The 230,686-nt window shown below is 39.0% G+C and carries 198 protein-coding genes and 1 tRNA gene (1 of these 199 cut by a window edge); 93 read left to right on the top strand and 106 right to left on the bottom strand.

Features of this window, described 5'->3' with window-relative positions; all coding sequences use genetic code 11:
- Positions 1 to 797, top strand: partial view of a dipeptidyl-peptidase 3 family protein gene (locus LY11_RS06070; RefSeq protein WP_111632833.1) — the final stretch only. The gene continues 895 nt to the left of window position 1, outside the view; 797 of the gene's 1,692 nt are visible here — the last part of the coding sequence; its start codon lies beyond the left edge, outside the window; it ends in the stop codon at positions 795 to 797.
- Between the two features lie 66 nt (positions 798 to 863).
- Here LY11_RS06070 and LY11_RS06065 read toward each other — a convergent pair whose 3' ends face one another.
- The 8 genes from LY11_RS06065 to gltX all read right to left on the bottom strand — a co-directional run bounded on the left by LY11_RS06065 (position 864) and on the right by gltX (position 10,208).
- Positions 864 to 1,232: a response regulator gene (locus tag LY11_RS06065; protein WP_111632832.1), complete on the bottom strand. Its 369-nt coding sequence runs from the start codon at positions 1,230 to 1,232 to the stop codon at positions 864 to 866.
- A 13-nt stretch (positions 1,233 to 1,245) separates the two neighbouring features.
- Positions 1,246 to 1,809, bottom strand: coding sequence for a chemotaxis protein CheB (locus LY11_RS06060; protein ID WP_111632831.1), 564 nt, complete (start codon positions 1,807 to 1,809; stop codon positions 1,246 to 1,248).
- Positions 1,809 to 2,636 carry a CheR family methyltransferase gene (locus tag LY11_RS06055; protein WP_111632830.1) on the bottom strand — a complete coding sequence of 276 codons (828 nt, stop codon included), beginning with the start codon at positions 2,634 to 2,636 and terminating at the stop codon, positions 1,809 to 1,811. Before LY11_RS06055 ends, LY11_RS06060 begins: the two co-directional genes overlap by 1 nt.
- Positions 2,637 to 3,008 (bottom strand): response regulator, encoded by a 372-nt coding sequence (locus LY11_RS06050; protein ID WP_111632829.1) that lies wholly within the window; start codon positions 3,006 to 3,008, stop codon positions 2,637 to 2,639. It lies immediately after the preceding gene.
- Positions 3,009 to 3,030: 22 nt separating this feature from the next.
- Positions 3,031 to 6,624 carry a response regulator gene (locus LY11_RS06045; RefSeq protein ID WP_111632828.1) on the bottom strand — a complete coding sequence of 1,198 codons (3,594 nt, stop codon included), beginning with the start codon at positions 6,622 to 6,624 and terminating at the stop codon, positions 3,031 to 3,033.
- A 16-nt stretch (positions 6,625 to 6,640) separates the two neighbouring features.
- Entirely contained in the window at positions 6,641 to 7,765 is a 1,125-nt protein-coding gene (locus LY11_RS06040) for a hybrid sensor histidine kinase/response regulator (protein ID WP_111632827.1), read from the bottom strand.
- Between the two features lie 20 nt (positions 7,766 to 7,785).
- Positions 7,786 to 8,628 carry a KPN_02809 family neutral zinc metallopeptidase gene (gene ypfJ / locus LY11_RS06035; RefSeq protein WP_111632826.1) on the bottom strand — a complete coding sequence of 281 codons (843 nt, stop codon included), beginning with the start codon at positions 8,626 to 8,628 and terminating at the stop codon, positions 7,786 to 7,788.
- 71 nt (positions 8,629 to 8,699) lie between these two features.
- A complete protein-coding gene (gene gltX / locus LY11_RS06030) occupies positions 8,700 to 10,208 on the bottom strand; it encodes a glutamate--tRNA ligase (RefSeq protein WP_111632825.1) in 1,509 nt (502 codons plus the stop codon).
- Between the two features lie 89 nt (positions 10,209 to 10,297).
- Here gltX and LY11_RS06025 point away from each other — a divergent pair, with 89 nt between their 5' ends.
- From LY11_RS06025 to LY11_RS06005, 5 genes are all read left to right on the top strand, one after another.
- Positions 10,298 to 11,545, top strand: coding sequence for a sensor histidine kinase (locus LY11_RS06025; RefSeq protein ID WP_111632824.1), 1,248 nt, complete (start codon positions 10,298 to 10,300; stop codon positions 11,543 to 11,545).
- Positions 11,493 to 11,996, top strand: coding sequence for a DinB family protein (locus LY11_RS06020; protein WP_111632823.1), 504 nt, complete (start codon positions 11,493 to 11,495; stop codon positions 11,994 to 11,996). The genes LY11_RS06025 and LY11_RS06020 overlap by 53 nt, the downstream gene beginning before the upstream one ends.
- On the top strand, positions 11,993 to 12,418 hold the full coding sequence (locus tag LY11_RS06015; RefSeq protein WP_111632822.1) for a hotdog fold thioesterase: 426 nt from the start codon (positions 11,993 to 11,995) through the stop codon (positions 12,416 to 12,418). Before LY11_RS06020 ends, LY11_RS06015 begins: the two co-directional genes overlap by 4 nt.
- A gap of 9 nt (positions 12,419 to 12,427) precedes the next feature.
- On the top strand, positions 12,428 to 12,994 hold the full coding sequence (locus tag LY11_RS06010; protein WP_111632821.1) for a Crp/Fnr family transcriptional regulator: 567 nt from the start codon (positions 12,428 to 12,430) through the stop codon (positions 12,992 to 12,994).
- A gap of 70 nt (positions 12,995 to 13,064) precedes the next feature.
- Positions 13,065 to 13,391, top strand: a complete 327-nt coding sequence (locus tag LY11_RS06005) for a DMT family transporter (protein ID WP_068404797.1) — start codon at positions 13,065 to 13,067, stop codon at positions 13,389 to 13,391.
- A 79-nt stretch (positions 13,392 to 13,470) separates the two neighbouring features.
- Here LY11_RS06005 and LY11_RS06000 read toward each other — a convergent pair whose 3' ends face one another.
- Both LY11_RS06000 and LY11_RS05995 read right to left on the bottom strand, forming a co-directional pair.
- Positions 13,471 to 14,031, bottom strand: coding sequence for a DUF2911 domain-containing protein (locus LY11_RS06000; RefSeq protein ID WP_111632820.1), 561 nt, complete (start codon positions 14,029 to 14,031; stop codon positions 13,471 to 13,473).
- 44 nt (positions 14,032 to 14,075) lie between these two features.
- Positions 14,076 to 14,261: a hypothetical protein gene (locus LY11_RS05995; RefSeq protein WP_245952621.1), complete on the bottom strand. Its 186-nt coding sequence runs from the start codon at positions 14,259 to 14,261 to the stop codon at positions 14,076 to 14,078.
- A gap of 174 nt (positions 14,262 to 14,435) precedes the next feature.
- On the opposite strand from LY11_RS05995, the gene LY11_RS05990 reads away from it, so the two are divergent.
- The 5 genes from LY11_RS05990 to LY11_RS05970 all read left to right on the top strand — a co-directional run bounded on the left by LY11_RS05990 (position 14,436) and on the right by LY11_RS05970 (position 21,818).
- Positions 14,436 to 15,056 carry a TetR/AcrR family transcriptional regulator gene (locus LY11_RS05990; protein ID WP_111632819.1) on the top strand — a complete coding sequence of 207 codons (621 nt, stop codon included), beginning with the start codon at positions 14,436 to 14,438 and terminating at the stop codon, positions 15,054 to 15,056.
- Complete coding sequence (locus LY11_RS05985) at positions 15,053 to 16,369, top strand: TolC family protein (protein ID WP_111632818.1); 1,317 nt, start codon at positions 15,053 to 15,055, stop codon at positions 16,367 to 16,369. Before LY11_RS05990 ends, LY11_RS05985 begins: the two co-directional genes overlap by 4 nt.
- A gap of 19 nt (positions 16,370 to 16,388) precedes the next feature.
- Positions 16,389 to 17,453, top strand: coding sequence for an HlyD family secretion protein (locus LY11_RS05980; protein ID WP_111632817.1), 1,065 nt, complete (start codon positions 16,389 to 16,391; stop codon positions 17,451 to 17,453).
- A 4-nt stretch (positions 17,454 to 17,457) separates the two neighbouring features.
- A complete protein-coding gene (locus LY11_RS05975; RefSeq protein WP_111632816.1) occupies positions 17,458 to 19,005 on the top strand; it encodes a DHA2 family efflux MFS transporter permease subunit in 1,548 nt (515 codons plus the stop codon).
- A gap of 224 nt (positions 19,006 to 19,229) precedes the next feature.
- Positions 19,230 to 21,818, top strand: coding sequence for a phosphoenolpyruvate carboxylase (locus tag LY11_RS05970; protein ID WP_111632815.1), 2,589 nt, complete (start codon positions 19,230 to 19,232; stop codon positions 21,816 to 21,818).
- Positions 21,819 to 21,876: 58 nt separating this feature from the next.
- Here the strand turns inward: LY11_RS05970 and LY11_RS05965 are convergent, their stop codons facing one another.
- From LY11_RS05965 to LY11_RS05905, 13 genes are all read right to left on the bottom strand, one after another.
- Positions 21,877 to 24,945, bottom strand: coding sequence for an efflux RND transporter permease subunit (locus LY11_RS05965; protein ID WP_111632814.1), 3,069 nt, complete (start codon positions 24,943 to 24,945; stop codon positions 21,877 to 21,879).
- Positions 24,942 to 26,018 carry an efflux RND transporter periplasmic adaptor subunit gene (locus tag LY11_RS05960; protein ID WP_111632813.1) on the bottom strand — a complete coding sequence of 359 codons (1,077 nt, stop codon included), beginning with the start codon at positions 26,016 to 26,018 and terminating at the stop codon, positions 24,942 to 24,944. The genes LY11_RS05965 and LY11_RS05960 overlap by 4 nt, the downstream gene beginning before the upstream one ends.
- 18 nt (positions 26,019 to 26,036) lie before the next feature.
- Positions 26,037 to 27,410 (bottom strand): TolC family protein, encoded by a 1,374-nt coding sequence (locus tag LY11_RS05955; protein ID WP_111632812.1) that lies wholly within the window; start codon positions 27,408 to 27,410, stop codon positions 26,037 to 26,039.
- A gap of 36 nt (positions 27,411 to 27,446) precedes the next feature.
- A complete protein-coding gene (locus LY11_RS05950) occupies positions 27,447 to 28,058 on the bottom strand; it encodes a TetR/AcrR family transcriptional regulator (protein ID WP_111632811.1) in 612 nt (203 codons plus the stop codon).
- Positions 28,059 to 28,196: 138 nt separating this feature from the next.
- Positions 28,197 to 28,781: a carboxymuconolactone decarboxylase family protein gene (locus LY11_RS05945; protein WP_111632810.1), complete on the bottom strand. Its 585-nt coding sequence runs from the start codon at positions 28,779 to 28,781 to the stop codon at positions 28,197 to 28,199.
- A gap of 134 nt (positions 28,782 to 28,915) precedes the next feature.
- Positions 28,916 to 29,461, bottom strand: coding sequence for a peroxiredoxin (locus tag LY11_RS05940; RefSeq protein WP_068404771.1), 546 nt, complete (start codon positions 29,459 to 29,461; stop codon positions 28,916 to 28,918).
- A gap of 141 nt (positions 29,462 to 29,602) precedes the next feature.
- On the bottom strand, positions 29,603 to 31,951 hold the full coding sequence (locus LY11_RS05935; RefSeq protein WP_111632809.1) for a S9 family peptidase: 2,349 nt from the start codon (positions 31,949 to 31,951) through the stop codon (positions 29,603 to 29,605).
- A gap of 103 nt (positions 31,952 to 32,054) precedes the next feature.
- Complete coding sequence (gene ygiD, locus LY11_RS05930; RefSeq protein ID WP_111632808.1) at positions 32,055 to 32,882, bottom strand: 4,5-DOPA-extradiol-dioxygenase; 828 nt, start codon at positions 32,880 to 32,882, stop codon at positions 32,055 to 32,057.
- Positions 32,883 to 32,960: 78 nt separating this feature from the next.
- Positions 32,961 to 33,533 carry a YceI family protein gene (locus LY11_RS05925; RefSeq protein ID WP_111632807.1) on the bottom strand — a complete coding sequence of 191 codons (573 nt, stop codon included), beginning with the start codon at positions 33,531 to 33,533 and terminating at the stop codon, positions 32,961 to 32,963.
- 76 nt (positions 33,534 to 33,609) lie between these two features.
- A complete protein-coding gene (locus LY11_RS05920; protein ID WP_111632806.1) occupies positions 33,610 to 34,128 on the bottom strand; it encodes a DUF3347 domain-containing protein in 519 nt (172 codons plus the stop codon).
- 4 nt (positions 34,129 to 34,132) lie between these two features.
- Positions 34,133 to 34,942: a hypothetical protein gene (locus tag LY11_RS05915; protein ID WP_111632805.1), complete on the bottom strand. Its 810-nt coding sequence runs from the start codon at positions 34,940 to 34,942 to the stop codon at positions 34,133 to 34,135.
- Positions 34,943 to 34,950: 8 nt separating this feature from the next.
- Entirely contained in the window at positions 34,951 to 35,487 is a 537-nt protein-coding gene (locus tag LY11_RS05910) for a heavy-metal-associated domain-containing protein (protein ID WP_111632804.1), read from the bottom strand.
- A gap of 121 nt (positions 35,488 to 35,608) precedes the next feature.
- Positions 35,609 to 36,010, bottom strand: coding sequence for an HYC_CC_PP family protein (locus LY11_RS05905; protein ID WP_111632803.1), 402 nt, complete (start codon positions 36,008 to 36,010; stop codon positions 35,609 to 35,611).
- A gap of 151 nt (positions 36,011 to 36,161) precedes the next feature.
- Between LY11_RS05905 and LY11_RS05900 the strand changes: the two genes are divergently transcribed.
- Positions 36,162 to 36,884, top strand: coding sequence for a peptidylprolyl isomerase (locus LY11_RS05900; protein WP_111632915.1), 723 nt, complete (start codon positions 36,162 to 36,164; stop codon positions 36,882 to 36,884).
- Positions 36,885 to 36,968: 84 nt separating this feature from the next.
- Positions 36,969 to 37,739 carry an exodeoxyribonuclease III gene (locus LY11_RS05895; protein ID WP_111632802.1) on the top strand — a complete coding sequence of 257 codons (771 nt, stop codon included), beginning with the start codon at positions 36,969 to 36,971 and terminating at the stop codon, positions 37,737 to 37,739.
- Positions 37,740 to 37,772: 33 nt separating this feature from the next.
- Here LY11_RS05895 and LY11_RS05890 read toward each other — a convergent pair whose 3' ends face one another.
- From LY11_RS05890 to LY11_RS05855, 8 genes are all read right to left on the bottom strand, one after another.
- On the bottom strand, positions 37,773 to 38,339 hold the full coding sequence (locus LY11_RS05890; protein WP_111632801.1) for a 5-formyltetrahydrofolate cyclo-ligase: 567 nt from the start codon (positions 38,337 to 38,339) through the stop codon (positions 37,773 to 37,775).
- A gap of 513 nt (positions 38,340 to 38,852) precedes the next feature.
- Entirely contained in the window at positions 38,853 to 40,292 is a 1,440-nt protein-coding gene (locus LY11_RS05885) for a S8 family serine peptidase (protein WP_170132638.1), read from the bottom strand.
- A 1,076-nt stretch (positions 40,293 to 41,368) separates the two neighbouring features.
- Positions 41,369 to 41,929 carry an elongation factor P gene (gene efp, locus LY11_RS05880; protein ID WP_068404751.1) on the bottom strand — a complete coding sequence of 187 codons (561 nt, stop codon included), beginning with the start codon at positions 41,927 to 41,929 and terminating at the stop codon, positions 41,369 to 41,371.
- Positions 41,930 to 42,085: 156 nt separating this feature from the next.
- Complete coding sequence (locus LY11_RS05875; protein WP_111632800.1) at positions 42,086 to 42,703, bottom strand: ABC transporter ATP-binding protein; 618 nt, start codon at positions 42,701 to 42,703, stop codon at positions 42,086 to 42,088.
- A gap of 8 nt (positions 42,704 to 42,711) precedes the next feature.
- Positions 42,712 to 43,497, bottom strand: a complete 786-nt coding sequence (gene lpxA, locus LY11_RS05870; protein ID WP_111632799.1) for an acyl-ACP--UDP-N-acetylglucosamine O-acyltransferase — start codon at positions 43,495 to 43,497, stop codon at positions 42,712 to 42,714.
- The gene (locus tag LY11_RS05865; RefSeq protein ID WP_111632798.1) at positions 43,494 to 44,906 is read right to left on the bottom strand and encodes a bifunctional UDP-3-O-[3-hydroxymyristoyl] N-acetylglucosamine deacetylase/3-hydroxyacyl-ACP dehydratase; all 1,413 of its coding nucleotides are present in this window, start codon (positions 44,904 to 44,906) and stop codon (positions 43,494 to 43,496) included. The genes lpxA and LY11_RS05865 overlap by 4 nt, the downstream gene beginning before the upstream one ends.
- A gap of 26 nt (positions 44,907 to 44,932) precedes the next feature.
- On the bottom strand, positions 44,933 to 45,979 hold the full coding sequence (lpxD, locus tag LY11_RS05860) for a UDP-3-O-(3-hydroxymyristoyl)glucosamine N-acyltransferase (RefSeq protein WP_111632797.1): 1,047 nt from the start codon (positions 45,977 to 45,979) through the stop codon (positions 44,933 to 44,935).
- A 136-nt stretch (positions 45,980 to 46,115) separates the two neighbouring features.
- Positions 46,116 to 47,345 (bottom strand): HD domain-containing protein, encoded by a 1,230-nt coding sequence (locus tag LY11_RS05855; RefSeq protein WP_111632796.1) that lies wholly within the window; start codon positions 47,343 to 47,345, stop codon positions 46,116 to 46,118.
- A 104-nt stretch (positions 47,346 to 47,449) separates the two neighbouring features.
- On the opposite strand from LY11_RS05855, the gene porX reads away from it, so the two are divergent.
- From porX to LY11_RS05840, 3 genes are read left to right on the top strand one after another with little or no spacing between them, the layout of a single operon-like run.
- Positions 47,450 to 49,003, top strand: coding sequence for a T9SS response regulator signal transducer PorX (gene porX / locus LY11_RS05850; RefSeq protein WP_041883582.1), 1,554 nt, complete (start codon positions 47,450 to 47,452; stop codon positions 49,001 to 49,003).
- A 9-nt stretch (positions 49,004 to 49,012) separates the two neighbouring features.
- Entirely contained in the window at positions 49,013 to 49,435 is a 423-nt protein-coding gene (gene tsaE / locus LY11_RS05845) for a tRNA (adenosine(37)-N6)-threonylcarbamoyltransferase complex ATPase subunit type 1 TsaE (RefSeq protein WP_111632795.1), read from the top strand.
- A 47-nt stretch (positions 49,436 to 49,482) separates the two neighbouring features.
- Positions 49,483 to 50,709, top strand: a complete 1,227-nt coding sequence (locus LY11_RS05840; protein WP_111632794.1) for an alanine dehydrogenase — start codon at positions 49,483 to 49,485, stop codon at positions 50,707 to 50,709.
- Here LY11_RS05840 and LY11_RS05835 read toward each other — a convergent pair whose 3' ends face one another.
- Positions 50,710 to 51,888, bottom strand: a complete 1,179-nt coding sequence (locus LY11_RS05835) for an MFS transporter (RefSeq protein ID WP_111632793.1) — start codon at positions 51,886 to 51,888, stop codon at positions 50,710 to 50,712.
- Between the two features lie 121 nt (positions 51,889 to 52,009).
- Positions 52,010 to 53,341, bottom strand: a complete 1,332-nt coding sequence (locus tag LY11_RS05830) for a D-alanyl-D-alanine carboxypeptidase (protein WP_170132637.1) — start codon at positions 53,339 to 53,341, stop codon at positions 52,010 to 52,012.
- Positions 53,342 to 53,525: 184 nt separating this feature from the next.
- Here LY11_RS05830 and LY11_RS05825 point away from each other — a divergent pair, with 184 nt between their 5' ends.
- The 7 genes from LY11_RS05825 (at position 53,526) to LY11_RS05790 (ending at position 64,914) form a co-directional block, all read left to right on the top strand.
- Positions 53,526 to 54,467: a hypothetical protein gene (locus LY11_RS05825; RefSeq protein ID WP_111632913.1), complete on the top strand. Its 942-nt coding sequence runs from the start codon at positions 53,526 to 53,528 to the stop codon at positions 54,465 to 54,467.
- A gap of 95 nt (positions 54,468 to 54,562) precedes the next feature.
- Positions 54,563 to 54,754, top strand: a complete 192-nt coding sequence (locus LY11_RS05820) for a cold-shock protein (protein ID WP_037441187.1) — start codon at positions 54,563 to 54,565, stop codon at positions 54,752 to 54,754.
- Between the two features lie 198 nt (positions 54,755 to 54,952).
- Positions 54,953 to 58,267 carry a hypothetical protein gene (locus LY11_RS05815; protein WP_111632791.1) on the top strand — a complete coding sequence of 1,105 codons (3,315 nt, stop codon included), beginning with the start codon at positions 54,953 to 54,955 and terminating at the stop codon, positions 58,265 to 58,267.
- A gap of 10 nt (positions 58,268 to 58,277) precedes the next feature.
- Positions 58,278 to 58,730 carry an rRNA maturation RNase YbeY gene (gene ybeY / locus LY11_RS05810; protein WP_111632790.1) on the top strand — a complete coding sequence of 151 codons (453 nt, stop codon included), beginning with the start codon at positions 58,278 to 58,280 and terminating at the stop codon, positions 58,728 to 58,730.
- 504 nt (positions 58,731 to 59,234) lie between these two features.
- Entirely contained in the window at positions 59,235 to 61,109 is a 1,875-nt protein-coding gene (locus tag LY11_RS05800; protein WP_111632788.1) for an ABC-F family ATP-binding cassette domain-containing protein, read from the top strand.
- A gap of 163 nt (positions 61,110 to 61,272) precedes the next feature.
- The gene (mnmG, locus tag LY11_RS05795) at positions 61,273 to 63,135 is read left to right on the top strand and encodes a tRNA uridine-5-carboxymethylaminomethyl(34) synthesis enzyme MnmG (RefSeq protein ID WP_111632787.1); all 1,863 of its coding nucleotides are present in this window, start codon (positions 61,273 to 61,275) and stop codon (positions 63,133 to 63,135) included.
- Positions 63,136 to 63,279: 144 nt separating this feature from the next.
- Positions 63,280 to 64,914 carry an Ig-like domain-containing protein gene (locus LY11_RS05790; RefSeq protein WP_111632786.1) on the top strand — a complete coding sequence of 545 codons (1,635 nt, stop codon included), beginning with the start codon at positions 63,280 to 63,282 and terminating at the stop codon, positions 64,912 to 64,914.
- A gap of 1 nt (position 64,915) precedes the next feature.
- Here LY11_RS05790 and LY11_RS05785 read toward each other — a convergent pair whose 3' ends face one another.
- Together LY11_RS05785 and nadB are read right to left on the bottom strand one after the other, a co-directional pair.
- On the bottom strand, positions 64,916 to 65,425 hold the full coding sequence (locus LY11_RS05785; protein WP_111632785.1) for a gamma carbonic anhydrase family protein: 510 nt from the start codon (positions 65,423 to 65,425) through the stop codon (positions 64,916 to 64,918).
- A 12-nt stretch (positions 65,426 to 65,437) separates the two neighbouring features.
- Positions 65,438 to 67,024: an L-aspartate oxidase gene (nadB, locus tag LY11_RS05780; protein ID WP_111632784.1), complete on the bottom strand. Its 1,587-nt coding sequence runs from the start codon at positions 67,022 to 67,024 to the stop codon at positions 65,438 to 65,440.
- Positions 67,025 to 67,422: 398 nt separating this feature from the next.
- On the opposite strand from nadB, the gene nadA reads away from it, so the two are divergent.
- Positions 67,423 to 68,415, top strand: coding sequence for a quinolinate synthase NadA (gene nadA, locus LY11_RS05775; RefSeq protein ID WP_111632783.1), 993 nt, complete (start codon positions 67,423 to 67,425; stop codon positions 68,413 to 68,415).
- Positions 68,416 to 68,524: 109 nt separating this feature from the next.
- Positions 68,525 to 69,565, top strand: coding sequence for a thiamine-phosphate kinase (thiL, locus tag LY11_RS05770; RefSeq protein ID WP_111632782.1), 1,041 nt, complete (start codon positions 68,525 to 68,527; stop codon positions 69,563 to 69,565).
- On the opposite strand, the gene LY11_RS05765 is transcribed toward thiL, so the two are convergent.
- On the bottom strand, positions 69,560 to 70,882 hold the full coding sequence (locus tag LY11_RS05765) for a DNA recombination protein RmuC (protein ID WP_111632781.1): 1,323 nt from the start codon (positions 70,880 to 70,882) through the stop codon (positions 69,560 to 69,562). The genes thiL and LY11_RS05765 overlap by 6 nt on opposite strands.
- Before the next feature lie 307 nt (positions 70,883 to 71,189).
- Here LY11_RS05765 and LY11_RS05760 point away from each other — a divergent pair, with 307 nt between their 5' ends.
- Positions 71,190 to 71,885 carry a zinc metallopeptidase gene (locus LY11_RS05760; protein ID WP_111632780.1) on the top strand — a complete coding sequence of 232 codons (696 nt, stop codon included), beginning with the start codon at positions 71,190 to 71,192 and terminating at the stop codon, positions 71,883 to 71,885.
- On the opposite strand, the gene apaG is transcribed toward LY11_RS05760, so the two are convergent.
- Complete coding sequence (gene apaG, locus LY11_RS05755; RefSeq protein WP_068404707.1) at positions 71,882 to 72,268, bottom strand: Co2+/Mg2+ efflux protein ApaG; 387 nt, start codon at positions 72,266 to 72,268, stop codon at positions 71,882 to 71,884. The genes LY11_RS05760 and apaG overlap by 4 nt on opposite strands.
- A 44-nt stretch (positions 72,269 to 72,312) precedes the next feature.
- Positions 72,313 to 73,320: a tRNA dihydrouridine synthase DusB gene (gene dusB, locus LY11_RS05750; RefSeq protein ID WP_111632779.1), complete on the bottom strand. Its 1,008-nt coding sequence runs from the start codon at positions 73,318 to 73,320 to the stop codon at positions 72,313 to 72,315.
- Between the two features lie 53 nt (positions 73,321 to 73,373).
- On the opposite strand from dusB, the gene LY11_RS05745 reads away from it, so the two are divergent.
- Genes LY11_RS05745 through LY11_RS05730 form a run of 4 tightly spaced genes read left to right on the top strand, consistent with a single transcriptional unit; the run spans position 73,374 to position 75,956 of the window.
- Positions 73,374 to 74,306 (top strand): CPBP family intramembrane glutamic endopeptidase, encoded by a 933-nt coding sequence (locus tag LY11_RS05745; RefSeq protein WP_111632778.1) that lies wholly within the window; start codon positions 73,374 to 73,376, stop codon positions 74,304 to 74,306.
- On the top strand, positions 74,287 to 74,496 hold the full coding sequence (locus LY11_RS05740) for a putative signal transducing protein (RefSeq protein ID WP_068404701.1): 210 nt from the start codon (positions 74,287 to 74,289) through the stop codon (positions 74,494 to 74,496). Before LY11_RS05745 ends, LY11_RS05740 begins: the two co-directional genes overlap by 20 nt.
- A complete protein-coding gene (locus LY11_RS05735) occupies positions 74,493 to 75,302 on the top strand; it encodes a phosphatidate cytidylyltransferase (RefSeq protein WP_111632777.1) in 810 nt (269 codons plus the stop codon). Before LY11_RS05740 ends, LY11_RS05735 begins: the two co-directional genes overlap by 4 nt.
- A 6-nt stretch (positions 75,303 to 75,308) precedes the next feature.
- Entirely contained in the window at positions 75,309 to 75,956 is a 648-nt protein-coding gene (locus LY11_RS05730) for a hypothetical protein (protein WP_111632776.1), read from the top strand.
- Between the two features lie 28 nt (positions 75,957 to 75,984).
- Here LY11_RS05730 and LY11_RS05725 read toward each other — a convergent pair whose 3' ends face one another.
- The gene (locus tag LY11_RS05725; protein WP_111632775.1) at positions 75,985 to 76,197 is read right to left on the bottom strand and encodes a DUF3820 family protein; all 213 of its coding nucleotides are present in this window, start codon (positions 76,195 to 76,197) and stop codon (positions 75,985 to 75,987) included.
- A gap of 10 nt (positions 76,198 to 76,207) precedes the next feature.
- Positions 76,208 to 79,549, bottom strand: coding sequence for a transcription-repair coupling factor (mfd, locus tag LY11_RS05720; RefSeq protein WP_111632774.1), 3,342 nt, complete (start codon positions 79,547 to 79,549; stop codon positions 76,208 to 76,210).
- Between the two features lie 75 nt (positions 79,550 to 79,624).
- On the opposite strand from mfd, the gene LY11_RS05715 reads away from it, so the two are divergent.
- From LY11_RS05715 to LY11_RS05705, 3 genes are read left to right on the top strand one after another with little or no spacing between them, the layout of a single operon-like run.
- A complete protein-coding gene (locus LY11_RS05715; RefSeq protein ID WP_111632912.1) occupies positions 79,625 to 79,930 on the top strand; it encodes a DUF2752 domain-containing protein in 306 nt (101 codons plus the stop codon).
- A gap of 23 nt (positions 79,931 to 79,953) precedes the next feature.
- Entirely contained in the window at positions 79,954 to 80,316 is a 363-nt protein-coding gene (locus tag LY11_RS05710) for a TM2 domain-containing protein (protein WP_068404691.1), read from the top strand.
- Positions 80,317 to 80,343: 27 nt separating this feature from the next.
- On the top strand, positions 80,344 to 81,441 hold the full coding sequence (locus LY11_RS05705; protein ID WP_111632773.1) for a Nif3-like dinuclear metal center hexameric protein: 1,098 nt from the start codon (positions 80,344 to 80,346) through the stop codon (positions 81,439 to 81,441).
- Positions 81,442 to 81,488: 47 nt separating this feature from the next.
- Here the strand turns inward: LY11_RS05705 and LY11_RS05700 are convergent, their stop codons facing one another.
- Together LY11_RS05700 and LY11_RS05695 are read right to left on the bottom strand one after the other, a co-directional pair.
- Positions 81,489 to 83,129 carry a beta-N-acetylhexosaminidase gene (locus LY11_RS05700; protein WP_111632772.1) on the bottom strand — a complete coding sequence of 547 codons (1,641 nt, stop codon included), beginning with the start codon at positions 83,127 to 83,129 and terminating at the stop codon, positions 81,489 to 81,491.
- Between the two features lie 61 nt (positions 83,130 to 83,190).
- Positions 83,191 to 85,626, bottom strand: a complete 2,436-nt coding sequence (locus LY11_RS05695; protein ID WP_111632771.1) for a phosphocholine-specific phospholipase C — start codon at positions 85,624 to 85,626, stop codon at positions 83,191 to 83,193.
- A gap of 142 nt (positions 85,627 to 85,768) precedes the next feature.
- Here LY11_RS05695 and LY11_RS05690 point away from each other — a divergent pair, with 142 nt between their 5' ends.
- The 9 genes from LY11_RS05690 to LY11_RS05650 all read left to right on the top strand — a co-directional run bounded on the left by LY11_RS05690 (position 85,769) and on the right by LY11_RS05650 (position 98,400).
- Positions 85,769 to 86,323, top strand: a complete 555-nt coding sequence (locus tag LY11_RS05690; RefSeq protein WP_170132636.1) for an RNA polymerase sigma-70 factor — start codon at positions 85,769 to 85,771, stop codon at positions 86,321 to 86,323.
- 74 nt (positions 86,324 to 86,397) lie between these two features.
- Positions 86,398 to 87,051 (top strand): hypothetical protein, encoded by a 654-nt coding sequence (locus LY11_RS05685; RefSeq protein ID WP_111632769.1) that lies wholly within the window; start codon positions 86,398 to 86,400, stop codon positions 87,049 to 87,051.
- A gap of 49 nt (positions 87,052 to 87,100) precedes the next feature.
- Complete coding sequence (locus tag LY11_RS05680; RefSeq protein ID WP_146610804.1) at positions 87,101 to 88,249, top strand: hypothetical protein; 1,149 nt, start codon at positions 87,101 to 87,103, stop codon at positions 88,247 to 88,249.
- Between the two features lie 195 nt (positions 88,250 to 88,444).
- The gene (locus tag LY11_RS05675; RefSeq protein WP_111632767.1) at positions 88,445 to 90,889 is read left to right on the top strand and encodes a TonB-dependent receptor; all 2,445 of its coding nucleotides are present in this window, start codon (positions 88,445 to 88,447) and stop codon (positions 90,887 to 90,889) included.
- Between the two features lie 48 nt (positions 90,890 to 90,937).
- On the top strand, positions 90,938 to 92,170 hold the full coding sequence (locus LY11_RS05670) for a DUF4374 domain-containing protein (RefSeq protein ID WP_111632766.1): 1,233 nt from the start codon (positions 90,938 to 90,940) through the stop codon (positions 92,168 to 92,170).
- A gap of 61 nt (positions 92,171 to 92,231) precedes the next feature.
- The gene (locus LY11_RS05665; RefSeq protein WP_111632765.1) at positions 92,232 to 93,341 is read left to right on the top strand and encodes a PepSY-associated TM helix domain-containing protein; all 1,110 of its coding nucleotides are present in this window, start codon (positions 92,232 to 92,234) and stop codon (positions 93,339 to 93,341) included.
- A complete protein-coding gene (locus LY11_RS05660) occupies positions 93,338 to 95,767 on the top strand; it encodes an outer membrane beta-barrel family protein (protein WP_111632764.1) in 2,430 nt (809 codons plus the stop codon). Before LY11_RS05665 ends, LY11_RS05660 begins: the two co-directional genes overlap by 4 nt.
- 243 nt (positions 95,768 to 96,010) lie before the next feature.
- On the top strand, positions 96,011 to 96,754 hold the full coding sequence (locus LY11_RS05655; RefSeq protein ID WP_111632763.1) for a zinc ribbon domain-containing protein: 744 nt from the start codon (positions 96,011 to 96,013) through the stop codon (positions 96,752 to 96,754).
- A gap of 140 nt (positions 96,755 to 96,894) precedes the next feature.
- On the top strand, positions 96,895 to 98,400 hold the full coding sequence (locus tag LY11_RS05650; protein WP_111632762.1) for a tetratricopeptide repeat protein: 1,506 nt from the start codon (positions 96,895 to 96,897) through the stop codon (positions 98,398 to 98,400).
- On the opposite strand, the gene LY11_RS05645 is transcribed toward LY11_RS05650, so the two are convergent.
- From LY11_RS05645 to rsfS, 4 genes are all read right to left on the bottom strand, one after another.
- On the bottom strand, positions 98,397 to 99,479 hold the full coding sequence (locus LY11_RS05645; RefSeq protein ID WP_111632761.1) for a 3-oxoacyl-ACP synthase III family protein: 1,083 nt from the start codon (positions 99,477 to 99,479) through the stop codon (positions 98,397 to 98,399). The two genes, LY11_RS05650 and LY11_RS05645, sit on opposite strands and share 4 nt — an antisense overlap.
- 64 nt (positions 99,480 to 99,543) lie before the next feature.
- Positions 99,544 to 100,188 carry a LutC/YkgG family protein gene (locus tag LY11_RS05640; RefSeq protein ID WP_111632760.1) on the bottom strand — a complete coding sequence of 215 codons (645 nt, stop codon included), beginning with the start codon at positions 100,186 to 100,188 and terminating at the stop codon, positions 99,544 to 99,546.
- Between the two features lie 57 nt (positions 100,189 to 100,245).
- Positions 100,246 to 102,339, bottom strand: coding sequence for an ATP-dependent zinc metalloprotease FtsH (ftsH, locus tag LY11_RS05635; RefSeq protein WP_111632759.1), 2,094 nt, complete (start codon positions 102,337 to 102,339; stop codon positions 100,246 to 100,248).
- 35 nt (positions 102,340 to 102,374) lie between these two features.
- Complete coding sequence (gene rsfS / locus LY11_RS05630) at positions 102,375 to 102,749, bottom strand: ribosome silencing factor (protein ID WP_068404664.1); 375 nt, start codon at positions 102,747 to 102,749, stop codon at positions 102,375 to 102,377.
- A 44-nt stretch (positions 102,750 to 102,793) separates the two neighbouring features.
- Here rsfS and LY11_RS05625 point away from each other — a divergent pair, with 44 nt between their 5' ends.
- The 9 genes from LY11_RS05625 to rplS all read left to right on the top strand — a co-directional run bounded on the left by LY11_RS05625 (position 102,794) and on the right by rplS (position 109,886).
- Positions 102,794 to 103,567 (top strand): biotin--[acetyl-CoA-carboxylase] ligase, encoded by a 774-nt coding sequence (locus LY11_RS05625; RefSeq protein ID WP_111632758.1) that lies wholly within the window; start codon positions 102,794 to 102,796, stop codon positions 103,565 to 103,567.
- A 43-nt stretch (positions 103,568 to 103,610) separates the two neighbouring features.
- Positions 103,611 to 104,060: a protein-disulfide reductase DsbD domain-containing protein gene (locus LY11_RS05620; RefSeq protein WP_111632757.1), complete on the top strand. Its 450-nt coding sequence runs from the start codon at positions 103,611 to 103,613 to the stop codon at positions 104,058 to 104,060.
- A 188-nt stretch (positions 104,061 to 104,248) separates the two neighbouring features.
- On the top strand, positions 104,249 to 105,946 hold the full coding sequence (locus LY11_RS05615) for a protein-disulfide reductase DsbD family protein (RefSeq protein ID WP_111632756.1): 1,698 nt from the start codon (positions 104,249 to 104,251) through the stop codon (positions 105,944 to 105,946).
- Entirely contained in the window at positions 105,946 to 106,929 is a 984-nt protein-coding gene (pfkA, locus tag LY11_RS05610; protein WP_111632755.1) for a 6-phosphofructokinase, read from the top strand. The genes LY11_RS05615 and pfkA overlap by 1 nt, the downstream gene beginning before the upstream one ends.
- A gap of 135 nt (positions 106,930 to 107,064) precedes the next feature.
- A complete protein-coding gene (locus LY11_RS05605) occupies positions 107,065 to 107,628 on the top strand; it encodes a 30S ribosomal protein S16 (RefSeq protein WP_111632754.1) in 564 nt (187 codons plus the stop codon).
- Between the two features lie 91 nt (positions 107,629 to 107,719).
- The gene (gene rimM / locus LY11_RS05600; protein WP_111632753.1) at positions 107,720 to 108,247 is read left to right on the top strand and encodes a ribosome maturation factor RimM; all 528 of its coding nucleotides are present in this window, start codon (positions 107,720 to 107,722) and stop codon (positions 108,245 to 108,247) included.
- 9 nt (positions 108,248 to 108,256) lie between these two features.
- Positions 108,257 to 108,934 carry a tRNA (guanosine(37)-N1)-methyltransferase TrmD gene (gene trmD / locus LY11_RS05595; RefSeq protein WP_111632752.1) on the top strand — a complete coding sequence of 226 codons (678 nt, stop codon included), beginning with the start codon at positions 108,257 to 108,259 and terminating at the stop codon, positions 108,932 to 108,934.
- 166 nt (positions 108,935 to 109,100) lie between these two features.
- Positions 109,101 to 109,373 carry a hypothetical protein gene (locus LY11_RS05590; RefSeq protein ID WP_245952620.1) on the top strand — a complete coding sequence of 91 codons (273 nt, stop codon included), beginning with the start codon at positions 109,101 to 109,103 and terminating at the stop codon, positions 109,371 to 109,373.
- Positions 109,374 to 109,538: 165 nt separating this feature from the next.
- The gene (gene rplS / locus LY11_RS05585; protein WP_041883657.1) at positions 109,539 to 109,886 is read left to right on the top strand and encodes a 50S ribosomal protein L19; all 348 of its coding nucleotides are present in this window, start codon (positions 109,539 to 109,541) and stop codon (positions 109,884 to 109,886) included.
- A 338-nt stretch (positions 109,887 to 110,224) separates the two neighbouring features.
- Here rplS and LY11_RS05580 read toward each other — a convergent pair whose 3' ends face one another.
- From LY11_RS05580 to LY11_RS05570, 3 genes are all read right to left on the bottom strand, one after another.
- The gene (locus LY11_RS05580) at positions 110,225 to 110,884 is read right to left on the bottom strand and encodes a phosphatidylserine decarboxylase family protein (RefSeq protein ID WP_111632751.1); all 660 of its coding nucleotides are present in this window, start codon (positions 110,882 to 110,884) and stop codon (positions 110,225 to 110,227) included.
- 66 nt (positions 110,885 to 110,950) lie between these two features.
- On the bottom strand, positions 110,951 to 111,496 hold the full coding sequence (gene hpt / locus LY11_RS05575) for a hypoxanthine phosphoribosyltransferase (protein WP_317047979.1): 546 nt from the start codon (positions 111,494 to 111,496) through the stop codon (positions 110,951 to 110,953).
- Between the two features lie 15 nt (positions 111,497 to 111,511).
- Positions 111,512 to 113,659: a transglycosylase domain-containing protein gene (locus tag LY11_RS05570; protein ID WP_111632749.1), complete on the bottom strand. Its 2,148-nt coding sequence runs from the start codon at positions 113,657 to 113,659 to the stop codon at positions 111,512 to 111,514.
- A gap of 118 nt (positions 113,660 to 113,777) precedes the next feature.
- Here LY11_RS05570 and LY11_RS05565 point away from each other — a divergent pair, with 118 nt between their 5' ends.
- From LY11_RS05565 to LY11_RS05555, 3 genes are read left to right on the top strand one after another with little or no spacing between them, the layout of a single operon-like run.
- Positions 113,778 to 114,854, top strand: a complete 1,077-nt coding sequence (locus LY11_RS05565; protein ID WP_111632748.1) for an Mrp/NBP35 family ATP-binding protein — start codon at positions 113,778 to 113,780, stop codon at positions 114,852 to 114,854.
- Between the two features lie 32 nt (positions 114,855 to 114,886).
- A complete protein-coding gene (locus tag LY11_RS05560; RefSeq protein WP_111632747.1) occupies positions 114,887 to 115,132 on the top strand; it encodes a NifU family protein in 246 nt (81 codons plus the stop codon).
- A gap of 53 nt (positions 115,133 to 115,185) precedes the next feature.
- A complete protein-coding gene (locus LY11_RS05555; RefSeq protein WP_111632746.1) occupies positions 115,186 to 115,830 on the top strand; it encodes a hypothetical protein in 645 nt (214 codons plus the stop codon).
- On the opposite strand, the gene def is transcribed toward LY11_RS05555, so the two are convergent.
- The 4 genes from def to LY11_RS05535 all read right to left on the bottom strand — a co-directional run bounded on the left by def (position 115,827) and on the right by LY11_RS05535 (position 119,957).
- Positions 115,827 to 116,390, bottom strand: a complete 564-nt coding sequence (gene def, locus LY11_RS05550; protein ID WP_111632745.1) for a peptide deformylase — start codon at positions 116,388 to 116,390, stop codon at positions 115,827 to 115,829. The genes LY11_RS05555 and def overlap by 4 nt on opposite strands.
- A 122-nt stretch (positions 116,391 to 116,512) precedes the next feature.
- The gene (locus LY11_RS05545; protein WP_111632744.1) at positions 116,513 to 117,742 is read right to left on the bottom strand and encodes a M16 family metallopeptidase; all 1,230 of its coding nucleotides are present in this window, start codon (positions 117,740 to 117,742) and stop codon (positions 116,513 to 116,515) included.
- A gap of 50 nt (positions 117,743 to 117,792) precedes the next feature.
- Positions 117,793 to 118,980, bottom strand: a complete 1,188-nt coding sequence (locus tag LY11_RS05540; RefSeq protein ID WP_111632743.1) for a hypothetical protein — start codon at positions 118,978 to 118,980, stop codon at positions 117,793 to 117,795.
- The gene (locus LY11_RS05535) at positions 118,977 to 119,957 is read right to left on the bottom strand and encodes a DUF2157 domain-containing protein (protein WP_111632742.1); all 981 of its coding nucleotides are present in this window, start codon (positions 119,955 to 119,957) and stop codon (positions 118,977 to 118,979) included. Before LY11_RS05535 ends, LY11_RS05540 begins: the two co-directional genes overlap by 4 nt.
- 130 nt (positions 119,958 to 120,087) lie before the next feature.
- On the opposite strand from LY11_RS05535, the gene htpG reads away from it, so the two are divergent.
- The gene (gene htpG, locus LY11_RS05530; protein WP_211321498.1) at positions 120,088 to 121,977 is read left to right on the top strand and encodes a molecular chaperone HtpG; all 1,890 of its coding nucleotides are present in this window, start codon (positions 120,088 to 120,090) and stop codon (positions 121,975 to 121,977) included.
- A gap of 92 nt (positions 121,978 to 122,069) precedes the next feature.
- On the opposite strand, the gene LY11_RS05525 is transcribed toward htpG, so the two are convergent.
- The gene (locus LY11_RS05525) at positions 122,070 to 124,217 is read right to left on the bottom strand and encodes a S9 family peptidase (protein ID WP_111632741.1); all 2,148 of its coding nucleotides are present in this window, start codon (positions 124,215 to 124,217) and stop codon (positions 122,070 to 122,072) included.
- 141 nt (positions 124,218 to 124,358) lie between these two features.
- Between LY11_RS05525 and LY11_RS05520 the strand changes: the two genes are divergently transcribed.
- Entirely contained in the window at positions 124,359 to 124,946 is a 588-nt protein-coding gene (locus LY11_RS05520; protein WP_111632740.1) for a TlpA family protein disulfide reductase, read from the top strand.
- Positions 124,947 to 124,982: 36 nt separating this feature from the next.
- Complete coding sequence (locus tag LY11_RS05515; RefSeq protein WP_211321497.1) at positions 124,983 to 125,252, top strand: hypothetical protein; 270 nt, start codon at positions 124,983 to 124,985, stop codon at positions 125,250 to 125,252.
- Positions 125,253 to 125,302: 50 nt separating this feature from the next.
- Here LY11_RS05515 and LY11_RS05510 read toward each other — a convergent pair whose 3' ends face one another.
- Positions 125,303 to 128,140 (bottom strand): S8 family peptidase, encoded by a 2,838-nt coding sequence (locus LY11_RS05510; RefSeq protein WP_111632738.1) that lies wholly within the window; start codon positions 128,138 to 128,140, stop codon positions 125,303 to 125,305.
- A 97-nt stretch (positions 128,141 to 128,237) separates the two neighbouring features.
- Between LY11_RS05510 and LY11_RS05505 the strand changes: the two genes are divergently transcribed.
- On the top strand, positions 128,238 to 129,077 hold the full coding sequence (locus LY11_RS05505) for a M57 family metalloprotease (protein ID WP_111632737.1): 840 nt from the start codon (positions 128,238 to 128,240) through the stop codon (positions 129,075 to 129,077).
- A 95-nt stretch (positions 129,078 to 129,172) separates the two neighbouring features.
- On the opposite strand, the gene LY11_RS05500 is transcribed toward LY11_RS05505, so the two are convergent.
- The 9 genes from LY11_RS05500 to ruvX all read right to left on the bottom strand — a co-directional run bounded on the left by LY11_RS05500 (position 129,173) and on the right by ruvX (position 137,066).
- On the bottom strand, positions 129,173 to 130,711 hold the full coding sequence (locus LY11_RS05500) for a YifB family Mg chelatase-like AAA ATPase (RefSeq protein ID WP_111632736.1): 1,539 nt from the start codon (positions 130,709 to 130,711) through the stop codon (positions 129,173 to 129,175).
- A 119-nt stretch (positions 130,712 to 130,830) separates the two neighbouring features.
- A complete protein-coding gene (ffh, locus tag LY11_RS05495; RefSeq protein WP_068404601.1) occupies positions 130,831 to 132,171 on the bottom strand; it encodes a signal recognition particle protein in 1,341 nt (446 codons plus the stop codon).
- A 104-nt stretch (positions 132,172 to 132,275) separates the two neighbouring features.
- Positions 132,276 to 133,301, bottom strand: coding sequence for a DUF3078 domain-containing protein (locus LY11_RS05490; protein WP_111632735.1), 1,026 nt, complete (start codon positions 133,299 to 133,301; stop codon positions 132,276 to 132,278).
- A gap of 35 nt (positions 133,302 to 133,336) precedes the next feature.
- The gene (locus LY11_RS05485) at positions 133,337 to 133,660 is read right to left on the bottom strand and encodes a hypothetical protein (RefSeq protein WP_111632734.1); all 324 of its coding nucleotides are present in this window, start codon (positions 133,658 to 133,660) and stop codon (positions 133,337 to 133,339) included.
- Complete coding sequence (locus tag LY11_RS05480) at positions 133,657 to 134,355, bottom strand: hypothetical protein (protein ID WP_245952619.1); 699 nt, start codon at positions 134,353 to 134,355, stop codon at positions 133,657 to 133,659. The genes LY11_RS05485 and LY11_RS05480 overlap by 4 nt, the downstream gene beginning before the upstream one ends.
- Before the next feature lie 100 nt (positions 134,356 to 134,455).
- Positions 134,456 to 135,292: a glucosaminidase domain-containing protein gene (locus LY11_RS05475; protein ID WP_111632732.1), complete on the bottom strand. Its 837-nt coding sequence runs from the start codon at positions 135,290 to 135,292 to the stop codon at positions 134,456 to 134,458.
- Positions 135,292 to 136,002 carry a glucosaminidase domain-containing protein gene (locus LY11_RS05470; RefSeq protein ID WP_245952618.1) on the bottom strand — a complete coding sequence of 237 codons (711 nt, stop codon included), beginning with the start codon at positions 136,000 to 136,002 and terminating at the stop codon, positions 135,292 to 135,294. The genes LY11_RS05475 and LY11_RS05470 overlap by 1 nt, the downstream gene beginning before the upstream one ends.
- 3 nt (positions 136,003 to 136,005) lie before the next feature.
- The gene (locus tag LY11_RS05465; protein ID WP_111632731.1) at positions 136,006 to 136,641 is read right to left on the bottom strand and encodes an O-methyltransferase; all 636 of its coding nucleotides are present in this window, start codon (positions 136,639 to 136,641) and stop codon (positions 136,006 to 136,008) included.
- Between the two features lie 8 nt (positions 136,642 to 136,649).
- Positions 136,650 to 137,066, bottom strand: a complete 417-nt coding sequence (gene ruvX, locus LY11_RS05460; RefSeq protein ID WP_111632730.1) for a Holliday junction resolvase RuvX — start codon at positions 137,064 to 137,066, stop codon at positions 136,650 to 136,652.
- 39 nt (positions 137,067 to 137,105) lie between these two features.
- On the opposite strand from ruvX, the gene LY11_RS05455 reads away from it, so the two are divergent.
- Genes LY11_RS05455 through LY11_RS05445 form a run of 3 tightly spaced genes read left to right on the top strand, consistent with a single transcriptional unit; the run spans position 137,106 to position 140,189 of the window.
- Positions 137,106 to 138,254, top strand: coding sequence for a DNA polymerase III subunit (locus LY11_RS05455; RefSeq protein ID WP_111632729.1), 1,149 nt, complete (start codon positions 137,106 to 137,108; stop codon positions 138,252 to 138,254).
- Positions 138,255 to 138,256: 2 nt separating this feature from the next.
- Complete coding sequence (locus LY11_RS05450) at positions 138,257 to 139,720, top strand: PSP1 domain-containing protein (protein WP_111632728.1); 1,464 nt, start codon at positions 138,257 to 138,259, stop codon at positions 139,718 to 139,720.
- On the top strand, positions 139,707 to 140,189 hold the full coding sequence (locus tag LY11_RS05445; protein ID WP_111632727.1) for a gliding motility lipoprotein GldH: 483 nt from the start codon (positions 139,707 to 139,709) through the stop codon (positions 140,187 to 140,189). Before LY11_RS05450 ends, LY11_RS05445 begins: the two co-directional genes overlap by 14 nt.
- A gap of 112 nt (positions 140,190 to 140,301) precedes the next feature.
- Here the strand turns inward: LY11_RS05445 and LY11_RS05440 are convergent, their stop codons facing one another.
- Positions 140,302 to 141,603, bottom strand: coding sequence for a UDP-N-acetylmuramoyl-tripeptide--D-alanyl-D-alanine ligase (locus LY11_RS05440; RefSeq protein ID WP_111632726.1), 1,302 nt, complete (start codon positions 141,601 to 141,603; stop codon positions 140,302 to 140,304).
- A gap of 148 nt (positions 141,604 to 141,751) precedes the next feature.
- On the opposite strand from LY11_RS05440, the gene LY11_RS05435 reads away from it, so the two are divergent.
- The 4 genes from LY11_RS05435 (at position 141,752) to LY11_RS05420 (ending at position 151,351) form a co-directional block, all read left to right on the top strand.
- Positions 141,752 to 144,238, top strand: a complete 2,487-nt coding sequence (locus tag LY11_RS05435; RefSeq protein WP_111632725.1) for a M14 metallopeptidase family protein — start codon at positions 141,752 to 141,754, stop codon at positions 144,236 to 144,238.
- A 630-nt stretch (positions 144,239 to 144,868) separates the two neighbouring features.
- The gene (locus LY11_RS05430) at positions 144,869 to 148,141 is read left to right on the top strand and encodes a SusC/RagA family TonB-linked outer membrane protein (protein WP_111632724.1); all 3,273 of its coding nucleotides are present in this window, start codon (positions 144,869 to 144,871) and stop codon (positions 148,139 to 148,141) included.
- 12 nt (positions 148,142 to 148,153) lie between these two features.
- Positions 148,154 to 149,635, top strand: a complete 1,482-nt coding sequence (locus LY11_RS05425; RefSeq protein WP_111632723.1) for a SusD/RagB family nutrient-binding outer membrane lipoprotein — start codon at positions 148,154 to 148,156, stop codon at positions 149,633 to 149,635.
- Positions 149,636 to 149,815: 180 nt separating this feature from the next.
- Positions 149,816 to 151,351, top strand: coding sequence for an IS1182 family transposase (locus tag LY11_RS05420; RefSeq protein ID WP_111632722.1), 1,536 nt, complete (start codon positions 149,816 to 149,818; stop codon positions 151,349 to 151,351).
- A gap of 158 nt (positions 151,352 to 151,509) precedes the next feature.
- Here LY11_RS05420 and LY11_RS05415 read toward each other — a convergent pair whose 3' ends face one another.
- Complete coding sequence (locus LY11_RS05415) at positions 151,510 to 152,409, bottom strand: S66 peptidase family protein (protein WP_111632721.1); 900 nt, start codon at positions 152,407 to 152,409, stop codon at positions 151,510 to 151,512.
- Positions 152,410 to 153,001: 592 nt separating this feature from the next.
- Between LY11_RS05415 and LY11_RS05410 the strand changes: the two genes are divergently transcribed.
- From LY11_RS05410 to LY11_RS05380, 7 genes are all read left to right on the top strand, one after another.
- On the top strand, positions 153,002 to 156,169 hold the full coding sequence (locus LY11_RS05410) for a SusC/RagA family TonB-linked outer membrane protein (RefSeq protein ID WP_111632720.1): 3,168 nt from the start codon (positions 153,002 to 153,004) through the stop codon (positions 156,167 to 156,169).
- Positions 156,170 to 156,192: 23 nt separating this feature from the next.
- Positions 156,193 to 157,644, top strand: a complete 1,452-nt coding sequence (locus LY11_RS05405) for a SusD/RagB family nutrient-binding outer membrane lipoprotein (RefSeq protein ID WP_111632908.1) — start codon at positions 156,193 to 156,195, stop codon at positions 157,642 to 157,644.
- Between the two features lie 30 nt (positions 157,645 to 157,674).
- Positions 157,675 to 158,190 (top strand): hypothetical protein, encoded by a 516-nt coding sequence (locus LY11_RS05400; RefSeq protein WP_111632719.1) that lies wholly within the window; start codon positions 157,675 to 157,677, stop codon positions 158,188 to 158,190.
- A 132-nt stretch (positions 158,191 to 158,322) separates the two neighbouring features.
- Positions 158,323 to 160,431: a methionine--tRNA ligase gene (gene metG / locus LY11_RS05395; protein ID WP_111632718.1), complete on the top strand. Its 2,109-nt coding sequence runs from the start codon at positions 158,323 to 158,325 to the stop codon at positions 160,429 to 160,431.
- A 4-nt stretch (positions 160,432 to 160,435) separates the two neighbouring features.
- Positions 160,436 to 160,507 (top strand) — tRNA-Arg (locus LY11_RS05390).
- Between the two features lie 342 nt (positions 160,508 to 160,849).
- On the top strand, positions 160,850 to 162,187 hold the full coding sequence (locus LY11_RS05385) for a hypothetical protein (RefSeq protein WP_146610803.1): 1,338 nt from the start codon (positions 160,850 to 160,852) through the stop codon (positions 162,185 to 162,187).
- Positions 162,188 to 162,553: 366 nt separating this feature from the next.
- On the top strand, positions 162,554 to 163,009 hold the full coding sequence (locus LY11_RS05380; RefSeq protein ID WP_111632716.1) for a hypothetical protein: 456 nt from the start codon (positions 162,554 to 162,556) through the stop codon (positions 163,007 to 163,009).
- A 154-nt stretch (positions 163,010 to 163,163) separates the two neighbouring features.
- On the opposite strand, the gene LY11_RS05375 is transcribed toward LY11_RS05380, so the two are convergent.
- The 7 genes from LY11_RS05375 to LY11_RS05345 all read right to left on the bottom strand — a co-directional run bounded on the left by LY11_RS05375 (position 163,164) and on the right by LY11_RS05345 (position 170,538).
- Positions 163,164 to 164,204, bottom strand: a complete 1,041-nt coding sequence (locus tag LY11_RS05375) for an NAD(P)-dependent alcohol dehydrogenase (RefSeq protein ID WP_111632715.1) — start codon at positions 164,202 to 164,204, stop codon at positions 163,164 to 163,166.
- Positions 164,205 to 164,291: 87 nt separating this feature from the next.
- Positions 164,292 to 165,179: a helix-turn-helix domain-containing protein gene (locus tag LY11_RS05370; RefSeq protein ID WP_111632714.1), complete on the bottom strand. Its 888-nt coding sequence runs from the start codon at positions 165,177 to 165,179 to the stop codon at positions 164,292 to 164,294.
- A gap of 138 nt (positions 165,180 to 165,317) precedes the next feature.
- Complete coding sequence (locus tag LY11_RS05365) at positions 165,318 to 166,886, bottom strand: hypothetical protein (RefSeq protein WP_111632713.1); 1,569 nt, start codon at positions 166,884 to 166,886, stop codon at positions 165,318 to 165,320.
- Between the two features lie 1,179 nt (positions 166,887 to 168,065).
- Positions 168,066 to 169,199, bottom strand: coding sequence for a glutathionylspermidine synthase family protein (locus LY11_RS05360; protein ID WP_111632712.1), 1,134 nt, complete (start codon positions 169,197 to 169,199; stop codon positions 168,066 to 168,068).
- Positions 169,199 to 169,528, bottom strand: a complete 330-nt coding sequence (locus LY11_RS05355; protein WP_211321496.1) for a hypothetical protein — start codon at positions 169,526 to 169,528, stop codon at positions 169,199 to 169,201. The genes LY11_RS05360 and LY11_RS05355 overlap by 1 nt, the downstream gene beginning before the upstream one ends.
- Position 169,529: 1 nt before the next feature.
- Positions 169,530 to 169,844, bottom strand: coding sequence for a hypothetical protein (locus tag LY11_RS05350; protein WP_111632710.1), 315 nt, complete (start codon positions 169,842 to 169,844; stop codon positions 169,530 to 169,532).
- A gap of 154 nt (positions 169,845 to 169,998) precedes the next feature.
- Positions 169,999 to 170,538 (bottom strand): hypothetical protein, encoded by a 540-nt coding sequence (locus LY11_RS05345; RefSeq protein WP_111632709.1) that lies wholly within the window; start codon positions 170,536 to 170,538, stop codon positions 169,999 to 170,001.
- A 387-nt stretch (positions 170,539 to 170,925) separates the two neighbouring features.
- On the opposite strand from LY11_RS05345, the gene LY11_RS05340 reads away from it, so the two are divergent.
- Positions 170,926 to 172,323, top strand: coding sequence for a S41 family peptidase (locus tag LY11_RS05340; RefSeq protein WP_111632708.1), 1,398 nt, complete (start codon positions 170,926 to 170,928; stop codon positions 172,321 to 172,323).
- 38 nt (positions 172,324 to 172,361) lie between these two features.
- Here LY11_RS05340 and LY11_RS05335 read toward each other — a convergent pair whose 3' ends face one another.
- From LY11_RS05335 to LY11_RS05310, 6 genes are all read right to left on the bottom strand, one after another.
- A complete protein-coding gene (locus LY11_RS05335) occupies positions 172,362 to 173,207 on the bottom strand; it encodes a YitT family protein (protein ID WP_111632707.1) in 846 nt (281 codons plus the stop codon).
- 106 nt (positions 173,208 to 173,313) lie between these two features.
- Entirely contained in the window at positions 173,314 to 174,723 is a 1,410-nt protein-coding gene (locus tag LY11_RS05330; protein ID WP_111632706.1) for an efflux transporter outer membrane subunit, read from the bottom strand.
- A gap of 21 nt (positions 174,724 to 174,744) precedes the next feature.
- Positions 174,745 to 177,876, bottom strand: a complete 3,132-nt coding sequence (locus LY11_RS05325; RefSeq protein WP_111632705.1) for an efflux RND transporter permease subunit — start codon at positions 177,874 to 177,876, stop codon at positions 174,745 to 174,747.
- A 57-nt stretch (positions 177,877 to 177,933) separates the two neighbouring features.
- Positions 177,934 to 179,106, bottom strand: coding sequence for an efflux RND transporter periplasmic adaptor subunit (locus LY11_RS05320; RefSeq protein ID WP_111632704.1), 1,173 nt, complete (start codon positions 179,104 to 179,106; stop codon positions 177,934 to 177,936).
- Positions 179,107 to 179,262: 156 nt separating this feature from the next.
- On the bottom strand, positions 179,263 to 180,021 hold the full coding sequence (locus LY11_RS05315; RefSeq protein ID WP_111632703.1) for a LytR/AlgR family response regulator transcription factor: 759 nt from the start codon (positions 180,019 to 180,021) through the stop codon (positions 179,263 to 179,265).
- A gap of 6 nt (positions 180,022 to 180,027) precedes the next feature.
- The gene (locus LY11_RS05310) at positions 180,028 to 181,137 is read right to left on the bottom strand and encodes a sensor histidine kinase (protein ID WP_111632702.1); all 1,110 of its coding nucleotides are present in this window, start codon (positions 181,135 to 181,137) and stop codon (positions 180,028 to 180,030) included.
- Positions 181,138 to 181,559: 422 nt separating this feature from the next.
- On the opposite strand from LY11_RS05310, the gene LY11_RS05305 reads away from it, so the two are divergent.
- Together LY11_RS05305 and LY11_RS05300 are read left to right on the top strand one after the other, a co-directional pair.
- Entirely contained in the window at positions 181,560 to 184,742 is a 3,183-nt protein-coding gene (locus tag LY11_RS05305) for a SusC/RagA family TonB-linked outer membrane protein (protein ID WP_111632701.1), read from the top strand.
- A gap of 13 nt (positions 184,743 to 184,755) precedes the next feature.
- A complete protein-coding gene (locus LY11_RS05300; RefSeq protein WP_111632700.1) occupies positions 184,756 to 186,243 on the top strand; it encodes a RagB/SusD family nutrient uptake outer membrane protein in 1,488 nt (495 codons plus the stop codon).
- Between the two features lie 59 nt (positions 186,244 to 186,302).
- Here LY11_RS05300 and LY11_RS05295 read toward each other — a convergent pair whose 3' ends face one another.
- Positions 186,303 to 187,490 carry a hypothetical protein gene (locus tag LY11_RS05295; protein WP_111632699.1) on the bottom strand — a complete coding sequence of 396 codons (1,188 nt, stop codon included), beginning with the start codon at positions 187,488 to 187,490 and terminating at the stop codon, positions 186,303 to 186,305.
- Between the two features lie 98 nt (positions 187,491 to 187,588).
- On the opposite strand from LY11_RS05295, the gene LY11_RS05290 reads away from it, so the two are divergent.
- Together LY11_RS05290 and LY11_RS05285 are read left to right on the top strand one after the other, a co-directional pair.
- Positions 187,589 to 188,152: a thiamine pyrophosphokinase gene (locus LY11_RS05290; protein ID WP_111632698.1), complete on the top strand. Its 564-nt coding sequence runs from the start codon at positions 187,589 to 187,591 to the stop codon at positions 188,150 to 188,152.
- Positions 188,149 to 188,664 (top strand): GNAT family N-acetyltransferase, encoded by a 516-nt coding sequence (locus LY11_RS05285; RefSeq protein ID WP_111632697.1) that lies wholly within the window; start codon positions 188,149 to 188,151, stop codon positions 188,662 to 188,664. The genes LY11_RS05290 and LY11_RS05285 overlap by 4 nt, the downstream gene beginning before the upstream one ends.
- Here LY11_RS05285 and LY11_RS05280 read toward each other — a convergent pair.
- Together LY11_RS05280 and LY11_RS05275 are read right to left on the bottom strand one after the other, a co-directional pair.
- Positions 188,661 to 189,977 carry a M20/M25/M40 family metallo-hydrolase gene (locus LY11_RS05280; RefSeq protein ID WP_245952616.1) on the bottom strand — a complete coding sequence of 439 codons (1,317 nt, stop codon included), beginning with the start codon at positions 189,975 to 189,977 and terminating at the stop codon, positions 188,661 to 188,663. The two genes, LY11_RS05285 and LY11_RS05280, sit on opposite strands and share 4 nt — an antisense overlap.
- Positions 189,974 to 191,059, bottom strand: coding sequence for a DUF4407 domain-containing protein (locus LY11_RS05275; RefSeq protein ID WP_111632696.1), 1,086 nt, complete (start codon positions 191,057 to 191,059; stop codon positions 189,974 to 189,976). Before LY11_RS05275 ends, LY11_RS05280 begins: the two co-directional genes overlap by 4 nt.
- 169 nt (positions 191,060 to 191,228) lie before the next feature.
- On the opposite strand from LY11_RS05275, the gene LY11_RS05270 reads away from it, so the two are divergent.
- On the top strand, positions 191,229 to 191,546 hold the full coding sequence (locus LY11_RS05270) for a rhodanese-like domain-containing protein (protein ID WP_111632695.1): 318 nt from the start codon (positions 191,229 to 191,231) through the stop codon (positions 191,544 to 191,546).
- A 4-nt stretch (positions 191,547 to 191,550) separates the two neighbouring features.
- Positions 191,551 to 191,784: a DUF6358 family protein gene (locus tag LY11_RS05265; protein ID WP_111632694.1), complete on the top strand. Its 234-nt coding sequence runs from the start codon at positions 191,551 to 191,553 to the stop codon at positions 191,782 to 191,784.
- On the opposite strand, the gene LY11_RS05260 is transcribed toward LY11_RS05265, so the two are convergent.
- Complete coding sequence (locus LY11_RS05260) at positions 191,765 to 192,799, bottom strand: dipeptide epimerase (protein WP_111632693.1); 1,035 nt, start codon at positions 192,797 to 192,799, stop codon at positions 191,765 to 191,767. The two genes, LY11_RS05265 and LY11_RS05260, sit on opposite strands and share 20 nt — an antisense overlap.
- Positions 192,800 to 192,886: 87 nt before the next feature.
- Here LY11_RS05260 and LY11_RS05255 point away from each other — a divergent pair, with 87 nt between their 5' ends.
- Positions 192,887 to 193,855, top strand: a complete 969-nt coding sequence (locus tag LY11_RS05255) for a hypothetical protein (protein ID WP_111632906.1) — start codon at positions 192,887 to 192,889, stop codon at positions 193,853 to 193,855.
- On the opposite strand, the gene LY11_RS05250 is transcribed toward LY11_RS05255, so the two are convergent.
- From LY11_RS05250 to LY11_RS05240, 3 genes are read right to left on the bottom strand one after another with little or no spacing between them, the layout of a single operon-like run.
- Positions 193,852 to 194,478 (bottom strand): rhomboid family intramembrane serine protease, encoded by a 627-nt coding sequence (locus LY11_RS05250; protein ID WP_111632692.1) that lies wholly within the window; start codon positions 194,476 to 194,478, stop codon positions 193,852 to 193,854. The two genes, LY11_RS05255 and LY11_RS05250, sit on opposite strands and share 4 nt — an antisense overlap.
- A 24-nt stretch (positions 194,479 to 194,502) precedes the next feature.
- Positions 194,503 to 196,215 carry a M14 family metallopeptidase gene (locus LY11_RS05245; protein WP_111632691.1) on the bottom strand — a complete coding sequence of 571 codons (1,713 nt, stop codon included), beginning with the start codon at positions 196,213 to 196,215 and terminating at the stop codon, positions 194,503 to 194,505.
- 38 nt (positions 196,216 to 196,253) lie between these two features.
- A complete protein-coding gene (locus LY11_RS05240) occupies positions 196,254 to 196,964 on the bottom strand; it encodes a porin family protein (protein ID WP_111632690.1) in 711 nt (236 codons plus the stop codon).
- Between the two features lie 130 nt (positions 196,965 to 197,094).
- On the opposite strand from LY11_RS05240, the gene pepT reads away from it, so the two are divergent.
- Positions 197,095 to 198,351: a peptidase T gene (pepT, locus tag LY11_RS05235; RefSeq protein ID WP_111632689.1), complete on the top strand. Its 1,257-nt coding sequence runs from the start codon at positions 197,095 to 197,097 to the stop codon at positions 198,349 to 198,351.
- A 1-nt stretch (position 198,352) separates the two neighbouring features.
- Here pepT and LY11_RS05230 read toward each other — a convergent pair whose 3' ends face one another.
- The 5 genes from LY11_RS05230 to LY11_RS05210 all read right to left on the bottom strand — a co-directional run bounded on the left by LY11_RS05230 (position 198,353) and on the right by LY11_RS05210 (position 202,939).
- The gene (locus LY11_RS05230) at positions 198,353 to 199,363 is read right to left on the bottom strand and encodes an LLM class flavin-dependent oxidoreductase (RefSeq protein WP_111632688.1); all 1,011 of its coding nucleotides are present in this window, start codon (positions 199,361 to 199,363) and stop codon (positions 198,353 to 198,355) included.
- A 74-nt stretch (positions 199,364 to 199,437) separates the two neighbouring features.
- Positions 199,438 to 200,127, bottom strand: coding sequence for a class I SAM-dependent methyltransferase (locus tag LY11_RS05225; protein WP_111632687.1), 690 nt, complete (start codon positions 200,125 to 200,127; stop codon positions 199,438 to 199,440).
- An 18-nt stretch (positions 200,128 to 200,145) separates the two neighbouring features.
- Complete coding sequence (locus LY11_RS05220; protein ID WP_245952613.1) at positions 200,146 to 201,009, bottom strand: mechanosensitive ion channel family protein; 864 nt, start codon at positions 201,007 to 201,009, stop codon at positions 200,146 to 200,148.
- Between the two features lie 227 nt (positions 201,010 to 201,236).
- The gene (locus LY11_RS05215; RefSeq protein WP_111632685.1) at positions 201,237 to 202,658 is read right to left on the bottom strand and encodes an MBL fold metallo-hydrolase RNA specificity domain-containing protein; all 1,422 of its coding nucleotides are present in this window, start codon (positions 202,656 to 202,658) and stop codon (positions 201,237 to 201,239) included.
- A gap of 74 nt (positions 202,659 to 202,732) precedes the next feature.
- Positions 202,733 to 202,939 carry a YtxH domain-containing protein gene (locus tag LY11_RS05210; protein ID WP_111632684.1) on the bottom strand — a complete coding sequence of 69 codons (207 nt, stop codon included), beginning with the start codon at positions 202,937 to 202,939 and terminating at the stop codon, positions 202,733 to 202,735.
- A 92-nt stretch (positions 202,940 to 203,031) separates the two neighbouring features.
- On the opposite strand from LY11_RS05210, the gene LY11_RS05205 reads away from it, so the two are divergent.
- The 9 genes from LY11_RS05205 (at position 203,032) to LY11_RS05165 (ending at position 210,524) form a co-directional block, all read left to right on the top strand.
- Entirely contained in the window at positions 203,032 to 203,394 is a 363-nt protein-coding gene (locus tag LY11_RS05205) for a hypothetical protein (RefSeq protein WP_111632683.1), read from the top strand.
- A gap of 99 nt (positions 203,395 to 203,493) precedes the next feature.
- Positions 203,494 to 203,937, top strand: coding sequence for a 50S ribosomal protein L13 (gene rplM / locus LY11_RS05200; protein WP_068404336.1), 444 nt, complete (start codon positions 203,494 to 203,496; stop codon positions 203,935 to 203,937).
- 16 nt (positions 203,938 to 203,953) lie between these two features.
- The gene (rpsI, locus tag LY11_RS05195) at positions 203,954 to 204,340 is read left to right on the top strand and encodes a 30S ribosomal protein S9 (protein ID WP_068404334.1); all 387 of its coding nucleotides are present in this window, start codon (positions 203,954 to 203,956) and stop codon (positions 204,338 to 204,340) included.
- 20 nt (positions 204,341 to 204,360) lie between these two features.
- A complete protein-coding gene (gene rpsB / locus LY11_RS05190; protein WP_068404332.1) occupies positions 204,361 to 205,185 on the top strand; it encodes a 30S ribosomal protein S2 in 825 nt (274 codons plus the stop codon).
- Positions 205,186 to 205,289: 104 nt separating this feature from the next.
- Positions 205,290 to 206,126 carry a translation elongation factor Ts gene (gene tsf, locus LY11_RS05185; protein WP_111632682.1) on the top strand — a complete coding sequence of 279 codons (837 nt, stop codon included), beginning with the start codon at positions 205,290 to 205,292 and terminating at the stop codon, positions 206,124 to 206,126.
- Between the two features lie 97 nt (positions 206,127 to 206,223).
- The gene (gene nagA, locus LY11_RS05180) at positions 206,224 to 207,333 is read left to right on the top strand and encodes an N-acetylglucosamine-6-phosphate deacetylase (RefSeq protein ID WP_111632681.1); all 1,110 of its coding nucleotides are present in this window, start codon (positions 206,224 to 206,226) and stop codon (positions 207,331 to 207,333) included.
- Between the two features lie 44 nt (positions 207,334 to 207,377).
- A complete protein-coding gene (gene pyrH, locus LY11_RS05175) occupies positions 207,378 to 208,085 on the top strand; it encodes a UMP kinase (protein WP_068404326.1) in 708 nt (235 codons plus the stop codon).
- A gap of 40 nt (positions 208,086 to 208,125) precedes the next feature.
- A complete protein-coding gene (frr, locus tag LY11_RS05170) occupies positions 208,126 to 208,689 on the top strand; it encodes a ribosome recycling factor (RefSeq protein ID WP_111632680.1) in 564 nt (187 codons plus the stop codon).
- Between the two features lie 95 nt (positions 208,690 to 208,784).
- Positions 208,785 to 210,524, top strand: a complete 1,740-nt coding sequence (locus tag LY11_RS05165; RefSeq protein ID WP_111632905.1) for an ABC transporter ATP-binding protein — start codon at positions 208,785 to 208,787, stop codon at positions 210,522 to 210,524.
- A gap of 3 nt (positions 210,525 to 210,527) precedes the next feature.
- Here LY11_RS05165 and LY11_RS05160 read toward each other — a convergent pair whose 3' ends face one another.
- From LY11_RS05160 to LY11_RS05135, 7 genes are all read right to left on the bottom strand, one after another.
- On the bottom strand, positions 210,528 to 211,802 hold the full coding sequence (locus LY11_RS05160) for an MFS transporter (protein ID WP_111632679.1): 1,275 nt from the start codon (positions 211,800 to 211,802) through the stop codon (positions 210,528 to 210,530).
- 91 nt (positions 211,803 to 211,893) lie between these two features.
- Positions 211,894 to 212,526, bottom strand: a complete 633-nt coding sequence (locus LY11_RS05155; protein ID WP_111632678.1) for a thiamine phosphate synthase — start codon at positions 212,524 to 212,526, stop codon at positions 211,894 to 211,896.
- A 52-nt stretch (positions 212,527 to 212,578) separates the two neighbouring features.
- Complete coding sequence (locus tag LY11_RS05150; RefSeq protein ID WP_111632677.1) at positions 212,579 to 215,029, bottom strand: TonB-dependent receptor; 2,451 nt, start codon at positions 215,027 to 215,029, stop codon at positions 212,579 to 212,581.
- A gap of 253 nt (positions 215,030 to 215,282) precedes the next feature.
- Entirely contained in the window at positions 215,283 to 215,435 is a 153-nt protein-coding gene (locus LY11_RS26660; protein ID WP_170132634.1) for a hypothetical protein, read from the bottom strand.
- Between the two features lie 9 nt (positions 215,436 to 215,444).
- Positions 215,445 to 215,966, bottom strand: a complete 522-nt coding sequence (locus tag LY11_RS05145) for an AAA family ATPase (protein ID WP_111632676.1) — start codon at positions 215,964 to 215,966, stop codon at positions 215,445 to 215,447.
- Positions 215,959 to 216,600 carry a nicotinamide riboside transporter PnuC gene (gene pnuC, locus LY11_RS05140; RefSeq protein ID WP_111632675.1) on the bottom strand — a complete coding sequence of 214 codons (642 nt, stop codon included), beginning with the start codon at positions 216,598 to 216,600 and terminating at the stop codon, positions 215,959 to 215,961. The genes LY11_RS05145 and pnuC overlap by 8 nt, the downstream gene beginning before the upstream one ends.
- A gap of 27 nt (positions 216,601 to 216,627) precedes the next feature.
- Positions 216,628 to 217,152, bottom strand: a complete 525-nt coding sequence (locus LY11_RS05135) for a hypothetical protein (protein ID WP_111632674.1) — start codon at positions 217,150 to 217,152, stop codon at positions 216,628 to 216,630.
- A gap of 292 nt (positions 217,153 to 217,444) precedes the next feature.
- Between LY11_RS05135 and carB the strand changes: the two genes are divergently transcribed.
- The gene (carB, locus tag LY11_RS05130; RefSeq protein ID WP_111632673.1) at positions 217,445 to 220,261 is read left to right on the top strand and encodes a carbamoyl-phosphate synthase large subunit; all 2,817 of its coding nucleotides are present in this window, start codon (positions 217,445 to 217,447) and stop codon (positions 220,259 to 220,261) included.
- Positions 220,262 to 220,317: 56 nt separating this feature from the next.
- Here carB and LY11_RS05125 read toward each other — a convergent pair whose 3' ends face one another.
- From LY11_RS05125 to LY11_RS05095, 7 genes are all read right to left on the bottom strand, one after another.
- On the bottom strand, positions 220,318 to 222,291 hold the full coding sequence (locus LY11_RS05125) for a KUP/HAK/KT family potassium transporter (protein ID WP_111632672.1): 1,974 nt from the start codon (positions 222,289 to 222,291) through the stop codon (positions 220,318 to 220,320).
- A gap of 79 nt (positions 222,292 to 222,370) precedes the next feature.
- Positions 222,371 to 223,339, bottom strand: a complete 969-nt coding sequence (locus LY11_RS05120) for a DUF3137 domain-containing protein (protein ID WP_111632671.1) — start codon at positions 223,337 to 223,339, stop codon at positions 222,371 to 222,373.
- The gene (locus LY11_RS05115; protein WP_111632670.1) at positions 223,339 to 223,899 is read right to left on the bottom strand and encodes a LemA family protein; all 561 of its coding nucleotides are present in this window, start codon (positions 223,897 to 223,899) and stop codon (positions 223,339 to 223,341) included. Before LY11_RS05115 ends, LY11_RS05120 begins: the two co-directional genes overlap by 1 nt.
- Positions 223,900 to 223,936: 37 nt before the next feature.
- Positions 223,937 to 225,313, bottom strand: coding sequence for a DNA repair protein RadA (radA, locus tag LY11_RS05110; protein ID WP_111632669.1), 1,377 nt, complete (start codon positions 225,311 to 225,313; stop codon positions 223,937 to 223,939).
- A 108-nt stretch (positions 225,314 to 225,421) separates the two neighbouring features.
- Positions 225,422 to 226,972, bottom strand: coding sequence for an Rne/Rng family ribonuclease (locus tag LY11_RS05105; RefSeq protein ID WP_068404299.1), 1,551 nt, complete (start codon positions 226,970 to 226,972; stop codon positions 225,422 to 225,424).
- Positions 226,973 to 227,226: 254 nt separating this feature from the next.
- Complete coding sequence (locus LY11_RS05100; protein ID WP_111632668.1) at positions 227,227 to 228,090, bottom strand: tetratricopeptide repeat protein; 864 nt, start codon at positions 228,088 to 228,090, stop codon at positions 227,227 to 227,229.
- 7 nt (positions 228,091 to 228,097) lie between these two features.
- On the bottom strand, positions 228,098 to 228,400 hold the full coding sequence (locus LY11_RS05095) for an HU family DNA-binding protein (RefSeq protein WP_041883022.1): 303 nt from the start codon (positions 228,398 to 228,400) through the stop codon (positions 228,098 to 228,100).
- 259 nt (positions 228,401 to 228,659) lie between these two features.
- Between LY11_RS05095 and mutY the strand changes: the two genes are divergently transcribed.
- Complete coding sequence (gene mutY, locus LY11_RS05090; protein ID WP_111632667.1) at positions 228,660 to 229,709, top strand: A/G-specific adenine glycosylase; 1,050 nt, start codon at positions 228,660 to 228,662, stop codon at positions 229,707 to 229,709.
- 14 nt (positions 229,710 to 229,723) lie between these two features.
- The gene (locus tag LY11_RS05085) at positions 229,724 to 230,149 is read left to right on the top strand and encodes a single-stranded DNA-binding protein (RefSeq protein WP_041883024.1); all 426 of its coding nucleotides are present in this window, start codon (positions 229,724 to 229,726) and stop codon (positions 230,147 to 230,149) included.
- Positions 230,150 to 230,415: 266 nt separating this feature from the next.
- On the opposite strand, the gene LY11_RS05080 is transcribed toward LY11_RS05085, so the two are convergent.
- Positions 230,416 to 230,686 (bottom strand): integrase core domain-containing protein (locus tag LY11_RS05080; protein WP_146610802.1); only part of this gene is annotated, 271 nt, incomplete at its 5' end.

Genomic DNA, 230,686 nt, shown 5'->3' with positions numbered 1-230,686 from the left:
AAGAAAAGCCAGGTACAGATTCAGAGTTAAACGCTTATGATGTAGTTTATTATGCTGGTGACTGTAATTCAGGTTCTAAAACAATCGCGGTTAATTTACCGAATGATGAAGTAATTCAACAGAAAAAAGGTACACGCAGATCGCAGCTGAAAAATGCAATGAAAGCTAAGTTCGATAAGATCCTGGTTCCGATTGCAGCTGAACTGATTGATAAAGATCAGCAGCAGTACATCAATTTTGATGCATTTTTTGCTAATGTGATGTTCCATGAAGTCGCTCATGGCCTGGGTATCAAGAACACAGTTACTGGTAAAGGTTTTGTAAAAGAAGCGCTTAAAGAGCAATCTGGCTGGTTAGAAGAAGGAAAAGCAGACATTTTAGGTCTTTATATGGTTACTGGCCTGTTGAAAAAAGGAGAATTGACTGGTGATATTAAAGCCTATTATACCACTTTTATGGCCGGCCTGCTTCGTTCGGTAAGATTTGGCGCTTCAAGTGCACATGGTAAGGCAAACATGCAGTGTTTCAACTTTTTTAAAGAGAAAGGCGCATTTGTAAGAACAGCAAACGGAACTTATAAAGTAGATTTCACGAAATTCCAGACTGCGATGAATGATTTGAGTAATGTTATCCTTACTCTGCAGGGTAACGGTGATAAGGCAGCGGTAGAGAAAGTACAGAAAACCTATGCGGTAATTAGTCCTGAGCTGCAAGCGGACTTAGACAGGTTAAGCAAAAAAGGAATTCCGGTGGATGTGATCTTCGAACAGGGAGTTGATGTACTGGGTGTAAAATAACCAATCCCACATAAAAAAGGCCGTCATACTAAAAAATAGTACGACGGCCTTTTCTTTTAAAGATGTTTAGGCAGGAAGATGTTTCAGAATGATATTTTCCAGTTCCTGAATATCGAAAGGTTTAGACAAATAACCATCTGCGCCAGCCTCATCTGCCAGAGACATTACATCATTATTGGCAGAAAAATAGATGACAGGGATATTCTTTAGTTTTTCATCACTTTTTAGCGCTCTGGTGGCATCAATACCACCTACGTCAGGTAACCAGTTATCCATAAAGATAATATCCGGGATATAGGCCATAACCTGTTCTATGATATTATTCGAAGTAGAAGAGGTTTTGATTTCATAACCTGCATCCTCCAGAATAAAGGTACATAATTCAAGTATGTCGGTATTATCATCAAAAATGAATACTTTTTTTTGCTCGGCCATTTAAGAGTATAGATTAGGACAACAAATTTATGAATTCTGTCATATCTTCAATGCGTAAAGTGTAATCTATTTTAGCATGAAGGGCCGCTTGCTGCGGCATGTAAGAAACCTGGGCCGTCGCGGGGTCTTGAATCGCGGTAATTCCACCCCAGGCTTTGACACTAATTAATCCGTTTACCCCGTCAGAATTGGACCCAGAGAGCAATAAGCATACTAATTTAGTTCTGTAAACTTCGGCAGCTGTTTGGAAAGTTGCATCAATTGCCGGACGGGAATAATTTATTTTTTCTGAATAATCGAGTGAAAAACTCTTGTCTTTTTCGATCAATGTATGATAATCTGATGGTGCAACGTAAATTGTGCCCGCCAGAATCGGCTCTTTTTCATCAATTTCTTTCACAATCAGGCTGGTTCTTCCTGAAAGTAATTCTGGTAACAGGGAGTCTGCTCCGTGTTTTCTGTGTACTACAATAATAATGGGAAAACCAAGCGCAGGGTTGAGTCCTGGCAGTACTTTTAACAGTACGTCCAGACTTCCGGCAGAGCCTCCTATTATTAATGCCTCACAGTCTTTCATTAACTTACTTTCCTCCAGATTTTTTCTGCGGGAACCCGCTTATAGTTTTTCGAGAGCGGGGAAAAATCCAGCGTCTCCTTACTTCCTAAAGCAAGATAACCAAGACCCTCCAGGCTTTCATCAAAAAGATTCAAAACTTTATGCTGTAAGTCCCGGTCAAAGTAAATCAGGACATTACGACACAAAATTAGCTGAAATTCATTAAAAGAATGGTCAGAAACCAGATTATGTGTAGAAAAAATCAGCCTGCTTTTTAAATCATCACTAAACTTTGCCAGAGAATAGTTAGCTGTATAGTAACTCGAAAAATCTTTTGCACCACCCGATAAAATATAATTCTCCGAATATTGTTTCATCTGACTCATGGCAAACATTCCCTGTGCAGCTTTTTCTAAAACAACAGGATTCAGGTCTGTTGCATAAATTAAAGACTTATGCAATAGATTCAGTTCCTTCAGAATAATGGAAATAGAATAGGCTTCTTCACCAGTTGAACAGCCGGCCAGCCAAATCCTTATAAAAGGATAAGTGCCAAGCTTAGGCAGTACCACATCCCTCAGGGTCTTGAAAAACCCCGGATCTCTGAACATTTCGGTTACATTAACTGTAATCTGCTCTACAAACCTTTTAAAATAAGTGGTATCATTATTTATAGTATACCGGAACTCAGCAAAACTTACCTGCTTATCCAGAGAGTACAATCTGAGTATTCTCCTTTTAATAGATGCTTTGGAATAACCTGTAAAATCATATCCGTAATGTTCCAGCAAATCTGCGAGCAGGATTTCTACCTGCTCGTCAGTAATTACAGATAATTCCTGGCTCATCTAAATATATTTAACTAATAAATCGGTTAGGCTGTCTACATTAATTGGCTTGGATACATAACCGACCGCGCCTGCATTCAGGCAGCGTTCTTTATCTCCAAGCATCGCCTGCGCTGTCACAGCAATAACGGGGATTTCTTTTAATTCAGGGTCTTTACTCATGAGTGCCATGGCTTCATATCCGTCCATTCCAGGCATCATCATATCCATTAACACCACTGCAATATCTTTTTGCTCTTCCAGCAATTGTAAGCCTTCTTCCCCACCAATTGCCGAAACGCATTGATAACCTTTAGCTTTTAATACTGCCTTTAAAGCAAAGATATTCCTGTTATCGTCATCTATTATTAATACTTTTCTCTTCTTTTCCATACCTTAAAACATGGTGGTTTTTTTAGTTTTTATCATAAAGCCATACGCGTAATAACGAAATCAGCTGATCCACATCGACCGGCTTGGAGATATAGTCGGATGCACCGGCAGCGATACATTTTTCCCGATCTCCCATCATTGCTTTCGCGGTAACAGCCAAAATAGGTAATTGTTTAAACGCGCTTATTTTTCTGATTTCTTTCGTGCTTTCATAGCCGTCCATTTCCGGCATCATCATGTCCATCAGCACAAGATCTACCGATGGATTCTCTTTAAGCAATTGCAGCGCTTCTTTTCCGTCAGTAGCGGCCAGGACTTTCATCTTATGTTGTTCCAATGCTTTGGTCAGGGAAAAAATGTTCCTTACATCATCATCGGCAATCAACACGGTTTTATTGTGCAGTACTTCATAAAGGCCGCCCAGCGTTTCAGTCGCTTTTTTTGCTTTGCTCTCTACAGATTTTTCTTCTACCAAATGCAGAAAAAGACCCGCTTCATCCAGAATACGCTGATAAGAATGCGCTGTTTTTACGACAATAGAATCTGCGTATTGCTTAATTCTGCGTTCTTCTCCCTGAGAGAGGTTTTTACCTGTGAAAATAATGATTGGAAGATTCTCTAATCCTTCGCTCTTTTTAATCGTTTCCAAAGTCAGGTAAGCATTTTTATCCGGAATACCCATATCCAGAATTACACAATCCACTTCTTTGCGCTGCAGGGCATCAACACTCTGTGCAACATTATTTACGACCTCGGTTTGTATGGCATGGTTACTTAAGAAATAACTCAAGGCTTTGGCATGCTGCTGATTTTCTTCTACAATCAACACCTTTTTAGGGTGACGGCTTAAAGCATACTCCAGCTTTTGAAAGATTTGCTGCATATGTTCCAGGGCAACTGGTTTATTGATAAAGTCAACAGCCCCTTTTAACAAGCTTTCCTTTTTAACTTCTAAAGAAGACATGATATGTACAGGGATAGGTCTTGTTGCCGGATTCGCTTTCAGCTCTTCCATTACCTGCCAGCCATCTTTTACGGGCAGCTGTATATCCAGCAGGATTGCCAGTGGTTTAAAGTGATTTGCCAGTTCAATTCCAATATCACCTCTTACCGCAACTACCCCTTTATAATTTCTTTTGCGGGTAAAGGTTAACAGTGCCTTGGCAAAAGAAGTATCATCCTCAATAATCAGGATCACTTTATCTCCTTTGACAATGGTTGCACGGTCATCTTCAATTTCCTGCGGAATATGGTCTACGGTAAAGCGTTCAGGCAACGGTATTCCCTGTTTTTCAACAACCTCAACGTCGCTATAGTCATAGGTTGCATGAATTTCTTCTTCGAGTTCGGCCGCAATACCATCGATAGGCAAAGTAAGGATAAATGTACTGCCTGTGTTTTCTGCACTTGTCAATTCAATTTCACCACCCAATAACTTAGCCAGTTCCCTGCTGATAGAAAGTCCAAGCCCTGTTCCGCCAAACTTCCTCCTGGTAGACCCGTCTGCCTGCTGAAAAGCTTCAAAAACCAGTCCCTGTTTCGCTGCAGGAATACCAATTCCGGTATCCGTTACTTTAAAGATCATGGCATTGTTTGCCTGATCACTATGGATATTTAAGGTTACACTTCCCTTAGCTGTAAACTTAATTGCATTGGACAATAAATTCTTTAAAATCTGTTCCAGGCGCATTTTATCGGTATAAAGCGTGGGTAACTCGCTACCTTGCTCGATCTTAAATTCAAGATGCTTGTTTTTCGCTATCGGGTTGAATAAAGAACGCATATCTGAAGACACTTCATTCAGACTAATATCTGCCAGTTCCAGCTTCATTTTCCCTGCTTCAATTTTAGAAAGATCAAGGATCTCATCAATCAATCCTAATAACCCTTGTCCTGAACTTTGAATAACCTCGGCATATTCGATATATTCCGGGTCCAGTTCTTCGTTATCAGACATTAATTTAGAGAGCAGCAGAATCGAATTTAATGGCGTTCTTAATTCATGAGACATGTTCGCCAGGAATTCCGACTTATATTTTGTGCTTTGTTCCAGCTGCTCAGATTTCTGCTGAATCTCCACATTATGCTCATGGATCATCTGGTTTTTCTCTTCCAGTAAGGTTGTTCTTTCTTCGAGTTCCTGGTTGCTTTGTAAAAGCTCTTCCTGTTGTACCCGAAGTTCTTCTTCTGAGGTTTGGATCTTTTGAGTCTGCGCTTCTAATTCCGCATTCAGGCCTTCCAGTTCACTATGTTGCGCTTGTAATTCTTCTGCTTGCGCTTGTGTCTCTTCCAGGAATTCCTGCAATTTCTTACGATTCTGAGCCACATGAACGGCTACACCGATATTGGTCGCAATGTTATTGAAAAAGTCGAGCTGCAATTGACTAAAAGTGTTCAAAGAGCCAAATTCCATTACACCAACAATCACATTATCCCTGATAACAGGCACTGCAACAATATTTTTAGGTTTCGTATTTCCTGCTGCATAACTGATAGTCAGTTCTCCATCAGGAATATCATTCAGCAAAATCTGTTTGCCTGATTTCAATACCTGGCCAACCAATCCTTCTCCTTCTTTCAGCGTTTCCTTCCGCTGATCTGCTAACAAGGCATAACTTCCTGCTATATGCAGTTCACGGTCATTTTCTAAAAGATAAAAAGCTGCTACATGAGAATTGGTGTGCTGAATGATATTTTCTAAAATATCATTGGCCAGCATTTCTACGTTTTTCTCGCCAACCATTTTATCATTCAGGTTTGCAATACCAGACTGCAGCCATTCTTTGTCAGCCAGTAAAGAGAAAGAATACTGTAGAGATTCGGCCATTGAATTCAGAGATACCGTTAATCGGCCCAAGCTATCTTCTGCCGCAGCATCAAGCCTGATCTGATAATTTCCACTGGAAATCTGAGCAGCTATATCCTGAATGACCTGAATACGTCGATCGACTTCTTTATTGGTTTCTTCCAGTTCTTGTTGTAATTGGATTCTTGCATCGAAATCTTTTGACACCCTGCGGTAAAAGAAGATGGTGATTAAAATGGCAAGAACTGCTGCCAGAATGATTAAAATCGGAGTGAAATCAGCCAGTCTGCCCTGACTTGCAGTCCGCGAAGCCAGCAGGTTCTGTTCTTCGCCCTGCATTGTTTTGATGACGGTCCTGGCTTTATCCATATACGCCTTACCGGTAAGCAAATCTCCAATGCTTACAGATCCCCCTTTCTTTTTAATCGCTATAGTTTTTTCAAGGATACCTAAACGACCCTCAATAATTTCCCTCAGCTTATTGATATTAACCTGCTGTGCAGAATTATCTGTAGTTTGACGTTGTAAGGTATCCAGCAAAAGAACTGCTTCAGCTTTTGCTCCGTTATAGGGTTCAAGAAATACTTCATCCCCTGTTAACAAAAATCCCCGCTGACCGGTTTCAGCATCTTTTAAAACAGATAAAACACCATCTGTATGCCGGATTACAGCGTTACTGTGAGAAACCAGGTCTGAGTTTTTAATCAGGTTTCGGATACTTACATAAGAAGCAAATGAACTGATAAAAAGCAATAACAAAGATAACCCTAATCCAAAGCGCAGGTTATTTTTTAATGTTTTCTTGATCATAAAAAGGAAATATTTTTTAAGCTGTCTCTGTTGTTGAAATTAAAGGGATATTGAAGTAAAATTCAGATCCCTCTCCTAAAATACTATTTACACCTACTGTGCCGCCATGTCTTTCAATAATTTCGGCAGAAATATACAGTCCAATTCCTAAGCCCTGGAAATGGATAGATGTTTCCTCTACCCGGTAAAATTTATCAAAGACATTCTTCTGCTGTTCTGGTTCGATTCCTATTCCGAAATCCCTGACTGCGACTGTTACCCGGTCATCTGCGACCGACACGTTAATATGAACTTCAGTAGTTCCCGGTGCATATTTAATGGCATTGGTCAGAAAATTCACTATAACCTGTTCAATCCGCATTTCATCGGCAAAAATCTCTGTAGGAATGTGTCCGTTTTTTATAATGGTAAATTCAGGATTAGATTGATGGATTACTTCCAAAATGCCATCCAGAAGCGTATCAAGATTGAAGTATTGTTTATTAAACTTCATTTTACCACTTTCAATTTTAGAAATATCCAGTAAATCAGCAATCAGATCGCTCAGCTTATCCAATTGCAGCTGCGCTTTCCTTAAATGCTTTTTTACCGTTGGAATATCACCTTTATCAATGCTTCTTTCCAATAATTGCACATATCCCTTCACACTGGTTAAAGGCGTTTTTAACTCATGGCTGGCAATACTGATAAATTCATCCTTTTTTCTTTCCGCTCTTTTTCTGAATTCTATTTCTTCGAGCAGGGTTTTCTGAATTTCTATGAGTTTGCGGCTTTGCTCATAAATCCTGTAAAAGGTTTTCACCTTTAAGAGCAGAATATTAATATCTACCGGTTTGGTGATATAATCTAATCCGCCTGAAGAGTAACCTTTAGTAATAAAGCTAAGTTCGGTATTGGCGGCAGATAAAAAGATGATGGCTGTTTCTTTGGCCTTACTGTATCCTGCAATGGCTTCTGCCACTTCAAAACCATCCATGCCAGGCATCTGGACATCTAATATGATTAATACGTAAGCCGTTTTAAGCACTTTTTTCAAAGCTTCTTCTCCTGAGGAAGCTGTATCGACTTCAAAATTATGTCTTTCGAGAACTTTTTTTAGTGAGATCAGATTCTCAGGTGTATCGTCTACAATTAGGATCATTATGATGAATAAATAATAATTTAAAGCTGATTACTGGTAAAGGTATCCCCCTGATTTATATCCCCGGTATCAAACCCTTTTTTGAACCAATACATTCTTTGCGCTGAAGTTCCGTGCGTAAAAGCATCCGGAACAACCTGTCCGCTGGATTGTTGTTGTAGTTTATCATCACCAATTGCATTTGCAGCAGTCAGTGCTTCCTCTAAATCTCCGGGATCTAATTGAAAATCCTTGAATTTCTGTGCATGGTTAGCCCATAAACCGGCAAAAAAGTCGGCCTGTAATTCCAGCTTGACAGAAAGTTTATTGTATTCTGTTTTGGATAAGGAACCACGTGCGCGATCCAGTTTCTGTGATATTCCCAATAAGTTTTGTACATGATGGCCTACTTCGTGTGCGACAACATAAGCCTGTGCGAAATCTCCTGCTGCACCAAAGCGGTCTTTCAGTTCTGTATAAAAACCAAGGTCAATATACACTTTATGATCTCCTGGACAATAAAAGGGGCCTACCGCAGCATCTGCACGACCACAGGCAGACTCTACACTTCCTGAAAATACCGTGAGCTTGGGATGCTCATAAGTTTTACCCATTTTACTAAACTCGTCATCCCAGACCTGTTCTGTGGATGCCAGTACACCACTTACAAATTTCAGTTCCGGATCAGTATTTGCTCCTTGTTTAACTTCAACCTGCTGGGTTTCACCCAAAGGCAGTTGGGAAACCAGGCCGGTAAGGTCAGTACCAAAAAACATTCCGACAAGCACGACAATCAGGCCAATACCACCGCCTAACAATGTTTTTCCTCCCGAGGAGCCTCTTACGTCTTCTACATTATCACTATCCTTACCGAACCATTTCATATTTTTAGCGTTAATCAGTTATAACAAATATCAAGGTTAATTGTTGTGCTGAATTTAAATAAACACTCTACTTATGCAAAAGCTGCTAATGCGGCTAAAATGCGGCTCTTTGTGCTTTCAGCGCCTAAAGTAACGGCAATATCAAAAACACCAGGACCAAATTTTCCGCCAACCAGCATAATCCGGAATGGCAGCATTAATTCTCCCGGTTTCAGATTATGCGCTACCGCCAAAGCTTTGAACTTATCTTCGAGCGTTAAAGCAGGTACTCCATCTTCAAGCATTGGAATATACGCGTTAAAAAAGTCCGCTTTTTCTGCTGTCCATTTACTTTGTACCGCTGGCAGATCATATACAGCAGGGGCATTAAAGAAATACTCACTTTGTGCTACAAAATCAGTTAATAAATTACATCTGTCTTTGATCAGTCCGATCACTTTCAAAGCAAATTCATCATCAGATAAGGTGATGTCCTTAGCTGCAAATTCCTGCTTAACAAGCGGCAGCAAACCGGCAGCATCAGTCTGTTTGATCCATTCGTGGTTATACCATTTAGCCTTTTCAAAGTCAAATTTAGCTCCTGCTTTACTGATCCTTTCTACAGAGAACTTCTCAATCAGCTCTTCCATAGTGAAAAGTTCCTGATCAGTTCCGTCATTCCAGCCTAACATGGCCAGTAAGTTAACAAAAGCCTCAGGCATAAAGCCCAGTTCTTTGAAACCTTTCGTGATGTCCCCGGTTTTAGGGTCTGTCCAGTTCTGTGCATAAACAGGGAAACCTAAACGGTCACCGTCACGTTTACTTAATTTACCGTTTCCATCTGGTTTTAAGATCAGCGGTAAATGTGCCCAGTTTGGCATTTCATCTTCCCAGCCCAGGTATTTCCACAATAAAATGTGAACTGGCGCTGAAGGTAACCATTCCTCACCTCTAAAGATGTGGCTGATTTCCATCGCCCTGTCATCTGCCACAACAGCTAAATGATAAGTAGGCATTCCATCGGCTTTTAAAAGCACTTTATCATCGACAAGATTGGTTTCAAAAGTAACCAGTCCGCGAATCATATCTACAAAAGACACCTGTTCGTCTGCCGGCATTTTGATGCGGACAACGTGTGGTGTATTATTTTTCAGCAGCGCATCAACCTCCTGCTCAGAAAGGGTTAATGAATTTCTCATACTCATTCTGGAAGACAGACCATATAGAAAATTAGGAATTTCTTTACGTTTAGTATCTAATTCTTCGGGAGTATCAAAAGCATAGTAAGCAAACCCATCAGCAATTAACTGATCAGCATACTGTTTATAAGTTGATTTACGTTCACTCTGACGGTAAGGTGCAAATTCACCTCCAACCTGCGGACTTTCATCAGGATGAATGCCACACCAGGCCAGACACGAGGCAATATATTCCTCTGCTCCGGCTACAAAGCGGGTTTGATCCGTATCTTCTACACGCAATACAAATGTACCTTTGTGTTTTTTGGCGAATAAATAATTAAATAAAGCCGTGCGTACACCGCCTAAATGAAGGCCCCCTGTCGGACTGGGCGCAAATCTTACTCTAACTTTCTTTTCCATATTATGAATCACAAAGATATATTTTTTAAGCGCTTACCGTTCTATTGATGTCTTTTTGAATGCTATTTTGTAATTTGCCTGCATATTCTATGAATCCTTACGAAAAAAAACGCCGCTGGAAGTTCTTCCTCCTTATTTTTGCGATTGTAATCGGAACCGCATCGGTGTTCTACAGTGACTTTTTCGTTAAAAAGATGGAGCGCGAAGAACAAGTTCAGTTTCAGCTCTATGTCAAAGTAACGGAGCAGTCTTTAGTCATGTATGACGATGATCGCTTTACGGACCTGATTGAAACGATTACCAAAAACACGAAACTCCCGGTAATTATGACCGATGGGGATGGATTGATCAATTCCTATCAGGGCCTGGACTCTGCAAAAACAAATTATGGCGTGGAAAAGCAGTACAAGAAAACGTACGATCCCGCCTACTTTGAGAGAGAGCTGAAACAAATGAAATTACAGCATCCCGGTACCCCAATTATTGGTCTGGATGGCAAAATATGGCATATTTACCATAAAGACTCCTTTATTTTAACGCAGTTACGCTATTTCCCATTTATACAACTTGGCGTAATCGGCCTGTTTTTACTGACTGCCTATGTGGCTTTCAGTTCGGCAAGACGCTCTGAGCAAGATCAGGTATGGGTTGGGATGGCGAAAGAAACAGCCCACCAGCTGGGAACTCCTATTTCTTCACTCATGGCCTGGATAGAGCTTATGAAATCCCGTTTTAATGCTGAAGATGACCCATTGATTGCTGAAATGGAGAATGATCTCAAAAGGCTGGAAGTGATTACGGACCGTTTTTCCAAGATCGGCTCGAAACCTGTATTGGAAGACCACGTGGTTTATTCTGTGATCAGTAACTTCATCCAGTACTTCCAGTTAAGGACTTCTGATAAAGTGATATTCACCATTACCGGCGATGATCAGGTACGCGCTATGCTTAACATCCCATTGTTTGACTGGGTGACCGAAAACCTGCTTAAAAACGCAGCCAATGCCATTGAGAATGAAGGGCACATTACTGTTAACATTATTGAACATCTGGCAAAAGAGGAAGTATTTATAGACATTTCAGATACTGGAAAGGGTATTCCAAGATCCAAATTCGATACCGTTTTTCAACCCGGTTATACCACAAGAAAAAGAGGCTGGGGTTTGGGATTATCCTTAACTAAAAGAATTGTAGAAAATTATCATAGTGGCCAGATCTTCGTCAAAGACTCTGAATTAGGCAAAGGAACCACATTTCGCATCATCCTAAAAAGCAGTATTAAATATGAACCGACCTCAACCAAACGAATACCCGGCATGGGCATTGACTTACATTGAAAAAGTTAATAGTGATATTATTGAACTTTTAGAGCGTCAGGCAGATGAGTTTCCTGATTTCTTAAGCACACTGAATGCAAGGGCTGATTATGCTTATGCAGCAGGTAAATGGACGCTTAAAGAAATGGCAGGGCATATTATTGATACAGAAAGGATTTTAGTTTACCGCTTAACCTGTTTTTCCCGCCTGGAGCAAACTGCTTTACCTGGTTTCGAAGAAGATGATTACGTAGCAAATGCACATTTCTCAGACCGTGATCTAAGCAGTTTTGCAGAAGAATTCAGGTTGCTGAGAAAAGCGAACCTGTACTTGTTTAAATCCTTGAATGATCATGATCTGAAGCGCAGCGGAACAGCTTCTGAAAGACAAATTTCCGTTCGCGCCTTACTTTATGTGATTGCCGGACATTTAATGCACCATACACAAATCATTAACGAAAGATACTTATGATCTGGTTTACCGACTTTACCCCTGAGCAGCTTAATGACAGGCCTAAGAATCATTTAGGAGGACTTTTAGACATTCAATTTACAGCAATTGGTGAGAATTCGGTAACTGCAACCATGCCCGTAGATGAACGTACGCATCAGCCTGCCGGCATATTGCATGGCGGGGCTTCTGTAGTACTTGCAGAGACATTGGGCAGCATTGCCTCTTTTATGTGTATAGACCCTGAATTATACCAGGCTGTAGGCCTTGAAATTAACGCAAATCACTTACGCCCGGTTAAAAGCGGAAAAGTTACCGGAATTTGTACTGTTATCCATAAAGGAGCAAAAACACATATCTGGGACATTAAGATTTATGATGACAGAGGGAAAATGAATTGTATAAGCCGTTTGACCGTTGCTATCATTCCTAAAACAAGATAATTAACTGTTTTGCAAAATACGCTGAAGTCCATAAAAGGCATTTATCCGTTAAAGGAAGTGCACCTTAATCTGCTGCTGAAAAAATTAAAAGAAGCGGAATTCCCTAAAGGCCATCAGATTATCAGGTCTGGAAAGGTAGAACGCTCTTTATATTTCATAGAAAGAGGTGTTGCACGTGCATATGTGGATGGTAAAGACAACCGGATTACCTTCTGGTTCGGTATGGAGGGTGATATTATTCTTTCCTACCACAGCTATATTAACAATACCCCTGGTTATGAAAGTATAGAGCTGCTGGAAAACTCTACGCTCTATGAATTGAGGACTGAAGCACTGGAAGCGCTATATAATACGCATATAGAACTGGCCAACTGGGGCAGAAAACTTGCAGAACTCATCTTGATTAAAACTGAAGAATCTTATATTGGCCGCCTGTTTAAACCTGCTAAAGAGCGGTATATTGATCTGCTGCAAACAGAACCACTATTGATTCAGCGGATTCCTTTAGGCCATATTGCCTCTTATCTTGGTGTTACACAGGTTACTTTGAGCAGGATCAGGGCAGAGATCAAATAATTTCATTTTTTAACATTTGTAAAAAGCCACGTTAGTTGCGGACCGTACTTTTGTATCAAATTATTAAATTATGAACTGGATCATTTTGATTATTGCGGGCTTATTTGAGGTTGGATTTACGACCAGTCTAAAGCTTTCCAATAACTTCTCTAACCTTAAATGGAGTATCGCATTCTTTGCCTGTATTACCTTAAGTTTCTTCTTTTTAAATAAAGCAACCCAAACTTTACCAATGGGAACCGCTTATGCCGTATGGACCGGTATTGGTGCTGTTGGAACAGTTATCGTGGGTATTCTATATTTTGACGAACCAGCGAACTTCTGGAGAATATTTTTTATTGCCACTTTAATTGGCTCAATCCTGGGTTTAAAGTTCTTTGCAGGAAGTGCACATTAAAATATTATTGCATAACAAAAGAGGGGACCTATAACAGGTTCCCTCTTTTTTTATATCCTCCATAGCGGAGAAATGAAAATTATTTAATCGTCACCGGTACTTCAACTGAAGTCTTGTCCCACCCGATGATCAGATTTGCGCCTGAAGCATTCGGTGTAAAAGTAATCGCTAAAGCTTCCACAACTGTAGTTAAAGGTTTAACAGGTACAGTTACTCTGACTACATCCTTGGTTTCATCATAAGTATATGCTCCCCAGCGATCAGTTTGTTTATTGATAATCACTACCCATTTATCTTGTTCAGGAATAGCGAATAAGCTATAAGCACCTGCAGGAATTTGTTTTCCGCCAATAACTACTGGTTTGAAAAATCTGATTTCAGTGCTTTCATTAGCCCCTAATCTCCATACTTGTCCAAAAGGTTCCTGTTTACCAAAGATTTCACGTCCTTTCACAGAAGGTCTTGAATAAATAACCTTGATCAGCGGAGCAGCATCTTCTCCTTTTTTAACCTTAGTTGTATTTAAAGGGAAGTAAGCAATATCTGCCGGGCTGGTATCCAACCCCGGGAACTTAACTTCTTGCGCATTTACTGTAAAAGCAAATAATGCCATTACAATCAACAGATTGAACTTCTTCATTTTATAAATTTAGTTTATAAACTTGTCTGAGAGACGGGTGTGAACTAGTATTTACGTCCTTTTACAACTGATCCAAGGAAAACTGCTCCCATAATCAATCCTAATACGCCACCAAATAGTGACCAAAGGAAACTACCTGAAATTACTGCTGCAGTAGCAATACCACATACCAGGCCTAAAACTGAATAAACCCAATCAAAACTTTTGTTATTTTCTTCTTTAATCATCATTAAAATATTGATGATCCAAAGGTATTGATTTATTTCAAATAAGAAAGAATTCAGCGCTTTATCCAAAAAGAAGCATGGATTATATTGTCAGAAATATGTAAATTGTGATTAGAATCACTATTCTTATAATAATTCAATCAATCGATTGATTAATTTTGTTCCATCAAATCAGAAATGGAAAAGCCAGACAAAAGAACGAGCATATTAATAGCTGCTCAAAAATTGTTTTCTGAGTTGGGGTATGAAGGGACTTCAACCCGCCAGATTGCAAAAGAATCAGGGGCAAATATGTCCATGATCAATTATTACTTCGGATCGAAAGAAGGTGTCTTTCTCGAAGTAATCAATGACAGAATTAAAGGGTTCAAAGCCCAGTTAGTGAGCATTGATGAAGACAGCATCATCCCGCTGGAGAAATTAATGAAAGTAATTGAAGGATATGCCCATAGGATCCTTTCCGATATTCCATTTCACAAAATGATGTACAGAGAAATCTCCTTAGCCCAACGTCCCGAAATGTGTCTTAAATTAAGAGACGCAATGTCAGGAAATATGCAGGTGATTGAAAACATCATTAACAATGGAGTTGCTGACGGATCATTCAAGCAAGTAGATACCCGGATGCTCATGGCATCAATTATGGGTACCATCACCAGTGTAGCCACCATGCCGAGTAAAATCACACATGGCTCTACCCTGGACATTACCATCCCAAAAGACAAAGAAATTTTAACCGACCGCCTAATCGCACATCTGCAAGATTTGGTCACCACCTATTTAACACCCCAGAAATGATACACCAAACAATTAAAATGAGTTGCTTCGCTCTCCTGCTGCCAGGCATGCTCTATGCACAGAACTTGAAAAAACTGACGCTGCAGGAGGCGATTCAGTTAGGGATAGAAAACAGCAAGAACCTGAAGCTTTCTCAGAATAAAATTGAAGAAGCAATGGCCAAACTGGAAGTCACGAAAGATAACTCCCTTCCTACAGCTAAAGCAAGTGTGCTGTATAATCACGCAGAAATCCCTGCTAATCAATTGGTTTTAGACGGCGGCAGCCCGATATTCCTTCCTAAACGCGCTGATGCCTTTGTAGGAACAGCCTCAGTACAACAACTGGTTTATGGCGGTGGTAAGATGAGATATGCCAGAGAGAGTACTAAATTATTAGCTGATGTTGCCCGCCTGGATGCAGATAAAAACCAGGAAGAAGTAACTTATGCAGTGATCGATACTTATTACTCCTTATATAAGGTAGCGCAAAGTAAAAAGGTTGTCGCACAAAACTTAGCTTCTATTGCAAGTCAGCTGAAACAATCACAACGCTTTTTTGAACAAGGGATCGTGACTAAAAACGATGTACTTAGATTCCAGTTGCAACAGGCAAATATTACCTTGACAGACCTGGATATTGAAAGCAATCGCAAAATTATCAATTATAACCTTGACATCCTTTTAGGCTTGCCAGAGGATACTGAAATTGACATTACAGATCCCTCAACTGGTCAAAAAGATGCAGCTCCTTTGAACGCTTACATTGATCAGGCATTAGCTTACCGTCAGGAATTAAGAGAGCTGGACTTACAAAATAAAGTTGCTGAGATTGATATTAAATCAGTTAAAGCAAATGCGAGTCCTACATTTGGTATTGGTGCAGACGTTTACTACATCAATCCTAACGGAACTTTTTTACCAAAGTCACATGATTATATTATGCCAATGACTGCCAGTGCTACTCTTTCGTGGAACATCGGCACACTTTGGACAAATAAGCATAAGATAACAGAAGCAAGAGTTCAGCAAAGAAGTATTGTTATTCAGAAAGATATTCAATCTGATAATGTAAAAACTGAGATCAACAGAAACTACCAGACTTACCAGGTTGCTAAAAACAAAATCAAAGTACTGGAAACTTCGATCGATCAGGCGACTGAGAACGACAGGTTACTGGAATCGAAATACAAAAACAACGTCGCCTCTGCGATAGACAGAATTGATGCTGAAACCCTGCTATACCAGGCGAAGATCAATTTAGAGCTTGCAAAAGCTGATGCAGGCCTTGCCTACTATACTTTATTAAAATCAACAGGAAAAATTTCTCAATAATATTATAATCCATCTAGTAATGACTACAGAATCAACAACAGAAGCGACAATTGAACCTAAAAAGAAAAGTAAAGTTGTCCCTATAATATTAGCTGTGCTAATCGTTATAGGCGCCGTATTTGGCGTGAAAGAATATATGTACTACAGTAAACACGTAGATACCGATGATGCGCAGATTGATGGCGATATCAGCCCGGTAGTGGCACGTGTTGGAGGGTATGTAAACGAAATCAAATTTGAAGAAAACACTAAAGTTACTGAAGGCCAGGTATTGGTTTCCTTAGACGACAGGGACTACAAAGTGAAATTGGAACAAGCAATGGCAGGACAGAAAGGTGCTGATGCTGGTGTTGGTGTTTCACAATCTGAAATTATTGCTACTTCAGCAAATACAGGAACAGCTAAAGCCAATATCGAATCTGCTAAAGTAAAATTATGGCAGGCACAAAAAGATTTTGACCGTTATGCTAACCTGATTAAAGACGGATCGATCACGCAGCAGCAATTCGACCAGGCTAAAGCAACAAGAGACGTTGCACAGGCTACTTATAACGCTGCAAAGGATCAATATACAGTTGCCCTTAAACAAATCGGTACTACAAAATCTCAGCTTGCAGTAAGCAGTAACGGTGTATCTCAACGTCAGTCGGATGTTGACTTTGCAAAGTTACAGTTGTCATATACGGAGATCAAAGCACCTGCAACAGGGATTGTTTCTAAGAAAAGTATTCAAAAAGGTCAGTTAATTCAGGCAGGACAGTCTTTATTCTCTATTGTGAATGAAAACAGCCTGTATGTAACTGCCAACTTTAAAGAAACACAATTGGAAGAAATCCGTGCTGGTTTGAAAGTGGAAGTGGAAGTTGACGCTTTCCCTGATCAGAAAATACCAGGTGAAGTTTATAACTTTTCTCCTGTAACCGGAGCTAAGGGCTCTCTTCTTCCTCCAGACAATGCAACAGGTAACTTCGTGAAGGTTGTTCAACGTGTACCTGTTAAAATTAAACTTAAGGCCTCAAAAGAAATGCTGGAAAAATTACGTCCAGGTATGAGTGTTAAAGTTTCTGTAACTACAAAAGACTAGAAAAATGGCCGAGTATGGTTTTAAAAAATGGATAATCACGTTTACTGTGATCACAGCTTCGCTACTGGAGCTGATTGATACCACTATTGTAAACGTGGCTTTACCACAGATTCAGGGTAACCTGGGCGCGACTCTCGAGGATGTCGCCTGGTTATCAACCGGATATGCCGTTGCGAATGTAATTGTCCTGCCCATGTCGGGCTGGCTGGGCAGTCGTTTCGGGCGTAAAAATTATTTTCTAACTTCCATCATTGTCTTTACGATAGCCTCATTTTTGTGCGGTAATGCAACTTCACTGGAAGAACTTATTTTATTCCGTATCCTTCAGGGGATTGCCGGAGGGGGATTAATCTCTACTTCACAGTCCATCCTGATAGAAACCTGGCCGCGTGAAGATATAGGTATAGCCACCGCACTCTTTGGATTAGGGGCAGTAGTAGGCCCGACTGTGGGCCCGACTATCGGGGGTTATATTCTGGACATCAGTTCATGGCCATGGATCTTTTACGTGAATATTCCCGTCGGGATTCTCGCCGCGTATTGTACGATAACCTTTATAAAGGCCACTCCGAAGGATGGGCAGGGGCTACCTGTCGACTGGTGGGGTATCGCATTACTGGCTATCGCAGTTGGTAGTTTACAAACAGTACTGGAAAAAGGAGAAAGTGAAGACTGGTTTGCAACACCTTATATTATCGCACTATCCATAGCTTCAGTAATCGGATTACTACTTTTTATATGGCGCGAAATGTCTACAGACCACCCGATTGTAAACTTCAAGATTATGCGGCACCGAAGTTTCTCTATTGGTATGGTGACCTCCTTTATTTTGGGTTTCGGATTATACGGATCTGTATTCGTCTTCCCGGTTTTCTGCCAGAATCTATTAGGTTTCTCTCCGTTACAAACAGGAGAATTGCTTTTCCCAGGTGGGATCTGTACGATTCTGATGATGCCATTTATTGGTATATTCCTTAAAAAAGGAATCCCTGCGCAATTTATGGCTACAATCGGGATGTTCTTATTCTTCGTTTTTTGTAATATGCTGAGTAAATCAACGCTTTCCTCGGGAACGAGTGATTTCTTCCTGCCACTGGTGATCAGAGGTATCGGAATGGCTTTATTATTTGTTCCGTTAACTACGCTGGCTATTCAGGACCTTAAAGGTGCAGAAATTGGTCAGGGTTCAGGGTTAAACAACATGATGAGACAACTGGGCGGATCATTTGGTATCGCAGCTTTAACAACTTTGATCCATACCCGCCAGGGATTTCACAGAAGTTCACTGCTTGCCAATGTCAACGATTATAATCCGGCATTTACAGACAGAATGAATGCTTTTATTCATAATTTCATGTCTAAAGGCTACAGTATGTTTGATGCTAAAATAATGGCGCTCAAAGCAATAGATGGCACGGTAACCAAACAAGCGCTATTACTGACTTACAGTGATGCTTACTGGTTGGTAGGATTAGTTCTATTATGTTCTATACCACTGCTTTATTTGCAGAAATTCAAGAAAAATGTCAACATCCCTGTTGACGTTCACTAAAATAAAAACAGGCTGTCTTTTTGGGACAGCCTGTTTCATTTTACAAAAAAATACAATGTCGCTACACACAACGAATGCTTATACTTTTAAAAGAGTTAAAAAACCTTAATGAAAGCAATTTATAGTATTTGTAATTAAAAAGCAAACAAAATTTATTAACATTATTCTATAGATCTTCCCGTCATTATTTTGTAGCTTAAGCTCCCAAAAAGAACCCTTTTGTTATGACGCAGAAACTAAGAGTTACAGGGCCAAGAGAATCCATTTTTAACAACGAAGTTGTCTCCAGATTCGAACTTTACAACAGCCTGTTTCTAACCCTCCCATTTTATAAAATCAAGGATACCGGCACATTGCTGCCCCTTTTTATTAAACACTGTGAAGATGGTGTCAAGAATCTCAAGACTCCTGCTGAAATTATTAAGAGCTTTTTTGAGCGGTACACCCAAACCACAGATGCTAAGGATATTATAGATTTACTGTTCCGTTTTATTCAATATATTGAACGTCAGGTTGTATTATTTGACGCTGTTGAGGATGCTTCCTTTACCAAATTAAATACAACTGAAGACCATAGCTCACTCCGGTCTATGTTGAAAAAAAGTGAATTCAATGCAGAGCTACATGATAAAATAGCCAAACTAATTGAAGATTTCTCCCTGCGTCTTGTGCTTACCGCGCATCCAACGCAGTTCTATCCGGGTAGTGTACTCTCTATCATCAACGACCTCACTACGGCAATTAAGATCAATGATATTGTAACCATTAACCAGTTATTACAGCAATTAGGTAAAACTCCGTTTTTCAATAAAAAATCTCCAACACCGGTTGATGAAGCCTTAAGCTTAACCTGGTATCTGGAGAATGTTTTTTACTTCGCCGCAGCCAATATCCAATCAGAAATAGACAGCAGTCTGGAGGAATTTAATATCCCTTCAAAAAAAGCAATAGAACTTGGCTTCTGGCCAGGCGGAGATCGTGACGGTAACCCGAATGTGCACGCACAGGATACCATACAGGTTTCAAAGATGCTGCGTCAGATCCTTTTCCGCTGTTACTACAGAGATTTCAGAAAACTGAAACGCAGAATTACTTTCAGAGGTGTGGAAGAAACTGTTTACAAAGTGCAGGATGTACTCTATAAAAATGCCTTTGACACGAATATCGAGCCTACAAACATTTCAGACTTCCTGGTGGAGAACCTGAATCAGATTAAAGATACCCTGATCGAATTTCACGATGGTTTATTTGCGGATCTTGTGGACGATCTGCTACGTAAAGTTGAGCTCTTCGGCAGTCACTTTGCCTCTCTGGATATTAGACAGGATAGCAGAGTATTGCGTGATGTTCATGCTTATTGCAGACAATTCAAGCCCATTATTTCTCTTTTCCCGGAAAACTTTGATGAATTAGGGGAAGAAGAAAAAATACAGTTGCTTTCTTTCAAAACCGCAAAAGTAAATTATTCTGGTGATGCAGATTCTCTGACTACTGATACCCTGCAAACCATTGCTGAGATCAGACAAATTCAGCAGCAGAATGGAGAACTCGCCTGCCACCGTTATATTATCAGCAATTGTCAGCAGGCCAGCGATGTCCTTCAGCTGATGGAACTATTTTTATGGAACGGGTGGGATGAAAAAGAACTGACTATAGATTTTGTGCCGCTGTTTGAAACGGTAAGTGACCTGGAAGGTGCTTCACAGATTATGGAACGCTTATACACGCACCCATTTTACAAAAAACACCTGGAAAGCCGAGGGAACAAACAAGACATTATGCTTGGTTTCTCCGATAGTACTAAAGATGGTGGTTATTTAATGGCCAACTGGTCTATTTTTAACGCTAAGGTAGCCTTAACTGCTACTTCGGTAGCCCATAACATACAGCTGGCCTTTTTTGACGGCCGCGGAGGCCCGCCATCAAGAGGCGGAGGTAAAACTCACCGCTTTTATGCTTCTATGGGAAAAGAGATTGCCAATAAAAATATACAACTGACTATCCAGGGACAGACGATCAGTTCACAATATGGTTCTATTGATAGTGCAGAGTTTAATATCGAGCAATTAATCAACGCAGGTATTTCTTCAGGCCTGAAAGAGAAACACAATATATTACTGGATTCCCCACATAAAGACATCTTAAACGTGATGGCTAAGGATAGTTTTGATGCTTTCGTAGCTTTGCGTAAACACCCTTTGTTTTTAAATTACCTGGAACGTTTTTCTCCTTTAAGCTTACTGTCTAAAATTACGATCAGCAGCAGGCCTGTTAAAAGAAGTTCAGGAGAAAAATTACGTTTAGAAGATCTCAGAGCAATTAGTTTCGTAACTGCCTGGGGACAGCTAAAACAGAATATCCCTGGTTTTTATGGTATAGGTACTGCTTTAAAAAATCAGGAAGCTTCAGGAAACTGGGATAAGATCTGTAAAACTTACCAGGAATCTGGTTATTTCAAAACCATCATAGACAACGGAATGATGTCTATGAGCAAAACAGACTTCTCTATCACTGCGCATTTTGCCAAGGATCCTGAATTCGGTGATTTCTGGAAAATGCTTCGTGATGAATATGAACGTTCTAAAGAAATGCTTTTAAAATTAGCTGGCCATAAGACCCTGATGGAGAACTACCCGGTAGAGAAAAGATCTATTGCAGTCAGAGAGAAGATCGTGCTTCCTTTGGTATTGATCCAGCATTTTGCTTTAGAGAACTTACAGCATGAGCTGACTGATGAACAACAGCAATCTTATGAGAAACTAGCGATCAGAACCGTTTACGGAATTGTAAATGCGGGCAGAAACTCTGCATAAACAGGTTTTATAATTAAAAGGCGGCTTTCCAATAGGAAAGCCGCCTTTTTTATAGCTATTAATCTTCAACTGTTTTTTGTTCTTCCACCTCAATTACCGGGGGAATCAGCTCGTAAATAATCGGCGTAACGATCCTTGATAATAAAGTCGAACTGATTAGTCCGCCTATTAAAACAATAGCTAAAGGTGCAATCAACGGGTTAGTTGAAATTGCAATCGGTATTAATCCACCAATAGCGGTCAGCGAAGTCAATACGATAGGTAAAAACCGGACCTCTCCGGCTTCCCGGATTGCCTCTTGTAAACCTTTACCCTGTTTTCTGAGCTGATTGGTAAAATCTACAAGCAAAATAGTGTTTTTCACCTCTATCCCTGCCAATGCAATCAGACCAATAATCGCTACGAAAGAAAGTGAGTTCCCGGTTACCCATAAAGCTACCGCAGCACCCACGACTCCTAAAGGAATAACAGACAACACAATCAACGTGCTTTTAAATGTCTTGAACAACAGGATCAGCACCGCGATAAATAAGAATACAGTAACCAGAATGATGTTCAGAAATCCACCAAAGGAATTGTTTCTGGATTCTACTTCTCCCCCCATTTCATAACTATAACCTGCTGGCAGATGGACCTTATCCATTTTAAGGATCACGTCATCAATCACCCTGTTCACCAAAAACCCATCGCGGACATTGGCTTGTACAGAGACTACACGTTTCTTTTCCTGGTGATTAATCACGGCCTGTGAAGCTTCCAGCTTCAAATCTGCCACCTGGTTCATCGGTAAAGCATTCCCTTTTGCGTTGTCAACATACAAGTTCCGGAAAGCATCCATTCCAGGTCTGCCTTCTTTGGTGCGGGTCAGCAATACGCCGTAGCCGTTTTTATTATCATTATTATAAAACGTCCCCATATTTAATCCGGTGACTGCCAATCTTGCCGTCTGGTCAATATTTATAGTAGAAACACCTAATAATTGTGCCTTTTCCTTATTTACGACCACGCGGATGTCACTTTTCAATAAGCTCACAGGATTTCGGACATACATCGTACCCGGTGATTCCTTTAATAGCTTTTCTACGCGGATAGAAAGTAAACGTAACGTATCCAGGTTATCTCCGAAAAGACGAATCTCAACCGGCGCAATTACAGGCGGCCCCTGCTCAAAATTCTTAACTTCTACCTTTGCACCCGGATAATGAGCCCAACGCTTCTGTAGCTTCTGAATCAGCTTTAATTTGGCATCAGGAGAAGTATCCTCATCCAGTTGTACAAATAATTGTGCAAAATCACTTCGGTCATTCTCTGGTATAATATTATAATAGATCCGCGGATTACCCTTTCCTACATTCGAAGAGTAATATTTCACCTCAGTCTCTTTCTTTAATTCTTTTTCAATAGCCTTTGCTACCCCATCAGTATAAGACAGGTTAGATTGATTTGGAGTGGTAATATTCACCAGGAACTGCGGCTTTTCTGACGCAGGAAACAAACTAAACCCAATCACCTTGAAAAGAAATACAGAGGTTACAAAAAGCACTACTGCAATCGAAATGGTTAACAATGGTCTTTGCAGCGCTTTATCCAATAAACGAGCATAACTCCCGTGAATTATCCTTTTCAGCCCACGCATCAGCATATTTCCTTCTGGATTCCCCACATGGGTTTTTAGTAATCTGCTGGATAAGAAAGGGATAATCGTTAAGGAAACCAGCATAGATGCCAGTACCGAAAAAATAACTGCCAGTGGTAATGATCTGATAAAATCGCCCGAACCTTCCGGCAAAAATACCAGCGGCATAAAAGCAATAATCAAAGTAATGGTACAGCCTACTACAGCCATTCCAATTTGTTTAGTCGCTTTTAAGGTGGCATCCAAACGGCTGTGCCCTTCGAGCATCCACCTTTCAATATTCTCCACCACCACAATACTATCGTCCACGAGCAGTCCTAATGCAACCACCAAACCGACAATACTCAGCTGGTTCAGGTTGAAACCAAACAGTTGTAGTAAAACAATACCGATAGCCAGCGAAAGTGGTATGGAAATCATTACAATAATAGCCGGACGCATTCCTAATGGCAGTAAAGTTACCGCAACCAATAAGATGGCAATTATAAAGTCATGCCCCAAACCAGATAACCTTCTGTTTACATTATCAGCCTGGTCAAAGTTCTGCACCAGATCAATATTAGCAGGTAATGTCTTTTTAAAATTAGCCAGCACCGGCTGATAGGTCTTCTGCGTTTTACTGATATTCTCGCCTTCTTTCTGAGCCGCAGTGATAAATATACTCCGGTGTCCGTTTAAACGGGTAATATGCTTATCTTCTTCATATCCGTAATAAACCCGGGCAATATTCTTTAGGACAATGTTTTTCCCTCCTGCTGCATAAACAATCGTATTCTGAACAGCATCCAAGGTTCTGTACTCATTGGTTACAATGTTAAAAGTCTGATGAGCGGCATCAATACTTCCACCCGGGATACTCGCCATTTCACTCTGAAGGCTATTTTTAACGGCGCTGACCGGAAGGTTCATCTGCGCCATTTTCTCCAGATCAAGCTCTATCCGGACCTGCTGTCTTGGCAAACCAAAAATGGAGACTTTTTTCAATGCAGCTACCTTTTCCAGTTCATCCTGAAGTTTCTCTGCATAATACTGCATCTTGCTGCGGGGTGCATTTTCTGAAACCAGTGCAATTTGCAAGACATTAACATCTGAAGGTTGCTGCTTCTGCACCTCTATGCTATAAATATCGGCAGGCAATTCACTCCTTTTGCTGTTGACCTCTCTTACAATTTCCTGATATTTCCCCTCAACACTGCTGCTGTACTTATATTCTACCCGCAAAACAGCCACTCCATTAGAGATACTGGTTCGGATTCTTTTAATGTCATCTAACCCGGAAATAGTCTTTTCCAGCGGAGTAACCACCCGGTCTTCTATATCCCTTGGGCTGGTGCCCGGATAAACAATAATGACAGAGAAAGCTGGTGCGTGCATTTCCGGATCTTCCGATCTGGGCATACTGAACATGGTGGTAATCCCCAATACAATGATCATCAGGAAAATCACCAGCGTAAACTGGCTGTTTTTTACAGCGTAATCTGATATTTTCATTGCGCTGTTTTTAAGGGTGAATGAACACTGATCTTACTGTTATCTGTCAGATAAGCTGAACCCGAAATAATTAATGCTGTCGCATTCTCCAGTCCCTCACTGATCGTTACCGTATTTTTTTCAATTCCCGCAACCGTCACCTTCACTTTATGCGCGGTCTTGTTGTCATTGGTGATAAATACATAACCGATGCTTCCGTCGCCATCTAATAAAGCTTCGTATGGTATTTGCCAGTTTCCCTTATGCTCCACCTGCTTTGAAGGACTTAGCGTTGCTTTTCCAAACATGCCGGCGGCAATGGCCTTTGGTGCCTGTCCGGTTAACCTGATATAAGCTGTAAACGTTCCTGTAGCTGCATCAACTCCCTCAGATTTACGGCTCACTACCCCGTCCAAAACCTTTCCAGGCATAGCAGTGGTTTCTATTTTCGCCGGATCATTTATCTTCAGAATTGCCCATTCCCTGTCACTGATCCCTACTTTGAGTTCCCACTTCCCGGCTTGTGCCCCGTTAGTTTGCAATACAGCAGTTCCGGAAGAAATCTGCTGACCTGCATCAGCCAGTTTTTTTAGGATAAACCCATTTTCAGGTGCATGTATTTCAGAATATTTCCGGTTAAACGCCACCTGATTAAGTTGTTGCTGAGAAACCTGAAGTGAAGTTTTGCTGTTTTGCAATTGTTCTAAAGTGGCCACGCTGTCAGCATACAGGTTTTTTGTCCGCTGATAATCACGCTTCGCCTTTTCATAACCCAGTTGAGCCTGCTGTACTTGTGCATTGATCTCTGTCAGGTTCAACGTGGCAAGCAACTGTCCCTTTTTAACTGCATCTCCTTCTTTTACCAGCAGGCTGTTTATAATTCCACCTGTCTTAAAAGAGAGCATGACTTCATCATTCGTTGTAAATTGTCCGGATACCGGGATCGCAGCATTACTGCTTTCCAGGTTAAGTTTCATAATCTGAACCGGGATCGTATCGTTTCCCATTGCCGTGCTGGCAACTGGAGTTGAAGTATTGCAAGCGTAAAAGAATGGTACTCCCAGCAATAGCGCAGCATAATGAATAGCTTTCATTTTGTTTATATTTTAATATTAATTATTCAATGGATAAGTAGCCTGGTCACGTTCGAGTTCGGCAAGCGTGATTTGTAAATCGGCCTGTGTATCGGCCATTCTCAGTTTTGCACTGGTTAACTGGTCTTGTGCGTCAATCAGCTCCAGGTATAATAACTGCCCTGCACGGTATGCTTTGAGCTGATCTCTATAGTATTTGCCAGCAAATGATAATCCTGAAATTGCACTTGTACAGGCAGCCTTTGCAGCGCGGTAATTGTTATAAGATTGGGCGAGTTGTAATTTAAATGCTTGTTCTGTTTCATCAATTTTTGCTGTATTTGACTTGATGTTTGATTGGGCCTGCGCTGCACGGAACTTATTTTTACCTCCTGTAAAAATGTCCCATTGCAGATTGACTCCCCACAGATAATACCTGGTTTTATCATTGACTTTAAAATCCATCCCCTGAGAGCCCAGATCGACAAATGTGCTCAACTTAGGGATCAGGTTAGACCGTTGTAATTTATAATCCAGGTTATTCGCCTCTTTTAAGCTACTTAATTGTTTTAATTCTTCCCGCCCGCTAATACCAGTTGTGGTATCCGGCACAGACAATACATTAGCAATAGCGATGCTGTCTATCAGAATAGACTCCTTTAAAGGACGGTTCAATAAGAAATTAAAATAGGCACTGGCATTGTCTACAGTGCGCTGTGCATTAATGAGTGCGGCATTGGTTTTTTCCTGCTCCGTCTGTGCCCGCAATAAAGCAGTTCCATTTCTAACGCCATTCTTCAATAAGCTCGTGTTGACGCGAATATTTTCATCGATAAGCAGTAATGCACTCCGGTAAGTTTCTACACCTTGTAAGGCCTGAAAATAGTGGTAATAAGCAGTTTTAATGTCTTTGACCAACGCTCTTTTATAAACGTTCACTGCGGCCTGCTGACTGCTGATCAATTGTTGTTTAATCAGTTTATTATAACGGATCTCTGCATTGATCAGCGGGAGTGATGTCCTGATTTTAACGTCATAAAAATTATCCGGGTTCAATAAAAACGATTGATTCGCTACCTGCGGATATTTAGAAGAAGAGGTCAATTGATTAAGTGCGCTGTAAATAGGATTGACCAGGTCGCCAACCGGCACATCTATCGTCCTGCCCCCCGCAGATTTCGTGTAACTGCCCAGCATGCTCACTGTAGGCAAACACATTGCTTTTGCTTCCTTCAGCGCAAACAAAGATTTTTCCAAATCAAAGTTTTGTTGCTTTAAGCCCTGGTTCTGTCCAAAAGCCAATGAAATATAATCATCCAGTTGCCGGCTCTGTTGTTGCGCCATGGCTGGTTTCCCGAAAATAAGCAACCATCCAGTGAGGAGAACAGACGCTTTAATAAATGATGTATACATAATAAACAGTGTTTAGTAATAGGTCAAAAAAAAGGCCTAAGCCCTTATGGAAATTAAATATTCTTCTATCGCTTTATGCAAAATTTCAGGAATTGAGGCCTCTTCAGGAATCATCACTTTTAAACGACAACGGAGATTTAAAGAAACCAGGCCATGTGCCATGGACCAGATTTGCAATGCCGCCTGGTTTGCATTTTTAAAAATTAACAGGTCTGCCAGGATACATTCCTCAATTAAACTGATTAAGTAATTAAAAGTAGCATCACCGTTATGGCCGTGAGTTGTTTCATCCACATTTGTTGGTGCCCTGATGATAAACATGAGATCGTATAATTCCGGATTCGCCAGACCAAAAGAAACATAGGTTTTACCCAGTTGTTCCAGTTTTTCCAGCGGATCAGTACTGGTCACATTTTGCTTGAATGCTTCTAATAACTTTAGGTAAGCTTGTCCCTGAACCTCAAAAAGCAACTCATCTTTATCTTTATAATACAAGTAAATAGTGCCGGGGCTGTATTCAATAGCGTCGGCGATATTACGGATAGAGGTTTTCGCATAGCCATCCTCCAGGAACATTTTCATGGCCGCAGTGGTGATCATCGTTTTCATCTCTTCCCTTTCCCGCTCTTTTCTCTCTGATATACCCATATCCTTAAATTATACTGTACAAATGTACTGAACAGTGTTCAGTAAATCCAAATATATTCTTGTTTTTTTTCAAAAACAGCCGTATATAATAAAAGGAGGCTCTTTTCAGACACCTCCTTCTCAATAAATTAGTTAAATCTAGTAAAGGATTTTACCAGCAGAAGTAACAATTGAAGCTATACGGATCGCATCAAATACACGTTCTTCAGTAGCTCCTAAAGCCAAAATAGATTCTTCATGTGCATTTACACACATTTCACAACCATTTACAGCTGAAACTGCTAAACTCATTAACTCAAAAAATTCTTTACCAGTTACCGGGTTGCCCATTAACTGCATTCTTACACGTGCAGGCATGCGGGTATACTTTTCTTTTGCCGTAAAGTGACGGAAACGATATAGTACATTGTTTAAAGCCAGTAAAGAGGCACAACCAGCTGCTTCAGCAATTTCTTCTGCTGTTGCTTCTTTTTGCTGGGCATGTTTCTCGAAGAAATCTGTTAAGACTTTGTTGTTGTTATTGATCGCAATACTTAAACCCAGTAAAGCACATTCTTTTTCAGTGATATGCGCTGAAGTCAGGGTGCTGCTGAAGTTTAATTTTAAATCACGTACATATCTTGAATTACCTTTTTCAAGTAAATGGATACTTTCATTTCTATAACCTTCGTTTAAACCTACAATGGCTAATAATTCTTCTATGGTTTCAGTACTTTCACTCATTTTTTTATGATTTTATGAATCTGCCTTTCTTACAAAAAAGCAGATTCTATGGGTATAAAAAACCCCTGCAAAACGCATTTACAGGGGTTTTTATGAATTAAACCCTGTTTAAAAATAAACAGGAATTTCGAAGTCTAAACTGTTAAAGTTGCTTCACCTTTTTCCCAGTTACAAGGACAAAGTTCGTCAGTTTGTAAAGCATCAAGTACTCTTAATACTTCTTTTACGTTACGTCCAACACTTAAGTCATTTGCACTAGCCCAACGGATAATTCCTTGTGGATCAATGATGAAAGTTGCACGGTAAGCGATTTTTTCTGTTGGCTCTAAGATATCAAGCGCTTCAGCTAATGATTTAGAAGTATCAGCAAGCATTGGGAATTTTAAACCACGTAAATCATCGTGGTTATGTCTCCATGCTAAATGTACGTTTTCTGAATCTGTAGAAGCACCGATTAAAGTAGTGTCACGGTCACGGAATTCACCGAAATTAGCGTTGAATTCAGCGATTTCAGTTGGACAAACAAAAGTAAAATCTTTTGGCCACCAGAACATACAAGTCCATTGGTTGTTCTCATTTACTAAAGTTTCAGAAGTTAATGTTTCAAACTCTTTTCCTTTTTCTATACTAACTACAGCTGGTTTTGAATAAGCTGGAAATTGTTCACCTATATTAATCATAATGTTCTTTTTTTCGTTGTGCAAAAATACATCAATATTGCCTCTTTATCAACCCTATTGAAAAGATAACAGATACTTAATATTGATGCCCCTATAGACAAAAGCTATACGCACAGCCTGAAGAATTAACATTCCTCTATTTTAATTCTTTAATGTCCTTTCAAATAGTTTAAAGATCCTTTTATACTCATCCGTCCAACTCGAAGGTTGCACAAACCCATGGTCTTCGACAGGATAAACAGCCAGTTCCCAGTTGTTTTTACCCAATTCTATGAAGCGCTGACTCAAACGCACTATATCCTGGAACTGAACATTCTCATCCACCATCCCATGACACATCAGTAAATCTCCTTTTAAGCCTGAGGCAAAATAGATTGGAGAGCTGCGTCTGTAAGCCAGCGAATCATTAGCCGGTTCGTTCAGAATATTGGAAGTATAGCCATGGTTATAATGCGCCCAGTCCGTTACCGACCGCAGCGCTGCACCAGAGGCGAAAACACCAGGTTCATTAAACAAGGCCATCAAAGTAATGAACCCACCATAAGAGCCTCCATAAATCCCTACATGCTGCGGATCCACCTGGTACTTCTCTACCAGCATTTTTACGCCGTCTACCTGATCAGTTAAATCTTTGCCACCCATATGGCGGTAAATGCCTGTACGGTGGCTTCTGCCATATCCGGAACTCGCTGTATAATCAATATCAATTACCGTATAGCCGTTATCTGCCAGTAGGTTATGGAACATATATTCTCTGGAATACTGGCTCCACCAGTAATGTACATTCTGCAAATAGCCTGCACCATGTACAAATACAACCGCAGGATGGTTCGCAGCAGGTTTTAAAGCAGGGTAAATCCTGGCATATACATCATCACCATACCTGTTTTTAAAAGATACCAGATCCGGCTCCCTCCATGGATAGGCCTTAAACTCCGTAGAAGAAGATGCTGTGACCCTGATTGCTTTTGCACCCGGCTTATTTGCCTGAATATAAAGCTCCCAGGGCTTGTTCATATAAGAATAATTGATGGCCAGCCACTGCTCATCGGGAGATAAAGTAACTTCATTCCCCCCTTTCATACTGGTAATTTTAATGGGCGTTCCACCATCCACACTCACTTTATAAAAATGCGTAATGCCCGGATGCTCTATATTTCCAGTGAAATAAAATGTTTGTTTGTCTTTGGATAAAGAAAGGTTTTTTACTTCCCATTTTCCACTGGTCAGCTGGCGCTTAACTCCTGTAGAAACATCAGCTATGTATACATGCGCGTAGCCGCTTGCTTCACTCTGAAAATAAATATGCTGATTATCTGTCCATCCCAGGTTATCTGAATTGATACCAGGGCCGCCAATCCAGGCTTCATCGCGTTGCCTGTCTAAAAGTGTCAGACTACCTGTAGCCGCGTCTAATTTTAAGATCCAGCGATCCTTATTATCTTGTGATTCTGCTGTTAACACAGCAATTGTACCCGCAGTGTTCCATACTGGTGCAGATAGATTTACTTTCCTGTCCTCATTTTTCTTAACCGCAGCTTCCATTTGCTTCGGATAGTCTTTCAGATAGTCTGGAAGCTCTTTAATTCCCGGGATATGAGTTAGCTGAATTTTATAAACAGTATCCCGCTGCTGGTCATAGATAAAATTCTCATAAGCCGGTAAGGGTTCTCCTACTTTAGTTCTGCCCTGAATATCTTCAGTATAGCCGGAAGCAGTTACAAAATTCGGGACAATTGTTTCTTTACCTTCCGGAGCCGGAATTTTCAACCTGTAATTGATATAACGGCCATCCGGACTGATCACTAAATTACTCAGCTGCTGATTGCCCAGTTCAATCGCTCTTAAAGGCTTATCGTCACCACTCAGGCTTTTCTTTTTAGCTAATCTGAAAGCTTCCTGCTTTTTCTTGCTTTTAAGCACCTCAAAGAGCCCATCCTGTTCGGTTTTTAACCAGCTGTCCTGCGTATTCTGAACTACAGGAATCTTTTTTCCGGAAACAAAATTGGTCAGTTGTTTTAATTCTGAAGTACCCAGGTTAAGTGCATATAAGTTATTTCCTTTTTGAAAAGCAATCGTTCCATCGTTTAAAAAAACAGCGTTGCGCTCCGCTTCCAAAGTATTTGTTAATCTGCGTAGCTGCTTCGTTTTAAAAGCGTACAAGAATAAATCACCAGATTTTTCAACAAGTCCTAAACTACGGTCTTTGTTATAAATATAATCTCCTATGCTTTGCTGACCGGCTAGTTTGTCTGTTGTTTTTACAGGTTTTCCAGTAGAAATATCCACTTTATAAGACTCGCTATTGTCTTTATTTTCAGGATTCCACTTGAAATAAATTGTTTTGCTATCACCCGACCAATGGTAATCAGACGGGGAAACACCCAGCCATTTCTGGTCGCGCATGATACTTTCTACAGTCAAAACAGGTCTTTCCTGAGCCTGTGCGATGCTGGAACCCAATAAAAATAAGAGGCAGAATTTCTTCATTAATTTAAACTTAGACCGCAATTTATGAAAAAATTAAGCCTCGGCTCCTGCTGAAAAAGAAGGTTTTACAAATGTTACAGGGGCTTAATTAATTTCGAAGGATCTAGCCAATCCGGACAGAAGTCATGGTTAAAGAACCACCAACAGCCTTATCATTGAAAACAGTAACCTCTTCTTTGTCATTTTGCAAGCCCAATGTATATAACAATGGTAAATAATGTTCTGGTGTTGGAATGGCCAGCATAGCCGCTTTGCCAAGACTTTGATAAGCCATTAACGGCTGATGTTCTTTGTTCATAATCAATGATTTAAACTGCTCATTGATTTCCAGTGCCCAGTCATATCCACCGCCGCCAATCATTTCCCAGCTCATCATCCTCAGGTTATGGACCATATTACCACTGCCCAAAATCAGTATTCCCTTTCTGCGGAGCTGATAAAGTTCAGCTGCCATTTCATAATGTGCCCTTGGGTCTTTTGTATAATCTATACTCAATTGCAATACAGGAATATCAGCCTTTGGAAACATATGCTGCAGCACCGTCCATGCGCCATGATCCAGCCCCCAGTCGTGATCTAAAACAACATTAGTACTGGTAATCAGCTTTGCGGTTTCTGCGGCCAGTAAAGGATTGCCCTGTGCAGGATATTCTACATCAAATAAAGCCTGCGGAAATCCGCCAAAGTCATGGATTGTTTTTGGAAAGTTCATTGCAGTAACGGCAGTACCCCTGGTAAACCAGTGTGCAGAAACGACAATAACAGCTTTAGGAATGGGCATAGTACGCCCTATATCGGCCCATTTTTGACTAAATTCATTGTCTTCGATCCCATTCATCGGGGAACCATGACCAATAAACAATACAGGCATCAGTTCTTCCTGAATAGGAAGATTTCCCGTTAAATTTTTAAGCTCTGATAAGTTTGCCATAATTTCTTTAGCTAAAAAAGGGGTTATTCAAGCATTTATATTGCTTAAACAACCCCTCTTCAGTTTAAACAAAACCTATTATTTAGCCTGAACGAATTCCAGGTTTAACTCAATTTTGATGTCTTTAGCTACTGCCATTCCACTCGGATCATATTTAACATTATAATCTAAACGGTTAACCGTGGTAGTAGCGTGAAAGCCCGCTCTTGTATTTGCCTGCTGATCTTTAGCTATTCCGCCATAAACGACATTGAATTTCACGTCTTTCGTTACATCACGAATAGTTAGTTTACCAGCAAGTTCATAATTATTATCTTTCAATTTCTTGAAGGACGAACCCACAAAAGTCATGGTCGGATATTTCTCTGCATTGAAGAAATCATCTGTTTTTAAATGATTATCTCTCATTTCAACACCAGTAGTAACACTGTTTACATCAACAGTAAAGTTGATTTTAGCATCTGTTAAATCTGGTTTCGCTGCATCAATTGTGCCTTCAAATTTCTTGAATGACCCATTTACAAAGGAGATACCCAAATGTTTAACTTCAAAATTAATGAAAGTGTGCATTGGGTCTGCTGACCACTTTGTTTGTGCAAATGATGCTGTGCTGATCGAAGCAACAAGCAGAAATAGAAATATCTTTTTCATAAATGATGTGTTTTAATTAACAATACAAACGTAAAGGGAATTATGGCAAAAACCCTTGATGTATGTTAAGAAATGCTTAGTTCTTTTCAAGCGTATCTTTCACAGTACCACAGTCGTACATTTCACTCCCATAATAAGGGTTCTGTATTTCTTTCACTTCATTCAACCAGCTAAATTTACCCATTGGGCAATATTGAAGATAAGCTTCCTGATTATTCAACTTCAACTCCTTTGCTAATTTGATAAATGCTGTGCTGATTCCTTCAAAGCTTTTACGCTGACTTTTTAAGTCATTACTTTTACTCAGTTCCACTGCTTTCTGTTGAATTATAGCCGATTCAGACATCCATAGCAGATGTTGTTTGGTATCCTTAAATCCCTTGTGTGGAACTTCTTTGACTGCGGTTTGCAGCACCAGTGCCAATTTTGGGGCTTCCTCAGGTTTATCTGTTGCCAGTGCATTTTTTAAAGCATAATAGCTTTGCAGGCTCTGATTAAATTTACCGGACACGTCAGCTTTCTGCGCAAGGGCAGGCTGTATAAATGCGCCTAAAAAAAGGGCTAAACCTAAAATTACTGTTTTCATAAGTTTCATAATATTATTTTAAAACGTTAAAGAAATTAAACTCTGCACGTACCAGGTACATGTTTTTATTGTATCTGCCAGCCATATCGCCTGCTACCTGGAATCTGTACCCAAGATCAATACGCGTTCTGCTATTCAGAATAACCTGTAAAGCGGGCGCAAGATCGAGGTAAGACTTTCCGTTTGCCGGATTTGTTTTACCCAGCATTTCAAAATAAACGTTGAAATTTGGCTGATTGTAGTTTTTATAAACGAATGGAAGCACGAGGTATCCAGAAGATAAACTATACCCAATCATCTGATCTGGCTGTAGGGTTCCTGCTACGCGCTGACTTTCCACATCAAAAGCTTTGCTATAGCTTACCGTACCCGATAAAGCCAGTTTATGAAGTAGTTGAGTCACCACTATCCCACCCTGAACTCCACTATTATCACCTTCCAGATTAATATCTTCTGTATAAGTTGGCCTTTTACTGGTACTTACCCTGCCGAATACCGCCGCGCGTAAATGCCGCTGCGTATCATCGATAGAAAGGAAACGGTATTTTGCATAAACGCTTCCCCCTTCCAGTCTGTATTTGCCATCCATATCAGAGAAAAACCCCTGAAAATGTGTCATCAGGTTTTTATTAAAGCTAAACATCACTTCTGGCATGGTCCTGTTTCCACCACCGTTAAAGATCCCTTCATTGGTAATTCTGACTCCGATAGATTTGGCCGCCATATTACTTGCCGGTTCTGTAAAGACATATAATTCCTGTGCACCCGCACGCAAGCTCCCGCCCAGCAGAAAAACTACTGCTGCTAATTGAATAAACTTCATTCTTGTGCTTAAATGCTTAAGTGAAAAATACGTGTTTCTTTACCCTGAACAATACCTTTTCCTTTAAGATAACTTTCAGATTTTAGTTCCGCAGCTTGTTTCTTAAAAGCTGACGAAGTGATAAAATCCTTATCCATGATACGGGCGATAACCGGGCCGTCCAATGTTTTGCTTTTCGCATTGATGAACTGAAAAACAGCACCATCAAGTTCAGCAAGTCCGGCAGCATCAACTTGTGTATTTTTAAAGTTAATGGTGGCGGAAAGGTCCCCTATAGAAAAGCCCGCGTCCTGAACTTTATCCCTGATTTCGTCCAGATCTACTTTTTTGTCTGCTTTAAAAGTAAGGACAAAAACGTTTCTATTCAGGTCGGGAGAGACAGTTTCAATAAAGCCAAGGCTTTTTAAAGAGGTTTCAGTAGCTCTTGAACACATAGAGCAGGTTAGACCGTTAACTTGTAATTCAGCTTTAGAAATTTGTTGTGCGAAGGTATTTCCGCCGATAAATAAGCAGAATAAGATAATGAAATATTTGATCGTTTTCATAATGAAATTGTTGTAAGCGGCTGTCTGAATATTAAAAACAGGGGCTAATGATTTGAAATAAATTAATACAAAGGGGCAATAGCGAATGAGTATCCGCAATTACACTTAATTTATTCCTGATCTAATTTCTGAAAACGCAGTTGTAGGCATGCAGGGCGACCCGCGCGGATAAAGGAGGGGCTTCCTCTTTAATTTTACTAAATAACTGCGGTAAAACAAAAGACAACAGTTCTGAAATATAAGAAGAGATTAATACCGGAAGACTATGATTTTTAGGAACATCAATTTTCAGACCTGTCTGGTGACTGTCTTTGATTTTAGCATCAACCTTAGTGTTTTTACAGCAGGAATCTTCTTTTTTAACCGATTTTTCCGCTTCATTACAGCCGCCACAATGGGCAACTTCCGTCAAATGAATTCCAGATAACTGTCCCCCGCAAAAATGCAGGCTCAGGGCAACACCAATTACGCTAATCAGGTAAAAGGCACATAATCCTAAAGCTATCTTTTGTTTCAGTTTCATTTACGAATTAATAGTATCAATTATCAAACTTAAGGATAAATTCTTAAAAACGAAAAACGGGGCCGGTAAGAAACAGAAAGATTACAAGATTATGCCATACCAGTTTTTTAAAGTAGAATTCTGTCTTAACTTAGCCAAAAATACCTATAAGATGAAGCCATTTCTTACGCTACTACTCTTGCTTTGCCTGAATTCCGTCTTTGCTTCCGGACCAAAGCATCAATATCTAAAGATAACAACAGCGCAGGGCGAATGTATCATCATGTTATACAATAAAACACCACAGCACCGGGATAACATTGTTAAACTGGTCAAAAATGGCTTTTATGATGGTACGCTTTTTCACCGGGTAATCAATTCATTTATGATTCAGGGAGGTGATCCTGATTCTAAAAATGCACCCGCAGGTAAAGAATTGGGAAATGGGGATGTCGGTTATACTGTGCCTGCGGAATTCCGCGATAGCTTGTTTCACAAAAAAGGCGTATTGGCTGCAGCCAGAGACGATAATCCGCTGATGGCATCCAGTGGCTGCCAGTTTTATCTGGTACAGGGGAAGAAATTCACCGATACACAGCTGGATAGTATGGAAGTTAAAAGGTTGAAATTTAAAATTCCACAATGGGAACGCGAAATTTATAAGACTAAAGGTGGCGTACCTCATTTGGATAAACGATATACGGTATACGGTGAGGTTGTAAGTGGATTACCGCTGATTGACACGATAGCGGCAGTGAAAACAGATTCCAATAACCGCCCTTTAGCAGATGTAAAAATGACGGTGACACTTTTGAAAAAAAGAAAGGCGCGTAAGCTGGAAAAAGAAATGAAAAAATCAGGAGGTGATGAAGTCATTTTCCTGCTTAACCAATAAAAAAACAATATATACTACGATGAAACCTGTCTGGGCTTTTCAGCCAGGCAAGCTTCATCACCATTAAAAACAATAGACACTAAAATGAAAATACTTTCTTACAACGTGAACGGAATCCGTGCTGCCTCTACAAAAAACTTTGTAGGCTGGCTGCAATCAACGGATGCAGATATGATTTGTCTTCAGGAAGTGAAAGCCCTTCCTTCTCAAATTCCGGAGATAATTGGTCTAATTGAGAACCTGGGTTATCATCATTACTGGTTTGCTGCAGAAAAAAAGGGATACAGTGGAGTCGCTATATTTTCAAAAATCAAACCTAATCACGTTGAATACGGATGTGGAGAAGAATGGATAGACAAAGAAGGACGCATTTTAAGGGCTGATTTTGACACTTTCTCTTTGATGAGCGTATATTTGCCATCCGGATCATCCGGAGACGAAAGACAGGTTAAAAAGTATGAATTCATGGCTTATTTCGAGAAGTATATCACCAAACTCCGTGAAACTTATCCAAACCTGATCATTTCCGGCGATTATAATATCTGTCACACTGCAATTGATATTCATAACCCTAAATCCAATGCAAATTCTTCTGGTTTCCTTCCTGAGGAAAGAGAGTGGATGGGCTTGTTCCTGGAAGCTGGTTTTATTGACACCTTCAGGCACTTGAACAAAGATCCTCATCATTACACCTGGTGGAGCTACAGAGCAGGTTCAAGAGGCAAAAACCTGGGCTGGCGTATCGATTATCACTTAGCTACGCAACCTATGCTCAACCGGATTAAAGATGTAAAGATTTTATCTGATGCCGTACACTCTGACCATTGCCCTATCTTATTGGAGCTGACTTCATAAATACCTTCTGCTGAATCAGATATTGAACAGGATTTAATCCTTAAAATAGATTACCTGATCTGGTGTTATACAAAGATTAAGGCGAATATCATTTTCGTGGGTATCAGCAATGATGCCCACGCTTTTGAAAAAAGATAAACCCACTTTTATCGTATTTCTTCCCTCTAAAAACCGGTCATAGAATCCTTTACCATATCCGACCCGGTAACCCCGATCATCAAATGCCAGTAAAGGCACAATAACAAGGTCTATTTCTCCCCGATACTCTTCTTCAGTCACTGGCTCCAGAATATTAAAAGAACTCTTTAGAAGCTCTTGTTCTCCCTTATAATGATGATGCGTCATTAAAGAAGTTTTAAAATCTGCACGGGGTACAATTATTTTTAATTGCGGATGATGTGTTTTAAGCCATGCAATGAACAAAAAGGTATCCGGTTCGTTCTTTTCGGCAATAGGAAGGAAGATATGAAGTGTTTTGACAGCACTCAGGTCAAGTGTAGCAAATTGTTCGAGTAACTTTTCACTCAGCTCATAAACTTGCTCCAGGCTAAGTTCTTTCCTTTTTTTAGTCTCCTGTTTCCTGATTTCTGCTTTATTCATCTTGTAATAGCTCTATGTGCTGCAAGTTAGAAATTTGTGTAAAGAAACTATTAGGAGTTATAAATCACCTCTTAACTAAAGTTGTTCATTGACCTGCTTCTGATCCAACTTATTACCATTACAAATGGCAATATTCAGGGACTTCTGGCTAGAGCAAAACAGAATAAGTTTTTGTAAATTAATCCTATAATTAAATCATTAATAAGAGAGTCCGATTTATCATCAATTTTCTACGATAGTCAATTTCATATATAGTAATTAATGAAGGGGAAGCCGAAAACCATAGAAAGAGTAGGCGTAAATTAAAGTTTTTGATTCTTTTTGATAAACTAGTAACCTGAGAAATTATATTGCAAATCTTTATATAACGTTAGTAGCCCAAACTGATTCAACTCCAGGAATTAAAAAGTATGTTTATGGCAAATTTTAGTGAACTATGGACAGGATGAATCCAAAAATTACATGCAAGAATTCCACACAAACCTTTAACATTGTATATACCTTGTTAATTAATTAGTAATTGGTAATAGAGGATAACGCATTATAAGCGTTTACTACTCCACCAGAAACACACTTATCTTTCAAAACATCTTCATGAACAACCGACTTCATGATAACTTCTTTAACTTGTACTGCTCTTAATTTCGGATAGTACTCTCTGATGACCGCAGCGAGCCCCGTAACTACAGGAGCAGCCATACTAGTACCACTATTTTCATCATAGGTAGAACGAAGTACCGTAGAAGTAATATCAACCCCCGGCGCATAAACATCTACGCTATTTTTACCATAATTGGAAAATTCAGTAGCTAATTTTTGATCATTTTTAGAATCTGAGGCTCCAACTTCTATCCAATAAGGAGCTATAACCTGACCTTCCAAAGTTTTCCTATCAGGGATAAGATTATCCATCTTATCCAGATTTTCCCCGGTATTACCAGCGGCATGAACAATCAAAATATCTTTGCTAACGGCATATCTTATTGCTTCATAGATTGTAGCAGGTCTTGTGGCTAACGGTATTCCAAAACTCATATTGATTACCTTTGCTCCATTATCAGCTGCATAATGAATAGCGTCAGCTATTGCCTTAATATTCTTATTCTCTTCAGTTCCGCCTAATGTGTAGATAGTTGCTGAATCCGCCGTCTCTTTGAACGGATCGATACCAGGAGTTGCACGAATAACCATCAATTTCACCTGATCTGCGACTCCGTTAGTACCAACATTATTATTACGAACTGCAGCAATAATACCTGCCACATGAGTACCATGTATACTAGAAGGTCCACCCGGTATTGGGTCATAATCCTTTTTTTCATAATATGCCAACTGCATCTTATAGAAATCAGCCGCTTTTTTCAGTTTGACCCTTTCTTTGGAAACAAAATCCGGATAAATTTTCAAGCCAGTAATCATTGCCGTCTGCATTTTAAGTTCCTCTGGGCTGCCGGGTACATAATTCTTAAAATCATCAATAGTTGGAATAGGCTTGCACATCTTCTGCAACATATGATTTAATATTTCCTGATCCCTTTTCGTTTTTTCTATCTTGTTGTGTACAGATAAAATTTCAGCCTGAGTATCTTCTCCTACGGCTGCACTATAGAAATTCCAGCCATGAATATCATCTATAAAACCATTTTTATCATCATCTATACCATTGCCTGGGATCTCCTTAAGATTCGTCCAAATGACAGATTTGAGGTCTTCGTGATTAATATCAACCCCACCATCAATTACTGCAACAATGACAGGTGTCTCTTTCTTTCCACTTAGCAACTGTGTATAAGCCTTTTCCATGCTGATCCCAAAAACACTGTCTGTTTTCAAATCCAGATTTTGCCAATTAGCCTTAATCTTTCCATCAGTTTGCGCAAATACAGAATTTACAGCGAATAGCATAAAAGCTATCATCACCAGTTGAATGAAATACTTATCCGTTTTTATCATTATCCACAATCAGAAGGTATAAAGTTAATTATAAGGCGTTTAACTATATAATTAATTATATAAGTAAACATATTTCCTAATTACTAAAAGCATTTAAAACACTCCATTGCCAATAAATTTTCTGCTATTTACGGATCAAGTCATAAACTTGTGGATTAGGGATTAAATTTCAAGTTTTGTTTTTGATATTTCTTAGTTCAAAGCAGATGGTTACGATTCTTTAATAAGCTAATTACTTCCTGATTTTTCCAGGCTTGCTCCTTTTACAAAGTTCTCTGATGCCTTTGGGTTTCTATTGATTGCTTCATTGTGCCCCTTACAGAACTTTCGAAACAACCTGTACTCCAAACTGCTGCTTTAAAAATGAAATCGCCCAGGATTCCCTTTGAAAATTTACCCGTTAAACCTCCCATAATAAATAAATGCCTTTCCACCAATGTAGGCTATTGGCGTTAAAGATTATCCTGATGCGTAAAAAATGTCCGTAATTGTCCGCAGCTGTCTGCAATTGTCCGCAGTTGTCCGTTCGTTAGTCAAAGGGAAAATTATAATTTCATTAATCTTCAACTAGTTATGGTTTGGTTGTGCCTGAGTGGTGGTCGGGGTGACACCAGGTTGTAAACGGGCTGTAAGCATGGCAAGTCCAATTGATTTCAACTAGTTGTTTTGACTTGGACTTGCCATGCTCTCACGTTACTTTAGCATTGCTCTTACCCTAACGACTACTCAGGCAGTACCCGACCAGTACCCGGCCGATATAGATCTATTATTAAGCTATTTTGAATTTATTTACTAACAGCCCGGCCTTGTTTCGGCTGAGTCATTCCCATGCAAATTGAAAGCTTTCAGCGCAACTGCCAGAGGCATAACAGCATCCGTGATAGCAAAGACTTTCTGTTTAGCGTGTCAAAATTTATCCTGAAAAAAGAGCTTGCTACACAAGTTTATGACTTGATCCCTATTTACACGAAATGAACCTGATCAGGTTGAATAAAAAAGTCTTTAAAAAAATATGGCTTCGGGAACCACTCCGAAGCCAAAATCAACCTAAACCTAAAACTAAACTATGAAAATTCTTATTTTACTCTTTCTATATATTCACCTGTACGTGTATCAACCTTAACTTTGTCGCCCTGGTTAATAAACATCGGCACTTTTATTTCAACATCTGCTCCAACTGTTGCATATTTCAATGCACTTGTTGAAGTGTCCCCTTTAACAGCGGGCTCTGTATATGTAACCTCCAGTTCAACATGCTGGGGAGTTTGTGCCGAAATCGGCTCTTCACTCTCGAATGCTATTACAACATTCATGCCTTCTTTTAAGAATTTAATCTGATCCCCAAATAATGATTTTGGGATGTTAAATTGTTCAAAAGAACTGTTATCCATAACAACGAGGAATTCTCCATCTTCGTATAAATATTGATAATCATTTGTCTCTACCCGGCATATCGTTACCTCTTCATCTGTGCGGAACCTATACTCGACTAATTTGCCGCTTTTGATGTTCCTCATTCTTGCCTGGTAAAAAGCTCTTAAATTTCCAGGAGTCCGGTGCAGAAATTCTTCTACTACAATTAATTCTCCATTGAAACGAAGAATATTACCGCTTTTCACTTCTGATGCTTTTGCCATTTTTTTCTGAAATTCATTGCTCTACCAGCAGCGCTATTTCGTGCCGCAAAGGTAAAAACAATTTCTGGTTCTACAATAGTTATTTTAAATAATATAAATATGGCCAATTTTTAGCCCATTTCTTGACAATAGTCTTGCAATTCAACATGTTTCGCTTTATTTATAGTCAGTTATCTTTATAAAATTATCGCAAAAAGAATACTCATTTTCCTGATTGGAGCCGATCACGACAAGCTTATCCGCACTAAAATCCCGGATCAGCTCGTGATACCACTTGATTCCCTGCTGGTCGAGGTTAGAAGTTGGCTCATCCAACAACAGCAGCGGCGTATCTGTACAGCAAGCTAAAGCCAGTTTAGTCCGCTGTTTCATACCAGAAGAAAAATACTTTAAAGCCTTATCCTGAGCCTTCCTCAATCCTAAAAGATCCATCACCTGCGCCGCATTCACGCCGGGATAAAAACTCTTGAATTTGAAATGGAAATCAATAGTCTCCTGCAAAGTAAACTCCTCCACCAAATCCAGATAAGGCGCAGCAAAACTCACCTGCTTATACACTTTTTCTACCGGGATGACGTTAGCCTCATCTGCATAAGTAATCGTGCCTTCAGAAGGCTCCAGACTACCCAGAATTACACTTAGTAAAGTCGACTTACCAGAACCATTTGGCCCCAGAATAGCATATTTGCCGGCAGCAGTAAACCCATAAGTGAAATTTCTGAATATCCACTCCTGGTTAAACCTTCTGCCGGCATCTTTTAAATCGATCTTCATTCAAATGACTAGCTACCTGATCCAAAACCTTTCATCACACCTCTGTTTGAATTTCTGATAAAATCTACGATTTCATCACGAATCTCAGTCGGTGCAAATTCAGCCTCTATCTTATCAAGAGCCTTGGTCACATTATTATGCTTTACAAACAATACCCTGTAGATTTCCTGTATCTCATTGATCTTCTCTGAAGAAAATCCGCGTCTTCTTAATCCAACAGAATTAATCCCTGCGTATGATAAAGGCTCTCTGGCAGCTTTAACATAAGGTGGAACATCTTTCCTTACCAGTGAACCACCGGTAATGAACGCATGCGACCCTACATTTACAAACTGATGTATCGCAACTAAACCAGCCAGAACCACATAATCACCAATAGTGATATGCCCTGCAAGCGTAGTGCTGTTAGAGAAAATACAATTATTACCCACTTCACAATCATGTGCAATGTGTGAATAAGCCTGAATCAGGCAATTGCTTCCAATTACAGTCTTCCATTTATCTTTTGTGCCGCGGTTAATCGTTACACACTCCCTGATCGTGGTATTATCCCCGATTTCGGCTGTAGTCACTTCACCTGCGAACTTTAAATCCTGAGGAACTCCGGAAATTACAGAACCAGGAAAAATCCTGCAGTTCTTGCCTATTCTTGCGCCGTCCATGATCACCACATTAGAGGCAATCCATGTTCCTTCTCCAATGACAACGTCTTTATGTATAACAGAAAAAGGTTCTATAACCACATTGTCTGCTATGATTGCATCAGGATGTATATATGCTAATGGTTGTATCATGATGCGCGTTCGCTATCTTTAACTTTTGAAATTTGGGCCATCATCTCTGCCTCTACTACTATTTTCTCTCCTACCATGCCCACGCCTTTCATCTGTGCAATGCCCCTGCGGATTGGCTCCATCAAATCACATCTGAAAACGATCGTATCTCCAGGCAACACCTGCGCCCTGAATCTCACCTTATCAATTTTAAGGAAATAAGTCAGATAGTTTCTTGGATCAGGAACAGTACTTAATACTAAAATACCACCAGTCTGTGCCATTGCTTCAATCTGGATTACACCCGGTAAAACTGGTGCCCCCGGAAAATGTCCTTTGAAAAATTCTTCATTCATGGTCACATTTTTCACACCAACTACATGCGTTTTTGATAATTCAAGGATTTTATCGATGAACAAAAACGGTTGTCTGTGTGGTAAAATATCCATGATCTGCATCACGTCATAAAGTGGCTTTACAGAAGGGTCATAAACATGCTGAACTTTCTTGTTTTTCTCTTTTTTGATTGCTGCTTTAATCTTTTTCGCAAATGCAATGTTAGCCGCATGCCCTGGTCTTGCAGCCATGATATGCCCTTTAATGTGCATTCCAACAAGCGCAAGGTCACCAATCATATCTAATAATTTGTGTCTTGCAGGCTCATTCTGATAACGCAGCTCCATATTGTTTAAAATACCCTGCGGAGCTACTTCTATTTTCTCTCTGTTGAATATTTTAGCCAGGTGATCTAACTCATCACGCGTAACCTCTTTGTCAACAATAACAATTGCATTATTTAAATCACCACCTTTAATCAGGTTGTTCTGTAATTGATATTCCAACTCATGCAGAAAACAGAAAGTACGGCAGGATGCAATTGCACTCTTAAATTCTGCAATTGTAGAAATTACCGCATGCTGACTGCCCAGAACAGGGGAATTATAGTCAATCATACAAGTAAACCTGTAATCTTCAAGCGGCATAGCCACAATCTCTACTTTACGTTCAGCATCAGTATAGGTAATGTTATGAGGGATCTGGAAATATTCGCGGTCAATACTTTGCTGTACTAAACCAACACTTTCCAGTGCCTCTACAAAAAGGATCGCACTTCCGTCCATAATCGGAGTTTCAGGGCCATCCAGCTTCATTAATATATTATCAAGGTCCATTCCAACCAAAGAAGCCATTACATGCTCCACCGTGCTGATACTAGCCCCGTTTTGCGTAATTGTTGTGCCTCTTGCCGTATCTGTAACATTGTCACAGTCAGCATCGATGATTGGTTGACCTGGTAAATCAGTCCTTTGAAATTTAAACCCGTGGTTTTCCGGAGCCGGACAAAAAGTTAAAGTGACACTGGCACCTGTGTGCAAGCCTACTCCATGTACAGAAACTTCGCTTTTTATGGTTTTTTGTTTAACGTTCATTATTGTTTTGTGTGGTACTAATTATACTATGACTGGAGTTTCGCTGTAATTTCAGCCTCTAATTTTGTAATCCGTTTTTCTATTCCTGGTAAATGCTTGAACAAGACAGATGCACGCATCCAGTCTCTGAGCGGCTGCGCAGGTGTGCCATGCCATTGTTTGTTCTCTTCTGTAATATTGGAATTAATCCCTGCCTGTGCGCCAATTTGTGTGCCTCTGGCTAATGACAAGTGCCCTGCAATTCCAACCTGACCGCCAACAACTGATCTTTCACCAACTTTACTGCTTCCTGAAACTCCTGCCTGGGCAGCAACAACCGTATGCTCTCCAATCTCCACATTGTGTGCAATCTGAATCAGGTTATCCAGTTTTGAGCCTTTTCTAATAAAAGTAGAGCCCATTGTTGCCCTGTCAATTGCAGTATTCGCACCGATCTCAACATCGTTTTCAATCACAACATTTCCTATCTGTGCAATTTTAGTGTAGGTACCATCCGGCTGAGGGGCAAATCCAAATCCATCACTCCCAATTACTGTATTAGAATGGATAACGACCCCATCCCCAATCACAGAACGGTTATAGATTTTAACTCCGGGATGAAAAGTACATCCCGAGCCTATTTTTGAATCTGTTCCGATATATATCTGCTGTAAAATCTTTGTATTGTCTCCAATCTCTACATTAGCATCGATATAAGAGAAAGCCCCTATAAATACATTCTTGCCAATTTTTGCTGAAAGATGAACAAAAGAAGGCTGTTCAATGCCTGTTTTTTGAGAAGTCTCATTTAAGACTTCATTATACTTTTCCAATAAGACAGAAAAAGCACTATATGGGTCCTTCACCTTTACCAGCGTACAACTGATAGGCTGCGAAGGAACAAAATCTAACCCAACGATAACGACAGATGCGTTCGTTGAATAGATGAAGTTCTCGTATTTCCGGTTAGATAGAAAACATAAGGCCCCTTTTTTCCCCTCTTCTATTTTCGAAAGTTCTGAAACTGTGATAGTTTCATCGCCTTCAACTGTTCCACTTAAAAAGTCGCTTATCTGCTTGGCAGTAAATTGCATTCTACAAAGTTAAATGTTAAATTGATATGAACAAATTATCCCAACTCCCTATTTTATCAGCCACTTGACCATTTCAATGCTCCTGTATAATCGGATAAAAAACGGGATAATAATTGGATTATTTTGTTAAATAATGCTAAATAATTCTTGGATAGCAAAGTATATGCTTTCTAACTGTCCTGTCGAGCGATTCAAGGTTAGATAAATCAGATGCTTTTGCAATATCTGTTGTGGTATTATTTTTCATTAATATGTTAATTGTGCTGTTTCCGCCCCCTGTATTGTAGGCTCTGTTGCTGATTACATCCGTAAATACAAAGTAAGATACCTCATTCTGATCAATTCCAAGACTAAAAGCCGTATTTTCACCAATCAAAGAGACTCTCGCCGGATCAGGCGCTTCATTGGTAATCTCGATCTTATATAAATTGCGGTTAACCAGCATATTACATAATAGTGAAAGAATTCTGTCCTGATGATCGCACCAGACCTTCACCGAAGCAAAAATATCCTGATCATCCAGTTTCGCAAATTGCAGCAGATGCACATTCGTTTCAAAAAACTCTTTTTGAGAAATCTCATTTTTCAGAAAATGCTGCAATGCCGGGGTCGCAAATAAATCACCTCCCTTTACAGCAAGTTCTTTGGCCCGTTTTAAAATCTTGACCAGCAGCATTTCTCCTGCAATAACTGTTTTATGCAAATAAACCTGCCAGTACATTAACCTTCTGGCAATCAGAAACTTCTCAATAGAATAAATACCTTTTTCTTCAATCACCAGCTGGTCGTCAGCAATATTGAACATCTTAATAATCCGGTCAAAGCTAATTACCCCTTCACTCACGCCTGTAAAAAAGCTATCCCTGTTTAAATAATCCATTCTGTCCAGGTCAAGCTGACTTGAAATCAGCTGATGCAGGAATTTCTTTGGATATGCTCCTTTAAATATAGCGATGGCAGTATCTAGTTTTCCATCGAACTCCATATTCAGGCGCTCCATCATCAGGATAGAAATATCTTCATGCTGAATTCCTTTAACCAGCGAATATTCCAGGGCATGAGAAAATGGCCCATGACCAATATCATGAAGCAATATAGCTATCGTTGCACCCTCTTCTTCATCTTTGGTAATCTCATGTCCCTTACTGCGTAAGATGTCAATAGCCAGGCACATCAGGTGCATTGCACCAAGCGCGTGATGAAAACGCGTATGCAAAGCTCCCGGATAAACCAGGTGTGTCATCCCCAATTGTTTAATGTAGCGTAAACGCTGAAAAAAGGGATGCGAGATCAGGTCAAAGATCAATTCTGAGGGTATATTGATAAATCCATATACCGGGTCATTTATTATTTTCTTTTTATTCAATCTTGGCAAAATAAATTATACGGTACAAAAATTGCTATTTTTATCCGTACTTAAGAAAGAGATATCTCTTTTTAAGGATTTATTTACACCTTATACATACAATAATGCAGGAAACCAAGATTCTATGGGCCGATGATGAGATAAACTTATTAAAACCACATATATTACTATTAAACGAAAAAGGGTACCACGTGACTACATTTACGAATGGAAACGATGCATTGGAGGCTTTTGGCAAGGAGCATTTCGACCTGGTATTTCTGGATGAAAATATGCCCGGCATGAGCGGACTGGAAACCCTTTCTGCCATTAAAAATATAAAAAGTGACATTCCGGTTGTCCTGATTACCAAAAGTGAAGAGGAAAATCTGATGGAAGATGCGATCGGTTCAAAAATTGACGATTATCTGATAAAGCCGGTTAATCCTAAGCAAGTATTGCTGACAATCAAAAAAATCATAGACAATAAAAGACTGATCAGTGCCAAAACTTCGATGGCTTATCAACAAGACTTCAGACGTTTAGGCATGACACTGAATGACAAATTAAGCTACGAAGAATGGACAGAAGTTTATAAAAAACTTATTTTCTGGGAACTTGAACTTGAAAAGCTGGATGATCCGCAGATGCATGAAATTCTGACCATGCAAAAGTCTGAAGCGAATACACAGTTCTCTAAATTCATTGAAGACAATTATATTGACTGGGTTAACAAAAGAGGTAAAACGCCTTTATTGTCTAATGAACTGCTTAAAAAGAAAGCATTTCCACATATCAACTCTACTACCCCAGTATTTTTTATCCTGATTGATAACCTGAGATACGATCAATGGAAGATTATCAATCCTTTAATCACAGAACATTTCAGATTAGATGAGGAAGATATTTACACGAGTATCCTGCCAACAGCAACGCAGTATGCAAGGAACTCAATCTTTTCTGGCCTGATGCCATTGGAAATGGAGAAACGCTTCCCTTCTCTTTGGCAGAATGATGATGAGGAGGGTGGTAAAAACATGCACGAAGAAGCCTTCCTTGCAGATCAGATTAAACGCAGCGTTCGTAAAGACTGCAAATTCAGCTATCATAAAATTCTGACTTATGACGACGGAAAAGCGCTTAACGAGCAAATGAACAACCTGATGCAGAATGAATTCAACGCAATCGTTTACAACTTTGTCGATATGCTTTCTCATGCACGTACCGATATGGCCATGATCAGAGAGCTGGCAAATGACGATGCGGCTTACCGTTCACTAACGCTTTCCTGGTTTGAACACTCTCCTTTACTGGAACTGCTGAAAAAACTTGCACAGAAACAAGTGAAAGTAATTATCACTACAGATCACGGTACCATCAGGGTGAAACATCCGAGTAAAGTAATCGGAGATAGAAATACCAATACAAACCTGCGCTATAAACAGGGCAGAAACCTGAACTTTAATGCCAAAGAGGTCTTTTTAATTAAAAATCCTCATGAGGCACAGTTGCCTAAAATAAATATTAGTTCCAACTATATTTTCGCTAAAGAAGACCGTTATTTTGTCTATCAGAATAACTACAACCAGTTTGTGAACTATTATAACGAAACGTTCCAGCATGGTGGGATCTCCCTGGAGGAAATGATGATTCCTGTAGCGACTTACAGCTCAAGATAGTATATCAAAATGAACATTGAAATTAATCACCTGGAGGAACTGGGCAGTGCCGCTGAAGCACTGCTCAGTTTTGCAGGAAACGAAAAAATATTCGCATTCGAGGGCGAAATGGGAGCAGGAAAAACAACTTTTATTAAAGTCCTGTGCCAGAAATTAGGCGTAACAGATGTAGTCAACAGTCCTACATTTTCTATTGTAAACGAATATGCAGCACCAGGCAATCAGGTCATTTATCATTTTGACTTCTACAGAATTAAAAACCTGCAGGAGGTATTTGATATTGGTTATGAGGAATACTTTTATTCAGGAAATATCTGCCTGATAGAATGGCCTCAGCGGATCGCGGAATTGCTGCCTGAAACTTATATCGAAGTGGAAATTACTGCATTGTCAGAAGACAAGCGATCTTTCACCTTCACAAAAATTTCTTAAATTCAGCTTATTTTTCTTAATTTCAATCAAAAAATCAGATAGACAGAATGGCTACAGGATTACGGGAAGAAATGGCCTCTATTGCTCAAAAAGGACTGCTACAGCCTAAAGAGACATTGTCAGAAATCAAACAGAAAAGCAACAGCCTTTATATTGGCATTCCTAAAGAGATCTCTTTTCAGGAAACCCGGATTGCACTTACACCTTTATCGGTTGCATTACTGGTCAATCATGGCCATAAAGTACTGCTGGAAAGTGGTGCAGGCACAGGTGCGAACTTCTCTGACAATGATTACAGTGAACAGGGCGCACAAATTACATTCAATAAAAAGGATGTATATGATGCTGACATTATCGTAAAGATAGCACCGCCAACGGTCGAAGAAATCAATCTGATGCACAAAGGCCAGACGCTGATCTCTGCTTTGCAGATGGGCGCACTTAAAGAAGGCTACCTGAAAGCATTATTAAATAAAAAGATCAATGCACTATGCTTTGAGAATTTAAGGGATGAAGGAAACGTTTTAACGGTAGTACGTGCCATGAGTGAGATCGTAGGCGCAACTTCTATCTTTATTGCCGCAGAATATCTAAGCAGTGTAACTGGTGGTAAAGGCTTAATGCTGGGTGGTTTTACCGGCGTTCCTCCTACAGAAATTGTCATTCTTGGTGCGGGAACTGTTGGAGAATATGCCGCCAGAACAGCACTTTCATTAGGCGCTGAAGTTAAAGTATTTGACAGCTCTATTTATCGTTTGCGCCGTCTTCAGAATAACCTGGGAAGCCGTGTATTTACCTCTGTCATGCAACCTATTGTACTGGGAAAAGCTGTAACAACCTGTGACGTAGTTATTGGTGCTATCCGCGCAACACACGGCAGAAGTCCTTGTATTGTGACCGAGGAGACTGTGAGCAGAATGAAACCAGACTCTGTTGTTATTGATGTAAGTATAGATCAGGGCGGGTGTTTTGAAACATCTGAAGTCACGAACCACAAAGACCCTGTTTTCAGAAAACATGATGTCATTCATTACTGTGTGCCTAATATCGCATCCAGAGTACCCAGAACAGCTTCTTATGCCTTAACTAATATCTTTACCCCAATACTGGTAGATATAGGTGAAATGGGCGGCCTGATGAGCCTGATCTGGAACAAACCAGGTATCAGAGAAGCACTTTATATTTATAAAGGCCACCTGACCAGTAAAGATCTGGCTGCCAGGTTTAATTTACCTTATAAGGATATTGAATTACTGGTCGCTGCGAATCAATAGTTAAACTGCCGTTGCAAGCTTCGGTTTCCAGACAAATTGCAGGTAAACTAATGCTGCAATGGTAATGCCCGTACAGATGAAAAATGTATAGGGTATGGTTTTGATATTGTCAATAAATAACCATCCTGCCAGCAGTGCACCTAATCCAATTCCTGCTTCCAAAGCGATATACATGGTTGCCATAGCCTTGCCGCGGTGTTTCGGGTCGCTTAAGTCTATAGTCCAGGCATTAACAGTTGGAGAAAGCATCCCTGTTGCTACACCGTATAAAGCTGAAGCTGCCATCAGCGTAAATGATGAATTCGCGAAACCGATAGACAAAAGTGAAACGGCAAGTAAAGCGAGAGATATTTTCAGGATTAAAACCCTTCCATGCCTGTCTGACGCTTTACCGGCCACAAAGCGGATAAGCAAGGAAGACAGGGTAAATACCATAAAAAACAGGCCTTTATTACTGGTGCCAAGATATTTGCTCCAATCTCCGACTACAGTCAGGATTACGCCATAACTAACATAACTCAGCAGCGTAATTAAAGCCGCCGGAATCACCCTCCATTCAATAATATCCTGCCTTTTAATCTTCAATAGAGAGAAGCTGAAAGGTTGTTTTTCTTTCAGGGTTTCCTTCATATTTCCAAGAATAACGATGGAGGATAAAGCAAAAATTGAAGAACAATAAAATAAGACATTAATAGAGAAATGATCAGTTATCGTACTTCCAATGGCAGGGCCGATGGCCAGACCGGTACTGAAACAAATTCCGTGGATTCCCATGGCTTCTCCCCACCTGTTTTCCGGAACCAGATCTGCTACATAAGCTGCGGTTGCAGTTGGTTTAAATCCAGTAGAAAATCCATGAATCAATCTGAGAAAAAGAAATCCAGCAACTGTAGTGAGTACTGGATATAAGAATCCGCAAACGAAACAGACTATGGAACCTACAGCCATGATAGGAACCCGACCGATAGTATCAGTCAGTTTACCACTAAAAGGCCTGGAGATCCCGGCTGTAAGCGTAAACAGCGCTATGATCAATCCTTTATAAGAAGCTCCGCCCATTGCACTGAGATATGCAGGTAATTCAGGAATCAGCATATTAAAACTGGCAGAAAAAAGGAAGGAGCTTAAACATACCAGGCCAAATTGCAGGGTATAAATCGATTGATCGGACTTTTGCATATCCGCACAAAAATAGAGATAAAATTAGAGAAGCAGTTTAAATTCAGGTGATAAAATTGTAAAGAACAGGATAGTTTTATTGTATTTTGAGGGGACTTCCGTAGGGGCACTGGTACAATACTTAATACTGATCGTGGATATGCCCCATGAGTTTGGCCATTTCGGCCTTTAACTCTTTAATTGGGCCCATAAAATTATTATTCATGAAAGAGAAAACGAGTATTTTCCCCTTTTTGGTCACTATATAACCACTCTGGTTATAATTATTTGAAAAAGTCCCGGTTTTTGCAAAGACAAAAGGATGGTCTGTTTTAGGGTAAGCATTTTTAAGTGTACCCCGCAGGCCTCCGGCAGGAAGCATACTGAAGAGCTTTTCCCTGTTGTTCACCTCTTTATTGATCAGTTGAAGCAGCATAATCATATCTCGTGGACTGAACAAGTTCATCCGCGACACTCCAGATCCATCTACCCAGCGCGGACGGTCAGGTAAATCTTTCAGGTATTTGTTCAGAATGTACCGGATTGCATCAGTACTACTTAATTTCTGCTGAAACTGATTCGCATAAACCAGCAAAAGCTGCTCGGCAATAAAATTATCACTCGGCAAAAGCATTTCCCGGAAAATATCTTCAGATCTGCTGTTATAAATTGTTTTTGCTGTAGCCGGCATTTCCAGCTGGATGAGCTGAACATCACGCCCCAAAGTATCCCTTAATAGGTTCAAAGTAGTTAATGTGCTTGTTTTATAAGGAATAAGCTGTGTAAAACCAGTAGGAATAACCCCGGAAGGATAGTTAAATTCATTCGTTGCGAGTTTCCTGACCACGATGAACTCCTTTTGATGATTTAAACTATCTTTCACCAGGCAATCGTTAAAATGATGCAGGTCAACGGTCATTCTCCCGTTTTCATTGCTGAACGCTGCCAGGTTATCCAGCATGGGTAATTCTGTTATTTCTGCCTGGGTATCGTCATTGTAATCGTCCCATGCCCAACCTTGCCCATAAGCATTACCTGTATATCTGCCCGGGGCAAAAAAGAGTTGTTTAGTGCTTGTGCTTAAAAACTTAAAAGTATGCGCTCCCTGCATCCCCCGTTTTAAAAAGGAAGGGTCACCTGTACCCCAGAAAATAAGAGAATCACCACGTGTGATGTAACGTATGGAGGGAATAGAATCCGGAATCATTTTCAGCCCTGCATAAAAAGTATACAACTTTGTATTAGAGGCAGGAATAAAATATTTGTCTGCGTTTTTCTCGTAAATCATCCCTTGCTGGTCCAATCCCGAGAGGGCAAATCCGACAAGATGATCATTTAGAACAGGTGAATCTCTTAAAAAATAAGAGACATCTTTAGCTAATCGCTGCTGTACAGTACAACTCTCCAAAAAAAGCAAAATCAGCAAAGCCGGAATGAAAAATGATTGAATCTGGTATTCTTTTTTTAATCCCATTAAACTGTTTATCATTGATATAAGCCGAATATATTGCTTTTTCCTAAAAAATAATCGGGTTTATTCGCTTTAATCAGCCTTTAAGCTCAATCTCCATAGCTTAAGGGCTTTTCTTTTATCAACACTTGTTATGATTAGCAAAGAAAGCCTGATATATTTGCAGGAAAAAAGCGTTGTCTGTTATATGAAAGCAATCACCTCCCTGTCTATTTTTGTAAGTTTCAGCTTGTTACTGACTGCGTGCAATACAAAAGCGAAGAAAGAAAAATTACCGGAACATGTGCAGCTGGATGTGACTCCGGTAAAAGGAATCAGGTATACAGAAGTGAAACGCCGCTTTAGCAATGGATTATCTTTTGATACAACTGGTTTTCAGCAGGAACCGAGCTGGATTATTCAGTTTAGATCTGCTGATACAGTGCTCGCTTATGATCCGGCACAGAAAATCATGCAGCCTTTTCACCTGCACCATGACCATGCTGACGTTTTCAATTTTGCGAAAGAATGGTTTAGATTTAAGCTGATCAGCAAAGATAGTCTTGTCTTTCAACGGCTTCAGGTAAACAAAAAAGAGATTGCCGACGATATTCGCTCAGATGTAAACATGACTTTTTATGCGGATGATTACATCAAAAATAAATTAAAGACTACTGCAGAAAAACTACAGCGTCCAAGTAAAGCGGATACGCTTTTTATTGCAGAAATGGTGGCTAAGGCCACCAGGTACCCTGATCAGCGGGATAGTGTTTTTGCAGGCAGACAAGTGGTTTCTTTGCGTCCGCGCGATAACCGCATTACCGTAGAGCGTTTAAGCAGCGTCGATAAGTTGAATGGCAGAACAGAAGCTTATGATTACCTCTATCCAAAATATAAACTGGTTATTCCGCATGCTTATAAGGAATTCGCTTATGGGTTTAATGTCCTGGTAGATGAAAAAGGAAAAATGAGATTAAGTTATTTTTTCACCAACCTCCCCGAATTCAGGGAAACGAGAAAAAAAGTTCTGGAGGGAATTATCAGCGTTTACCTGCAAAATTTACTAATAATTAAACCAGGGAGCACTCTTGGCGTGCCGCATACAAGTGAAATTACTGTATCTGTAGTCGGAAGAAAACCCTCAAAATAAATCGTCAAAAATTATATTTATCAAAAAATGAAGCATTTGCAGATTATAAAAAAATAATTACTACATTGCAGACTTAATTATTAATACATAATACAATGCAAGAAGGAACAGTAAAATTTTTCAATGTAACTAAAGGTTTTGGATTTATCGTACCAGCGAATGGCGATAGCGAAATTTTTGTACATTCAACAGGCCTTATCGATGAAATCCGTGAAAACGACAAAGTAGAATACGATGTTGAAAGCGGTAAAAAAGGTTTGAATGCGATCAATGTTAAAGTAATCTAGATTATTATAACCATAATTCGTACAAGCTTCCTGATGAGATATCGGGAAGCTTTTTTTATGCCCTTTAAAATCTATACGGAATAAAAAAGGCTATTTATTCCTCCGTTGAATAAAAAAACAACAATTACATTCGTTCTCTGTACAGGGCTTTTCTATCTTTAAATTCAGAAACGGCTTAAACAGGCTTTTATAGAAGAAATGGATAGCAATTACAGCCTTTTAATTTCAAAGATCAATGAATTTAAGCAGCAGTTTTATCTCAATAAACTGCTTCATGGCCTTATTTATACGCTTTCGCTTTTATTTGCCCTTTACCTTTTCTTATTTTTGCTGGTGTATTATCTGCACCCTGCCCCGCTTGTCAAAACTATTCTCTTCTTTTCTTATCTGCTGATTTTACTGGTTTCTATAACGATTGGCATTATTAAGCCTGCTCTGGCTTATTTCAGGCTGAGTAAGACCATTAGCTTAGAAGAGTCAGCTGAGCTTATAGGAAATCATTTTGAGCATGTTCGTGATAAATTGCTGAATACTTTACAGCTTAAAGCACTGGCAGATTTATCTCCTGAGCATAATCAGTTAATTCTAGCAGGAATAGATCAGAAGATCAATGAATTAACACCTGTTCCATTTAGCAAGGCGATTAACCTGGGTGATAATAAAAAATTAATCAAGTATTTTGTAGTTCCACTGGTGCTGATTATAGCTATAGGAATCGTTGCGCCTGCTATTTTAAGAGAAGGTACGCAAAGCTTCGTCAAGTATGATCAGGAGGTGCTGCCAGTGGCTCCTTTTAATTTTGTATTGCTTAATAAAGTGCTCGTCGTAACGCAGGGGGACGATTTAAAGCTGAATCTTAAAATTGACGGAGATCAGCTTCCTCAGGAAGTTTATCTAAAAGAAGGGCTCAATACATTTAAACTGGAGAGAAATACAAGTAGCAGCTTCCATTATACTTTAAAAAACCTGCAACAAACACAGCAGATCCGCTTTAGTGCAGGTGGTTTCGATTCCAGACCGTATACCTTGACAGTCAAACCCAGACCAGCCGTTTTAACTATGGAAGCGCACCTGAGTTATCCTTCTTATTTGAAGAAAAAGAATGAAATTGTTTTAAATGCAGGAGATCTGATCTTGCCGGAAGGAACAGCTGTAACCTGGAAGGTCTCTACTGAAAACACGAAACAATTGTTGTTTGCCTTGGGTAACCAGCTGCAGGAGCTCCCTGTGGCAAATAACTCAGCATTGTTTAAAGCGGTACTGAATAAAAGCCAGGATTACCGGGTTGTTCCTAAAAATGAATTTTCGTTACAGCAGGACTCCATCAGCCATAAAATTGAGGTAATTGCCGATCTTTCTCCTGCCATAGAAGTTAAAGAAATGGCAGATTCATTGAGTCGTAAGGCTTTATATTTTACTGGAAATATTCATGATGACCATGGTTTCAGCTCCCTGAAATTTATTTACACGCTTAAGGAAAATGGTATCGCAAAAAAAACAGTACAGACTGGAATTCCTGTAAAAGCGAATCAGCTGAAAAATGCTTTTTTCTATTTCTGGAATCTTAAAAACATAGACATCAAGCCCGGCCAGGTATTGGAATATTACCTGGAGGTGGCAGATAATGATGCCGTGAATGGCCCTAAAAGAAGCCGGACAGCGGTTAAAACTTATGAGCAGCCAACTGCCAGTCAATTGGAAAAACAAACGAATACCGCGAGTACACAGCTGAAACAGAAAATGGAATCGGCAATCAAACTGGCGGGCCAGGTAGAGAAAGAGAGTAAGAAACTTGGAGAAACGTTACTGGATAAAAAAGAGCTAACTTTTGAAGATAAAAAGGATATAGGCCAGTTGCTTGAAAAACAGAAGAAACTGGAAGCTGCTGTAAAAGAGATACAAGAAGCTAAACAGAAAAACACCTTCAATTCTACAGAGAATGACGATTTAAAGAAAGAACTGGCGGAGAAACAGAAAAAAATAGACGACTTGTTTAACAATGTCCTTGATCCGAAAACAAAAGATCTGCTGGAAAAACTGCAAAATCTGGTTACACAGAACAACAAGGATCAAACGCAGCAGGAGTTAAGCAAAATGACAATGGATAATAAATCTTTAAAGAATGAGCTTGACCGGATCCTGGAATTGTATAAGCAACTGGAATTTGAGCAAAATCTGCAAAATAAGATCGACCGTTTAACGGATCTTGCCAAACAACAAAAGGATTTAGCTAAAGCTACAAAAGAGCAGAAGAATTCACTGGATGAGTTGCAAAAGAAGCAGGAAAAACAGCAACAGGAATTTAATGACCTGAAAAAAGAAATGAAAGAACTTGAAGCTAAAAACCAGTCGTTAGAAAGACCTAATCCTTTTCAGCCACAGGAAAAAACTGCGCAGCAAATTCAACAGCAACAACAGCAAAGCCTTGAAAAATTAACGAAGAACCAAAGACAAAAGGCTTCTGAACAGCAGCAAAAAGCGGGAGATCAACTGCAGGAAATGGCTGATCAGCTTAAAGAGGAACAACAGTCTGCAACTGAAGCTGAAAATAATTTACAGGTAGAGGAGTTAAGGTTATTACTTCAGCATCTGCTGAAAACTTCTTTTGACCAGGAAAAAGTGATGCTTAGTTTAAAGAAAATGGCATTTAATGATCCTGCTTATGTTGGCAATGTACAGCTACAGCGCGGGATAAAAGATAATTTAAAAACGATTGCTGATAGTTTGTCTGCTTTGAGCAAAAGAATTCCACAGATCCAGAGTGCAGTAGGTGAAGAAATGCAGCAGATTAATTTTAACCTGGACAAAAGCCTGGAGAACCTCGCGGAAAGGAGAACTTATGAAGCGGTTAAAAATCAGCAGTACACCATGACTTCAATTAATAACCTTGCATTAATGCTGAATGAAGCACTGGAACAATTAGAGAAAAATAAGCGCAATTCTAAATCTGGCGGCAAAGGCAAAGGGAAACAATCCATGCAGCAACTCCAGCAAATGCAGCAGCAGTTGAATAAGAATATGGAGCAGGCCAGACAAAAGCTTCAAAAAGAAGGTAAACAAGGAAGTGTACCAAAGGGGGAAATGAGTGAAAGTTTTGCGAAAATGGCACAACAACAACAGCTGATCCGCGAAGCTTTACAGAAACTCAATACAGAACAAAATAAGGATGGCAGTGGTGGCCTGGGTAATTTAAACCAGGTAATTAAAGACATGAAGTCTACGGAATCTGACCTGATCAATAAAAGATTGGAAGAGGCAACGATCAAACGTCAGCAAGGAGTGCTGACAAAATTACTGGATGCTGAAAAAGCGAGCAGGGAACAAAATGAAGACGAGAAACGAGAAAGCAAAGCAGGAAAAGATTTTCCTCCATCCTATCCTAAATTGTTAGAACAGTTCAAAAAGAAACAAGCTGCTGAACAGGAATTATTACAGAAATTACCACCCTCGCTCAATTACTATTACAAAAATAAAATAGCGGACTATTTTAAATTGCTAAATTTGCAGCCGTAAATCGTGAGTCATGAGCAAACCAGCAATACATTTTTTTTTAGAAGACGTTAAATACACCCTTAAAAATAAAACAGTCATCAGAAACTGGATCAATGAAACTATCATTGCAGAAGGTTTCCAATTGGAGGAGCTGACGTTCATTCTTTGTTCTGACGAATATTTACTGGCCATAAACCAACAATATCTGAATCATGACACTTATACCGACGTTATTACTTTTGATAACTCTGAAGTACCTGAAATGATCCAGGGGGATATTTTTATTAGCATTGAACGTATTCAGGAAAATGCGAAACAATTCAAGAGTACGGTACAGCATGAATTGTGCAGAGTAATTATTCATGGTACTTTACACTTGCTGGGTTATAAGGACAAAGGAAAATCAGCAAAAACCTTAATGACTCAGAAAGAAGACCAATACCTGGCTTTAATCAACGCTGCATTGACTAAAACAGCTGTTTAATTCTTATTAAGTTAAACACACAATCTATTAATGACTGTAAATCAGCAAATTAACAAATTTGTTTGAGTCCTAAAATACCGACCTCATTTAAAGCGCTATAAGCTCGTTTTAAAACTTCTTAGACTTATGGGCTCAAAACAACAGCAATTTCGTTAAATCGGCCATAAAGCACCGAAAACAGCACGTTATGGCCGCTAGTCATTTAAATTATCATGTTTTCCCAAATCTCTGCTTTTGAAGGTCTGAATTACTCCTGAAAATGCTCTGCTCACTAAATTCTATTCTTCTATTAGAGACTGCCTGCCAAACTTATTTTACGAATAATTTTACCATTCTGATTTTTCAAATCATCGTTATGACTCTTTTTGTATATATACTTATAACTCCGTAGGTTACTGAATTGTAATATAATATTTAGTTGTTTAAACACATGAATATTATACCCACAAATATTGCTTACTTTTGCGGATAATTTCTTATCTGATAATTCGTTAAAAACATACTTTGAGCACATTAATTGCAGCAGAAAATTTAGGCCATGCCTATAATGATGAATGGTTATTCAAAAATTTAACCTTAGGTATCCAGACTGGTCAGCGCGTAGCGTTGGTTGGAATCAACGGAGCCGGTAAAAGCACCCTATTAAAATTATTGGCCGAGCGGTTTACTCCGCTGGAAGGGAAAATAGTGAAAAATAAATTTGTTAAGATTGGTTTCCTGGATCAGGAGCCTTCCTTCCCGGATGGATATTCTATCAGTGATTTTATTTTTTCTACAGACAATAAGCAGCAACAGTTAATCAAAGAATATGAAGAACTGATTGAAGATCCTAATCCTGATGAGAAAAAACTTAACCGTTTATACGAAGAGTTAAGCGAGCATAATGCCTGGGAATATGAGCATGAAATCAAAACGATTTTAAGTCGTATGGGGATTAATCACTTACAGCAAAAAATTTCAACTTTATCTGGTGGTCAGAAAAAACGTTTGGCTTTAGCTAAACTTTTGATTGAAGATCCTGAGATATATGTTTTGGATGAGCCGACGAATCACCTGGATATTGATACCATTGAATGGTTAGAGAAATTACTGACTTCAGGAAATAAAACAATATTACTAGTTACGCATGACAGGTATTTCCTGGATAATGTATGTAATACAATTGTGGAACTGGATAGAGGTAAGATTTATAATTACAATGGAAACTATGCTTATTTCCTGGAAAAGAAATCGGAACGTGAAGCTTCTGATGACAGTACTTTCCAAAAGAATAAGAATCTTTTGAAGAAAGAACTGGAATGGATGCGTAGAATGCCTGCGGCAAGAACGACTAAATCTCAATCCAGAATAGATGCTTTTTATGATTTGGAAACTAAAACCAAACAACGTTCGGATACAGGAAGTGTAACCTTAAGTATGAAAATGTCCCGTCAGGGAAATAAGATTCTGGAGCTGGATAATATTGGTCAGTCTTTTGATGAAAAGAAAATAATCAATGATTTCAGTTATACTTTTAAACGTGCGGACCGTATTGGTTTAGCAGGGAAAAATGGAACTGGAAAATCCACCTTATTAAATATTATTACTGGCTTCCAAATTCCGGAAAAAGGTAAAGTAAGTACTGGAGAAACTACGGTTTATGGTTACTATAAACAAGGTGGTTTAGCCTTCAATGAAAAAGAAAGAGTTATTGATATTGTAAAGTCAGATGCTGAATATATTAAGATGGCTGATGGCTCAATGATCTCAGCTTCCCAATTGCTGACACTCTTCCTCTTCCCTCCTAAGAAACAACATGGGATGGTAGAAAAATTAAGTGGTGGGGAGAAAAAACGTTTACACCTGATGAAGGTTTTAATGCAAAATCCAAACTTCCTGATTCTGGATGAGCCGACAAATGATTTAGATATTGATACCTTAAATGTATTAGAAGAGTTTCTAGAAAACTTCCCTGGTGTATTAATTCTTGTTTCTCACGATAGGTATTTATTAGATAAAATGAGTGAGCAATTGTTCATCATGGAAGGCGATGGTATCGTTAGTATCTACAATGGTAATTATTCTGAATATAGAATTAGCCTGGATATGCCTAAAGAAAAAGTAGAAACGAAAACTACAAAGAACGAACAAAAAACTACGGCTATTCCTGCTAATAAATTAACTTATAAAGAGCAGAAAGAATTAGAAGACTCAGAAGCGAAAATAGCAGAGACTGAAAATGAAATTGATAAATTAACTAATTCACTGCTTGCAATCGACAGTGCTAACTATATGGAAATACAAGAGGTAACGAAAGCCATTGAAAAGCTGAATAGCTCTTTAGAACAGACCATGGAACGTTGGGTAGAGTTATCAGAGAAGACAAACAAAACGACTTAATTAAAGGAATAGTTTAGGTTATTATAAGGCTTTTTAAGCGTTAATAAGATTAAACAAGCCCCCGTTAAGCCAGCATAAGAATTAACGTTCCACGTGGAACGCCAGTAATCAGGAACAAGAATTACAGACCTTGTTTCACGTGGAACATAAATATAAAAATAAGATGTTTAAAGAATATGATGTGATTGTTGTAGGTGCCGGACACGCAGGTTGTGAAGCAGCAGCGGCAGCAGCAAACATGGGATCTTCCGTTTTATTAGTCACCATGAATATGGAGACAATTGCGCAGATGAGCTGCAATCCTGCAATGGGCGGTGTAGCAAAAGGTCAAATTGTAAGAGAGATTGATGCCATGGGTGGTTACTCAGGAATCATCAGTGATAAGACTACCCTGCAGTTCAGAATGCTCAATTTATCTAAGGGCCCTGCGATGTGGAGCCCCCGTGCACAAAATGACAGAAAGCGATTCGCAGAAGAATGGAGACTTGCTTTAGAGCGTACCCCAAATGTAGATTTCTGGCAGGATATGGTGAGTAGCCTGATCATAGAAAACAATAAAGTAACCGGCGTGAAAACTTCTATTGGTGTGGAGATAAAAGCCAAAAGTGTGGTATTAACAAATGGTACTTTTCTAAATGGATTGATCCATATTGGAGAGAAGAAATTTGGTGGTGGCCGTACTGGTGAAAAAGCAGCAACCGGAATTACAGAACAGTTAACTTCTATTGGATTCGAAGCTGGAAGAATGAAGACTGGTACTCCCCCACGCGTGGATGGAAGATCTCTGAATTATTCATTAATGGAAGAACAATGGGGTGACGAAAACCCAGGAAGATTTTCTTACACCAATGTAGCAAGACCAACAGAAAAAAGATGTTGCTGGATTACTTACACCAATAGTAATGTTCATGAAACCTTAAAAGAAGGTTTTGAAAAATCACCAATGTTTACTGGCCGGATCAAAGGACTTGGTCCAAGATACTGCCCGTCTATTGAAGATAAAATAAACAGGTTCGCAGAGAGAGACAGACATCAGATTTTCGTAGAACCTGAGGGATGGAATACTTGCGAAATTTATGTCAATGGTTTTTCTACTTCTTTACCTGAAGATGTTCAGTACAGAGCGCTAATTCAAATTCCAGGATTTGAAAATGCAAAAATGTTCAGACCAGGTTATGCAATTGAATATGATTACTTCCCACCTACCCAATTATCTTTAACACTGGAAACGAAGTTAATTGAGAATTTGTATTTCGCCGGACAGATCAACGGAACTACCGGATATGAAGAGGCCGCGAGTCAGGGTTTCATTGCCGGAATTAATGCACATTTAAAAATAAATGAAAAAGCTCCGTTAATTATGAAGCGTTCAGAATCTTATATTGGTGTGTTAATTGATGACCTGGTTACAAAAGGAACTGAGGAACCTTACCGTATGTTTACCTCCAGAGCTGAGCACAGATTATTACTGCGTCAGGACAATGCAGATATCAGGCTCTCCCCTATTGGCCATGCTTTAGGATTAATCAGTGACGAACGTTTGGCGGTTGTTCACCAGAAAATTTCGAACTCAGATAATATTGTTGCTTTCACCCGGAAGCAGGGCATCGAAATGATTGAAGCAAATGACATGCTGGAAACTTTAGGTTCAACACCTTTAGCACAAAATGTTAAAATAGTCAGTGTACTCGGCAGACCTCAGGTTGGGATTAATGATTTGAGAAAGGTGAGCAAAAGCCTGGATGAATACCTTACTCCTTTTGATCAGGAAACTATTGAACAAGCTGAAATCAAAGTAAAGTATGAGAGCTATTTCCTGAAGGAACAAGAGATCGTAAACAAAATGCAAAAGATGGAAGACAAGGATATTAATCCTGATTTTGATTATTCTTCTTTAGGATCGTTGTCAAAAGAGGCCAGAGAGAAATTATTGAAGATAAAACCACGTACTTTAGGACAGGCATCAAGAATTTCCGGGGTTTCTCCTTCAGACATTTCAGTTTTGATGGTGCATATTAGCAAATAAAACACAATTAATTGATAATCAATTAATTACAATCATAAATAATCCAGTCTGAAAGCAGCTTATTTTAAAGCGATATAAGAAGCTTTCAGACTTTTTACATATTAGTTATTAAAAAGGTTAAAGATTCTATTACATCGCATATAAATGGCCAAAAACAGCTTAATAAAGATTGCAAAGAGTTTATTTTATACATTTTCAGGAATTTCCCTGATTTATGGTTGCGCGAGCATTGGACCGGGCCCTCAGGGCGGCCCAAAAGATAAAACTCCGCCAAAAGTACTCTCAATGGTCCCGAAAAATTTAACCAGAAATTTTAAGGCTAAGAAAGTCATCATTCAATTCGATGAGTATTTTAAATTGACTGATCAGTACAAGCAGTTTTCCATTTCTCCGGATGTAGAAGTTATGCCTACTTTAAAAATAAAAGACAAGTCTCTGGAAATTACTTTCACAGATTCTCTGGAAAAGAACACAACCTATACACTTAATTTTGGGAAAGCTGTTGGGGATGTAAATGAAGGAAATGTAATTAAAAATCTGACTTATGTTTTTTCAACTGGTGCATCCCTGGACTCTTTAAGTATCTCGGGTAACATCAAAGAATCACAAACTGGCAAACCGCTGATCGAAGGTGTTGCCTTTGTACTCCCCCTATCCAGAGATAGTATTTTTGGAAAAAAGAAAGCCTCAATCTATACCTTAACAGACAGTAGTGGAAATTATAAAATCAGTAATTTAAGAGCCGATACTTATAAAGTTTATGCGTTGAAAGAGCAAAGCAGTGATAAGATTTATCAGCAAAGCTCTGATGAGATTGGTTTTGTTAAAGAACCTCTCGTTCTGAAAAAAGATACGCAAAACGTAAATATGATGGTCTTTAAAGAGGATGCAATCTCCTTCAGAATCAATGACAGAAGGCTTAATGCAGATGGAAGTATTTCGATGAATTTCAATCAGAAACTTAAAAAACCTGAAATTGTAGTGATTGAACCTAAGAATCTTGACGCAACCAAATTGGTTAAATTCAACAAAAATGGTGATTCTGTAAAGGTTTGGTTAGCGGATTTATCTTTTGATTCTGCAAAAGTAAGTGTTACTAATGAAGGAAAATTATTACAGACAGTTACTTTTAACAGGGGTAAAAAGGATACTTATAAAAGAACTGTTGTTGCAACTGACAATATTGAAACCAACTTAATCAATCCGAATAAGCCATTTACTTTGACTTTTGGAATGCCAATCGAGGCCATAGATCCATCAAAAATAACGCTGATGGAAGACTCTGTGGTGAAGACAAATTTCAAAATAGTTAAAGACAGTGTAAACTTCCTGGCTTATCATATGCTGTATCCCTGGCAACCAAATGATATTTATGAAATAAAGTTTGGTGACGGCGCTTTTACAGGATTGTTTGCAACAAAAAGTAAGGAGTTTTTAAAGAAGTTTCAGCTGGCCAAGAAAGATGATTATGGAACTTTGCAGGTAAAAATAGTTGTACCGGAAGCAAACAAACAGTATTTACTGGAAATTACCAATGAGGCCAAAGCTGTAGTCAATACTTTAGTGGTATCCAGAGATACCACCGTAAAATTTGCAAATTACAGAGCCGGAAAATACTTTATCAGGATCATCTACGATACCAATAAAAACGGCATCTGGGACACTGGTAATGTAAAGCTGGGCTTACAGCCGGAAACAATCTATAATGAGCCCAAAGAGCTCTCTATACGAGCTAATTGGGATAGAAATGAGACGATTACATTACCTAAAGAAAAGTAGCTTAGCTGAACCAGTCAGCATACATAATATAATTATCTGGTAGTTTATTTAATAAAGCCCGTTGCTCTTCAGTAATGGGCTTTATTTTTTTCGCAGGTGTTCCTGCATAGAGAAAACCAGTTTCACAAATTGTATTTTCCAATACTACTGACCCTGCTCCTATAATACAGTATTCTTCTACTACAGCATTGTCCATCACTATAGCACCCATCCCCACCAGTACATGGTCTTTAAGGTTACAACCATGCACAATCGCATTGTGCCCTACAGAAACCCTGTTGCCAATGGTAGTGGCTGCTTTAAGATAGGTGGCATGGATAACCGCACCGTCCTGAATATTACTGTCGTTTCCGATAGTAATTGTGTTTACATCACCTCTGATGACGGCATTGAACCAGACGGAACAGTTAGCTCCCAGGGTTACATCCCCCACAATGGTTGCATTTGGTGCAATAAAACAATGATCTCCCCATTTGGGGTGTTTATCTAAAACCGGTAAAATAACGGGCATATTCTATATATATTAAAAAATAGTATCAGTTAATTGTTCAGCATGGCCTGGGTAATCTGTTGTATAGTGCAGGCCCCTGCTTTCTTTTCTTGCCATCGCAGATTTAATAACTGTAAAAGCAACTTGTATAACGTTTCTCAATTCGCACAATTTCACGGAAACTTTATTGGCTTTGTAAAATTCTTCCGTTTCTTCGTGCAGCAAAAATAAACGTCTCATTGCTCTGTCCAGTCTAAAATCTGAGCGTACAATACCAACATAATCACTCATTAATTTTTGAGTTTCACGCAGGTTATGCGTCACCAGAATATCTTCATCAGATTGAATCACTCCATGATCATTCCACTCCGGAATATTATCAGGAATAATACTGTCCTTAAATTTTTCTATCGCATCCAGATAAATCCGGTGTGCAAAAACAGGGGCTTCCAGTAAAGAATTTGAAGCTAACCGGTTTGCACCATGTAATCCGGTTGAAGAACATTCTCCGCAAGCATACAAATTATGAATAGAAGATCTTCCGAATTCATCAACTAAAATTCCACCACACATGTAATGTGCAGCTGGAGTAACCGGAATTAAATCTTTAGTCATGTCTATACCTATAGATAAACACTTTGCATAAATATTCGGAAAGTGTGTCAAAATGTCAGTCTTTAACCGGTGCCTTATGTCCAGATAAACGAAATCTTCACCCGATTTTTTCATCTCAGAATCTATCGCCCTGGCCACAATATCACGTGGTGCCAAAGACCCTCTTTCATCATATTCGTACATAAATTCGTCTCCATTCTTACGCCTCAGAACGCCTCCAAAGCCCCTTACCGCTTCCGATATTAAGAAGGATGGATACTCTCCAGGGTTATATAAAGCAGTTGGATGAAACTGAATGAACTCCATATTCCTCAATTTTCCCTTTGCACGGTAAACCATTGCCATCCCATCACCTGTTGCAATTACTGGATTTGTGGTGCTGGAATACACATGCCCAGCTCCTCCGGAAGCCAGGACGGTTACCTTTGCTAGTATCTTTTCCACATCGTTAAGCTCTGTGTTAAAGGCATATACACCAAAACAGTTAATAACTTTGGTACTCTTGTCAACAAACTCTCCGAGGTGATGTTGGGTAATTAACTCCAAACAGAAGTAATGTGTTAATATCTCTATGTTCGGATTTTCATGAATTTGCTTCAATAAAACACTCTCAATTTCGTACCCTGTTACATCTTTATAGTGTAAAACACGGTGTTCTGAATGCCCGCCTTCCTTCGCAAGATCATAAACACCTGCGGGGTCCTTGTCAAATTTAATTCCGTAATCTATGATCTCCTGGATACGCTGAGGCCCTTCTTTCACCACGATTTCCACAATTGCCGGATCGCAAAGCCCATCGCCGGCAATTAAAGTATCATGAATATGCTTTTCAAAAGAATCATCTTTATCCACAACTACAGCTACTCCCCCCTGGGCGTATTTTGTATTGGATTCATCTTCGTTTGATTTTGTAATTATTAAAACTTTACCATGCTTAGCGGCCTTTAAAGCGAAGCTCAAGCCCGCAATCCCCGATCCTATTACTAAAAAGTCTGTATTCTTCATTGAATTGTGCTAAATCCGCCTTGTTGTTAACAACGTTAGAAATATGTTGATTACTTGTCTAAATAAATAGAGTAACTATTTAAGAATGTTTAAAGCTAAGGTAAAATGAGAATTAGACACAATATTTTAAGTTATTTTTCAGCAACTTTGCATGAGTTATTAACTTTTTACTACCAAGTAACTAATAAACATCTGAGTATGGATAAGTTTTTAATCTTAAAAATATCTAATTGTTAATCAGCGGATTTTTTGAAATAAAAAGTGATTTATTTGTTGATAAGTATAGAACAAGTTATAAAAACGAATAAAAATCTCAGAGTTACAAACATTACTAACACACTAATAAACAATAGAAATCTATTTATATTAAATAATTATTAATTATTGAAACGTTGAAAATGGATACCTTAGAAGAATTGAACAGAAGAGGATTTGTAGAAGAAAGTATCGACCCAACACTTGATCTTTTTGCGGAAATTGAAAAGTTAAAAAAAGAGAAAAATGCGATAATTCTGGCACATTACTACCAAGAGCCTGATATACAGGATGTTGCGGACTATATTGGGGACAGTTTAGGGCTTTCTCAGGAAGCGGCCAGAACTGAGGCGGATGTGATTGTTTTTGCAGGAGTGCATTTTATGGCAGAAACAGCTAAAATTCTCTCTCCGGAGAAAAAGGTTTTATTACCGGATTTAAAGGCAGGTTGCTCATTAGCTGATAGTTGTCCTCCACATTTGTTTAAAAAGTTTAAAGAAAAATACCCGGATCACCTGGTGATTACCTACGTGAATTGTACGGCAGAGCTAAAAGCGATGAGTGATATCGTCTGTACCTCAACCAATGCGGTTCAAATTGTAGAAAGCCTGCCAAAAGAGCAGAAGATTATTTTTGGACCGGATAAAAATCTGGGTGCCTGGGTGGCAAAGAAAACTGGCAGGGACCTGGTTTTGTGGAATGGTGCCTGTATGGTGCATGAAATATTTTCAAGAGAGAAAATAACCAAGCTGAAAGAGCGCCATCCGAATGCAAAATTTATTGCGCACCCGGAATGTGAGGAAGCTGTATTGCAGATGGCAGATTATATCGGATCTACGACAGGATTGTTAAATTATTCCATCAAAAGTGATGCGAAAGAGTTTATTGTAGCGACAGAAAGTGGTATAATTCACCAGATGGAAAAAGCTAATCCAACAAAAACTTTTATTCCGGCACCGCCGAATAATAATTGTGCTTGTAATGATTGCCCGTATATGAAAAGAAATACTTTGGAAAAATTGTATCTATGTTTAAAAAACGGGTCACCACAAGTTACTGTGCCTGAGCATATTATCAGAGAGGCAAGAAAACCAATTGAAAGAATGCTGGAAATATCAGCTAGTCTTGGCTTATAGGAATTGTTTGCTTTTTAACTTTCCTAACAACTGTTAATAAGTTTTAAAGCTTAAAATCAGGGGTAAAAACTGTTGGGAAATTCCAGCAGTTAATATTTATAAAAAAAATATGTTTGAGAATAAAGGACGTACAGAATTAGGTGAGTTAGGTGAATTTGGCCTGATTGAACACCTGACAAATAATTTTAAAATAAGACACGAAAGTAGTGTCAAAGGGATCGGTGATGATGCTGCGGTATTGCATTCCGGTGATAAGGAAATCTTAATTTCTACAGATTTATTGTTGGAAGGAATTCATTTTGACCTGGCTTATGTACCGCTGATGCACCTGGGATATAAAGCTGTTCAGGTAAATTTAAGCGACATCTACGCGATGAATGGAGTAGCAACGCAGATTACTGTTTCTATCGGAGTTTCGAGTAAGTTTCCGCTGGAGGCTGTAGAAGAAATTTATAAAGGAATAGAATTGGCTTGTAATAAGTTTAACATCGATTTAATTGGTGGCGATACTTCTTCCAGCAAGCAAGGGTTAGTATTGAGTGTAACGAGTATTGGTTATGCTGCCAAAGAAGATATTTGCTATAGAAACGGTGCTAATGAAAGCGATTTGATTTGTGTTTCTGGTGATTTGGGAGGCGCCTATGTAGGACTTCAGATTTTAGAAAGAGAAAAACAAATATTCCTGGAAAACCCTAATATTCAGCCTGATCTGGAAGGAAAAGATTATATTATTGAAAGACAATTGAAACCTGAAGGAAGAAGAGATATTGTAGATCTGCTGGCTCAGATGAAAATTGTACCGACTTCAATGATCGATATTTCAGATGGTCTGGCTTCTGATATTATGCACATCTGCAAGCAATCTGAGAAAGGATGTACTTTGTATGAAGATAAATTTCCAATTGATCCGATGACTTATGAAACTGCAAGAGAACTCGGACTTGATCCAACTGTTTGTGCGTTAAATGGCGGTGAAGATTATGAATTGTTATTCACGATCAAACAAGAGGATTATACAAAATTAAAGCATGATGTGGATATTACTGTTATTGGACATATCACAGATAAAGCTTCAGGCTGTAAAATGATTTCTAAATCAAGTGTGGTTCATGAATTGAAGGCACAGGGCTGGAATGCCTTTAAATTATAGGGTTTCTTCATCTATTAAAGCTGGGTCCAGGAACTTACGATCAATTTGTTTGGTAGTTTTTGCACCCAGTTTTTTTATTTTATCGGCTGTATTGGCCAGGTTTCCGCTTCCGGAAGACAATTTACCCATCGCTTTGTCGTAGGCATCCTGACTTTGTCTGATGTTTCTGCCGATACTCTCCATGTCAGTAACGAATCCAACAAATTTATCATACATACTGCCACTTAAACGTGCTATTTCAAGCACATTCCGGTTCTGTCTTTCCTGTTTCCAGATACTGGAAATGGTACGCAGGGTAGCGAGTAAAGTTGAAGGACTTACAATCACCACTTTTCTTTCCCAGGCATAGTTGAAAAGTTCTGCGTCTTTTTGAACCGCGATACCGAAAGAAGATTCTATGGGGATAAACAGCAGTACAAAATCAGGAGAATTGATCTGATAAAGTGCCTGATAATTTTTACCGGATAAATCCTGGATATGGTTTTTTAAAGAAAGTAAGTGCTGTTTAACAAATATTTCTCTGTCTTCTTCTGTTTCGGCAGTAACATATTTTTCATAGGCAATCAGCGAAACTTTAGAATCGACTACAATGTGTTTATCTTCCGGCAGATCGATAATTACATCGGGTTGAACCCTGTTGCCTGTCGCGGTACTAAAACTCGATTGTATGCGGTATTCCTGATCTTTAACGAGTCCTGAGCGTTCCAGTACACGCTCCAGGATTACTTCTCCCCAGTTACCTTGCTTTTTATTATCACCTTTCAGTGCTTTGGTCAGGTTATTTGCATCTTCCTGGATTTGTCTGCTCTGATCCATCAGTTGTGAAATGACACCTTTGAGTATATTGCGCTCATCTGACTCAGCTTTATAGACGCGGTCAACCTTTTCCTCAAATGCTTTAATATTTTCCTTCAGCGGGCTTAAAATAAGGTCCATGTTGGCTTTATTGTTAGCCGTGAATCTGGAAGTTTTTTCTTCCAGTATCTGATTCGCGATATGCTCAAATTCCATTTTGAACTTTTGCTGCAGTTCTGCTATATATTTTTCCTGTTCGTTTTGTTTGTCCACCTGAGCTTTAAGCATTTCTTCTGCTTTGACGGCGCGGCTTCTTTCATCCATGAATCCTGTGCGCAAATCAATCAGTTCGTCTTCTAAACGTTGCTTTTCTTCTTTATAATAGCCTAATATTTTTTCATGCTCTGCTTCTTTTAAACATAACAGGTCAGCCTGGTTATTGATTGCTCCCGGTTTTTTTAATAAAATAAAAAAAAGAAAGATGATCACCACGATAAGCAATACTATAATAAGAATATTCATTTGCTAATATTTTTATCAAAAATCTATATTATAAACGATTTTAACAACTATTTTAGTATTTATATGCCTGTTAATATTGGTTTTTATGAAGTTTTTAAGAGACATAAGGTTTTTATTATGAAAATATGCGCATTCTTTTGACGAATGAAAAGGGTATTTTTTTAATATTCACTTAATAAATTAATTAATAAGAGTGTTTTTTAATTACGATTACGTTTTTTAACCGAAGAATAGCTGTTTTATTGAAATTTAAGATTATGGGAACAATTTTTGATTTAAGGCATTGAATAAAATGTGATATCAAGAGATGGCGACCTATTTGTTTTTTATAATTCCGATACTGATTCTGAGCATTTTTGTGCAGTGGAAATTCAGGCATAAATTTGCCAGATATGCAGAAATGCAGTTGAATTCTGGATTTTCAGGCCATGAGATTGCAGAAAAAATGCTGCATGATAATGGAATATATGATGTAAGGGTAATGAATGCAGACGGACAGTTAACAGATCATTATAATCCAGCGGATAAAACGGTTAATTTAAGTACGGACGTTTATTATGGGAGAAGTGTAGCGGCCGCAGCTGTAGCTGCTCATGAGTGCGGACACGCTGTTCAACATGCCAAATCTTATTATTGGCTGCAATTCAGAACCAATATGGTCCCTGTAGTCAGTATATCTTCTAATCTTTTACAGTGGGTTTTAATTATAGGAATTTTGCTGATTGGGTTTACAGGCAATCCTTTTGTACTGGGGATGGGGGTAGCTGGCCTGGTACTGATTACCATATTCAGCTTCATTACCTTGCCTGTTGAATTTGATGCCAGTAAAAGGGCTTTAATATGGCTTAAAAATAACCAGGTAGTGATGCACAGTTATGAAGAAAACGCACAAGCTAAAGATGCTTTATGGTGGGCAGCAATGACCTATGTAGTAGCTGCCCTTGGTGCATTGTCCAATTTATTATACTATGCTTCTATGTTATTTGGAAGAAACAAAAATTAATTCAGACGGTAAGGTACAATCAACTGGAATTCAGGAATATCAACTGTAAAATCACTTTCATCTGCTGTACGGTGCATCAGGTAATTTCCTGACATCGAACCCATATCGGTCGTTAAATTACATCCGGAAACGTAAGAATAACTTTCTCCCGGTTCTATAACTGGCTGAATGCCAACAACCCCTTCTCCTTCTACTTCTCTTTGTGTACCATTGGAATCAAAGATAAACCATTGACGGCGCATCAATTGTATCGAATAATCTGACAGATTCTCTACAGAAATCTGGTAAGCAAACATAAAATGTTCTTTCTCAGGATTGGAATATTCTTCCTGATACACCGTATCTACCGAAATCTTAACGCCTTGTGTAATCGCTGTGACCATTATAATCTAAATTCTAATCTAATTTATTAAGTGTTTTTCAAAAATCAAGCCATTTCTCCTTCCAGGAGCAGGTGGTGATATTTATCTGCCACTTCGTCTAAAATAGCATGAATTATTTCAATATTGTCTTCTTTGACCAATAACATTCTATAGTTCTTAAAGTCAGGTAATCCTTTGAAATAATTAGCATAATGCCTTCTCATTTCGAAAATACCTACTTTTGGACCTTTCCAGGCAATAGATTTATCTAAGTGAGTTCTGCAAACTGAAACTCTTTCAGCAACGGTAGGGCCAGCAAGTTTTTCCCCGGTTTTGAAAAAATGGGCAATTTCTCTGAAGATCCACGGGTAACCAATTGCAGCTCTGCCAATCATGATTCCATCTACTTCAAATTCTCTGCGCCAATCCAGTGCTTTTTGAGGACTGTCTATATCTCCATTACCGAAAATCGGAATTTTGATCCTTGGATTTCTTTTGATATCCCTGATCATCCGCCAGTCAGCTTCGCCTTTATACATCTGCGATCTTGTTCTTCCGTGAATGGTCAGTGCCTGAATTCCGATGTCCTGTAATCTCTCGGCTACTTCATCAACGTTTTTAGTGTTGTCATCCCAGCCCAGCCGCGTTTTAACGGTAACAGGTAAATTTGTGGCTCTGACTACGGCATCAGTCATTTTTACCATTTTATCTATATCCTGCAAAAGAGCTGATCCTGCCCCTTTACAAGCCACCTGTTTAACAGGACAGCCATAATTGATGTCAATCAGATCTGGTTTAGCCAGGGTAGCAATTTCAGTGGCCTCGTGCATGGTCGATATTTCACTTCCGAAAATCTGAATGCCTATAGGTCTTTCGTACTCAAAAATATCAAGTTTCTGCCTGCTTTTAGCTGCATCACGTATCAATCCTTCAGAAGAAATGAACTCTGTATACATCATATCCACCCCGCTTTGTTTACATACAAAACGGAAAGGCGGATCGCTCACATCTTCCATCGGTGCCAGCAATAATGGGAACTCTCCCAAGTCAATATTTCCTATCTTTACGGACATTTTTCTATCTTCAATCCAAAATTAAAAGACAAAGGTACAAACTATTCCCAATAATGAATTTCATTTACAACAAAGCGGAAGAAAAGGATGCTTATATACAGCTACTTATGATTCTGTGTTATACGATATTAGGTTTAGTGATAGGCTCTGTACTGAGTTTAGCTGTAGTGGTTGGTGTTTACGGGACCCAGGGGCTGAGTAATGCTGCTGTTTTAATGAGCGGAGACGCTTCATCTATGGCTGTTCTTAAGGTTTCACAGGTTTTAACAACGGGCTGTATGTTCATTTTACCGCCTTTAATGCTTGCCTGGACGGAAAAAACTAAAATCAATAATTTTTATGGTTTTAAAAGACCAACGGCTTCTCTTGTATTTTTAGTGTTTATGATTATGCTTTGTTCCATGCCATTAATGGAATGGATTGGCCTGGCTAACCAAAAAATGGTGCTGCCCGATTTTCTTAAGCCGCTTGAAAACTGGATGCGGAGTAAGGAAGATGAAGCGATGAAAATGACAATTTTATTATTAAAAACGAAGAACGGATTTGATTTTCTGATCAATATTGTGGTCATTGCATTGTTACCGGCCATCGGAGAAGAACTGATGTTCAGGGGGGGGATTCAAAGGTCATTTACCAAAATGTTTAAGAATCCGCATGTAGCTATCTGGATTTCCGCGTTTATTTTCAGTGCGATACACCTTCAGTTTTTTGGATTTTTTCCGAGATTATTTTTAGGTGCGGCATTTGGCTACATCTACTGGTGGACGGGTAGTTTATGGTATGCTATGCTGGCGCACTTTTTAAACAATGCGTATGCGGTTAGTGTAGCCTGGTATTTGCAAAAGCATAACATTCCTTTAACTGAAGCAGATAATTCTTCAAATTTTCCATGGTATGGATACGTTATTAGTTTAATTTTGAGCATATTTTTATTTAAGTATTTAAAAAACAAAACCACATCGGGCAATGGAAAACAATTGGGTTAAGGTTTATACCACAGAAAATCCTGTAACAGCAGAGATCATCAAACAAGGATTAATAGAAAATGATATTGCTGCGGTAATTATGAATAAAAAAGATTCTTCTTACCAGACTTTCGGCGTGATTGAAGTATTGGTGAATCAAAAAGATTTTGATGCTGCGGATACTTATATAAAATCGACGGAAACGGAATGAAAACCAGAGCAATAACGGCCTTCTTTTTTACGATTGTAATGTTGGGCTCTATTTTTCTCGGGGCCTTGACTTTTACTTTCTTTTACCTGTTTTTAAGTGTTTTTTCTTTAGCAGAATTTTATAAACTGATCAAAACATCTGGCATCAGACCGCATCGGAACATTGGTCTGGTTGTGAGTGCATTTATCTTTTTAATCACTGCTGGGTATCATTTATATCAGTTTGATACTAAATATTTATTGTTGCTGATCCCGCTGGTTTCGGCGGTTTTCCTGGGTGAGCTTTACAAAAAGGATAAGATCCCCTTTGGCAATATTGCCTATACTTTTGTGGGTTTTGTCTATGTAACTGTTCCTTTCTGTTTTTTCTATTCTTTAGCATTTATACAGGATTTTAAAACACATAATTATCATTTGCCACTGGCTTTTTTACTCTTGTTATGGGCTAGTGATACGGGAGCTTATTTGTTCGGCAGAAAATTGGGAAGCCACAAGCTGTTTGAACGCCATTCTCCGAAAAAAACATGGGAAGGCTTCTTTGGCGGGATGCTGACCAGCGTTCTGGTTTCTTTCGTCATTTCTTTATTTTTTACGGAAATACCCTTTCTGGTCTGGGCTGGAATGGCTGTTTTAATTGTAAGTTTTGGTACGCTGGGCGACCTGGTGGAGTCCATGCTTAAAAGAAGTCTGAATGCAAAGGATTCTGGTACACTTTTACCGGGACATGGAGGTTTGCTGGACAGATTTGATGGTTTATTAATTGCAGCACCAGTTGTTTTTGCCTATTTGTACCTTGTTTTAAATTAATACCTGATGAATAAATTTGTTTATTTTATTTGGCTGCTCCTCCTGGTTTCTGCTGGCTGTAATCAACAATCCGGATCGGAAAAAAATGGTTCGGCTGTTACAATGAAGAAAGGATTACAAGAGCAAAATGAAGATTCAATTGCTGCTAAACGCATTTTGATGATTGCTGAATTGCAAAGAATGCAGCAGGCTTTCATTGCCAAAGATGTCAATCAGATTGAAAAGTATTTTGATTTTCCGCTGGCGGATAGTTCTATGTCTATGTTTGATGTCAATGAAGAATTTGATCAGGTCAGAAAAACAAATGGAGGAATGATCAGCAGAGAACTTTTTATCAAAAATTTCAACGATATATACGATTACTTTCAAATGGGAGGCTTTAATGACCTTTTTAAGGCTGTTAATGTAGCTGAGCTGAAGACTAATCCAAAACTTGAAAGTGAATCGCATGTGGAAGACGAGGGCTGTTATTCTTTTTATATAATCCAGATTGACGGAGACACTGTGAGCTTGCAATACGGAACGAATTCAGATCCTAAATATAGAGAAGCGCATCCGGATCAGGAAGAGGTTTGCGGCGAATCTGCGCAGCAATGGACTTTCAAACTGGAAGGAAACCGTTTGCGTTTTATCAAAGAAGTGACCGCCGGATAAATTTATCCAGCGGACTTTCATTTTTAATTTATCTTGTTCTCAGTGGTTTTAACAGATATTCTAATCCGTTTAACCTGATTTCATACATGGTTCCGATCAGTTCTCCGAGTTTACCGGGAGGAAGACCCTGGTTATTAAACCAGATCAGGTACGACTCTGGTAAGTCGCAGATTATTTTGTCTTTGTATTTACCAAAGGGCATTTTAAAAGTAACCAGATCGTTTAATAGTTGTGGGTTCATCCTGATTTATTTATTCTGCAACCATTTGCAGCATTTGAATCGCTTCATCTACCGTTTTCAGATCTTCAAAAGCAATTCTTAAGGTATTTTTAACTTCTTTCAGGTTACACATCCGGGGATGCTGCTGCGCGAAGGTTAATATTTTATGGAACATCGGAGAATCGAAGAAACTGGATTGCTTATCAGCAATAAAATAGCCTCTTAATACACCTTTTTTAAAACTTAATTTTTCAAAGCCAAGTTTTTTAGCTGTCCATTGCAAACGCAGTACATTCAGCATGGTCTTTACTGGCCTGGGAACACTACCAAAGCGGTCTTTTAAGGACGTTTCAAAGGCTGCCAGCTGTAATTCGTCATCCAGCTTGGAAAGTTCGGTATAGAGGTTATATCGCTCTGTAATGTTGGTTACATAATCATCCGGGATATAGAGTTCCAGGTCTGTATCGATTTGAGTAAAGGTAACAAAAGGACGTTCTTTATCGTCTTTGAACAATTCTTTGAATTCATCAGCTTTAAGTTCCTGTATGGCTTCATCCAATATCTTATGGTACATTTCAAAGCCTATTTCTGCAATAAATCCGCTTTGTTCAGCGCCCAGCAGGTTTCCACTGCCGCGAATATCCAGGTCACGCATGGCAATATTGAAGCCACTGCCCAGGTCAGAAAATTCTTCGATAGCACTCAGACGTTTCCTGGCTTCAGAAGTCAGTGTAGATAAAGGAGGGCTTAACAGGTAACAAAATGCCTTTTTATTAGATCTTCCTACCCTTCCACGCATCTGGTGCAAATCACTCAGACCAAACATATGGGCGTGGTTAATAATGATCGTATTTGCATTTGGAATATCCAGCCCTGCTTCGATAATGGTGGTGGCAACCAGTACATCCTTTTCACCATTAATGAAATCAAGCATGACATCTTCGAGTGCGTCTCCGTCTAATTGTCCGTGAGCGATACCTATACGGGCTTTTGGAACAAGTGTTTGTATCAATCCGCCAAGTTGTGGCAGGTCATTTACCCGGTTATGGATAAAAAATACCTGGCCGCCACGGTCCAGTTCAAATTGTACTGCTTCCTGGATCAGTTTGTCATTGAATACGTGAAGTTCGGTATTAACGGGCTGCCGGTTTGGTGGCGGAGTACTCATAATTGACAAATCCCTTGCTCCCATCAGCGAGAAATGCAGGGTTCTTGGTATTGGCGTAGCGGTCAGGGTCAGGGTATCTACATTCACACGCAGTGCACGTAGCTTCTCTTTGGCGGTAACTCCGAATTTCTGTTCTTCATCGATAATCATAATACCGAGTGACTTGAATTTCACGTCTTTACTCAGCAAACGATGGGTTCCGATAATGATGTCAACTTTACCCTCTTCTACTTGCGCCAGTGTTTCTTTAATTTGTTTATTAGTCTTGAAACGGTTAATATAATCTACTTTGCAAGGAAACTCTTTTAGTCTTCCGGAGAATGTTTTGAAGTGTTGTAAAGCAAGGATGGTGGTTGGAACCAGAACCGCAGCCTGTTTACCGTTTGCTACGGCTTTAAATGCTGCTCTGATAGCTATTTCTGTCTTTCCAAAACCAACATCACCACATACGAGCCTGTCCATTGGATGCGGGGCTTCCATATCCTTTTTGACATCGTTGGTAGCTTTCATCTGATCGGGCGTATCTTCATAAATGAAGGAGGCTTCCAACTCAGTTTCCAGATAACCATCGGGATCAAATGCGGTCCCTACCTGTGATTTTCTCAGGGCATAAAGCTTAATCAGGTCCCGGGCAATGTCTTTAACTTTTTTTTTTGTGGTCTTTTTTAGTTTATCCCAGGCTTCTGTACCCAGTTTATTCATTTTTGGTGGTGTACCGTCTTTTCCACTGTATTTTGCGATACGGTTTAAAGAGTTGATATTGACGTAAAGCAAGTCATTATCAGCGTAAACCAGCCGGATCATTTCTTGTGTTTTGCCATTGACTTCTACCTTTTCCAGACCGGCATATTTACCGATACCGTGGTCTATATGGGTAACGAAGTCTCCAGGTTTCAGATCTCTCAGGTCTTTCATAGTGATAGCCTGGCTGCGCTGATAACCTCTTTTTAATTTATACTTATAAAACCGGTCAAAGATCTGATGATCGGTATAAAAGGCAATGGATTGCTGCGGATCGATGAAGCCTTCTCTTAACTGAATGTTGACAGGAACGAATTTCGCAGTTTTATCAATATCGTCCAATATGGCATATAACCTCTCGGTTTGTTTAGGAGAAGAGCTGGAAATAAAGTTATGAATCCCGTTTTTCTCGTTTTCTTTTAAGTTATGTATCAGCAGGTTGAAGTCTTTGTTAAAAGAGGGCTGTGGTTTGGTGTCAAACAGGAAAACGTGATCGGTTTTATAGAAGAATTGCTTGCCAAATTCTATGACAGAGAAATCATGCAGGATGTCTCCGATCATTCTTTCATCCGAGAAAGCAAATTTAGGGTCAATCCAGTCGAGGTTTTCCTGCTTTTCTTTCGCAGGAAGTGCTTTCCATAATTCTACAGCCTTTTTATAACCTGTTTTAATAACATCGAGCGTGAATTCCACATCTTTAAACCAGAGCTGTGTATCATTTTCTACGTAATCCAGCAGGTTAATATTGCTTTCTGTCAGGTATTTGGATTGTACGTTAGGAATGATAGTAAAGGTCTTAACATCTTCTACGGAGAGCTGGCTTTCGATTTCAAAAGTCCGGATGCTTTCTACCTCATCGCCAAAAAATTCTATCCGGTAAGGAAGGTCATGGGAGAAGGAGAAAATATCCACGATACCGCCGCGTATAGAGAACTGACCGGGTTCATAAACGAAATCGGTGCGGTTAAAGTCATAATCAACCAGAAATTCATTGATAAAATCAATGCCCAGTTTCACACCTAAACTTATTTCAAGGGTGTTTTTTTCCAGAATGTCTCTGTTAATTACCTTCTCGGCAAGCGCTTCGGGATAGGTAACTACGATCTTTCCAAAGGAAGAGTTGTGATTCAGCTCGTTTAGTACTTCTGCCCTGGCGAGCACATTAGCAGTATCTACCTGGGTGAAGTCAAAGGCTTTACGGAAAGAGGAAGGAAAAATCAACACTTCTTTTTCAAGTATGCTTTCCAGATCTGCCATAAAATAAGCAGCTTCTTCTCTGTCAGGAAGGATAAATAATTGTGGCTTATGCAGCAGAAAATAGGTGGTAACGGCAACTGTAGCATCGGCAGATCCTACTAAACCTTTTAATTGAAGTTTATTACCTTTACCCGAATTGAGGGTCTTTGCAAGCGCTTCGATGCGCTCATCAGTTTTATATCTATTGATCAGGTCACGGATGTTCACCTCACAAAGATAATATTTATGATTTGCTAATATGTAACAATGCGGCCATTTATGACTCTAAAATTCAAAACCGTAATGCTTAACTCGTTAGGCCGTTTACCACTGGAATTGGTTTTCTGGGTAACTGGTATAGTGTTGCTGGCCATTGCAGAGCCGCAGGGACATAATCAGGTACATCATTTTACCTTTTGTCCTTTAGCAAACCTGGGTCTGGACTGGTGTCCGGGCTGCGGAATGGGAAGATCGATTACGCAATTGTTCCATGGTAATCTGGAGGAGAGTTTTCATCAGCACTGGCTGGGGATACCTGCAGTAGTTATCATCGGTTTGAGGATTATTACACTTGGACAGTACGAGTGGAAAAAAATAAGAATAGAATAAATTAAAATATAAGGAGAGAGATTATGTACAATTCACCATTTATGATGCTTCCGGGCATCACGCCTCAGGAGTTTTCTTACCTGCAATCTATGACTGCAGGTTTTAATGAGCAGCAGCTGAATGGATTTCTGATGATCTACAATAGCAAAAGAAGAAATCCGGATGATATGGTACTTTATTGTGTTCTGGGCTTTTTTGTACCTGGGTTATCCAGGTTCCTGGTGAATCAGATCGGCATGGGGATACTTTACTTTTTCACGTATGGTTTATGTATGATCGGAACAATTATAGATTTGGTCAATTATAAAAACCTGGCTTTTGAATACAATCAAAAGGTAGCTTTTGAAAGTTTGCAAATGGCAAAAATGGGTGCAATTACACAATAATTAAATGTTATCGTATCTTTACATATGATGAGATTAGCTGTAATTACTAAACATCTGGAGGCTTATGCGCCATTAAATTATCAGGAAGATTATGATAATTCGGGCTTGCTGACGGGAGATATGAACCAGGAAATCACAGGGGCTTTAGTCGCTCTTGATTGTACTGAAGATATTGTTGATGAGGCTATTGCCAGAAATTGCAATCTGATCATTACGCATCATCCAATTGTTTTCAAAGGATTGAAAAAGTTTACAGGCAAGAATTACGTGGAGCGCGTGATTGTTAAAGCGATCAAGAATAATATTGCTTTATATGCGATCCATACAAATCTTGATAGTGTACAGAATGGGGTGAACGGGGTGATTTGCAAACGTCTGGGCTTAAAACAACCTAAAATTCTTGCCCCTAAAGATGGAATTCTGAAAAAACTGGTTACTTTTTGTCCAACGGCGCAGGTCAACAGGTTAAGAGAAGCTCTTTTTGCTGCGGGTGCGGGGAATATTGCAAATTATAGTGAATGCAGTTTCAATGCTGTTGGCGTAGGCACATTTAAAGCTTCAGCAGGTACACAGCCTTTTGTCGGGCAGCAGGGTTTGCAGCATCAGGAGCCTGAAGTAAGAATTGAAACAGTATTTTTAATTCAGGACGAGCGAAAAGTATTGCTTGCATTGCTTGAAAATCACCATTATGAAGAGGTTGCTTATGATATTTATCCGCTTGAAAATAAGTTAAGCACAGTCGGGGCCGGAATGGTCGGCTGGCTGGAAGAAGAAATGGACATGGCAGATTTCCTGAGATTTGTCAAATCCAGAATGAATGTCAGCGTGATCAGGCATACTAAAGATACAGGCCGTAAAATTAAAAAAGTGGCTGTTTGTGGTGGTTCTGGTAGTTTTCTGCTTGGAAATGCGCTCGCAGCCGGTGCTGATGCTTTTATTACGGCAGACTTCAAGTATCATGAGTTTTTTGATGCTGACGGAAAACTGATTATCGCGGATATAGGACATTTTGAAAGTGAGCAGTTCACGTCTGATTTACTGGTAGATATTCTGCAAAGAAAGTTCCCTGAGCTGGAGGTTCGCTTAACTGAAGTGAACACAAATCCAATCAATTACTTTTATTAGATAACAGCGTTAAAACGGGGGTTAGCAATAAGCTAACCCCCGTTTTTTTATTGTTTAGTTTCTTCTGCTTTCGCGTCATAATCTACAACTGCCACGTCCACTCCTTCTGCTTTCCAATGTGCTTCAATCAGCTTCATTGTATTTTTGAAATAGGTATAGTCTTTACGGGATAAATCTGTCCATCCTACCTCTGCATAAGCAGCTAAGCGGGGATAAATTTTCTTTTGCATATCAGTAACTTCCGGAATAAATTCACTCCACATCTGACAGCCCAGGCCTAATACGTGTTTGTCATATTTAGGATCTAAGCCTTCTGGTACCGGATTAAATTCATAAGCTTTTTGTACCGTAATTTCTTTATAATCATAGTCCAGATAAGTGTAAATGTGGTAAGAGTTAACCAGATCATAGCCTTTTGAGGCTGCGTTGGTAATCATATCTGTTGTGCCTCTCCAAAAATGAACGATAGTTCCCTGATCCAGTTTCTCTTTGACTATTGTCTCTTTTTCATCTATATTATCATGGACTTTACCACCCATAATTTCATTCCATCCCATCATCCTGCGACCTTTGGAAGCAATAAATTTAGAAATTTTGTTGGTAAACCAGATCTGTACATCAGCTGGAGATTTCAAACCTTCTCTGACCATCAATGCCTGTATCTGGGGAGAGCTTTTCCACTGGTCATATAAGACTTCGTCGCCACCAATGTGAATTACTTTAGATGGGAATAAGGCCATTACTTCGGTCAGTACATCTTCTAAAAAGGCATAGACTTTGGGATCGGCTACGTTATAGGTGTCTTTAAACTTGCCAAAAGTAACAGGGACTTCAACTTTTTCTCCTGTGGTACCTAACCATGGGTAGGCGGCGATAGCCGCAGTAGCGTGACCTGGCATTTCAATTTCCGGAACTACTGTAATATGTCTTTCAGTAGCATAACGGACCACTTCTTTAATCTGTTCTTGTGTATAGAAGCCTTCATGTGGTTTTCCTGAACGTTTATCACTTCTCCAGGCTAATTGTGAATCTTTACGTTTAGAGCCTATTTTTGTTAATTCAGGGTATTTCTTGATTTCAATTCTCCAGCCTTGATCGTCTGTTAAGTGCCAGTGAAAAACATTCATTTTCAGCATAGCCATATCATCCAATAGCTGCTTCACTACTTTTTCTCCTTTGAAATGACGGCCTTCATCAAGCATCAGGGCACGCCAGCTAAAGCGTGGTTTATCCTGAATGGTTACAAAGGGAATGTTTACGTTTTTACCGCTTTCCTGTTGTGTAATTAATTGCAGCAAAGATTGTATGCCATAAAATAAACCTGCTTTGTCTGCCGCGGTTATTTTGACTCCTTCAGCGTTTACCGTAAGCTGATAACCTTCTTTACCGGCTGTTGCTGATAGATTTTGCTCAAGTGTAAGTACAATTTTATGATTTGCAGCTTTTGATGAGCTGCTGATCTGAACGTTCAGTCCTGCTGCGGCTGAAAGTTTGTCTTTTAGATAATTTGCTTCTGTGGTTAATGTTTTGGCAGCAATAATTGTGGTAGCAGCATTAAGCTGAAAAGTTCCCTGGGCTGTTTCCAGTATTAAAGGACGCGGGGAAATAAGTGGTTCTGTTTGTGCAAATACGGTTTGGTTACTGAGAAGTAAGCAAACTGCTGCAAAAGAAGCTAAAAGCTTTTTCATAATGGTTATTTGGTTAAGTTGGGGAAATCTTAATATATAAATTTTTAATGAAATAGCTGAATTATAGGTTCGCCATCAAGGGGTCTGTAAAGCTTTCTCTGGAATGTTCTACGTGGCCGGCAAATTGTTGACTAAAAGCGGGATGTCCCTTTGTTTTAATCGTAAAATCATACCAGTTATGACTGCTCTTTAAATCAATGGTAACGCGTTTCTCTGTTTCTTTTGCGCCTATGGAAACGTCAATTTGCTGTTGCTGATAAGCGTTGTCTGTGAGGGTGACCTGAAGTGGTATGCCTTTTTTAAGTCGTTTGATTTCCAGGATCAGATTACCGTTCAATTGATCAATTTTCCCTTTTTCATTCTGATAGTGCAGTGCAATCATGATTTCGGGATCATTAGCGTTCCCTGTAAAGTGCCTGAAAAAACCGTTAACGCTATATACTTTTAAGTCGTATTGCTGCTGATCGAATGTATCGAGTGGCCATTGGTAGGTTAATGTATCCCCTGCTGCTGCTGTAAAAGACCAATTTTTGTGTTTTGCATAGATATTGAAGCCTGCACCACTGGCCAGGCTGCCGAAATATTTATTGCCTGCAGTCATTGCAAGTTCAAATTGATTTTTGGCTGTATTTAGTCCTCCCTGCGCGTAAATCTCATAAGGAATAGCGTTAGCAGGCTTAATTCCTTTTTCTTGCGTTGGAAGGTGTACTGAGCCTTTAGGGTTTTTAATGACCGCCGTTATGGCCTGATGATCTAATTTTTTAAAGTTATCCGGCAGTTTAGCAAACTGAGCCTTATGAATTCCTTCGATAAAGGGCTTTCTTTCTATTGTTTTTGGCAGTGAAATCTTCTCTCCATTATAAGGCCTGAAAACCGAAGTAAGGTCGCCACATAAGCTTCTTCGCCAGGAAGTCAGGTTTTCTTCGTGGATCTTCTGCCCGGTTTTATGACTTAAAAAGTGTTCTAAGAACTGGATGGAAGAGGTATGGTCGAAAACCTGTGAGTTTACATAACCTCCGCGTGTCCAGGGAGAAACAATAACCATAGGTACTCTGTAGCCCAAACCTACAGGGCTTTCTCTTTTACTCTGCCCTTTTTGTACAAATTCTGCATCAATATCGAGGCTTTTTGAAACGATTCCTGTAGCCGGATCTTTGGGGTTAGGAGCTGTAAATGGAGGTACATGATCAAAGTAACCATCATTTTCATCGTAAGTAAGAACAAAGATGGTTTTTTTCCAGACTTCAGGATTTTTTGTTAAAATATCGATGGCTTCTGACAGGTACCATGCGCCATACCATGGGGCACCGGGATGGTCAGAGAAATTGCAGGGTGCAACCAGCCAGGAAACTGCGGGCAGCTTACCCGAGTCGACATCTGAGCGGAACTGATGCAATATATCACCTTTGGGAATTGCTGTTGTTCGCTCTTTACCCTGATCATGATAAGTGATGGATTCCAGTTGATGGAAATCAGGATCATTTTTATTGGTGGTAAATGCTCTTTGATGTAAATCTTGTTGTTCGGGAGTTAAAGTTTCAAGCGGGTTGCTTTCCAGAAAAGTAAGCTCTTTCTGATAGTGTTCTAGTGTTTTTTGCAGCTTCGGGTCTGGTTTGTCCTTTAATTTAGTGGTCAGATCTGCAGTTGCTTTTTTTAGCCATTTAATATGTTCAGGGTGTCTTTTAACGTGATATTGCTGGAAAAATTCAATCGGATTGTCGGTAAAGTTCCCCAGCCAGTCGTCTTGTTCTCCTTCAAAGCCAACACCTGCGCTAAGTTCATTCTGATAAATTCTCCAGTCTACGCCGTGTGCAGACAGGCGCTCAGGAAAAGTTCCCCACGACAGGCGTTCTGATCCATCAATATCTCCATTGTCAAGGTGAGCTTTAGCGGTACCGTTTTGTTCTTCTCTGATTTTTCCTGTCCAGAAAAACGTGCGGTTAGGACTTGTGCCAGTCAGTGAAGAGCAAAAACTTTGATCGCAAACGGTAAAGGAGTCTGCAAGGGCGTAATAGAATGGGATGTCTTCTCTGTTATAGTAGCCCATAGTGAGCGGCATATCTGCGTAATCTTTATTCCCGGACCTTTTCGCTTCAAGCCATCCGTTGAAATCACCATGGTTACGGGCATCGACCTGATTTTCCCAGGAGTGCGGCAGGGAATTCATCCAGGTTGCCCTGGTATCTTTAAGGTCTAACCTGAAAGGGGCATATGTTTCTCCTTTTTTATTGGTTTGCAGCCATACTGGATAGTTATTTGGTAAGCGGATTGCCCTGGGATCATTGAAGCCGCGGACTCCTTTTAAGGAACCGAAAGCGTGATCGAAGGACCTGTTTTCCTGCATCAGAAATACGATATGCGCTGCATCCAAAAAGGTAGTTCCAAGTTCAGGATCGATGGCTAATGCCCTTTGTATTGATCCTGGTAAAATTGTTGAAAGACTTAAGGCTCCGGTTAATAAAGATGCCTTCTTGATAAAATCTCTTCTGTTTTCCATGTACTATAAAAATCCAAAAATTATTTTAACTGGCAAGCTTCGTGAGTTATTAAATGTCGTTCTACATAAAATCGTTACACATTGTGCCATTTTGAATCGTTCTAAATTATCTTAACTTTGGCGGACAAATTCCTCATAGATCGTGTCTGAACAATCACCGGATAATTTAAAGAATCAGCTTAGAATTGATGAAAAGTCTTTTTTTCATCTTTACGAATGCTATTGGAAAAAATTATATCAACTGGCCTACAAATATCTTGGCGATGCTTATCGTGCGGAAGGTGTAGTACAAGAGGTCTTCACATCTATCTGGCAACGCAGAGATTCTTTGCTGTTGAGTGAGGATACCATAGAAAATTACCTGGTTCGTGCGGTACGTTTCCGGATCAGCCGGGTTTACAGTGATGAAGTTCGTAAGGCAAAAAAGATGGATGAATTACTGCTGAGACAAACAGTGGGTGATCATAACCATACGGAGCAGCAGGTGCTGTACAGGTTTTTAAGAGAGGATATTGATAAATTAGTCAACTGTCTCCCTGAACGCTGCAGGGCGGTATATGTGTTAAGCAGAGAAAAGGGGCTGAATAACCAGGAAATCGCAGGTAATCTGCTGATCTCTGAAAAAACAGTCGAAAACCAATTGACAAAAGCGCTGAAGTTTATCCGTAAGGGGCTCGAAAAGTATCCATTATCTTAAAATAATCAGTCTTTATCTACGCTGACGTAGGGGATAAAGAAGGGTTGTGATAATTATAATCATCAGGCTAGTATATGAATCCGGAGTTATTAAAAAAATGTTTATCGGGGAATGCTTCTGAGGAAGAACTGAAAATCTATGAAAAATGGATGGAAGGGGAAGCTGACGACCTCGATGCGGAGGAATTAACTGGGGAAAATATACCACCGCAGCATGAGGTGTGGGCTAAAATCAGCGCAGAGAATCTGAAACATAATCATTCGCAGCTTTACAGAAACCGGATATTTAAGTTAGCTGTTGCTGCTAGTTTATTGGCTGTGTTTTATTTTTTCAGTTTCCAGCGGAATACTTCAAGGGATCAGTTAATGGTATTTCATTATGATCAATCCAGACCATCGCAGGAAAAGGAGTTTGATGGGCTAAGGATCCGCCTTGGGCAAAATGGAATGGTCAAGTTAATACAGCAGGAAAATGATACGCTGGATATTAGTTTTTCAGGAAATATGATGGTCAGCAATACGACTTCTGCTGACAAAGAAATTTTAGTATTGTCTAAAAATAATGAAGGCCAGGTCTGGTCTAAAAAACTTAATCTAAGAAAAGGCAGGTCTTATTTACTGGCACATTATCTTTTTAAGGATGATGAACTGGTCATGGTAGAAAATCGTAATCTCACGGATATGCCACCTATACTGGCCTTGAATATGAAAAGAGATTTTGGCCTCTAAATCAATTGATGTGAATCGGTATTTACCTGGTAATTTTCGGCTTTTATTTTTGTTTATTTTCCTCGTGATCTGTGCTTGTGATGGGCACAAGGGGAAAGATGGCTTCAATTTTGGGCTGATTGTTTATGATCAGGAGAAAAATGTAACCCGTTTTATGCCGGTTTATTCAATGCAGGCAGGAAAGGCTGAGGCAAAAGGGATTGATGTGCCTGGAATGACGATTGCTGTTTATGATCATTGTTATTTACTGATGGATAAGTCTGATCAGAGTTTCCTGAAATACAGGGCAACTGCTGAGGGTTTAGTTCTGGAACAGTCGATTGATATGAAAGCAATTCCCTGGGAGCCTTATTCTGGCTGGGTGAATTGGGTCAATGATCATACGATCTTATTGGGCAGCGTTGTTGATGAGCAGTTCCGGTATATAGAAATCGACCTGAAAGAAATGAAGGTATTACGGAATGGATTATTGGCGGTTCCACCAGCACCAAAGGGTGTAAACTATACGGGCATGTCTGCGCAATTGGTTAAAGACAAACTTTTTATTTTCTATACTTATCAAAAGGGTTTTATGCGGGAACATGTTAATCCGCCTGATGGTTCTATCTATACGGCTGTTTTTAACTTTCCTGGGCTGGAATTTCAAAATAGTTTCCAGGATAACAGAACTACCTGGCCTGGCAGTTATAATATATGGAGTTCTAATTCCCTGGTCTTAAATGATACTGTTTATGTATTAGGGCAACCTGGCGGCAGAACTGGTAATCATCCTACGGCTCCCTCGGCTATTTTAAGGCTGAATAAGGGTGCTCAGACATTTGATCCGGGTTACTTGTTTAAATTAGGGAGCCATGGTGCCCAGGAGGCTTATACGCTTTATAATTTAGGACACGGGCTAGCTGTAACAAGAATTGTGGAATCTTCAGTTATTAGTCAGTTTGATGATTATATGCTCAAAAGAATTTCACGGTATGAGTTGCTGGATCTTCGCCGGCAAAAAAAAATCAACCTGCGCTTACCTCCTGTCCTTCTTGATTTTATAATGGATGTTACTGCGGATGAAAGTTTCGCTTATCTATCAGTTTATCAGGAGAATGATAAAAGTCAAATCTGGATTTATAATCTCCGCTCGGGGATACTTAAGCGTGGTGCTGAAGTAAATGGACAAATAATCCGTATAGATAAACTAGCAGATTAAGCTCTTTATTCTATTTTATTTAAAATTATTCTAAATAGGCATAGGGGAAAAGCTCTACTTATGATAATAGTATAGTAGAAGCCGGAAAACTGGCGATAGAATAATATGAAAAAATAAAAAAGAGCCATACAGTTCGTACCTGTATGACTCATCCCCAAATGGGGTTACCTCTAAATCGTTTATCATTTAAAAGTAATGCAAATTAAGAAAATTTTTCTGACGGGTATTTTGTGCGCCCTGATATTTTTTGTTCAAGCTCAGAGCGGCAGGAACGGCACGATTAAAGGTAATGTGTATAATGACCAGTCGGAAGCCATTCCGGGCGCAATTATTAAGTTATTGCCCTTAAACAAAACAGCAGTCAGTGATGAAAAAGGGGAATTCCGTTTTGCTGGGCTTGCTCCGGGAACTTACCAGCTCAAAATTCATGCGCTGGGGCGTACTAAAGAAGAGAAAAGCTTAACAGTTATCGCAGCAAAGGAGGCTACTATTAGTTTCAGGCTTAAACAGGATGTGAGAGAGATCGATGAAGTCGCTATTCTTGGCTTCAGCAAAAATCAGAAAACCAACAGGCAGGCTTATAATGTAATATCGATAGATGCAAAGGCACTTCACAATACGACAATGGACCTTGGGCAGGTAATGAACAGGGTTTCTGGTGCCCGTGTACGTGAATCTGGTGGAGTGGGGTCGAATATGACTTTTAGTTTGAATGGATTTTCTGGTAACCAGGTGAAGTTCTTTCTGGATGGTATGCCGATGGAGAATTTTGGATCTTCTTTCCAGTTAAATAATATCCCGGTGAATTTTGCAGACAGGATTGAAGTTTATAAAGGAGTTGTTCCGGTATGGCTTGGTGGTGATGCTTTGGGTGGTGCGGTAAATATTGTGACCAACACAGATCCCAGAACTTATGTAGATGCTTCTTATTCTTTTGGTTCTTTTAATACACATAAAAGCTCGGTTAATGCTGGTTATACCGCCAAATCTGGTTTTACGGCACAATTAAGTGCTTTTCAAAACTATTCTGACAATAATTACTGGGTAACCGGAGGGGTGACAGACAGTATTACCGGAGTAAATACACCGACAAGAGTACGCAGATTTCATGATCGGTATCACAATGAAACTGTAGTCGCAAATATTGGTGTATCCGGTAAAAAATATGCTGATCAGTTCTTGGTAGGGATTACTTTGGGACAAAACAAAGCAGATATACAGGTCGGAAACCGGATGGAAGATGTATTTGGTGGAAGATGGAAATCCGGAAATACCATACAGCCTACTTTAAAGTATGTGAAGAAGGATTTGTTTGTCAAAGGATTGGATTTAAGGGTAAATGGAAATTTTAATTTTGGAGAAGAGCGTAATGTAGATACGGTTCCCCGAAAATTTACCTGGGATGGATCTTCTGTACCCAGAAACCGGAACGATCCAAAGGCTATTGGTGGAGAAGGTGATCTGGCAGACTTTAAGTTTAAAAATAATAATGGTCTGGCTAATGCAGGATTGAATTATGCCATAAATGACCGTCATTCTTTATCTCTTAATGACCAGTTTTCGACTTTTAACAGGAAAGGACTGAATCGCTTTGATCCGGATAACCGGCAGGACAAGCAGCCTCAGATTTCCAGGAAGAACATCTTAGGGTTAGGTTATCGCTTAAATCTTGATGAAAAATTAAATTTCACTGCCTTTATCAAACAATATAATCAACACATAACGAGTAATAATGTAGTCAGGGATTTTGATAATTCGACTAAAATAACAACTTATACTATCCTCTCGCGAAGCTCGGATTTATCTAAGCAAGGTTATGGATTTGCGGGATCTTATTTCTTAACAGAAAATCTTCAGTTAAAGGCTTCTTACGAGAAGGCTTATCGTCTGCCTGATAATGATGAGTTCTTTGGTAATGTTTATTTGACGGTTGCGAATCTGGAACTGAAGCCGGAGAGTAGCGATAATATTAATATTGGAGCAACTTATACTACAGAAATAAATAAAACACATTTCTTTCAAATTCAGGCTAATTATATTTTCCGTAATGCGAATGATTATATCCGGGCTAATGTATTGCCTGGGGCAAGTAATGGAAGATATTTAAGCAAGTTTAGCAATGAAGGTAAAGTAACCAATCGTGGTATTGATGCAGAATTGCGTTATGCTTATAAGCAGCTGTTCACGTTGAATACCAGTTTCACTTATCAGAATTTAAGGAATGATAATGAATTCGACAGACTGATTTCAGGTGAGCTCTCGAAAACCAGAAGTGTCATTTACAGAGATCGTATTCCTAATACTCCCTACCTTTTTGGAAATGCAAACGGCAGCTTTTATTTCAATAATGTCCTGAAAAAAGGTAACCAGCTTACTTTAGGTTATAACGTGTTGTTCGTCAATAAATTTTACCTGTACTGGCCAGGACAAGGTTCTAAAGAGACTAAAATGGTTGTGCCGACCCAGTGGGCACACGATGTTAATATGATCTATGCCATGGGAGGTGGAAAATATAATATCGCAGTAGAGTGTCTGAATTTAACTGATGCTGAGCTGTTTGATAATTACGCATTGCAGAAGCCCAGCCGCGCTTTTAACATTAAGCTCCGCTATTATTTTTCTAAAAAAAGAGGCCTCTGATCAGAGTGCCCGTTTAAATCAGCTTTTAATAATTAAATAAATAAAACAATGAAGAAGACTACTAATTTTTTAATAACAGGTATGTTAGGAATGGCAGTACTATTAGGTGCTTGCAGCAAGGATAAAACTCCGGATGCTCCTGTAGACCCAGGGAAGCCAGGGCGTTCAAAATATGTATTTGTTTATACTGGAAAGGGCGATGGTGCTGCAACTTATATCGTAAGTACAGATGATATTACCAAAGGAGGAGTTTCATCAACCAATAATGGTGTAGAAGTAGATGCCTGGTCTTTTATCGTTCAGAATAATACAGTATTTGCACAAGCTTATAATGAACAGGGGTTGGTAAGACCATTTCGTCTGAATGAACAAGGTAAAATATTTGAAGCCGGAAGAGCAGTAACAACCTTCCGTACCGGTGTATCTGGTAAAGTCGGTAGTGATTTCTGGGTAGGCGGTGGTGATCCCCGTTCAAGTGGTGTTGGAGAATTATATCGTTTTGACGCGATCAATCTTCAGCTTGCAGGAAGAAGCACAACAGATTTAAAGAAAATAACAGGAACAGGCTTTAACGCTGTATGGACAGGTTTATTTGAGGTAGATAATAAAATATATCTTCCTTACTATAAGTTTAAACATACGCCTGGTGGCCGGGTTTACGAAGGTGAATATGGTAGTTTAGACAGTACATGGGTGGCTGTTTTCAGTTATCCTGAGCTTAAATACGAAAAAACAATCTCTGATGACCGTACTGGTTTTATCGGAGACTGGAGCAGTCAGCAGGGCCTTAAGCAAATTGAGAACGGGGATACTTATGCCTGGTCTACTGCATCAGGTGATGGTGAACAAAGAACATCGACAAAACCGTCTGGTATTGTTCGTATCAAAAAAGGAGCGGAACAATTCGATAAATCTTATTTCTTTAATATTGAAGCAGCTGTAGGATCAAAGATTTGCAGGGGTGAATATATTGGTAAAGGTAAATTCCTGATGGCGGTTTATACTGATGCCAAAGCGACTGGTGGAAAAATCAAGATGATTATTGCTGATGTATTTAACAATACGGTTACCCCGGTTACAGGAGTTCCTGTACATGAATTTGGCGGATTTAAGCTAATTGTTTATGCTGAACAAGACGGTAAAACAATCAACTATGTAATGGAGGATAGTGCAGGTGAATACTATGTGTACATTATTAATGCAGACAATGGAACTGCAACAAAAGGTGTTCATATTGAAGGTGCAGCTGGCGTAACTGCTATCTCGAAATTAACGTATTAAAATATTGTGTTTTGTTGGGCCGTATTACCAGGAGTAAGCGGCCCTTTTTTATTCCATTCCAATGTTCAAAAAAATCAATGCCTGGCTCCATTTGTGGCTGGGGCTTGCTTCAGGTATTATCGTAGTAGTTGTTAGTCTTACAGGCTGCATTTTAGTATTTGAGCAGGAAATAAATAACCTGCTGTATCCGTATCTGAGCGTAAAACCGGAGGCGGAAAGTAAGTACCTCCCTCCTTCTCAGCTGGCTGAACGTTTGGCGAAAGCTTTGCCGGGCAAAAAAGCAGCGAGTATCTGGTATCATGGGTTAGATAAATCTGCACATGTAACTATTAATTCTGATTCAACAGTTTATATGAATCCTTTTACCGGTGAGGTGCTGGCCGTGGCTGATCATGATGCTTTTTTTCATTTCATGGATGAGGGGCACCGGAATTTTTGGATGGGAAGGAAAGTTGGTAAGGCTGTTGTGGGCTGGGGAACGTTTATTTTCTTCGTGCTGCTCCTCAGCGGATTAATTTTATGGTACCCGAAAAAGTGGAGCAAAACGAATTTTAACAGGAGCTTTAAAATAAAGTGGGATGCAAAGTTCAAAAGACTCAACTATGACCTTCATAATGTATTGGGGTTCTACTCCCTGTTAATTGCTGTTGTATTAGCCTGTACAGGACTGGTGATGAGTTTTTCCTGGTTCTCGAAAAGCGTTTACTGGTTAAGCGGCGGAAGTATGGCCAAAAGGGTTAAACAGCAGGAGATCAAAATATTGCCACCACCAAATCCGATTGTTTATAGTTCGGATAAGGTTTGGTACAAAGTAAGAAAAGAGATTGCTGTCCATGAAAAGAATTCCATTATAGTTTCTATTCCTGATCATGATGATGAGGCAATTTATGCTTGTACAGATATGCACAATGGAAGTTGGAGAGATCTTTATTTTGATCCGAATACGATAGAGACATTACCTTCCTCCGGAAAAAGACTGTCTGATCTTGCTTTTGCAGACTGGCTCCGCAAGTCCAACTATGCGTTGCATGTGGGTGCTATTGGTGGGCTGTTTACCAAAATTATAGCTTTTATAACCAGCCTGATCTGTGCTAGTTTACCTATCACAGGGTTTTATGTATGGTGGGGCAAAAGGAAAAAAACGAAAAAAAATAAAATAACAACGGCATGAAAATAATCCTGACTCTAATCAGTTTCTTCCTGTTTGCTCAGTTAAATGCGCAGACGCATCAGGTAAGAGGTCATTTAACGGACGAGCATCAAAAACCGGTAAGTTATGCGGGAATTTTTCTGCTGAGTGCTGCAGATTCTACTAAGGTAAAGGCTGTGGTAAGTGATTCGACTGGTTATTTTAATCTTTCTAATGTTCCAAAGGGCAAATATTTTGTCAAGATCAGTTTTATTGGCTACCAGCATTATATGAGTGAGCCTTTGGAGTTAAACGGGACAGCATTGGTTTCTAATCTTGGACGTATCCGGTTGGTTGCTGAGCAGCTGGCTTTAAATACAGTAGAGATTAAAGCGAATAAAGCGACAATTGTACAACAGCTTGACCGGATGGTCATGAATGTAGAGAATAGTGTAATGGCCGAAGGAGGAACAGCTTTAGAATTATTGAATAAGGCTCCGGGTGTAACCATGAGCGAGAACGGTGAGCTTAGTTTAAAAGGCCGGCCGGGCACGATGGTGATGATTAATGGAAAGCCTACCTACCTTTCAGGAAATCAGCTGGCAAATTTACTAAGGGGAACTGCTTCGAATACGATCTCCAGAATTGAAATCATGGCAAGCCCATCTTCTAAATATGATGCTGCGGGTAATGGCGGGATTGTAAATATTATCCTAAAGAAGCAGACAAAGGCAGGTTTAAACGGAACTGTCTCTGCAAATGGCGGTGCTGGAAGATCGGCCCGGTTTGGTGGAGGGACAAGCCTGAATTACCGGACTGAAAAGGTGAGTTTCTTTGGAAATTATAATTATTTCTACCAGGATTTAAAGGGTTCTGATGAGGTAAAAAGAGATTTTTACCGGGATGGAATGGGTGAAGGAAAAGCTTCTTATAACAGTTCTGTTCAGCGAATGGATGAAAAAGCGAAACTACGTTCGCATAATTTCCAGGCAGGAATGGACCTGTTTTTGAATGAGAAAAATACTTTAGGTTTCATGGTGAATGGAGGGGTTGGTAAATATCCATCTGTCCAGCCTACCAGGAACCTGTTATACAATAATGAAACAGGCGATGTAATATGGGACGCGCATACGAATACCACTGGTAAGGAAAAGTGTACTGATATGCTTTATAATATTAATTATAAGCACCTTTTTAATGATAAGGGACATGAATTAACAGCAGATCTGGATTATGTTTCGCACTTTTCTAAAATGGATCAGCAGCTGGACACGAGATTTATGGGCTCGCAGAATATGCTTCTGCCTGCATTAAAATCCAGAATCGGTGATCTTCCTTCTGACAATGACATTTATGTGGGGAAGATTGATTACGTACTGCCTGCGGGTAAACTAGGTAAACTCGAAGCAGGCTGGAAAGGAAGTGTGGTACGGATGGAGAATAAACTGAAATATGACACCTTACAAAATGGGGTTTATGTTCCTGATCACTCTACTAGTAATGATTTTATTTATAAGGAACAAATTCAGGCCGGTTATGTGAACCTGAAAAAAGATATTGGAAAATTCAGCATTCAGGTGGGGCTGCGGGGAGAGTATACTTATACGAAAGGGCATCAGCTTACTACAGATTCTTTAGTAACAAGAAGTTATTTTAAATTATTTCCAAGTGTATTCCTGACTCAGGAAATTAATGACAAGAACAGGGTACAGTTGAGCTATAGCAAGCGAATAGAACGTCCTGGCTATTGGGATATGAATCCTTTCAGGGTATATATGGATCCTTTTTCTTATGAGGAAGGAAATCCTTACCTGAATCCGTCTATAGTGAATGCTTTTGAACTGAGTTATGGCTTTCGTTCTCGTTATTATACAACATTGACTTATAATTCCAGCACAGATGTTATCAGCAGCCTGGTGGGTGGAGATAGTAATCTTGCTTTCCAGCGGCCTGAGAACCTGGCAACTTTTAAAAATTATGGAATCAGTTTTACAGCGTCTGTAGATTTTACCAAATGGTGGTCAGGAACGCAGTTTGCCAATCTTTTCAGAAATGATTTTTCTATTGCAGCTCCTCAGGGTGAACAGCGTATTCAAGGGACAAGTTTTACATTTGATTCTCAAAATACATTCAAGCTGGGAAATGGCTGGAAGGCTGAGCTGAGTGGAATGTACAAGTCGAAAGTAGTTTCGGGTGTGTTTACGACCAGAAGCTACTATATGGTGTCTGCGGGCGGCCAGAAAGACATCCTTAAGGATAGGGGAACATTAAAATTGCTGGTCAATGATATTTTCCAGAGTAAACAGATTAAGCAATCTGCAACGTATGGGAATATCTCTACTTATAGCCACAGCAGACCAGACAGCCGTGCTGTAGTGCTCTCTTTCAGTTATCGCTTTGGAGGAGACGGAGCGGGTGGTAAACAACGGAGTACGGCCAGTGAAGACTTAAAAGGAAGGTTGAAATAAGGAGGATATACGGGATAAAATATTTAATTAAAAGCCAATCAGCAGATTAATAGCAAATTGTATGGCTGAAAGAAAATATAATACTTATCTTTGCAAGCTTTAGCAATAGACTATATGACAATTAATTCCTATATTTTGAGGAATTATATTTTGTTTTGAGTCTGCGCAAGAGCTAAGAAACAGTTAAAGAACTGACAATTAGTCAAATATAATTATACCCATACCCATAAATTATTTCATTTAATGGAACAAACTGTAGAGCAAAAGCTGAAAGCTTTATACGAATTACAAACCCTTCATACAAAAATTGATAAAATACGTCAGATTCGTGGTGAATTGCCAATGGAAGTGGCTGATTTAGAAGATGAGGTAGCGGGATTGGATACACGTATACAAAAATTCAAAGCTGAATTGGATGAAACCGAAGATGCTATTGTAACACGTAAAAATATGATCAAAGAATCTCAGGCTTTGATTAAAAAATATGATACTCAGTTAAAAGAGGTAAAAAATAATCGTGAGTATGATGCTTTAACAAAAGAAGTAGAGATCCAATCTCTTGAAATTCAGGTTTGTGAAAAGAAAATCAGAGAATATGGATTTGATATTTCTTCTAAAACTGAAGTTTATGAGAAAGCTTTAGCTGATCAGGAATCAAGAAAGAAAGATCTGGAGATCAAAAGAGGAGAATTACAAACGATTACATCTGAAACTGAAAAAGACGAGCAGGTTTTAAACAAAAAATCGGAAAAAGCAGAGTCTGTAATTGAAGAAAGATTATTAATTGCTTACAGAAGATTAAGAGGAAACGCAAACAATGGCCTTGCTGTAGTAACTATTGACCGTGATTCTTGTTCTGGATGTTTCAATCAGATCCCCCCTCAACGTCAGTTGGATATTCGTCAGCGTAAAAAAATCATCGTATGTGAGCATTGCGGAAGAATTTTAGTTGATGAAGCTTTAACATTAGAAAACGTACCAGCATAATTAAGCAGTTATTGCTAATAGTATAAAAGAACGGTCAGATTGTAATCTGGCCGTTTTTTTTATACAGTTTTTTTAAAATTTAAAATAATAACGCCGTCTTCGTCGTTTTCATGGATTAACCGTATAGAAATATTTTATTTATGCCCGCCAAAAGGAAACTCATCCTCCTGTTTAGATATTGTCTTTTTCCCCTGTTTTTAGTCCTTCCCGGTACAGTTCATGCTAATTTTGATTTTAATGCCAATTGTTTAAAGGCTTATCAATTGATATTTGAACTTAAAATTAATGCGGCGAAGCAATTGATTGCTGCTGAAAAGAGTGCACATCCTAAAAATGCTATAGTACCATTATTAGAGAATTATGCAGATTACTTTTACCTGATTACGGTTGAAAGTAAGCAGGATTTTGACAGGCTGAAGGATGAAAAATCCAGCAGACTCAGTCAAATTGAGGATGATGATGAGAAATCTCCTTATTATCTGTATGCGCAGGCAGAGATCAATTTACAGTGGGCTTTATTGAGAAGCCGCTATGGCGAATATTTTACAGCTGCCAGAGAAATTAAAAAGGCAAACAGCCTTTTGCAGGAGAATAGTAAGAAATTTCCAGGATTTCATCTAAATGGTAAAGGTCTGGGTTTGATCAACGTCTTTTTGGGAAACCTTCCTGATGGGACGCTGAAAAGTATGCTTTCTACTTTTGGCGTAAAAGGTGATGTACAAAAAGGGCTGTTGATGTTGGATAAACTTGCACAAAATCTTCCCCGTTCTTCATTCGAGCCATTTTATGAAGAGGTAGTTTTCTATTATTCTTATGTTTTATCTGATGTAATCCATTCTCCGGATGCTTATGCTAAAACTATGAAATACACAGCCAGGATTTCTGATAGCAGCTTATTGAAGGCTTATTTGCAGGCTTATGTTTGCGCACGGAATGGTCACAATGATGAGGCAATCGCTATTTTGGCGAAACGGCCTGCAGGAGAAGGTTACCAGGCATTTCCTTACCTGGAACTTTTAATGGGAACTGCAAAATTGAATAAGCTGGATTATTCGGCATCAAATAATTTCAAGAGGTTCCTGCAGCTGAATAAGGGCGTGAATTACATTAAAGACGCGAACCTTCACTTGTCTTGGGTTGCTTTATTAAATGGCGACACGGGGGCTTATAAGGGGTATAATGCCAAGGTTAAAAGTGCTGGCTATACTTATGCTGAAAAAGATAAGCAGGCTATGAATGAGGCTGGTGCTCCTGTTCCTGATAAGGGGTTATTAAAATCGAGATTATTATTTGATGGTGGATATTATACTAAAGCACTGGATGTATTGTCAGGAGAAAGTGCTTCAGCCTATCAGGCCATAAAAGATAAAGTAGAGTTTTATTATCGCATGGGCAGGATCTATGATGCGCTGGATAAAGATGACAGTGCTTTACAACATTATCAGAATGCTGTAAACTACGGGAAAAATTTAAAGTATTATTACGCGGCAACTTCTGCTTTGAATATGGGTAAGATCTATGCAAAGAAAAAGAATGATGCCAAGGCTAAAGCTTACTTTAACCAGGCAATCAATATGAAAAATCATGAGTATGAGAATAGTATTGAAACCCAGGCCAAAGATGGCCTGAGGAAATTGGGTAATTAAAACCGGTATACGAAGGCGTTAATGTGCATTCCCGCACCAACAGAAGCAAAAACTGCATATTCGCCTGCTTTTACTTTATAACCTGCTACTTTTTCTTTCAGCACAAGATCCAGTAGAGTCGGTATGGTTGCAACTGAACTATTCCCTAACCATGAAATGGTCATTGGAACAAGGTTTTCAGGAACAGCATCCTTATCGTATAATTTGAATAATCTTTTCATGATCGCATTATCCATTTTACCGTTTGCCTGGTGGATAAATACGGTTTTGATATCTTCAATGCTTAATCCTGCTTTATCAATAGCCATTTTTACCACATGAGGAACGTTTACAACGGCAAACTCATAAAGCTTGCGTCCGTTCATTTTCATATAGGTATTGCCATCTGTAGCGCCTGGATTACAGCTTTTAGCCATGTATAACAACGACGCAAAGTTACCGGCGAATGTTTGTGTTTTATGAGTGATAATACCAATTGGCTCTTCGTTTTCAACACCTTCAAAAACTACTGCTCCTGCCCCGTCCGAAAAGATCATACTATCACGGTCATGCGGGTCAATTATCCTGGAAAGTGTTTCTGAACCGATCACTAAAACACGTTTTGCATCTCCGCTTTGGATCAGGTAATTAGCTTGTATAGCGCCCTGTACCCATCCCGGACATCCGAATATAATATCATAAGAAACACAGTCAGGATTCACAATCTCTAATTGCTGCTTAACTTTAGCGGCCAGAGAAGGCAGAATATCCATCCGGTTACTTCCATGATGAATATCTCCGAAATTATGACATACAATGATGTGATCTAAGGTTTCTTTATCGATTTTAGCATCGTCCAGAGCTCTTTGTGCGGCAATGGCTGCGATATTACTATTAAGTAGGTTATCATCGATATAACGTCGCTCTATTATCTCCGTAATTTCAGAGAATTTACTGATAATATCTGCGTTGTCTTTCTCAAGAATGAGCCCGTTTTCGTAAAAGGTGGAGTTTAGGAAAGAATCTCCTGAAACAATTTTCTCCGGAATGTAACTTCCTGTGCCTGCAATTACTGAAGATATATGCTTTTTATTACCCATTCTGAACCGTATACTGTTTTAGTATTTAGTATAAAATTAGGATTAATTTATTGAAAACAAAAATTTAAGAGAAATCATCAATTAAAAAAACAAATAATTCTTTTGGGCCATGGGCACCAAGAACAAGTGTTTTCTCAATATCGGCAGTTCTGCTGGGCCCGGTGATCGTACTGATCATGGATGGCAATTGTGAGCCGTATTTGTTTTTGATCAATTGAAATCCATCCTTAAGATCCATAACCATTTGACCTGTTCTGGCTATGACAATATGGTGATGCGGAAAAATACTGAGTCTTCTTCCTGCTTCATTTTGATTACTCAGCAGTATAGAGCCATTTCTGGCAATTAATGCTTCACACATAGTGATTCCAACCTCGGCCATTTCAAAATCCTTGTCTGTCTTGTAAAAAGGGAATTCGTAAGTGGAAAGTAATTTTTGAAGTTCCGTCTCCCAGCAATATATTTTCCTCCATTTGAACTTTTCAGCAAGTTCAAGAATGTTTTCGATAAATTCAACACCGTCCTGGCAATAAATAAAATTGCCGGATACAGCGGTTAACTGCTCGGCAAATAAAATTTCCGGAATCTCTGTGTTGGGCTTGTAAAGCGGAGTTTCTTCTAAATTCGGGTAAGGGTTATCTCTTTTTTCAAGCAGAGCTTTCCTTATCTTTTTTAGCATTAGCTCCTTGGAGGAAATATTCTCTTGCATAAAAAAATGGATTTGCTGTTATCAGTATACCTGATAACAGCTCCATAAAGTTAATTATTAAGATTCAGAATTTAAAGGCGATACTAAAGGAGCAGACGGATCTGTTGTTTCTCCAACACCCTCATGAAGTAAGCCTTCAGCAGCAGGTTTTTGATCGCCAGTGCCATTCACGAATTCATCATATGTAGTACGGTTGTCAAAAGGACGTTTACCTAAGATTTCTTCCAGATCTGCCTGGAAAAGAATTTCTTTTTCCAGTAGTTTTTCTGCCAGTTTCTCTAAACCGTCTCTTTTATCAATTAGCAACTGCATTGTTCTTACATAAACCTCGTTGATCAGTTTACGCACTTCAATATCAATTAGTTCAGAAGTTTTTTCTGAATAAGGTTTATTGAAATTGTATTCATTTTGAGGATCATGGAAGGAAACATTACCGATCGTACTGTTCATTCCGTAGATAGTCACCATGGCATAAGACAACTTCGTAATTCTCTCCAGGTCATTCTGTGCACCTGTAGATATTTTACCGAAAACAAGGTCTTCAGCAACACGGCCACCCATAGTCATACACATACCATCTGTAAGCTGCTCAGTAGTATACAGGAACTGCTCTTTCGGTAAGTATTGTGCATAGCCTAACGCAGCAACACCACGAGGTACAATAGATACTTTTACCAATGGATCTGCATGTTCAAGATACCATCCTGCAATAGCATGTCCGGCTTCATGATAAGCAACTATACGTTTCTCTTCAGGAGAAATGATCTTGTTTTTCTTCTCTAAACCACCAATAACACGGTCAATTGCATCCTGGAAATCCTGCATATCCACAGATTCCTTATTTCTTCTGGCAGCGATTAATGCTGCTTCATTACAAACGTTTGCAATTTCAGCACCTGCGAAACCAGGAGTTTGTGCAGAAAGTTTCTTAGCATCTACAACAACATCAGTTTTGATAGGTTTCAAGTGGACTTTAAAGATCTGCTCTCTGCCTACTAAATCTGGTTTATCAATAGAAATCTGTCTGTCAAATCTTCCCGGACGAAGTAAAGCACTGTCTAATACATCAGGACGGTTAGTTGCAGCAAGAATAATAATTCCTGAATCTGTACCGAATCCATCCATTTCTACCAGTAACTGGTTCAACGTATTTTCACGCTCATCATTACCACCCATCATGCTGTTTTTGCCACGGGCACGCCCGATCGCATCAACCTCGTCAATAAATATGATACATGGAGCTTTATCCTTCGCTTGTTTAAACAAGTCACGTACACGTGATGCCCCAACCCCAACAAACATTTCTACGAAATCAGAACCTGAAAGCGAGAAGAATGGAACCTGAGCTTCACCTGCAACAGCTTTTGCCAATAAAGTTTTACCAGTACCAGGAGAACCTACAAGTAACGCCCCTTTTGGTATTTTACCACCCAGGTTTGTATATTTTTTAGGGTTTTTAAGGAAATCTACAATCTCCATAACCTCTTGTTTAGCTTCTTCCAGACCTGCAACATCATTGAACGTTACGTTTACCTGGCTTTCTTTATCAAAAAGAGTTGCTTTAGATTTTCCGATATTGAAAATCTGTCCGCCGCCACCGCCGGCACCGCCACCCATTTTACGCATAATAAAGATCCAGAACCCAATAAATAACAACACAGGAATAATTACTGTGAAGAACCATGAATTGAAAGTACTTTGTCTGGTTTCTTTTTCTGCTAAAATCTGGCTGTCAACCGGAACAGTTTTTTGTGATTCTGACAATTGCTTATCCAGTGCATCCATTGATCCTGCAGTAAATGATACTGTAGGTCCTCCGGTTGAACCAAAGTTGCTCTTTGTCTGATACTTTTTATACTTCTCCTGATTAAGACGGTCTGGTTTAATAAATACATCAGCCCTGACCAGGTCTTCATATTTGTAAGCTATAATTTTTTGAACATCACCTGTAGCAAGCATGTTCGTTTCAAATTCCCTGTACGTGATTGTTTTATTGGTATCATTGGTAAATAAAACTGAAACCAGGACAAGGCCTAAAATGATAGCAGCGTAAACCCAGAATATGTTAAAATTTGAACCCTTTTGAGGTTTTTTGGGAATGTTCGGTATTCTCTTAATTAATTTGGGCTTAGTATTTTCTTTCTCTTTCATCGTTGATTCAAAAAAATGTATAAGGTTGTAACTGGTTATGCGCTTTGATAAGAAGTTGTTTGTGCGTCGCCCCATAAATCTTCGATCCCATAAAAATCTCTTTTTTCAGTTTTGAAGATATGAACAACAACATCAAAATAATCCAGGATTATCCATTCTGCGTTTTCTAATCCTTCTTTTCTCCACGGCGTGGCTTCTGTGTTTTTGTAAATTTCGTCTTCTACGCTATCTGCGATAGCTTTCACTTGTGTCGACGAGTCTGCGTTGCAAACTATAAAATAATCTGATACGGAGCTATTTAATTCTCTTAAGTCCAGACGGACTATATCGTGGCCCTTTTTTTCCTGCATGCCTTGAACGGCTATTTCTGAAAGGTAGGTAGAAAGGTTTACTAATTTCTTTTTTACCATTAAAATGTTTTATTTTTGATAAATAACAACTATAAAATCAACTATTGCAAAATAACACTTTTTCAACACTATTTGTTGGTCAAAATCTTATCAAATTATTAGCAGTTGATTCTACCAATAATTTTTTGAAAAGGATGGTGTCAAATTCCGAGCCATTACCCGAAGGAACTGTTATTATGGCAGAGAATCAATATGAGGGGCGTGGCCAGGTAGGCAACAAATGGCATGCTGAGCCGGGTAAAAACCTCACTTTTAGCATTCTTCTCCGGCCATCGTTCATGCAGCTCAGTGAGCAATTTAACTTGAATATGACTATCAGCGTCGCAATTCAGAAAGCTCTGGAAAGCATTATTGGTACAGGTTTGTCTGTCAAGTGGCCTAATGATATCTATTTTGAACATCAAAAGATAGGCGGGATGTTATTAGAGAATATCGTTGCTGGAAGCCGTATAAAGGCTTGTATTGTAGGAATCGGAATCAATGTTAACCAGGAAGTTTTTGAAACAGAGTTACAGCAGCGCGCTGGTTCAATCTATCAAATTTTACACCGGCATGTTGATTTAGTTACGCTTTTAGCAGAAATTTGCAGTCATATAGAGGCTGGTTATTTAAAACTCAAAGCAGGAAACTACAACAATCTGCATAATGAATACTTGAATTATCTTTATCAATTTAACGTAAAAGCCAATTACAGACAAAATGGCGAGATAATTGAGGGAAAAATTGTAGATGTAGGGGAAAATGGATTATTGAGTTTGGAAACTATTAATGGAGTAAAGATGTATAATTTCAAAGAGATTGAATTCGTTAAACCTTAATCATAATTATCAGTCATAATAAATACCAATATAATTTATAAACATGAAAAGAATAACCTTAGTATTTGCCTTATTGTTTTTCACGATTCTTGGAGCTTCTGCTCAGATCGAGAATCCGGTGACCTGGTCTTATGCACAAAAGAAGATCAGCAAAACAGAAGCCATCGTTTATCTTAAAGCAACTATTCAGGATGGGTGGCATATCTATTCTCAAACTGTAAAGCCAGGAGGGCCTGTTAAAACAACTATTAAGTTTAATCCGTCAAAAGATTTTACTAAAGTGGGAACTACAGCAGAACCTAAAGCACTTTCTAAATTTGAGAAGGTTTTTGATATGAACGTTGGTTATTTCGTGAACCAGGTTGTGTTCCAGCAAAAAATTAAATTAAATAAACCAGCGACAGTGGTAACTGGTACTATCGAATTTATGGTTTGTGATGCTTCAAAATGTCTTCCTCCGGATGAAGTGAAGTTTTCTGTACAAGTCAAATAGATTTATAAGGACTATTGAAGAGCGTCAGAATTTCTGGCGCTCTTTTTTTTTGTCTTTTTCTATCGAATATCGAAGTATAGTAAAATATTAGCTATCCGGTAATTCAAACCTTTTTAAACAAGAAATTATAAGTAATTTCACAGCCTTATAGAACGGGGTAATACCCAATCAGGTTAAAAAACATGAGAATGAAAAAGTTAATTTTAATGCTTGGCTTGGTGCTTACGGTGCTTTTAATGCAGTCCAGCCAGAGTTTTGCTTTGATACAAAGTCATGATTCTACTCTAGTAAGCGATGATATTCAGTTTACCGAAATTGGATCTTCGGCAGACAGCGCGGCTAACGCTATTGTTAAAGATAGTGTCAAAAAAGATACAGTAAAGGCTGCCGCTGTGGTTAAACCTGTGAAGGAAATACAGCAAACAGAGCAGGAAAAAACATTGTGGCAAACCTTTATACAGGGGTTGATCGGCGGTTTTATTGCTTTCTTAATGCCTTGTATTTTCCCAATGGTACCGCTTACAGTCAGTTTCTTTACTAAAAAAGCGGGCAGCAGAAAAAAGGGAATTGGACAGGCGGTGATTTATGGCCTATCTATTATTGTCATTTATGTAGCTTTCGGGTTATTGATTACACTGCTTTTTGGTTCAGCTAAATTGAATGAACTCAGCAGCAGCGGATGGTTTAACTTTACCTTCTTTATCTTACTGATTGTTTTTGCGATCTCGTTTTTCGGTGCTTTTGAAATTACTTTACCAAGTTCTTTCGTTAATAAAATTGATCAGAAAGCAGATGATACTAAAGGCTTGGGAGGAATATTTTTTATGGCGGCTTCTTTAGCGCTTGTTTCATTCTCTTGTACAGGACCTATCATAGGAACATTATTGGTTCAGGCAAGCTCTAAAGGTGAAATTCTGGCTCCTGCAATAGGAATGTTTGGATTTGCACTGGCTTTAGCACTACCTTTTACCTTATCAGCGATATTTCCTGGTTTCTTAAGCAGCATGCCTAAATCGGGTGGCTGGTTAAACAGTGTAAAAGTTTGTCTTGGTTTCCTTGAACTTGCGCTGGCCTTAAAATTCTTGTCAGCGGCAGACCTGGTTTGGCACTGGGAGTGGTTTGACAGAGAGATCTTCCTGGTTTTATGGATTGTGATTTTCTTCCTGATGGGTATTTATATTCTTGGAAAGATTAAGTTTTCACATGACAGCGATGTCCCTTATGTTTCTGTTCCACGTTTGTTTTTCGCTATCCTCTCTTTTTCCTTTGCGATGTACCTTGTTCCTGGGCTTTGGGGAGCGCCGGTTAATATCTTAAGTGGAATTGCACCTCCTTTAAATACGCAGGATTTCATTCTGGGTGGGAATAATAGTGGTGGAAATTCACAGTCAACATCTGATTTTCCTGCTGTAGTTAAATATAATGATGTTTTACACCCCCCACATGGTTTTAACGCATTCTTTGACCTGGATGAAGGCTTGGCTTATGCAAAAAAAGTAAATAAACCAGTGCTGATAGATTTTACGGGACATGCTTGTGTAAACTGCCGGAAAATGGAAGATAAGGTATGGATAGATCCACAGGTTGGTCATTTAATTAAAGATGAATATGTTCTTATACAATTATATGTGGATGAGCGCTCTGTTAAAATGCCACCAGAGAAAGTACATTACTCTAAAATTTTAAGGACTACTACAGATGATCTGGGTCGTTGGAATGGCGATTTTCAGGCCACAACCTATAATTCTAACTCACAACCTTTTTATGTCCTTGGCGGGCATGATCTGGTTCCTTTAGTTGCCCCTCAGGGTGCAATTTTTGACGCTAAAGAATACGCCGCTTATTTACAAAGCGGACTTGATAAATTTAAAGCATCCAAGAAATAATGAATAAAATTAAAAACATTGCTGTATTAACATCAGGGGGAGACGCACCCGGTATGAATGCTGCCATAAGGGCAGTAGTCAGAGCGGGAATATATTATGATTTAAATGTTTCAGGAGTACTTAGAGGATATGAAGGGCTAATTAATGGAGATTTTATCCCCATGGACCGGAAATCCGTAGCGAATATTATACAGCGTGGTGGTACCATTCTTAAAACAGCACGGAGCGATGATTTCCGGACTAAAGAAGGAAGACAAAAAGCTTATGACCAATTAAAACTGCACAATATTGATGCAATGGTTGTAATTGGTGGTGATGGTACTTTTACAGGAGCAAATTTGTTTACCAGTGAATTTGATTTTCCAGTGATTGGCTTGCCGGGTACGATAGACAATGATCTTGCAGGAACAGATTTTACGATTGGTTATGATACTGCAATTAATACTGTAGTGAATGCCATTGATAAGATCAGAGATACTGCAGAGTCACATGACAGGCTTTTTATTGTAGAAGTAATGGGCAGGGATTCCGGACTGATTGCTTTAAGAAGCGGAATTGGTGTCGGTGCCGAAGCTATTATGATTCCTGAAGCCAATATGGGCGTAGAAGGATTGATCAAAAGATTAGAGTACGGCAGGAAAGATAAGTCGTCTAAAATTATAATTGTTGCAGAAGGTGATGAAGTAGGCGGAGCTTTTAATGTTGGAGAGGTATTAAAAGAGAACTTCCCTAATTATGATATTCGTGTCTCTGTTTTGGGGCACATACAACGTGGCGGCAAGCCAAGCTGTATGGATCGGGTATTAGCAAGCCGTTTTGGTGTAGCAGCCGTAGAAGGCCTGCTGGAGGGCAGATCAGGTGGTATGGTTGGTCAAATAAACAAAGAAATCTTGTTTACTCCTTTTGATCATGCAATCAAACATATCGATGCAGAAGAGGTAACTCCGGTCTGGTTAAAACTGGTAGAGATCCTTTCTTTGTAGAAATTAATGTGCTTAAATAGTCAATTGAGCATTAATTTTGTGGCATCTTGCTTATCATTAGTATTTTACTTACTTTTGCATCCCCGCTAGCATGAAGCTCCGGGAACTATGTTGAATACATAAACTTATAAAGAAATGGCAACTAAAATCAGATTGCAAAGATTCGGTAAAAAGAGCAAACCTTTTTTCCACGTAGTGGTAGCAGATTCACGCGCACCGAGAGATGGTAAATTTATTGAGCGTTTAGGTTCATACAACCCAAACACCAATCCTGCTACTATCGAAATTAATTTCGAAAAAACATTAGACTGGGTAAACAAAGGTGCTGAGCCTACGGATACTTGCCGTACTATTTTATCTCACAAAGGTATTTTGTACAAAAAACACTTACAAGGTGGTGTTAAAAAAGGCGCTTTAACTGAAGAACAGGCAGAAGCTAAATTTGCTGAATGGTTAGTAGCTAAAGACAGTAAAATCGAAGGCAAAAAAGACAGTTTGACTAAATCTAAAGATGAAGTTAAGAAAACTGCTCTTGCTGCTGAAGCTAAGAAAAATGCAGACCGTGGTGCTGCTATCGCATTGAAAAATGCACCAGTAGCAGAAGAAGTTGTAGCTGAAGAAGCAGAGGAAACTCCTGCGGCTGAAGAAACAACTGAAGAAGCTCCTGCAACAGAAGAAACAAAAGAAGAAGAAGCATAGTAATTTGTAATTCTTGATTATAGCGAAGAATCCTTCATCTGAAGGTTTTCTTCGCTATTTTTATTTAATGTAATAATTGATTTAGATTTTAATGACGCACGAAGAGGCATTTTATATAGGGTATTTTACTAAAACAAAGGGATTAAAAGGCGAACTTCAGCTATACTTTGAATATGATGAACCAGGTTTACTGGACCTTGATGTCATATTTGCAGAAATGAATGGTAAGATGGTTCCTTTTTTCGTTTCGGCTTTTAAAATGCAACCTAACAACACTGGGAATATTTATCTGGATGACATCGACCACATTGACAAAGCACAGCCTCTGCTGAAGAAAAAGGTTTATTTGCCAATCAGTAAGATGCCTAACAGAGACGATGATGATTTTCATTATACTGACCTGGTCGGTTTTATTGTTACGGATGAAACGCATGGCGAACTGGGCGAAATTCTTGAAGTCAATGAATATCCTCAGCAGTTTGTGGCTACAGTTTCTTATCAGGAAAAGGAAATCATGTTTCCATTAAATGATGATATGATTGTTGAGATTGATGAAGATGCGAGTACATTGCTTGTTAAGCTTCCGGATGGCCTGCTTGATATTTACCTGTCTAATTAATTTAAACTTATGCGTTTTGATATCATAACGGTTTTACCTGATTTACTGCAAAGCCCTTTCGCGCATTCTATTTTGCAGCGGGCACAAACTAAGGGGATTGCCGAAATAGTAGTGCACAGCCTGAGAGATTACTCCACGAACAAACAACGTAGCGTAGATGATTATCCTTATGGTGGTGGCAGCGGGATGGTTATGTCGATTGAACCTTTTGCGCGTTGTATTGATGCACTAAAAGAGCAAAGGACATACGATGAGGTTATTTTCATGACACCAGATGGTGTAACATTGGACCAGTCTATGGCCAATGAATTATCAGGTATGGAAAACGTGATCATTTTATGCGGTCATTATAAAGGAATTGACCAGCGGATCCGTGATATTTATGTGACACGTGAAATTTCTATCGGGGATTACGTTTTATCAGGAGGGGAATTACCTGCAGCAGTTCTTGTAGATGCTATAGTAAGGTTAATACCAGGTGTATTGAATGATGAAACGTCAGCTTTGAGCGATAGTTTTCAGGGCGGCCTGCTTGACGCTCCCTTGTATACCCGTCCTGCTGATTATAAAGGTCACCAGGTGCCTGAAATCCTTTTGAGCGGACATGAGTTAAAGATTAATAACTGGAGGCATGAGCAGGCTCTGGCGCGTACGCTGAAGCGTCGTCCGGATCTGCTGGAAGACTAGCTGGTTTCTGTAAATATTATTCTCTGCAAAATCTTTTAATTCTTTAATAAATAATTTATTTACCTAATTAGTTATTTACAGGTGAAATTATTTATATATTTACGAAATAACATTTGTGGCCTGTTTAGCAGGTCTCTCGTAAATCGTGTAAATAAATTCAATAAGAATGAGTGAAAGTATAGATAAGTATAAGATCAATTATTTCTTAGACAAGCTTACCGTTAAGGAATATAAGTTTGCAATGAAAATGATTCCTAAATTGTTGAATATCTCGATGAATACGTTTCATAATTACCGGAGGATAAAAATTGGAGAAAGCCAGGACGTCCCCTATGAAAAAGTTAAACTCATGGAAATTTTATTTGACGCAGAAAGCGGAGCATTGGAAAACACAAAAATGAATGGAAAAAGCCTTGTGCAATTGCTTAAAGGCCAATGACAAGAATAATTTAATACATATTGACAAATAAAAAAAAGATGAATTATTGTGGATTTCGTAAAGAATGTTGAAAAAAAACAAGAATCACTTTTTTTTATTAAATAAAATTCCTAATATTGCAGTCCGATTTTAAACAACAAAAAGTCGGCTTAATAGCTTAAAATCATGGATTTAGTAAAATTTGTTGAAGAGCAGGTAATCGCAAAGAACGAGTTTCCTGCATTCAAATCAGGAGATACAGTGAGTGTTCACTATAAAATTCGCGAAGGTAATAAAGAACGTGTTCAAATTTACCAAGGTGTAGTCTTACAACGTAACAGCGTAGGTGCTAATGAGACGTTTACTGTTCGTAAAATGTCTAATGGAGTTGGAGTAGAGCGTATCTTCCCAATTAACTCGCCAAACATCGCTAAAATTGAAGTTAACAGTCACGGTAAGGTGCGTAGAGCTAAGTTGTTCTATCTTCGTGAATTGACTGGTAAAGCAGCTCGTATCAAGTCTAAGAGAGTTTAATTTCTCTACAAAATATATAGGCCTTCCCGATTCTGTCGGGGAGGTTTTTTTGTTTGTACCTGCCTCAGTATAAAGTTTTGCCGATTCTCTGCAGGATTGTTCCCTTTAACCTTCCGCTACACAACACCTGTATAGTGGGAAGAGGCTTTGAATAAAGCGATGTAAAGCTATCAATAAGGTTTCTTTAGTTATAAACCGCATCGTGCCTTTTAAAGTTCATCCAAATGACCGGAAAGCTTTTAGTCTGATAAAGAAATCCGATAAAAACAAAAAGGGTCAATGATTGATGTACACATACATCAATCATTGACCCTTTTTGTTTGCTTTGCGCTCTTGAACTAAGCGAGTTCGCCAAGAATAGTAATCCCACCCTTAACTACCTGGTTCAGTTCCAGGTTAACTTTTGTACCAACAGGAAGAAATATATCTACTCTGGACCCGAATTTAATAAAGCCGAATTCTTTGCTCTGTTCCACTACATCACCTTCTTTAACATACCATACAATCCTTCTGGCAAGTGCTCCTGCAATTTGTCTGAATAGTACCGGTGTTCCGTTTGCGTGCTCTACAACAACTGTTGTACGCTCATTTTCCGTAGAAGATTTTGGATTCCATGCCGCAAGATATTTTCCAGGATGATATTTGAAAAATTTAACGACCCCAGCAATTGGATTTCTGTTTATATGTACGTTTACAGGAGACATAAATATAGAAACCTGTAATCTTTTGTCTTTGAAATATTCATTTTCCTGAGTTTCTTCAATTACAACAACTTTTCCGTCAGCCGGGCAGATGATCAGGTTCCCGCCACTCACGAATGGTCTGGATGGATTTCTGAAAAACTGGAGCACAGTAATGAATAGCGCGAATGAAGCAATATACACTGCCCACCTTAACCAGGTTACATCAGCAAATCTGTAGTCAATAATGGCATTGAGGACGAAGATAAAAAGGAGAGAGAGTGCGATGGTTGTATAACCTTCTTTATGTATTGTCATTTAAATATAAATATGTTTGATGCAAAATTGTGAAAAATATACGGGAATCAAGCTAAAGAATAACGATCAGGAAATTGTACGGTAAATGTGTTTAAGATTTCTGCCTAATTCATCGTAATCCAGCCCATAGCCTACCACAAATTCATTCGGGATTTCAAAGCCTACATATTCAAGCTCTTTAATCGGTGACAGTATGGCTTCTGGCTTGAAAAGCAGGCTGCATACACGCACAGACGCAGGCTGCTGCAAATAAACCTTTTCTAATATATATTTTAAGGTCAGGCCTGTATCCACAATATCCTCTACTAAAACCAGGTGGCGGCCCTTTAGATTGTCCGGCAAACCAAATATCTCTTTCAATTCTCCGCTGCTGGTTAGCCCGCCTTTATAGCTTGAAACCTTCATAAAGGCTACTTCACAAGGGATTTCTGTTTCCTTAAGCAAATCTGCCATAAATAAGAAGCTACCATTCAATACCCCAATAAAAAGCGGGCGTTTATCTTTATATTCAGCATTGATTTGCGCTGCAATTTCTTTTGTACGCTCATTAATGCGTTCGTTCGTGATCGATATCCCGAACTTTCTATCTCCAACTTCTATCGTATTCATCATTTCTTTATGGCGAAGTTAATTGGCTTCTTTTTCCAGACGGCGTTTTTCCCGTCGTTCCCTTCGCAACTCTTTTCTTGTTTTTTTTACGGTATCCTGTACTGTTAATTGTTTGTTTGTGGTGTCTTTATCCTTTTTAGATCTGCCAAATAACCTGTCAAAAAGATTTTTTGATTCATCCTGCATTTTCACGGGCGCATCAGTATCTGTGTCAAAGGCAGCAGTATCAACTTTTGCTGAATCCGGCAGCAGATAACGGCGCAAACCTTCTCTTAATCTAACGTTATAAAAACCATAACCGCTGGTGTCGGCAGGCGTTAAACCGCGTTTAGCCATGATTCTGCCCATATACCTGAAATAAGGCAGCATATAGTCTTTCAAGCCGCCATCACCCCGAAACTTAAACATCGCTATTTTAGGGCGGGGAACAATATTAGCCAGGAATATCCCCTCACCAATACTTAGTTGTGAAGGACTTTTTCCGAAATACTGGCGTGATGCCTCACCTATTCCATAGATATTTTTACCCATTTCAATGATGTTGAAATAGACCTCAAGCATTCTCTGTTTACTAATCAGACGGTTATTCTCTATTAACCAGACAATCAGTATTTCTTCCGCTTTACGTGCAAGGGTTTTTTGTCTGCTTAAGAACACATTTTTTACCAGCTGCATGGAGATCGTACTTCCTCCCCTCACAAATTTCTTCTCTTTGAAATTAATCACGAACGATTTACGGATAGACTCTTCAACAAACCCCTTATGTGTATAAAAAGAAGGATCTTCTGAAGTCAGCAGTGCATTCTTGAAATTACTGGAAATTTCAGAAAGAGGTGTGTAATTAGGGTTAGATGGTCCGATTGTAATATCGCGCATCGGTTTTCCATACTCATAAGGGGTATATATAAAAGTCTCATTGATCTTTTGCAGGTTTAGTTTACCCCATTTAACTATTTTGAAATTATAAGGTGTCAGTGTAGAATTGAACTTTAGACTGTCAGGAGTACTGCTGTCCAGATAAAAATTAAGGTCATATTTAATTTTCCCCTTAACCTGTAGCCCATCCAGAGATTCAAATAAACCTTCTGGAAAAGCATTTAAAACTGCTTGTGCATCCTGTTCGTCCGCATGAAGCTTTACTTCATAAATTTTATCCGGAGACAGCGTATATTTTAGATAAGGATGGATGGCAGCGTCTTTCAGGAATACTGTTGAAGTACTGTCCAGTGCCACAAAATTTGGCCCGATCAGCATGTCTGCATCAATCTTAGCATCCTTCACAATAATATCATTGGAAGCGATCTTCGAATGGTTGATTAATAAGTTTTTAACTGACCAGGAGCCTGTGATCTTGAAATTATCACCGCTATACTCTGCACTTTTCATTTCGGTTCTGACTGTGTCAAAACTTAGTTTTGCGTGCAGTTTATTTTCCAGGTAAGGCAATTCGACTTTTTTGCCATCCGCAAAGAACAGCACGTCCATTTGCTTTTTACCCGGCTTCAGTTTACCATTAATATGCCAGGTCGCCTCATTATCATTGACCAGAATGGTTGATTTTAAATCTCCCCCGTCAATTGTGGCTGTTGTAGTCAGAAAATTTAGTTTTGCAGTATCGTTATCATTTAATGTAAACCGCAAATTTTTCATTTCCATATCATCCGGGATTTTATTCAGTACCTGGTTGAGGATGTCATGCGCAATTTCGCTCAGATCGATTTTTGCTTTATTATCTTTTTTATCTTTCTTTTTTCTTTTCAGAATAAAATCCAGGTTGGTCAGACTATCTTTCAATACAACATTTACTGTACCCGTATTTAAAGCAACCTCGGCCAGTTTAACGTCTCCAAAAAGCAATGGGAGTAACTTCACACCAATGGTAAGATCAGCAACTGTAGATAAAGTATCACGGTCTTTAGGAACTACAGAAATGTTTTTCATCTGTACAGTGCTCAAGCCTTTAAAGCCAGCATTTTCAATTTTTATGGCTAATCCATAGTCAGTATCCGCCTTTTTAATAGCCTTAGCTATCATTTGTTTCAGTAAGGCCTCTCTTTTGCTATAAGCAATAGAACCAAGGATGGCAATTAATACAAGAAATACCCCTAGAACCCATGCACCTGCTTTGATGTATTTTTTAGGGATGTTTATTTTTGGAAGACGCATGCTGTAAAATAGATGTTTAATTGCTTAACGTTAAATGCAAATGTTTATTTCGTGTTAAAATTACACTTAAAAAGCCTAAAATCAATTAATTGTAACCTCCTTTTGTTAATTTTGGGCAATGAATATTAGCAACGAACAAGTTTTAGCTGCTTTAAGAAATGTCGAAGACCCTGATCTTAAAAAAGATCTGGTGACATTGAACATGATTAAGGAACTAAGCATCGAAGATAAAAAAATTAGTTTTACCTTAGAACTGACCACTCCAGCCTGTCCAATGAAGGACATGCTTAAAAATGCCTGCCTTAATGCCATTAAGCATTTTGTAGACAAGGAGGCGGAAATAAATATAAAAATCACTTCAAGAGTAACCAAGCCAAATGATACAACCCAGCTGAAGGATATTAAAAATATCATTTTAGTATCTTCAGGTAAAGGAGGAGTAGGAAAATCTACAGTGGCGAGTAACCTTGCTGTTACGCTGGCAGCAGATGGAGCTAAAGTTGGTTTAATTGACGCTGATATTTATGGGCCTTCGGTGCCGACTATGTTTGGTCTTTTGGGTGCCAAACCAAGTGCAAGAGAAACACCAGAAGGAAAAACACTGATCCTGCCAATTGAAAAATATGGAATTAAGCTTTTATCGTTAGGTTTTTTTGCCGATCCGGATCAGCCTGTACCATGGCGCGGACCAATGGCATCCAATGCAATTAAACAATTGTTCAATGATGCAGACTGGGGTGAGCTGGATTACCTGATCGTGGATCTTCCTCCCGGAACCGGGGACATTCATATTACCATTACCCAAAGTTTCCCGATTGCAGGTGCGGTTATTGTGACAACACCTCAGCAAGTAGCTTTAGCAGATACCAGAAAAGGGCTTGCCATGTTCAGGATGCCGGGTATTAATATTCCGGTATTGGGAGTAATTGAGAATATGGCTTACTTTACCCCGGAAGAATTGCCTGAAAACAAGTATTATATTTTCGGGAAAGATGGCGGAAAGGCTTTGGCAGCTTCTTTTGATGTTCCTTTCCTAGGTGAAATACCTCTTGTACAGGGAATTACGGAAGGTGGAGATAGTGGTACGCCTATTGCGATGAATAAAGAGAGTCAGACCTCAATTGCATTTTCAGAAATGGCTGGAAAGATTGCACAACAGATTGCAATTAATAATGCGTTGCGGTCAGATTGCTAAAAAATTAGTAAATTTATATTTTAAAATATATCATGGATTTAAAAGAACAAGTAGAACAAGCATTAGAAACTATCCGTCCTTATCTTAAGGCTGATGGTGGTGATGTTGCGATAGAAGAAATTACGGCGGATAATGTTGTTAAATTGAAGTTATTGGGGAACTGCGGATCTTGCAAAATGAGTTTTATGACCATGAAAGCAGGAATTGAGCAGGCTATCATGAAGGCGGTACCGCAAATTACTGCGGTTGAAGCTATTAACCTGACTGAATCAGTTTAGCCATTTAACAAAATTTAACTAGTCACTGTAAGAATTACAGTTATTTTTGTACGATGAAATACATCTTTACGGTCGTTTTGATTTTTTTTACTGCGGGGCTGTTTGCACAACAAACGCCTTCAGGAAAGAAATTGATCCAATTTTCTGGGATTATAACAGACAGGGACAGTAGTTTTGTTGTCCCTTACGTGACTATAACCAATAAAACTAACCAGGATCAGCGTTATGCTGCCAATTATAAGGGCTATTTTTCTTTTGTGGCCCATCCGGGAGATACTTTAATTTATAACGCCATTGGATACACTGACAAAGTGGTTCTTATTCCGGCTGATATTAAAGATTCGAAGTATACAGCGATGGTAAAAATGAAATCAGAAATCGTTTATCTTCCTGCTGTACGTGTTTATCCATGGGCTACTGTGGAGGAGTTCACGAAAGACTTTCTGGCAATGAAGGTGGCTGATGATGATATGGAAATTGCACGGAAGAACATGTCTTCACATTCCATTAATGGGAAAATTCAATATCTCCCCAGGGATGCTGGAGAGATATCTTCAACTAATTTCCGTATAGATCAGGAAAGAGAGCTGAATAAAAACCTGGTACAATCTAACCCATTATTAAATCCGTTTGCCTGGGGCAAACTCATGCAGCAGATTTTTAGCGGGGATAAAAGCAGACAAAACAATAATAACTAGCGTTTCTTATTGCGTTGTTTTGGGAACTTCATTCTGTAATCTGCATGAATATCTCCTCTAGAAATTGAATCCAGCTTTGATTTCAGCATGGTCTTACGTAACAGACTTAAGGTATCTGTAAACAACTTGCCTTCTATATGATCATATTCATGCTGTACAACGCGTGCAGCCATACCTGACAATGCTTCTTCATGCAATTCCCAGTTTTCATCGTAATACTGAACTTTGATATTTGGCTTGCGCAACACATCTTCTCTGATTTCAGGTATACTCAGACATCCTTCTGTAAAAGCCCAAGGCTCACCAGTTTCTTCCAAAATCACTGCATTGATAAATACTCTCTTGAAGCCTTCCTTTCCATCTTCATCCTCACCAGTATCCGCAATGAACAGTCTGATTGGAAGGCCGATCTGTGGCGCAGCCAAACCAACACCACTTGCTGCATACATGGTGTCAAACATATTGCTGATTAGTTTTTGTAAATCCGGGTAGTTTTCATCTATGCTCTCGCACACCTTTCTTAAAACCGGATCTCCATAAGCTATAATTGGTAATTTCATCTGTATAATTTTTTTTGACCTGTTTAAATACACACAATATGTATTTATCTTGCTACTGCTTATTGACAATAACAATGTATATTACAAAAGTACAAATATTAGTGCCTGTTTCAAACTGGCTCTTAAGCTAATGGATAAAAGGTTAAGACACTGAGGTTCTTTTCGTCCAGAATTTCATCGGCAATCTGTGCCATATCCTTTGTATTCACAGCTTGTATTTTTTGAAAAACAGTTTCCAGACTATCTATCTTATTGTAATCAATCAGGCTTTTTGCCATAGAAACAATTAATCCTATTCTATTTTCTTCTCCTAATGCAATTTGTCCGATAAACTTATTTTTAGCCTTTTGCAACTGTACTTCTGTCAGAGGATTTTCCCTGATCTTTTTAAATTCTTTGTAAATAAGCGATTGCGCCCTGTTTACTTTTTCTTTATCCGTACCAAAATACAAGGTAAAAATACCTGTATCACTTAAAGGGCTGTATCCTGATTCTATGCTATAAGCAATCCCATGCTTTTCTCTGATCTGTAAATTCAGGATAGAACTCATTCCTGTGCCACATAACAGGTTATTCAACAGGAGCAGGCCAGTTTTAAAAGGGTGATGTAAGGAATAAGCTGTAGAACCAATCATGGTATGTGCCTGCATAATCGGTTTTTGATCGATACGGGTAATTACCGGTGATTTTGCCGGTGCTTTTCTGTTATCCTGGTGCAGATTTTCAGGAATTTCCTCATAATATTTAGTAAAGATTTTAACAGCCTTAGGTAAAGAGTAATCCCCCAGTACTGCAACAACGATTTTATCAGTATGATAATTTGCTGCAATAAAATCCTTAATATCCTGCTGAGAAAGCTTATTTACACTTTCTGTCGTACCCAGAATATTTCTTCCTAAAGCATGGTCCGCGAACACCATATCCTCAAAATCATCATAAATAGCCTCTTCGGGCTGATCAAGGTAAGATGCGATCTCATCTAAAATTACTCCTTTTTCCTTGTCCATTTCCTCTTCCGGGAAGGTAGAATGGAATACAATATCATTGAAAAGTTCCAGTGTTCTGTCCAGGTAAGGGTGTAGAAAAGAAGCATGAATGCAGGTATATTCTTTCGTCGTATAGGCATTTAAATCTGCCCCAACACTTTCCAGTCTATTCAAAATCTGGTTTGTATTCCTTTTTTCTGTGCGTTTAAAAATTAGATGCTCAATAAAATGGGCTAATCCAGCCTGGCTTTCAGTCTCATCGCGTGAACCGCTATTGATGATAATACAAGCGTGAGAGATCGCTGATGCAGAGGGTACGTGAAGAAGACGAATGCCGTTAGGCAGGGTGTGTACATTATATTCCATTCTATGCAAAGATACAGAAGAACATTGCTAACCAATTGTAATATTCTTTCTTAAAAATTTGAAGAAGAGCCCCCTCCGCCAAAATCTCCGCCACCAAAGCGGTTTTCCGTTCCAGAAGGGGTATCTAGCTGTGTCGTTGCGATAATCAGAGATTCCACATTGATCCCGCCAGGGATAGTATCTTCGCTTAATTCTTCAGAAGTAAATCCCTTTTTGGGAGTCTTAAGATACCTGATTGCCCAATAAGATCCACCAAGAGTAATCAACCCGATTAAAACAAGCGTACTCTCTATAGGCAGCACATGATAGTAGTTTTTAAAAGTAACTGCAGCGATAGCGATTAGAATAAGTCCGGTACGGAGTAGAATCACATTCTTTTTATAAAGGCCCAGGCCAGTATAAATAAAAGGTACCATAATTGTCCACGGCCAGAAAAATATAGGATAGGGGACCTTGTATGGCCCAATAGTAGTATAGCCATAAAGTTCATTTCCCAATTCCTGGACTACATAATAATTACCAGCCAGGTATAGAGTAAGTAAGCTGCCTGTTTGTAAGAATCGCAGACAATGCTGGTAATGAATAAATTTTAGATGACTGCTTTTAGACCAGGAAAAATAATAAACCAGAGCAGAAAGCAGCATGACTAAAAACGGAAGTATTTCCTTCCCAAAAGAAAGGTGATCAATAGCTAACAGGACAGCAAGTAGCAATGCCGTCAGGAAGCAAAATAAGGACATCAGGCTGTCCGCAAATCGTATAGCAAGAAATAGGCTCAGAATAAACGTAAAAGCTACCATAGAGATTGTGGTGTTCATGGTTGTTCTAAAATCCCAGTCCATAGTAAATGTCAACCAGGTAAAAGCTACACAAAACAAGCCGCCCGAAATCCAGATTAACGCGTCATCAGTGCCAGACCTGAAGTGATGTTTAGTCTTCACAATGACTTCAAGTGCGATATAACTGATCAGGCCTAAAAAGAGGACCCATGCACCACTATGAGCTGTCACCAGGTCCCAGGCTAAATAAGTCAGTAAACATCCTCCAAATAACGCAATCACGCAGGTTAAAAGGAATAATCCCGATCTTACAAAGATGTTAGGAGAATAGAACCCAACCGGGTAAGCTTTTTCTATATTCTTAAATTCTTCTTTGGTCAGCTCACCCGCAGCCAGAGACGGCCTGATCTGATCCTGTATATCCAGGTTAGTCAGCCATGTTTTATTGTAGATGATCATATTTCTTTAATTTTTTTATTCAGCTGAATCAACGCGATGATTAAACCAATAGCCGATCCGATAAAATAGAGTAGTCCCATTACAAAAGCAGCTTCTGAATCCATATTGAAAAGCACTCTGACTACAAGCGTGCTGATTGCCGCATAGGCATATAAAATAACCAGCAGCAGGAAATAAAACGATTTATTTTTTAAGGCATCCTGGTATAAAATGAAAGCCAGTATAAGTACAGTAATTAACCACAGAAAGCTTAAAGGATGTTCATAAAAGCTAAAATAGCCAGTAAAAAGGGCAATAAAAGAGATATTCACTCCGAAATTCTGATAAGTAAATTTAAAATGTTTTTTGAAGTTATACCGTTCAGACAGGTAAGCCGCAGTTAGTAACAACAGTCCTAAAAAGAGATAAGGGACAATTAAAGGATCGCTGCTATATAACCCATTGGAAAGTATTGTAAATGGCGTAATGGTGGCACCCAGCCAAATGGCCAGGTTAGTGATCCCCATACTCAGCACACCAATATGGTCAAACTCATAAGCCACATAGAATAATATGAGCATTGGAATAAAAGTTGCCAGACCATAATTATCACCAAAAACATGGTATTGAAATTGAAGATAACCCAGAAAACTCAGCAGGCTCAGGCAACCCAGTAATAAGATATAGTCATAAAAAGAACTGGGAGATTTGACTTTTTCCCTGCTAAAAGGGTTTCTGTTTTTAACACAGTAAAAAAAGGAGCCAACACAAATTGCCGCAATAAACAGCAAGATGAACTGATGACCAATCGTATCAATATTTTTATAGATTAAAACTCCCAGGCCCGTGCTTAAAAGGGTAACACCCAGGTATAAAAGAGTTTTCAGTTCCCAGTGTAAAGAGAATAAGGGGTTTTTATCTTTTTCAAACACATTTTCCAGTGTTTTTGCACTGATGAGTCCTTCGGCGTTTAGTTTTTTATAAAGGTCAATGTTCATATATCTGGCTGAAAGCTATAATTTCAAGAGTAAGCTTACGAAAATTAAATCAGACTGTCAATTTGACAACTAAAATGAAATTGGAACATCCCTTGATAAAGACGATATGTACTTAAAAATGAGTTAACATATGAGCATAGAAGAAAAAGGGAGTATTTCCATACATACCGAAAACATTTTTCCTATTATTAAGAAATTCCTGTACTCAGACAATGAGATATTCCTGCGTGAGCTGGTTTCAAATGCGGTTGATGCGGTACAAAAAATCAAACGTTTAGCTGCGTTAGGCCAATACAACGGTGAGTTGGGTAGCCCTTTAGTGGAAGTAGCGCTTGATGTGGAAAAAAAGACAATCACAATCAGTGATAACGGCTTGGGAATGACCGCTGAAGAGATTAAGAAATATATCAATCAGGTTGCTTTTTCAGGTGCAAGTGAATTTGTAGAGAAATTCAAAGACGCTAAAGATGCCAATGAGATTATTGGTAAATTCGGATTAGGTTTCTACTCTGCATTTATGGTGTCTGATCTGGTTGAAATTCAGACTTTATCTTATCAGGAAGGCGCAGAACCAGCACGTTGGGTTTGCGACGGAAGTACATCTTATGAGATTACTGAAGGTTCACGTACTACCCGCGGAACAGAAATTATCCTTCATATCAATGAAGAATCTGCTGAATTCCTTAGTCAGCATAAACTAGAAGAGATCTTAGATAAATATGGTAAATTCTTACCAGTACCAATTAAATTCGGTACAAAAACTCAGGAGATTCCTGATGGTGAAGATGAAGAAGGAAAGCCTAAAACAGTAAGTGTTGAAACTGATAACATCATCAATACTACTGATCCGATCTGGACTAAAGCACCTGCAGATTTGTCAGACCAGGATTACCTGGACTTCTACAAACAATTATATCCTTTCGGAGAAGATCCTTTATTCTGGATTCACCTGAATGTAGATTATCCTTTTAACTTAACGGGTGTTTTATACTTCCCTAAAGTGAAGAATGATTTTGATATGCAACGTAATAAAATCAAGTTATTCAGTCGCCAGGTGTTCATTACTGATGAAGTAAAAGATATTGTTCCTGAATTCTTAATGTTATTACATGGTGTAATTGATTCTCCTGATATTCCATTGAACGTTTCCAGAAGTTTCCTTCAGGCAGATAGCAATGTGAAAAAGATCAACAGCTATATCACTAAAAAAGTAGCTGATAAATTAGGGGAACTTTTCAATAAGGACCGCAAAGCTTATGAAGAGAAGTGGAGCGACATTGGCCTTTTCGTGAAATACGGAATGGTAAGTGAAGAGAAATTCTATGATAAAGCAAAAGATTTCGCTTTAGTAACTAATACTAAAAATGAGAACTTTACGCTTGATGAATACCACGCAAAGGTAAAAGATATTCAAACTGATAAAAACGGTCAGGTAGTTTATATCTACACGAATGATCCAGCTAAACAAGATGGTTTCATCCAGTCGGCAAACAAAAAAGATTATGATGTCTTGTTGATGAACTCAGCAATCGATAATCACTTTGTAACTTCATTAGAGCAGAAATTAGAGAAAACATTGTTGAAACGTGTTGATTCTAGTGTTGCAAGTAAACTGATTGAAAAAGATGAGGTTGTAGAATCAGTATTGACTGATGAGCAATCGGCAAAAGTGAAAGATGTTTTTGAGAAAGCAATCATTAAACCAGGTTTTCAGGTAGAGATCGTTGGCTTACATCCGGAAGAATTCCCTGTAACGGTGACTATGGATGAGTTCATGAGAAGAATGAAAGACATGGCTCAGATGGGCGGTGGAATGAGTTTTTATGGTAGTATGCCTGATAGTTATAAAGTAGCGATCAATGGTAACCATAAACTAGTGAATAAGATCTTACAGACTGAAAATAGTGAAGAGCAAAGTGCACTGGCTAAACAAGCTGTAGATTTGGCTTTACTTTCTCAAGGAATGCTTACTGGTGCTGAATTAACAGCGTTCGTTAACAGAAGTGTTGAATTGATTTAATCGGCAAAGGAGTTTGTGCTCCTTTCAGAAAATAACCCTGTTTCCTGTATATCCCCCTTAAAAGGAGCTGTACAGAAAACAGGGTTTTTTTATTATTCTTTAATATTCTCCAGACTTAACAGGAAAGCATAGTTCAGGGCAATGTCCTTCAGATAATCGAATCTGCCGGATGCACCCCCATGTCCAAAGTCCATATCTGTTTTAAGCAGCAGCACATTTTTATCTGTTTTGGTAGCTCTTAGCTTGGCAACCCATTTGGCGGGCTCAAAATATTGAACCTGGCTATCGTGAAGTCCTGTCGTTACCAGCATGTTTGGATAATGTTTCGGCTCGACGTTCTCATATGGAGAATAGCCCTTCATATAATGATAAGCATCGGCATTTTTAGGATTTCCCCACTCGTCAAACTCATTTGTAGTTAACGGGATGCTCTCGTCGAGCATCGTGTTAACCACGTCCACAAATGGAACCTGGGCGATTACCCCATGCCATAACTCAGGGGCAAGATTAATAATTGCACCCATCAGCAGGCCGCCGGCACTACCGCCCTGTGCATAAAGATGTGCCGAACTTGTATACTTTTTTTCAATCAGGAAGTTCCCGCAGTCAATGAAATCAGTGAAAGTATTCATCTTTTTCATCAGCTTTCCATCCTCGTACCATTGTCTGCCCATTTCCTGTCCGCCGCGGATATGGGCAATTGCAAAAACAAAGCCCCTGTTCAAAAGGCTTAAATTGCTGGAAGAAAAAGAAGCATCCATGCTATGTCCATACGAACCATAAGCATAAAGCAGTAATGGAGCATTACCATCCTTTTTAAGCCCGTTTTTATAGACTAGTGAAATTGGAACCTGTGTACCGTCTTTGGCAGTCGCATACAGGCGCTCTGTCGTGTAATCAGCTTTATTATAACCTCCCACAACCTCTTGCTGCTTCATCAGCTGCTTTTCTTTAGTCTCCATATGGTAGTCATAAACAGACACCGGTGTGGTCATGGAAGTATAAATATAACGGAGCTTTTCACTATCGTATTCAGGATTATTACCGACAGAAGCAGTATAAGTGGGCTCACCGAAATCAATATAATGTTCAGCGCCATTTAATTGACGGATACGTAACTGGGCCAGACCATTTTTACGTTCTGAAATCACGATAAAATCCTTAAAACCCTCCACGTCTTCCAAAAGAACATCTTTACGGTGCGGAATTACTTCTTTCCAGTTTTCTTTTCCTGTTTTGTCAAGCGGGCACTCCATTAAGCGAAAGTTTTTAGCATTCCAGTTGGTCACGATCAGGAACTTATCAGCTAAAGCAATTACATTATAAAGTACATCTTTAATTCTTGGCTGAAATACTTTGAATTCGGCATCTGGCTGATCTGCAGGAATCAATCTTTCCTCTGCAGATAGTGTTGCAGAAGAATAAATGAAGATATACTTTCCGGATTTTGATTTACCGACACCGATATAGTTGGACTTATCTTTTTCCTCATAAACTACAATATCTTTGGTAGCAGCTGTGCCGAGTTTATGTTTTTTGATCTTCTCACTCAGCAGCGTTTTTGCATTTTTTGATGTGTAAAACAAGGTTTTATTGTCTGCTGCCCAAACTGCATCGCCTTCAGTATTAGGAATACTATCTTTTAATAACTCTCCGGTTTCCAGATTTTTGATTACAATAGTATACTGCCGTCTGGAAACTTTATCAACTCCATAAGCTAATAACTTGTTGTCAGGACTGATGCTGTATCCGGTAGCTGAATAATAGGGAAGTCCTTTGGCCAGTTCGTCAATATCGAGCAGTATCTCTTCTTTAGCATCCAATGTTCCCTTTTTGCGGCAGAATTTAGAATACTGTTTTCCTTCTTCAGTTCTGGAATAATAAAAATAGCCATTTTTAAAGACCGGAACCGACTCATCTTTCTCCTTAATGCGGCCTTTTAACTCTTTAAAGAGATCACCTTGTAACGTTTTTGTGCCACTCATCATCTTGTCGAGATAGGCATTTTCGGCGTTGAGATAATCGATCGTTTTTGTACTGTCCGGCCCTTTTTTGAAGTAATCAATCATCCAGTAATAATTATCAATTACCGTGTCACCATGTAAAACACGCTGTTTAGGCTTGATTTCTGCTATCGGCGCTTTTGCCGCGGGCCATTTATAAGTTTCCATTTTCGTATCTTTGTTTGTGCAAGCTAAAGCTGAACTTAGCAAGAGTATAAACGGAATAATTTTCTTCATTGTACATCGTTTGAGGTTAAATAGCCGTAGCTTAAAAAACTATCATGACCCTCTTTAATGATTTATTCCGTTTCTGTTGTTTGCTTCTTCCGGGCTTTGACTATTGCAAAATAGGATTAATTTTATAAACTATATATCATCATGAATAAGATTCTTAACCGAAAGAATATTTTTAACGGGGTCCTGATTGTATTGTTCCTGGTGCTGCTTTTTGTACCGCCTGCAAAAGCGCTGGTATTGGAAGGCTTAATGAAAATTGGATTCTTCAGACCGGATACTACCGTAGTTGATAAACAGGTTAATGCTGCGGGCGATCTGTCCGGGATTAAATTTAAAGACATCAATGGCAAGGTCATTGACCTGGGCGAATTGAAAGGAAAGGTCGTTTTTCTTAATTTTTGGGCAACCTGGTGCCCTCCATGTCTTGCCGAAATGCCAAGTGTAAATGCTTTGCACGAAAAATTTAAGAATGATAAAGACGTGGTCTTCATTCTGGTTGATGCAGACAGCCAATTGCCAAAAGCACAAAAATTTATGGATAAAAAGGGATACCAGTTACCTGTTTATGCAGTAGACAGTGAAATCCCTGAAGTGCTTTTCAAAGGTTCATTACCCACTACTGTCGTATTTGATAAAGCAGGAAAAATTTCTTACAATGAAGCGGGAGCTGCTAACTATGCAGATGTAAAATTCATAGCATTTATCAATAAACTGAAAACAACAAATTAATAATTATCAATTTATATACCCGGTTAAAGAATAATCATGCAACAACCATTTGATATTACTATAGGTGAAATCGACTACGCTATATTTCCAGAAGGAAATGATACTTATGTTGTTTTTAAGGATGGTAAGGAATACCGTCATATCCTGAAAGATACAGAATCACAGTGGCTGACACTAGATCCTGAAACTGCATTACCCCTGTTTGGAGAAGATGAAGAAGTGAACGCCATTGGCAAAGAGATTATAGCCTATGTGCCAGAAGAGGATGACGAAGAAGAGCAGCTGGACGAAGAAGAAGAATTATAATATTAGTCATCGTGTTAATGCTATAAAAAGATAAAGCCCTTACATGGGCTTTATCTTTTTATAATCTTAATCTTTTTGAGCGTATTCCCATTTCTGGTTATCGTGCCGATATATAATCCGGTTGACAAAGCTGTTAAATCAAATTGATATAACCCATTCGCTTCCTTCAGGAAGATCTTTTGTCCCGATAAATTGTAAAGTGTAAGTGTGTAAGGGTCAAAATCCCCGCTAAGTATGGACAGAAAGTCCGTTACCGGATTTGGAAAAGCAGCGAAGTCATTTTCTTTCAGGAAGTTAAGTGGCAAGATGTCTGAAGGAATTTTAAGGCCATCGTTCGTCACTAAAGTCACCCTGTAGAATTGAATACCACGAACCAGGTTCTGATCAATCTGACTGTAGCTCACCAAGCCAGAAGTGACAACCGTTTCGGCCAGCGGAGCAAATACTCCCGGAGAGGTTTGTTTTTCCCAAACGATACTTTTCAGATTATAAGTTGTGCCTATCGTTAAATCAAGCTTACCAGCATCATTCACAATATTTCCCAGGAATGTTCTTACATAACACGCTACGCCTTGTGCGGTATAGTCAACCGTATAGCTTTTTAACCCGCTAAAATTAGTACCATTTGCTGCAACCGTAAAATAATTAGAGGCTATAGTAGCTTTGTCAACGATAGCTACCGTATCAGTCAGCTGCTGGATAGGCGTTAAGACATTATTCTTTAAATTGTAGAGCGTGTAACCAGTTGCCTGTGGCTGAGCCGGCCAGTGAAACAATAGCTTTTCGGTACAACTATAACCCACCTGTAGTTTCTCAGGCGCACAAACAACAAACGACTCGCTGAGAAATTCTTTTCCACCAGCTTCCATTTTGAAAAGTGCACGTGTAAATATATCTGGAGCGGCCCACTTGTAAAAAGAAGAACCCAAATCGATGCTACTGCTCACCACAGTCCAGCTAGTCCCGTTATCATAGCTCACAGAAAGTTTTCCCGTCCCGCCCGATAAAGTGCTGCTCCATCGGATATAATTGCTCTCAGCGGCAAATAATGCTGCATCCTTCAAAGGGAAAGTCCAGTTGAAATCATTCTTTGCTTTCCACTGATAAGCGATACTAAAATCCTGTTTCCCCTGCGTGACTGTTCTGCCTTTTACATGGATTGTGTAAGTCCCTGCGGGTACATTGGTTAAACTTACCTGTTGTACCGTATTCAGGTTGTCTATTCCCCTTTTCGCAGGCAGTAATAAAGAATCCGCACTCGGATAAGTGTTTAATATCCAGGGTAAAATTACTGTTCCTGCAGGTGTCTCCATAGACAGATCCAAGTGATTAACAATACTTTGTACACTGTTCACCACTGCCGGAGGATCAAGCCAGGCTAATGTAACTTTCAGCTCCTGCTGGTCGGTTGCAACTTGCAGTGGAAACGTAAAGTCCTGCTGATCGTTAACCGCTCCTGTTTGAAAGCGTTTGTCTATAATAGTCTGAATCGCCTGTAATGTATTTAATTTTCCAAATCCTGTAGCAAAATCTACCTGGGGTGTCCCAATATCATCAGCCGAATTAACCAGTATGCTTTTTACCGTAGCCGCAGAAGGCTGTTTCCCATATAAACTTTTATATTCTTGCTGAAAAAGAGCAACTGATCCGGAAGTTAGTGCTGCGGCACCAGACGTACCATCCTGTCCTAGGGCAACCAATTCAGGCTTTACCCGGCCATCGTAAGCAGGCCCCTTACTACTTTGGCTTTCGGAGGCATTTTCCTGATTTATTCCTCCTATAACTAAAACATTCTTTGCCGTCTTAAAATTTCCTGTTAACTGGGCCGTATTTGGAATGTTTTTGTAAATACCATCCACAGCTGTAACCAAACCAGAGTTTCCCGAAGAAAATACATGAACGATTGTATCTGCCTCAAATACTTGCTTATCATAAGCAACCGCCTGCATCCCATAAAAATTATCTATACCCAGACCATAAGAGTGGTTTTGTACATTTACCTTATATTGATTTAATTCCTTAATATCATCAGGCATTAAATCATTGTTGTTTTTTCTGTAATCTGAAGCCGTTAAAGAGGCAAAAGGTGCAGCTCCCATTCCCCTGATAAAAGTATTGCCCCTGCCAACAGCAAGTGTAGCCATTTGTGTGGCATGATCATCTACCACTGGTGCAGTTGAGGGGGCAGCTACCACATTTCCTGCCAGGTCTATATCTTCTTTAACGAACATTTGTTCCTTAATAGAAAGCGTAATGCCTTTTCCGTCAATAGCAGGATAACGCAGGTGTACAGCCGAAATTTCATTGCTGGAAAGATCCATATCATTAATGACTGTTTCATCTTTTGCGGTCTGATAAATATCAGCAAAGAGAACTTCCTCTAACTGTAAGGCCGGCATTAACTCACTCATTTGTATACTTGCAGTAACTACGTGATTGTTTTGATCAAAGGTGTAAGATTTTAAGGTCTGCAAGGAAGCTGGTACAGTCAATACTTGTGTATTTATCGAAAATCTTACGGTAAATTGCTTGTTCTGAGTTAAATATTGCGCATACTGGCGTGCAAGTTTATCACTCGCTTTCCATAAAGAGTTAGCTTTGGCCTGGGAAATAATCAGAGAGCTGAATTTTTCAGCCATCTTTTCCGGAATAATTAAATGGTTCAAAGAAAAACTGCGTAATGGTTTTAGTTCATGAATTTCTGTCACAGTTAGCGGACGCGAGAACTCCACTAATAAAAGATTTCCACCATTTATCTTTGAATCCGATACAGTAGAGCCATATTTGTGGAAAATCTCTTTTTTTTCTGCAACCGATAATTTTTGTGCTTTTGCAGCTATGTTGCAAAGAAGAATTATAATTAAAGCATATTTTATTTTGAAATTCACAATAATTTGAAATTAAAAATTTGTTAATGGTTAAAATTATATATAATTTTAGATTAACCTATTAGTTCACAAACATTCTACCTAAAAAACTAACTTAATGAAAAAATTTAACTTATTGTCTCTTGCCGTTGTCGGCATGATGGCACTCTGCGTTTTCGGATGTCAGAAAAAAGAAGCTGCTACTACAGCTGATACTAAACAAGATGAAATTTCAGCAACTACTAAATCACAGATTTCCAGTCTTGGTTTCAGTACTGAAAATGCAAGAAAAGTAGAAGGTGGTTACCTTGTAGAAGGTGATATTCTTTTAAGCGAAGCGAATCTTACTGAGAAAGCTGAAACTACTCACTTAAGCGTTGCCTCTACAGAACAGTACAGAACTACTAATCTTGTAAAAGCATTGCCAAGAGTAATTACTATTTCTGTAACTAACCTGCCTACGGTTTATAGTGATGCTGTGAATGGAATGATTACCAGGTATAACAACTTAGGCTTACGTTTTACTTTCCAACGTGCAGCAGCAGGAACTACTGGTCAAATTAACGTAATCGGATTTAATGAAGGCCCTTCTGGTGGTTTCATTACTTTAGGTTCTTCTGGTTTCCCAACAGCTGCTGGTAACCCTTACAGCGAAATCAAAATGAATACTAACCCAGCAGCTTACGGTGCTAATCCAAACCTTTTATATCTTACTTCAGTTTTACAACATGAAGTTGGACACTGTCTTGGTTTCCGTCATACTGATTACTCTAACAGAGCATATAGCTGTGGAGCTTCAGGAGCAGGAAATGAAGGTCAAAGCGGTGTTGGTGCAATTCTGATTCCTGGAACTCCTTCAGCACCAGATGCAGCATCATTCATGTTAGCTTGCTCAAACGGAGGCGACAGAACCTTTAACGCGAATGATATAAAAGCAATTAACTATTTATATAAATAAAATACCTAACCATTAGATATTTTGTGAATTAAAGGCTTCAAGCCCGGCAATGATTATTGCCGGGCTTAGTCTTTTCCGGACATTTTAAATGCACATTATCCCGCCCAGTTATCCCTGTCCAGGCTACGGAAATGGATGGCTTCAGCTAAATGCTCCAGTTCAATATTTTTAGTGCCCGCCAGATCGGCAATGGTTCTTGAAACCTTCAAAATTCTATCAAAGGCACGTGCAGATAAACCGAGTTTTTCCATGGCTTTGCTAACCATGTCCAGCCCATTTTGATTGACTTTACAGAGTCTTCTCACCTGTGCGGGACTCATCTGTGCGTTATAATATAAACCAGTTTGAGCTGCAAAGCGGATTTCCTGTTTTAACCTGGCGCTGATTACCCTTTTTCTAATAGCTGCACTTTTTTCCGAAGGATGTGAAGATGCCAGTTCCTCAAAGCGTACAGGGGTGACCTCTACATGCAAATCAATTCTATCCATTAACGGTCCTGAAATCTTACTTAAATACTTCTGAACAACCCATGGTGAACAGCTGCAATCCTTATCAGGGTGGTTGTGAAATCCACAGGGACAAGGATTCATAGCAGCAATGAGCATAAAACTGGCCGGATATTCTACACTTAAACGTGCCCGTGAAATAGTCACTTTCCGGTCTTCAAGAGGCTGTCGCATCACCTCCAGTACTGATCGTTTAAACTCGGGCAGTTCATCCAGGAATAAAACGCCATTATGTGCCATGGAGATTTCCCCCGGCTGAGGATTAGCGCCACCACCAACTAAAGCTACATCAGAAATACTGTGATGGGGATTGCGGAAAGGTCTTTCTGTCATTAATGAAGCAGCTGCACTCAGTTTCCCGCTGACAGAATAAACCTTGGTTGTTTCCAGCGCCTCCTGCATACTCAAAGGAGGTAAAATAGTTGGTAAACGTTTAGCCAGCATTGTTTTTCCAGCTCCCGGAGGGCCAATCAGGATTACATTATGTCCACCTGCAGCGGCAATCTCCAAAGCTCTTTTAATACTTTCCTGTCCTTTCACGTCAGAAAAATCATGCTCATGTAAACTAACATTTTTCAGGAATTCACTTTTCGTATCCACAAAGACAGGGTTAAAAACAGTAGTTCCATTGAAAAAAGCGACCAGATCTTTTAAATGATGGAGGCCATAAACCTGTAAATTATCAACAACAGCTGCTTCCCTTGCATTGTCTGCAGGTAAAATGAATCCTTTAAAGCCAGCTTCTGCTGCCTGGATAGCAATAGGCAGGGCTCCCTTTACAGGCTGTATACCTCCGTCCAGAGAAAGTTCTCCGGCAATCAGCACCTCAGCCACCCTTTCGCCAGCTAATTGCCCTGATGCTGCTAAAATGCCTACCGCAATTGGCAGATCATAAGAGGTTCCTTCTTTTCTAATATCTGCGGGTGATAAATTGACTACAATCTTTTGCCTTGGCATCTTAAAACCAGAGGCCTGAATGGCACTTTCTATTCTTTTGAGACTTTCTTTAACTGCATTATCAGGCAATCCGACAATATGATATTTATTTCCGCTGCTAATACTGACTTCAATCGTGATAGTTAAAGCATTAACGCCAAAGACCGCGCTGCCATAAGTTTTAATGAGCATATTGATTTACGAATTAGTACGTAAATTTAATTCCATATTAAACCTTATAGGTTAAAAAGTTGCGGGCATAAAAAAAACCGGATTGAGAGCCCGGTTTTTTAAAGATCAGCAAAGAATGCTTACATTCTTCCCTGTGGCATTTTAGGCATACCGCGCATCATTTTAGCAGCGGCTGCAGGATTTGAAAACTGTTTCATCACCTTACGCATATCCTCAAACTGTTTGATCAGTTTAGTAACTTCCTCTATTTTGTTTCCAGAGCCCTTAGCAATACGTAAACGTCTGCTTTGTTGAATACTGTCTGGATTTTCACGTTCATATTTCGTCATCGACTGAATAATTGCTTCCACATTTTTGAAAGCATCATCTTCAATCTCTACGTTTTTCATCATTTTACTTACCCCTGGAATCATTCCCATCAAGTCTTTCATGTTACCCATTTTCTTGATCTGCTGAATCTGGTTGTAGAAATCGTTGAAGTCAAACTTATTCTTACGGATTTTCTTTTGAAGTTCTGCCGCTTCTTTCTCATCAAACTGCTCCTGAGCACGCTCAACAAGGGAAACAACGTCACCCATTCCCAAAATACGGGAAGCCATTCTGTCTGGATAGAAAACATCAAGTGCTTCCATTTTCTCACCAGTACCGACAAATTTAATCGGCTTGTTAACCACAGACTTAATAGATAAAGCCGCACCACCGCGGGTATCACCATCAAGTTTTGTCAGTACAACACCTGTAAAATCTAATCTTTCATTGAATGCTTTAGCTGTATTAACCGCATCCTGTCCGGTCATGGCATCAACTACGAACAGGATTTCATGCGGTTTAGTATGCAGTTTCACATCCGAAATCTCATTCATCATCTGCTCGTCTATCGCTAAACGACCCGCAGTATCAATGATAATTACGTTGTGATGTTCTTTTTTACCAAGTTCAATACCTTCCAATGCAATCGCAACAGGATCTTTAGAATCTTTGTTCGCATAAACAGGAACGCCAATCTGCTCACCCAATATCTGCAACTGATCAATCGCTGCCGGACGGTAAACGTCACCAGCTACCAATAAAGGCTTTTTACCTTTACTTTTCAGGTAATTTGCCAGTTTTCCAGAGAAGGTTGTTTTACCCGCACCGTTCAAACCAGCAATCAATATGATTGTAGGATTTGCTTTTAAATCTAATTCTTTGACCTCACCGCCCATCAATGCAGTCAGCTCGTCGTTCATTACCTTAGTCAGTAATTGTCCCGGAGAAACCGCGGTAAGTACATTCAGGCCAAGCGCCTTTTCCTTAACCTCGTCAGTGAAGCTTTTGGCCGTTTTAAAATTTACATCGGCATCCAGTAAAGCTTTACGAATTTCTTTCATGGTTTCAGCCACGTTGATTTCTGAAATGCTTCCCTGACCCTTTAGAACTTTAAATGCCCGGTCTAGTTTATCCTGTAAATTTTCAAACATGTTATATTAATTGATAGTCAATTAGTTAATGTATAATGGTAGAAGTGTACAAAGTTGCAAACATTTTTAATAACAATCAACATTAAAATAGGATGCAAAGGTATTTAGCGCGGGAACACAAACATTACGCCCATCGCTAAAGACTGGCTGCCCTGAATCTTTTCACTGATCGTCTTATCATATATTCCAACACCATTCAATGTAACGTTCATAAACCTGTTGACTTTCGTTGTTAAAGTCACGTCCAGTCTGTGTTTCATATTTTCGACATGATCGTATGGCACAAAGACATAGTATCTGCTTTTCAGGTTGACATTGTGAAAAATGTCTTTTTCAAAGTTAACAGTGATCTGAAAAGCCAGGTCATTTTTGAAAGTGTCGCCTACCGGAACACCATAAAAATCAGTTTTTTGATTCGCAGGATCTGGATTTACAGCCCGGTCAGCCGCTGCCAGTGCTTTGTTATCGAGTACAAACGTTTGTTTTGCAGCACCTGTACCAAATTGTGTAGAGAAATACTTATTCGGCTTGTATTCAAAACCGAAAGATTCTGTCAGGTAGCCCGGAGACATGAATTTAGAAATAAGCAGGGGAGTCTCTACTCCGTTAGGCGATGAATAAGAATATCCGTTATCAAATTGCGATTCAAAAGTTACCTGGGTAAATAAATTCCAGTTTTTAGAGATTTTGAATGCACCGGTATTATTCCAGAATATCCGGTCATTTGTTTTCTTTTGTATCTGACCTTTATTTCTTATTTTTCCGTAACGCAAATCAACCTCAGTTAAATAACTGTAGTTTTCTTTTTTGTATTCCGCTTTATAATTGACCAATCCTTCTACTGCCAGTGAATTCACCCCACCACCACTCCAGTTATTACTGAAAGAAGATTGGTTCACATTAATCCCGATCGCAGTTTTGGTTTTCCAGTAATTTACCTTGGAACTCACAATCAGCGGATTTATCTCCACCGGTTTAAACACGATAATACCTTTTAGTACAGGCAACGGACTTTTTTTGAGCTTAAGGTCAAAGTCTTTAACTGTAATAGGAACTGTATCTATCTCTTGTGCACTGACTTGTGCTGAAACTGCAAATACAAATAGCAAACATGCGTATATACCTCTCATTAATACAAAGAAAAGAAAAATGTTCGTAGGATTTATTATAAATATTTAAACCACGAATACAGTCTCCTGTTTTTCAGATAATTCATGTCCAATTCATTAGCGTAGGCCTCTTTTTCGAAACTAATATTAAAATAAGCTTTGCTGTGATTTCTGTATTTGTACAGGTTAACCAGGTAATTTATCGAATAAAGAATATAAAAAGGAAGAATCAGGAGCTCCAGCTGCTGGTAGAAATGGATTTTTTCATGATTGATCAATAACGCATTATTTTTCTGACCAGGATCTTTAAAGAACATAAACGGGAAAATAGCCATTGCATTTGCAGGAAGGCCTTTCCAGGTTACGGGCCAGTATCTCATGGATGTTCAATTTTAATCACAGGAAGCGGTTGTAGCCTGAAAGCTTTCGGGTTCCGCTTATAGGAAGCATAGTTGTTTCTCACAAATACTATAAAAGCATAGTCAGAGGCTGCAAGGACGAAATCATAACTCGGACGATACTGCTGCATAAAATCCTTCAGTTCAAAATCTTTAATTCTTAGTACACGGCCTACAAAAGCAGGGCTATACCTGTAATCAATAATTTCTTCTTTATAATCTCTTTCCAGGATCGCCTGCAAATGTCTTGCATTCTTACCTTTTCTGCTCAGCAAATTATAAATCGCGTCTATCCCTAAGCCGACCCCCCTTGAACTTAAGTTCAGTAAATCGCGGGAACTTCCCAGGTCAGTCGCATACTTAAATTCTCTTGTTCTTTGCGCATAACGCTCCTTTGGAGAGAGTGAGCTTCCAATGATAGAAACCTCTTTCAACTGAATAGCCAGCGGCTTTAATTGAAAAAATATTGCACTTCCTTTGTAGACTACCGTATCCAGACCATAGCCCTGGCGTACCGCGAATAAGGTGTCACCAACAGCAGCCTGCGTTGTAAATTCGCCCTTACTGTTGTTATAAATCCCATCATCATTATGAGAATTATAGATATACACCGTAGCCAAACGCTGTTTGGACACTTTATCTATGACAAACCCTTGCACAGATTTCTTTTGCGCCAAAGCTATACCACAAAAAAAGCAACAGAAAAGGAATAAAAGAGTAGGTTTCATTGCACAGCAAAAATACGAATAAGACGAAGCTAAACGGCTTATATTAACATTATTTAACTACTACCAGCTTCTGTCCTATTTTTACACCTTCGTCCGAAAGACCATTCAGAGACTTTAATTCGTCCACAGTCATGTTATACCTTTTGGAAATGTTATAAAGTGTATCTCCTTTCTGAACGGTGTAATTAGGGTCTGTCGTGTTGATAATCTGTTTAGGGGCAGTTATTTCTACCGGTGCAAACTTCTTCGTTTCCTTAGGGATATTTGCGTTGATTTCCGTAAACACACGGTCTTCACGTTTTATTTTATCCGGTTCAGACTCCGACTGGTCATACTGGTGCAAATTGTATTTCTCAATCGTATTGATCAGCATATCCGGATATTTTGGATTGGTTGCATAACCAGCTTGTTTCAACCCTTTTGCCCAGTTTTTGTAATCATTTTTATCCAGCTCAAACAAAGGAGCATAACGTTTTCTCTTTAAAAACTCAGAGTGATCTTTATAAGACTCCCTGGCATCTTTATAAACCCGAAAACAATCATTACGCTGGTCATCATCTTTATAATAGGCCTTCCCCTTCCACTCTGCCGTACATTTAACCCCAAAATGATTATTGGCATATTTCGCCAGACTGCTATTTCCGCTGCCAGACTCAATAATGCCCTGTGCCAGGGTAATACTTGCAGGAATTCCGTAAGTATTCATTTCTTCAATGGCTACACCCTTAAAAGCTTCGATATAGCTCAGCGTATTGTAATCAGTATAATTCGGATTCGCTTTATTGGCAGCTTTTTCAATCTGCACATTGTTCCGGTGATACTTTCTCGATTTACACGAGGATAAGAAAACGATCGCTACAGCGAAGAGTAAGAAGGTCTGTTTCATTAAAGCTTGATTTTTTGTCCAGGTTTAAGTGCCGACTTCTTTAATCCATTTTTACGCATCAGCGATAGGGAAGAAGTACCATGTGATTCCGCAATTTTATTCAGGTTGTCCCCTTTTCTAACGGTATAAAATTTAACAGATGAACGATGTTTCTTAGCTTTATAACTACGGCTATGATGCTTTTTGATACTTACGGGCGCAATTTTTACTGGTTCTGCATAGTCATCAGGCCTTTCATCATATCGATACAATTCGTATTTATTGATAATTGCGATGACCTGTTTAGCCCAGGTTCTGCTGCTGGCATAACCGCCCCGCTGAATCCCTCTTGCCCAGGCTGCATAATCATATTGATCACACTCATCGAACAATTTACTGAAAGAAGATCTGTTTTGTAATACCTCGACGAAATTATCATAAGATTCATCCGCGCTTTCGAAATCACGGTAAGAAGAATTGATTTCAGCGTTACTGTTTGACCCTTTGATGCCGAAATGATTGTTCAGATGGCGGGCGACTTTACTTTTACCAGCTGCGGATTCATGAATGGCGACCGCAAGAATTACACTTGCCGGTACATCATATGCTCTCATTAATTCTTGTGCGTGATCTGTGTGTTCCTCAACGTACTGGGTAACAGTCTGGCTTTGGGCAGCTGAGCCCAGTAAAATTAGTGCCAGCCAAATCAGCATTAGTTTTTTTGTTATCATATTTTATTTTTTTCTGATGATAAACAAGCCATCCCTGACGGGCAAGATTAATTTCTCAACCCTGTCATCCCCAGCAACTTTATCATTAAAAGTACTAATATTAATGGTATCTCTGTCTTGTTGGAGTGTTAGTACTTTTCCACTCCACAATACATTATCAACAATGATTAACCCACCCGGTCTTACGCTATCAAAGATCAGATCGTAATAGGTACCATTGTTTTTCTTATCCGCATCAATAAAAACAAGATCGAAAGTCTCGTTTAAATCATTGATGGTCTGGGTGGCATCACCCATGATATATTTTATTTGTGAATTATAAGGTGAAACGGCGAAATAACCACGGACGCGGTCTTCGAGTTCCATATTTTTATCTAAAGTATAAATGATCCCGTCCCGGGCAAGGCCTTCTGCCATACACAAAGTAGCATAGCCGGTAAAGGTGCCGATTTCCAGAATACGTTTAGGGGTAATCAACTTACTGAGCATGCTTAAAACACGGCCCTGATAATGGCCTGAAAGCATTCTTGGCATTAAAACCTTCAGATTGGTTTCCCGGTCAATCCGCTGTAACAATTCGGATTCCGGTTCGCAGAAATTCAGTAATAAAAGTTGTAAGTCTTCTTTAATCAGGCTCATGTGATGTTCTATAAACGGTGTTCTTCCATGAAATATTGTAAAATAATTGTTGCAGCGATCGTATCTACCCGTTCTTTATTCCGGCGATCCTGTTTTTTCAGGCCACTTTGCATGATAGTCTGATGTGCCAGTTTAGACGTGAAACGCTCATCAATCCAATGTTGAGGGATCTCGGGAAAGTTCTTTTTCAAGGTCGTAGAAAAGCCTTTCACATGCTGTGCAGACTCAGATGGAGTGCCATCCATTTGTTTAGGCTCTCCGATTACGAAAGCTTCCACCTGTTCAGTCAGCAGATATTTTTTCAAATATTCGACAATATCTTTTGGGTGTATGGTATCCAGTCCTGTAGCAATAATTTGCAGTGGATCTGTAACGGCAATGCCGATACGTTTGGTACCATAATCAAATGCGATAATACGGGACATAGCTGCAAAGATTGTTATAAATTTACTATTTTGCACCAAATGCAGTTTAAAGAGATCGTTGGACAAGAGGAAATAAAGCGTCAGCTGATACAGACAGTTGTGGAAAACAGGGTGAGTCATGCCCAGTTATTTCTCTCTGCAGAAGGGACGGGGGCTTTGCCTCTTGCTATTGCTTACGCACAGTATATCAATTGTTTAGATAAATCTGATACTGATAGTTGCGGTGTTTGTTCTTCTTGCCGGAAGTACGAAAGATATATCCATCCTGATTTACATTTCTCTTATCCATTTTTTGCATCGAAAGATGTTAAAATTGCTGTCGATGTACTGGAAGAATGGCGAACGATGCTTTTGGCAGACCCTTATGTTGACCTTGACATCTGGCGATTACAATTAAGTGCTGAAAATAAACAGGCCAATATCAATATCGCTGAATGCCATGACATCATCAAGAAATTAAGTTATAAAGCTTTTGAAGCAGAAACGAAGGTGCTGATTATGTGGTTGCCTGAATATCTGGAAAAAGAAGGAAACTCTTTGTTGAAAATTATTGAAGAGCCACCTGCAAATACTTTATTCCTGCTGGTGGCAACCAATCAGGAACATATCCTTTCTACGCTGTTATCGCGGACACAAATTGTCAAAATACCGAAGCTTCCTTTTGAAACTGTTCAAAATTATCTGACCAGCAATCACAATCTGTCGGAAGAACAGGCAGCGACCTATAGTTTTCTGGCAGACGGCAATTTAATTGAGGCCAAACTGCAGGCCGCGCAGGCACACAATGATAATGCAGAGGTTTTTGCAGAGTGGCTGAGGATGGGTTATGGGAACCGGGTACTTGATCTGGTCAATTTTGTAGATCAGGCGGCAAGCTGGGGAAGAGAAAATCAAAAGAATTTTTTAAAGTACGGAATCAGCTTTTTAAGAGAGTGCAGTTTACTGATGAGCGGAGCAGATAGTTTAGTGAAATTGCCTGCCAGAACGCTTGAGACTGCACAAAAACTAAGCAAACACGTACTGGATCTGAATATGGCTTCTGCAATTATCACGGAGCTGGAGCAAGCACATTACCATATAGAACGTAACGCTAATCCTAAAATACTATTTTTAGATGTATCTTTACAATTGGTAAAAATAATCAAGTTTAAAACGCTCCCGAAAGGGACTCAACATATATACAATTAGTTATGGGATGTGGAAGTTGTTCTACAGGTGGCGGTTGCGCCCCCTCAGGCTGCAAAAGTAATGGCTCATGCCTTACTGGAGGTTGTCAGAAAATGGAAGTTTACGATTGGCTGTCTAATTTGGACATGCCTTCTAATTATAAGCCTTTCGAGGTTATAGAGGTTAAATTCAAAGGTGCGAGAAAGGAATTTTATCTGAATACTGATAATATTTATCTGGAAATCGGGGAACTGATTGCGGTAGAAGGTTCTACTGGCGGATATGATATTGGCCACGTCTCTTTAACAGGAGAACTGGTGCGTATGCAGATGAAACGCCGTAAAACACCAATGGATCAGGTGACCCGCAAAGTCTATAGAAAAGCTACTGAAGCTGATGTAGACAAATGGAAACTGGCTAAGGATCTGGAGTGGGAAACCATGCACAAGGCCCGTACGCTGGCTCTTGACCTGCGTCTTTCGATGAAAATCAGTGACGTAGACTATCAGGGAGATAAAACCAAAGCGACTTTCTTCTATACTGCCGAAGGGCGGGTGGATTTCAGGGAGCTGATCAAGAAAATGGCTGAAACTTTCCGCATCAGAATTGAAATGAGGCAAATCGGAATGCGTCAGGAAGCTGGAAGATTAGGGGGAATAGGGTCTTGCGGACGTGAATTATGCTGCTCTACCTGGTTAACTAACTTCAAAACAGTTTCTACTGCAGCAGCAAGATACCAGAACCTTTCTTTGAACACTTTAAAACTTGCCGGACAATGTGGTAAGCTGAAATGCTGTTTAAACTATGAACTGGATACTTATCTTGATGCTTTAAAGGATATTCCGGATCGTGTAGAAAGCCTTCAGACTGAAATAGGGACAGCACGTCACCAAAAAACAGATATTTTTAAGAAATTAATGTGGTTCAGTTATCCAAATCAGGAAGACTGGATTCCGTTAAAAGTGGACCGTGTGAAAGAAATCATGGCCATGAATAAAAAAGGTCAGAAACCAGTTAATCTAAAAGATGAAGCTGTAGAATTGGCAACCACAGTTTTTGTGGAGAAAATCCCTGATTATGAAAATGTTGTTGGTCAGGATAGTTTAACCCGTCTGGACGATAAACCAAGGAATAAAAATACAAAGAATAACAGAAATAAAACGAATGCGCCTAACAGGTCTGAACGTGGTGTAAAACCGGGACAGCCTGCAGTAAAAGCGGGGCAACCAGCCGTAAAACCGGGACAACCAAATGCAAAAGGAGGCCAGCCAGGGGTGAAACCAGGTCAGCCAGCTCAAAAGGCAGCTCAAACTAACCAGAAATCTGCTGAAAACAGAAGGAATCCAGAAGTGAAAAAGGCAACTGAGGCGGTTAAAACAGAAGATGGGGAAGTTGTTAAGGCCCCTTCTGCCAGCAGAAACAACAGGTCGAGGAATAACCGCAGACGTAACAAACCAACGGATAAGCCAAAGAATGAAGAGAATTAAGATTTTTGTATTGTTATTTTCCGGTGTACTGGCAACAGGAATGCTGGGATGTAATACAAATAACCTGATTGATACAAACGAGGAAATGCCCCAGCGCAACTGGAGCTATGTGAATAAGATTAAGGGCACTGCAGAGATCAAAGATCCTGCAATGCCTGTATCTCTGCACTTCAAGCTTAGACATACTGCTAATTACAGGTATTCTAATATTTATATTTTAATGCACCTGAGTGGCCCTGGTTTACCTAAAATCACCAGGCGTTATGAATATAAACTGGCAGAGTCTGACGGTCAGTGGATGGGCAAAGGTTCAGGAAACCTATATACTTCTGTTCTTCCGTTACTGACTAATTATCATTTTCCGCAAGCAGGAAAGTATACTATTGAAATTGAACAGAATATGCGCGATAATCCTTTAAAGGAAATCAGCGATGCAGGAATTACCGTTTCCGGGGTTCCAGTAAAATAAAAACATATTATTGCTATTTATTAAAAAATCCGGCTGTTTACAGAACCGGATTTTTTTGATTTTATCTGAAGTTAAAAGACAACCTAGCCGCAACCTCTATAAAATTCTTGTTTTATAAGACTGGCAATAATTGCTCTAAAGCCATACCTCTTGAACCTTTTAATAAAACAAGACTATTTGTTATTGGATTCTCTTTCAACCAGGCTTCAGCTTCCTTCGGGGTGTTAAAAAATAACCCTTTAAAAACATCTTTTAACGCATAAAAATGCTTGCCGATTAAAATGACGGTATCTAACCCTGATTTTTCTGCTAAAGCAGCTATCAAATGATGTTGCTGCTCAGTTTCCGGGCCCAGTTCAAACATATCACCGATAATAGCAACTTTATTTTTGGCCTCCAGAATAGAAATATTGCCCAGTGCTGCAGTCATGCTGCTTGGATTAGCATTATAAAAGTCACAAATGACAGTATTGGTTGCAGTGTTAGTCAATTGTGAACGGTTATTATTCGGAAAGTATGCTGTTAAGCCTTTATTAACCTGATCGGGACTAAGCTCAAAGAAAGAAGCGATGCAAATTGCAGCCAGGATGTTTTCGAAATTATAGGCCCCTGTCAGGTTTGCCTTAACTTTAAAAGCTTCCGCCTGTTTTTTCCAGCTCAGTTCAATCAGCGGATCTGATTTTAAAAGCTGGCCGGTCACAGAATTCTCCCCTTCGGTTCCATAATAAACCAGGTGAGTTAATCCGGCAACACCGCTCATTTCCATAATGTATGGATTGTCTCTATTGATAAAGGCTGTACCGTCCGTATTTTTGAGATAAGTGAATAACTCAGCTTTTCCTTTTTTTACTCCTTCAAAACCTCCAAACCCATCCAAATGTGCCATTCCAATATTGGTAATCATCCCATGAGTAGGTTGTGCAATAGTGCATAGAAATTCAATCTCTTTTTGGTGGTTAGCACCCATTTCGATTACTGCTATTTCTATACCAGGAGCAATGGCTAAAATTGATAAAGGAACACCAATATGATTGTTCAGGTTGCCTTTTGTCGCAAAGGTTTTATATTTTTCACTAAGCACTGCATTGATCAGTTCTTTAGTTGTTGTTTTTCCATTACTTCCTGTAAGGCCAACAATAGGGATGTGAAGTTGTTTACGGTGGCGACGGGCTAAATCCTGCAAAGCAGTTAAGACATCCTCAACCAATAGGCAAGAATCATTAATCCTGTATTCCTCATTGTCTATAACTGCATAGGCAGCACCTTGTTTTAGCGCTTCTGCAGCAAATGTATTGGCATCGAAGTTTTCTCCTTTCAGTGCGAAGAATAAACAGCCTGCACTAATACTCCTGGTGTCAGTACAAATAACCGGGTTTGACAGGTAATGCTTATAAATAGATTCAATTTGGGACATGGCGTAGGTTGTAGTAGTAATCGTTGGTAAAATTACATTATGGATTACAAACAAAAAATATTCTTTAGTACTTTGGTGTTAAGAAATCGTTTAAATTTAAACAATGTCTAAATTAACTTATTATTAAGAACCTGTATAAACCAGCCTGATGAAGAAAATTACGCTCTTATTTTTATCGTTATTTATCTGCTTTACGGCTGTTCAGGCACAGCTAAAATCTCCGGACGAATTTTTAGGCTATCCATTAGGCACAAGGTTTACGCCGCATCATCAAATCCTGGCTTATTTTAAATATCTGTCCACAGCAGATAATAATATCAAACTGATCAATTATGGGAAAACATATGAGCACCGTGAGCTACTGGTGGCTGTAGTCTCCTCAAAAGAGAATATGAGTAACCTGGAGCAGCTTAGAAAGAATAATTTAAGTTTGAGTAAGGCAGAAGGCGGGCAGCTCAATCTCAATAAACAGCCTGCTATTTTATGGTTAAGTTATAATGTTCATGGAAATGAAGCCAGTTCATCAGAAACAGCTATGAAAATGCTGTACACTTTAGCTGAAGGCGTAAACCGGCAAACAAAAGACTGGCTCAAAAATACCATCGTTATTATTGATCCTTGTTTGAATCCTGACGGAAGAGAAAGGTATATTAATTATTATACAGGGGTAGCAGGTCTTGTTTCTGACGCAAACCCCTTTTCCCGAGAACATATTGAGCCCTGGCCAGGAGGCCGCCCTAATCATTATTACTTTGATCTTAACCGTGATTGGGCCTGGCAATCACAGGTAGAAACACAACAGCGACAGGTTTTATACCATCAATGGATGCCTGAGGTACATATAGACTTTCATGAACAAAGCTATAATGAACCCTACTATTTTGCGCCTGCCGCTGAGCCGGTACATCAGGATATAACGGCTTTTCAGCGTGAATTCCAGGTAATAGCCGGGAAGAATAATGCCAGATATTTCGATAAAAATGGGTGGCAATATTTTACAAAAGAACGATTCGATCTATTATACCCTTCTTATGGAGATACTTATCCTTTATATAATGGCGCGATTGGAATGACTTACGAGCAAGGTGGAATTGGCGCAGGTTTAGCTGTTGTGACTGCCAGCGGTGATTCTTTAACTTTAAAGGACAGGATTAATCATCACCTGACAACGGGGCTGGCTACGTTAGAAACGGTATCTGATAATGCCTATAAGCTTGTTGCAGAGTTTAAAAAATATTTTACGCAGGCCGTTTCTTATCCTCCGGGGATTTATAAAACCTATGTGGTAAAAGCTGATAACCAAAGTAGAATGAAAAAAATGGCTGCTTTGTTAACAAAGAACAATATCAAATATGCCTATGGCGGGGATAAAACAATAGCAGGCTTTAATTTCGGGACAAAAAAGACGGCACTTTTCAGAATGGGGAGGAATGACATGGTGATCAGCCTTAAACAGCCCGCTTCTGTTCTTGCTAACGTACTCTTTGAACCTCAGACAATGGTGACAGATTCAAATACTTACGATATTACCGCCTGGGCATTACCTTATGCTTATGGCCTGAATGCTTTTGCATGTAAAGAGGTCTTTGCCGGTGAATTCCCGGAGCCCGAACCCAGAAAAGATAGCGCACTGTTGTTAGCAAAACCATATGGATGGGTTTTATCCTGGGACGCAGTTGACGATGCTCAGATTTTAATTGCGCTGCACCGGGCAAATATTAAGGTACGCATCGCTGAACAAGCTTTTACTGTCGGTGGAAAGATTCGTCAGGCTGGATCATTATTAATTTACAGGGCTGAGAATGAGAAACTCAATAAGTTTATTGAAGCGGATATTGTTATGCTTTCTAAAAAATACAAGAAACCTTTCTTTGCTATTGCCGGCAGTTACGTAGAGAAAGGAAAGGATTTAGGCTCTTCTGCTTACCCGTTACTTCCGGTACCTAAAGTTGCGATGGTTGCTGGTCACGATGTTTCTGCACAGAGTGTGGGAGAAGTCTGGCACTTTTTTGAACAGGAACTGAGCTATCCGTTGAATATTATCTCAGAACAAAGTATTGGAGGCTTGAACCTGGCCACAACCAATGTTCTGATTTTGCCTGACGGTGCTTATATGCGCAGGAATATGGAAAAATTGGAGGATTGGATTAATCTTGGTGGTAAAGTAATTCTGCTGGAAGATGCAATTTCAAGTGTAGCGGGAATTAAGCCATTTGAAATCAGAAAGAAGGAATTTCCGGCCGTTATAGCAAAGGAAGGTTTTTTTCGTAGTTATAAAGAGAAGGACAGGGATAATACGGCAGATGCTATTCCCGGAGCTATTTATAAAGTTACCCTGGATAAGAGTCATCCCTTTTCTATTGGTTTGGGGGATGTTTATTATACTTTAAAAACGGATGACAAAATTTACGAGCCTTTACAAAAAGGATGGAATGTAGGTGTGTTGAAGCAGAATGCTTACGTCACTGGAATTGCTGGTAAAAATGTACAGGAAAAACTAACAGAGGGGATGCTGTTTGGAGTTCAGCCATCGGGCAAAGGAAATATTGTATATCTCTGCGGGAATTTATTGTTCCGTTCGTTTTGGGAAAGTGGCAAGCAACTTTTTGTAAATACTATTTTCCTTGTTTTTTAAATAGAGGATGGTCCTATAAGGATAGAGGTTAAATTGTTTTCTTTATGTCATATTTTTAATTACTTCTGATAATAAAAATCGGGTTAAGGTTTAAAAAGCAAACTTAAATTATTGCCGCTATGAAATGTTTGGCTAATGTTGCTGTTAAGCCCCCTTTTTTTTATTCAAAATATTGATGAAGGTGCAGGTTTATTGCATTATACAGTTTGAAAACATAACGTTTCTACCAGGTATGATTAGTTTCTTCTCAGCTTATTTCCCGGTGACAATTCGCGTTTAATGAACATTAAAACGATTAATATGAAATTTCAGGGATCAGCGCTATTTAGGAGAGCTGCCAGGTTAATAACCGCAGATTAAGGCGATGATTGTTTTTCCTTATATTATATAGTTTTCACCATAGTGTAATAATTCATGCTGAAAATTCGATCTTCTCTTTCGAATTATTGTTAAATTTCAGGTTTATAAAGTGCCGGTTTTGCTGCTGATATAACCTTTTACCCTATCTAATGCGGGTTTATGATTTTTATGTTACAACACACGAAAAAGAAGTAAAAAAATAATAATAATAGTTTTTTAGTTTATCTTAGATCCTAATTAACTTATTAACAACCTAGACAAATATTTTTTATGAAAAAACTTATACTAAGTTTATTCTTGTTCCTATGCGTTGCAGTAGCTGCTATGGCTCAGGACAGAACAATAACTGGTACTGTGACAGGAAAGGATGACGGGCAGCCTATTCCTGGTGTCAGTGTAAAAATCAGAGGAGCTCAGGGAGGAGCACAATCTGGATCTGACGGAAAGTACGCGATCAAAGTTCCAGCAGGAGCTACAGGCCTTGAATTCAGTTCACTAGGATATCTTAACCAATCTGTTGAAATTAAAGCAGGTAATGTAATTAGTGTCAGCCTTGCTGCTGATACGAAATCATTAAGTGAAGTTGTAGTTACAGCAAATTCGATCAAGAGAGAAAAGAGAACATTAGGTTATTCTGCGCCAACTATTAAAAACGATGAATTGACATCGGGCGGGAACCCAAGTGCAATTACATCTTTAACTGGTAAAGTAGCTGGGGTAAACATTACTTCGAGTTCAAATACTCCTGGTAGTTCATCCCGTATCGTTCTTCGTGGTGGATCTTCCATCAATGGAAATAACCAGGCACTGATTGTTATTGATGGTGTACCTGTCGATAACTCCAGTATTACTGGTGGTAGTAAAGCTGGTAGCGGTGATGACAGATCAAGTGTTGACTTTGGTAACAGAGGAAATGATATTGCTCCTGATGACATCGCTTCGGTAACCGTATTAAAAGGACCGGCTGCGGCAGCTCTTTACGGATCACGTGCATCTAACGGTGCTTTGATTATTACTACAAAAAGTGGTACTAAAGGTGCTGATAAAACTTCTATTACTTTTAACACTTCCAACACCTTCTCTTCAATTTTAAAATTGCCTAAATTCCAAAATCAATATGGACAAGGTTATTATGCAGTTGGTGATGATGGTGAACCTGAGGTTATTAATGGTGTTCAGCAATATGTGAATGATCCAAGAGAAAATGGTAGCTGGGGAGCTCCTTTTACAGGAGTTGTACAGCCTTGGGGACAAGAGATTGACGGTGTTCGTCAACAAAAACCTTATTCAGCAGTTAAAGATAATGTTAGAGACTTCTTTAAAACGGGATTTGCAACAGATAATAACCTTAGTTTCTCTGGTGGTTCTGATAAATCTACTTTTTATTTAGGTTTAAATGCCCTGAATTCTAACGGAGTTTTCCCTGGAAAAAGTAATGAGTATAATAAATATGGAGTAAGATTTAATGGTAATACTGACTTCAGTAATAAATTTTCAGCAGGTGTTAACTTCAATTATACTAATGTAGCCAGTACCAATGTTGGTGGTGGACAAGGTAATTCTTCAGTATTAAATAACGTATATCAAACGCCCAGAGATATTGATTTGAGTAGCTTGAAAGATTTGAGTAACAAATACAATGGTTATGGTTATACAGGTGCTGATGGAGTAATTCATGATGATCTTTATGGTTATTATGGTACTTATACTCAGAACCCATACTATGTATTGCAAAATTTCCAGAATACTGATAACATCAGTCGTGTAACTGGAAATTTCAATATTGGTTACAAACCTACAGATTGGTTAGATGTTAAAGAAAGAGTTGGTATTGATACTTATTCAGACCGACGCAGATTGATCACTCCAAAATACAGTTTTAGTCCAGCGGATACCGGTAATATGTATAATCCAAATGGAGATAGACGAACCAGTGCTGGAAATTATGAAATTGACCAATTTAATGTTACTGAGCTGGTACATGATTTAATGGTTACGGCACGTCATAAGTTCAATGATGATTTCGAAGGATCTTTGATGTTGGGTAACAACATTCGCCAAAGATCTGGTACAATCAATCAAACTGCAACAAATGCGGCTTCTGGTTTAGTTGTTCCTGAATGGTATAACTTAGGAAATAGTAATGGTCCTGTTAATATTATATTTGATCAGATCAGCAAAAGGAGATTATTTGGTTTATATGCAGATTTAAACCTTTCCTACAAAAACTTAATTTATTTAGAAGCAACGGCTAGAAATGACTGGTCTTCAACATTGCCTCCACAAAATAATTCATTCTTCTATCCTAGTGTAAGTGGATCATTTGTTTTCTCTGAATTGTTGAAGGGTTCTTCAATCTCTGACTGGTTAACTTATGGTAAAGTTCGTGCAAGTTGGGCTCAGGTTGGTAATGATACCGATCCTTACCAATTGGCTACAAACTATCTTCGTGGAAATGTTACAGGAGGTTTTGGAAGTACAGTTTTCCCTTTCAACAATGTTCCAGGCTTAATGATTGACAATACTATTGGAAATGCTAACCTTAAACCTGAGAAAACGTCATCTTTCGAGGTAGGTACAGAATTGGGTTTCTTCGATAACAGATTTTCTGTAGATTTCAGTTACTATAAAAACAAGTCTAAAAATCAAATTTTACCAGTTCCTATTCCTAATTCAACAGGTTATTCTTTTAGTGTGTTAAATGCTGGAGAAATTCAAAATAATGGTGTTGAATTAAGCTTAAGAGGTACTCCAGTAAAAACTACTGATTTCTCTTGGGAAGTTTACGGAACATTCACTAAAAACAATAGTAAAGTTATCTCACTTTTACCTGGTGTTGATCAGGTTAGTATCGGTGGATTTAGTGGAATGGGTATCGTTGCTGCTGTTGGCAGACCTTACGGTGAATTCTATGGTGTTACTAATCAAACTGATGACCAAGGCAGGACTATTGTAAGTAAATCAAGCGGTTTACCTCTTCAAACTAAGAATGCTCAATATTTAGGTAGCTACAATCCAGACTACCAGGCTTCATTAGGATCAACTTTCAAATACAAACAATTATCATTAAGCGTATTGTTTGATACTAAACAGGGTGGAAAATTCTTCTCGAGAACTAAAGATATCTTAAGTTTCTCAGGAGCTGCTGAGATTACAGGTGGTGACAGAATGAATGTTATCTATCCTAACTCTGTTTATATAGAAAATGGTGCTTCAGTAGTAAATACTACAGCAACTTATAACAAGCAAGATTATTATACTGGTAATGTTGCTCCTGGGGTAAACGTAATCGATGCTTCTTACATTAAGCTTCGTTCTGCAAGCATTGCTTATCAATTTACTAAGGATCAATTAAGACGTAGTCCTTTTGGTGCATTAACTATTGGATTATACGGGAACAACTTATTCTTATGGACAGCTAAAGAAAACGTTTATGCAGATCCTGAGATCAACTCTTCTGGTGCTTCAAATGCACAAGGGTTCGACTTCACTGCACAGCCTTCTGTAAGAAATTATGGTATCAATCTAAAAGTTTCATTTTAAAAATTACTCATTATGAGAGCAAAATATATATTTAATCCTAAGAAGTTATTACTTCTTGTTTTTATTGGCGTGGTAGGTTTATCAGGCTGTAAAAAATTCTTAGACGTTAACCAGGACCCTAATAAGCCAAGTAATGCAGATCCTAACTTACTGTTACCTGTTTCCCAGGCTGGGCTAGGTATGGTTGTTGGAAATTATTTCCAGGTTTATGGTAACATATGGGGTCAATTCTGGACACAAGGCCCTAGTGCAAGTCAGTATAGATCAATTGAACGTTATAATGATCCGAATACAGCATTTGATGGCGTATGGAGCCGTATTTATACGAAAGCTTTAATCAATGCACAATTAATTATTGACAGTAAAGTTGGTGGTCTTGAGCAGACAAAAGGTATCGCTTATTTAACTAAAGCCTATACTTTCCAGGTTGCGACCGATGCGTTTGGTGATATTCCTGTTGGAGATGCGTTACAAACGGTTAATTTGTCACCTAAGTATATTCCTCAGGCTGCTGTTTATGATAGTATTTTCACTTATATTGATAAGGGAATTGCTTTAATTAACGTAGCCAATTCGGTTAAGGCTCCGGGTTCTCAGGATATAGTTTTTCAAGGCGATATGGCACAATGGAAAGCTTTTGCAAATACCCTAAAACTTAAAGCCTATTTAAGATTAACAAATGTAGATCCTGCTAAAGCTAGTGCGGGTATAGCTGCATTATATGCAACCAGCCCAACTTTCCTGACTAAGGATGCGGCAATTAAATATATCTCTACTGGTGGTAATGATAATCCACTGTACAATGAGATCGTTGGATTAGACAGAGCACAGAATCTGGTTGCAAGTGCAACGGCTGTGAATCAGTTTGTTGCCAATTCGGATCCCAGGGTTCTTAAATTTTATGATCCAGTTGGTTCAGATACTAAGATCACAGCTTTAGTACAAGGAACTTTTGCTCAATTCCCAACTGCTGTTGTCTCGACTCCATCTGCTTTAGTAGGTGCAAGTCCAAACAATGCACTTTCAGCTGTGGCTCCTGTTAAATTAATCTCTTCTTCGGAGAGTTATTTCTTACAGGCCGAAGCTGTTGCAAGAGGATGGGCGAATGGTGATGCTAACGCATTGTTTATAAAAGGAATCAGTGAAAGTTTTATTGCAACCGGAATTACTGATCCGACTGCAGCTGCAACTTACACTGCTAATGCAAAAGATGGAATATTAGCTTTAAATGCAGCAGCTTCGCCTGAGGCAAAAGTTAAAGCGATTATCGTACAGAAATATTATGCAATGTGTGGATTCCAGGGGTTTGAGGCATGGTCTGAATACCGTAGAACAGGTTACCCAGACTTCCTGATCATTTCAAAAGCTGCACCTGCAACAACTACTGTACCGCCTAGAAGAATGCTATATCCTAACAGTGAGGCTGTTACTAACTTAAATTATCCTGGTACCATTGCTTTAAATGTTCCGGTTTGGTGGGGTAAAAAGAATTAAATAATTGAAAATACTGCTATAAAAAAAGAGCCTGTATCATAAATCATGATTACAGGCTCTTTTTTGTTTTAAAGAATTTATTTCTTACTGATCTTAAGTAATTTAGAGTAATATTTTTCTATTTTTATTTTATTTAATCACTTGATTTTCATATATTTAAGTGGTTATAATTAGTAAAAAATGGCAGTAAGGAAACCTATTTTCAGACCCTACCATCAGGACCAGCTCATGGCGCTCCCGCCCAATCTTGATGATCTTATACCTGCGGACCATACCGTAAGAATTGTCAATGATGTGATCAATGCAATCAATGTTGAACCTCTTCTGAAAGCCTATCATGTACGTGGCGGTTCTAATTACCACCCCCTTCTACTTTTAAAAGTATTGGTTTATGGCTATGTGACTAATATTTATTCCAGTCGCAAGTTAGCTGAAGCTTGCAGGGAAAGAGTTCCTTTTATGTGGTTGAGTGCGATGAACAAGCCTGATCACAATACCATCAACCGTTTTCGTGGGGTACGTCTTAAGCATGCACTGCGCAGTGTCTTTGAAGAAGTTGTTAAGCTTCTGGCCAAAGAAGAGCTGCTGAGTATTGACCAGGTTTATACCGATGGGACCAAGATTGAGGCCAATGCCAATAAGTACACTTTTGTCTGGAAGAAATCAATCCAGACCAACAAAGAAAAGATGAAAAAGCAGTTGGCTGAGATCTGGGATTATGCACAAAGTGTTGCCGCTGATGAAGACCTGATGCCTGAGCCACCCAGCGCAACCACAATCAATAAGGAAAGCGTAAAAGCTACTGTTGAAAAACTCAATAAAGTTCTGGCTGAGAATGATCAGGCTGACAAAAAGATAAAAGCAAAGCTCAGATACATTAATCAGCACTTCCCAATAAATATTGCAAAATATGAGCAGCAGGAGGTTATCCTTGGAGAAAGAAACAGCTATAGCAAAACCGATACTGATGCTACATTTATGAGAATGAAGGAGGATCATATGCTAAATGGCCAACTCAAACCGGGATATAATATTCAGCTATCTACTTCTAACCAGTTCATTGTAAATTACACCGTCCACCCCAACCCGACAGATACCACTACGTTAAAAACACATCTGGAGCAACATGAAAGCAGCTTTGGCAAAGTGCCCCAAACCCTTACTGCAGATGCCGGATACGGATCAGAAGAGAATTATACGCTTCTTGAAGCAAAGCAAATGGAAGCTTATGTAAAATATAACATGTTTGACAAGGGGCAAAATGATATGTATAACAAGAAATATCCCTTTGCCGCCGATAAGTTGTTTTACAATGACCAGCTGGACGTTTATATCTGCCCGATGGGACAACAGATGCATTACATCGGTGAAACCACTAAAGAAACCACAACCGGGTTCAAGCAGATCTACAGAAGCTACCAGGCTAAAAACTGCAGTAACTGTCCTTTAAATGGCATCTGCCATAAATCAAAAACCAACCGCATCATTGAGATCAATGTTAACCTGAAAAGGTTAAAACAAAAGGCACATGAACTATTAAATACTGAAGAAGGAATAAGACATCGAAAAAAGCGATGCTTCGATGTTGAGCCGGTCTTCGCAAATATTAAACAAAACCATGGGTTCCGTCGCTTCATGCTCCGGGGAAAAGAAAAAGTAGAAATAGAATGGGGATTATTAACTATCGCACAGAACTTAAGGAAAAAAGCAGCCTAAAAAAGGTTTTTTTTTGCTGTTTCTTAAAGAAATAACCATTAGGAAACACAAAAATCCAAAATCATGCAGCTATAAAATACTGAACACAAAAAAAAGAGATTGATCATCTTTTTATCAATGATACAACCTCTTTTTTTATAGTAGTATTTTGGTTTTAGTTATTTATATGCTAGTTTGACTTCGTTGTAGCCCACCTTCATTATCGCATTTCTTCCAATAATCAATGCGTTGTTGTCTGCGATATGCCCGACAGGGAAGTTAAAACAGACCGGATAATCATATTCCCTGACAATTTCCATGATGAGCTCTTCTGGTGTTTGTCCGAAAGGAATCTCCTGTGGTTCGATCTCGTTAAAGGCTCCGATGATTAATCCCTTTAAACCGGCTAATTTCCCGCCACGTTTCAACATACGCAACATTCTGTCTATCGCGTATTCATGTTCTCCAACATCTTCCAGAAATAAGATCTTCCCAGCATAATCCATTTCTGAGATTGAACCTTGCATGGCGACCAATAGTGATAGGTTCCCTCCAATTAAAATTCCTTCTGCCTGGCCATGGCGGTTTTTGTCTATACTGCTATAAGAATAGTGAAGTGCTTCCCCAAACAGGGCTTTTCTAAGTGTTTCTAAGGATAAGGGGGTACCTGTTTCAAAGGAGGCAGGCATTTGCCCATGGATGCTTTGGATGTTAAACGCAGCCTGGATATGAGAAAGCAAAGCAGTGGTGTCACTGAAGCCAGCAATCCACTTTGGACATTTATTAAATGAGGTAAAATCCAATTGATCAAGGATGCGGATGCCTCCATATCCGCCTCTGGCAGCAAGGATTGCTTTGATCTCAACGTCATCCAGAAATGTTTGCAGATCAGCGGCTCTCAGTTCATCAGTTCCTGCAAATTGAAAATGAGCTGCATGCACGCTCTTTCCCTGGATAACCTGCAGTCCCCAGGATTCGAACAGCGAAACTGCGGGGGTTATAGATTTCTTTAATTTATTTGCCGGACAGACAATTGCAATCTTGTCTCCCTTTTTTAAATGCAGAGGTTGAATGTTCATAAAAATTTTTAAAGCTTACAAAAGAATACAAATAGTCTTGAATTATGGTAATATAAGCAATCTGTTTACCGGGCAGTTTACAGTACGCATTATTCTGGATTTGAGCTGCTAAAGGGCTTGAGTTTAAATGTAGCTGTTTCGTTACAGTTATGTGTGTGTTTTCTTTTGAGGTTATAATTGTTCTTCTGAAGTTGTATGCTTTAAATACATTCTTTTAGTTGCGATAATTTTGACACTGAATTTGTTTTTATACTGATTAATCGTTTTTTCTTAAAATCAGCTGATTGCAATGTTTTCTTTTAAATTTCTGAAAACATATACTGTTACAGAAATTAAGAGTTTAACGTGATAATTAATTATTTATTGTTGTTTATTTTAGTTTTTGTTGTCTTTTTGATTAAATATATTGTTGTTTCAGCTTAATTATGTTTCATAAATCAGGCTCTGTATGCTTGTAATGCTTTATTGTGCAGTACTTTATCGTTTTAGTCATTTAAATGTCATAAAGATCTTTTTCGCCTTTTTTTGCCACTTTTCTGTAAGCTAATCGGCTATCTTGGATTAATTAACTAAACTAAAAACCAAAGATTTTATGAAAAAACTTCTACAAAGTTTGTTCGTGGCCATGCTATTTGCAATTCCTGCAATAGCTCAGCAGCGGACAATTACCGGTACAGTTACAGGCAAAGAAGATGGGCTTCCATTGCCTGGCGTAACTGTAAAGGTCAAAGGAACTTCCACCGGAACAAGTGCTGCGGCAGACGGTAAATTCTCTATCAAAGTACCTGCTAATGCAAAAGAATTAGAATTCTTGTCTTTAGGCTACATTCCTCACATCAGGGCTATTGGTTCTGGAAACGTTATTAACGTCTCTCTTTCTGCAGATTCAAAGCAATTGGGAGAAGTAGTTGTAACAGCTATGGGTGTAGTAAAAAGCAAGAGAAGTCTTGGGTATGCTACGCAAACAATTAAAAACGATCAGCTTGTTGACAGAGGTGACGGAAACATTTTAAATGCTTTGCAGGGAAAAGTTGCAGGTGTTGAAATTACTGGAGCCAGCGGTAGCGCAGGTGCATCTACAAACATTGTTTTACGTGGTATGTCTTCTTTTTCGGGAAGCAATCAGCCATTATTTGTGGTAGACGGTATTCCAATCAGTAATGACCTGGATCAAACAGTAAGTACCTTATATGGTAACCAACCAGCAAACAGGGCTTTAGATTTAGATCCAAACAATATTGAGTCGATCAACATCTTACAAGGACCAGGTGCTGCTGCATTATATGGTTCAAGAGCTTCAAATGGAGCAGTAGTTATCACTACTAAAAAAGGAAGTGGCGGAATTGGAAAATTATCTATTGCATTAAACAGCGCTTATGGTGTTCAGAATGTTTATGGCTTCCCTAAGTTACAGAATGAATACGGACAAGGTGCGAGTGGTTTGTTCAATGGGATTTCGACTAACTCATTAGGCCCAAAATTCGGAACTGTTCCTACTTTGGCAAATGGCTTAATCGTTGCACCAGGTACGTCACCTTACGTTAACGGGGTTACTTATAAACCAGGTGACGTTATCCCTTACACAAATTTCGCTAACAATATCAATGATTTCTTCTCACAAGGTCATACTTGGGACAATAATCTTTCGATAAACAGTGGAGATGCTAAAAACTATTATTCATTCTCTATCGGAAACTCAAGTACAAGCGGAATTCTTCCAACTTCTGAGTTCAAAAAAACAAATGCAGCTTTCTCCGCTTCTTCTGCCTTATCTGATAAACTGACTATTTCCGGAAGTATTAATTATTTCAATACTTTACAAAACGGTGCAACCACTCAGGGTAATGGTGCAGGTAGTACAATTTTCGGTCTATATGGTGTAACAAGAAGTACTGATCTTGACTATTATAAAAACAATTATGCAAGACCGGACGGATCAAATAACTGGTACATTCCAGGAAGAGATAATCCATTTTACGCTGCAAATGAAAATACGTTCACAAGTAATCTGACAAGGTTCCTTGGAAATGTTAACGTTGGGTATGATGTTTTTGACTGGCTGAATGTAAGTTACAGACTTGGTTTGGATACCTATACTGATAGAAGAAAGCGTTATATTACAATTGGTTCAACTCAGGCAACAGGATCCGCTGGTGCTATTCAGGATGATACATTCTATAGAAATGAATTGAATGGAGATTTAATTGTTACAGCTAAGAAAAAGAATCTTTTCACAGATGGTTTGAACATGACAGCTTTATTAGGTCAGAATATTAACCAGAGAATTTACCAGAATGTATCTGCATCAGGATTAGGTCTTGCAATTCCTGGGTTTACCAACATCAGCAATTCAACGAATTTCACAAATACTTCTGAGTTCGATACTAAGAGACGTCTTTTAGGCTATTATACTCAGCTTTCTTTTGGCTACAATAATTATTTGTTTTTAGAGGCGACAGGACGTATTGATCAGTCTTCTACACTTCCTGTAAATAACAATACTTATTTTTATCCATCTGTTTCCTCTAGTTTCGTTTTCAGTGATGCATTTGATATTAAATCGGATGTGTTTTCTTTAGGGAAAATTCGTGCTTCCATTGCTAAAGTGGGTAGAGATGCAACTCCTTATCAAATTCAGAATACTTATCAGAATGGTACCTTTGGAAATAATACTGCCAGTGTTTCTTTTCCTTTTGGTCCTATTGCAGGATTTGGTGCAAACAACCAAATCGCAGCTCCTGATTTAAAGCCTGAGTTTACTACCTCTTATGAAGTAGGTGCAAACCTTGGTTTTTTCAAAGACAGACTTACCTTTGATGCAACTTTCTACTCTCAGGGAAGTAAAAACCAGATTGTGGATGTGGCATTACCAGCTTCATCAGGTTATACAAGCCAGACCACAAATATAGGTCAGCTAAGAAACAGAGGAGTTGAATTAATGGTGAATGGAAGTGCTGTAAGAACCAAAAATGTATCATGGGATATTTCAGCTAACTTCTCAAAAAATGATAGTAAGGTTATCTATATAGCACCTGGTGTAACTTCATTCCAGATTGCAGGTTCTGTTTTTGGAGGAATCATCCCTTCTATTTATGAAGGCCAGCCTTTTGGTGTGATTGTGGGGAGTAAATACCAACGCAGTCCATCTGGCGAACTAATTGTAGATCCAAATACTGGTTTATACAACTCTTCACTAACTCCTAATCAAATTATAGCTAATCCAAATAGACAATGGACAGCAGGTATGACAAATACAGTAAGGTTTAAAAACTTTACTTTCTCAGGATTAGTCGATTTCAAAAAAGGAGGCGATATCGTTTCATGGACAGCATCTACACTAAGAGCGAATGGTTCTCTTGAGGTTACTGCTGTGGATCGTGAGCAACCACATATTTTACCTGGTGTCATCCAAAATAGTGATGGAACTTTCAGGCAAAATAACATTCAAATTCCTGGACAGAGTTACTGGAACGGTGGTTTTGGTGGAATCGGAGGCGGCGAATTCAACGTATTTGATGCAACAACATTTAGAATAAGAGAAATAACTTTGAGCTACGATCTTGCTGGAAGTGTTTTAAAAACAAAAGCTATTAAAAATATTCGTTTAACAGTTTATGGAAGAAACCTTTATTATTACGCACCAAATAGCCCTGTAGATCCAGAGTTAAGTACTCAGGGAGCTGGAAATATTCGTGGATTGGAACTTCAAAGTGCTCCAAATACCAGAAACTTCGGTGCTAGTTTAAGAGTTACTTTCTAATGAGAATATTAAAAGATATAGATATGAAAAAGACAATAGTACTTGCATTGTGTACGCTTTCGCTTGCATCCTGCAAAAAATATACAGATATAAATCAAAACCCAAATTTACCAACTGATGTTCCTGCAAGAGTACTTTTGCCAAACACAACAATCGGTCTGGGATTCACGAATGCAAATGAGCTGGGAAGGGTTTCCTCGATACTTGTTCAGTACAATGCAGGAATAACAAATTCTGCACTTACATATGATTCTTATAATTACGATGGTTCATTTAACAACCAATGGGATTTTGAGATCTATAGTGGTATTGTAAATAACTTAAAAATCATTATTAAAAATAATGAGTCTACGAACCCTGCTTATTCAGGAATTGCAAAAATTGAGCTGGCCTATATTATCTCTATGGCAACTGACCTATGGGGTGATGTTCCATATTCTCAGGCAGGTCTAGGTTTGGAAATCCCTCAACCACGCTATGATAAACAAGAGGATATTTACCAAGGGAACACAACCCTGGGAATCACTGGTCTTTTCGATTTGGTAAAAGCTGGAGTTGCTGATTTAAATAAATCATCTGTTTTAGTTCCTGGTGCAGATGATCTTGTTTATGGTGGCGATCTTTCTAAATGGAAAAGAGCAGCGAATTCATTGTTGTTAAAGTTTGCAATTACTGTTTCGAATGTAAATAAGCCATTGGCCACATCTACAGTTACAGCTGTATTGGCAAGTGTAGATGGGCTTATTGATGATGGAAAATTTGACTTTGCCGTTCCTTTTTCAACTGCATTGAATAACCAGAATCCAATGTATGTTCAGGACATTAGTGGAAGTTTCAAAAATAATGAGATGTTAAGCTCACGCTTACTGACTTTATCAAGATCGGTAAATGATACCGTTAGACTAGCTAAATTCTATACTAAACCAGGTGGTAAATTCACAGCTTATGAAAACGGTGCGAGTGTGGCAGCACCAACTCTTGCCACCCGTTCTATCTATAATACGTATGTGGTAGGTGCAACTGGCGAGGCTCCTGTAAGATTATTAACTGCTTTTCAAACCAAATTTAACCTGGCTGAAGCGGCTCTTACTTTAGGTACTGCTGGCGATGCAAATGTATTATACCAGGCTGGTATAACTGCCTCTATGACTAAAGCAGGTATGACTGCTGCAGAAATTAGTACGTATTTTACCAGTAATTCAAATACAGTTACTTTAACAGGAAGTACTCAGGATAAATTGAAACAAATTATTACTCAAAAGTATCTATCTTGGGTTGGTAATGGTTTTGAGGCTTATAATGATTACAGAAGAACCGGGTTTCCTGTGTTAGCGTTAGCGTTAAACGTTACTGGTGGTGATAATCCATCTGTTATTCCTAAGCGTTTACCTTACACTACAAATGAAGCAAACGGTAACCCAAATCAACCTAAGCCTCGTCCTAAGACTGATCAGAAAGTTTGGTGGGGATTATAAGCTATTAAGTAACTATTATAAACGAATATTATGAAATTATATATAAAATCAATATTATCCCTGGGTGTAATTATTACGATGGCGATGACTTCTTGTAAAAAGGAAAACATCTCACTAGAGAATAATTTTCCTGACGTTCCTGTAACGGTAACGAATAAAATCGGGATTTTTACAGCTCCAGCAGTTAGTACCTCGTTTGGTGGTGGCGGTGCTATTAAAATTGTTCTTGAAATTCCTGCAAGTTCAGGAAGAACAATAAAGGAAATCACCAGAGTAGCAGCGGGTACATCATATGGAAGTGTACAGACTACAACAGGTTTATACTTTCCAACACCTATCGCAGGTAATGGAACGACTTCAATTACATTCAATACAACTTTGGACGAGTATGTTAAGAAAACAAATACATTGCCTGCTAATGTGCCAACTTTGGCAACATCAGGTACTGCAACCAGCTTTCTTGCCAGAAACTTTTACTTCATGATCACTTTAGACAATGGTCAGGTAATTGTTCCTACTTATGTGAGAGTGTATGTAGATAAATAGCGGTACTATTTTATTCTTTAAAAAGGGTGCCTGATCATTTCGGGCACCCTTTTTATGTTTTATTAAATCTTGCTTCCGGGCTGTTTATTCAGGGTCAAAAATCTTATCTTTGATAAAATAATATAAATAGTTTTGGATAACAGTAAGATAAAAAGATATACCGTTACGGCGGCTTTACCCTATACGAATGGTCCAGTACATATTGGGCATTTAGCTGGTGTTTATTTGCCTGCTGATACTTATGTACGTTACCTTCGTTCAAATAAAAGAGACGTTAAATTTATTTGTGGCTCTGATGAAAATGGTGTACCCATTACATTAAAGGCTAAAAAAGAAGGTGTTACTCCACAGGTTGTGGTTGATAAGTACCATAAAATCATAGGGGATTCTTTTAAAGAGTTCGGCGTATCTTTTGATATTTATCACCGTACTTCTTCTGAAATGCACCACGAAACGGCATCTGATTTCTTTAAAACTCTTTATGATAAAGGCATCTTTACGGAAGAAGTAACTGAGCAGTATTATGATGAGAAAGCGCAAACTTTTTTGGCTGATCGTTATATCACGGGAACCTGTCCGAAATGCGGTAACGAAAATGCTTATGGTGATCAGTGTGAGAATTGCGGAAGTACTTTGAATGCGACTGACCTGATTAATCCAAAGTCAACTTTATCTGGTGAGCCTCCGGTTCGCAGAGAGACAAAAAACTGGTTCTTGCCATTAGAGAAATACGAAGAGCAACTAAGAACTTATATTGAAGGCCATAAGGAATGGAAACCGAATGTTGCTGGTCAGTGTCATAGCTGGTTAAATGCAGGTTTACAGCCAAGGGCTATGACCCGTGATCTGGACTGGGGTGTAAAAGTTCCTGTAAAAGATGCTGAGGGCAAAGTTTTATATGTTTGGTTTGATGCGCCGATAGGTTATATCTCGGCTACAAAAGAATTGTTCCGTTATGCTGGTGTGGAAGGTCAAAATCCGAAGGCTGATGAGTATTATCTGAACAAGGATAATGTAGTGGAGGGCAAATGGGAAGATTACTGGAAAGATGATGCGACTAAACTGGTTCATTTCATCGGTAAGGATAACATTGTATTTCATTGTATTATTTTTCCGGCCATGTTAATGGCGCATGGAGATTATATCCTGGCTGACAATGTTCCTGCGAATGAGTTCTTGAATTTAGAGGGGCAGAAAATCTCTACTTCTAAGAATTGGGCGGTATGGTTGAATGAGTACCTGGTTGAATTTAAGGATAAACAGGACGTGCTGCGTTATGTTTTGACTGCAACTGCGCCTGAAACTAAGGATAATGATTTTACCTGGAAAGATTTTCAGGCAAGAAATAATAATGAGTTAGTTGCTGTATTAGGCAATTTTATCAATAGAGTAGTTGTATTGACGCATAAGTATTTTGAGGGCAAGGTGCCTGCGCTAATGACGTTAAACGAGCAAGATCAGCAGGTGATTGATGAATTGGCATTATATCCTTCGAAAATCAGTGCTTCTATTGAAAGTTACAGATTCAGAGAGGCTTTGACTGATGTGATGAACGTTGCGCGTTTAGGAAATAAATACCTGGCTGAAACTGAGCCGTGGAAGGTTATTAAAACTAATGAGGACAGGGTAAGAACTATTTTAAATATCAGTTTGCAGATTGTTGCCAGCCTGGAGATTTTAATAGAGCCATTTTTACCATTCACGGCAGATAAGCTAAGAGGAATGTTGAATCATGAGGCACATTTATGGGGGGATGCCGGCAAAATAGATTTGTTGCAACCGGATCACCAGCTAAATGAAACTGCTTTGTTGTTTGAGAAAGTTGAGGATACTGATGTTCAGGCTCAGATTGACAAGTTAAACCAGAGTAAAGTTGATAATATAGCGGCCAATGTAGTCGTATCTCCTGCTAAAGAGAATATAGATTTCGATCAGTTTAGTGCGATGGATATTCGTGTAGCGACAATAATCGCTGCTGAAAAGGTAGAGAAAACCAAGAAGTTGTTGAAACTTACTTTAGATACGGGTTTGGATGAACGTACGGTTGTTTCGGGAATTGCTGAGTATTTTACTCCTGAAGAGGTAGTTGGTCAGCAGGTTAGCTTGTTGATCAATCTTGCTCCGAGAGAGATTAAAGGTATTTTATCTCAGGGAATGATTTTAATGTCTGAAAATTCAGATGGAAAACTTACTTTTGTGTCGCCTTTACAAAACCATGTAAGTGGAAGCGTAATCAGGTAGTACAGGTCCCGTAGTTCAACGGATAGAATAGAAGTTTCCTAAACTTTAGATATGAGTTCGATTCTCGTCGGGACCACTAACCCCATAACAAACTGATTAAATATTAGTGAGTTATGGGGTTTCTTTTTAAACGGTGTATATTGTCTTACTAAAATCGATTTTCGCATTACTCTTGATGAGCCATTGACGATCGATAGTTAATCGATACGTTGCCTCTTTAAGGTAAAAAATAAATGATTGTGTAGGTGCCCCTAGTAGCACAGTCTTTCTGAGAAATAAAAATAAATTTGATATTGATTAGTTATCAGGGCAATTAGAGTGTTAATTATATATTTAATAATTACATTGATTATCATATAAATTACCATTAGTTGTTTGTAAAGAGTATTTTTACGGAAAATTTAAAATTTAAATATTCATGAAGAAACTCTATTTCATTGTTATCATACTACTTTCTATAATGGCTTCCTGTTCTAAAGACAGTAATAAACCTGATAAAGTTGTTACTCCTGAAATTACCCCGGTAAATTCTGATACCAGTAACGTTCTCTATAAAAAAATACTTAGCCTTACAGGTTGTGAAGTGAAAGACCCTAAATCTATTACCTCTTTTTATCTTAATAAAGATGAAGAAAGCCATACAACTTATATAAGTGGATCTAGGAAAATCAATGATAAAAATGCTTTCTGGACTTCAAAATACAATAAGGAAGGTGTCTTATTATGGGAGATTACTATAGATTCAAAGAATAAAGAAGCTGAAACATCTCATGCTTATAACTTTAACAGGATAGATAAGGACAAAATTGGCCTTTTCCACGTTTCAGTAAAGGAGGGTAGTCCTTTATCTACGAATTTGATGCTGATAGATGACAATACCGGAAAACTTGAAAAAGAGATTAGTTTCGATAAAGTAACCTATTCAAGCATGTCAAATTTAATGGAAACAATTTTGGTATATAATGAAACAAAGGAATTACATTTTAATCCAAGGGCCGGTGGAAAGATTATCCAGATAACTAAAACCGGTGAAATCATAAATAATGAAAAGGAAATCAAAGTTATCCCTTCAAATGAGGATATTGTATTTTCTAATACATCATTCATTTCAATTAAGCCTAAACTAGCCATCAAAAACATTTTTGGTGAGAATGTATGGACTGCTATTACTGATGAACCAGTTTTTAAAAATAAGGAGGTGAATAAAGATGTTTTAACTGTAGTTTATGAAAATAAATTTACGTTATTAGATACTTTAAAATATAATATCACGGCAAATAAAGTAGTTTACGTATCAAATCATACTCCGGCCACTAACCCTGGCACTAACCCAGGTACAAACCCTGGTACCAATCCGGGCACTAATCCTGGTACTGGTTTGCCAAATTTGATTATTGCACAAGTGGGAAGGGAGTACGTTATGGCTGATGGCCTGACAGTAATTCTAAATTCGTTTACCAGTAGTAAAAATGGATCAGGAACTGCTTTTTATAGAATTTCATATACTTTAAAAAATAATACACCTGCTAAGAAAATTCTTGAAGGTTCATTTCAATTAGTATATACAGGCACCGGACGTACCCTTCCGCAATACGGATTTTTTAATTTTATATTTCCGGGTGAATCTGTAACTAACAGAACCTATGAGTTTAAAGAGCTTGAGAATGTGCCGATGGCTTCTTTGCAGTATGTTCCGGGCCCTCAGGCTGAGCTTAACAATAATAATGTGTATTATTGGGGTATTCCTAACTTTTAATATTTTTGTCCATCTTAAAAAGCCTTTAGACATAATCTAAAGACTTTTTAAGATGTTATTTGGGTTGGTTAAAGTTAGAGGGCGCAGTTCCTGCGATCCAATAAATTGTTTTGTTTATATGTGTGTTAATATCTTTTATTGATATAATTGATGCTTAATAAGTATGTTCATGTGTTTTATAAACCTAAAACATCACACCATAAATTTCTGTTAGTGAATGGGCTTGATAATTAATCTTGCTCATTCCATCTAATTATGGAGTTGTGTTAATTTTTTTATACTTAATTGTTTGTCAATTTAATTTGTTATTTTTATATAGCTGTAGAGAATTTCTTTGGTATATCGTTTCAGAATAAAATTATACTTATGAAAGCCACACCAATTTGGAAATGTTTATTATTGTTCCTGCTCATAGTAGTGATCGCCTGTAAAAAAGATAAACTGGCTGTGGTTTCTCCTCCTGAATTAGTTGGTTCCTGGTCAGAAGATGTGTCTGCTAATGAGGCCGGGAAATCGTCAAGAGGATTGATGTTTTCAAAGGACAGTATTTATTTTACAACCTCCGATCATGCTTCCAGACAAGTGACTTATATACAGGGTACATATAGCACACAGGAAAACAAGCTGATTGCAAATTTTAAGGAAATAGTAGTAAGACAAAATAATGATTGGGTTATTTCAAGGACTCCAGTGACCAGTACTTATCTTGAAAATGCCACATATGTGATGGATAGATACAAGCTGACTTTAAACTACTCTGGTTCCACTTCGGATGGGCCTAAGCCTGCAGTAATAATTTTTAATCGCTTCCAGCCAGATTAAAACTTCTTTGAGGTTCAGTAGTTGTTGCTCTTGATTCTGCACTTAGTTTTGTTCTACTCATGAAAATGCTCCCAATAGTTCATTTAAACTTGTGGGAGCACTCTATCAATAGTGGCTTTTCTTCTTAATTACGGCATGCTTATTAAGCTTACACTTAAAGAGTTGCCATGTCAATCACAAATCTATAACGGACATCACCCTTTAGCATTCTTTCGTAAGCTGCAGTAATATCTTTAATGTCGATAACCTCAACATCAGAAACAATATCATGTTCTGCACAGAAATCAAGCATTTCCTGAGTTTCAGCTATTCCACCGATACCTGAACCTGCAACGCTTTTACGTCCGCCCAATAAAGAAAACGGTTGAATAGCATAAGCTTCAGATGGAACACCTACACAGATATGTGTACCATTTGTGCGCAATAAGGAAATATACATGTCCATGTCGTGTACAGCAGATACAGTATCCAGAATAAAGTCAAATGAACCCTTTACAGCTTCAAGCTGAGCAGGATCTGAAGTAACTACAAAGTGATGCGCTCCTAATGCTTTTGCCGCTTCTTCTTTTGCAGGAGAAGTGCTCAATACCGTTACTTCAGCACCGAAAGCTACACCAAACTTAACGCCCATGTGTCCTAATCCGCCTAATCCTAAAACGGCAAGTTTATGACCTTTACCAACTTTCCAGTGGCGTAAAGGCGAATAAGTAGTAATACCTGCACAAAGCAATGGTGCTGTTGCAGCCAGCGCTAATTTCTCAGAAATGTGCAATACAAATTCTTCACGAACTACAATCGTATTAGAATAACCTCCATAAGTTGGTACTCCTGATCTGTCATTGTTATTATAAGTCTGAGTACTTCCTTCCAGACAGTATTGTTCTAGTCCGTCTTTGCAATTTTCGCAAACCTGGCAAGAATCGACCATGCAGCCAACACCAGCAAGTTCTCCTGTACTGAATTTTTTTACATGTTCACCAACTTTGACAATCTTGCCTACGATTTCATGGCCTGGTACCATTGGGAATATACCAGGAAACCAATCATTCTTGATTTGGTGAAGGTCAGAGTGGCAAACGCCACAATATGATATTTCAATTTGAACGTCATGCGGCCCTACTTCTCTGTGTTCAAAACTCCAGGGAGCTAAGTCTGTTTGAGCATCTTGTGCTGCATATCCTTTGGCTTGTATCATGGTTAAGATCTTATGTTTTATATTATTCAAATGTATAACCTGCAGTCTGGATCATAGCTACAAAATTCAAAGCATTAATTATACTTTTCAAAGAGTTTTGCGTAATGCCATTGGCGTAAGTCCGGTATGTTTTTTAAAAAAGTTGTTGAAATAAGAAGCGTAATCAAAGCCCAGGCTTCTGGCTATTTCTGCTACATTCCAGTCGGTATGTATGAGCAGGGACCTTGCCTCAGACAATATCCTGTTATTAATATGAGTTGTAGTTGATCGCCCCGTTACTTCCCTTACAGCTGCATTCAAATGATTGACATGTACAGCCAGCTGATCGGCATAATCACTTGCTTTTTTGAGAATGAGCGTATACTGTTGTGAATCTACAGGAAACTGTCTTTCTAAAAGATCCAGAAATAGTTTGGCAATCCGGGATGATGCTTTTTGCGGAGTAAAGTAAGCGGAAGCTGGTTGCATCTTTATGGCCTCATGAATAATGAGGCTCAAGTAACTGCGAATCAGGTCATTCTTATGCACATAGTCGCCTTCCTGCTCCAGTTTCATCTTGGCGAAGATATTGGTGAGGTGGTCGGCTTGCTGGGCTGTCAGAAAATAAATAAGATCTCCTCCAGGCTTAAATAAACTGGAGTCTTCCAGATTGTGCATACGTCCGTTTTCCTGAAGAAACTCTTTAGTGAAAACACAAAAATGGCTTACAGAAGCTTCATGGTTACCTTCCCAGGAGTAAGGAATCTTCGGATTAGTAAATACCAGGGCTGGCTGGTTAATTTCGATAGCCTTATTTGCATAATACAGCATGCTGTTTCCTGATAGTGTCAGCGTGATTTTATAGAAGTCACGACGATTATATGAAGTCAGGCTGCAGGTAGCCGTACAAGTATTTGCAACCCTGAATTGGGTACGCTCGCTTTGTATATTGTCTAAATATTGGTCGGTAATGCCAGTTTCCTCTATTGAACTCATGTACAAAGTTAAATAATTCAAAGAGGAAAGCCAGGATCAGTTTTGGTTAAAGAAGCCAGATCTAAAAATGATAAGAGCCTGCTGGCAGTAGTATGATTTATTGTCAGCAGGTTCTTAAAATATTGTGAGGTAACCAATTTAATTGTTCGGATCAACGTTAGCAGAAGTGCCTAGAATGGTTTTGACAATTGTTGTTATTGGGCTTCCGTTGTTCGGTACCACGTCAAAGGAAATCCTTACTGCATAAGCTCCTACTGATGGTCTCCATGAAGGAGCCTGGCCTGTTTTAAAAGTTCTTGTAAAAGAGGCTGTACCGTCACCTGTCATGGCCAATAAGGTTTCGTTTTGAGGTGTAATGTATTCGCCTACATATCCGGTTCCTGATACCGGACTCGTAACATCAATTAAAACAAATTGCTTTCTTAAATTCTGAATGCTCGCACCTTCTGGTGTCTGGTTAATCAAATCAGGGTTCCATATCATGGAAAAAGAGTTATGGTCAAGAGCAAATAGTGCTGTTGTCTGAGAGTCAACCTCGCCACTGTATTTATACATCCATTTGTTGATAATTGGAGTACCTACAATGTTAAAAACCCCTAGTTTTTTAGTGTATATAGGAATTACTCCACTTTCTGGGGCGGTTAGATTTTGTGTCCCGGAGAAAAGGACATCGAAAGTTCCCAGACCTGTAGGCGAGCCAGTCCCGGTCCCCTCAAGTTTTATGGAAGTATTTATTTTTAGGTTTACCTTCTCTGTACTGTAAGTGGTCCCCGTATTATTTTTGCCTAAGATAGCGTTAAATATACTTTTTGGAAGATCTTTAATGATGCTGGATGCTGTAATAGATTTAAGAGCTCCTTCTTTTATTTGGTCCATTTTTAATTTACTAAGTCCATCTTTGAAGATAGCTGTTAATGCAGTAGAGGCACCTGAACTAATAGCTCCCAGACCCAGGTTCATCGCACCATTAACTAATGTTGACCACAATGAACTTCCTGTTTTTTGTGGAACCTGTATTGTTCCGTCAATTGTACCGGTTTGACTGCCTGTGAAACTATATTTAGTGACGTCTTGTCCCATTAGCCCTATTTTTAAAACATTAGCTGCGTAACTTTGAGGATAAATAGATTCGTCATAAGACAATTCAAATTGTTCTGCGTACCAGCAGCCATTCGGTTGCACTTTTTTCTCAAGCTGTACTCTGGTGGTATATTGTAATTTAATGGAGTTGTCGATTAATTCCCCTTGTTCAAAGTTTAATACTTTGGAATTGTTTGCGGTGCCATTTAAGCCGAGTTCCCAGATAATGTTTTTTGTTGGACTAAAATTATTATTATCCAGATAATAATAGATCCTTAAAAGCCCCCTGTACCGGTTATATATAACAAAATACTTTTTCTGAGTATCAACCGGATTTACAGCAAAGGTATTCATATAGAGCTCCCATCCATCTGATGGTTTCATATCACTCATGTATTCTGTAGGAAATTCTCTGGAAGTTCCACCTGCAAACGGAGAGAGAATATTGGTATTAAACCAAGGGTAAGTTTGGTTGGTCCAGGTTAAATCCGCAGACGGAATATAATTTACTTTTTTGTCAGTAGTCTGCTCCTTTTGAGGGATTACATTGTGGTCCTTTTTACACGACGAAAGTGTAAGTAAGAATGCAGCTAAGAAAAGAGCGTGTTTAGTCGTTTTTGAATACATGAATGTAAGTTTTAGTTGATTACGTAGGGTGTAATATGATTCTTTTTTGTTGGTTTATATTTAATTTAGGGTATTTATTAACGTGTTTTTATTGAAATATTATTTCTTTTAATGGTCTCAATTCTGTTTTATTTCTATATTGGAAATATAAATAGAATATTTAGAAATATTACTTTGTATCGGTATTGTTACCGGGAGAATTAATTCCGCAATGATTATTGAGGGAGTATTAAACACGAGTTAAATTAAACTCACAAATGTAGTGGATATATTAGGCAGGCCATTTTCTAATTCAGGCTCTTAATAACTTTAGCTGCATTCGCATTATTTGGATCAAGTTTCAATGATAATAAGTAGTTGATTTTTGCTTGATCATTATCTCCTGCCGCCAGATAAGCCTCGACAAGGCAATCGTAAACATCCCCGCTATTAGGGTAATACTGTGTTAATTTTAAAAATATATAATTTTTTGGATTATTTGGCTTTAAATAATTGTGCCTTAGTGTGTTGGTGTAGGTCTGGCTTAGCGAAAAATGTTCCTGGCTCTCAGTTTTGCCTGCTCGTATGCTGAAAATGCTTTTTCAAACTGATCATCCAGTATGAATTCAAAAGGAATTTTTCTTCAGATTTTAGCTCCGGATTTACATAAGGAACAGAATCGATATTCAAAACAGAGGCTATATGCTTGATATGATCAGTAGGATTACGAACGATTTTAGTCTGTGTTTCCCAATTTCGTAATGCTTAAGTGTTTACTGCAACTTTAAATAGTTCTTCAGGTTCTTCTGCGTTTTCTATAAATGGACTTGTTCTTTTATGGTTAATTGTACATCAATTGTAAATTTCGTAAGGTCTTCAGCTGTAGCTCAGGGCCCGGCAGGAGAAAATTTCCGGATAAGTGTGTCTTTTCCGTCAGTCTGTTTCCCTGATGACTGCTATGTTAAGCTCTGGAACTCCAAAGTGTTTCATCCATCCTTCAATAGTCCATATGGAATCCCCTGCAAAACGAACCGGGTGCTATTAATCCTGATTTAACTTTTCTTAGTTCTGCTTTCGTTTTATCGTCAGTTTGAGCCAAAAGATTTGATAGCATACAGAAATAGCTAGAAAACAAGATAACTATAGGAACTTTATTTTCATAATTCTAATTAACCAGTAATATTTAGAAAATTAAGATAGCTAATTGTTAATCAGGTGCGGAACGAAACAAGACGTGTTTCCGGTAATTAAACTATCATCTTCCCGAATTCCCATGCCCGAAGGCTGCTGGCCAATAATCCATGATCCGATAATTGGAACCTTATTGTCAAATCTGGGGATGATAAATGTCTTCTGGCAGATAAAGCCTTCTTTGCCATAGATGCCCCTTGTTTCCTCTATTATTTGCCCATTTTTAACAATGCTGATATTTGCTCCTTCTCTTGAATAGATTGGTTTTTTTACATAATCCTTCAGGCTGTTTTCTTCTTCAAAATAACATTCCAGAATATAAGGGCAATTAGGATATAATTTCCATAAAACAGGTAATATAGCCTTATTAGAAAGAATCATTTTCCATGCAGGCTCAATCCAGTATACTTCCGGATTTAAGAGAAGCTGATCAAAAAATGGTTCATTGACCATCCATTCCCAGGGATAAAGCTTGAAAATGTTTTTAATCTCCTGATCATCTAAATCTACAAACTCGCATTCTTCCTGATTCCAGCCTATATCATCAATAAAAACAAGCTTTGTTGGTATACCGGCCTGAATAGCACAATCTCTCATGTATTCTGCTGTAGTCAAGTCTTCCAGTGACTGCTTGACGCAGGTAAAATGTAAAGTCCCCTCATGGAGATAGGGTTTTAAATACTTCCAGTAATCAATCAGGCGTTCATGTACGGAGTTAAATTGATCCTTATGAGACGCAAAATCCTGTAACCAGAACCATTGTACAATACCTGCCTCAAATAAAGAGGTCGGTGTATCCGCGTTAAATTCGAATAATTTTAAGTCTGTACCGTCAAAGCCAAAATCAAAACGGCCATAGATAGCAGGAACATCATCATTCCAGCTCTTTTCTATAACTGCTGCCGCCTTGTCAGGAATCGCAAATTTGTGGTATAACTTTTGGTCTATAACATACTGTACAGCTTCCAGGCACATGCCCCAAAGTTCGGCTGTAGCAACTTCAATTTTATTGACTTCCGAAAGTGAAAACTCATAATAGGCATTTTCATTCCAATAAGGGACATCTGCTGTATGAAAGCCAAAACCTAGTTTTTCTACTGCGGCCTGCCAATTGTTTCTGGGGGTAATGGAATGTCTTTGCATCAGGAGGAAACTGAAAATGAATGTGAACTCCCAAAACCACCTCTTATTGCTGCGCCTTTCATGGCCGATCTGCCAATGTTAGAGCGCTCAGAAAGTGACGAGGAGTAATAACCGGAATGATGATACCTGCCTCCATAAAACATGCCATAAGGCCTGAAGGCATAGTACCACAAAAATGGAGAGAGATACATGCCCTGGGTGTGTGTGTAATTTGCAGTAGTATCAGACCGCATATACACTTCATTGGAGTCCCAGTCTGGTTTAGGCTTACTGCAGGAGGCCAGAGTTGCGGTAATCAGCACCAGGTTTACGACTTTTGATTTCTTCATATTAATTTACGGTAATAAAGAGCTGGTAGTTTTTTTTGACTTTTAAAACGGTATCCTGACCAGAACTGTTTTCTCCCTTTTCAGTTGAGGTTCCAAGAGCGGGAATGGTGTCTAATCGCGTTACTCTTTTAACGTCCTTGTTCTTAACCCAGAATATATTTTCAGTCTTCATTACGTCAAGTGAATCATTCAGATGCGAAATATGAACTTTAGATTCCACTGAACCATTTTTATCTACTTCTTTAACTTTGTCGTCATTTTCCTGTTTACATGCCATAAAGGATAAAGCAAGGATAGCGAATACTAATTTTTTCATGGATTAAATTTGAGCTATATATTGCTGGAAAGATAAGAAATCTAAAATATCATATAGTATAAAGGGGAGCTTCCCGAATCAGAAAACTCCCCATTTATTTTTCACAACGCTCTTTATAGCTAATTAAAAGACTTTGATGACAGGTTGATTATGATTAACAATCAAGACATCGCCATTCTACAATGCCTTCTCCCGATCCGAAACGCTGCATTGTATATTTTTCAAGATCTATCAGGAAGCCAATTCCGTTTTCATTGGCATTGATAGTACAGCATCCACTACAGTCAGAATCAGAACAATTGTCGTACACTTTAGCATCAATTTGTTTACTTCCTTGTCTGATTCTAAATGTTTTTAGCTTATACTTACCTGCGTCTTTTGAGTGGATAGAAACAATATTGTTTGCTTTTACCCAGCTTAAAGTTTGTTTCCCGGAAAGAAATGCAAATTGACCGGCCCAGGTACAGCCATTAAATTCCTCACATTCCGGACTCCCGGGAAGGGGGAACGATTCATAATTGGTCAAATTAGCTTTACGCCATACTTCAGCATCAACTTTTGTTGTAGAAACATCCTGTGAACCAGGGTTTTGGACTTCGACTTCTTTTTTACAAGAGGCAAGAATCATTGTGCCTGCTAAAACGAACAATGCTGTTTTAGATTTTAACAGATTGAAAATGGTTAAGTTTTTCATAGGTTTGGTTAGGTTGTTGTGTATCAGGTATTTGATACTTAAAATAAATGTAACTATTTCAAATAGTAAAATAATTGTATTTAATATTTATATTATTTAATAATAAATGCAGTTATTATTTTGCGTATTTGATATATTATCCGCTTGATTTCTTTTTAAATTTATTAATATGACAATTTTGAAATATATTATTCTGATTCAATTGAATATGTCTTCTGTTGAGGATTTAAATGGATAAATTCAATTAATTCAATTTATCAAATTTTAACTGAGTGATGCTTGCTCCGATAAACATTGGAAATTCTGTAAAAAATCTGCTGTATTTCCTTATTGCTGTGCTGATCTTATAGATATAATTATATTTGATCAATTACCAGTTTGGCCCCTATGAAAGTAACTCTTGTTTCTCTCCTTCTTTTTTTTCTATTCCAGCCCCGCGGCTTCTCTCAAGACTGTAATTGTGCTGAAGAATTTCAATATGTTAAGCATAAGATTGAAAAGAATTATGCCGGATTCAGAGATAAAGTAAACCCTAAAACTCAAGTAGCTTATCAGAAATATGCTGCCCAGGTATTGGAACGCTCTAAAAAGATCACCTCATCACCTTACTGCATTAATTTGATTAATGAATGGATCGGCTTTTTTAAAGACGGGCATATTGAAGTTGGACGTAACAGACTTTCTAAAGAAAAATATGATGCAGATCAGGACAGGTTAATCGCTGGTCTTGAAAAACAGGAAATTAGTGCTCAGGATATAGATAGTTTAAAGAATTCTGCAGGAACAGCAGGTATTTACTGGAGCAAAGATTCTGTTTATAAAGTTGCACTGGTCAAAAGTGAAAACGGTTTTCGGGATTATGCAGGAGTAATTCTAGAATCCAGAAATAAAGCATGGAAGCCCGGTTCGGTCATGTTGGAATTGAAGGCTCAGAAAAATACCTTTAAAGGAATCATATATGATAAATATTATACACCAGAATCTGTCACTTTAAAGCTGAGTCAAAATGGATTTGGTGATTGGCAAAGAGAAGGTACTGAGGGGATAAAAACAGAAAAAATACTGACAAGTGATATCTCCTGCAAATTACTTTCGAATCAGACATTTTATATCCAGATCGGAACTTTTAATCAAAGAAATGCTAAAAGTATCGACTCCGCAATTCAGGCAAATCAGGTTATTCTGGAGAAAACACCTAACCTGATTCTGGATTTAAGAAATAACGGTGGCGGGGCAGATTTCTCTTACAGGCCCCTGCTTCCTTATTTATATACCAATAAAATTAAAACCATTGGACCAGATATTCTTGCCTCAGAAGATAATGAGGAAGGTTGGAGAGGATTATTAAAAATGAATGATATTCCTGAAGATCAGAAAGTATTTATCCGTGAAAAGATAAAGGCTATGCAACTTCATCGTGATCAGTTCATTAATCTGGGGGCAGACAATGATTTAGTATTGGACAGCATCAAAGTTTTCCCTAAAAAGATTGTAGTCTTGATTAATAAAGGCAGCGGATCAACTACTGAGCAATTTCTTTTGACTGCAAAACAGAGTAAAAAGATCATTGTGATTGGCGAAAGTTCTGCCGGGGTACTGGATTACGCCAATGTCAGAGATATTTCTTTTAGCTGTATGCCTTATGCGCTGCATTATGCGACCAGTCGCAGCAGAAGGGTTGATATGGGACTTGGTATAGACAATGTTGGGATCAAGCCGGATTATATATTGACACCGGCGCAAAATTGGGTGACAGCAGCACAACAGCTTTTAGAGAAAAAATAGCATAAAAAAGGCTTGCAAACCTAATTGCAAGCCTTTTTTTAGATGGTGAATCCTTTGCCGAAAACGTCATGCACATCATGAATGACCACAAAGGCATCAGGATCTGTTTCATGTACCATCGTTTTTAATTCTATAAGCTCAGGTTTGCTGATCACTACATAAATAACCTCTTTACGGTCTTTCGTATAAGCGCCATGACCATGTAGTACCGTTGCCCCTCTAACCAGGCCCATTGTTATTTTTTCAGCAATCATTACCGATTGTGCAGAGATAATGGTCACTGCTTTCTTAGTGTTAAATCCTTCAACGATAAAATCTACAACTCTTGCCCCAATATAAACGGCAACTAAGGTGTACATTGTTTTTTCAGGTCCAATAATAAAAGTAGAAAGCCCGATCACTACGATGTCAACGATCAGCATTGCTGTACCTAGTTTCCATCCCCAAAGCTTCTGAAATAGCCTTGCAATAATAGCTGAGCCACCTGTTGTTCCTCCAGAAAGAAAGACCAGGCCTATACCTCCGCCAACAAACAAACCTGCAAATATAGCCGCAAGCAATGGATCGGAAGTTAAAGGAGCATGTGTGTTTTCTGTAAGGAATAAAAATAGGGAAGAGAAAAATATACCAAACAACGTATAAACAATTGTACGTTTGTCGAGTAGCTTATAGCCTATTGCCATCAGTATAGCATTCAGAATCAGGTTCAGAATACCAGGTGACCAATGAAAATAGTAAAAGGCAACAATGGTCAGACCAATCACCCCACCTTCAGACAATTTATTAGGAATAGCAAAATAATTGATACCCGAGGCGAAAATAAGGGTTCCTAAAATTATCAGTGCGATATTCTTTGCATGTTCTTTTGTTGCCGGCGTTGCCATGTTATTGTTTTAGATAATGAGAGTAAATAGGATCGGGAGATCGTTAAATAGGATTTCAGCGATATTTATTCTGCAAATATCTAAAACAATTCTGGCTTTTACACAACTAATTCCATCCTCCGCCCAATGAACGGTAAAGATCTACCATTGCACCCAGCTGCTGACGTTCTATGTCCATGAGGTTCAATTCACTTTGCAATACGTTACTTTGTGCAGTAATGATCTCCAGATAATTTGCCATTCCATTTTTAAACAGCATATCTGCATTTTTAATCGCCAGTTTTAAAGTTTGTACTCTTGATTCTTCTAATTCACGTTGTTTTTTTAGCTTTTCCAGTTTAACAAGTGCATCAGTTACCTCAGTTACCGCATTAACTACAGATCTCTTAAATTCGATAACAGATTTATCTTTCTCTACCCTGGCAATTTCAAATTGCGTTTTTAATTGCCGGCGCTGAAAAATTGGCTGTGTTAATCCTCCGGCTACTGTACCAAACAGTGAGCCGGGGATATTAAACCAATTACTTGCCTTAAAGGCGTTAATGCCGCCGCTTGCTGTGATATTTAAGGAAGGATACATGTTCGCCTGGGATGCTCCAACCCTTGCATTGGCAGCCATAACAGCTAATTCCGCCGCTTTAACATCCGGCCTGATAGCCAGTATATCTGCAGGAATACCTGTGGTCAGGTGTTCCGGTACAGCAAAGGCTGTCAGACTCACTTTTCTCTCAATTTTTGAAGGTAGAGCACCTGCTAATGTCCTCAACGCGTTCTCCTGGATAGCAATTGTTTGTTCTAATTGCGGAACAAGCAATGCTGCAGAAAGACGTTGTGCTTCGGCTTGCTGAACGGCAAGGCTATTGACTTGTCCTGCTTCTTTTTGTAAACGGATGACCATTAAAGTGCTGTCGTTCAAGACAACATTATGATGTGCTATTTCCAATTGAGCATCCAACATCAGCAGGTTAAAAAATCCCTGTGCTACATTCGCTACGACCTGAGTCTGAACTGCTCTGGCAACGGCTTCAGTTTGCAGATAGGTATCTAGCGCGGCTTCTTTTTGTCTTCCGATTTTCCCCCAGATGTCCGCTTCCCAAGATAAGCCTAAACTCACATTGTAGTCTTCTATATGTTTAGATCCGGCAAACATGGCGGCACTCATCCCATTGATGCTGTTGTCAGAAGCCCTGTTAGTCGCTGCATTGACTTGCAGATTAAGATCGGGGAACAGGCTCGCATTTGCCTGTTTTAAGCTTAATCTGGCACTTTCTATATTCTTAATGGCAAAAGCCAGGTCAAAATTACGCAGTACCGCGCTGTCTATTAATTGTCTTAAGGTTGGCTCTGTGAAGAAATCTTTATAGGCAATATTTGCTATACTTTTACCTGAAGCTGCTGCACTGGTATTGAATTGTGCGGGCAGTACAGTTTGCGGCCTGACATAGTTTTTTCCGGTTTTGCAGGCCTGGAATGCCAGTAGTACAGCTAAAAGGTATATATATTTATTCAGTTTCATGTTCGGATTTCTAAAGGTCTGTTAACTTTCTATCGCAGTAGGCTTACCACTTATTTTTTCATGTAAATACTGAAAGGCGACATAGAGTACCGGGATAATAAACACACCCAGTATTACACCCAGTACCATGCCGCCTGCTGCACCTGTTCCAATGGAACGGTTGCCTAATGCCGATGGCCCAACAGCCCGCATCAATGGAATCAACCCGACTATAAATGCAAGAGAGGTCATAATGATCGGGCGTAGTCTGAGTTTGGATGCTTCAATGGCTGAATCCAATAAGGTCATTCCTGCTTTACGTCGTTGTACGGCGTATTCAATAATCAGAATGGCATTTTTTGCCAGTAAGCCGATTAGCATAACCATGGCTACCTGTACATAAATGTTGTTTTCCAGCCCAGCCAGGTTAACAGCTAACAATACCCCCAGAATACCTACTGGAACAGAAAGAATAACTGCTAATGGTAAAATATAACTTTCATATTGAGCAGCCAGCAGGAAGTAAACGAAGAGTAAGCATAAGCCAAATACGGTTGCTGCCTGTCCGCCAGAGGTTTTTTCTTCCAGCGACATCCCAGTCCATTCATAACTATAACCTTCAGGAAGATATTTAGCTGCCACTTCCTCCGTAGCTTTAATGGCATCGCCTGTACTGAACCCGGCTTTAGCCATTGCATTAATACTGATCGCATTAAAAAGATTATAACGCGCTACCGTTTCAGGACCATAAACCCTTTTTAATTTAATTAAGGTGTTGACAGGGACCATCTGGCCATTGTTGTTCTTTACAAAGATTCCATTCATCGATTCGGGTGTCGCTCTTGAAGCCACATTTGCCTGTACAACTACTCTGTAATATTTGCCGAACCGGTTAAAATCGGAAGCTTGTATACTGCCGTAATAAGCTTGCATAACTCCCATGAGTTCCTTTATGCTAACACCAAGTTGCTTTGCCTTTACAGCATCGACTTCCATTTCCAGCTGCGGATAGTCTGTTCTGAAAGTAGTGAATGCCGCCTCTATTTCTTTACGTTTCATCAACTCTTGCGTAAATCCCTGGGCGATTTCACTGAATTTATCAAGTTGGGCTCCTGTACGGTCTTGTAAAACAAATTCTAATCCGCTGACATTTCCAAAACCAGGGACAGTTGGCATGGTAAATACGAATATACTGCCTTCCAGAATGGTAGAGAGTTTTTGATTCATCACGCCAATGATCTCATTAATGTTTTTGAGCTCTCCTCTTTTATCGAGGTCTTTTAGTTTGACGAACCCTACACCAAATGATGGGCTGGTGGCTGAACTTAACATATCATAACCGGAAATACTGGTAACTCCTTCGGCGGCAGGGATGGTTTTAATTATGCTGTCGGCTTTCTTCAATGCCTTTCCGGTTCTGTCTAAAGAAGATCCTGCTGGCATCGCTAAAGAAAATACAATAAAACTACCATCTTCATCAGGAATAAAGCCTTTAGGTGTAGTACGCAGCATCCAGAAAGTTAAAAGCATTAATAAGGCAAATGCACCGAAACTTGCCCATTTGAAACGAATCAATACTTTGACACTTTTGATATACCGATCTGTCATTGCTGAAAATCCGGTATTGAATGCAGTAAAGAGCCGGTCGCTAAACTTTGTCTTTTTATCCGGTGCTGTATGATTGTTTTTCAGAAATAACGCACATAATGCAGGGCTCAGTGTCAAGGCGTTTACTGCTGAAATTACAATAGCGATGGCCAGGGTAAAGGCAAACTGTCTGTAGAATACTCCCGTCGGGCCCTCCATGAAACCTACTGGTAAAAATACAGCTGCCATAACCAGGGTAATCGAAATTACTGCCCCGGTTATATCGTGCATAGCCGATAGTGTAGCCGGTTTTGCGGCAAGATGTTCATGTTCCATTTTTGAATGGACAGCCTCCACGACAACGATGGCATCATCTACTACAATTCCGATGGCCAATACCAGGGCGAACAACGTTAACAAGTTAATCGAGAATCCGAATAACTGCATAAAAAAGAACGTTCCAATAATTGCTACCGGCACGGCGATAGCAGGGATCAAGGTCGATCTGAAGTCCTGAAGGAAAATGAATACCACGATAAAAACCAATATAAATGCTTCTATCAAGGTGTGGATTACCTGCGAAATCGATTGATCAAGCTGAACTTTTGTACTCAAAGGGGTTTCATATTTTAAGCCTTTAGGAAACGTTTTTGACAATTTCAACATCGCCTCATTGATGTCTTCCTGTACCTTGTTCGCATTAGATCCTGCGGTTTGGTAAATAGCCATACCTGCACCGAACTTACCATTTACCCAGGTGTCACCACTGTAGGTATAAGAGCCGAATTCAACTTTCGCCACGTCTTTTACACGCAAAACAGATCCATCAGCATTAGCGCGGATAATCATTTCTTCAAAGCCTGAAGGCTGATTAGATTTACCTTTATATTTAAGTACATATTCAAATGCTTCTTTACTGCCTTCACCGAATTTTCCCGGGGCTGCTTCCACATTCTGATCCTGAATAGCTGCCATTACTTCTTGCGGTGTCAGACCGTAAGAGGCCATCTGTTCCGGATTTAACCAGATACGCATCGCATAATCTTTGTTTCCGAATACAGTAACATTACCAACTCCTGTAACTCTTTTAAGCACAGGAATCACATTGATCTTCGCATAATTTTCTACGAATGCAGCATCATATTTTTTACTGTCATCATAAATAGACATGAACATAATCATACTATTCTGCTGCTTTTGTGTAGTTACACCAATTTGAACAACCTCAGTAGGTAATTGACTTACGGCTTGAGATACCCTGTTCTGTACGTTCACTGCTGCCTGATCAGGATCTGTACCGAGTTTAAAGTAAACCTGAAGACTTAGTGAGCCATCATTACTTGAAGTTGACTTGATATAAGTCATATTTTCTACCCCATTAATTGCATCTTCTAAAGAAGGGGCAACAGTCCGTGCTACTGTTTCTGCATTTGCACCAGGATATACCGCTGTCACGAATACACTTGGTGGTGCGATTTCAGGAAATTGAGTGACCGGGAGTTTTGTCATACTTAAAAACCCAAGTATTAACAGTAAAATGGAGATCACCGTAGCCAATACGGGTCTTTCTATGAATTTCTTAAACATGGTTCATTGTATAATGAGGCCAGACAATTCTAATTGCCTGGCTAAATGTTAATTTGATTATTTTCCGGCTTTTGCAGCGGCTGATGAAGAACCAGGATGAATAACCATGCCTTCATGCAAGCGGTCAAGCCCCATGGATACGATCTTGTCACCAGGCTTTAAACCGGCTTTAATGATGTAGTCTGTGCCACTTTTACCTTCAATGCCGATCATTACTCTGCTGAGTTTATTACTGTCTGCAAGTTTGTAGACAAACACTTTATTCTGAAGTTCCAGAGTAGATGCCTGCGGTACCAGTAAAGAGCTTTCGTGTAGTTGATCAATTCTGATTTTTCCGGTATTGCCTGCACGTAACAAGCCATCTGCATTTGGAAATGTTGCCCTCAGCATAATTGATCCCGTATTCTTATCAAATTGTCCGTCTACCATACTGATACGTCCCTGGTGTGTATAAATAGTATTATCGGCAAGGAGTAAGGAAACCGGAGGGATCTGCTTGATTTTTTCTGTCAGTGTTTTACCTGAAAACTGTGATTTGAAACTGATAAAGTCGCTTTCCCCGATAGAAAAGTAAGCATAGATTTCATGTACATCTGAAAGCGTAGTTAAAGGCTGCTGATCATTTCTGCCAACTAAACTGCCTAATCTGCGGGGAATTCTGCCGATGAAACCGCTTACAGGAGCTTTAATCTTTGTGAACCCAAGATTGATCTTTGCTGACCCTACCGCAGCTTTCGCCTGTTCCAGATTCGCTTTTGCTACATTATGAGCTGCCTGGACTGTTTTAAGCTGTATAGCAGAGACTACGTTACTTTTAACCAGTGGGATAACTTTGTCTACTTCCAGCTGTGTATTGCTTAATGCTGCTTCTGCGGCGTGCATAACAGCAACTGCATTATTGAGCTGCTGCTGGTAAGGCTGATCATTAATTTTAAATAATAGCTCGCCTGCCTGAACAAATGCGCCTTCATCAATATAAACCTTGTCAAGATAACCTTCTACCTGAGGTCTGATTTCAACATTTACTTTTCCTTCCAGGGTACCGGTGTAATCTTTAGTAGTCGTTGCTGCGGATTTAGCTAGCGTAATAACCGGAATTGTTGGTGGGGCTTCTTGAGCACCAGCACCTTCTTTATTGGAACTGCAACTGAATAAAGTAGTAAGGAGCAGTGCTGAACAAAATAAAAAGCCCGGTCTTCTTACTAGAGGAGATTTGTTTTCAACTTTCATGTTGTGATAGGATTTGCATAAATTGCGGGAACCCATATTGCTTAATGAAATACAGATTACAACGATGCAATTTTATGATTTAAGTCACAAAATGAAGGAGAAGAACTAACTGAGGACGCTTTATTGGCAGATGAAACAACTTTCAGTGCAACTGAATCAGCTATCGAGCCACTTCTTAAACTGGCTTGCTTTTTCCTTACTGATATGAATATCGGCCGGCGCGGCAGGAACCAGAATAAGCTTTAACTTACCATTGAAATAATTGTGGATACTTTCCAGGCTTTTAATATTAATGAGATATTGCCGGTTTGCACGGAAAAAGATTGTCGGGTCCAGTTGTTCTTCAAGCTCATCCATCGTATAAGATAAGGCCTGCTCCTTTGCATCACGGGTAACGATATTCGTGATCTTGTTTTCAGAATAAAAATAAGCAACGTCCGGGACCATAATAGTCTTATAGCCATCACGGTATGGAATTAGAAAGCGGGAACGATAATTCGGGTTTTGTTTTTTTATAATCGCGACTACCTCTTCAATTGTACCGGGAGATATTTTCTGCGTGTGTTGTTGCTTAAATTTAGAAATACTGCCTTTTAACTCATCAATATCAATTGGCTTTAAAAGGTAATCAATGCTGTTTACCTTAAAAGCGCGGAGTGCATATTCATCGTAGGCTGTTGTAAAAATAACAGGAACGGTGATCTCAACTTTAGTGAATATTTCAAAGCAAATACCGTCTGCCAGGCGCACATCCATTAAAATCAGGTTAGGATGGGGATTTGAACGCAGCCATTGTACGCTGTCAGCAATAGTGTCCAGAGTTGCTACGATCTCTGTATGGCTATCTATTTCGAGCAATATCTTTTGCAGGCGTATGGCATTCAGTTTTTCGTCCTCTATGATCAGTATATTCATCTTTTGTTATTCAGTTATTTCCAATAAAGGTAGTTTGACTGTAAATATGTTATCATTCTCAATGATCTGCGGGCAAGCATCCGATAACAGGCGGTAGCGGCTTATAATATTTTTTAATCCCACACGTGTTGATGGAATATGAAAGTTGACCAGCTGCAGATTGTTTGAAACCTCAAGCCAGCCTTCTTCATTGATACAAATATTTATAAGTAACGGGCGTGAGCGGGAAGCCACATTATGTTTAATGGCATTTTCTATCAATAATTGTAATGTGATAGGCGGTACACCTTTAATTTCATAGTTTTCGGGAATGTCGATATTAATCTGCAAGTTATCAGATACCCGTATTTTGATCAGGTAGATATAGGAATTGATAAATTTGATTTCGTCCTTCAACGAAATAATATCTCTGCTCAGGTTAATAATCATGTAACGATATACTTTGGAGAGATTGTCCAGGAAAAGCAAAGCAGAATCGGGACTTTCAGCTATCAGGCTTGATAGGGTGCTGAAATTATTAAACATAAAATGCGGATCAAGCTGTGCTTTCAGGGATTGAAGTTCTGCCTGCATGGCTACCTGGTTCAGGTCATAAGCTTTGAGCTCTAGTGCTGATGTCTCCAGCATTGACATTTTCCACTTGCGCAAGAAGAAATCGGCCGTATAAATTGCACTGATTAAGGTGCTGATGATAATACTTACCATGCAAACCTGCCAGCCGAATGTTTTATCACTTTGTGAATAAGTATCGTAATGCGGATAGACCAGATTATCAATATAGAGCAGCAGGCTGATCACAACACTTGCGCTAAGTATCTGTAAGAAAAACTGGCAAAAGAAGCGTAGTAATGGTGATTCTATCCACGGAATGTGCCTGTCCAGCCACCGGGCGATGAGCAGGCTGGATTCAGTGATCAAAAAACAAATCACCATTACCCCCAGCCACTCGGTGAGTAAAGTATATATATTTTGTTCAAAATAAACGTTCCAGAGCGGATCGTAAGGGTTTAACAGGTAAATGAAAATGTAGAAACATAAAAAAACGACGGGTAAAATGAAAAACCTGAAATTCTGATAAAAAGCACGTTCACTTATTTCTTTTGTATTCTTGGCCATGGCTTCATAGGTAGGTATTTATCAACAAAACAGGTAATAAGCTATAAATCTAGTATTCGTGCCTTTTATGCAAAAGGTCTTATTGACTGAACTTTATAATTATCAGGCTGAAACGGTCTTTTGAATCACTCAGTAGTATTGGCCCGCAAGGTTTATAGCAGGCAAATCAAAGATAGGGAAAACCATATTCAATAAAAATCTGATGGCACTTGCAGTGATTTATGTAAATATTAGGTTTATGTGCATGCTAAAATGATTTTATAGTTCTATTGCGACATTAAAAGTGAAATTGTTTTCTGTTAAATAAAATTAGAATGTAAATAAGATAAATATAAGTCTTTTTCCGCTAACAGTTCTTGTAAGTAGAATTTATTGAACATATTGTACCCCAAATAACAATTAATTAACCTTACTTATTCTAAATGAAAAGAAAACTACTCAATTTTATTGTGCTGAGTTTGCTATGCTTAAGTTCTGCATTTGCTCAAAACATAACAATAAAAGGTAAAGTAACAGGAAAAGGAGATGGCCTTCCAATTCCAGGAGTATCTGTGAAAGTTAAAGGAAAAACAACAGGTGCGCAAACGGATGGAAACGGTTCTTACGCAGTAGGTCCGGTTACACCAACAGACGTGATTGTTTTTTCAGCAATCGGCTATACTACAACAGAGCAAACAGTTGGATCAAAAACTGTAATCAATGTTTTACTGGGCGAAGACGCACAGTCATTAAGTGAAGTAGTCATTAATGTTGCCTATGGAACTGCAAAAAAAGAAGCTATTACAGGATCAGTAGCTCAAATCGGTAAAAAAGACCTTGAATTAAGACCATTGACGAATATCAATAGTGCTATATCAGGTGCTTCTGCCGGTGTAATGTCAAGTGCTGGTAGCGGTCAGCCAGGCGCATCCGGATCTATTCGTATTCGTGGTTTTGGTTCGATTAATGCGTCAAACGTACCATTATACGTAGTAGATGGTGCTCCTTATGATGGTGATCTTGCAAATCTGAACGTGAACGATATTCAGAACATTTCGATCTTGAAAGATGCTTCTGCATCTGCTTTATACGGATCACGTGCTGCAAACGGTGTTGTTATTGTAACTACTATTAAAGGTAGAAAAGGTAACGATCAGTTGGGAGTAAACATTACGCAAGGTGTGAGCTCAAGAGGAATTTCTGAGTACGACAGAGTTGATGCTGCTCAGTATTATCCTTTGGCATGGCAGGCTTATAAAAACAACTTGCAATATCCACAAAGTGGAAAACCGTTGTCTGATGCTGATGCGAGAGCAAAGGCTACTGCATCGATTAAAGGTGCATTAGGATATAATCCTTTCAATGTTGCTGACAATGCAATTGTAGGTGTTGATGGGTTACTAAATCCAAATGCTCAGCTTTTATACAATGATTTTGATTGGGCAGAGCCACTAAGACGTGTTGGAAAAAGAACTGATGCGAATATCAATTATAGCGGTGCTTCTGAAAAATCTGATTATTTCCTGTCACTGGGTTACCTGGATGACAAAGGATATGTTGAACGCTCAGATTATAACAGAATTACTGGACGTGCAAGTATCAATGCAAACCCTTTAACGTGGTTTAAAACAGGCTTGAATGTTTCAGGAAACTTAAGTAAATCGAACAGAGCAAGTGGACAGAATGTAGGAACTCAGGGAACGACAGGGTCAACAGGTTATAACAACATCTTCTATTTTGCCCGTAATATGGGACCGATTTATCCTGTTTATATGCACGATACTTCTGGAGCCTTTATTTTGGATAAAAATGGTGATAGAATCTTTGATCAGGGCGCTAATCGTCCTTCGGGAGCGAGCAGCGGAAGACATGTTGTACAAGAAACGCTTTTAAACCAGGATTTAGCTAAAACAAATATGGTGAGTGCAAGAGCTTTCGGAGAGATTTCTTTCCTGAAAGATTTTAAATTCACTCAAAAACTGAATATAGATATTACAAACTACAATGCTACTTCATACGAGAATAAATTGATCGGTGATGGAGCACCAGCTGGTAGAGCAGCTAATAGTAATTCAACTACGTCGTCATTTACAGCGAATCAGATTTTGAATTATAACAAAGCAGTAGGAAAGAACAATTTTGACTTTCTTGCTGGTCATGAAACTTATCAGTATGATTATTCTTACATGACGGGATCAAGAAATGGTCAGGTTTTGGATGGAAACACAGAGCTGATTAATTTTACAACAACAAGTGAACTGAATGCTTATAAAAACATTTATCATTTGGAGTCTTACTTCACACAGTTAAATTATAACTACGATGGTAAGTATTTTGTTAATGGATCGTTCAGAAAAGATGGTTCTTCTAAATTCGGACCGAAACCAAGATGGGGTAATTTCTTCTCGCTTGGGGCTTCATGGCTAATCACTGCTGAAGAATTCATGAAAAGTACACCATGGGTAAATTACCTGAAATTACGTACTTCATACGGTTCTGTAGGTAATGATAACTTATTGGATGTTGATGGAAATACGATTTACTATAACTATAAGTCGTATTATAACTTAAACTACAATAACGTTAAAGACGGTGGATTGGTTTTAAATACTCTGGAAACACCAGCTTTGAAATGGGAAACTAACTACTCTACAGATATTGCTTTAGAATATGGATTGTTTAACAACAGATTGCGTGGTACGTTTGAAGTATTCGACAGAAGATCAAGTAACTTGTTATTTAATGTACCGCTGCCAGTTTCTAATGGTGTGGGTACAATTGCCAGAAATATTGGAAGTATGAATAACAAAGGTATTGAGATTGAGATTGGCGGAGACATCATTAAAAATCAAAACTTTAAATGGGATGCCAACATTAACTTTACTGCTGTTAAAAACAGAATGACAAAATTACCTCCTGAGTCACCAACAATCGTTGATGGAACCAAAAAGTTAGAAGTTGGTCATTCAAGATATGATTTCTGGTTGAAAAAATGGGCTGGTGTAGATCCTGCGGATGGAGTTTCATTATACGTAAGAGATAAAAGCATTAAAAGTAATCCTGCGGAAAACAGAACAATTGATGGTCAGGACTATACAATAAATCCTACTAATGCTGAATTTGGTTATGCAGGAACTGCAATTCCAAAATACGCAGGAAGTATTACCAATACATTTAGCTACAAAGCTTTCCAATTCTCATTTATTATGAATTACCAGGTAGGTGGTAAAGTTTATGACTCTGCTTACGCAGGCTTAATGACTTACAGCAGATATGGTGGAGCATTACATACTGATGCTTTAAACGCGTGGAAAAACCCAGGTGATATTACAGATGTACCTCGTTTAGATGTAGGTCAGTCTGGTTTTAATAACGCTGCTTCTGACCGTTGGTTGATCAGTGCTTCTTACCTGTCTTTCAGATCAGCAACTTTCTCTTATAATTTGCCAAAAGCGCTTATTGCTAAAGCAGACTTGAAAAGTGCGAGAGTTTATTTAGGTGGAGAAAACCTGTTCTTATTATCAAAACGTAAAGGATTGGACCCAAGTTATTCTTATAACGGAACTACTTCTGCTGGTTATTCACCAACACGTACAGTTACAGTAGGTCTGAATGTTGCATTTTAATCAGCTATAAAAGATGAAAAATATAAAATATACAATTATTCCTTTTTTCCTGATCGTATTGACTTTTGCATCTTGTAAAAAGTCTTTCCTGGAAACAAGCCCTACAGATAGGGCGGATGATGCTACTGTATTTAAAAATACAGATAATGCGATGGCAGCTTTGAATGGTATTCACCGTATGCTATATAAGCAATTTAATCTTGATTCTCAGGATCAGGGCGGAGAGTCGGGTGTAAAGATCATGCTGGATATGCTTGGAGAAGATGTGGTAATGACAGCTTCTGGTAATGGATGGTATAATGGCATTTACAAATGGAGTGATCACAGAAATGCGTCTAGTTCAAGTGATAAATACCTGTATAAATTCTATTATACGATCATTGCAAATGCAAATAACCTGATCGAAAGAGTAAATGGAGTTGAAGGTGAGCAGATAACCAAAGACGCAATTATGGCTGAAGCATTAACTTACAGAGCATGGGCACATTTCATGTTGGTACAGGTTTATGCTAAACGTTATGACCCTGCCGGAAACAATACTCAGGCAGGCGTACCAATTATATTGGCAACGAATGTTACAGCAAGACCAAGATCTTCTGTTGAGGAAGTTTATACTCAGATCAACAAGGATATTGACGCTGCAGTTGTTCTTTTTGGTAAAACTAAAGCAAGAACAAATAAATCTCATTTTAATTTGAATGTAGCACAAGGTATTAAAGCCAGAGTTGCATTAACACAAGGTTTATGGACTGTTGCTGCTACAAATGCTAAAGTAGCAAGAGCTGATTATAAACTGATGGACAGTGTAACTTATAGAAAAGGATTTAATGATGCTGAGAATTCAGAATGGATCTGGGCAAGTAAGCAAGTTGAAGATCAGACTTCTGATTTCTCTTCTTTCTTTGCTTATATGTCTGGTAATTATGGTTCTTCAAATATCAGGGCAAATCCAAAAGCAATCAATTCTTTATTGTATGCTACATTATCTGCCACTGATGTAAGGAAATTACTATGGGACCCAACAGGTAAAAATACTGATTTCCCAATTCCGGCAAATGGAGCAAGAAAACCATATATGAATAGAAAATTCCTGGTAGCAGGATCTACAAGTATAGGGGACGTAACGCATATGCGTGCTTCTGAAATGTACTTGATCGAAGCAGAAGCTTTAGCGAGAAGCGGACAAACCGGGTTAGCTCAGGCTGCCTTGTTTACTTTAGCACATAGCAGAGATTCTCAGTATGTATTGTCAACTAAAACAGGTGAAGAACTGATTAAAGAAATCTTACTTCAGCGTCGTGCTGAATTATGGGGTGAAGGATTCCGTTTTACGGATCTTAAACGATTAAATTCTGCATTAGACAGAACCAATTCTAACCATACTAGTGAGCTTGCACTGACTTTAAGTCAAGCTCCGGGTGATTTAAAATGGCAGTGGGTAATTCCTCAGGATGAGATCAACGCAAATCCTGCGATTGGTACTGGTGGACAGAATCCATAAGGATATTTAAAATTGATCAAGAGGCTATTTCCGAAAGGAATAGCCTCTTTTTTGTGGAATTAATAATAAGTTTTCAGGGCCGCAGCAAGTTCCTTCAACGTTTTGTTTTTTGCAGGGATTTTTGCCGGCTCTACTTTTCGCTGGCTGTACAGCTCCATGGTGTAGGTTCCTTCAGTATCTCCCGGCTTGTAAACAAAGCCTTCTGCTTTGCCCTCATAAAGCCCGTAATCACCCATGTAATTTTTTATTCCATTACGCTTCTGCAAAAACGCAATCATGTCTGAGGTTTCCAGCGGAGTGGTATCATATAAGCTCAAGGATAACTTTCTTAACATCCTGCTGCTTTCCTGATCATGATCTTCAGGCTCTTTCTGAGCAACTTCAGGTTGTTCTATATAAAGCTTGTTGCTTTTTTGAAAATAAGAATAAGGACGGTTCTTATCGACTTTGGCACGGTCTGAAAAACTGTAATAGTTATAGGCTATGGCCTTTCCTGATTTTTTCTCAGGCGCTATTGTTTCTATGGTCCTGCCTTCTGGTGTAAAAGTTATTTTTAGACTATTCTTCCCGAAATCTTCCAGCAGATAACCCTGCTTTAATGGGCTTATCCTGAGTAGTACGCCAGTATTCTCTGCAAAGATGAGTACTCTGAATAAAACTGTTTTTGTGTTTTTAACGGTGCGGATGAGCTCTGCCATTGCCCGTTGTTCTTTCATGTTAACGGGAATAATTTCTATTCCAGTATCAATTTTACCGTTAATAAAGGTGTTTTTAGCATCCAGCTTTACATCAGAAAACTCCTGATGATCTTCTGCAAGGATCTTGTTAAATAAATCATTGTACCATTGCTGTACAAGGATACCTTGCTGGTAATAATTATAGATCACCCACTCGGAACCTTCTTTCTTTTCTTTGAAAAAACCATTATAAGGTTTTCCTGCTTTAAGGTCGCCGGTCAGGTATTCAGTAAAATCTGTATGACCAAAATATGCTGGATTGATACCCTGTTTAATGGTATCCGCAATCTTAAAATTAACAGAGAGTTGTTTCACAATTTGATGCTGTGCATTTTCACAATCATAACAATCGATGCGTTCTGCGGATAAATATTTGTTTTTAATACATTTAAACTCACTTTTTGTAGTTGTAACTTCATTTTTACTATTTAAATAAAGTGTTTTCTCATCCGGTTGTTGCGCGAAAGTAAGCAATGGTGTCATCAGGAATAAGAGTATTAATTTATACATATGATATTTATAGTATAACAGTAAGCCGTGTTGAATGTTTCCCTTTATTTATTCAAATAATCATTTAGCTTTTCATTAATCATTAATACCTTAGCAGGATGTCGTCGCACCATATAGTCAGAGAAAAACAGGAGCCAGCCCTATATATTCACAATCTGGGCAATTTTGATGAAGAATACCTGGGACAAATCCTGGAATGGAGTCCTACTTTAATTGTCAACAGCGCTATTTATGAGAAAGTCCTCAGTCTGGGACTAAAAGTAGACGTAATTCTGAATGCTACCGGTGAACTTGCTCCTCAGGAAAATACGAAATCTATTATGGGCCCAGGTGATGAATATAATACCGTATTAAACTACCTGATTTCAGAGAAGTATCCTGCGGTAAATATTATTGATGACCAGAAAGCACTATCAGATCTGGCTTTTTACCTGCATAAAATTAATATTGTTTTATTCACTGCAACAGAGAAATCATATGCAGTTAAAACTGGATTTAACGTTTGGAAGCCTGCCGGAAGCCTGTTTCTAATTGATGTAGTTTCTTATTTTGAAGCTACTAATCTGATGCAAAAGGATGAAAGAGAATTTGAAGTCGTGAAAGACGGTTTTGTAGAATTCACTTTCGCTACGGAATATGTGTTCTTAACAGAAAAAATATGATTACACTAAGAAAAGCAAAAGAAGAAGACGTGTCAATCATTCAGCGCATAGGAACTCTTACCTTTAGGCCCACTTATGGCCATATTCTTGATCAGGTGCAGATTGATTATATGCTGGATCAATTTTATAGTATTGCTGCTTTAACGAAACAGCTGATGGAAGGTCATACTTTTTTAATTGCACAGGAAGGTGATCAGGATCTGGCTTTTGCAGCCTATTCTACAACCACACATCAGCAACATATAGTTACTAAACTTCATAAGTTGTATGTATTGCCTGAGGCACATGGAAAAGGTCTGGGTAAGCTCTTAATGAATGAAGTGAGGAACAAGGCTATAGAAGCTGGGGCTGATACCCTTACATTAAATGTAAACCGTTACAATAACGCAAAAGACTTCTACGAGAAGATGGGTTTTGTGGTTAAAGAAACCGTCGACATTGAAATTGGCAACGGTTTCTTTATGAATGATTATGTGATGGCACTGCCACTAACAACCTTAAAACCTGCTTAATTAGTTAATTTAGGTATTCTGGTTGGTGTATCCGTTCCTTTTACAATGGTAATTGCACTTTTAGCAATTGCTTTAATTGTTGACAGGATGTTCTCAGTATCCAACGTGCTGTACTCATCCTTTACCGTATGGTAAAGCTTATCAATATCTATCTGGTCAGTACTGATGGTATGTGCAGGTACGCCTAATGCGGCAAGTGTCGCGTTATCGCTTCTGTAAAACAAATTCTGCTGTAAATAAGGATCAGGGTGGAAAGTAAATGCTGATCCTTCCAGGTTCTTTTGCAGGATCTTTCCAAAATCAGACTTATCATAGCCGGTAATGAAGGCTGTGTTTTTACCAAACTTACTTTCTTTACCGATCATTTCAATATTAAACATCGCAACAACCTCATCAGGGTTTAATTGCTCAGAGAAATACTTTGCACCATAACCGCCAATTTCTTCTGCTGTAAAAGCAACGAAAATAAGCGTACGCTCATTGTTGTTTAGTTTCTTATAGTATTTTGCAAGGGCAATCATAGCCGTAGTGCCAGAAGCATCATCATCTGCACCATTTGCAATACTATCCTGATCTGCAGAATGAATAATACCCAGGTGGTCATAATGTCCTGAGAACACCACTAATTCTTTAGCTTTTGATTTTCCGGGGATAATTCCGGCAACATTAAATAAAGGTAATTTGTTAGCCTTGTTTTTTAAGGATACCGTGAAGTTCTTTACCGTAGTGTCAGGAGATAATACCAGGACTAAAGCAAACTTGTTTATCTCATGTATCATCTTTTCGTCTACCACGGCAGCTTTTGAAAGATAGGTCTTTAACTCATTAAATTCTTTGGTGAATTTCGGATCTACCAGAACCAATTTTGTTTTTTTATTACGGACTAAAAGTCTGTACTGCTCTCTGAAGGTTTTTGAAGAATCAAGTCTTACCCATCCGTCTCCGCCGGTATTATCGAAATTTAAGCTTTCACTTGTATTTCCCCAAACAGCAAAATCGGCAGGGGCAATTACTTTCCCATCAACTGACACCTGACCTGAAGCGGGTTTAAGCTCATACTTGTAAAAAGTTTGTCTGTAGCCTGCTGCACCTTTTAAGGGTTGCAATCCTATTTTTTTAAATTCACCTTCAATAAAAGTTGCCGCCTTATCAATTCCCGGGCTGAATGTCGCTCTGCCCTGCATGTCATCACTACTCAGGGTTTTGATCAGATTGTCAACATAATCTTTAGTGATAATTTTATCAATATCCTGGGCTGATGCCGTTCGGGCGATAAAAAGTAAAATCAATGGGTAATAAAAGTATTTCATCATAATTTAGTTAATAGTTCTTTTTCTCTTGCAATAGTGGTCGCTACCCGGGTATCATGTACGCCATCGGTAACTTCAATTTCAAAGTCTCTGTCCTTCTCAGAGGTATGGATCTGGCTGATTTCCAGGTTTTCCACAGATCTGTCATACGGACCTCTTGAACTCATCATTTTTACAAATACCGGCAGGCACTCAAAAAAGATGAATAACAAACCAATAAATGTAACCGCTAAGGCCGTGGTTGTGTCCCGGGTGCCATCTGTATTAAAACTCAATTGCCCTAATGCCCAGTTACGATCAGCAAAACCGGCAATACTGGTCAGGCTATCCAACTGTTTGCCCGTGTAAAGCCGCTCCGATAATAAACCGTCAAACTGCTTTCTGCCGTCTACAAAACGCTCCATCCTTCTCACATCCGAATTCAGGGAATCCAGGTTTTGCTGCCTTTGTTTTAATTCCTCTTCTTTGCGCTTTGCATAAGGCCCGTAGCCCATTACCCCTGACGTTTCAGTCGTTTTGGTTCCGAAGACTTCAAAGTTAAGTTTTTGCCGGTCAGATTTAATACCATTTTCCAAAGAGTCTCTTTGCACCTTGGATTCGTTCAGTTTGTTGAGCTCGATGGTATACTTATTGGTAAATGCTTTATTCAGGGTATCTATTTTTGACCGTTGATTGTTCAGGTAACTTACCTTAAGCCGCTCTTTAATCTCTTTGTCAAAGATTTTAAGCTCTAAAGGACGGGAAATGACCATGCCGATCATAATAGCCAGTAATATACGTGGTGTAGCCTGCAAAATCTGCTTGCCGGAAGAAGAATTCTTGTTAATACTGGAGACGATATAACGGTCCATATTAAAAATGGCAAGCCCCCAGAGGATACCGAAAAATACGGCGAAAAGTACAGCAGCAGTGTCGCCTTTAAAAACAAAATACATCGCATACCCACCAGAAAGCGCGGCGAATAAGCCAGTGAAAAAGATAGTTGCGCCGATACCAACATATTTATTATGTTCAGTAGGGTGCTTCTCTAATGTAGGCTGGTGTATACCAGAACAAAACCAAAAGAAACGTGACAGGGCATCCATAGTAACAAAGTTAAGAAAGAATACTATTAAACGCCCGGCATTCTTAGTTGTTACAACCCAGCGGTTAAAACCATAAATTTTGACTTACATTTAGCAGATAAGTTGTTGATAAACTTTATATTTGACCAGTATTCATGGATCATAAACCATCCATTTAAAAGCTTTGAAGATGAAAGAAATTAGCGTAGAAGAATTAAAACAAAAAATAGATAACAAGGAAGATTTTCAACTGATTGATGTAAGAGAAACTTTCGAATACGATACTTCAAACCTTAACGGAGAGAATATTCCTTTGGGAGGGATTTTGATTGAAGTAGAGAAAATTGCAACCGATAAACCAGTAATTATGCAATGCAGAAGCGGTAAACGCAGTGCAGCAGCAGTAATGCAATTGGAGCAGTTGCATGGTTTTACAAACCTTTACAATTTAAAAGGCGGTATCCTTGCATGGCAGGCTGCATTTGATCCTGGAATGCCAGTTTATTAATAAGATGAAGAAGCAAATTGCATTAAATACGTTTTATACCCTGGGTATTGTGATTTCTGTAATTGGCCTTAAATGGGCTTTCCAGAACGCAAATTATCCCGTTGTTGCCTTGTTAATCGCTACAGGTTTATTTTTCATTTACCTGAAGATTAAGATTGTCAAAGAAGTGAGAGCTGGTATCAAAGAAAAACAAAATATCGTGAATAACTCTTCCCCTGTTAAGGAAAAAACAAATTAGGAGAAAGACCTTCCAGCCCTAAACCTGGAAGGTCTTTTAGTATATATTTGCCTTCGTGCAAAGCAGGTGGTTCAAATGGATTGTTCTTAGTCAAAAACGGGCCATCCAGATCTACCCAGTCACATAACGGAGCTAAAGCCATTCCGGCCTGAGTAGCAATAGAAGTCTCACTCATACAGCCGATCATGACCTTCATCCCATAAGAACGGGCTTTTAAAATCATCTGATGAGCCTCATACATGCCGCCACTTTTCATCAGCTTCACGTTTATGCCATGATAAGCCCCCTTAATGTGGTCAATATCACTTAATCTTTGTACAGCCTCGTCCGCGAGGATTGGAATTGGACTGCGGCCTGTTAACCACGCATTTCCTTCGATATTAGTCTTGTCCATAGGTTGTTCAACCAGTACGGCTCCCTGGTCATGTAACCAATAGATCAAATCTATAGCCATTTTCCGGTCTGTCCACCCTTGGTTAGCATCTATATAAAGCGGTAAATTGCTTACACTTCTGATGGCATTGATCAGTTCCTTATCATGACCTGATCCTAATTTGACTTTGAGTACTTTAAATCCTTTTGCCTCAGCAACTTTTTCTTTAATCAATTCTGGTGCAGCAATTCCTATCGTGTAAGAAGTAACAGGCATCTTCGCCGGATCAGCCTTGTAGATTTCAAAACATGGCTTTTGCAAGATCTCTCCATTGATGTCGTTCAGTGCAATATCAATAGCAGCCTTTATTGCTGGATTACCAGCGTCAATGCTATCAAGGTAGGCCATAAACTCTGCGAAGTTAAAAGGTTGCTTAAAATGTGTCCAGTCTACTTTTTTAAGGAATGCTTCTGCAGAACTATAACTTTCACCTAAATACGGAACCATCGAAGCCTCACCATAACCTTCCATATTTTCATAAGTAAGCTTTAATAATAATAAGGGAGTACTTGTTCTGGTGAATCCGGTTATAGTGAAAGGATGTTTAAGTTCCAGGTTAAAAGAAATATGAACTGCTTGCATGTGTTTTAAAAGCTTTTGGTAATATCAAAGTTAAAAAATGGGAGCCTCACCGAATGTAAAAATAATATCCCTAATATTGCGGTTAATATGACTAACACAATCTATCAGCCATTTAAAAACTTCGACTTTAAGTTCAAAAACTGCTTTTTGAGCGGAGATACTTTTGATGCACCTGTGATACAAACCAATGTATTGCCTGCATGGTTATTGGAAGTTGCTAATTTTAGCGGTGATGAGCAGATTAAATTGCTGGATGAATCTATCAGGTCTTATAATACGCTGAAAATACCTGTAAGTGAAGAAGTGTTGTTCAATTTTATCGGTCCGCTGGAAGATAAAATAGCCGCAGCATTTGCAGAAGGATTCGCCGGAGTTTCGAAGCTGGAAGAAATAGACCTGTTTAAATGGGTAGGTAAATTTCTTTACAGCCTGATCTATATCGAAATGAATGCTGCCGTTAATTTGCAGCAATTGAGTGATGACGGATTAAATATGTCACAGGGGCTGATGCACAAATTCGGCAACTTACAAACTATGATCCAGAGTATCTACCGCAGTGTAGTACTGGAAGATTTTACCCCCTGGTCTTTTGTGATCGTACCATTGGAACAGGATGATATTCCTTTCAGTTTCAGGGATGAGATCAATACCCTTACTTTCTCTTTAAAACTTAAAGATTTTGGTATTATTGCCTGCCTGCAGGATAACGGGACTAATAAAAGGTATCACCAGGAAATCCTGGATCAGATTGCAGGCCAGTCGTTAACAAATCAGCAGTTTGAAGAGTTGTGTGCAAGGTTCTTTTACTCTGCCTATTTGTTCAACCGCTTACCAGAATACACGATTATGCCTGTTGAAGGTGCAATCTATATTGATGCCATGCCTTTAAGAGGAACGACCAACAAACCTCTGTTTGACGTTTGGCAGCATAAAATTTATGCGCAGGTTTTAGAAACCGTCTGGAAACCCTGGGGAAACCTGCTGATGGAAATCAGAAAAGACCCTTTGGCACCTACAAGTTACTTCAACCCGCCATCCCTGCCAGCTACTGACTAACCTGCGAAACGGGCAGTGATTGTTTCAATAAAATGAGGAACAATATTTGGTACAACTAATATCGTAATGATAATTCCAGTAATCGCACCGAATAAATGCGCATCATGGTTAATGTTATCTCTGGAACTTTTTGACATATAATAAGAGTAAACCAGGTATAATACACCAAATAATGCTGCCCAGATAGGGACCGGTAAAGGAAATATCATTAAGGTATTCAGTGGATAGAACATAATATAACTGAACAATACTGCAGAAATCGCTCCCGATGCACCCAGGCTATGGTAATGATAATCGTCTTTATGTTTGATTACTGAAGGAATATCACTTAAAATCAAGCCAATAAAGTAGATCAGTCCAAATCTCAGACTTCCTACCGTAGCTTCCAGTGAGAAAGCGAAGAAATAGAAAGTAAACATGTTAAATGCCAGGTGCATCCAGCTTCCGTGTATCAGGCCGCTGGTTAATAACGTATAGACATTACTTCTGCGGTATACGCTGTAGGGGTGAAGCATAAACTTTCCATACAGAGAACTGTCATTAAAAGCATAGATGCTCGTTGCCAGGGTAAAAATGAAAATCAGAGAAGCGACAGGTGTGTTGATCAGATATTCTTGTATCATATAATATTCGTATCGGATTTTAAATTAGTGCAATCTAGCAATTGGATAGCGTAAATGTGTTTTTTCGTAGTAATTTGAATTTTGATATACAAATTCAAGTTGCGCTGAAGGATTCTGGGCAAATGTACTATCTTTTATTTTCTTTTGATTCAGCTTGGTTTTAAGCTCAGGATCATCTTTTAATAGTCCGGTGGCTGTATCCTCAAAAACATAAGCAGAGTAATGTTCTTTCTGATCCAGTACAGAATCGAAAAAATTCCAGTTAAAGAAAGAATCGGTAGCCTGTGGTTCCAGCGTTTCCATAATATACCTGTTTTGCGGCTGATTCACGTACACCAGGTAATCTCCTTTATAAAACTTTATAGTTTGTTTCTTGGTACTTAGCTGAACGTTATTGTGGATATAGTGTCCTTCATACGGTCTTGAAGCTGTTTTATAATCCTCGATATAATAAACATCAACAGCAAGCTCTTTATCCGCTTTGAGCTCCTGCACTTTCACACCGTTTAATTTCAGCAATCCAATTACTTTATCCCATGCCTTTGGAATCACGTAAGCCTCAGGTTTTTCTACGGTAAGCTGCGGTTCAAACTTATTCCAGTATTTGATTTTTTTTGTATAAGGATCATTCCGGTCATAATAAAGCCTGTCAGCCCCACTTACGGCACTGGGCTTATATTTTGCAGCAAAGCCTTTAAAAGAAATCAGCTCATAGGTAGTCTCATTGAGTTTCCAGCTCAAAGGGAATTCTTTTTGTATAGCGGCAGCCTCATCAGCTTTACGCTTATTCTCCCCAATTATTTTTGCGTCTTTGCTAACCAGATCAACATAAGTTTGAAGTAATTGATAAGTAGATTCAACCCTTTTCTGGTAAACCTTTAACATATGTGTTTCTGGCATAAAGCCAATACTATTATGTAAAGCGGCATAACCAGTTGAATAACGGGGAGTCTCCAGAAAACCCGTTATTCCGGCATCCGGTGTGTTCTCTACCGAGTTGATATAAGGAATGAGCTCAAACCCTTTCTTCTTCATGGCTGCATATAAAGCAGGGACCATACTTTTGGTCAGGTACTCAGCTAGAATAGGGTTCAGCTTATCTTTTTGCGTAGGGATAAGTGTCATCGTATATTGATAATCAGCACCGTTACTGGTATGTGTATCTACGAATATCTCTGGCTGCCAGGTATTGAATATTTCCTGAAAAGCAGCAGAGTTTTTGGAGTCCGTTTTAATGAAGTCCCTGTTCAGGTCATAATTTTTACTGTTTCCTCTGAACCCATAGGTTTCCGGGCCATTCTGATTTGCTCTGGAAGTACTGCTGCGGTTAAATGATCCGTCTATATTATAAACCGGAATAATACAGATCACAACATTATCCGGTAAATGATTGTCTTTTAATAAATCTCTTGCCAGCATCATGGACGCATCTATACCTTCTGGCTCACCAGGGTGGATGCCATTATTAATTAATAGTATTCTTTGATTATTCTTCCGGAGTTCGGCAGGATCAAAGACTTTATTCTTTGATAAAACCAAAAGGTGAAGAGGTTTTCCAAAATCAGTAGTTCCATAGGAAAGGAGTCTGGCCTGTGGAGATACTTTAGCCAGCTGTTTATAATAAGCAATGGCCTGGTCATAAGTAGCCGTTTGATTTTTATTACTAAGCTCATAAGGCGTTTGCTGTGCAAATGTTTCCATCGTTAGCAGAATTAAAGACAGTAAAAAATATTTCATTGATACGTATTTATAAAAGTACTGAACATTTTTCCAGACTAAAACTGTCTGAACTTTTTCTTATACAGGCCCATTTTTCCGAAGCTGTATTTGAATCCGATAGTATAAAAATTATAGATGTCGGGAGTTCCGGATTTATGTGTTATTGATGAATTATCATAACCATCCAGCCCTTCTCCCAGGGTCACATTACTCTGGCAATTAATATTCAGTGTATATCTGTAAAAACCATCCCGGTCCGGAAAAAAGAAGTTGATACCCAGGTTCAGCGGAAAGTAAACGTCATTTGAACTATCTTCTCCAGGATATGGATCGGCTGGATCTTTTACGTTTGCACGCCTGATACCGGTCATCTTATTCTGAATAATTCCTATACCACTGCCAAAATACAGACCTCTGAGTTTACCGGACAAGCTGTTATAGTCAAAATCTATAAATTCTCCCAAAGCTATTTTTCCGTTGACAGACACAGCCTGGTAGCCATTGATAAACTGCCTGTCATCGGGAGTCGCATTGACATCCCCTCCATTGACTTCTCCTTTTTGGAGTTCCAGACCAAGACTAAGGTAAGGAGTGAATAAATAATCCAGCGTAGCATAGCCGGCCAGTCCGAAGTCATGTTTTTTAAGATCTGCGAAAGATTGGGTAATACCAGCGCCAGCACCAACAGAAAACTTGTAAAAATTTGATTGTGCAAAAGACGAAAATGCCAATGCCGAAAATAGAGTTGAAATAAGTATCCTTTTCAAGTTATGCTGATTGTTTATAGATAAAATATCATCTTTGGTTATCTTTAGCCTTTTAAGAAACTGTTTGAATATATTTAAAAACAGCGTCTGAATTTAGTGATTAAGAAGGCCTTTACTTTTTTTTAAAATTATGCTAAAATATCATAACACAGGTAACTCTTTACAAAATAGATTTACTGAATACGTAAAAATAGACACACAGTCTGATCCTGAGTCTGCGAGCGTTCCTTCCACCGAAAAGCAGAAGAATCTGGGGAAAGTACTGGTTGCTCAATTATTGGAGCTGGGAATAACAGATGCACACCTGGATGAATATGGCTATGTATATGCTACTATTCCTTCCAATAGCACTAAAGATGTTCCTGTGATCTGTTTCTGCTCGCATATGGATACTTCTCCGGATTGCAGCGGGTATGGTGTGAAACCGATTATTCATACCAATTACCAGGGGCAGGATCTTGTTCTTCCTGATGACCACTCAGTGGTTTTAAGAATGAGCGAGCATAAAGACCTGAAAGATCAGATAGGCAATGACATCATCACTGCAAGTGGTACAACGTTATTAGGAGCCGATAACAAAGCTGGTTTGGCAGAAATTATGGAAGCTGCTGCCTTTTTGATGCAGCATTCTGAACATAAACATGGTAAAATAAGAATACTTTTCACCCCAGATGAAGAAATTGGAAGAGGTGTAGATAAAGCAGATCTGAAGAAACTAGGTGCTGACTTCGCTTATACAATTGATGGAGAAACCTGCGGTTCTATTGAAGATGAGACTTTTTCTGCTGATGGAGCAGTTTTAACTATACATGGTATTAGTTCTCACCCGGGTTTTGCGAGAGGCAAAATGGAAAGTGCGATCAAGATTCTGAGTGATATTATCAGTGCTTTACCAAAAGATACCTTAACACCAGAAGCTACTTCGAAAAAAGAAGGATTTTTACACCCGGTTACGATGCAGGGGAATGTAGAACAGGCAGAAGCACATTTTATTATCCGTGATTTTGATGATGTTTTATTAGCTGAACATGGCCGTACGCTGGAAACTATTGTTAAACAGGTTATTGCTGCCTATCCGAATGCTACTTATGAGCTAAAAATTAAGGAACAATACCGCAATATGAAAAAGGTACTGGACCAGCACCCGCAAGTATTGGAATATGGTGTTCTGGCAATTGAACGCGCAGGTATTCCAGTTAAAAGACAAAGTATCAGAGGGGGTACAGATGGTTCAAGATTATCACTGATGGGCTTACCTTGTCCTAACGTTTTTGCAGGAGAACATGCTTTCCATGGCAAGCAGGAGTGGGCTTCCGTACAAGACATGGAAAAAGCAGTGGAAACTATTATTAATATTGCGCTGATCTGGGAAGAAAAGAGCAACTAAACTATTTCAGATACATTGCTGCTAAAAGCTCGTAAGAGCGGATGCGTTCTTCGAAACCTTCGGTAATCGTTACAGCCATCAGCTCATTTACCTTGTAATCAGCCAGCAATGTATCTATCTTTTCTTTCAGTACATCCGGCGTTCCGATTAACATTCTTTGCCTGTTGTGGTCTATTCTTTCTTGTTCAGCAGCATTATAAGTCACATGCTTAATGTCATTGTAGGCAATTGGATATAATCTGCCTCCTTTTTCAAGCTGCAGATACCTATAATCCATTACAGCCTGCTGACGGAAGATAATTTCCTCACTTTCCGAGCAAAAAACACCTATACCTACATTCACTTCAGGTTCTGCCTTATCAATTGATGGCTGGAAGCGGTCACGATAAATCTGAACAGCTTCAGGGCCTCCTAAAGGATTGATAAAATGGGCGAAAGACATTCCCATGCCGAAATGCGCTGCAAATAAACCACTCTGACCACTTGAGCTTAATAACCACATTGGCGGTACAGTTGCTGCTTGCGGAATAGCAATGATCTTTTCCTGTATAGTGCCCGGTGCTCCGGAATCATGGAGATAGTTTCTCAGGTCATTCAGCTGTTCCAGAAAATCCTGCTCTCTCCATTGGTTTGACGGATTAAGCACGCTTGCAGTAATTCTGTCCGTACCCGGCGCTCTCCCTAATCCAAGATCAATCCTTCCCGGGAAAAGTACTTCGAGCATACGGAAGTTTTCCGCTACCTTCAGAGCACTGTGGTTAGGAAGCATAACACCTCCTGATCCTAATTTTATATTTTTAGTCTGACCGGCCAGGTGCGCAATCAGAATTTCGGGAGTTGAGCCGGCAAGTGCTGTCGTATTGTGATGCTCAGAAACCCAGAAACGTGTATAACCGAGGTTATCCGCCATTTTTGCGAGTTCAACGGTTTCCTGTATGGCCTGTTGTGCAGAAACACCTTTTCTAACCGGTGACTGATCAAGAATGCTTAATTGAATTGAAGGATTACTCATATGGACAAATTGTATCACAAAAATACAATGTCTGTTTCTGGCAAATGAGTTTCTTAATTATTGTGACTTCCAGATTATTGAGTGACCCTCATTTCTGCAAGATACTGATCCTGGCCATCATCAAATAGCAGGTGACATTCCCAGCCACATTCTTTAGCGATCTGTTTCAACAGCTGAGGATCAAGATATAACCAGTTGAACCATTCTCCTTTTTGATCTTTATATTCGTATTGATAAGCGATCTCCCCATGATATTTATCAGCAGGTTTGTCCATATCTTCATATAAATAGGAAATGTCCGAAGTGTCAAATAATAACTGTCCGTCTTCGTTTAACAAGGATTTTGCATGATTAAGGAATGTTTTGAAGCCATCAATAGTACCTGTTAGCCCTATTCCGTTCATCAGGAATAATAAAGTATCAAATTTTTCTCCCTGGTAACTGAAAACATCTCCTTCAACAGCATGCTTTACGCCTCTTGTTTTCATGATTTCTACGGCGATCGGTGAAATGTCAAGCGCGATCACATCAAAGCCGCGTGCTTGAAGGATAAGGGCATGACTGCCGGCTCCTCCGCCAACATCAAGTACCCTGCCTTCACAAAGATCCATTGCTTCCAGTTCTATGTCCGGCATTTCTTCTTCTGTACGAAAAAAGATGTCTACAGGCATTTCCTCCGGTTCATCATAAGAATTATGCAGCAATAGTTTTGCTGCGGTACCATTTGTAAACTGATCTTGTAAAGCACTTCCGAAAACGTCCATTGGGACAAAGATATTAAATTATTTTTTCTGAAGGACAGCGTCTTCTGCTCCCTGATAGTTACTGTCTTTATATTCCAGTCGTGTTTTTGGTAAGCTGTCCGGATAATTCGCTCTGATAAAAGCAATCATTTCTTCACGGACATAACAGCGCAGATCAAATGCCTGGGAAGAATTACGGGCACTCATTAAAAAACGAACCTCTACCGTATTTGCTTTATTGTCTGTGAGCTGTACCACATTAACCCTTTTATCCCACAAAGGATGATCAGTCAGTAACCTTGTTAATTCATCCCTTAGCGGTGGAATAGGAATCGTATAATCGAGATATAGAAAAACAGTTCCTAATAACTGTGCGGAAACCCTCGTCCAGTTCTGAAAAGGTTTTTCGATAAAATAAGTAATCGGTAAAATCAATCGCCGCTGATCCCAGATGTTGACCACAACATAGGTCAGTGTAATTTCTTCGACCCGGCCCCATTCTCCTTCAACAATCAGGACATCATCAATACGGATAGGTTGTGTAAAAGCAATCTGAAAGCCTGCAAGTAAATTGCCTAATGATTTTTGAGCGGCGAAACCAATAATAATACCACCTATCCCAACCCCCGTTAGTAAACCTGTACCGATTTTGCGCATACTCTCAAAGCTCAGCAAGATAATGGAAACAGTAACCAGGATAATCAATGAAACTACAAATTTCCGTATAAATTGCAACTGCGTCCTGATCTTCCTTTCCTTCAGGTTATCCTCTTTGTTAAGATCATACTTATGATAAAAATAATCTTCGAGTACTTTAATAATCCTGATCAGGACTAAAGCAAAAATGATGGTCAGGGATATTTCTATAATTCTGCTCAGCTGCGCCATGATGGATTCATTCATGACCATCAGACTCAACGATATGTTCAGGAATAATAGCGGTATGAAAAGACCGACGGGCCCATTTAAATGTTTAATGATGGACTGGATTTCAAATGTTGCCCAGAATCTTGCGAAAAACTTAAAGACTTTCCGAATAATAATAGTCAATATAGCCCCGAGCGCACAACTGCATACAGCAATAATTATGTTTTGCAGAAATTGTGGGACCGGGTACCCAAAAAAATCATTTAAATGCTCCATGCAGGTTCAGTCTCACAATCAAATACCTGGTGGTATTCAGGGATAACTACATGCTTAAATCCGTGTTCATTCAGTCTTTTAGCAAAATGCTGCTGAACAGGATACTCGCCATGTACTAAAAATAATTGTTTTACTAGTGCGGGGTCCTGAGAAGAAAGGAACTGAAGCAGATCTTCATAATCTCCATGCGCACTCATGGAGCGGATCGAACGAATTTCAGCAACCACATCAAGATTTTCTCTGAACAAGTATACTTGTTTATCTCCGGCCATTAATTTGCCAGCCAGTGAACCCGGAGAAGCATAACCAACCATTAAGATCGTGTTTTTCTGATCACCGATCGTATTGCGGATATGATGTCTTACCCTTCCTCCTTCGGCCATGCCAGAAGCAGAAATGATCACGCAAGGCCTGTTGTCATTGTTAAGTGCTTTAGATTCTGCTACACTTTCGATGAATTTCAACCCTTTGAAGCTAAATGGGTCTTCATCAATTTTCATGACTTCTTTAACGCCATTGTTATAAACTTCCGGATGGTTCTTTAAAACTTCCGTAGCCTGGATAGATAAAGGGCTGTCTACGTAGAAAGGAACGTCTGGTAATTTGTGCTTCAGTTCAAGGTTATTCAGTGCATATAATAATTCCTGCGTTCTGCCTACACTGAAAGCAGGGATAACCACTTTACCTCTTTTTTCTATACAAGTACGCTGAATAATTTCATACAACATGTTTTCTATAGGTTCAAGATCCTTATGTAAGGAGTCTCCATAAGTAGATTCCATAATAATGTAGTCTGCCTGTGAGAAAATCTGAGGGCTTTTGAGTATGAGATCTCCATAACGGCCAACGTCTCCGCTAAAAGTAAGGCGGGTCGGTTTGCCATCTTCCTTTATCGTCAAATGTACTGCTGCACTGCCTACAATATGTCCTGCATCTGTGAAACATACGGAGATTTCCGGACAGATGTCAAAACTAGTATCGTAGTCTATAATTTTGAACTGACTTAAGGTTTTAATTACATCCTCTTCCGTATAAAGTGCTTCTTCCACTTCTTCGTTCTCAGGTCTTTTCTTATTTGCATATTCCGCATCCTGCTCCTGAATTTTTGCTGAATCCATTAAAAGAATTCTGGCCAGGTCCATTGTTGCCGGTGTACAGAATATATTTCCTTTAAATCCTTCTGCAACTAAGCGTGGGAGCAGACCACAGTGGTCAATGTGCGCATGTGAAAGAATCATATAAGTGACCTTTGAAGGCTCAAACCCGAAATAACTGTTGAGTTTTTCTGTTGATTCTCCCATGCCCTGGAACATGCCGCAATCTAATAGTATTTGAGTCTGGTTTGTTAAAGTAATCAGGTGTTTACTACCAGTAACGGCGCGCGCAGCACCATGGAAAGCGATTTTCATCGGTTATATTTAGGTGTAATAGTCAGTAATGGCACCGGTAAGCATCCGGTGCCATCTATAAAGTTAAAAGAGTATTAGGCTCTTACTTTTGCAACTTTGTCTTTTACAGTATCAGCTACATCAGAGATTTTGTCTTTAGAAGCATCCAGCAGGTCACAGAACCAGTCTGTAACTTTATCTTTTACGTCATCACTTTTATCTGAAGATAAGATTAAAGCTACCGCAGCACCAAGGGCAGCTCCTGCCAATATACCTGCAACTATTTTCGTTTCTTTTGTCATAATAAATGTCTTTTTGTATTAGTGTAACAATATGCGAATAAAAAGGTTCTTATTTTTATATAATAAACGCTGTTTTTTGAAAAAATTGATACATGCTTAGAACTTTATCCTATCTGAACCTGATTTTTGCAGTCCTTTATTTTTTGACTTATCTGCTGAACGGCAATCGCTGGGTTGTTTTCGGCTTATTGATTGTCATTGTTTTTAACTGGATGGTGTTGCGGAATATCGAAACTGAGCAAAACAGATGGTCTTTCCTGCAATGGCTGGCTGGATTGGTGACCTTGCTGTATGCCTCCTATACGGGTTATAGCGCAGTTTTATTATTAATTGATACGATCGGTTATCATTATTATCCTACAGAAACGATTTTGCTGATTGTTTCTGGCTTATTATTCTCATTTACGATCTTTTTGCAGCTTTTAGCAAGCTTGTATAAAAAAACATATAAATAATTTGATTAACTATTTGACAATTACACATATTAATCTATCTTTGCAGTCCCTAAATCCTAGGGAAAAAAAATAATTGTTTAACAAATTAAATACAAGCAAGTGAATACGTTAAGTTACAAAACTGTCTCTGCCAATGCTAAAACTGTTAACAAACAGTGGGTTGTTGTTGATGCACAAGGCGAGATTTTGGGGCGCTTGTCATCGAAGATCGCAATGATCATCCGTGGTAAAAACAAGCCTGAGTACACCCCACACGTAGACTGCGGCGATAATGTGATCGTTATCAATGCGGACAAGATTAAGTTGACCGGAAACAAAATGAACGACAAACAGTACGTTTCATATACTGGGTATCCAGGTGGTCAGCGTTTCATCTCTCCAAAAGAGTTATTGGCGAAACATCCTACACGTGTAGTAGAAAAAGCAGTTCGTGGTATGTTACCTAAAACAAAATTAGGTGCAAAATTATACACCAACCTTTTTGTTTATGCAGGTACTGAGCATCCTCATGCAGCACAATCACCAAAAACCATTACACTTTAATTAAAGGAAGAAAGAAATGTCAGTTACTAACACTTCAGGAAGAAGAAAAACTGCTGTTGCGCGAATCTACATGCAAGAGGGCAACGGTACAATTACTGTTAACAGTAAAGATCACAAAGTATATTTCCCTACATTACCTTTACAATATATTGTAAACCAAAGTTTTGAAGTTTCAGAACTTATCGGTCAGTATGACGTAAAAGTAAACGTAGCAGGAGGTGGTATTAAAGGCCAGGCAGAAGCTGTTCGTTTAGCTATTGCTAAAGCTATTGTTGAAATAGATGCTGAGAAAAAACCGGCATTACGTGCTAAAGGGTTAATGACCCGTGATATGCGTATGGTTGAACGTAAGAAACCAGGTCGCAAGAAAGCTCGTAAAAAGTTCCAATTCAGTAAACGTTAATCTCAAGGAGGACAAAGACAATGGCAAGAACAACATATCAAGACTTATTGGATGCAGGTGTACATTTTGGTCACCTTACCCGCAAATGGAATCCAAAAATGGCACCATATATTTTTATGGAACGCAATGGGATTCACATTATAGATTTAAACAAAACTTTAACTAAAACTGAAGAAGCTGCTTCAGCGATCAAACAGATCGTAAAATCAGGTCGTAAGATCTTATTTGTAGCGACTAAGAAACAAGCTAAAGAAATCGTTGCTGATCAAGCAAGAAAAGTAAACATGCCTTTCGTAACTGAGCGTTGGTTAGGTGGTATGTTAACTAACTTCCAAACTGTACGTAAGTCAATCAAAAAGATGTCTAACATCGATAAAATGACTAAAGACGGTACTTACTCTATTCTTTCTAAGAAAGAGCGTTTGATGATCCAGCGTGAGCGTATCAAATTGGAAAGCTTATTAGGTGGTATCGCGGATTTAAACCGTTTACCAGCTGCTATCTTTTTAATTGACGTTAAAAAAGAGCATATCGCTGTTAGTGAGGCGTTGAAATTAAACATTCCAACTTTCGCAATGGTTGATACTAACTCTGATCCTTCTAACATCGATTTCCCTATTCCAGCGAATGATGATGCAACTAAATCTATCTCTTTAATTACTGATGTTATCATCAAAGCAATTGAAGAAGGTTTAGACGAGCGTAAACGTGAAAAAGATGATGAAGCTGAAAAAGAAGCTGTAGCTGCTAAAACTGCTGCTGATGCTCCTGAAACTGCTGCACCTGGCGCTAGAAGAGCAAGAAAAGAAAATGCTGAAACCGAAGAAGGTACAAGCGAAGCATAAATAATATATTTTTGGGTTGTATGTTGTGCGTTGCGGGTTCTTACTTACAACATACAATGTACAACCCATAATTTTTTAGATAAAAACTTAAAAAAGAAAATAAAATGTCAGTACAAATTTCTGCAGCAGATGTAAACAAATTACGCCAACAAACCGGTGCCGGTATGATGGATTGCAAAAAAGCATTAATAGAGGCCAATGGCGATTTCGAAGCTGCGGTTGATTACTTACGTAAAAAAGGTGCTAAAGTTGCAGCAAGTCGTCAGGATCGTGATTCTAACGAAGGTGTTGTAATCGCAAAAGCTACAGCTGACGGAAAACGTGGTGTTGTAGTTGAATTAAACTGCGAAACAGATTTCGTAGCTAAAAATGCTGATTTCATCGCTTTAGCAAATAAATTCACTGATTTAGCAGTTGAGAAAAACCCAGCTACTTTAGAAGAATTATTAGCACTTGAAGTTGATGGTCAAACAGTTTCTGACATCATCGTTGAAAACACTGGTAAAATCGGAGAGAAAATTGGTATCTCTAAATTTGAAACAGTATCAGGCGAAAAAGTTGTCCCTTACATCCACAGTAACTACCGTTTAGGTGTTTTGGTTGCTTTAAACCAAGTTGTTGCTGGTGCTGACGAAGCTGGAAAAGATGTAGCTATGCAAATTGCTGCAATGAACCCGGTTGCTTTAGACAAAGCTGATGTAGACACACACACTATCGAGCGTGAAATGGAAATTGCTAAAGAGCAAATCCGTGCAGAAGGTAAACCAGAAGAAATGGTTGAGAAAATTGCTGCTGGTAAACTGAACAAGTTTTACAAAGACAGTACTTTATTAAACCAGGAATTTGTTAAGGATTCTTCTAAAGACGTTCGTAAATTTTTAAATGACACAGCTAACGGTTTAACTGTTACTGCATTTAAACGTGTTCAATTAGGATCATAGTTCCTTCAATGATAAATTAAAAGGTCCCTTATTTTAAGGGACTTTTTTTTTTGCCCTGTATTTTTTGTCCATCTTTAAGGACTGTTAAAAACAAGATATGATAGCAATCAAGAACTCCGGATTTTTCAAAGGTGAACAGCTGATTACCGATGCGGCTGTTTTAATCGCAGACGGGTTAATCAAAGAAATTATCAAAGGCGACATTCCAGCAGGATATGAAGTTATAGATGCGCAGGGCAACTATCTTACGCCTGGATTTATGGATCTGCAAATATATGGTAGCGGCGGAAATCTATTTTCTGCTTATCCTGCTGCAGATACATTAAAACAGATGGATGCTGACCTGATCAGTAAAGGAACAACTGGTTTTCTTGCTTGTGTAGCGACCAATACGCCCGATATATTTAAGCAGGCTATAGAAGCAGCTAAAGCCTATAAACCCCAAGCCCGTGCTTTTTTGGGACTCCATTTAGAAGGACCTTATTTAAACCCTGAAAGATTAGGAGCTCACCCGCTGAAATATGTACATAAAGCAACGCTGGAGGAAGTAAAAGAATTAATTGGAAATGCAGACGGTGTGGTTAAGATGATGACCATCGCGCATGAACTACAAGATGATGAAGTCATCAATTATTTGCTGGATCAGGGAATAGTACTTTCTCTTGGACATAGCAATGCCAATTTTGAACAGGCAAATCATGCGTATAACAGCGGCTTTACCACAACTACGCATTTGTATAATGCAATGCCTGCTATTCACCACAGGAATCCAAATTTACCGGCAGCAGTCTTTAATCATCCGACAGCTATGGCCAGTATCATTGCAGATGGGGCTCACGTTGACCTGGAAATTGTTAAAATGACTTATAAATTAATGCCTGAGCGCTTGTTTCTGATTACAGATGCAGTTACAGCTTGTCATATAGGCCCTTATCAGCATCAGTTGGAAGGGTCCAGATATGTGACTCCCGAAGGAACGATTTCAGGCTCTAACATCACTTTACTGGATGCAGTGCGTAACTGTGTTGATCATTGTGATATACCGCTGTCAGCAGCTTTAAACATGGCCTCAGCTCACCCTGCGAGAGTTTTGAACATGGATGCTGACTATGGACAAATTGCTGTAGGAAACACAGCAGATTTGTTGTTAATAACAGCTCAGCTGACCCTGCAAAAGGTTTTTGTCGGAGGGTTAATAAACGTTTAAACATTTCAGCTTAATAATTAAAACAAATAGTTATTTTTGGAGTCATGAAGTATAAAAGGATCCTACTCAAGTTAAGCGGAGAGTCGCTAATGGGCGAAAAGCAATATGGTATTGATAATGACCGCGTTAAGCAGTACGCAGAAGATATTAAAGCTGTTCATGCACAGGGCCTGGAAATTGCAATAGTTATAGGTGGTGGTAATATTTTCAGAGGTTTGAGCGCAGAGAAATCTGGTATGGATCGTGCACAGGCTGATTATATGGGAATGTTAGCGACTGTAATTAACAGTATGGCTTTACAGGATGCACTGGAAAAAGTAGGACTTAAAACAAGATTACTTACCGCCATTAAAATGGAGCAGATCTGTGAACCATTTATTCGCAGAAGAGCAGTAAGACACCTTGAAAAAGGCCGTGTTGTTATTTTTGGTGCGGGTACTGGAAATCCTTACTTCACAACAGATTCAGCTGCAGCACTGCGCGCAATTGAAATTAAAGCAGACGTAGTACTGAAAGGTACACGTGTAGATGGTATTTATACTGCAGATCCTGAAAAAGATCCGACAGCAACCCGTTATACTGAGATCTCTTTCAAAGAAGTGTATTCGAAAGGATTAAACGTGATGGATATGACCGCTTTCACACTTTGTGAAGAAAATGAACTTCCTATTATCGTTTTCGATATGAATAAAACAGGGAACTTCATGAAAATTGCACAGGGCGAAGAAATCGGAACACTGGTAAAAGGCTAAATTTAATACAAATATATTTTTTTGATAAAAAGCACAAATTATGAACGACCTCATAAAGAAACAATTACAAGATGCTCAGGCAACAATGGACAAAGCAATTGCTCATTGTGAAACTGAATTGACTAAAATACGTGCGGGTAAAGCTTCAGTAGGTATGCTGGATGGAATTATGGTGGACTATTACGGCAGTGCAACTGGTTTAGCTCAGGTAGCGAGTTTAACAACTCCTGATGCACGTACTATTTTAGTTCAGCCATGGGAAAAAAACATGCTGGTACCTATAGAACGCGCAATTATGGAAGCTAACATTGGTATCAATCCACAAAATGATGGTATTGTGATCCGCCTGGTAGTTCCACCACTAACTGAAGAACGTAGAAAAGACCTGGTAAAAAAGGTTAAAGAAGAAGCAGAACGTGGCCGTATCACAGTACGTAACATTCGTAAAGATGCCAATGAGAAAATCAAGAAATTGAAAGGCGAGAGCGTTTCTGATGATGAAATCAAGGCAGGTGAAGGTGAAGTACAGAAAATGACGGATATTTATATTGTGAAGGTAGATAAACACGCTGAAGCAAAAGAGAAAGACGTAATGACGGTATAATCCGGATCTGCTCAAATATAATTTAAGAGTAATTAAAAGGGAATATGGCTTTTGCTATATTCCCTTTGTTTATTTTTGCGCTCTATTTTTTCAACATGAACTTATTAGTACAATATCTTAAAAATTATAAATGGATAGTCTGCCTGGCGCTGTTTCTTGCAGCCATTAATATAGGTTTTTCATTGCTTGATCCTTATATCACAGGGCGTATTGTGGATAGGTTTATCGAGAAAAAAGATGTACTGAGCAGAGATCAGTTTGTCTGGGGTGTTTTAGGCCTGATCGGCCTGGGGGTTGGTGCAGCAATGGTATCCCGTATCGCAAAGAATTTCCAGGATTACTTTACCAGTATTATCGTTCAGAAAGTAGGGGCACAGATGTATGCCGATGGTTTGAAACATTCGCTCGAATTACCTTACCAGGTCTTTGAAGATCAGCGAAGCGGAGAAACGCTTGGAATTCTTCAGAAAGTAAGACTGGATAGTGAGAAATTTATCACTTCTTTCATCAGTATTCTATTTGTCAGTTTGATCGGGATGGTTTTTGTCATCGTCTATTCCGTTACTGTAAGTTATAAAGTAACTGTAATTTATTTCCTGGCTATCCCCATCATTAGTTTTGTCAGCTGGTTTTTAAGCCGGAAAATTAAAGTCATCCAACGAAGTATTGTTGCTGAAACTACTGCATTGGCAGGTTCAACTACAGAATCACTAAGAAATATTGAGCTGGTAAAAAGTTTAGGTCTTGCCAACCAGGAAATAGACCGCCTGAATAAAACTACCTATAAAATATTAGGATTAGAGCTCAGAAAAGTCAAATATGTGCGGAGTATGAGCTTTGTACAGGGAACTACAGTGAACCTGGTCAGAAGTATTATGGTGGTGGTCTTGCTGATCCTTATTTTTGAAAATACGATCTCCGCAGGACAATACTTCTCCTTCCTGTTTTACTCATTTTTCCTTTTTGGTCCTTTACAGGAATTAGGGAATGTTATTCTTTCCTGGAGAGAAGCAGAAGTTTCCCTTGGGAATTTTAAAAAGATTCTCAGTACACCGATTGATCAGAAGCCTTTAAATCCTAAAGTGCTGAATAAAATTGAATCACTGGAATTTTCAGAATTAAGTTTCCGTCACCTCACCGGAAAAACAAATGCACTGAATGAGATCAGCTTTAAAGCGAACGACGGAGAAACTATTGCTTTCGTAGGGCCATCAGGTTCTGGTAAAACCACACTGGTAAAACTTCTGGTTGGTCTTTATCAGCCTGAAGTCGGTGAAGTCCTTTATAACGGTATTTCAAGTAAAGAGATTGATCTGGATCAGCTCAGGGAGAAAATAGGTTTTGTAACTCAGGATACACAATTGTTCTCGGGTACGATCAGAGAGAACCTTCAGTTTGTCCGTCCGGGAGCTACCGACGAAGAATGTTTAAGAGTGATGGAGCAGGCAGCCTGTCAGACACTTTTAGCACGTGCAGACAAAGGACTGGATACGGTGATCGGAGAAGGAGGGGTGAAAGTATCCGGAGGTGAAAAACAAAGGCTCTCTATTGCCAGAGCTTTATTGCGCAGGCCGGATATTCTGGTATTTGATGAAGCTACTTCTTCATTAGATTCTTTGACAGAAGAAGAGATCACTGCAACGATCAGAGAAGTTTCAGAATTTACCAATCATATTACCATATTGATTGCACACAGGTTATCTACAATTCGCCATGCAGACCGGATTTATGTACTTGAAAAGGGGCATATCATCGAACAGGGTAAGCATACAGACCTGTTAGCAGAGAAAGGACTGTATTACGCGATGTGGAGGCAGCAGGTAGGAGAAAGATAAATCCTAAACTGTTTCCTCGTGAATATCCTGTAACGTGAGCCCAAGCAGGCTTTTGGTTTTGGTATAGGTGATACCTGCAATGATAATAGTCATACAGCCACCAAAAACCACTGCCGGAACAGTTCGCATTAACTTTGCGGTAAGTCCGGATTCAAAAGCGCCGATTTCGTTCGAAGAACCAATAAACATACTATTTACAGCTGATACCCGGCCACGCATACGGTCGGGTGTCAGTAATTGCATAATTGTAGACCGGACCAGGACACTGACGCTGTCAAATGCGCCTTCCATGAACAGGAACACTAAAGTCAGATAGAAGTTCTTAGAAAGGCCGTAACAGATAATACTGGTGCCGAAGCCAACTACAGCTACCAGCAGGTTTCTCCACGGTTTATTCATTGGGGAGATCCTGGTCATCACCAGCATAGTCAGTACTGCACCTGCCGAGGCTGCTGCACGCATAAAACCAAGTCCTTCAGAACCCACATTTAAAATATCATTCGCAAAAACAGGTAATAAAGCAACTGCGCCCCCAAAAAATACGGAGAACAGGTCCAGGCTCATTGCGCCCAGCATCATTTTACTCTTGAATACGAACTGTACGCCCTCAGTCAGGCTTTTCATGATACTTTCCTTAGGAATATATTTTGGCAGATGTGATTTCAGAAAGAATACACAGACTAAAGCGATAAGTATAAAAGCGATGATGACCGTATAAGTAACTGTGATCCCGTAAAAACCATAGACTAATCCTCCAACGGCAGGCCCTAAAATAGAAGCCGTCATATAAGAAGAACTGTTCCAGGTACTGGAATTCGGGTAAAGTTCTCTGGGAATGGTCATGGCCATCAAAGAAGAAGTAGCCGGGCTAAAGAACCCCCTGGCAATCCCTATTCCGAATACCATGCAATACATGATAGGAATGATATAACTTTCCGGAACATAAGGGTGCATTTGAGAAGACGTAGCCACCAGCATAATCAGTGAGCAGGTAAAAACGCCCAGGAATATTTTTAGCAGCAGCCCTCTCTTTTCAGATTTATCAGCAACATAACCTCCATAAAGTGCAATCCCAATGGCAGGGAGTGCTTCACAAAGACCAACCAGGCCTAAAGCAAGCGGATCTTTTGTTAAGTGATAAATGTGAAAGCCGATAATTACAGCTTGCATCTGATAGGCAAACGTAAAAAAGAAACGCATACCAAGGAAAGATCTGAATTCCCTGTAGCGCAGGGCGGCGTAAGGATCTTGTTTATCTACAATTGTGGGACTGTCCAAAGGAAAATGATTTGAAACAAATGTATATTATAAGCAAGTCTTTTTGAAATGTAATGTCAAATATGACAAAGCCATATTTGACATTAAAAATTTATTTTACAAGAGCATAGAAATCCTCGTAGGCATGCTTCATGTTTTCGGCCTGGTTGATTGCAGAAGAAGCTGCAATTCCAAAGATGCCTGTTTCCAATAAAGCTTCTACATCAGTTAGCTTTACACCACCGACCGCTAATACAGGAAGGTTAATCTCTTTTTCTTTTAAGGCAGCAGCGATCTTTGCATAACCCTCCAGGCCTAACCACGGAGAATTGTTTGGTTTGGTATCGGTATGGCTGAACGGGCCGCAACCTGCATAATCAGCACCTTCGTCCGCTAACCTGAGTAGTCCCTCTAAGGTATTGGAAGAACCACCAATGGTAATATCTTCCCCTAACTGCTCACGTAACGCTTTAAAATCAGCATCCATGTCTTCGATATGAAAACCCTGGATGTCTGCTTTTCTGTTCAAATGAATGTGATTGGTTACAATCAATGTTGCGCCCCAGTCATCACAAATTTCTGCGATGGCATTAATATCCTTTAAAAGAGCTTCATCATCCTTGGTCAGACAACGGTATTGAACCCATTTTGCACCTGCCTCACAAGCTAGTTGTGCCTGTTCAATATGCGTTAAGGTTTCAATATCATGTGTGATAAACTGAAGCTTTTCGATGAATTTTTTCATGAGTATATATTGTTATGAAGATTTCCGGATTAAAATTTGCTAAAGTTAAATCTTAAAACTTAACATTTAAGGATAATAACAGGTTAGTCCCCGCTTGTGGAAAATAGAAATTCTCTGTTACCCGGTTACCACCACTATAAGATCCATAAGTATAACCATTACTCTCATATTTTTTGTCGAGGATGTTATTAACCAGTAAACCAACGTTCATGTTTTTTACTCCTTTAAAGCTGAAATCATAACCTAAACGGACATTGTTTACCCAGTAGCCATTCAGCTTTCTGCCTTCATTCTGTGTATTGTCCATATACTGTTTACTCACATACTTGCTCTGTAACGCTACAGCAAAACTGGTAAAAGGTTTATAAACCAGCTCTCCGAATAAAACGGCATCCGGTGAAAAAGAAATGTTGGTATTCGTGTAATGATAGGTATCCTCTTTGTTCGTGTCATAATTGAAAATGAACTCAGAGAAGTCTTTAATCTTATTTCTGCTCAATGCCGCGTTGGCATTAACCAGGAAATGGCGGCTTAAAGTATAAGATCCATCAAATTCAACTCCAATTCTGGAACTATTAGGGACGTTCTGACGAATAGAAGCACCCACATCACTTAGCTTTCCGGTTACCACCAGCTGATCTTTATAGAACATTCCATATACGTTCACGCCCGCACTGTACTGTGCATCTTTGATCCGGTATCCGGCTTCTACGTTATATAACCTTTCCGGATGTGGGAGAGTACCTACATTCGCATTCACATAGTCATCGCGGTTACCCTCTTTGTTGGCAATACTCAAAGAAGCATAAATATTGCTTTTTGGATTTACAAAGTAAGATGCGCCTAGCTTAGGATTGAAGAAATTAAGCTTATCGTGAATATTTAAAGGCAGTAAATCATTGTCTTTACCAGTAATATCATAATTCAATCTTCTGTATTGAACGTCTGCAAATAAGTTTAGTTTTTCAACCGGGCTATAAGAAACCTTCGCATAAATATTGAAATCATTTTTATTTCCGTCTCCATCATAATAATGATCAGAATTATTCAGGTTTGAAGAAATTTGTGACCAGTTGATCTGGCCATAATGCTTGCCGCGGTATTGATTATAAGCACCGCCCACTGTGAAATTCAGCTGAGAAGAAGCCTTATAATTGAAACTGTAAGTTGCGCCGTAAAAATTGTTATTTAACCAGCGTCTGCGCACAAGATCTGTTGTAAATATTGGTGCATTGTTGATGATTGGGTTTTCTAAACCATAGTCAGCAAATTTTTGTCCAGCTTTAAACTCTTCATAATAACCCCTTCCATAAGTATAATGCAAAGCGCCATTGAAAGAGAACCTATCATTTAACTGTTTCGCATACAAAACCTGGTAATGATCCTGCCAGTAGTTATCATTCTGATCTTTGTATAAGAATGAATTATATTTTCTGTTATCCGCAGTCAGTAAATTTGCAGCATCGGCTCCTGTTATCCCATTTCTTTCGATATAATCATTGATGCCTTGTACATCCCCTCTTAACTTCGACTCCGGAACACCATTCCAGGACTGGTAAGTTTTCTCTGAACCAGAAAAGACGTTAATCCGTAACAAATCAGTTTTTCCATGATAAGCACCAGATAAGAAATAAGATTTTAATAACGATGCACCACGGTCTACAAAACCATCAGACTGTATTCTTGATAAGCGGCCATCAAAGCTGAATTTATTATCAATCAGTCCTGTTCCGATTTTTACCGTGTTTTTTAAGGTGTTGAAAGAACCATAGGTGCTGTTAACTTCTGCGTAAGGCTCTAAACCCGGAGCAGAAGTTTGTATGTTCAAGCTTCCGCCAAATGCACCAGCACCATTTGTAGAAGTTCCCACGCCGCGCTGAATCTGGATACTCTCTACTGAGGAAGCAAAATCGGGCATATTTACCCAGAATGAACCCTGACTTTCAGAATCATTTAATGGAATTCCGTTAACAGTAACGTTGACCCTTGTCGCATCACTGCCTCTGATCCGGATTCCTGTGTAACCTACTCCGGTTCCTGCATCAGAAGTGACTACCACACCGGGCGTATTGTTGATAATGAAAGGTAAATCCTGTCCGAAGTTATTAGCTTCAATATCAGATTTACTCACGTTCTTATAGGTTGTACCTGACTTTTCCGTAGCCCTGGTGGCCATGACAATAACTTCATCTGCCAGGTATGCTGAAGGCTCCAGGTTGAAATCGATCTGCTGATCTCCTTTCACTTCAATAGTCTTTTGCTGTGTTTCATAACCGACAAAACTTACGGTCAGCACATATTTACCAGCTTTAACATTTTTAAGCTGATAGGCTCCATTCGCATTACTGCTGGAACCGATACTGGTGTTTTTTAAGCTGATACTTGCTCCCGGTAAGCTGGTATGTTTTGTATTTTCGGAAACTGATCCCGAAATTGTGAATTGCGCGCTGGCAAATACAGGTAAAAGGAACACAGCTATAACTGCGATCAATAATGTTTTCAATTTGCTACTGTTTTTTAGTAAAACCTGTTGTACATAGGGCTAATACAACATAATTAAACTCCATAACTCCAATCCCTCCGCCGGCATTACCCGGATCAGGTGCATATTTGAAGCGCCTGAAATTAATTCAGCGCTCAAATAATGGGTATGATCTCAGCCTGTCTTTGTGTTTTTTACAAAACAAGGCACCCCTTTTGATATTGGCAAATGTATAAAATATTTTAGATATAGCAATTTAGCAGTGCTTATACCGTTACTCTATATCCTCTTTCTCGCTTTGTGCATTCGTATATCCTTGTGAATATTTGATACTCCCCCAGGCAGTTAACATCGTAATGATGTCTTCATCTTTTATTGGTCCGGTCAATTGACTTTTACAATACTCTAAAAATTCTGTTTCGTTCATTTCGTATGCTTATTTTGTTTCCAAAAATTTATCTATTGCTGTAATTGCATTTTGTAAACGATCTTCAATCCCGCTGATTACTACATAATCAGCGCCAAGATCTTTCAATTCTTTATGCCATATGGCCATAAAATGTTCGCGCATATGCGGGAAATCACGTTGTGGGTCTTCCTGCCATGGTAAATCAATATTCAGCAGTAAATAATGATCATAGGTCCTCAATGGTAAAGCATCCAGGACTATTTGAGGAGTCTCGCCCAGCATTTCATCACTCCATATTTTTACCGTTAAAAAGGTAGTGTCACAGAAAATCAACTCCTGCTCCGCGACTGCCAGGATTGATTCTTCAAGAGCCTGCTGTCCATGGAACATATTAATTTCATCCTGCATCGTACAAGGCGCAGTTAATGCCGCGCAATAATATCTTGCAAACTCAGGGACCCAAAGCGTATGGTAATGTTTAGCCAGTAATTTTGTCAGTGTGGACTTTCCTGTGCTTTCAGGGCCAACGATAGCTATTTTTTTAGTCATGACTTTTCAATGTAATTTCTGTTTCCAATCTTGATTTTTTCCATCCCTGGTAACCTACCCAGGCGATATAAACATATAAAGCATACATAATCGCGGTAGCATAAAGATCTTTTGACACATAAACACCTACATAAATAATATCTACAAAAATCCAGATCAGCCAGTTCTGTAATACTTTTCTGGCGAGGAATATTTGTGCAACCAGGCTGCATGCCGTACAAAAACTATCTAAAAACGGGTAAGACGCTTTGGTAAAGTAATGTAGTAAAGTTCCCGGAAGAATAGTTAGCAGGATAATGGCGACGGCCGATAAGCCCATTTCTTTATTGGTAATGATACTGACAGGTCTGGAGGTTTCCGGATTATTCCTGTTTTTACTCCAGAAGTACCAACCATAAGCATTGGTGACTAAAAAATAAACCTGCAGGCCCATATCCGAGTATAACTTACTTTCAAAAAAAATGAAAATATAGATCAGTACGCTTACAATAGCAAGGGGCCAGTTCAAAATATTGTTTTTTGCGGCCAGCCAGACACAAAGTGTTCCGGTAATTACACCGCACCACTCCAGCCAGCTGGTTATGCTGAAAAAATGTTCAATACTGTCTCTGACTACATCGACTATGGCTACCATGCGTCAAATGTAAAATTATTTACGGTTTTATTTCTTGCTGGCAGGAGAGGAGCTGAAACTTAAAGAAGTTCTCAAACTCACGTCTGCTGTTAAATTTTCTCTTAATACATACTCCAGCCTTACCTTCAGGCTGTTGCCTTTGATATACTGATCCACAAAACGTGAATTGTCAATATCCAGGACTAAAGAAGATCCGATATGTTCTGAAACATCATTTCTCGAAGCGACCATGACTTCACCACTGCTTCCATTGGAAATGAAAACTTTAATGGATTTAAACATACTCATGCTTTTATCATTTGGATTGGAAGCTATGATTTTCGCAGAGGCGATTCTAATATCTCTCACATAGTCATTTCCACTCTGATTGCCGATTACCTCATCAAAACTTCCGGCAGCGCTGGTCACAGAAGCTGTACTATCCGCCTTAGAAGATTTCGGAATAACCAGGGTAGCAGTATAAGGAAAGCTCGATTTAATAATAGACTGGACAGTGCCGCATCCACTTAAAAGAATAACAGTAGCGAAGACTGCAAATAGTAATTTTTTCATTTTTTTATCTTGTATAATTGCGTTATACCTTTTCCATTAACGCACTAATTTTGTTCAAAGTACGCTTATTAAAAATAAACACAGCCCACCGTTAAGCTATCCTATTTTTCTGTTCTGATTATTTTGGCTTTCTTTTGAAAAAAAACTGAATTATTACGGTCTAATAATGTACCTTTGCATCCCGACAGAACAGTCGGGATTCTTTAGCAATAGCACGTAAAATCTCGCCCAGCTATCAGTCTAACACGACGAACATTTTTTAACAAAACACTTTAGACTTTTTTAAAGCCTTATGCCTAAAGACACCTCCATACGTTCAGTATTGATTATCGGTTCCGGACCTATTATTATTGGCCAAGCCTGTGAGTTTGATTACTCCGGATCCCAAGCTGCCTTATCCTTAAAAGAAGAAGGAATTGAAGTTTCTATTATAAACTCCAATCCTGCAACTATTATGACTGATAAGATCATTGCAGACCATGTTTACCTCAGACCTTTAACGGTAGACTCTATTGAGCAGATTTTAATAGAGCGGAAAATTGATGCTGTATTGCCAACCATGGGAGGGCAAACTGCCTTAAACCTTTGTAAGGAAGCTGAAGAACGTGGTGTTTGGGAAAAACATGGCGTTAGAGTAATTGGCGTTGATGTTGCTGCAATTGAAAAGACAGAAAACAGAGAAGCCTTCCGCCAGTTAATGGTAGATATAGGTGTGGGTGTTGCACCTTCGAAAATTGCAAACTCTTTCCTTGAAGGTAAAGAAGCGGCACAGGAAATCGGCTATCCGCTGGTCATCCGTCCTTCTTATACTTTAGGTGGGTCAGGTGGTGGTTTTGTCCACAAAAAAGAAGAATTCGATGCCGCGTTAAAACGTGGACTTGAAGCTTCACCAACACACGAAGTATTAGTAGAAAAAGCAGTCTTAGGCTGGAAAGAATACGAGCTGGAGTTACTAAGAGACAGCAATGATAACGTAATTATCATTTGCTCGATTGAAAACTTTGACCCGATGGGTATTCATACTGGTGACTCTATTACAGTTGCACCAGCAATGACTTTATCTGATACCTGTTACCAGGAAATGCGTAACCAGGCGATCAAAATGATGCGTGCAATCGGTACTTTCGCAGGCGGATGTAACGTGCAGTTCTCAGTTAACCCTGATAACGACGATATTATCGCTATCGAAATTAACCCAAGGGTTTCCCGTTCATCAGCACTGGCAAGTAAAGCAACTGGTTATCCGATTGCTAAAATTGCTTCTAAACTGGCGATTGGTTATAACCTGGATGAAATCGAAAATCAGATTACTAAAACTACTTCAGCTTACTTTGAGCCTACGTTAGATTATGTAATCGTTAAAATACCCCGCTGGAACTTTGATAAATTCAAAGGTGCGAACATGGAGTTAGGCTTACAGATGAAATCTGTTGGTGAAGTGATGGCTATTGGCCGCAGCTTTATCGAAGCCCTTCAAAAAGCATGTCAGAGTTTGGAAATCGGACGCGCTGGTTTAGGTGCCGATGGAAAACACAACAGAAGTATCGAAGAGATTATGCACGGCCTGGAGCATCCAAGCTGGAACCGCTTATTCCTGATTAAGGATGCAATGAGCATGGGCGTTCCATTGGAATCTATCCGTAAGGTGACCAGAATTGACAAATGGTTCTTAGCACAGATCCAGGAACTGGTACAACTGGAAACAGAATTAAAACGTTACTCGTTAACTAATATACCGAAGGAATTCTTCTTCACCCTGAAACAAAAAGGATTCTCAGATATTCAGATTGCTTACCTTTTAGGTAATGTAACCGAGGATGAGGTCTATGACCGCAGAAAATCACTGGGCATCAGAAGAGTTTATAAAATGGTAGATACTTGTGCTGCTGAATTCTCTGCACAAACTCCTTACTACTATTCAACTTTTGAGGACGAGAATGAATCTATCCCTTCAGATAAAAAGAAAATTATTGTATTAGGATCGGGCCCGAACCGGATTGGCCAGGGTATTGAATTCGATTACTCTTGTGTGCATGGTTTACTGGCAGCAAAAGAAAGCGGATTTGAGTCGATCATGATCAACTGTAACCCTGAAACAGTTTCTACAGATTTCAACATGGCTGACAAGTTATACTTTGAGCCGGTATTCTGGGAACATGTGCGTGAAATCATCGAGCTGGAAAACCCGGTAGGTGTAATCGTGCAATTAGGTGGTCAGACTGCTTTGAAAATGGCAGAAAAACTTCATGAGAACGGAATTAAGATTATCGGAACATCTTACAACGATATGGATGTTGCTGAAGACCGCGGCCGTTTCTCAGACTTATTAAAAGAACTGGAGATCCCTTATCCTAAATATGGTGTTGCGGAAAATGCGGAAGAAGCTATCGTGGTAGCTAATGAAGTAGGTTACCCGGTACTGGTTCGTCCTAGTTATGTATTAGGTGGACAAGGAATGAGTATTGTGATCAACGATGAAGATCTGGAAAAAGCAGTAGTGAAGTTATTAGGTGATTTACCAGGTAACAGAGTGCTGATTGACCATTTCCTTGACAGAGCAGAAGAAACTGAGTCAGATTCAATCTGTGATGGTGAGGATGTACATATCGTAGGTTTAATGGAACATATTGAGCCGGCTGGTATTCACTCCGGAGATTCATTTGCGGTATTACCTCCATTCAGTCTTTCTGCCAAAGTAATGGAAAGCATGGAGACTTACTCTAAGAAAATTGCCAGGGCATTAAATGTAATCGGTTTACTGAATATTCAGTTTGCTGTGAAAGATGAAAAGGTTTATGTGATTGAAGCGAACCCAAGAGCTTCCAGAACTGTTCCTTTCATCGCTAAAGCATACGATGTTCCTTATATCAATATCGCAGCTAAAATCATGTTAGGTGTGAACAAACTGAAAGACTTTACCATTGAACGTAAATTAGAAGGGTATGCCATTAAGGAACCTGTTTTCTCTTACGATAAATTCCCTGAAGTACCGAAGGAATTAGGTCCTGAAATGAAATCAACTGGTGAATCTATCCGGTTTATCAAAGACCTGGAAGATCCGTATTTCAGAAAGCTGTACAAAGACAAATCGATGTATTTATCGAAATAATAAAAAGCTTATTGATAAAAAAGTCCCGCATTGCGGGACTTTTTTATGTCTTGATTTTAACCGACGGGCCTGAAAATACGCTTTAAATGGATGTTCTCCACAGGATAAACCACCAAAGGAATCTTTTCAATGATCGTTTCACTCGTATCCAGTCCAAAAGCTTTAGTGTCAGACTGAGCCAGTCGCTTAATTGCAAAATAACTTCTCAGGATAAACCCATCTTTTAAACTGAAGTCATTCTCATAAGAAAGGAATTTCTCCATGATCACAAAGCGGAAATCTGCTGCGAGGTTGAACTTATTCAAAGAGTCGTACTTACTCGTAATATCAATCTCTTTGTTCGCTACCATTTCCTGCACCACTTTTCTGAACAGCACATTGACCCTCGGGTGGATACGGAAACCCAGTCTGAACTCGATGCGGATAATTTTATCATCGGCAAGCTCTTCTACCATGAACTCCATCGTATAAGGCTCATCCGTTCTTTCGATATGTACAAACCAGTACACGTCTGCCCGTTTGGGATTACGGCTGAATATAGAATAAAGAACCTTCTGCTCAATTTGCTTGCTGTTATTTGCTTTCGTTAAATAGATCAGGTGTGTACAATATTTGGCTATCGAGCGATCTTCACTGAGCGCCTTGAGCATCGGTACCTGGTCTTCAAGCTCTACGAATTTTAAGAAGCGATTGGTAATCTTGCGCGCTTTGAACCAAACGAACATGGTGAAAATCAAGCCAACCTCGAAGACTAAGAAGAATAATCTTTTGACGATTTTTACGGAGTTTGCTACAAAGAAAGAAAGCTCTACGACTGCAAAAACACTCACAATAATAATCACCAGCCAAAGTGGCCAGCGTTTTACATACCGCATAAAATAATACATCAGTATCGTGGTCATCAGCATCGCGATCGTAATAGAAAAGCCGTAGGCTGCGGTCATATTCTCCGAAGTTCTGAAATAAAGAGAAACTGCAATACAGCCAATACAAAGCAGCCAGTTGATACTTGGAATATAAATCTGACCTCTGATATTCGTCGGATATTTAATCGTGACCTTAGGCCAGAAATTCATACTTACCGCCTCACTAATCAAGGTAAAAGAACCTGAAATCAATGCCTGGCTTGCAATAATAGTAGCCATGGTTGCGATAATGACCACAGGGATCAGGAATAAATGCGGCACAATTTCAAAGAAAGGATTGATGCCATTGAAATCCTTCTGTGGACTTTGCATTAATACCCATGCACCCTGACCCAGGTAATTCAGCACTAAGGCTGTTTTAACAAAGATCCAGCTGATCTGAATATTCTTTCTGCCGCAATGCCCCAGATCAGAATATAACGCCTCAGCACCTGTAGTACATAAAAATACAGCACCCAGCAACCAGAAGCCATGCGGATGATCCATTAATAGCCTGGCCCCATAATATGGGTTTAGTGCTTTGAAAATCTCAGGGTAATGCAGTACCTGGATTAATCCAAGCAGGGCAATCATACAGAACCAGCAAAGCATGATCGGGCCAAAAGAAGCACCGATAACCTTCGTCCCAAACTGCTGAAAAAAGAACAGCAGCACGATAATGGTAATCACAATACACAAAATCAGCGTATTGCCCGGCACAATAATCTTTGATAATGCTGGAACCAGGTTTAAGCCCTCAATAGCTGAGGTCACAGAAATAGGGGGGGTAATAATTCCGTCGGCCAGTAGTGTCCCCGCACCAATTATGGCAGGAATAGCCATCCATTTACCATAACGGCGCACTAAAGCGTAGAGTGAAAATATACCACCCTCTCCTTTATTGTCTGCCTGAAGTGTAATGAAAATATACTTGAAAGTAGTTTGCAGGGTGAGTGTCCAGAATACGCAGGAAATAGCACCTAATACTAAGGCGGGGTTAACCTGCCCACCCTCTTTAAGTAATACTTGAAAAGTATAAAGCGGGGACGTTCCTATGTCACCGAATATTATACCCAACGTCACTAACATACCCGCAGCGGATAGTTTTTTTAGATTAGGATGCATGTTTTTAGAGGCTGATTTAAAACAAAATTACGCTTTCTTGTTCTATATCAGCGATATGCGGTTTAATTTTAACCACATTTTAATTCTTGCCCCAGATCCTTGTGTTTAAATCAAGTTCATTGACAATATCATACATAAACTGAACGATATAAAGATCCTGATCAATGGACGTGTCCTCCAGTATACTTTTCTTTAAAGGGGGTTCAAAATAGTTTCCTCCGATCGGAAATGCAATATAAACCCGGGAGGCGATGAAGGAGAGTGAAATCGCATCCTTTGTTTTCTGATTCAGGGTCAAAATCCTGCTCATCATAGATGGCGTGAGGATGTATCTCGCCTCTATCTGGTCAGTGGAATGCGTACTGAAAGTTTTGTTGAATTCGGGGTCTTCCAGTTGAACCTGTGAGTTACCTGCTGAATTAAACATCGGTAATGCCTTCGCAAACCAGCCTGTTATAGAGCTTCCAATATCTTCCGGGCGGATCAGTGTGATCCCGTTGAAATTTTTATTGAAGTCTGCAGTAAAAATAATCCCTTTAAAAATCTCATGCCAGGTTTCTGTCTTATTGCCCTTGCTGTCCGTGCTTTCTGTTTTGTAAGAAGCATCCACTTCAGAAAAATAAAATCTGGTTTTAGCTAATGAACCTGTAATGCGGTCTTCGGTATGGTAGCGGTCAGGCGTATTTGAAAAGAGCTGACAGCCCAGAAACTCTTCTGACGATAAGCCTTCACCAGGTTCAAAGGTAATATCCTGGTAATTGGACTTTAAGATTGCAGTCAGCACATTCATTTTAAAACTCATCCTGTAAGCGCTGTAAATAGGAGCTACTTTCAAATAAAGGATAAGGGCATAAATCAGTGCGGCGATGCCTGGGATATAAAACCAGAATAACGCAATGCCTAAAACACCAAAGCCAATCACCACGAGTATACCAATTAAAGCATAGAGCCCTGCTTTACTTTTGAGTGCAGCTATTGCTTGACGTTCAACCTCTAAATGCTGTAAAACGGGTTGTAATGCAGGATCATTTCTGAAATCTGCCGCCATTAATTATTGAATAAATCTTTGGCATTTATATTTTTTCTTTCTTCCACCGTATTTTCCAGTACAGGGAAAGGCTGATAATTGAGCATTCCGGCAAAAATACTTCCCGGAAACATCATGATTCCATTGTTATAAACAGTCACTGAAGCATTATAATTTCTTCTGGCAGCAGCAATCTGTTCTTCACTTTCAGTCCAGGTGGATTGCAGGTTAAGGAAATTCTGGTTGGCTTTAAGATCGGGGTAGTTTTCTACCGTTACCATCATGCCATTTACTGCTGTGCCGATTTGTTTATCCAGTTCAATTTTTTCCTGGTTGCTCAGCTGACCAGTTTCGACTTTACTTCTTAATGCCGTTATTTTTGTCAGTGCGCCTTCTTCGTATTTTGTGTATTGTTTGACCGTTTCAACCAGGTTTGGTATCAGGTCATATCTTTTTTTAAGCATGACATCGATAGAAGAAAAAGCATTGCTGACCTGGTTTCTCTTCGCTATAAGTGAGTTGTAGAAACTAATGCCAATGATTGCGATCAGTACGATCACAAAGAGTAAGATAATGAGCATGTGGTATAAATTAGATTTTCATTAAAATTATTGAAATTTATCCGAACAATAAAGAAAAAACATCTTCAATTTTGTTTACTCCTGTAATCTCCAGTTTATATTTATCCGTAATCAGTCCCTTCAAATTATAATTGGAAACAAAGATCCTTTCAAAACCCAGTTTATCCGCTTCAGCAATCCGCTGTTCTATCCTGTTTACTGCACGGATTTCTCCCGATAAACCAACTTCTGCAGCAAAACAGATCTTTGAAGAGATAAAAATATCCTCATGTGATGAAATAATAGCAGCAAGTATAGCCAGGTCAATTGCCGGGTCTTCTACTTTAATTCCACCGGCGATATTTAAAAACACATCCCGGGTGCTTAACCTGAAACCACAGCGTTTTTCCAGTACAGCAAGCAGCATATTCATTCTTCGGGTATCAAAGCCCGTAGCTGAGCGCTGAGGTGTTCCATAAGCTGCAGTACTGACCAAAGCCTGCGTTTCAATTAACATCGGTCTTGCGCCTTCTAAGGTTGCTGCAATGGCAATGCCACTTAATTCCTCGTCTCTTTGAGAAAGCAGGATTTCAGAAGGATTAGAAACCTGTCTGAGGCCACCACTGTGCATCGCGTAAATTCCTAATTCTGCTGCGGCACCAAACCTGTTTTTAATCGAGCGCAGAATTCTGTAAACATGATGTCTGTCGCCTTCAAATTGTAAAACGGTGTCTACCATATGTTCCAGGATCTTTGGCCCTGCAATCGCTCCATCTTTGGTAATATGGCCGATTAAAAATACAGGTGTATCAGTTTCCTTGGCAAAACGCAATAATTCAGCAGTACATTCCCTGACCTGGGAAACACTGCCCGGCGTAGAATCGATATGTGCAGAATGCAGTGTCTGGATGGAATCCACTACAATAATATCGGGTTCAAGAACCTCAATTTGCTTAAATATATTTTGTGTAGAAGTTTCGGTCAGGATATAACAATCAGCAGTTGGATTACTGGTAATCCTTTCTGCGCGCATTTTAATCTGCTGTTCACTTTCCTCGCCCGAAACATAGAGTACTTTTTTTCCGGTGATGTTTAGCGCAAGCTGCAGCATCAGGGTTGATTTCCCGATACCCGGTTCTCCCCCGATCAAAACGACAGATCCGGCAACCAGGCCTCCGCCTAAAACGCGGTCCAGTTCCAGGTCATTGGTAGAAAGCTTGTTTTCTTCAGAAAACGCGATGTTGGTAATCTTGTTGGGTTTGTTTGATCTTTTCGTTGATCCTGAGCTCTGCCATGCCGGGACACTTGCCCCTGGTTTTTCAATAACTTCCTCTACGAAAGTATTCCATGAATTACAAGAAGGGCATTTTCCAAGCCATTTGGCCGATTCATACCCACAACTCTGACAGAAATATGCTGATTTAGTTTTAGCCAATTGATTTGAGATTAAAACCCAAATTTAACTTAATTCGATGGATATTAAATAGAAAAGCCTGGTACTTTTAAGTAACCAGGCTTTTCCATTATGTTTTGAACACAAGTTTTACAACTTTATTTCTTCGTCTTTAGAAGAGATAAAATGAAACTCTGTTAATAAGTAAGACGGAACTGCCTTAACTTTAATTTTCTGTCCGAATTTAAAGAACCACTTCCATTGCAGGGAGTAAACACCTTTTTTGATAAAGGCCTCTATATACGGGTGTACACAAAGCGTAATGTTTTTTTCATTCTGCTCACGCAAAATGTAGTTCATATTACTTTCAATATCATCCATTAAAACGATACTCGCTTTAATTTCACCAGTACCATGACACATCGGACAAACTTCACTGGTCACAATGTTCATTTCTGGACGAACACGCTGACGCGTTATTTGTACAAGGCCAAATTTACTTGGAGGCAGAATAGTGTGTTTAGCACGATCCAGTAACATCAGTTCACGCAGATAGTCAAATAACATTTTACGGTTCACTGGTTTGTGCATATCGATAAAATCGATTACTACAATACCACCCATATCACGTAGTCTGAGCTGACGCGCAATTTCTTTTGCCGCTTCCTTGTTTACCTGTAAGGCGTTGTCTTCCTGGTTTTCTTTATTAGCTGTTCTGTTACCACTGTTAACATCGATCACGTGAAGTGCTTCGGTATGTTCTACAACAAGATAAGCTCCGCCGGCAAGATTTACGGTTTTGCCAAAGCCATTCTTAATTTGTTTTTCAATTCCGAAATGCTCAAATATAGGCTCCTTGTGCTTGTAAGGTTTAACAATTTTCTCCATTTCCGGAGAAATTTCATGCACATAAGAACGAATATCTTCAAACAAGCCTGCATCGTTCACATAAACATTAGTGAAATCAACACTTAAAATGTCACGAATTAACGTTGACGTTCTGTCCATTTCGCCCCAAACACGTTTGGAAGGCTCAGCCTCAGGTAATTTCTTAATGAAATTTTCCCATTTGGAGACAGAATCCAATAAGTCTTTTTGCAATTCTTCAACCCCTTTACCTTCAGAAACTGTTCTGATGATCACACCGAAGTTTTTAGGCTTAATACTTTCAATAATCTTTTTTAAACGATTACGTTCCGTATTACTCTTAATTTTTTTCGAGATTGATATTACATTAGAAAAAGGGACCAATACAATGTACCGTCCTGCAATAGAAAGATCAGAGCTTAGACGCGGTCCTTTAGTTGAAATAGGCTCTTTAGCTATTTGAACAGGTATAAGCATGTTTTTGGAAACGACCTCAGATATTTTGCCAGCCTTATTAATATCGGCTTCAAGCTTTAAATTGTCTAATAACGTCCCACTAACAGTGCCATTCCGCTTAATTTTTGTAAGCTTTAATAAAGATTGAACTTGCGGACCAAGATCGAAATAATGCAAAAAAGCATCTTTCTCATAACCCACATCAACAAACGCAGCATTCAGTCCCGGCATAATTTTCTTTATGCGGCCTAAATAAATGTCGCCTACGGCGTAATTTGTGTTGACGTGTTCTTTATGAAGTTCTACAAGTTGTTTATCTTCAATCAAAGCTATGGTTACTCCCGTAGGAGACGAATCGATAATTAATTCCTTTACCAAAAGCTATACATTTAAAGGGATGAATCCCTTATTAAACACATGGACTGAATATATAAAAAACAGATCAACGAATAATAGATACTAAAACTAATCTTAGTATCTATTATTCGTTGATCATGGAGAAAAATCTATTTTTTCTTATGTCTGTTTTTTCTTAAACGCTTTTTACGTTTGTGGGTGGCCATTTTATGTCTTTTTCTTTTTTTACCGCTTGGCATAATTGTAAGGTTTAGATATTTTTATAAATCTGTTTATTAGTTTTTGGTTTTCAGCTCGGCCACTTTCTTATCAATGAAATTAGATAAGGTTGGATTTGCTGCCAATTTTTTGCTGTTCAGGTAGGCCTCAACAGCTTCCTTGTTTTTACCCAGGTTCTCATAAGCTGTAGCCAGATAGAAATAAGCATCTGGTGAAGGCTTTTTAGCTATTATACCATTGAACCTGGTTATTGCTTTGTCAAATTGTCCGGATTTTATTGCAAAAGTTCCTAAGCTCATGTTTGCTTTCAGGTTATCAGGATCTTTTTTAATGACTTCCAGCAACATTGCTATTCCCGACATCGGTGCGCCCATGCCGTTAACGACAGTGATTCCCAACCCGGTTTTAGCTTCAAGATTTGTTGAATCCAGTGCCACAGCATTCGTATAAGCTGCATTTGCTTTTTGTAATAATACAGGAGAGATTAAACTATCCTGTGTATTGTCAAAAGCTTTCATCAATCTGCCACCAGCAGCTAACCAGCTATTCAGGTTTCGCTCTTTGCCAGCAATGATTTCCAGATATAACGCGCTTGGAACAGCTTGTTCAACATCGTCCCATTTTTCTGCAAGAACTTTCGCAGCGTTCACTTTCTGATCTTCAGATGCAGTTTTATACGCATTTTCCAATGTAGTGATTTCCGCAGCTAAGTTAGCATTAATTGAATTTTTAGCAGCGGTCGAAACCTCTGTTAAATTAATTGTACTGCCTGCTGAAGTAAGTTGTCCGCCGGCAGGAACGCCAGATGTTTCTTTCTTCGGCTTCACTAAACCTTTAATATCTCTTGTAAACAAAAATACGCCCAGCAGGATTACTGCTGCAATAATTAATGTCTGTTTAGATCGGATAGTGTTCATCATAAGCAGATTAAGCTTCTACGCTTAGTTTTTTTGAATTGTTTTTTACTTTATCAACAAAAACTTTTGCTGGTTTGAAACTTGGTACAAAATGTTCTGGAATAATAATCGCAGTGTTTTTTGAAATATTTCTGGCAGTTTTTTGTGCTCTTTTCTTAACAACAAAACTTCCAAAACCCCTAACATAGACATTCTCGCCACCGATCATACTGCTTTTGATTACTTTGAAAAACGCCTCAACGGTTTCCTGTACATCTACCTTTTCAATTCCTGTTTTCGTTGATATTTCTGAAATAATATCTGCCTTAGTCATATTTTCTATTATTAATTGTTGTGTGTTTAATATTATAAGTGATTTGGGGTTGCAAAAGTATTGCTTTTTAATGAGATAGGAAAATAAAAGATCAATTATTTATCTTGAATAGTATCAGGGAATTGCAAGTTTTACATAATCTAACGTGATCCGCGTATTTCTACAGGCTATAACAAAATATACATTGGTGAATTTTGCGCAAAGAAAAATAATAATTTATAACTCCGCAAAATAATGGATTACTTGTATTTTTGGAGTTATGGCATTTCAGCAAGAGCTTATCAGGTGGTACCTGGTTAATAAAAGAAATCTCCCCTGGAGACATACACAAGATCCTTATATTATCTGGTTATCAGAAATCATTTTACAGCAAACCAGGGTAGAGCAGGGCTTGCCTTATTTTAACCGTTTTCTGGAAGCGTACCCTACTGTTGCAGATTTCGCAGCGGCAACAGAAACACAGATTCTGAAGCTTTGGCAAGGTTTAGGCTATTATTCACGCGGAAGGAACATGCTATTTACCGCGCGCCAGATCATGGATTTATATGATGGCGTTTTCCCTGTAAGTTATCGGGAACTGATCAAACTTAAAGGAGTTGGTGAATATACGGCAGCTGCGATTTCTTCCTTTTCTTCGGGGGAAGCGATGGCCGTTTTAGACGGAAATGTATTTCGTGTACTCTCCAGATATTTTGGAATCAGCATACCGATTAACAGTACGCCAGGCAAAAAACAATTCTCAGAACTTGCACAATCTTTGATCGGTGAGCAAGATCCGGCCTTGTATAATCAGGCCATTATGGAATTCGGTGCTTTGCAATGTAAACCCAAATCTCCCGACTGTGAGATTTGTCCGCTGATGCTATCCTGCTATGCAAAAAATAATAACCTGGTCCCTGTTCTTCCGGTTAAACTCAAAACGGTGAAGGTAAGAACGCGGTTTATTAATTATTTTATTTGCGAAAATGACGATAAAGTGCTCGTTAATAAAAGGATTTTGGAGGATATATGGCAGCATTTATATGATTTTCCCAGCATAGAAACTTTAACGGAAGCTGATGCTGATCATGAGGAATTTTTGGAAAAGGTTAAACAAAATTTCGGTCCGGCTGTTGTTATCCGGCCGCTGATGCAAGTGAAACATTTATTGACACACCAAATTATATACGTTCAATTTTTTGGTTTAGATAATTATATCATTAACTTTAATGTTAGCGCAGAAGCCAATTGGGTCACTTGGGCCGATTTAGATCAGCTGCCACAACCAAAAATTCTAACCAAATTTATTAACTTCTATTTTAACAAATAGTAAACTCCAAATTCATGTCAGGTATTAACAAAGTAATTTTAGTTGGACATTTAGGGAAGGATCCCGAAGTCCGTCACTTAGACGGTGGTGTTACCGTTGCGAGCTTTCCGCTGGCTACATCAGAAACCTATAATAAAGATGGAAAACGCATAGAACAAACGGAATGGCATAACATCGTGTTATGGAGGGGTTTAGCTGAAGTGGCATCAAAGTATCTGCAGAAGGGGAAACTCGTTTATATAGAAGGAAAACTACGTACACGGTCATTTGAAGACCGGGAGAAGATAAAGAAATATGTAACTGAGGTTGTGGCCGAGAATTTTACTATTCTGGGCAGAAAAAGCGATTTTGAAAATACGCCGGTAACGACCAATAGTACACCTAAAAGCGAAAATGATTACCTGGATGCAGATGGTATCTCAGGTGACCTGCCTTTTTAAAGGAATTCGTCCTATAGTCTAAAGTTTTTATTTAATATTTTAAAAAAGCCAGCCTGTCCGGTCCCGGACAGGCTGGCTTTTTTGTTCAGTTCGCTGCCGGTCCGCCTGTTGATTGCAGACTATATCGTAGGTATTGACTAGGGTGTCTTATACTGGTTTTACTTTACAAAAGTGGAGGGGTTTTACTGATTTAGGTTTACATTAGGTCTTGTCCGGTTTTTAGTTTACAGTTTTGAAGAGTGAATATTTCTACTTAAAACTATACATTATGATTTGATTGTAACTACATCTGGCACTTTTTTCTTTCTGGTATTTTTCCAGTATTTTATCAATGGTTCAGTAGTTTGATGAGCAACTTCTGGAGTTAGAAAACTACAACTCATATGTGGTCTAATATTATTGTAGGCTTCTATTGCTGTTTTTACTGCGAATAATGCTTCAGTTCGGGATTTGAATATCCTGCTTAGTTTAAATTCAGTTTTTAGAATACCATTTATCCTTTCAGCAATTGGATTTTCATAAGCTTCACCATGCTGG

It is taken from the genome of Pedobacter cryoconitis (assembly GCF_003259615.1).
GTDB classification, from domain to species: domain Bacteria; phylum Bacteroidota; class Bacteroidia; order Sphingobacteriales; family Sphingobacteriaceae; genus Pedobacter; species Pedobacter cryoconitis.
The sequence above is the reverse complement of the archived record's forward strand: the minus strand, read 5'-3'. Positions and strand labels throughout refer to the sequence as shown.

Bases quoted from the DNA above. Each gene is read 5' to 3' on its own strand.
- LY11_RS06065 (WP_111632832.1), bottom strand. From the start codon at position 1,232: ATGGCCGAGCAAAAAAAAGTATTCATTTTTGATGATAATACCGACATA.
- LY11_RS06060 (WP_111632831.1), bottom strand. From the start codon at position 1,809: ATGAAAGACTGTGAGGCATTAATAATAGGAGGCTCTGCCGGAAGTCTG.
- LY11_RS06055 (WP_111632830.1), bottom strand. From the start codon at position 2,636: ATGAGCCAGGAATTATCTGTAATTACTGACGAGCAGGTAGAAATCCTG.
- LY11_RS06050 (WP_111632829.1), bottom strand. From the start codon at position 3,008: ATGGAAAAGAAGAGAAAAGTATTAATAATAGATGACGATAACAGGAAT.
- LY11_RS06045 (WP_111632828.1), bottom strand. From the start codon at position 6,624: ATGATCAAGAAAACATTAAAAAATAACCTGCGCTTTGGATTAGGGTTA.
- LY11_RS06040 (WP_111632827.1), bottom strand. From the start codon at position 7,765: ATGATCCTAATTGTAGACGATACACCTGAGAATCTGATCTCACTAAAA.
- ypfJ (WP_111632826.1), bottom strand. From the start codon at position 8,628: ATGAAATGGTTCGGTAAGGATAGTGATAATGTAGAAGACGTAAGAGGC.
- gltX (WP_111632825.1), bottom strand. From the start codon at position 10,208: ATGGAAAAGAAAGTTAGAGTAAGATTTGCGCCCAGTCCGACAGGGGGC.
- LY11_RS06025 (WP_111632824.1), top strand. From the start codon at position 10,298: ATGAATCCTTACGAAAAAAAACGCCGCTGGAAGTTCTTCCTCCTTATT.
- LY11_RS06020 (WP_111632823.1), top strand. From the start codon at position 11,493: ATGAACCGACCTCAACCAAACGAATACCCGGCATGGGCATTGACTTAC.
- LY11_RS06015 (WP_111632822.1), top strand. From the start codon at position 11,993: ATGATCTGGTTTACCGACTTTACCCCTGAGCAGCTTAATGACAGGCCT.
- LY11_RS06005 (WP_068404797.1), top strand. From the start codon at position 13,065: ATGAACTGGATCATTTTGATTATTGCGGGCTTATTTGAGGTTGGATTT.
- LY11_RS06000 (WP_111632820.1), bottom strand. From the start codon at position 14,031: ATGAAGAAGTTCAATCTGTTGATTGTAATGGCATTATTTGCTTTTACA.
- LY11_RS05995 (WP_245952621.1), bottom strand. From the start codon at position 14,261: ATGATGATTAAAGAAGAAAATAACAAAAGTTTTGATTGGGTTTATTCA.
- LY11_RS05990 (WP_111632819.1), top strand. From the start codon at position 14,436: ATGGAAAAGCCAGACAAAAGAACGAGCATATTAATAGCTGCTCAAAAA.
- LY11_RS05985 (WP_111632818.1), top strand. From the start codon at position 15,053: ATGATACACCAAACAATTAAAATGAGTTGCTTCGCTCTCCTGCTGCCA.
- LY11_RS05980 (WP_111632817.1), top strand. From the start codon at position 16,389: ATGACTACAGAATCAACAACAGAAGCGACAATTGAACCTAAAAAGAAA.
- LY11_RS05975 (WP_111632816.1), top strand. From the start codon at position 17,458: ATGGCCGAGTATGGTTTTAAAAAATGGATAATCACGTTTACTGTGATC.
- LY11_RS05970 (WP_111632815.1), top strand. From the start codon at position 19,230: ATGACGCAGAAACTAAGAGTTACAGGGCCAAGAGAATCCATTTTTAAC.
- LY11_RS05965 (WP_111632814.1), bottom strand. From the start codon at position 24,945: ATGAAAATATCAGATTACGCTGTAAAAAACAGCCAGTTTACGCTGGTG.
- LY11_RS05960 (WP_111632813.1), bottom strand. From the start codon at position 26,018: ATGAAAGCTATTCATTATGCTGCGCTATTGCTGGGAGTACCATTCTTT.
- LY11_RS05955 (WP_111632812.1), bottom strand. From the start codon at position 27,410: ATGTATACATCATTTATTAAAGCGTCTGTTCTCCTCACTGGATGGTTG.
- LY11_RS05950 (WP_111632811.1), bottom strand. From the start codon at position 28,058: ATGGGTATATCAGAGAGAAAAGAGCGGGAAAGGGAAGAGATGAAAACG.
- LY11_RS05945 (WP_111632810.1), bottom strand. From the start codon at position 28,781: ATGAGTGAAAGTACTGAAACCATAGAAGAATTATTAGCCATTGTAGGT.
- LY11_RS05940 (WP_068404771.1), bottom strand. From the start codon at position 29,461: ATGATTAATATAGGTGAACAATTTCCAGCTTATTCAAAACCAGCTGTA.
- LY11_RS05935 (WP_111632809.1), bottom strand. From the start codon at position 31,951: ATGAAGAAATTCTGCCTCTTATTTTTATTGGGTTCCAGCATCGCACAG.
- ygiD (WP_111632808.1), bottom strand. From the start codon at position 32,882: ATGGCAAACTTATCAGAGCTTAAAAATTTAACGGGAAATCTTCCTATT.
- LY11_RS05925 (WP_111632807.1), bottom strand. From the start codon at position 33,533: ATGAAAAAGATATTTCTATTTCTGCTTGTTGCTTCGATCAGCACAGCA.
- LY11_RS05920 (WP_111632806.1), bottom strand. From the start codon at position 34,128: ATGAAACTTATGAAAACAGTAATTTTAGGTTTAGCCCTTTTTTTAGGC.
- LY11_RS05915 (WP_111632805.1), bottom strand. From the start codon at position 34,942: ATGAAGTTTATTCAATTAGCAGCAGTAGTTTTTCTGCTGGGCGGGAGC.
- LY11_RS05910 (WP_111632804.1), bottom strand. From the start codon at position 35,487: ATGAAAACGATCAAATATTTCATTATCTTATTCTGCTTATTTATCGGC.
- LY11_RS05905 (WP_111632803.1), bottom strand. From the start codon at position 36,010: ATGAAACTGAAACAAAAGATAGCTTTAGGATTATGTGCCTTTTACCTG.
- LY11_RS05900 (WP_111632915.1), top strand. From the start codon at position 36,162: ATGAAGCCATTTCTTACGCTACTACTCTTGCTTTGCCTGAATTCCGTC.
- LY11_RS05895 (WP_111632802.1), top strand. From the start codon at position 36,969: ATGAAAATACTTTCTTACAACGTGAACGGAATCCGTGCTGCCTCTACA.
- LY11_RS05890 (WP_111632801.1), bottom strand. From the start codon at position 38,339: ATGAATAAAGCAGAAATCAGGAAACAGGAGACTAAAAAAAGGAAAGAA.
- LY11_RS05885 (WP_170132638.1), bottom strand. From the start codon at position 40,292: ATGATAAAAACGGATAAGTATTTCATTCAACTGGTGATGATAGCTTTT.
- efp (WP_068404751.1), bottom strand. From the start codon at position 41,929: ATGGCAAAAGCATCAGAAGTGAAAAGCGGTAATATTCTTCGTTTCAAT.
- LY11_RS05875 (WP_111632800.1), bottom strand. From the start codon at position 42,703: ATGAAGATCGATTTAAAAGATGCCGGCAGAAGGTTTAACCAGGAGTGG.
- lpxA (WP_111632799.1), bottom strand. From the start codon at position 43,497: ATGATACAACCATTAGCATATATACATCCTGATGCAATCATAGCAGAC.
- LY11_RS05865 (WP_111632798.1), bottom strand. From the start codon at position 44,906: ATGAACGTTAAACAAAAAACCATAAAAAGCGAAGTTTCTGTACATGGA.
- lpxD (WP_111632797.1), bottom strand. From the start codon at position 45,979: ATGCAATTTACTGCCAAGCAGATAAGCGACTTTTTAAGTGGAACAGTT.
- porX (WP_041883582.1), top strand. From the start codon at position 47,450: ATGCAGGAAACCAAGATTCTATGGGCCGATGATGAGATAAACTTATTA.
- tsaE (WP_111632795.1), top strand. From the start codon at position 49,013: ATGAACATTGAAATTAATCACCTGGAGGAACTGGGCAGTGCCGCTGAA.
- LY11_RS05840 (WP_111632794.1), top strand. From the start codon at position 49,483: ATGGCTACAGGATTACGGGAAGAAATGGCCTCTATTGCTCAAAAAGGA.
- LY11_RS05835 (WP_111632793.1), bottom strand. From the start codon at position 51,888: ATGCAAAAGTCCGATCAATCGATTTATACCCTGCAATTTGGCCTGGTA.
- LY11_RS05830 (WP_170132637.1), bottom strand. From the start codon at position 53,341: ATGGGATTAAAAAAAGAATACCAGATTCAATCATTTTTCATTCCGGCT.
- LY11_RS05825 (WP_111632913.1), top strand. From the start codon at position 53,526: ATGAAAGCAATCACCTCCCTGTCTATTTTTGTAAGTTTCAGCTTGTTA.
- LY11_RS05820 (WP_037441187.1), top strand. From the start codon at position 54,563: ATGCAAGAAGGAACAGTAAAATTTTTCAATGTAACTAAAGGTTTTGGA.
- LY11_RS05815 (WP_111632791.1), top strand. From the start codon at position 54,953: ATGGATAGCAATTACAGCCTTTTAATTTCAAAGATCAATGAATTTAAG.
- ybeY (WP_111632790.1), top strand. From the start codon at position 58,278: ATGAGCAAACCAGCAATACATTTTTTTTTAGAAGACGTTAAATACACC.
- mnmG (WP_111632787.1), top strand. From the start codon at position 61,273: ATGTTTAAAGAATATGATGTGATTGTTGTAGGTGCCGGACACGCAGGT.
- LY11_RS05790 (WP_111632786.1), top strand. From the start codon at position 63,280: ATGGCCAAAAACAGCTTAATAAAGATTGCAAAGAGTTTATTTTATACA.
- LY11_RS05785 (WP_111632785.1), bottom strand. From the start codon at position 65,425: ATGCCCGTTATTTTACCGGTTTTAGATAAACACCCCAAATGGGGAGAT.
- nadB (WP_111632784.1), bottom strand. From the start codon at position 67,024: ATGAAGAATACAGACTTTTTAGTAATAGGATCGGGGATTGCGGGCTTG.
- nadA (WP_111632783.1), top strand. From the start codon at position 67,423: ATGGATACCTTAGAAGAATTGAACAGAAGAGGATTTGTAGAAGAAAGT.
- thiL (WP_111632782.1), top strand. From the start codon at position 68,525: ATGTTTGAGAATAAAGGACGTACAGAATTAGGTGAGTTAGGTGAATTT.
- LY11_RS05765 (WP_111632781.1), bottom strand. From the start codon at position 70,882: ATGAATATTCTTATTATAGTATTGCTTATCGTGGTGATCATCTTTCTT.
- LY11_RS05760 (WP_111632780.1), top strand. From the start codon at position 71,190: ATGGCGACCTATTTGTTTTTTATAATTCCGATACTGATTCTGAGCATT.
- apaG (WP_068404707.1), bottom strand. From the start codon at position 72,268: ATGGTCACAGCGATTACACAAGGCGTTAAGATTTCGGTAGATACGGTG.
- dusB (WP_111632779.1), bottom strand. From the start codon at position 73,320: ATGTCCGTAAAGATAGGAAATATTGACTTGGGAGAGTTCCCATTATTG.
- LY11_RS05745 (WP_111632778.1), top strand. From the start codon at position 73,374: ATGAATTTCATTTACAACAAAGCGGAAGAAAAGGATGCTTATATACAG.
- LY11_RS05740 (WP_068404701.1), top strand. From the start codon at position 74,287: ATGGAAAACAATTGGGTTAAGGTTTATACCACAGAAAATCCTGTAACA.
- LY11_RS05735 (WP_111632777.1), top strand. From the start codon at position 74,493: ATGAAAACCAGAGCAATAACGGCCTTCTTTTTTACGATTGTAATGTTG.
- LY11_RS05730 (WP_111632776.1), top strand. From the start codon at position 75,309: ATGAATAAATTTGTTTATTTTATTTGGCTGCTCCTCCTGGTTTCTGCT.
- LY11_RS05725 (WP_111632775.1), bottom strand. From the start codon at position 76,197: ATGAACCCACAACTATTAAACGATCTGGTTACTTTTAAAATGCCCTTT.
- LY11_RS05715 (WP_111632912.1), top strand. From the start codon at position 79,625: ATGCTTAACTCGTTAGGCCGTTTACCACTGGAATTGGTTTTCTGGGTA.
- LY11_RS05710 (WP_068404691.1), top strand. From the start codon at position 79,954: ATGTACAATTCACCATTTATGATGCTTCCGGGCATCACGCCTCAGGAG.
- LY11_RS05705 (WP_111632773.1), top strand. From the start codon at position 80,344: ATGAGATTAGCTGTAATTACTAAACATCTGGAGGCTTATGCGCCATTA.
- LY11_RS05700 (WP_111632772.1), bottom strand. From the start codon at position 83,129: ATGAAAAAGCTTTTAGCTTCTTTTGCAGCAGTTTGCTTACTTCTCAGT.
- LY11_RS05695 (WP_111632771.1), bottom strand. From the start codon at position 85,626: ATGGAAAACAGAAGAGATTTTATCAAGAAGGCATCTTTATTAACCGGA.
- LY11_RS05685 (WP_111632769.1), top strand. From the start codon at position 86,398: ATGAATCCGGAGTTATTAAAAAAATGTTTATCGGGGAATGCTTCTGAG.
- LY11_RS05675 (WP_111632767.1), top strand. From the start codon at position 88,445: ATGCAAATTAAGAAAATTTTTCTGACGGGTATTTTGTGCGCCCTGATA.
- LY11_RS05670 (WP_111632766.1), top strand. From the start codon at position 90,938: ATGAAGAAGACTACTAATTTTTTAATAACAGGTATGTTAGGAATGGCA.
- LY11_RS05665 (WP_111632765.1), top strand. From the start codon at position 92,232: ATGTTCAAAAAAATCAATGCCTGGCTCCATTTGTGGCTGGGGCTTGCT.
- LY11_RS05660 (WP_111632764.1), top strand. From the start codon at position 93,338: ATGAAAATAATCCTGACTCTAATCAGTTTCTTCCTGTTTGCTCAGTTA.
- LY11_RS05655 (WP_111632763.1), top strand. From the start codon at position 96,011: ATGGAACAAACTGTAGAGCAAAAGCTGAAAGCTTTATACGAATTACAA.
- LY11_RS05650 (WP_111632762.1), top strand. From the start codon at position 96,895: ATGCCCGCCAAAAGGAAACTCATCCTCCTGTTTAGATATTGTCTTTTT.
- LY11_RS05645 (WP_111632761.1), bottom strand. From the start codon at position 99,479: ATGGGTAATAAAAAGCATATATCTTCAGTAATTGCAGGCACAGGAAGT.
- LY11_RS05640 (WP_111632760.1), bottom strand. From the start codon at position 100,188: ATGCAAGAGAATATTTCCTCCAAGGAGCTAATGCTAAAAAAGATAAGG.
- ftsH (WP_111632759.1), bottom strand. From the start codon at position 102,339: ATGAAAGAGAAAGAAAATACTAAGCCCAAATTAATTAAGAGAATACCG.
- rsfS (WP_068404664.1), bottom strand. From the start codon at position 102,749: ATGGTAAAAAAGAAATTAGTAAACCTTTCTACCTACCTTTCAGAAATA.
- LY11_RS05620 (WP_111632757.1), top strand. From the start codon at position 103,611: ATGAAAAGAATAACCTTAGTATTTGCCTTATTGTTTTTCACGATTCTT.
- LY11_RS05615 (WP_111632756.1), top strand. From the start codon at position 104,249: ATGAAAAAGTTAATTTTAATGCTTGGCTTGGTGCTTACGGTGCTTTTA.
- pfkA (WP_111632755.1), top strand. From the start codon at position 105,946: ATGAATAAAATTAAAAACATTGCTGTATTAACATCAGGGGGAGACGCA.
- LY11_RS05605 (WP_111632754.1), top strand. From the start codon at position 107,065: ATGGCAACTAAAATCAGATTGCAAAGATTCGGTAAAAAGAGCAAACCT.
- rimM (WP_111632753.1), top strand. From the start codon at position 107,720: ATGACGCACGAAGAGGCATTTTATATAGGGTATTTTACTAAAACAAAG.
- trmD (WP_111632752.1), top strand. From the start codon at position 108,257: ATGCGTTTTGATATCATAACGGTTTTACCTGATTTACTGCAAAGCCCT.
- LY11_RS05590 (WP_245952620.1), top strand. From the start codon at position 109,101: ATGAGTGAAAGTATAGATAAGTATAAGATCAATTATTTCTTAGACAAG.
- rplS (WP_041883657.1), top strand. From the start codon at position 109,539: ATGGATTTAGTAAAATTTGTTGAAGAGCAGGTAATCGCAAAGAACGAG.
- LY11_RS05580 (WP_111632751.1), bottom strand. From the start codon at position 110,884: ATGACAATACATAAAGAAGGTTATACAACCATCGCACTCTCTCTCCTT.
- hpt (WP_317047979.1), bottom strand. From the start codon at position 111,496: ATGATGAATACGATAGAAGTTGGAGATAGAAAGTTCGGGATATCGATC.
- LY11_RS05570 (WP_111632749.1), bottom strand. From the start codon at position 113,659: ATGCGTCTTCCAAAAATAAACATCCCTAAAAAATACATCAAAGCAGGT.
- LY11_RS05565 (WP_111632748.1), top strand. From the start codon at position 113,778: ATGAATATTAGCAACGAACAAGTTTTAGCTGCTTTAAGAAATGTCGAA.
- LY11_RS05560 (WP_111632747.1), top strand. From the start codon at position 114,887: ATGGATTTAAAAGAACAAGTAGAACAAGCATTAGAAACTATCCGTCCT.
- LY11_RS05555 (WP_111632746.1), top strand. From the start codon at position 115,186: ATGAAATACATCTTTACGGTCGTTTTGATTTTTTTTACTGCGGGGCTG.
- def (WP_111632745.1), bottom strand. From the start codon at position 116,390: ATGAAATTACCAATTATAGCTTATGGAGATCCGGTTTTAAGAAAGGTG.
- LY11_RS05545 (WP_111632744.1), bottom strand. From the start codon at position 117,742: ATGGAATATAATGTACACACCCTGCCTAACGGCATTCGTCTTCTTCAC.
- LY11_RS05540 (WP_111632743.1), bottom strand. From the start codon at position 118,980: ATGATCATCTACAATAAAACATGGCTGACTAACCTGGATATACAGGAT.
- LY11_RS05535 (WP_111632742.1), bottom strand. From the start codon at position 119,957: ATGAACATTGACCTTTATAAAAAACTAAACGCCGAAGGACTCATCAGT.
- htpG (WP_211321498.1), top strand. From the start codon at position 120,088: ATGAGCATAGAAGAAAAAGGGAGTATTTCCATACATACCGAAAACATT.
- LY11_RS05525 (WP_111632741.1), bottom strand. From the start codon at position 124,217: ATGAAGAAAATTATTCCGTTTATACTCTTGCTAAGTTCAGCTTTAGCT.
- LY11_RS05520 (WP_111632740.1), top strand. From the start codon at position 124,359: ATGAATAAGATTCTTAACCGAAAGAATATTTTTAACGGGGTCCTGATT.
- LY11_RS05515 (WP_211321497.1), top strand. From the start codon at position 124,983: ATGCAACAACCATTTGATATTACTATAGGTGAAATCGACTACGCTATA.
- LY11_RS05505 (WP_111632737.1), top strand. From the start codon at position 128,238: ATGAAAAAATTTAACTTATTGTCTCTTGCCGTTGTCGGCATGATGGCA.
- LY11_RS05500 (WP_111632736.1), bottom strand. From the start codon at position 130,711: ATGCTCATTAAAACTTATGGCAGCGCGGTCTTTGGCGTTAATGCTTTA.
- ffh (WP_068404601.1), bottom strand. From the start codon at position 132,171: ATGTTTGAAAATTTACAGGATAAACTAGACCGGGCATTTAAAGTTCTA.
- LY11_RS05490 (WP_111632735.1), bottom strand. From the start codon at position 133,301: ATGAGAGGTATATACGCATGTTTGCTATTTGTATTTGCAGTTTCAGCA.
- LY11_RS05485 (WP_111632734.1), bottom strand. From the start codon at position 133,660: ATGAGATACTGGCCCGTAACCTGGAAAGGCCTTCCTGCAAATGCAATG.
- LY11_RS05475 (WP_111632732.1), bottom strand. From the start codon at position 135,292: ATGAAACAGACCTTCTTACTCTTCGCTGTAGCGATCGTTTTCTTATCC.
- LY11_RS05470 (WP_245952618.1), bottom strand. From the start codon at position 136,002: ATGATAACAAAAAAACTAATGCTGATTTGGCTGGCACTAATTTTACTG.
- LY11_RS05465 (WP_111632731.1), bottom strand. From the start codon at position 136,641: ATGAGCCTGATTAAAGAAGACTTACAACTTTTATTACTGAATTTCTGC.
- ruvX (WP_111632730.1), bottom strand. From the start codon at position 137,066: ATGTCCCGTATTATCGCATTTGATTATGGTACCAAACGTATCGGCATT.
- LY11_RS05455 (WP_111632729.1), top strand. From the start codon at position 137,106: ATGCAGTTTAAAGAGATCGTTGGACAAGAGGAAATAAAGCGTCAGCTG.
- LY11_RS05450 (WP_111632728.1), top strand. From the start codon at position 138,257: ATGGGATGTGGAAGTTGTTCTACAGGTGGCGGTTGCGCCCCCTCAGGC.
- LY11_RS05445 (WP_111632727.1), top strand. From the start codon at position 139,707: ATGAAGAGAATTAAGATTTTTGTATTGTTATTTTCCGGTGTACTGGCA.
- LY11_RS05440 (WP_111632726.1), bottom strand. From the start codon at position 141,603: ATGTCCCAAATTGAATCTATTTATAAGCATTACCTGTCAAACCCGGTT.
- LY11_RS05435 (WP_111632725.1), top strand. From the start codon at position 141,752: ATGAAGAAAATTACGCTCTTATTTTTATCGTTATTTATCTGCTTTACG.
- LY11_RS05430 (WP_111632724.1), top strand. From the start codon at position 144,869: ATGAAAAAACTTATACTAAGTTTATTCTTGTTCCTATGCGTTGCAGTA.
- LY11_RS05425 (WP_111632723.1), top strand. From the start codon at position 148,154: ATGAGAGCAAAATATATATTTAATCCTAAGAAGTTATTACTTCTTGTT.
- LY11_RS05420 (WP_111632722.1), top strand. From the start codon at position 149,816: ATGGCAGTAAGGAAACCTATTTTCAGACCCTACCATCAGGACCAGCTC.
- LY11_RS05415 (WP_111632721.1), bottom strand. From the start codon at position 152,409: ATGAACATTCAACCTCTGCATTTAAAAAAGGGAGACAAGATTGCAATT.
- LY11_RS05410 (WP_111632720.1), top strand. From the start codon at position 153,002: ATGAAAAAACTTCTACAAAGTTTGTTCGTGGCCATGCTATTTGCAATT.
- LY11_RS05405 (WP_111632908.1), top strand. From the start codon at position 156,193: ATGAAAAAGACAATAGTACTTGCATTGTGTACGCTTTCGCTTGCATCC.
- LY11_RS05400 (WP_111632719.1), top strand. From the start codon at position 157,675: ATGAAATTATATATAAAATCAATATTATCCCTGGGTGTAATTATTACG.
- LY11_RS05385 (WP_146610803.1), top strand. From the start codon at position 160,850: ATGAAGAAACTCTATTTCATTGTTATCATACTACTTTCTATAATGGCT.
- LY11_RS05380 (WP_111632716.1), top strand. From the start codon at position 162,554: ATGAAAGCCACACCAATTTGGAAATGTTTATTATTGTTCCTGCTCATA.
- LY11_RS05375 (WP_111632715.1), bottom strand. From the start codon at position 164,204: ATGATACAAGCCAAAGGATATGCAGCACAAGATGCTCAAACAGACTTA.
- LY11_RS05370 (WP_111632714.1), bottom strand. From the start codon at position 165,179: ATGAGTTCAATAGAGGAAACTGGCATTACCGACCAATATTTAGACAAT.
- LY11_RS05365 (WP_111632713.1), bottom strand. From the start codon at position 166,886: ATGTATTCAAAAACGACTAAACACGCTCTTTTCTTAGCTGCATTCTTA.
- LY11_RS05360 (WP_111632712.1), bottom strand. From the start codon at position 169,199: ATGCAAAGACATTCCATTACCCCCAGAAACAATTGGCAGGCCGCAGTA.
- LY11_RS05355 (WP_211321496.1), bottom strand. From the start codon at position 169,528: ATGAAGAAATCAAAAGTCGTAAACCTGGTGCTGATTACCGCAACTCTG.
- LY11_RS05350 (WP_111632710.1), bottom strand. From the start codon at position 169,844: ATGAAAAAATTAGTATTCGCTATCCTTGCTTTATCCTTTATGGCATGT.
- LY11_RS05345 (WP_111632709.1), bottom strand. From the start codon at position 170,538: ATGAAAAACTTAACCATTTTCAATCTGTTAAAATCTAAAACAGCATTG.
- LY11_RS05340 (WP_111632708.1), top strand. From the start codon at position 170,926: ATGAAAGTAACTCTTGTTTCTCTCCTTCTTTTTTTTCTATTCCAGCCC.
- LY11_RS05335 (WP_111632707.1), bottom strand. From the start codon at position 173,207: ATGGCAACGCCGGCAACAAAAGAACATGCAAAGAATATCGCACTGATA.
- LY11_RS05330 (WP_111632706.1), bottom strand. From the start codon at position 174,723: ATGAAACTGAATAAATATATATACCTTTTAGCTGTACTACTGGCATTC.
- LY11_RS05325 (WP_111632705.1), bottom strand. From the start codon at position 177,876: ATGTTTAAGAAATTCATAGAAAGACCCGTATTGGCTACGGTGATCTCC.
- LY11_RS05320 (WP_111632704.1), bottom strand. From the start codon at position 179,106: ATGAAAGTTGAAAACAAATCTCCTCTAGTAAGAAGACCGGGCTTTTTA.
- LY11_RS05315 (WP_111632703.1), bottom strand. From the start codon at position 180,021: ATGAATATACTGATCATAGAGGACGAAAAACTGAATGCCATACGCCTG.
- LY11_RS05310 (WP_111632702.1), bottom strand. From the start codon at position 181,137: ATGGCCAAGAATACAAAAGAAATAAGTGAACGTGCTTTTTATCAGAAT.
- LY11_RS05305 (WP_111632701.1), top strand. From the start codon at position 181,560: ATGAAAAGAAAACTACTCAATTTTATTGTGCTGAGTTTGCTATGCTTA.
- LY11_RS05300 (WP_111632700.1), top strand. From the start codon at position 184,756: ATGAAAAATATAAAATATACAATTATTCCTTTTTTCCTGATCGTATTG.
- LY11_RS05295 (WP_111632699.1), bottom strand. From the start codon at position 187,490: ATGTATAAATTAATACTCTTATTCCTGATGACACCATTGCTTACTTTC.
- LY11_RS05290 (WP_111632698.1), top strand. From the start codon at position 187,589: ATGTCGTCGCACCATATAGTCAGAGAAAAACAGGAGCCAGCCCTATAT.
- LY11_RS05285 (WP_111632697.1), top strand. From the start codon at position 188,149: ATGATTACACTAAGAAAAGCAAAAGAAGAAGACGTGTCAATCATTCAG.
- LY11_RS05280 (WP_245952616.1), bottom strand. From the start codon at position 189,977: ATGATGAAATACTTTTATTACCCATTGATTTTACTTTTTATCGCCCGA.
- LY11_RS05275 (WP_111632696.1), bottom strand. From the start codon at position 191,059: ATGGATGCCCTGTCACGTTTCTTTTGGTTTTGTTCTGGTATACACCAG.
- LY11_RS05270 (WP_111632695.1), top strand. From the start codon at position 191,229: ATGAAAGAAATTAGCGTAGAAGAATTAAAACAAAAAATAGATAACAAG.
- LY11_RS05265 (WP_111632694.1), top strand. From the start codon at position 191,551: ATGAAGAAGCAAATTGCATTAAATACGTTTTATACCCTGGGTATTGTG.
- LY11_RS05260 (WP_111632693.1), bottom strand. From the start codon at position 192,799: ATGCAAGCAGTTCATATTTCTTTTAACCTGGAACTTAAACATCCTTTC.
- LY11_RS05255 (WP_111632906.1), top strand. From the start codon at position 192,887: ATGACTAACACAATCTATCAGCCATTTAAAAACTTCGACTTTAAGTTC.
- LY11_RS05250 (WP_111632692.1), bottom strand. From the start codon at position 194,478: ATGATACAAGAATATCTGATCAACACACCTGTCGCTTCTCTGATTTTC.
- LY11_RS05245 (WP_111632691.1), bottom strand. From the start codon at position 196,215: ATGAAATATTTTTTACTGTCTTTAATTCTGCTAACGATGGAAACATTT.
- pepT (WP_111632689.1), top strand. From the start codon at position 197,095: ATGCTAAAATATCATAACACAGGTAACTCTTTACAAAATAGATTTACT.
- LY11_RS05230 (WP_111632688.1), bottom strand. From the start codon at position 199,363: ATGAGTAATCCTTCAATTCAATTAAGCATTCTTGATCAGTCACCGGTT.
- LY11_RS05225 (WP_111632687.1), bottom strand. From the start codon at position 200,127: ATGGACGTTTTCGGAAGTGCTTTACAAGATCAGTTTACAAATGGTACC.
- LY11_RS05220 (WP_245952613.1), bottom strand. From the start codon at position 201,009: ATGAATGAATCCATCATGGCGCAGCTGAGCAGAATTATAGAAATATCC.
- LY11_RS05215 (WP_111632685.1), bottom strand. From the start codon at position 202,658: ATGAAAATCGCTTTCCATGGTGCTGCGCGCGCCGTTACTGGTAGTAAA.
- LY11_RS05210 (WP_111632684.1), bottom strand. From the start codon at position 202,939: ATGACAAAAGAAACGAAAATAGTTGCAGGTATATTGGCAGGAGCTGCC.
- LY11_RS05205 (WP_111632683.1), top strand. From the start codon at position 203,032: ATGCTTAGAACTTTATCCTATCTGAACCTGATTTTTGCAGTCCTTTAT.
- rpsI (WP_068404334.1), top strand. From the start codon at position 203,954: ATGTCAGTTACTAACACTTCAGGAAGAAGAAAAACTGCTGTTGCGCGA.
- rpsB (WP_068404332.1), top strand. From the start codon at position 204,361: ATGGCAAGAACAACATATCAAGACTTATTGGATGCAGGTGTACATTTT.
- tsf (WP_111632682.1), top strand. From the start codon at position 205,290: ATGTCAGTACAAATTTCTGCAGCAGATGTAAACAAATTACGCCAACAA.
- nagA (WP_111632681.1), top strand. From the start codon at position 206,224: ATGATAGCAATCAAGAACTCCGGATTTTTCAAAGGTGAACAGCTGATT.
- pyrH (WP_068404326.1), top strand. From the start codon at position 207,378: ATGAAGTATAAAAGGATCCTACTCAAGTTAAGCGGAGAGTCGCTAATG.
- frr (WP_111632680.1), top strand. From the start codon at position 208,126: ATGAACGACCTCATAAAGAAACAATTACAAGATGCTCAGGCAACAATG.
- LY11_RS05165 (WP_111632905.1), top strand. From the start codon at position 208,785: ATGAACTTATTAGTACAATATCTTAAAAATTATAAATGGATAGTCTGC.
- LY11_RS05155 (WP_111632678.1), bottom strand. From the start codon at position 212,526: ATGAAAAAATTCATCGAAAAGCTTCAGTTTATCACACATGATATTGAA.
- LY11_RS26660 (WP_170132634.1), bottom strand. From the start codon at position 215,435: ATGAACGAAACAGAATTTTTAGAGTATTGTAAAAGTCAATTGACCGGA.
- LY11_RS05145 (WP_111632676.1), bottom strand. From the start codon at position 215,966: ATGACTAAAAAAATAGCTATCGTTGGCCCTGAAAGCACAGGAAAGTCC.
- pnuC (WP_111632675.1), bottom strand. From the start codon at position 216,600: ATGGTAGCCATAGTCGATGTAGTCAGAGACAGTATTGAACATTTTTTC.
- LY11_RS05135 (WP_111632674.1), bottom strand. From the start codon at position 217,152: ATGAAAAAATTACTATTTGCAGTCTTCGCTACTGTTATTCTTTTAAGT.
- carB (WP_111632673.1), top strand. From the start codon at position 217,445: ATGCCTAAAGACACCTCCATACGTTCAGTATTGATTATCGGTTCCGGA.
- LY11_RS05125 (WP_111632672.1), bottom strand. From the start codon at position 222,291: ATGCATCCTAATCTAAAAAAACTATCCGCTGCGGGTATGTTAGTGACG.
- LY11_RS05120 (WP_111632671.1), bottom strand. From the start codon at position 223,339: ATGGCGGCAGATTTCAGAAATGATCCTGCATTACAACCCGTTTTACAG.
- LY11_RS05115 (WP_111632670.1), bottom strand. From the start codon at position 223,899: ATGCTCATTATCTTACTCTTTGTGATCGTACTGATCGCAATCATTGGC.
- LY11_RS05100 (WP_111632668.1), bottom strand. From the start codon at position 228,090: ATGATGAACACTATCCGATCTAAACAGACATTAATTATTGCAGCAGTA.
- LY11_RS05095 (WP_041883022.1), bottom strand. From the start codon at position 228,400: ATGACTAAGGCAGATATTATTTCAGAAATATCAACGAAAACAGGAATT.
- mutY (WP_111632667.1), top strand. From the start codon at position 228,660: ATGGCATTTCAGCAAGAGCTTATCAGGTGGTACCTGGTTAATAAAAGA.
- LY11_RS05085 (WP_041883024.1), top strand. From the start codon at position 229,724: ATGTCAGGTATTAACAAAGTAATTTTAGTTGGACATTTAGGGAAGGAT.